This window comes from Falsirhodobacter sp. 1013, from assembly GCF_051195255.1.
Taxonomy (GTDB): Bacteria; Pseudomonadota; Alphaproteobacteria; order Rhodobacterales; family Rhodobacteraceae; genus Falsirhodobacter.
On record NZ_JBNJLK010000007.1, the window covers coordinates 1 to 174,668 of the forward strand.

Here is a 174,668-nt window from a genome sequence, read left to right on the forward strand (position 1 = left end):
GTTCGGAGGCGAAGGTGGCGTCCGTCGCAATCCATTCGCCGGCGATCAGGTGTTTGCCGTGGGGGGTGAAGGTCATGGATCAGTCCTTGTGAATGGGGTCTAGGGTGAACATGCCGCCCTGCCAGATCGCGTTGGGATGATCGGCGGCAGGGGGCGTCATGCGGGCATCGAGGCCTTCGCGGAAGGACTCGGAATTGGCTTTCGGTTTCCAGCCCAGGAAGCTGGCCGCGGAATTGTCCCACCATTTGCCATCGTTGTCCGACACGCCCCAGACAATAGGGCAACCCAGCCGCGGCACAAGGAAGCATCGGCGGATCAGGTCGGCGAAGTCGTCATGCGACATCCAGGTCGACAGCATCCGGTGGTTAACCGGTTCCGCAAAGCAGGATCCGATGCGGACGATCGCCGTTTCCTGCCCGAACTTCGAATGATACAGGCTCGCCATCGCCTCGCCAAAGCATTTGGAGACGCCGTAAAGGCCGTCGGGCTTCATCGGCATGTCGGGGGTCAGGTATTCGTCCTGCCGGTAGAAGCCGATCGTGTGGTTGGAGCTGGCAAAGACGATGCGCGGCATGCCATGGGCGCGGGCGGCCTCGTACAGGTTGTAGACGCCCTTGATGTTGCCGTTCAGGATCTTGTCGAAGGTCTGTTCCACCGACACCCCGCCCAGATGCACGATCCCGTCGCACCCTTCGACCAGCTTCAGGACGGCCGCCTCGTCGCCCAGATCGCAGGGCATGATCTCCTCATGCGGGGCGGCGTCGCCCAGATCCGCGATGTCGGAGAGACGAATGATTTCGGCCAGCGGGCGCAACTTCTCGCGCATCACGCGGCCCAAACCCCCGGCGGCGCCGGTGATCAACAGGCGGTGCATAAGGTCCTCCCCTTGGTTCATGCAAAGTTATCATACAAGCTGAGGCGGGATCGTCCAGCGTGTCTTATGAAAAATCGGACGGGTGCCGGTCCGGGAAACGCGGCGGCGGAGGTGATTCTGGTGCCCGTCCGTTTAGAGGGCGTGCGATTTTTGCCCATGCTGCCGTTCGATCGACCGAATATTGGGCAGCTTGATGCACGGGCCTGTTCTGCACGTCCGTTCGGTTGACGGGGCGGGCAGCGGGCGCAATCCTGAACATGTCGGCAGGAACAACGGCGTTCCCGGCAATGACGATTTCCGAGCAATGGCGCTCGACCGCATGGTGTTGAACCTGCTGTCGTGCGCCTTTTTCATTTTCAGCCAAGGATAGGCATCATGACCCAGAACTTGGTGGCCACATGAGCTTTCTTCCCCCCAGCCCGCCGGACGGCCACCGGATCGGCACGATCGCCCTTGTGGGCGCCGGACCGGGGGCGGCGGACCTGCTGACCCTGCGGGCACTGGACCGTTTGCGGAACGCCGACGTGGTGTTCTACGACCGTCTGGTGGATCCGGAGGTGCTGGTCCTGACCCCCGCACGCAAGGTGTTCGTCGGCAAGGAGGTTGCGGCCAACGCGTGGCCGCAGGCCCGCATCAACCGCGTGATCGTGGCCGCCGCGATGGACGGGTTGCGCGTCGTGCGCCTGAAATCCGGCGACCCTTCGGTGTTCGGCCGCGCCTGTGAGGAGCTGGAGGCCGCACGCAGCTTCGGCATCCCGGTGGAGATCGTTCCCGGCATCACCGCCGCCAGCGCCGCCGCGGCCAGCCTTGGCCGGCCCCTGACCGAACGCGGGCGGACGGAGCGGCTGGTCCTTGCCACCGCCACCTGCCGTCCCGGAGAGACGGCAAACCTTTCGGGCGCCTTCGTTCCCGGCACCACGCTGGCGCTCTACATGGCCATGCACCGCCTGTCTGTGGTGGAGGCGGAGCTTCTGGCCGCCGGCGCCCCCGGGGACTGCGAGGTCGAATTCGTGCAGGGGGCCGGAACGGCCGGCCAGCGCATCCTGACCACCACGCTGCGCGGCATGGCCGCGGCGGCCACCGGGTTGTCGAACCCGGCCATCATCCTGATCCGCTGGCCAAAGACGGTCGACCGGATGGCATGCGCCCCGGCGCTTGCCGAGACATCCTGACGGCTGCAACGGCGCAGCTCTTCGCCCTCATCCCCAGTTCGAAGAAACGGAGCTTTACGCCATGGCCCACGCCGTGCCTTCACCCATGCGCGCGTTGACGCTGTCGACGTTCGCCTTCACGATCTGCTTTGCCGTCTGGACGATCTTCGCCATCATCGGCCTTCAGATCCGCGAGATGCTGCACCTGTCGGACACGCAGTTCGGCCTTCTGGTCGGGATGCCGGTGCTGACGGGATCCCTGGTCCGGGTGGTGCTGGGCATCTGGACGGACCGGCTGGGCGGGCGCATCGTGTTCACGCTGACCATGCTGGCGGCGGCGGTGGCGACGTTCCTTCTCAGCTTTGCCACCACCTATGCGCAATTCCTTGTGGCCGCGCTTGGCGTCGGGCTGGCGGGCGGCACCTTCGCGGTGGGCGTCGCCTATGTGTCGCGCTTTTTCCCCGCCGAACGGCAGGGGACGGCGCTTGGCATCTTCGGCGTCGGCAACGTGGGTGCCGCAGTGACGAAGTTCTGCGCGCCCTTCCTGATGATCGCTTTGGGCTGGCAGGGTGCGGCGCAGGTCTACGCCGTCGTGCTGGCCGCGACCGCCCTCCTGTTCTGGCTGATGTCCGAGGAGGATCCCGTCCGTGCCACCGCGGCGCCTCGCAGCCTGAGGGCCGAATTCGCCGTGATGTCCGACATCCGGGTGTTGCGCTTCTCGCTCTACTACTTCTTCGTGTTCGGCGGGTTCGTGGCGCTGGCGCTGTGGCTGCCGTCCTACCTGATCGGCGTCTACCAGTTCGACGTGGCGACGGCGGGGATGATCGGCGCGGCCTATTCGTTGCCCGGATCGGTGTTCCGCGCCTGGGGCGGATCGCTGTCGGACAAGCACGGCGCGCGGGCCATCCTGTACTGGACCTTCGGCGTGTCGGGGATCGCCACGCTGCTTCTGGCGCTGCCCTTCGGCTTTGGGCCCGAGGCGTTCATCGCCATCGTCTTCGTGCTGGGCCTGTTCATGGCCTTGGGCAAGGCCGCCGTGTTCAAGCACATCCCCGTGTATTACCCGCAGAACGTCGGCGCGGTGGGGGGCATGGTCGGCATGGTCGGCGGGCTGGGCGGCTTCGTGCTGCCGCTGCTGTTCGGCTGGCTGCGCGACCTGACGGGCGACTGGTCCAGCTGCTTTGCGGCCCTTTTCGTCCTTGTGGCGGTCAGCCTGACCTGGATGCATTCCGCGATCCGCCGCCTTCCCGCCGCCCAACCCGCTTGAACCCCATGCAAGGAACATCAGCCATGACCCAGCGACTTGTCATCATCGGGGCCGGCATGGCCTCGGGCCGGATGATCGAACATCTCCTCGACGCCGCGCCCGACGCCTGGCACATCACCCTGTTCAACGCCGAACCGCGCGGCAACTACAACCGGCTGATGCTGTCGCCGGTCCTGTCGGGCGAAAAGACGTATGAGGAGATCGTCACCCATGACAACGCCTTCTATGCCGACCGCCGCATCGATTGCCGCTTTGGCGACAGCGTCACCCGCATCGACCGCGCGGCGAAAGTCGTTCATTCGGCCGGCGGCGCGGTGTCCTACGACCAGCTGGTGATCGCCACCGGCTCGGCCCCCTTCATCATTCCGGTGGCGGGGAAGGAGTTGCCCGGCGTCGTCACCTATCGCGATCTGGAGGATACGAATGCCATGATCGCGGCCAGCGGCCCCGGCGCCAAGGCCGTGGTCATCGGTGGTGGTCTTCTGGGGCTGGAAGCGGCGGCCGGCATGGCCGCGCGCGGCGCCGACGTGACCGTGATCCACCTGATGAGCCATCTGATGGAACGCCAGCTGGACCCTGCGGCGGGTTATCTTCTGCAAAAGGATCTGGAACGGCGGGGCATCCGCGTCCATTGCAAGGGTGCGACCAAGGCGATCCTTGGCACTGACCGGGTGGAAGCGGTGTTGCTGGAGGATGGCACCGTTTATGACGCCGATCTGGTCTGCATGGCCGTCGGCATCCGCCCCGAGGTGCGCCTGGCCAACGACGCGCATCTGGAAGTCGGGCGCGGCATCGTGGTGGACGCGCAGATGGCCACCTCGGACCCGTCGATCTTCGCGCTTGGGGAATGCGTGGAATTCGACCGCCAGCTTTTCGGTCTGGTCGCCCCGCTTTACGATCAGGCGAAGGTGCTGGCCGAGGTTCTGAATGGCGGCGCCGCGGCCTTCTGCCCCGTGCAGACGGCGACGAAGCTGAAGGTGACGGGCTGCGACCTGTTCAGCGCCGGCGATTTCGCCGAAGGGGAAGGGCGTGAGGAGATCGTGTTCCGCGACCCGTCGCGCGGCATCTACAAGCGTTTGGTGATCGAGGATGACCGCCTGATCGGCGCCGTCATGTATGGGGACACGGCCGACGGCAACTGGTTCTTCCAGCAGATCAAGGATGGGACCTACATCTCGGACACGCGGGAAACGCTGATCTTCGGGCCGGCGTTCCAAGGGGGTGTCCAATCGGACCCTCTTGCAGCCGTTGCAGCCTTGCCGCTTGATGCGGAAATCTGCGGGTGCAACGGCATATGCAAGGGACAGATCGTTCAGGCGATCAACGGGGGTGCGACGGATCTGGGCAAGGTGCGCGCCTGCACCAAGGCCAGCGCGTCCTGCGGAACCTGCACGGGGCTGGTGGAACAGGTGCTGGCGCTGACGCTGGGCGATGCCTTCGCCAAGCCCGTGGCCCAGCCGATGTGCCCCTGCACCGACCTGACGCATGAGGAGGTTCGCCGCCTGATCAAGGCGCGCGAGCTGAAATCCATGCCCGCCGTGATGCAGGAGATGGGGTGGAAAACCTCCTGCGGGTGCCCGTCCTGCCGTCCGGCGCTGAACTTCTATCTTCTGGCGGACTGGCCGCTGGAGTATCGGGACGACCGCCAAAGCCGCTTCGTCAACGAACGCCTGCACGCCAACATCCAGAAGGACGGCACGTTCAGCGTGGTGCCGCGCATGTGGGGCGGCGTGACCAACGCGGCAGAGCTGCGCGCCATCGCCGACGCGGCCGACAAGTATGACGTGCCCATGGTCAAGGTCACCGGCGGCCAGCGGATCGACCTTCTGGGCGTGAAGAAAGAGGATTTGCCCGCGATGTGGTCCGACCTGAACGCGGCCGGGCTGGTGTCGGGGCACGCCTATTCCAAGGGGCTGCGGACGGTGAAAACTTGCGTCGGGTCCGAATTCTGCCGCTTTGGCACGCAGGATTCCACCGGGCTTGGCATCAAGCTGGAAAAGCGCCTTTGGGGATCGTGGACGCCGCACAAGGTGAAGCTGGGCGTGTCCGGCTGCCCGCGCAACTGCGCCGAGGCGACCTGCAAGGATCTGGGCATCATCTGCGTCGACAGCGGCTATCAGATCGGGGTCGGCGGTGCGGCGGGCATGGACCTGAAGGAGATCGAGCGTCTTCTGGTGGTCGAGACGGAGGCCGAGGCCATCGACGTCACCGTCGCCTTCGTGCAGCTTTACCGCGAGAACGGCAAGTATCTGGACCGCGTCTACAAGTGGCTGAAGAAGGTGGGCCTGGACTGGGCGCGCGAACAGGTGGCCGATCCCGCGATCCGCGCCGCGCTGGTGGAACGGTTCGACCTGTCGCAATCCGTCTATCAGAAGGACCCGTGGGCCGAACGCGCCGCCCCGGACGAGGCGCGCCGTTTCCAACCCGTCGCAACCCTTTCGCTGGAGGCCGCCGAATGACGCTCTGGATCGACATCGCCGCGCTGGACGACATTCCCCCGCGCGGCGCCCGCACCATCCGCACCCCCGAGGGCTGCGTCGCCGTGTTCCGCACCTTCGACGACCGGGTGTTCGCGCTGGACGATCGCTGTCCGCACAAGGGCGGGCCGCTGTCGGACGGGATCGTCCACGGCCACGCCGTGACCTGCCCGCTGCACGCCTGGGTGTTCGATCTGGAAACGGGGGTCGCGCAGGGCGCGGATGAAGGCGCCGTTGCCACCTATCCCGCGCGGGTGGATAACGGGCGCGTGCTGATCGACGCTGAACGGCTGGTCGGGCGGCGCGTGGCATGATCCGGTCCACCTGTCCGTATTGCGGCGTCGGGTGCGGGGTGCTGCTGTCCCCCGCGGGTGAAAGCGGGCTGGTCGTGCGCGGGGATCCGGACCATCCGGCGAACCAGGGGCGGCTGTGCTCCAAGGGCACCGCGCTTGGCGAAACCGTCGGACGGGCGGGGCGGCTGACGCAGCCGATGATCCACGGACAGCCCGCCGATTGGGACGGCGCGCTGGACCTGATCGCCACGCGCTTTCGCGATACCGTGGCGGCGCACGGGCCCGACGCGGTGGCGCTGTATCTGTCGGGCCAGATGCTGACCGAGGATTATTATGTCGCCAACAAGCTGATGAAGGGCTTCATCGGCAGCGCCAACGTGGACACCAATTCGCGCCTGTGCATGGCCTCCACGGTGGCGGGGCATGTGCGGGCCTTCGGCTCCGACACCGTTCCGGGCACGTATGAGGATCTGGACGAGGCCGATCTCGTGGTGCTTGTCGGGTCCAACCTTGCCTGGTGCCATCCGATCCTGTGGCAGCGGGTGGAGGCGGCGAGGGCCGCGCGCGGCACGAAGATCGTGGTGATCGATCCGCGCCGGTCCGTCACGGCCGAAGCGGCGGACCTGCATCTGCCCGTCGCACCGGGCGCGGATGTGGCGCTGTTCAACCGGCTGCTGGCGGAACTGGCCGATCGCGGCCTTGCCACGGGCGTGGCGACGGGGCTGGAGGATGCGGTGGCCGCCGCGCGGGCCGAGGAGGCGGACACCGGCGTCCGTCCCGCCGATCTGGCACGCTTTCTGGACATGTGGTGCCGGACCGAACGGGTGGTCACCGTCTTTTCCCAAGGGGTGAACCAGTCCACCTCCGGCACGGACAAGGTGAACGCTATCCTGAACTGCCATCTGGCCACGAACCGCATCGGACGGCCCGGCATGGGTCCGTTCAGCGTGACCGGCCAGCCCAACGCCATGGGCGGGCGGGAGGTGGGCGGCCTGTCCAACCAGCTTGCCTGCCATCTGGCGCTGGAAAATCCGGCCCACCGCGACGCCGTGGGCGCCTTCTGGAACGCGCCGCGCATGGCCGACAAGGCGGGCCTGAAGGCGGTCGATCTGTTCCGCGCCGTGGGCGACGGGCGCATCAAGGCGCTTTGGATCATCCACACCAACCCCGCCGTGACCTTGCCCGAGGCGGACGCCGTGCGCGCCGCCATCGCGGGATGCGATTTCGTGGCCGTCAGCGATGTGACCGGCGCGACCGACACCGCGCGGCTGGCCCATGTCCTTCTGCCCGCCGCCGCATGGGCCGAGAAGTCCGGCACCGTCACCAATTCGGACCGGACGATCAGCCGCCAGCGGGCCGTCCTGTCCCCGCCCGGAAGCGCGCGGCCGGACTGGTGGGCTTTGGCGCAGGTCGCGCGGCGCATGGGTTTCGGGGGGTTCGACTGGGCCGGTCCCGCGGCCATCTTTCGCGAACATGCCGCCCTTTCGGGCGTGGCGGGAAGGCTGGGGCGAGACTTCGACATCTCGGCCAAGGCGACCATCGACGATGCGGGGTATGAGGGGATGGCACCCTTCCGTTGGCCGTTCACGGCCGCGCGCCAAGGCGGCCGGTTCTTCGGCGACGGGCGGTTCTTCACCCCCGATGGCAAGGCCCGCATGATCGCCGTCCGCAACCGCCCCTTGGCGGCGGAAACCTGCGGCGACCGCCCCTTCCGCCTGAACACCGGCCGCATCCGCGACCAGTGGCACACGATGACGCGCACGGCGCTGGCCCCCCGCCTGAACCGCCATCTGGGGGAGCCGTTCGTCGAGGTGAACCCGGTGGATGCCCTTCGGCATGGCCTTTCCGCCTTCTCGCTGGCCGAGGTGGGGTCGGATTCCGGCCATGCGATCCTGCGCGTGGCGGTGACGGACCGGGTGCGGCCGGGGCAGCTGTTCGCCCCGATGCACTGGACGGGTGAAACGGCCCCCACCGGCCGGATCGATGCCGTTGTGGCCGCCGCCACCGATCCGCTGTCGGGCCAGCCGGAGTCGAAGGCCGCCGCCGTTTCCCTGCGCCCGTGGCCAGCGCGCTGGTTCGCCTTTTCCGCCAGCGCGGCGGATTTGCGGCCGGCGACCGCCTACTGGGCGCGGCGCGTGACGGACACGGGGCAGGCGGCCGAACTGGCCATGTCCGAGGCCCCGCCTGACATCGAAGCCTTCGCGCGCGATCTGTTCGCCCTGCCAGAGGCCGAGGTCATGCGGCTTGACGACGCCGCGCGCGGGCTGACCTCGCTGTGCCTGATCCGGGCGGGGAGGGTGGCGGCCTTGCTGTTCGCGGGCCCGTCGCCCGTGACCCTGGCCCGGGACAGCGTGATCGCGCGGATCGGCGCGCCGCTGGATCGGGCGACGCTGGCCCCCCTTGTAGCGGCGGACCGTCCGGATGGTGGGCCGCTGGTGTGCGCCTGCACGGGGGTGGGCCGCAACACCATCCAAACCGCGATCCTTGACGGGGCCTGCGACGTGGCCGCGGTCGGATGCGCCACCGGTGCCGGAACGAACTGCGGCGCGTGCCGCCCCGAGATCGCGTCGCTTTTGTCGCAATTGGCGAGCCGGACGGCGGCGGAGTAACCTTGCGCCCTGTTCTTGCCGAAGGGCCTTCGCCGAAAGGGGCGCCTTCACGGTTTCTGCTTCCCACCCTTCTTGGTGAAGGGGGCGCAGGAACCCGAGGCCTTGCAGACGTTATCCGAACACCCCGTGCAGGAACCAGCGGTGGGAGCCTGTGGCCCGGTCTTCGCCGTCGCCCGCGCGGAAGATCCAGAAGCGTTCGCCCCTTTCGTCCTCGATCCGGAAATAGTCGCGGACGGCGATCATCTCGGCGTCGCGGGTCCACCATTCGCCGAAGATCCGTTCGGGCCCGTCGGCGCGGCGCACCCGGCGGCGGACGCCGCGCCAGGCGATCCAGTTCGGCGGATGGTCGGGCAGCAGGGCCATGGTCTCGATCGGCTCGGGCCGGTGCAGAAGGCGGGCGGGGCGGGGCCAATGGTCGGGCCAGCCCAGGCCGCCGTCTTCCGCCAGCGCGGGAACGCGCCGGACCGACCGTTCGGGCACGTCGCTTTGCACCGGGGCCGCGCGGTAGATGGCGCGGGCGCCCACGCGGTTCGCCAGCACGTCGATCAGGCCGGACAGATCCGGGGCGGTGGCATCCAGCGTGCTGATCTGCCGGGCGTCCAGAGGTTCGGTCAGGGTGGCCGCCAGCGTCATGATCTCGATCCCGAAACCGGGGGAGATGGTTTCGATCTTGTCGTGAAGCAGGCGGGTCAGGCGCTGCGGGTCGCGCTGCGGAACGGCCAGACCGATGCGCACGGTTTCCACCCGGTTGTCGACGCGGGTGCACAGAAGGTCCATCCGGCGGACGCCCAGACCACGCTCCTCCAGCGCGGCGCAAAGCTGCACCACCAGCTTGCCGATATAGCGGGCGATGGTTTCGGCCGCGCCGATGGGTTCGGCAAAGGCGCGACGGACCTCGATCAGGCCTTCGGGCCGAAGGGGCTCGATCGGTTCCGCCACCTCGCCAAGCGCCTGGTCCAGACGGCGGCACAGCTCCGGCCCGAAGCGGCGGGTAAGCGGCGCGCGCGGCTGGCCCAGCAGGTCGCCGATGCAGGCCAGGCCAAGGTCGTGCAGCGCGCTTGCCATGGCCGGCGGCAGGCGCAGGGCCGAAAGGGGCAGGGGGGCCAGCATCTCGGGCCCCGTTGCCAGAACCGTGGGATCGGCCACATGGCGCGCCAGGGCGTGCGCCGCGCCCCATGTGTCGGCCAGGGCCGCGCGCGCCGTGACGCCGGACAGAGTCAGCCGCCCGATCAGCGCCTCCAGCATCGCCGCCTCTCCGCCGTGCAGGTGGTCGGCACCGGTGGAGTCGATGACGATCCCGTCCGGCGGGTCCACGGCCACAACGGGCGCCAAACGCTGAAGCACCCAGAAGGCCAGCCGTTCCAGGCTGGCCAGATCCGCCGCGGGGTCCGCACGTTCCACAAGAAGACCGGGCACCAGCGCCTGCGCCTTGCTGACGGACATGCCCACGGTCAGGCCCAGCCCTGCGGCCGCCGCGTCCACGCCGGTGACAAGACGGCGGTTGCCGACCCGTCCCGCGACGATCAGCGGGGCGTCACCCGACGGCGCGGTGTGGCCCGCCTGCCGCCGCAGCCGATCGGTCGGCCAGGTCGGCAGGAAGACCGAGATGACCCGTGCCATCGCATGCCTCCAGCTCGATCTCCAGACTTTCCCCGGCGCGGGCGCGGATCAGCTCCACAAGCCAGCGCGCGCGGCCCACCCCCGGTACCGGCAGGGGGGCGGAGGGCAGCATCGACACCCGCCAGCGCGTCATCGCCGCGGTGGGCTGGCCGAAATCGGTGGCCTCCACGGGATAGCGCACGCGGCGCAGGGCGATGCCAAGGGTGCCCGACCCCTTGGCGGCCAGATGCAACCGGCGCGAGGCGGTCATCGACAGCTTCGCCACATCGGCCACCACGGCGCCAAGGCCGCCATGACGCAAGCCTTCCTCCATGCAGGCGAGGACGGAGAGGTCATCCCCGGCCTCCACATAGATCACGCGGTCGGGGGGAAGGCCCGCCTGCTCCAGCCCCGGGGCGAAGAGGTCGGGTTCGGTGACGCACCACAGCACTTGTCCCGGCAGGCGGGCCGCGATGCCCGCGGCAAAACGCGCGGCGGCGGCGCCGTCCAGTGCGCCATGGCCGCCGCCCGCCACCTCATGCAAGGCGCCGGTGGCAAGGCCGCCGCCGGGCAGGCGACGGTCGAGGTCGGGGATGTCGAAGGGCAGCACCGCCTGGGGCGGGCCGTGATCGCCTTCCAGCGCTGCGATCTTCTGGCGCAGCGCGGCAAGGGCCAAGGGTAAGGGGTGCGCGGACATGGCAGTGTCAGGCTCCGGGTTGAAAGGTGAAACAGGTTAATGTTCCATATTTGTTCTATATTGGAGGCGGGTGTCAAGGCTGTTGGCCGGTGACGGGACAGTTGCAATATCCGTGGGGAAGACTTTATGCCTTGTGATCCGGGCTGTGGAGCATTGGCCCGGGTTGCAGACCGGCAGTTCCGGTCGCCTTCCAGCCAAGGCCGGTCGGAACGACGCTAACAGATGGACGCGACCCCATGTTCGACTTCATTACCGGTTTTCTGGAGGCCACGGGCCTGTGGGGGGTCGCCCTCCTGATGTTCATGGAAAACCTGTTTCCGCCCATCCCGTCCGAACTGATCCTGCCGCTGGCGGGCTTCAACGCGGCCCAAGGACTGCAAAGCCTGTGGGCCACCATTCTGGCGGGCACGGTCGGATCCGTTCTGGGGCTGACGATATGGTACTGGGTGGGCCGGACGTTCGGTCTGCGGCGGCTCAAGCGGCTGGCGGATCGTTTGGGGCGGTTCGCGATGATGGACTCGACCGACCTTGACACGGCCTGCCATTGGTTCGAACGTCACGGGGCGGTGGCCGTCCTGTTCGGGCGGTTGCTGCCGACCGTGCGGACCCTGATCTCCATCCCCGCGGGGCTGGCCTTCATGCCGTTCTGGAAATTCGTGGCGTTTTCTGCCGTCGGAACGTTTCTCTGGTCCGCCTTCCTGACCCTGATCGGCTATATCCTCGAAGCGCAGTATGAACGGGTGGAGGCGTGGCTGAACCCGGTTTCCACGGTGATCGTGCTGTTGATCATCGGCGCCTACATCTGGGGCGTGGTGACCTATCCCACCCGCATGCGGAAGCGCGGCGCGAAATAGGCACGGGGGCGGTGGCCATGGCCCCCGCCCGCTGAAACCTAGAACATCATGTTGTCGTTCGCGGCCATTTCGGGAACGGCCTGGATCACATCCCAATGTTTGGTGATCTTTCCGTCCTTGCCCCGGAAGATGTCGACGATGGCGCGGCCGCGATCATTGTCGTTCCGGTTCGCATGGACGTGAAGCCAGACCAGATCCTCCGTGGCGGAACCTTGCACGATCTTGGAACGGGCGCCGGCATTGTCCTTGAAATACTGGGTGAAGTGATCGTCGAAAGGCGCCTTGCCGTCCGAACGGTCGGGTTGTGCTGCTTGTCGCTGTCGCCCAGCACCGCAGATCCCTTGGCCACGTCATGATCGTTGAAGACGGTGTTGTAGAAGTCGACGACAAGGGCGCGGTTGGCCTTTTCAACGGCCGGATCGCGGCCTTGCGCCACGGCGAAGGCCGGAAGGGCAATCAGGGCCGACAGCGTCAGCGCAGGATTTTCATGACAGGTCCTTTCTGGAACGTCAGTAGCCGACGGTGAATCGCTGGCGAACATGGGCCGGGGTTTCGATCTCATCGACAAGGGCCACGGCGAAGTCGTCGAAGGAGACATTGCTGCCTTCGGGCCCGACCAGCAGATCGTCCTTGCCCAGCCGGAAGGTGCTGGTCCGCTGTCCGGGAAAGATCTCGGCCGATGGGGACAGGAAGGTTCAATCCAGATCCTCCACGGTTGGCAGCAGCGCCAGGAATCGCTGCCCTTGCGGGCTTCGAGTTTGTAGGCGTCCGGGACATCCGGGCCGTCGGTCACCGGCGTGCCGTTGACCACCAAGCTTCCCGCGCCTCGCATGACGACATAGCGCCTCACCCCCGAGGCGCGGACCGCCTCGCCCAGCCACGGCGCGTCCGTGTCCGCGAATTGCACGGCCGAGATCACCGCGTCATGGCCCTGCAACGGGGGGCAAGCTCTTCTTGTCGTTCACGTTGCCCTTCACGGCGGTCACGCCAGAAGCGCCGCAATCTTTTCCGGATGAAGGGCGATGGCAATCACGCGGTGCCCGCGTGCGGAAAGTTCCTTCAGGATGCGGCAGCTGCCGTTACCGGAAGCGCGATCAGCGCGATCAGCGCGATATGTGCTATGGCGAAACTTCACCCTTCGCGGTCTATTATTGGGACCGTGCCATAGCTAGGCCGGTTTGTTTTTTGCCGCGAGACGTCGCTTTAAACTGACCAAGGCACGGCAGGATGACCTGAACCGATGAAACCCATATCCCTGTCGAAACACGCGCATCTGAAGGACGTCTGCCTCGTCCGGGGCGTGCTGGACCGCATCGGCGATCAGTTGAGCCTGCTGGTCCTTGACCTGCCGGGCGACCGGACCCTGCACTTCAACGAACTGCTTTGCGAAAGCGGCGACATCTCGCGCCAGATGCTGTCCCGTACCCTCAAAGTTCTGGAGGAGGACGGGTTCGCGATCCGCACGCTGTATTCAAAGGTTCCCCGCGGGTGCAATATTGCCTGACTGATCTGGGCCGGTCCTTCCTGCTGCCGATGAAGGCTTTGACGCATTGGGCGGACGCCCATCACGATCAGATCAAGGCCGCACGGCTGCGGATGCAGGATCGGTAGACGGGGCGAATGGTTCTCAAGGTGCTGACAAAACTCCCAACGTGTCTCCACAGCGCCAAAATCTCGCGCAGAATGATATAAGTTCGGATTTTCGAAACCTGTTTTACATCAGCATGGTTTATAAGAGTGATCGTCCGCGTCAGAAGGGAACGGCAGACGCGGGTCTGCCTGAACCGACAGGAGCTCAAGATGGCCATTCGCCAATCCCTCTTCATCCTTGCCCTTGGTTGCGCGGCTGGCCTGACCTTTCCCGCATCGGCGCAGGACGGGCTGCGCGTCGCGCTGGACGGAACGTTTGCATCCCACGCCATGCCCAGCCTGTCGGGCGGGGTGGAAGGGTTCAACGTGGATCTGGCCAAGCTGATCGCCGAACGGCTGGGCACCACGGTGCAGATTGACGCCGCGCAGTTTTCCGGTCTGATCCCGGCCATGCAGGCGGGCACCTACGATTTCCTGGTCGCGCCGGTCACCGTCACGCCCGAACGGGCGGAGAACATGATCTTCACCGAAGGCTTCATGGACACGAACTTCACCTTCGTCCAGAAGGCGGGCACCCCCCCGGGCAAGACGCTGGAGGATTACCGGGGCCAGTCGATCGCGGTGAACAAGGGATCGGCCTATGACACCTATGCCAACGAGCATGCGGCGGAATACGACCTGACCGTGACCTCCTACGGCACCGCGACCGACGCGGTGGAGGCGGTGCTGACTGGCCGGGCCGACGCCTCGCTGACCGGGTCCACCGTGGCCGCCTGGGCCGTGAAGAAGAACCCGCGCCTGGAACTGGGGGCGGAGATCGCCACGGGCCAGGTCTGGGGCCTGCCCTTCCGCAAGGATGACGTGGCCAACCGCAACAAGGTGGACGCGGTGCTGGAATGCCTGAAGACCGACGGATCGCTGGCCAAGCTGTCCGAGAAGTGGCTGGACGTGACGCCCGCCGAAGGGTCCACCATCCTGACGCCCGTCGCAGGCTACGGCGTGCCCGGCCTGCCCGGATACGAGGACACCGCCCACGAGATCGCCTGCCCTTCCTGAGCCGGCCGGAGTTTGTTTCCATGACACCGATGCTTGAGGTTGCCGCGCTGGAAAAGCGCTTCGGCGACACCACCGTCCTGCGCAACATCAACCTGAAGGTCGGCCGAGGGGAACTCGTCTTCGTCATCGGCCCCTCGGGGTCGGGCAAGTCCACGATGCTGCGCTGCTGCAACCGTCTGGAGGAGCCGACCTCGGGGTCGATCCTCATCGACGGCAAGAACATCATGAACGCGCTGTCGAAGGACCTGAACACCCTGCGGCTTCAGACGGGCATGGTGTTCCAGGGCTTCCACCTTTACCCGCACATGAGCGTGGTGCGGAACGTCATGCTGGCGCAGATGCTGGCGATGAAGCGCGGCAAGGCCGAGGCGAAGGCGCGGGCGATGGACATGCTGGACCGCGTGGGGCTGGCCCACAAGGCCGACGCCATGCCGACGGAACTGTCGGGCGGGCAGCAGCAGCGCGTGGCGATCGCCCGCGCGCTGGCGCTGGACCCCAAGGTGATGCTGTTCGACGAACCCACCTCGGCCCTCGACCCCGAACTGGTGGGGTCGGTGCTGAAGGTGATGAAGGACCTGAAGGCGCAGGGCATGACCATGCTGGTCGTCAGCCATGAGATGGGCTTTGCCCGCGAGGCGGCGGACCGCGTCGTCTTCATGGACGGCGGCGTCGTGGTCGAACAGGGCCCGCCCGAGGCGATCTTTGGCAACCCGCAGCACGAACGCACCCGCGCCTTCCTGTCCCGCGTGTCGAGCCACTGATGGAACGCTTCCTCGACACCTTCTTTGCGCCGCAGGTCTTTGCGCGCTATCTGCCCGAGGTTCTGGCCGCGATCTGGACGACCCTGTGGCTGGGCGTGGTGGTGATCGTGGCGGGGATCGCGATCGGGCTGGTGCTGGCCTGCCTGCGCGCGGCGCGCCGGTGGTGGCTGACGCTGCCCATCGTGATCTTTGCCGACATGCTGCGGGCCCTGCCGCCGCTGGTGCTGATCCTGCTGATCTATTTCGGGCTTCCGGGACTGGGGATCACGCTGTCGGGGCCGCTGGTGCTGATCCTTGTGCTGACGGCCGTGCTGGCCGCCTTTGCCGAGGAGATCTTCTGGGCCGGCCTGACCGCGCTGCCCCGCGGGCAGTGGGAGGCGGGACGCGCCACGGGCCTTGGTTTCGTGCAGGTGCTGGTGTTCATCGCGCTGCCGCAGGCGGTGCGGATGGGGATCCCCTCGCTCGTGAACCGGTCGCTGGCGATCACCAAGATGACGGCTCTGGGCTCCGTCATCGGGGTGAAGGAGATTCTGGCGGTGTCCTCCTCGGCGCAGGCCGTGTCGGGGTCGGCGACGCCGCTGACGCTGGCGGCCATCGCCTATCTTGTGATCTTCCTGCCCGCCGTGGTTCTGGCCCGCTGGCTGGAACGCCGCTTCACCTGGAAGGTGTGATGTCATGATCGAGATGTTCTTCAACCTCGACATCATGCGCCAGTCGCTTCCCCTGCTGATGCAGGGGCTGGTGATGACGCTGAAGCTGTGCGTCGTGGTGATCGGGCTGGGGCTGGTGGGCGGGCTGTTCCTGTCGCTGGCGGCCACAAGCCCGCGCCGCTGGCTTCGCTGGCCGGCGATGGCGGTGATCGACCTGATGCGCGCCCTGCCGCCCTTGGTGCTGCTGATCTTCATCTATTCCGGCCTGCCCTTCGCCGGGCTGGAAATGCCGGCCTTCGCGGCGGTGGCCATCGCCTTCCTGCTGAACAACTCCGCCTATTACGCCGAGGTGTATCGCGCGGGGCTGGAATCGCTGCCGAAGGGCCAGTGGGAGGCGGCGCGCGCCACGGGCCTGTCCATGCCGCAGACGCTGACCCATGTCATCATCCCGCAGGCCGTGCGCAATGTGCTGCCCGACCTTCTGTCGAACACGGTGGAGGTGGTGAAGCTCACCTCCCTCGCCTCGGTCGTGTCGCTGGCAGAGCTTCTGTATCAGGCCAACATGGCCCGGTCCGTCACCTACAATTCCTCTCCGCTGGTTCTGGCGGCGGCGATCTACCTGGTCCTTCTGTGGCCCTGCGTCCGCCTTGTCACCCGCTTCCAGCGCAAACTTTCCATCTAAGGACATTCCCATGAAAATGATCGTTGGCGGCGCGCAGATCGGCGGCATCCAGAAGGACGAAGGCCGTCAGGCCGTGGTGGCCCGCATGATGGCCCTGATGGAACAGGCGCACCGGAAGGGCGTCGAGTTCCTCGTCTATCCCGAGATGACGCTGACCACCTTCTTCCCCCGCTTCTATGTCGAGGACCGGTCCGAGTTCGACCACTGGTTCGAGACGTCCATGCCCAACGCCGCCACCCAGCCGCTGTTCGACATGGCGAAGCGTTTCGGCATGGGCTTCACCTTCGGCTATTGCGAACTGACGCCGGAGGGGCTGCACTACAACACCTCCATCCTCGTGTCGCCTGAAGGGGAGATCGTGTCGAAATACCGCAAGACCCACCTGCCGGGCCATGCGGAGTATGAGGCGGAGCGCACGCACCAACATCTGGAGAAGCGGTATTTCTTGGCGGGTGACACCGGCTTCAACGTGGTGCGCAACCAGGGCGCCATCATGGGCATGGCGATCTGCAACGACCGCCGCTGGCCCGAGACGTGGCGCACGCTGGGCCTGCAGGGGGTGGAACTGGTGACCATCGGCTACAACACCCCCAGCCAGAACAACCTGTCGGCCGAGGAGGGGATTGAGCGGCGCGTGTATCACCACGAGCTGTCGGTCTGTGCTGGGGCCTACCAGAACTCCACCTATGCCGTCGCCGTGGCGAAATGCGGGATGGAGGATGGCAACCACATGTTTGCAGGGTCGATCATCGTGGACCCGGACGGCTTCGTGATCGCCCGTGCGGAAGGCGAGGGGGACGAGCTGATCCTGGCCGAGTGCGACTTCGACAAATGCGCTTTCGGCAAATCCACCGTCTTCAACTTCGCGGCGCATCGCCGTATCGAGCATTACGGCCGGATCACCGAACAGACCGGCGTCAAGATCGAGGTCTGAGGCATGTTCGACACCGTCATCCACTCCGGCACCGTGGTCACGGCCACGGACAGCTTCAAGGGCGACATTGGGATCCGGGATGGCCGGATCGCGGCGATCGCCGAAACGCTGCCCGGCGGGGACCGCCGCATCGACGCGGGCGGCCGCCTTGTCCTGCCCGGCGGGATCGAGGCGCATGCCCACATCGCGCAGGAAAGTTCGGCCGGTGTGATGACGGCGGACGACTATTATTCGGGGTCGGTTTCGGCGGCCTTTGGCGGGAATTCCAGCTTCATCCCCTTCGCGGGGCAGCATCGCGGGCAGTCGGTGGACGATGTGCTGGCGACCTATGACGCGCGGGCAAAGCGGTCGGTGATCGACTATTCCTATCACCTCATCATCTCCGACCCGACGGAGAAGGTGCTGACGGACGAGCTGCCGCGCGCCTTCGAACGCGGGATCACCAGCTTCAAGGTCTTCATGACCTATGACCTGATGAACCTTGGCGACGGGGGGATGCTGGACATCCTGACCGTGGCGAAGGAGCATGGCGCCATCACCATGGTTCATGCCGAGAACAACGAGATGGTGAAGTGGATGAACCGTCGTCTGGCGGCCAAGGGCCTCACGGCGCCGAAATACCACGCCATCAGCCGCCCCGAGCTGGCCGAGGAGGAGGCGATCAACCGCGCCATCAGCCTGGCCAAGCTGGTCGATGCGCCGCTGTTCATCGTGCACGTGTCCACCGCCGGGGGCGCGGCGTTGGTGCAGCGGGCGAAGCTGGACGGTGCCAAGCTGTTCGCGGAAACCTGTCCGCAATACCTCGCCCTGACGCGTCACGATCTGGACCGGCCGGGGATGGAGGGGGCGAAGTTCATGTGCTCCCCCCCCGTGCGCGACGAGGCCACGCAGGACGCGTTGTGGCGGCACATCCAGGCCGGGACGTTCGAAAGCGTGTCCTCGGATCACGCCCCCTATCGCTTCGATGAGACTGGCAAGTTCACCGCCGGCACGGATGCGCCTTATCCGAAGATCGCGAACGGGATGCCGGGGATCGCGGCGCGGTTGCCCTACCTCTTCTCCGAAGGGGTGATGAAGGGGCGGATCACCTTGCAGCATTTCGTGGCGCTGTCGTCCACCAACGCGGCGAAGACCTTCGGGATGACGACCAAGGGATCGATCGCGCCGGGCATGGACGCCGACATCGTGATCTGGAACCCAGAGGCGACGCGCACCGTCACGCTGGCCGACCAGCACGACAACATCGACTATTCCCCCTTCGAGGGGATGGTGCTGACCGGCGTACCGGAGGTGGTGCTGAACCGCGGGCAGGTCATCGTGGAGCATGGGGAGTTGCGCGCGGCCGAAGGGCAGGGCCGCTTCGTCGCCCGCGCCCGCGTGGACCTGACGGGCAAGCCGGGGTATCGCGCCAAGGAACTGGACCCCGCGCAGAACTTCGGGGCAGAGATCGCACCATGAGCGTCCTTGTCATCAACCCCAACTCCTCGCAGGGTGTCACGGAGGGGCTGGCGGCGGCGCTGACCCCCTACGGCCCGCATTTCGACTGCATCACGGTGCCCGAAAGCCCCGCCACCATCGCCACGAACGAGGATGTGGCCCGCGCCGGCCTGCGCGTGCTGGAAATCGCCCGCGAGGCCAAGGCCGAGGCCGTCATCACCGCCTGCTTTTCCGATCCGGGGCTGGATCTGATGCGGTCCGAAGGGATCCGCGCCTTCGGCATCCAGGAATGCGGCATCCTGACGGCCATGGCGCGGGCCGACCGCTTCGGCATCATCGCCCTGTCGCCGAAATCCATCCCGCGCCACATGGCAAGGATGCGCCAGATGGGCGTGCTGGAGCGTCTGGCGGGGGAGGTCGGGCTGTCCGGCGTGTCCGCGTTGGACGCAGGCACGTCCGACGCGGTGCTGGAGGAAACGCTGGAAGCGGGCGCCCAACTGGTCGCCATGGGTGCGGGCGCCATCGTGCTGGGATGCGCCGGTTTCGCCCCCCGCCGCCGGCTGCTGGAAGACCGGCTGGGCGTCCCCGTCATCGACCCCGTGCAGGCGGCGGCGGTCATGGCCCTTGGCACGATCCTCGGCTGATGGAAAACGGGGGGGTCAATCCGGCCGAGATCTCGTTGCGGATGCTGGAAATCTTCGCGACGATGATGCGCTGCGCTACCACGGTGGAGGCGGCGGCCGCGCTGAAGATCAGCCAACCCGCCATCTCTGCCGGCCTGCGCCAGCTGGAAACGCAGCTGGACCTTGTCCTGTTCGACCGCACGGCCCGCCGCCTGACCCCCACCGCCGAAGCCCGCGCGCTGTACGAGGAGATCCGCCCCATCTTCGGCCTGATCCGCGGTTTCGCGGTCCGCGCGCAGGACATGAAGCTGGGCCTGTCGGGGCGGTTGCGCATCATCTCCACTCCGCCCTTGGGGCATACGGTGGGGCCGCTGGCGCTTCAGCGGTTTCTGGAGGATTCGCCTGACATTTCCGTCAGTTACGACGTGCGACGGTTGAAGACGGTGCTGGAAGCCGTCCAGACCGGCACTGTGGACATCGGCATCGCCCTGACGCAGGAACGGTCAGACCTTGTGGACACCCATGTGCTGCAGCAGGCGCACATGGTGGCGCTGGTGCCGGCCGGCAGCTCGCTGGCCGTACGTCCCCACGTCACCCCGCAGGATCTCGCCGGTCATCCCCTCATCGGTCTGGAGCAGGAATCGAACCTCGGCCGGTTGGTGCGCAGCGCCTATGACCATGCGGGGGAGCCCTATGTCCCGCGGGTGGAGGTGCGGTATTGCGAAACCGCGACCATGCTGACGAACTCGGGTCTGGGGGCCACGGTCGTCGATCCATGGTCGGCGCGGCTGGCCGGTCCCCAACTGGTCCAGCGCCCTTTTCACCCTTTGTGCGAGGTGCGGGCCGTGCTGTTCACCCGCAAGGGCGTGCCGCACACCTCCCTCATGGATCGGTTCACGAAACAGCTGCACGCCTGCCTGTCCGATCCGTCTTCAGTCAAGGACCCGACATGACCTGCAACATCCTGTTTCGCGTGGAAGGACACGTGTATCGCAAGGCGCTGGCCGTCCATCACCGTGTCCATGACGCCTGGGACGGTCCCGCCGCGCTGCCGGAGGCTGTGCGTGCACAGGTCCGCGTGGTCGTGACGAACGGCACGGTCGGCCTGACCGAAGAGGAGATGGCGCTGCTTCCGTCCCTCGGCCTCATCTGCACCGTGGGCACGGGGTACGAGGCTGTGGACGTGGCCGCGGCCTATCGGCGCGGCATCGCGGTCACCCATGCGGCGGGGGTGAATGCCGGGGCGGTGGCCGAACACGCCATCGGCATGATCCTGGCCCTGACGCGCCGACTGTGCCGGTTCGACGCCGCCGTGCGGGCGGGAACCTGGCGGGGGGATGTGGGGACAAGTTCGCTCATGTCCGGGCGGCGCATGGGGATCTTCGGGATGGGCGGGATCGGCCAGCGGCTGGGGCGGCTGGCCGAGGCGTTCGGGATGCCGGTGTCCTATTGCAGCCGGACGGCGAAGGATCTGCCCGCCTGGACGTTCCACCCCGATCTTCTGACCCTTGCCCGCCATGTGGACGTTCTGGTGATCGCGGCGCCGGGCGGGCCGGCCACGTTCCATGCGGTGAACGACGCGGTGCTGGACGCGCTTGGCCCGGAAGGAATCGTGGTCAATGTCGGCCGGGGGTCCATCATCGACACAAGCGTGCTGATCGCGGCGCTGGAAGCGGGCCGCATCGGCGGCGCCGCCCTTGACGTGCTGGAGGAGGAGCCGGAGGTGCCCGAGGCGCTTCGCGCGATGCCCAACATTGTCCTGTCACCCCATGTCGCGGGGCTGGCGCTGGAGGTTCAGGAACTGAGCGCCGCCCTGATGATGCGCAACATCGACGCGTTTTTGGCAGGTGCTCCACTCGTGACGCCGGTGCCAGGCTGAGGCTGGCCCGGCGTTCGGCGACCCAGGTGCCACGCATGGGGTTCGTCCGGCGCAAGACTGCCCCGATCCACCATGATTCATGGCGGAGCTAGGGGCAAAGCGTCGTATGCGGGCGGTATGTTTGAAACGGAAGTCGTGTCTTGCAACGTGGCAACTGCCGGCAAATCGGCGCGCCTGCAGACCGAAAGGCGGAATGGTCACGAAACTGTCAATGGAAGCCCGTAAGCCCCTTTTTGAACCGCGCCAAAAGGGGCCGCCATGCTGAAATCCGTTCTGTCCATCCTCCTGATCTCCGCCGCGCTTCCGGCATGGGCGGAGGAGGTCTTTCCCGCCCGCCTTGCCGGGTTTGCCGAAGTGCCGGCCCTGACGCTGGTGCAGCCCCCGGCGGACGCGCCGCGCGACGCCTGGGTTTCAGGGAAGTTCACGGGGCCTGCGCCGAACGCGTCCCCCATGTCGGCTCCCGCGGACACGGGGCGGGCTTACGGTGCGCATCCCACCGGCCTGTCGCTGCCCTTCATCGGCCAGCCCTTCCAGGGCATGTCCGGCTTTGCCATGAACCGGGCCGAAGATGGGAGCCTTTACGCCCTGACCGACAACGGTTTCGGCGCAAAGCTGAACAGCCCCGATGCGCTGCTGTTCTTTCACAAGCTGAACCCCGACTTCGCCTTGGGCACGGTGGAACGACGCGCCCAGATCTTCCTGCACGATCCCGACCACAAGGTGCCCTTCCGCATCGCTTATGAAGGAACGGACAGCCGTTACCTGACAGGCGCGGATTTTGACCCCGAAAGCATCCAGTATGCCGACGGTGCGATCTGGATCGGGGACGAGTTCGGGCCGTGGATCATCAAGGCCGCCCCCGACGGCCGCGTGCAGCAGGTGTTCGCGACCACGCTGGACGGCGCGAAGCTGTCGGGCCCCGACACGGCCGGCACGGTCGTGCCCGCGCAGCCGGGCAAGGATTTCCGCGTTCAACGCTCTGGCGGGTACGAAGGGATGGCCCTGCAGCCGGGCACCGGCCTGCTGTGGGCGATGCTGGAAAAGCCGCTGCTGACCGAAACCGGGACGGAGGGCGATTTCCTGCGCGTCATGACCTTCGACACGAAGGCGGGCGCATGGACCGGCAACAGCGTCCGTTTCCGTTTGGACGAAGGGGCCGTGGCCATCGGCGACTTCAACTTCATCGACGACACGCGCGCGCTGGTGATCGAACGGGACGCGGGCGAGGGCGACGTCGCGGGCGCCTGCCCGGAGGGCGGCGAACCCTCGGACTGCTATCCGATGCCGGCGCGCGTGAAGAACATCGTCCTTGTGGACACCGCCGATCTGGACGCCGAAGGCCACATGCGCCGCATCGGCCATATCGACCTGCTGCGGATCGAGGATACCGCGGACATGACGCCCTACACCCTGGACGGGCTGTTCAGCTTCCCCTTCCAGACCATCGAGGATGTGGTCCGGGTGGACGAGACGCACATCCTTGTGGCGAACGACAACAACCTTCCCTTCTCGGGCGGGCGGGAAATCGGGAAGGCCGCCGCGAACGAGTTCATCCTGCTGGACGTGGCGGAACTGCTGGCGGCGCGCTGAAGACGCCTCGGGAACCTGCTTGACCGGCACCTTCCCTTTCCGCCATCTGGACGCGCCTGGAATGCGGACAAGGGGAGGGCGCGCCAGATGATCGAGCTCGTCATCCTCGGGTCGCTGATCCTTCTCGGGCTGCACATCCTGACGGAGCGCAGGGCCAGGGGCCGGAATGCCCCGCCGGTGCCCGTGGACGAACCGGCGCCGGCGGTCGTAAGGCTGCCCAGGGCGAAGCGGCCCAAAGCCCCGCAACCTCGTGACGCCGCGCCGGCGGCCGCTTTGCCGGAGGAAGCCGGACGCGACTTCGAGATCCTCTACCGGGAGGAAGATGGGACCGAACGGAGCCGCCGGATCGCCCATGTCCGCCCCGAGACGATCGCGGGGGAGACGCTGATCCATTGCGATTGCGCCGAGGCCAGGGGGGTGGTGACCCTCAAGAACAGCCGGATCCTGTCCTGCCGCAACCTTCGCACGGGGCGGGCCATCAAGGATCTGGGCCGCTACTCCCAGTCCCGCCCCGCCAAATCCCAAGCGCCGGTCAGTCGATGAAATGCACCGCCTCGGGGCGCGCCCCCAGCCGCAGCCGGTCGCCCGCCGCGGGCAGCTGCGTGCCGTAGCCCGCCAGCCGGTCCACCCGCAAGGCTTCCCCGCCCGCGCGGCAGTGGATGCGGACAAGCTGGCCCATGATCTCGGTATCCACGACCTCGGCCTCCAGCAGGCTCTCGCCCGTCGTGATCTCCAACGCGGCGGGGTGGATGACGGCGTGGCCCTTGCGGCCAAAGGCGATCATGTGGGCGGGCAGGATGTTCGCCTCCCCCAGAAAGCGGGCGACGAAGGCGTCCACGGGGCGGTGGAACACGGTTTCCGCCCGGTCGCTTTGCACGATCCGCCCGGCGTCGAGGATGGAGATGCGGTCGCCCATACGCATCGCCTCGTCCTGGTCATGGGTCACGAGGATGGCGGTCAGGCCCAATTGGCGCTGCATGCGCTTCAACTCCAGCTGCAGGCGCTTGCGGATCTGGGCGTCAAGGGCGGAGAGGGGTTCGTCCAGCAGCAGAAGGCGCGGTTCCAGCACCAGCGCACGGGCCAGCGCCACGCGCTGCTTCTGCCCGCCCGAAAGCGCTGCGGGCAGGGCATCGGCGCGGGGCGTCAGGTCCACCACCTCCAGCATGCGGTCGACCTTCTCGGCGATCTGCGCCCGGTTCAGGCCCTTGCGGCCAAGCGCGAAGGCCAGGTTCTGCCGGACGGTCATGTTCGGGAACAGAGCGTAGTGCTGGAAAACCATCGCCAGCCCGCGTTCGGCCGGGGGAAGCGTGTCGATCCGCCGTTCCCCCAACGTGATCGTCCCGCTCGCGATCGGCTGAAGCCCCGAAATCGCGCGCAGCAGCGTCGTCTTTCCGCAGCCCGAGGGGCCGAGGAGCACGTGCATCTCCCCCTCGTCGACATGGGCGGTCACGTCGTCCAGCACGCGGGTGGCGCCGTATTCGGCGCGGACGCGGTCGATGGTCAGGAAGGTCATGGGGCAGGCCTCTGGCGGCTCAGCGCGACCGAGGCGGCGGTGAGCAACAGGATGGTGAGGAAGTAGAACAGGATGATCGCGGCCGTGACGGAGCCGTTTTCGGTACGTTGGGCGTACATGTAGATCTGCAAAGTTTCGAACCGGCCGCCGACCAGCATGTTGGCGTAGACGAATTCGCCTAGCAGGATGCCAAGGCCAAGAACCGCGCCCAGCAGGATCTGCGGGGCGATCATTGGCAGCACCACACGGATCAGGATGCGTTCGTCGCGCATCCCCATCAGGCGGCCCGCAGCCAGCCAGTCCGCGATGGGCAGCCCCGTCAGCGCCCCCTTGATGGAGACGTAGAACATCGGAAAGCACAGCGGCACATAGGCCAGCACCAGGATCCACGGCGTGCCGTTCAGGGCCAGCGCGGGGTGCGAGAAGACGCGTAGATAGCCCACGACCAGAACCACCCCCGGCACCGCATAGGGCAGCACCACCAGCCGTGCCAGCCACCGGTCCAGCGCCGGCCAGTAGATGTGGCCGGCCAGGATCGCAGGCACCATCAGCACGGCCGACAAAAGCAGCGCCGCCCCCGACACGGCCAGCGACCGGCCAAGCGCCGCCTGGAACCGCGGATCGGACAAAACGCCCGCCACGGTGGCGGTGTCCCATCCGCCCGGGAGCAGGCCGCTGGACCAGTCGGTACCGAAGGCCGCCACGACGATGGTGACGAAGGGCAGCGCGAACAGCGCCGCCGCAAGGATCAGGAACAGGGAGGACAGGCGCGGCATCAGGTCCGCCTCCGCAACAGCATCTGTCCAAGGACGATGGGCACCAGCATCATACCCAGCAGGCAGACCGACAGGGCGTTGGCCAGCGCCGGGTCCGAAAAGACGTCGCCCGCCACCAGTTCCCCGATCCGCACCGTCACGATGCGGGCGTTGGTGCCCATCAGCGTGAAGGCGGTGGCGTAAGTGCCCATGGCATTTGCGAACAGCAACGTAGCGATCGCGGCCAGTTGTGGCGCCACCGTCGGCAGCCCCACCCGCAGCCAGAAGCGGAGGGGGGAGATGCCCATCAGGCGCGACGCCTCCTCGATGTCCTGCGGCAGGGCCATGATCACGGGCACGACCAGCACCGTCGCAAGCGCCGTCTGAAAGAAGGAATATGTGAGCAGCAGGCCCGACACGGAATAAAGCTCGAACCCGCCGAACAAAAGGCGGGTCAGCACGCCGTTGGCGCCCAGCAGGATCATGAAGGCCAGCACTGACGGCACGCCTGAAAAATTCGCGCCGAGGTTGCCCAGAACCAGTGCCACGCGCGACAGGGCGGGCACCCGCCCCCGCAGCGCCAGCGCGATCATCACCGCCAGCGCCAGCCCGATCAGCGTGGTCAGCCCAGACAACCACAGCGTGGTCGTGAAGGCGCGGGTGTAGAAGCGCGATCCGAAGATCTGGGCGTAACGGTCGAAGGGCCCGTCGCCGCCGAACGATCCCGCAATGGTGGAGATCAGGGGAACCCCGACCACGGCCAGCAGGAACAGCGCCAAGGGCAGGGCGTAAAGCCGGCGCAGGATCATGGGCGGTTAATCCCGCCCGCGTAGGGGGGCAAGGCGCCGGGATCCACCCCGGCCAGACGGCAGCACAGGCCCGCGATCTCGGTCTGGAGGGGGGCGGTGTCCAGCGTAAAGCCGAGGGTATAGAACGGCACCTCCACCTCGTCCGGGAGGGGGCCGGCGTGGCTATGATCATCGCTCATCCCGTGGTCGGCGGTGACGATGATGTCATAGCCCTGCGCCTGCCAGCCGGGCAGATAACGCGCCAGAAGATCGCCCTGCGCCCGGGCCGCGTCGCGATATGGGCGCGAACTGCCGCCCCATTTGTGCCCGGCGTCGTCCACGTTCATCGGATGCAGCAGAAGGAAGTGAGGTTGCCCGCGCGCGATCAGCGCCTGCGCGTCCGCGAACAGGTGATCGTCGGGATAGGCGTCGTCCCAGTAGAACACCCCGTCGGTGATGGCACCGTCATCGTCCAGCCGCAACCGGTCCCGGGCCGGATCGAAGGGGGTGGAGACGTAGAGTTCGCTGATCCAGTGATAGGCCGCGGCGGCGGTGCGTCCGCCCGCCGCGCGGACCCGCGAAAACACGCTGTCCCCCTCCGACGCGCGCCGGATGTGGTTCGACACGATGCCGTGCTGCGCCGGGCTGCGACCGGTCAGGATCGTTTCGTAGAGGGGGCGGGAGATGGCGGGAAGCTCCGCCTCGATCCGGTGGCATCCGGCAAGGCCGGCGCGGACCTGCCCTTCCAGCCAGCCCAGCGTTTCGCGGGCGGTGGTGTGGCGCAGGCCGTCAAGGACGATCAGGATCACGCGGGTGGAAGGGGTCGCAGCCATGGGGAGGTCCGTTCATGCAGGAAACCGGGCGCGGGTGGCGCGCCCGGAAAAAGGGTGGCTCACATCTCGGACAGGACGTTTTCCTGCCACAGGCGGCCCAGCGTCGGGGCAGCCTTCTGCCAGGCGGCGGTGTCGATAGGCTTGGCCTTCGCATATTGTTCGGCCGGAAGGACGCGGGACTTCGTTTCCGCGGGCAGGGTGATGTGGTCAATGCGGATCGGGCGGGCATAGCCGTTGGCCAGGTTGATCTGCCCCTGATCCGAGAAGATGTATTCCCGCGCCAGTTTCGCCGCTGCCGGATGTGGTGCGTTCTTGTTGATCACGCTGGCATAGCCCGAGGTGACGGACCCGTCCGACGGGATGAGCACGGTGTATTTTCCGCCGCCGACCGTGGCCGCATAGTTCAGCGCATTGAAGTCCCACAAGGCCGCCACGTCGATCTCGCCCCGCTCCAGCGCGGCGGGGTTGGCCTCGTTGGCGCGCAGGCGGCCGCCGGCCGCCAGTTCGGCGAACAGCTCGATCCCCGGCATCAGGTCCGTTTCCGACCCGCCGCGCGAGATGGCGGCCGCAAGGATCGCGGCGTTCGACTGCGCGCCCGAGCCGACCGCCGACATGGAGAAGGTGTAATCCCCTTCCATCAGGTCCGCCCAGGAGGTGGGGGCGTCCGCGATGTCGGCGCGGATGATGAACGCCATCGTGCCGGTGTAGGGCATCGCCCACATGCCGTCCTTGTCCTTGGCCCATTCGGGGATCTGGTCCCAGGTCGTGGGCTTGTAGGGTTGCAGCAGGTCGCGTTCCACCGCGATGGGGCCGAATTCTAGGCCCACGTCGCCGATGTCGGCGGTGCCGTTGACGCCCTCGTTCTCGAACTTTGCCAGCTCCTGGGCCGAGCTCATGTCCGTGTCGAAATGCTCGATCCCGTAGGTCCGGGTGATCTGGTCCCAGCTGTCCTTCCAGTTGGCCCAGCTGTCGGGCATCCCGACCGAGGCGACGCTGCCTTCGGCCTTGGCCTGTTCGATCAGCGCCGCGATCTGCGGATCGCCCGCATCCGAAACCGCTTGGGCCAGAAGGGGGGAGGAGGCGAGGCCCGCAAGGGCCGTGGCAAGAAGAAGCGTGCGAAGCATTCCGTTTTCAGTCCTTTTCGATCCACCGGCGGCTGCGGGCGCGGGTTGGCGTTTCTTGGCAAATGCGGCGCGGCGGATTGATCCCCCCGGACGTCGCATTCTGTCAGGCGGCATTAGCATGCCAAATATGACCGTCCAGATTCGCTTCGGTGAACCTTTGACGACAGGTGCGGCAAATGCTTGGCAAGATTTGGCGAAGCTGCCAGTGATGTGGGGGATGGTGGAGGGATGTCGATGTGGCGCGCGGAACGAGAACGGCTGATTGCCCAGCGGCTGGACAGCCGGGGCCGGGTGTCCATCGCCGAACTGGTCCGTGACACCGGCGTGTCCCGCGAAACCCTGCGCGCGGATCTTGAGGCCCTGGCCGCCACGGGCCGCATCCGGCGCGTTCGGGGTGGCGCGGTGGTGGCCACCGGAAGCGAAAACCCCGAAGCCGCCTTTGAAAAAAGGATGCATCACCGCATGGCCGAAAAGCTGGCCATCGGTCGTGCGGCGGCGGCGCTGCTGCCGGACGGGGCCAGCGTGATGGTCGATGCCGGCTCCACCACGGCGGCCTTTGCCCGCGCCTTGGCCTCGCGGCCCGATCTGCGGATCATCACCAATTCCCTGCAGATTGCACGCGAATTGGCGGCCACCCACGATGTCATCCTGCTGGGCGGCGTTCCGGACGGCCCTGCGCAGGGTTTGTACGGGGAGATGACACTGTCCCAGCTGCGCCGCTTTCGGGCCGATGTCGCCGTCATTTCCCCCGTCGGGGTGGATCCGCAGGTCGGCCTCTCCAACTTCAAGCTGAAGGAGGCCGAACTGGCCAGCGCCATGTTCGACGCGGCCGAACGGCGGATGGCGCTGGCGCATGCCGAAAAGCTGGGCCATCGCAGCCGCGTGGTGATCGCGCCCTTGCTGGCATTGGACTGGCTGGTGACGGAGGCCTCCCGGCCGACGGATTGGCCCGTCCTTTCGGGATGGACCTGCGCCGAGCCCGAGGTTCGTTCCGGGACCTCGGCAACTTCCGGTTGATTTTAAGGGATCGCTTCCCTAGCCTGACGCTGCAATGCAGCGGAGGGACTTGGCTGTGGTGACCCGATACGGAACCGATGCGAACGAGCTCCTCAATGGCTCGGCCGACGCCGACACGATCTTTGGCGGCCCCGCTGGCGTGGATACCGGCACGGGCAACGACACGATCAACGGCTTTGGCGGCAATGACAGCCTTTACGGCGGGGACGGGCTGGATGCCCTCTTCGGCAACGAAGGTCGGGACAGCATCTTTGGCGGCACGGGCAACGATTCCATCGTCAGCGGCACCGAGGGCGATGTCGTTTACGGAGGCGAAGGCGACGAAACGATTGCGGCCGGGCCGGGGGCGGACCTGATCCTGGGTGGGATCGGGGCCGACAGCGTCGACGCCGGGACCGAGGACGACACTTTGATTGGCGGGGAAGGGGCAGACCGGCTTTTCGGGGGCGCCGGCACGGACATCGTGGACTACTCCGGATCCTCGGCCGCCGTGACGGTGTCGCTGACCGCCAATACGGGGCAGGGCGGTGATGCGGCGGGCGACGTCACCGGCGGGATCGAGGGCATCATCGGTTCCGCCTTCGCGGATTCGCTTGCGGGGGGTGCGACGGCGGATGTTCTTTACGGTGGCGACGGGCAGGACACGATCCTTGGCAACGCCGGCAACGACCTGCTGTCCGGCGGCGCGGGCGATGACAGCCTGAGCGGCGGAAGCGGCGCCGACACCTTCCTTGCGGATGAAGGCGGGGATGTCATCGCCGGCGGCACGGAAACCGACACGCTCGACTACGGCGCCTCGACCGGGGTGTCGGTGGACCTGTCGGGGGGACGGGGGCTGGGCGGTCTGGCACAGGGCGACACCATTTCGGGGGTGGAGGCGGTGGTCGGCTCCGGCTCCGACGACACGCTGTCGGGCTCGTCGGTGAACGAGACGCTGTCGGGCGGCGGCGGCAATGACAGCCTGAACGGGCAGGCCGGAAACGACGTTTTGTTCGGCGGCGCGGGCAACGACACGGTCATCGGCGGCACGGGCGCCGACAGTCTGGGCGGCGAGGATGGCGACGATCAGCTGTCGGGCGGCGCGAACGCCGACACGCTGACCGGGGGCGCGGGGCAGGACAGCCTGCTGGGCGGCGAAGGCCGCGACGTGCTGGATGGCGGGTCCGAGGCCGACGTGATCGCGGGCGGGGGCGACGATGACAGCCTGACGGGCGGCGACGGCAACGACATCTTGCGCGGCGACGGGATCACGGCCAGCGCCAGTCCGACGGCTTTGGTATGGACGGCGCAAGGCCCGTCCGGAACCAACCTGAACAACGGCTTCACCCAGTCGACGGGCAGCGTGGACGTGGGCTTCAGCTACACCTCGCGCAGCGCGACGACCACCGCCACCGTCACGACCGAGGCGCAGTACAACGGCACCACGCCCGCGACCTCCGGCCTGTTGCTCACGTCGAACGGGACCGGGCCGGAGACGGCCAGCCTTTCCTTCACCTCCACCACCGAAGGCGTGTCGGATTCCGTGCGGGACGTGCGTTTCCGGATCAACGACCTGGACGCCACCACCGGCACGGCGGGATATGTCGACCGCATCCAGGTGATCGCCTATGACGCCGAGGGCAACGTGGTGCCGGTGTCCCTGACCACCACCGGAAGCGACACCGTCATCGGCGATACGGCCACCGCCGCCCAAGGGTCGAACAACGCCGATCAGGCCGAAGGCTCGATGCTGGTCAGCATCGACGGGCCCGTGTCGCGGATCGAGCTGTCCTATACCAGCGCCTCGGGAACAGGGCAGCGTTATCTTTACCTGACGGATATCGCCTTCTCTCCCCGTTCGGTCACGGAAGGGAACGACACCTTGACCGGCGGGGCGGGGGACGACCAGATATTGGGCGATGGCGGCAATGACAGCCTGTCGGGCGGGCTGGGCGATGACACCCTGTCGGGGGGCGCCGGGATCGACACGCTGTCCGGGGGCGACGGCGCCGACACCCTTCAGGTGGAAGGCGCGGACATCGCACAGGGCGAGGCGGGAGATGACCGCTTCGTCATCGGATCGGCCCCCACCGGGGCGGCCAGCGTCGCCGGCGGCGAAGGGACCGACACGCTGGACCTGAGCAATGCGGGGTCGTACCGCTACGACAGCCTGTCCTCGGACACCGTGGACGGGGTCACGACCTATTCCGGCGTGGTGCGGTTCGGTAACGACGCGACCGTGGCGTTCGAGGGGATCGAGAACATCATCTGCTTCACCCCCGGCACGCGCATCCTGACCCCCTTCGGGGAACGCCCGGTCGAGGATCTGGCGCAGGGCGATCTGGTCGTGACGCGGGATGACGGGGTTCAGCCCATCCGCTGGATCGGCACGCGGACGGTGCCCGCCGAGGGGCGTTTCGCCCCCGTGCGCCTGATGCCGAACGCCGTGCCGGGGCTGGACGCGCCCCTTCTGGTGTCGCCGCAGCACCGGATGCTGGTGGCCGGGCCGCGCATCAACCTGTATTTCGCGACAACGGAGGTTCTGGTTCCCGCGCGCCATCTGGTCGACGGCGCCGGCGTCAACGTCGTCACGGGCGGAACCGTCACCTACATCCACCTGCTGTTCGACCGGCACCAGGTGATCCATGCCAACGGCGCGGCCACCGAAAGCTTCCACCCGGGCAGCGTTGGCCTGTCGGCCCTGGACGATCGCTGCCGGGAGGAGCTGTTCACGCTGTTCCCCGTCCTGCGATCCTCGGCGGGCAGCTATGGCCACACCGCGCGGACGGTGCTGAAGGCGCATGAAAGCCGGGTTCTTCTGTCGTGACCAAGAGGCTGCCGTAGCACCTTAAATTCGTCATGGACCGAACCATCGCCGTTCCCGCGCGTTGCCTGTGCTGTGCAACAACGGAGTGGGCCGCATGACCAAGATCTTCACCCCCAGCCGTCGTGGCGTCCTGATGGGCGGCATCGGCGCGACCGCGGCGCTTTTGGGCAGCCGCGCTTCGGCGCAGGACTATCCCGCGCCGACCGAGGTCGACACCGGCAGCGTCAGGAACGGCAAGGTGGAGTTCGAGAACTGGCGCGCCCCGGCCGACGCCCCCTCGGCCCCGCCGCCCGCACCCTTGCCGCCCGAGGAACGGGTGGGCTTTGCGGTCGTGGCCCTTGGCCGACTGAGCCTGGAAGAGATCCTGCCCGCCTTCGCCGAGTGTCAGCGCGCGAAGCTGGTGGCCCTCGTGTCCGGCTCGCCCGAAAAGCTGGAGGTGACGGCGCAGCAATACGGCATCTCGGCCGAAAACTGCTATGACTATGACAGCTTCGACAGCATCAAGGACAACCCGGCCATCCAGGCGGTGTACATCGTGCTGCCGAACGGGATGCACCGCGAATACACCGAACGGGCGGCGGCGGCGGGCAAGCACGTCCTGTGCGAAAAGCCGATGACGGTCAGTTCGGCCGATGCGAAGGCGATGATCGACGCCTGCGACGCGGCGAAGGTGAAGCTGATGATCGCGTACCGCATCCAGTTCGAAGCCTACAACCTGAAGCTGGCCGAGTTCGTGCGCGACGAGGCGTTCGGCCGCCTGGTCGGCATGACCGCCACCAATGTGCAGACGGTGGCCGACAACGGCACCGAGCAATGGCGCCACAAGAAGGCGCTGGCGGGCGGCGGCTCCCTCCCCGACATCGGGCTTTACTGCCTGAACACCGCCCGCTTCCTGACGGGCGAGGAGCCGGTGGAGGTCTGGGCCACCCAGTATTCCCCCGAAGGCGACCCCCGGTATGCCGAGGTGGAGGAAACCGTGTCCTTCACCCTGCGCTTCCCGTCGAACTTCATCGCCAACTGCTTCACGAGCTATGGGGCGCGCGATGACAAGCACCAGCGCCTGAACTTCGCCGAGGCGACGGTCGATATGCCCAACGCCTATAAATACATGGGCCAGCAGATGACGATCTACCGCCGTGACGGGGACACGACGGGGGGAACCCGGCTGGAGCTTACCCACAACAACCAGTTCGCGGCCGAGATCGACCACATGGCCGATTGCGTGCGCGAGGACCGGATCCCCCGCACCCCCGGACAGGAAGGGATGCAGGACCACATCCTGATGGAAGCGATCTACGAAAGCGCCCGCACCGGCCAGCCGGTGAAGCTGGAACCGGTGGCCGATCGGGACGCCTTCCGCGGGCCACCCGCCACGATCCGCATGTGACGCCATCGCCCCGGCCGGCACGTCGCCGGCCGGGGCATCACGGCCCGCCGAAACCGTTTGACATTGCGAATGATTTGCAACCTCATGCCCCAAGCCCTTTTCCCGGAGGACAGGATGACGTTCCACACATCGCTTCCCATCGCCGCGGCGGCGTGTCTGCTGCTGGCCGGTGCCGCGCAGGCGCAGGACGGGAAGATGAAGGTCGTCACCACCTTCACGGTTCTGGCCGACATGGCCCGCCACGTGGCGGGCGACGCGGCCGACGTCGTGTCGATCACCCGCCCGGGGGCGGAGATCCACGGTTACGAACCCACCCCACGCGACATCGTCGGCGCGCAGGGCGCCGATCTGATCCTGTGGAACGGCCTGAACCTTGAGCTGTGGTTCGAGCAGTTCCTGAGCAACCTGCGCGACGTGCCGTCGGTCACGGTGTCGGATGGGGTCGTGCCGATCCCCATCGGCTCTGGCGCGTATGAAGGAAAGCCGAACCCCCACGCCTGGATGGGCCTGTCCAACGCGCTGATCTATGTCGACAACATCGAGGCGGCGCTGTCGCAGCACGATCCGGCCCATGCCGCGCTTTATGCCGCGAACGCTGACACCTACAAGCAGCGGCTTCGCGACGCGATCGAACCGTTGCGCACGCAGATCGCCGAACTGCCCGAGGACAAGCGCTGGCTTGTGACCTGCGAAGGGGCGTTCAGCTACCTCGCCCGCGATTTCGGGCTGAGGGAGTTGTATCTGTGGCCCATCAACGCCGACCAGATGGGCACGCCCCAGCAGGTGCGCGCCGTGATCGACGGGGTGAAGGCGCATCATATCCCGGCCGTCTTCTGCGAAAGCACGGTCAACACCGCGCCGGCCAAGCAGATCGCGCGGGAAACCGGCGCGCGCTATGGCGGCGTTCTTTATGTGGACAGCCTGTCAAAAGCCGACGGTCCGGTGCCCACCTATCTCGACCTGCTGAAGGTCACGTCCGAAACGGTCGCCCAAGGGCTGACCGCGGCCGAATAACCCGAAAGGACTTCCCTTCATGTCAGAGTTCGGCATTGCCGCGCGCGACGTCACCGTCACCTACCGCAACGGGCACACGGCCCTGCGCAAGGCCAGCTTCAGCATTCCCCGCGGCACGGTCACGGCGCTGGTGGGCGTGAACGGAGCGGGCAAGTCCACGTTGTTCAAGGCGATCATGGGCTTCGTTCCCGTGGCGGCCGGCGACATCCGCCTTCTGGGCCTGACGGTGAGGGAGGCGCTGAAGAAGAACCTCGTCGCCTATGTTCCGCAATCCGAAGAGGTGGACTGGTCCTTCCCCGTTCTGGTGCAGGACGTGGTGATGATGGGGCGGTTCGGGCATATGGGCTTTTTGCGCCGCCCGTCAAAGGCCGACTACGCGGCGGTGGACGCGGCGCTGGCGCGGGTGAACATGCAGGACTTCCGCCAGCGCCAGATCGGCGAGCTGTCGGGCGGGCAGAAGAAGCGCGTCTTCCTGGCGCGCGCGCTGGCGCAGGACGGGCAGGTGATCCTGCTGGACGAACCCTTCACCGGCGTGGACGTCAAGACCGAGGAGCAGATCGTGACGCTTCTGGGCGAGTTGCGGGCCGAGGGGCGGGTGATGCTGGTGTCCACCCACAACCTTGGATCCGTGCCAGAGTTCTGCGACCGCGTGGTGCTGGTCAAGGGAACGGTGCTGGCCCATGGCCCGACCGAGACGACCTTCACCCGCGACAATCTCGAGGCCGCGTTCGGCGGCGTGCTGCGCCACATCACGCTGGGCGGGGGCTTGCTGCATTCCGACGACGATCCGCGACAGATCTCCATCCTGACGGACGATGAACGGCCCTTCGTGCAATATGACGGCCGCACGCAGGTTCGGGAGAAGTCGGAATGACCGCGCTGCTGCCCTTCGAATACGGCTACATGTTCAACGCGATCTGGGTGTCGGCGCTGGTGGGGGGGGTCTGCGCCTTCCTGTCGGCCTATCTGATGCTGAAGGGCTGGTCGCTGATCGGCGACGCGCTCAGCCATTCGGTCGTGCCGGGGGTGGCGGGGGCCTACATGCTGGGCCTGCCCTTCGCGCTTGGGGCCTTTCTATCGGGCGGGCTGGCAGCGGCGGCGATGCTGTTCCTGTCGGACCGGTCGGGGCTGAAGGTGGATGTGGTGATCGGGCTGATCTTCACCTCGTTCTTCGGGCTGGGGCTGTTCATGGTGTCGCTGAACCCGATGGCGATCTCTGTCCAGACGATCACCATGGGCAACATCCTTGCCATCGCGCCGGGGGATATCCTGCAACTGGCGATCATAGGCTTCGTGTCGCTGGCGGTGCTGCTGCTGAAGTGGAAGGACCTGATGGTCGTCTTCTTCGACGAGAACCACGCGCGGTCGGTCGGGCTGCGGCCGGGGCGGCTGAAGGCGATGTTCTTCGTGCTCCTGTCGGCCTCGGTCGTGGCGGCGATGCAGACGGTGGGGGCGTTTCTGGTCGTGGCCATGGTCGTGACCCCGGGGGCCACGGCCTATCTGTTGTGCGATCGTTTTCCGCGGCTGATCATGGTGTCGGTGGCGATCGGGACGATCACCAGCTTCGTCGGGGCCTATGCCAGCTTCTTCCTGAACGGGGCGACGGGCGGGATCATCGTCTGCCTGCAGACGCTGATCTTCCTGCTGGCCTTCACCTTTGCCCCCAAGCACGGGATGCTGGCCGCCCGCCGCCGCGCGGCGGCCGCGCTGGAGGAGGGGGCATGACCGACACGCTTCTGCTGCCCTTCCAGTTCCCCTTCATGCAGAACGCCTTCTGGATCGCGATGATCGTGTCGGTGCCGACGGCGCTGCTGTCCTGCTTTCTGGTGCTGAAGGGTTGGGCGCTGATGGGGGACGCGGTCAGCCACGCCGTGCTGCCGGGGATCGTGCTGGCCTACATCCTGGGCCTACCGCTGATACTGGGCGCCTTCGCGGCCGGAATGCTGACGGCCACGGCCACCGGCTTTCTGTCGGGCAACAGCCGGGTGAAGCAGGACACGGTGATGGGCGTCGTGTTTTCGGGCATGTTCGCGGCGGGGATCGTCCTCTACACCTCCATCACGTCGGACGTGCATCTGGATCACATCCTGTTCGGCAACATCCTGGGCGTGGGGGTGCAGGATCTTTGGACGGCGGGCGTCATTTCCGCCGTGGTGGCCGCGGCGATCCTGCTGAAGTGGAAGGACCTGATGCTGCACGCCTTTGATCCGGCGCAGGCGCGGGCGTCGGGGCTGGCGGTGGGTTGGCTCCATTACGGGTTGCTGGCGATCCTGTCGCTGACCATCGTGGCGACGCTGACGGCGACCGGCCTGATCCTGGCCGTCAGCCTGCTGATTGCGCCGGGGGCCATCGCCTTCCTGTTCGCCCGCAGCTTCGGCCGGATGCTGGCGGTGGCGGTGGCGGTGTGCATGGCGTCGATGGTGGCGGGGATCTATGCCAGTTTCTGGCTGGACAGCGCGCCGGCCCCCACGATCGTGCTGATCCTGACGGCCATCTTCCTGACGGCGGTGGTGCGGCGGCAGGTCATCCTCCGGCGGCACGCGGCCACGGTGTGACATCCGCTCTGGCCGTCGGGCGCGGTTCGGCTATCTAAGCAAGAACCGCAGCCTGAAGGAGAGCGTCATGACCGGACCCCAAAGACCCCGCATTGTCATCGTCGGCGGGGGTTTCGGCGGATTGGCCTGCGCCGCCGCCCTTGGCGGGGCCGAGGTGGACGTGCTGGTGCTGGATCGCCGCAATCATAGCCTGTTCACTCCGCTGCTGTACCAGGTAGCGACCGCCGCACTGTCCCCGTCGGACATCGCCGAACCCATCCGCAAGGCGCTTGGCCGCCACCGCAACATCCGCGTGGCTTTGGCCGAGGTGACGGGCGTCGATGCCGTGGCCAAGACCGTCCATCTGCGCGAGGGAGAGGATGTGCCCTACGACCACCTCATCCTCGCCACCGGATCGGATTACAACTATTTCGGCAACGATGACTGGCGCACCCATGCCCCGGGCCTGAAGACGGTGAACGAGGCACGGGTGATCCGCCAGCGCCTGCTCTTGTCCTATGAACAGGCCGAGGCGACGGGGGATCCCGAACGCCGCCGCGCCCTTCTGACCCACGTCGTCATCGGCGGCGGCCCCACGGGGGTGGAGATGGCGGGCTCCATGGTGGAACTGGGGCGCGAGATGATCAGCCGCGACTTCCGCCGCATCCGCCCCGAGGATCTGCGCGTGATCCTTGTCGAAGCCGCGCCGCGCCTGCTTATGGCCTTCCCCGAGGATCTGGCACGATATGCCCAGACCTATCTGGAGAAGCACGGGGTGGAGGTGCGCCTGAACTGCGCGGTGAAGGACATGGACGCCGAATCCGTCACCACCGCCGAGGGCGTGATCCCGACCGGCTGCATCGTCTGGGGCGCGGGCGTGCGCGGGTCGGAAGCCGCGCAATGGCTGGACGCGCCTGCGGCGAAAGGCAACCGGCTGCTGGTGCGCCCCGACCTGTCGGTGGAAGGGCGGCCGGACGTCTATGCCCTGGGCGACACCGCCGCGGCCATGGGCGAAGACGGCATGCCCTTGCCCGCCTTGGCGCAGGTGGCCAAGCAGCAGGGGCAGCATCTGGGCAAGGCCCTGCGCGCGAAGATCGAGAAGGGGACCCCCCTGCCGGCCTTCGTCTTCCACAACCGGGGGAACACGGCCGTGGTCGGCCGCAATGCCGCCATCTTCCATTTCGGCAAACGCAAGTTGCGCGGCCGGGTGGCGTGGTATCTATGGGCGCTGGTTCACGTCTACCTGCTGGTGAACCCGCAGAAGCGCATCCTCGTCACGATCCAGTGGCTGTGGAGCTACATGACACGGCAGCTCGGCGCCCGCCTGATCGATGAGACGCCGCCCCAGGTCGTGCCCGCCGCCAGCCCCGCCCATAACGACACGCTGCGCGAGGCGTCTGCCGGCAAGGTCTGAGGCTTGACGTCAATGCATGGCAGGGCTTCGCCATTGTGCGTTGTAGAATGGAGCCCGGACCCGATATTCCTGTCTGTGACGTTAGCGCTATCATGGCGCCGACAAACAGACAGGACACAATCATCATGCAGATCGCACAACTCTCCGGCTTCCACGCCTCCGCCCAAGGTCAGGGCTTCGCCACCACTCTTCTGGCCAGCCTGCGCGCCCTTCGTCAGCGCCGCGCCGTCTACACCCGCACCGTGAACGAACTGACCGCACTGTCGGGTCGTGAACTGGCCGATATCGGCATCTCCCGCTCCGAAATCCGCGCCGTGGCCCGTCGGACCGCCAACGCCGCCTGAGGCTTCTGGCCTCAGGACGCGAGGCCGACCAGACGCAGGGTTTCCGGATCGGGACCCTTGTAGAATGCACGAAGAATGTCATCGGCCGGCGTGAAGCCTGCCTGTGCAAAGATCGTGGCCGAGGATCGCAGCTTCAGCGCATCGATGGCGCCCAGCACGTCCTCGGGCCTCGCCTTGGCCTGCATCAGCATGGCCGCCGTCGCCTCTTCCAGACGCGGGAGAAGGATCGGGTGCGCCAGATAGGCCTGCGCCTCCTTCAGCCCGTCCAGACCGTAGAACTGTGCCATGTCGGACCGGCCAAGGCCGCGCAGTTGCGGAAACACGAACCACATCCAGTGCGACCGCTTGCGCCCCGCGCGCAGTTCCTGCACCGGTTCGGGCCAGATGCGGTCCTGCGCTTCGACAAATCGTTCCAAGGTCATGATGCGTCCTCCCGCCAGAGGATCTAGCGGGAGGTGTCGGTCTTACCAGGAGGTAAGGACCGTGCCTTGGTATTCCTTCTCGATGAAGGCCTTCACTTCGGGGCTGTGATACGCCTCGACCAGCTGCTTGGCCCAAGGCTTGTCCTGATCGCCGTCGCGCACGACGATGATGTTGACATAGGGACCTTCGGCGCTTTCCATCGCGATCGCGTCTTCCTTCGGGTTCAGGCCCGAGGCGGAGGCGTAGTTCGTGTTGATCAGCGCCGCGTCCAGATCGGCGAGCGAGCGGGGAAGCTGCGCCGCGTCCAGTTCCTGGAAGCGGAAGTCGCGCGGGTTTGCCGTGATGTCCAGCGGCGTCGGCGTCAGGCCCGCCTCCGGGTCCACCGTGACCAGACCCAGCTGCTGCAGCACAAGAAGCGCGCGGCCGCCGTTCGTCGGATCGTTCGGGATGCCGATCGTGGCGCCGTCCTCCAGATCCTCCACCGATTTCAGCGTGTCGGAATACAGGCCCATCGGCGTGGTGATCGTGGTGGCCAGCGTCACCAGATCAAAGCCGCGATCCTTGATCTGGTTGTCCAGATAGGGCTGGTGCTGGAACGAGTTGGCCTGGATGTCGCCATCCGCCAGCGCCTGGTTCGGGATGACGTAGTCCGAGAATTCGACGATGTCGATGTTCAGGCCCATGGGCTCGGCGACCTTGGCCACCTGCTCCATGATTTCGCCATGTTCGCCGGGCGAGACGCCGACCTTGATGTCTTCGGCAAAGGCGGCGCTGGCCAGCAGGCCGAACGCGAGGGTGATGGGGAACAGACGCATGGGTTTCCTCCGGGTTGAAAGTCAGTGACCGCGATTGCGGGGGGCGCGGCGGTCCACGCGGCGGGCCAGCCATTCGCCCAGCGATTGCACCAGTTGCACTAGAACGATCAGGATGACGACAACGGCCAGCATCACCTCGGGCATGAAGCGCTGATAGCCGTAGCGGATGCCGAGATCGCCGAGGCCTTCGCCGCCCACCGCGCCGACCATGGCCGAAAAGCCGATCAGGCTGACGGCGGCAAGGGTCATGCCCAGCGTGATCGCGGGCAGCGCCTCGGGGACCAGCACCTTGCGGATGATCTGGAAGGGTGTGGCGCCCATGGCGCGCGCGGCCTCGATCAGACCCGCGTCCACCTCGCGGATCGCGTTTTCCACAAGGCGCGCGATGAAGGGGATGGCGGCCAGCGTCAGCGGCACGATGGCGGCGGTGGTTCCGATGGAGGTGCCCGCGATCATCCGCGTGAAGGGGATGATGGCGACCACGAGGATGATGAACGGGATCGACCGTGTGGCGTTGACCACCAGCCCCAGCACCCGGTTGATCAGGGGCGAGGCCAGAAGTTCGCCCCGACGCGAGGTGGCGAGGTAGACGCCGAGCGGCAGGCCGAACAGCGCGCCCAGAAGGCCCGAGATCGCGACCATGTAGAGCGTTTGCAGCGTGGCTTCGGTCAACAGGTGGATCAGGTTAGAGGACATGGCCCAGAACCTCCGTCAGCAGGTGGTGGCGTTCCAGATAGGCGCGCGCTTCGGCCGCGCGATCCATGGGCAGGGACACCAGAAGGTTTCCGAAGGGCCGTGTGCCGATCTCCTCCACCGCGCCGGCGAGGATGTTGACGGGGATGCCGAGGTCGGAGGTCAGGCGGGCCAGCATCGGGTCGGTCGCGTGGGCGCCGGCGAAGGTGATGCGGATCACCTCCTGCGTGGCATCCTGAGCGCTCGGCAGCAGGCGTCCGGCGATGAAGGCGGGGAGGGTGACGCCGGTCACGCCCGACAGGAAGCTGCGCGTGGTCGGGTGCTGCGGACGCGCGAAGATGTCGTAGGTTTCCCCTGCCTCCACGATACGGCCGCCTTCAATGACGGCGACGTGGCTGGCGATGTCGCGCACCACGGCCATTTCATGCGTGATCAGCAGGATGGTCAGGCCAAGGTCGCGGTTGATGTCGGCCAGAAGGCGCAGCACCGTTTGGGTGGTTTCGGGATCGAGCGCGGAGGTCGCCTCGTCCGACAGCAGCACCTTGGGCTGTGTGGCCAGCGCCCGGGCGATGCCCACGCGCTGCTTCTGCCCGCCGGACAGTTCCGCCGGATAGCGGTCGGCCAGCGGACCAAGCTCCACCCGCTCGATCAGGTCGTTGACGCGGGCGCGCAGAGCGTCGCGCGGGGTGCCCGCGATTTCCAGCGGCAAGGCCACGTTGTCGAACACCGTGCGCGAGGATAAAAGGTTGAAGTGCTGGAAGATCATCCCGACCTCGCGCCGGATGCGGCGCAGGTCGCCCCCCCGCGCGCGGCCGACATCCTGCCCGCCCACGGTGACGGTGCCAGAGGTCGGCTGTTCCAGCCCGTTGACCATGCGCAGCAGCGTGGACTTGCCCGCGCCCGACCGCCCGATGATCCCGGTGACGGAGCCTGCGGGCACGTCCAGGGACACCCCTTCCAGCGCGGTGACCAGACCACCACGCTTCGGGAAGGCCTTGCCCACCTGATCAAAGGTGATCGCCGCACCCGTTGCCGTCATCCCGCCCTCCTGTTCGCGTCGAAGCGTTGGATAAACATGATACGGTGCGGGCGTGCAAGGGAAGGAATTTCCCTTGTTCAGCCGTTGCGCCAGGCGGATACAAAAGCGCGGGCGTTGGCGCGCACCTCCTGCGCCCCCATTCCGGGTTTGTAGAGCGCGGATCCGAGGCCGAAGCCTGCCGCGCCTGCCGCGCGCCACGGACCCATGTTGTCGGGCGCGATGCCGCCGACGGGCAGGAAAGGCACGTCCTTGGGGAACACGGCGCGCATGGCCTTCAGGACGGAAGGCGACTGCGCCTCGGCCGGGAACAGCTTCAGCCCGTCAGCGCCTGCGGCCAGCGCGGCAAAGCCTTCCGTCGGGGTGGCGATGCCGGGGGTGCAATACAGGCCCGCCGCCTTGGCGGCCGCGATCACCGCCGTGTCGGCATGGGGCATGACGACGATCTTTCCCCCCGCTTCCGCCACCCGGTTGGCGTCTTCGGGCGTCAGCACGGTGCCCGCGCCGCACAGCAGCCGATCCCCGAACTCCAGCGCCAGGCGGCGCAGGCTTTCGAACGGGTTGGGGGAGTTCAGGGGCACCTCGACGATGGCGAAGCCTTCGTCCGCCAAGGCCTGCGCGATGGGCAGGATTTCGTCGGGGGCGACGCCGCGCAGGATGGCGATCAGCGGCAGGCGGTCAAGCCAGGTGGACAGCGTCATGGGCGTCTCCTTCGATCAGGCGGGCGGCGCGGGCGATCTGCCACAGCCCCGCGATGGCGGTGTGTTCGATGGTGCGGGCGTCGGGCAGGCCAAAGGCCGCCAGTGCCTGCCGGTAACGGCCGACAAGGGCCGGCGCACCGATCAGGACGGGCGTGTCCTTCGGCTGCAGCAGGCCTTGGGCCGAGGCAATCTCCGCGCCAATGATCAGGCCGGACAGGTAGTCGAGGCTGCTGGACGCCGGCCGGTCCCCCAGCAGAACGCCGGAGCGGGCGGAGAACAGGCGCGACGGCAGATCGCCTTCCCTCGCGGCGTCCAGCCCTTGGGCGAAGGCGGCGTCATCCTCACCCGGCGTCTTTGCCAGCCGCCCGAGGATGGAATGCTCCTTCAGCACGGCGAACAGCTCTCCGGTCATGAAGGTGGTGAAACCCTGAATCCGACCATCGCGGATGGTGACCCATTTCGAATGGGTTCCGGGCATCACCAGATGCGCGCCGGGCCGCAGGGTTGGGTGCAGGGCAAGGGCCCCCGCGATCTGGGTTTCCTCCCCCCGCATGACGTCGGCGGGGTGGCGCTGCGACACGCCGGGCACGATGTGCAGCCCGTGTTCGGGCAGGGCGACCATGGCACCCGCCAGCTCCTCGGGCCCGGCGGGGCAGGACAGGTAGGGCGCTTCCTTCCACCCTTGCGCGGACCCGATCATGCCGCAGGCCAGCGCGGGCAGATCCGGATGGTCCGCGCGCCACGGTCCGATGATGCGCTGGAAGGCGGCGGCGAAACCGTCCTTCACATGCATGATGCCTTCGGGACTTTCGCGCTGGTCCAGCACCTGTCCCCGTGCGTCCAGGCACCAGGCGCGCAGCGAACTCGTGCCCCAGTCGAGGGCGATCAGCGTGGCGGTCATGCGGGGTCCTTCCAACCGATGCGGTACGAGATATCGGCCGCCGCGCGACGCAGGCGCGGGGCGAGGGCGGTCATGCGCTCCCTGTCCATCCAGGGTTCGGCCGCGGCGACGCTGAGGGCGCCGACAATGCCGCCGGAGGCGTCCCGTATGGGGGCGGCGACGCAATGGACGGCCAGTTCGTTCTCGGCCAGATCAAAGGCGACGCCCGCCTGCCGCGCGGTCCGCATGGCCGCGTGCCACGCCTCCCACGGCAAGGGCGCCCCACCGGCCGTGGGGGAGGAGCGGGCCAGATCGAACAATCGCCGCCACTCGCTCTCCTCCATGTCCAGCAACAAGGCCTTGCCCACCCCGGTCAGTGCCATGGGCATCCGCGCGCCGACCCGCGACCGCAATTCGTATCCGCGCTGCCCGCTGATCTTGTCGAGGTAGAGGACCTCGTCCCCCTCGGGCTGGACCAGATGGACGGTGTCCCGAACCTCGGCGGCCAGCCGCTCCAGCACCTCCCGCGCAGCGGAGACGAGGGATATCTGCTCCCGCGCCTGAAATCCCAGCTGGATCAGCCGTGGTCCAAGCCGGTAGCTGTCGGCGTCATGGCGCAGGAAGCCTTCACGCACCAGCGCCGCCGTCAGCCTTTGGGTCGTGCTGCGGGTCAGGCCAGTGCGTTGGCCGATGGCGCCAAGGTCGGTCGCGCCCTCGGCCACAGCCTCGATCACACGCAGCCCGCGTTCCAGCGTCTGCACGCCGGAGGATATGTCTGTTCCCGCCTTCATGTGCATCAGGATAGCCAAGGAACCCGATGTGTCAATATGCAGGTGTATGACCCACAATGTAGGTATTGTCGGCGGGGTTGCGGAGGGGCGTCCGGATAGGCAAGTCTCTCCCTCACAGCGAGAAAGGTGATGAACATGAGCGATGCCTACCAGCCCCCCCGCATCTGGACCCCACCCGCCAATTCCCCCGGCCTGAACCGCGACACCGCCGGCCCCCGCACCGAGGTGGAACTGCCCATTGGTCAGCACCCGCTTCAGCTGTATTCCATGGCCACGCCCAACGGGGTGAAGGTGACGATCCTGCTGGAGGAGCTGCTGGCCGCCGGACATTCGGGCGCGGAATACGACGCGTGGCCGATCCGCATCGGGGAAGGGGAGCAGTTCGGCTCCGGCTTCGTGGGCATCAATCCCAATTCGAAGATCCCGGCCCTGCTGGACCGCAGCGGCACCGAACCGGTCAGGTTGTTCGAATCCGGGTCCATCCTGTTGTATCTGGCCGAGAAGTTCGGCGCCTTCCTTCCGGCGGCGCAGCGGACCGAGACGTTGAACTGGCTGTTCTGGCAGATGGGTTCCGCGCCCTTCCTGGGCGGCGGGTTCGGGCACTTCTACGCCTACGCGCCCGAGAAGCTGGAATATCCGATCAACCGTTACGCGATGGAAACCCGTCGTCAGCTGGACGTCCTGAACCGCCAATTGGCGGATCGTCCCTTTGTGGCCGGTCAGGAATATTCCATCGCCGACATGGCGATCTGGCCGTGGTATGGCGCGCTGATGCGGGGCGACCTGTACGGTTCGGCCGCCGAGTTCCTGTCGGTGCAGGAATATTCCCATGTTCGCCGCTGGTCGGATGACATTGCGGCCCGTCCGGCTGTGCAACGCGGCCGCCGCGTGAACAAGTTCTGGGGCGATGAGGCGGAACAGGTGCCCGAACGGCATTCGGCCGCGGATCTGGACTGACCTTTCGGCGGGCCGCGCCTATTCAGGCGTGGCCACCACGGCGGCGCGGTCCCCGGCAAACCAGATCTGGCCATATTCGATGGCCAGCCCGCCGATGTCGATATTGGTGAAGGCGGAACAAAGAACCGGCCCGCCTTCTTCGACACCAAGATGAAGAACATGGACGGCGGTGGCCCGCACCGCCGTGACACGCGTTTCCCCGCGGAAGCGCTCGATCCCGTGGTGACGCAGCGCCTTGTCCAGAGGAACACCTTCCGCCATCAGGGCGGGCAGGTCGGGAAACAGGTCGGCGGGGCATACGGACTGGCACAGGGCCACCGGCACCCCTTTCATCACGTTTAGCCCGTCGATCACATGCACGGCGGTCTGGGGCCGCAGGCCCAGGGCGCTCGCCTCGGCCGGGCTCGCCGGACGCGTGTCGATCGACAGCACCGTCATGTCCGGCCGCTTGTCCAACGGATACAGCAGCAGACGGTCCGAGGCCGAACCGGCCACGGTGTCGGACCGCTTCTCAACCGACAGGACATGAAGGGTCGGGCGTTGGTGTTCCGACGCCTTGGTGTCGCTGTGGGGCCAGAGGACGGTGCGCCTCATCTTGTGAACCTGATGTGAAGGGAAAGAATTGTGTGAAGTCGTGATTAAAACTGTATGAAGAAGAAGCTTCCTCTGCAAGCTACAGTTGATCCCCCGTCAGATCGGATAACGGCGCAGCAGATGGAACATGCCGTCCTGATCCTCTTTCACAAGGCAGATGGAGTCGATCCCGAATTCCGACGGAAGCACCGGCTGAACCATGGGCTCCACCGCTTCGGGGGCCAGATCGCAGGAACCGGTCAACGTCATGTGGAAACGAAATTCCTCCATCACGAAGGGATAGCCCCAGCGGTCCAGCAGCGCGCGCTGGTTCGGGGTCAGGCGATCGGGTTTGCGGCGGGCAATGTCGGCCTCGGTCAGCGGCCTGCGGAACGGCTCCAGAAAGCTGACGATCAGGGACGCCATGTCGTTCAGGGCCGTCTGGTCGCCTTGCGGCACCAGCGCAAGGAAGGATCCGAGGCGTTCCAGCTTCAGGCTGCCCGGCCAGACGGGGCGAAGCCGGCGGGCCAGATCGGCCACCGCCACGTCCAGATCCTTTTCCGGGCCCAGCAGATGGAAAGGCGCCTTCAGGGTCGCGTGCAGGCCATATTTCCGCGGCTCTGCCACAAGGGCATCAACGGAAAGCGGGTGGGACAGGCGGACACCCGCCTCCGGATCCCAACCCAGCCATTCCGCGCCGAAGCGGGCCAGGGGACCCGGCGGGGGCATGTAGTATATGGCATAGCGAGTCATGGCACGATCTTTGCTTGGGCTGTTTCTTCACAAAGCACGGGCGCGCGGACGGTTCCATGCGCCGCGCGGTCGCAGCTTTTCCCGAGACGAATGACACGGACGAACGCCGAGGGACGCGCCGCCATCCGGACGTCAACAGCCTGCGGGATCATCCCTTCAACTCGGATAGAAGCAACGCCTTCAGCCGAACGGCCAACGAGGACAGCGTCCGGTTCCGCATCTCGATCAGGTAATAGGGCGGCACGATCACGGGCTCGGCCAGGTCGAGGCTGGCGAAGCCCGCCCCCTGCGGCGCGGCGAACAGGGTCACCACCTCTTGCGCCAGTGGCGCGATGGCGTTGGACTCCGCCAGCAGCGCCATCATCAGCAGCACGGAACTGGTGGTGATGATGTTGGCGGGCGGCAGGGCCCCGCGCAGGGCCATCGCCTCTTCCACCGCCTGGCGAATGGGGGCCGGATGTTCCTGGATGATCCATTCGTGCCGCGTCAGCGAGGTAAGGGGAATGTCACGCAGGGTTGCGAGCGGATGATCCCGGCGGGTCAGGAAGCTTACCGTCTCGGTCCCTGCCGGATGAAGGACGAAGTCGCGGCGGGGCAGGTCGGTCGGCAGGCGCGCGATCACGAAATCGAAATCCCCGCTCATCAGCCCGCGCATCAGGGCGGCGGAAGGCGCCACCTCCACCGCGATCTTGGCGTCGGGAGCGAGGCCCCGCAGCTGCCAGATGGCGGGCACGAGATACCCCACCGCCGGCCCGGTGACGGATCCCACGCGCACGTTGCCGCTGCGCCCCAGATGCAACTGCTCCACCTCGGAGGATAGGTCGTGCATCTCCACCGTCATTGCATGGGCATGCCGGGCCAAGATGCGGCCCATTGGCGTCAAGGTCATGCCCTTGGAGGTCCGCTCGAACAGGGGCGCGCCCACGATCTTCTCGATCTCCGACAACATGCGCGAGGCCGCGGGCTGCGTCAGCGCCAGGATGGAGGCCGCGCGTTGCAGTTGACCATGCTCGGCAATGGCGGCGGCCAGTCGCAGCTGCTTCAATGTCAGGTTGAAAATGTTCGGCTTCATTTGCATACCAAAATCGATATGCAGATCGCCGTCAATGTAATTTGATTGCTATGCGCGATTTGGACAGTGTGCACGCATAAACCCGGTTGTGGAGGATCGGGTGTTTGGAGGTTATTCATGAAACGGAAGTTGTTCGCGGCCGTTGCCGCGATGAGCGTCTCGCTGTTCGCGCTGGAAGCCGCGGCTCAGGACAAGGGCCTTGTCGGCATCGCCATGCCCACGAAATCCTCGGCCCGCTGGATCGACGATGGCAACAACATGGTCAAGGCGTTGCAAGAAGCCGGCTACGAGACGGACCTGCAATACGCTGAAGATGACATCCCCAACCAGCTGTCCCAGATCGAGAACATGATCGTGAAGGGCGCTGACGTTCTCGTCATCGCCTCGATCGATGGCACGACGCTGTCGAACGCGCTGGAAAACGCCGCCGCCGCCGAAATCCCGGTCATCGCCTATGACCGCCTGATCAACGGCACGGAAAACGTCAGCTATTACGCCACCTTCGACAACTTCCAAGTGGGCGTCCTGCAGGCCACCAGCCTCGTGAACGGCCTGAAAGAGCGTTTCCCGGACGTGAAGCCGTGGAACATCGAATTGTTCGGCGGCAGCCCGGACGACAACAACGCCTTCTTCTTCTACAACGGCGCGATGTCGATCCTGCAGCCGCTGATCGACGACGGTTCGATCGTGGTCGGTTCGGGCCAGATGGGCATGGAAACCGTCGGCACGCTCCGCTGGGATCCGGCGGTCGCGCAGTCGCGCATGGACAACATCCTGTCGGCCGCCTATTCGGACAAGCAGGTCCATGGGGTGCTGTCGCCTTATGACGGGCTGTCGATCGGGATCCTGTCGTCGCTGAAAGGCGTGGGCTACGGTTCGGGCGACATGAAGATGCCGATCGTGACGGGTCAGGACGCCGAAGTGCAGTCCACCAAGTCCATTCTGGCCGGCGAGCAGTACTCCTCGATCTTCAAGGACACCCGTGAACTGGCCCGCGTGACCGTGGGCATGGTCGACGCCGTCCTGTCGGGTTCGGAGCCGGAGATCAACGACACCGAAACCTACAACAACGGCGTGAAGGTCGTCCCCTCCTATCTGCTGGAGCCGGTCGCCGTGGACAAGTCCAACATCGAGAGCGTCCTGATCGAGTCCGGTTACTACACCGAAGACCAGATCAAGTGATGCCGGCGGCCCCGCCCCTGGCGGGCGGGGCACCCTTCGGGAGACAGCTATGACAGCCATCATGGAAATGCGGGGGATCACCAAGACGTTCCCCGGCGTGAAGGCGCTTGACGACGTGAACCTCGTCGTTCAGCCGGGAGAGATCCACGCGATCTGCGGCGAGAACGGTGCGGGCAAATCCACCCTGATGAAGGTGCTGAGCGGGGTCTATCCCCACGGAAGCTATGACGGCGAGATCCTGTTCGAGGGTCAGCCCATGGCGTTTCGCGGCATTCAGGACAGTGAAGACAAGGGCATCATCATCATCCACCAGGAGCTGGCGCTTGTCCCGTTCCTGTCGATCGCGGAAAACATCTTCCTCGGCAACGAGGTGGCGAAGAACGGTCACATCGACTGGCCCGAAACCTACAAGCGGACGGCCGACGTGCTGGCCAAGGTGGGCCTGAGGGAGCCTGCCAACATCCCGGTGGGCAAGCTGGGCGTGGGCAAGCAGCAGCTGGTGGAGATCGCGAAGGCCCTGTCCAAGCGTGTGAAGCTGCTGATCCTGGACGAGCCGACCGCCAGCCTTCAGGAAAACGACAGCGAAACGCTGCTGAACCTGATGCTGGAATTCAAGGCCCAGGGCATCACCTCCATCATCATTTCGCATAAGCTGAACGAGATCCGGCGGGTGGCCGACACCGTGACGGTCGTGCGGGACGGCCGCACCGTGTCGACAATGAGCGCGCCGTTCAGCGAGGAGCAGATCATCCGCCAGATGGTCGGCCGTGACATGAACAGCCGCTTCCCCGACCGCGTGCCGAACATCGGTAAGCTGCTGATGGAAGTGGACAACTGGTCCATCCGCCATCCCGAACATGCCGAACGCATGGTCGTGCGGGACGTGTCCTTCAGGGTCCACGCGGGCGAGATCGTGGGAATCGCCGGCCTGATGGGCGCCGGCCGCACGGAAGTCGCGATGAGCGTGTTCGGCCAGAGCTACGGCATCAAGACTGCAGGCACAGTGAAGATGGACGGGGTCGAGGTTGATACGTCGAACGTTCGCCGCGCCGTGGCCGCAGGCCTTGCCTACGTGACGGAGGACCGGAAGGGCCTGGGGTTGATCCTGGACGATCCGATCATCCGCAACACCACCCTGTCGGCGCTTCCCAAGGTGTCAAGGAACGGAGTTCTGGACACGGGGGCCGAACGTCAGGTCGCCGAGGATTACCGCAAGGCCATGGCCATCCGCACGCCGGGCGTGTTCCAGAAGGTGATGAACCTGTCGGGCGGAAACCAGCAGAAGGTGGTTCTGTCCAAGTGGCTGTTCACCGATCCGAAGGTGCTGATCCTTGATGAACCCACGCGCGGTATCGATGTCGGCGCGAAGTTCGAGATCTACACCATTATCAACGATTTGGCCGCGCAAGGCCGGGGCGTCGTCGTCATCTCCTCCGAGATGCCGGAGCTTCTGGGCCTGTGCGACCGCATTTATGTCATGAACGAAGGGGCGTTCGTCGGCGAACTTGCACGCGAGGACGCGTCGCAGGAACGCATCATGTCGATGATCGTCAAGGGGAAGGAAGAACATCATGGCCGCGTCGCCTGAAGCGCCCGGGCTGGGCAGCTATTTCCGCAACAACCTGCGCGAATACGGAATTCTCGTCGCGCTGGTCGTGATCATGGGGTATTTCCAGTTCGCCACCGGCGGCGTGCTGATGCGCCCCGTCAACCTGACCAACCTGTTCCTGCAGAACAGCTACATCATCATCATGGCGCTTGGCATGCTGCTGGTGATCGTGTCGGGGCATATCGACCTGTCGGTCGGCTCCGTCGCGGGCTTCGTGGGAGGGCTTGCGGCCGTGATGCTGGTGCACTGGCACTGGCCCGTGGCCCTTGTGATCCCAGTCTGCCTGATGGCCGGTGCGGCGATCGGGGCAGCGCAGGGCTATTGGGTTGCCTACTGGAAGATCCCCTCCTTCATCGTGACGCTGGCCGGGATGCTGGTCTTCCGCGGTCTGGCCCTGTGGTGGCTGGAAGGCGCGTCGGTCGGTCCGTTCCCGCGCAGCTTCCAGGCGCTGTCCACGGGCTTCGTGCCGGACCTGTTCGGCGAAGGCAAACCGAACGTCACCGCGCTGGTGCTGGGCTGCCTTGCGGCCGCGACGCTGGTGTTCCTGTCGGTCCGCGCCCGCAACCGCCAGAAGAAATACGGGATCGAGGATGAGCCTTTCGTCATCTTTGCCGCAAAGAACGCGATGATTGCCCTGGCGCTGGTCTTCATCTCGTACCTGCTGGCCACCTACCGCGGCTTGCCAAACGTGCTGATCACGATGGCGGTGCTGATCTCGGCCTACACCTTCCTGACGCAGTCCACGACGCTGGGACGCCGCATCTATGCCATCGGCGGCAACGAAAAGGCGGCCAAGCTGTCGGGCATCAACACTGAACGCCTGACCTTCCTGACCTTTGCCAACATGGGCATGCTGGCGGCGCTGGCGGGACTGGTCTTCGCGGCACGCCTGAACACCGCCACGCCGAAAGCCGGCGTCGGGTTCGAGCTGGACGTGGTCGCGGCGGTCTTCATCGGCGGCGCGTCGATGTCGGGTGGTGCGGGCAAGATTGTCGGCGCGGTGATCGGCGCCTTCATCATGGGCGTGATGAACAACGGCATGTCGATCATGGGCATCGGCATCGACTATCAGCAGGTCATCAAGGGCCTGGTGCTGCTGGCGGCCGTGATCTTCGACGTCTACAACAAGAACCGGCAGGGGTAAGGCCATGCATCTGAGCCAACTGAAGTCCGGCGGTGTCGTCGTCCGCGTCGACACCACCACCCGGCTGATCCCCGGCGTGACGATCTTCGATCTGGCCAGCGAGGCCATCCGCGCGCAACGCTCGTTGCTTTCGGTCATCCCCAAGGGGGGGGAGGAGGTGGATCTTCCCGCCCTGGCCGCGCAAGGCAAGCTGGACGTGCCGCTGCGCCATCCCGAACCCGCCCGCATGTTCCTGACCGGGACTGGCCTGACCCATACCGGGTCGGCCAGCGCCCGCGACGCGATGCACGCGACTGAAGGCCTGTCGGACAGCATGAAGATGTTCCGCATGGGTCTGGAAGGCGGCAAGCCCGCCCAAGGCGTCGGCGTGCAGCCGGAATGGTTCTACAAGGGCACGGGTGTGCAGGCCGTGGCCCCCGGCGATCCCCTGACCTCCCCCGCCTTCGCGCTGGACGGGGGGGAGGAGCCGGAGATCGCGGGCTTCTACATCATCGGGCCGGGCGGCGTGCCGCATCGCGTGGGCTTCAGCCTTGCCAACGAATTCTCGGACCACGTGACGGAACGGATCAACTACCTGTTCCTGGCCCATTCAAAGCTGCGCCCCGCGTCCTTCGGGCCGGAGCTGCTGGTGGGGGATCTTCCGCCGGACATTCGCGGCACTTCACGCATCCTGCGCAACGGCGCCCCGATCTTCCAGGCGGAGTTTCTTTCGGGTGAGGCAAACATGAGCCATTCGATCGCCAACCTCGAACACCACCACTTCAAATACGCCACCTTCTGCCAGCCGGGCGATCTGCACGTCCACATGTTCGGCACGGCGACACTGTCCTTCGCGCAGGGTGTCCAGACTGAACCGGGCGACGTGTTCGAAATCTCGGCCCCGGAATTCGGGCTGCCCCTGTCGAACCCCCTTGCAGCGGGAAGGGAGGACGCGACGCGGCCCGTCGCCGTGTCGGTGCTGTGACGGCCCACTACCCCGATCTTGCCGGGCGCGTGGCGCTGATCACCGGCGGCGCGACCGGCATCGGCGCCGCCATGGTGGAGGCGTTCGCCCGGCAGGACGCCATCGCCTGCTTTGTCGACATCGCCGAAACGGAGGGGCGGGCCCTGTCCGCCCGGTTGGCGAGGGAAGGGTATCAGGCGCCCTTCGTGCGCTGCGACCTGACGCGGACGCGGGATCTGCAATCGGCGATCCTGTCGCTGGCGCAGGATCACGGGTCGATCGCGATCCTGATCAACAACGCCGGCAACGACCGTCGCCACACGCTGACCGACCTGACGCCCGAAGGCTTCGACGCGCTGATGGCCGTCAACCTGCGGCACCAGATCTTCGCGGCGCAAAGCGTGGCCCCGATGATGCGGGAAGCGGGGGGCGGGTCGATCGTAAACTTCGCCTCCATTTCGTGGATGATTGGCGGCGCTGAATATCCGGTCTATGCCGCAGCCAAGGCCGGGGTGCACGGGCTGACCCGGGCACTGGCCCGCGAGCTGGGCCGGGACCGCATCCGGGTCAACACAATCAGCCCCGGCTGGGTGATGACCGATCGCCAGCGCCGGTTGTGGGTGGACGATGCCGGGCGCGCCCGCATTGCCCGCAGCCAGGCGCTTCCCGATGAACTTCTTCCCGAGGACATCGCCCAGATGGCGCTGTTCCTCGGTTCCGACGCGTCGCGCATGTGCTCGGCGCAGAATTACATAGTAGACGGAGGCTGGACATGACCGGCTTTACACCCAAACCCTGGCCCCGGCAGCTGCGTTCGCAGCATTGGTACGGCGGCACCTCGCGCGATACGATCTATCACCGGGGCTGGATGAAGAACCAGGGCTACCCGCACGACCTGTTCGACGGGCGCCCCGTAATCGGCGTCCTGAACACCTGGTCGGACCTGACGCCGTGCAACGGCCACCTTCGGGAACTGTCCGAAAAGGTGAAGGCCGGCATCTGGGAGGCCGGCGGCTTCCCGGTGGAGGTTCCGGTCTTTTCCGCGTCGGAAAACACCTATCGCCCGACGGCGATGATGTATCGCAACCTGGCCGCCATGGCGGTGGAGGAGGCGATCCGCGGCCAGCCGATGGACGGCTGCGTGCTGCTGGTCGGCTGTGACAAGACCACGCCCAGCCTGATCATGGGCGCGGCCTCGGTCGATCTGCCGTCCATCGTGGTGACGGGCGGGCCGATGCTGAACGGCTATTTCCGCGGCGAACGCGTCGGCTCCGGCACCCACCTGTGGAAGTTCTCCGAAATGGTGAAGGCCGGAGAGATGACGCAGGCCGAGTTCCTGGAAGCCGAGGCGTCCATGTCCCGGTCCTCGGGGACGTGCAACACGATGGGCACCGCCAGCACGATGGCGTCGATGGCCGAAGCGTTGGGTATGGCCCTGTCGGGCAACGCCGCGATCCCCGCCGTGGACAGCCGCCGCCGCGTGATGGCGCAGATGTCCGGCCGCCGCATCGTGCAGATGGTGAAGGACGACCTGAAGCCGTCCGACATCATGACGCGTCAGGCGTTCGAGAACGCGATCCGCACCAACGGCGCCATCGGCGGATCGACCAATGCGGTCATCCACCTTCTGGCCATGGCCGGCCGCGTGGGCATCGACATCAGCCTGGACGACTGGGACCGGCTGGGCCGCGACGTGCCGACCATCGTGAACCTCATGCCCTCGGGGAAATACCTGATGGAGGAGTTCTTCTATGCCGGCGGTCTGCCGGTCGTCATCAAGCGGCTGGGTGAGGCGGAGTTGCTGCACAAGGACGCGCTGACCGTGTCCGGCCAGTCCATCTGGGACGAGGTGCAGCACGTGATCGGCTATGACGGCGACGTTATCCTGCCGGTGACCCAGCCTTTGGCTCCGCATGGCGGCATCGCGGTGCTGAAGGGCAACCTCGCGCCAAAGGGTGCGGTCCTGAAGCCGTCCGCCGCCAGCGCGCACCTGATGAAACATCGCGGCCGCGCCGTCGTGTTCGAGGACATCGACGACTACAAGGCCAAGATCAACGACGAGGCGCTGGACATTGACGAAACCTGCGTGATGGTCCTGAAGAACTGCGGTCCCAAGGGCTATCCCGGCATGGCCGAGGTGGGCAACATGGGCCTTCCGCCCAAGGTGCTGCGCAAGGGCATCACGGACATGGTGCGGATTTCGGACGCGCGGATGTCGGGCACGGCCTACGGCACCGTGGTCCTCCACACCTCGCCCGAGGCGGCGGTGGGTGGCCCGCTGGCCGTGGTTCGCAACGGCGACATGATCGAGCTGGACGTGGAGGCGCGCCGTCTGCACCTGGACATTTCCGACGAGGAACTGGCCGCGCGTCTGGCCGCATGGCAGCCGGTGGTGGAGCCGCCGACCGGAGGATATGCCCATATTTTCCACGCCCACGTGCAGGGCGCCGACACGGGGGCCGACTTTGACTTCCTGCGCGGATGCCGCGGGTCGGCGGTCGGCAAGGACAGCCACTGAACAAAAAGGAGGATGTCGATGATCCACAACCACACACGTTGCGAACTGGGGGAGGGAGCCTTCTGGCACCCCAAGCGCGCCGAGTTCTTCTGGTTCGACATCCTCTCGCACCGGCTCTATGGCGAGGGGCGGCACTGGGACTGGGACGAGCCGGTCTCGGCCGCGGGCTGGATCGATGTGGACCGTCTTCTGGTTGCGTCGGCCAGCGCCCTTTGGGTGTTGCACCTGACCACGGGGCACCGGCACCGGGTGCAGGATCTGGAAGCGGACCGGCCGGACACCCGCAGCAATGACGGCAAGGCCGACCCCTGGGGCGGCTTCTGGATCGGCACCATGGGCCGCAAGGCCGAAGAGGGGCAGGGCGCCATCTATCGCTGGCACGGGGGCGAGCTGCGCAAGCTGCACCCCGACATCACGATCCCCAACGCGATCTGCTTCAACGCCGGCGCGCATCTGGCCTATTTCGCGGACACAAAGGCGCAAACGGTGTTCCGCCAGCCGCTGGATCCCGCGACCGGCTGGCCCTTGGCCCCGGCCGAGGTGTTTCTGGACCTGACGGATCAGGGCCTTTTCCCCGATGGCGCGACCTTGGACGCTGAAGGCCGGCTGTGGCTGGCCCAGTGGGGTGCGGGCCGCGTGGCCTGCTATGGTCCGGATGCCGGATACCTGGGCGAGGAACGCTTCCCTGCCACCCAGATTTCCTGTCCAGCCTTTGGAGGTGTGGACATGACGGAGCTTTTCGCAACCTCTGCCCTTGAAGGAATGGACGACGAAATGCGGGCCAACGAACCGCATGGCGGCAAGACCTTCCGCCGCGCTGCCCGCCTGAACGATCAGCCCGTGCGGGGCGTGCCCGAACCGTCGGTCATCCTGCCCCGTTGAACGGTCATTCCCCTGTCAGGCGCGCAAAGGCCGCCATCAGGTTGCGTTCCGACACTCCCAGATAACGTTCCAGTTCGCCGGCGGCGGCGGGGCCGTCCCCTGCCTCCAGCCGCTGCAGGATGTCGCGATTGCGCTGGATGTAGGGGGCGTGCAACTCCTCGGGGCTGCCAAGAAGGCCAAAGGCCAGCCGCATCTCCGCCACCACCTGCGCGAAGAAACGGTCCAGCCGCGGGCTGTCGGCCAGTGCCACGATCGCCGTGTGGAACTCCATGTTGGCGCTGCCCACGCCACGCCAGTCGCCCTGCGCCTTCAGTCCTTCCGCCTTGTCCACGGCCGCGTGCATCTTCACCACGGCGGCGTGGCGCGGCCAACCTTGGGCCAGCGCCGGAATCTCGATCAATCGGCGCACGCGATAGATGTCGAGGATGGCGGCCATGGACGGCGTGGCCACGAACACCCCGCGGTTGGGTTCATGCCGCAGCAATCCGTCGCGCGTCAGAAGGCGGAACACCTCGCGCAGCGTGTTGCGCGAAATCCCAAGCTCCGCCGCCAGCCGCGTTTCGGACAGGCGCAGGCCGGGCGTCAACTCCCCCCCGATGATGCGGTCGCGCAGGGAAAGGGCCACCTGTTCGGCAAGGCCGGAAATGAGGTCGTGCGCGGTCATGGTCATCCTTCGGGTGCAACGTTCTGGCAGATAGCGCGGATCGACAACAGGAACCAAGAGGCGAGTTATTTTCCTTTGCCCGCTTTTTCATCGCTTCGGCACGGTTTCGGTCAATAGCTGCAAAAATCGTTGAACAATGTTGTCCCGCGTGTAGTGTCAGGTTGCGGTTCCACGGGAGGGGGATCTTTGTGGTCCGCATTGCGTGTCTTCAAACAGGGAGAGATTTCGATGAGCGGCGACGCGACCACACCTTCCGCCAGCACCGCGACGCTTCGCGGCTCGTTCATGGCGGCCATTTTCCTCATGGCGACCTCGGCGATCGGGCCGGGCTTCATCACCCAGACGGCCACGTTCACGGCCAAGCTGGGTGCGGCCTTCGCCTTCGCGATCCTCGCCTCCATCGTGATCGACTTTGTGGTGCAGCTGAACATCTGGCGCATCACAGCCCTGACACGTCGCCGCGCGGCCGAAACGGCCAACATCGCCCTGCCGGGGGCGGGATATCTTCTGGCGATCCTGGTCATCATTGGCGGGCTGGCCTTCAACGTCGGCAACATCGCGGGGGCGGGTCTTGGCCTGAACGCGCTGCTGGGCTTGCCGCCAAAGATCGGCGGCGCGCTGTCGGCGCTGCTGGCCATCGGGATATTCCTGTCGGCCCGCGCGGGCGTGCTGCTGGATCGCATCATCATCGTCCTCGGCATCGTAATGATCGCGCTGACCGTGTTCGTCGCCTTCGTGTCAGGCCCCCCGGTGGGTGAGGCGCTGCGCCAGACGATCCTGCCCGACACCATCGACTTCGCGACGATCACCACCATCGTGGGCGGCACGGTGGGCGGCTACATCACCTATTCCGGCGCGCATCGCTTGATCGACAAGGGCCTGACGGGCCCGGAGCATCTGCCCGCCGTCACCCGGGCCGCCCTGACCGGCATCGCCGTGACCGGCGTGATGCGCTTCGTGCTGTTCCTCGCGATCCTCGGCGTCGTCGCCAGCGGCGTGACGCTGGACCTGTCCAGCCAGACCGCCAACCCTGCCGCCCAGGCCTTCAGCCACGCGGCCGGAGAGGTCGGGCTTCGCATCTTCGGCCTCGTGTTCTGGGCGGCGGCCATCACCTCGGTGATCGGGGCGGCCTACACCTCGGTCAGCTTCCTGCCGGTGTTCACGCCGATGACCGACCGCGCGCGCAACATCGCGACCGTCATCTTCATCGCCGTGTCGCTGGCCGTGTATCTGGTCATGACAACGCCCCCGGCCGCGATCCTCGTCTTCGTCGGCGGCTTCAACGGGTTGATCCTGCCCATCGGCCTGACGATCTTCACCTGGATCGGCTTTGCCCGGTCGGACCTGATGGGCGGACACCGGTACAACCGTCCGCTGTTGGTCGCCAGCGCGCTGGTTTGTGCCCTGACCTGGTACATGGGCTACAAATCCGTCGGCAACATCTTCGCCTTCATCGGCCTGTAAGGAGGACCTTCATGGCACCGCATATCGACCTGAACAGCGATCTGGGCGAAGGCTACGGCGCCTGGACCATGGGCGACGACGCCACGATGCTGGGCGTCGTCAGTTCGGCCAACGTGGCCTGCGGTTTTCACGCCGGCGATCCGTCCGGGATCCTGCAGACGCTGAAACAGGCGGTGGAACGCGGTGTCGTGGTGGGGGCACACGTCTCCTATCCCGACCGGGTGGGCTTCGGGCGCCGCAACATGGACGTGACGTCGGCGGAGCTGAGCGCCGACGTGATCTACCAGATCGGTGCGCTTCAGGGGCTGGCGCAGGCGGCGGGCACGCGCGTCCGCTACGTCAAGCCGCACGGCGCCCTTTACAACACCATCGCGGGCGACGCGCGGCAGGCGGATGCGGTGATCGCGGGGATGCTGGCGGTCGATCCGTCGCTGGTGATGATGGGATTGGCCGGTGCGCCGATCCTGGACCGCGCCCGCGCCGCCGGTCTGCCGGTGGTGGCAGAGGCGTTCGCCGACCGCGCCTACACGCCGGAAGGCACGCTTGTCTCGCGGCGCGAGGCGGGGGCCGTCCTGCACGATCCGGACACCGTCGCCGCCCGCATGCTGCGCCTTGCGACCGAGGGCGTGATCGAGGCGATCGACGGCTCCACCCTTGAACTTCAGGCCGACAGCATCTGCATCCATGGCGACAGCCCCGGGGCGGTGGCCATGGCGCAACGCGTGCGCGACGTGCTGGTGCAGGGCGGGGTAGAGATCCGGAGCTTCGCAGTATGACCCCTCTTGATGCCCGCCTTGCCTGCCGTGAGGGGCTGGTGGCCCCGACCGCCGGAATGGCCCCCGGTTTCACGCAGTGCAACATGATCTCCCTCCCCAAGGATTGGGCATGGGACTTCCTGCTCTATGCGCAACGCAACCCGAAGCCGTGCCCTGTGCTGGACGTGACCGAAGCCGGCCGTTTCGACACGGTTCTGGCCGAAGGCGCCGACCTGCGCCGCGACCTTCCCTTGTACCGCATCTGGCGAGACGGGCGGCTGGCCGAGGAGGTGGCGGACGCGACGGCGGCCTGGGCCGAGCATCCGGACCTCGTGACCTTCCTGATCGGCTGTTCCTTCACGTTCGAAACCCCGCTGCAACAGGCGGGTATCGAGGTGCGGCACATCGCCCAAGGCTGCAACGTGCCGATGTATTCCACCAATCGCGCCTGCCGCTCCGCAGGCCGGATGCAGGGCCCGATGGTCGTGTCGATGCGCCCCATCCCGGCGGATCGCGTGGCGGACGCGGTGACCATCACGGCCCGCACCCCCGCCGTGCATGGCGCGCCGGTGCACATCGGCGATCCGGCGGCGCTTGGCATCGCGGACCTGTTCCATCCTGATTTCGGCGACGCGGTGGAGGTGCGGGAAGGCGAGATCCCGGTCTTCTGGGCCTGTGGCGTGACACCGCAGGCGGCGGTCATGGCCTCGGGCGTGCCCTTTGCCATCACGCACGCGCCCGGCCACATGTTCGTCACCGACATCCCCGACACGCGGTGGCATGTATGAGCGTGACCTTCCTGCCCGTCGGCCCCGGCACGCTACTGGTCGAGCTTGCCGATCTGGACGAAACGCTGGTTCTGTTCGACGCTCTGAACGCCAACCCGGTGGAGGGCGTGGCCGAGATCGTGCCCGCCGCCTGCACGCTGATGGTGCGCACGAAGGTCGGCTACGCCGCGGACGGCGCGCTGGCCGCGGCCATCCTGTCCCGCCGCCCGCCGCCCGGAACCGCGCCGCCCGAAAACACCGCACCCGTGATCGAACTGCCCGTCACCTATGATGGCGAGGATCTGGCCGAAGTCTCCCGCCTGATGAACCTGCCGGTGGACGAGGTGATCGCCGCGCATCAGGCGCTGGTCTGGCAGGTGGCCTTCTGCGGCTTTGCGCCCGGTTTCGCCTACATGACCTGCGACGATCCGCGCTTCGATGTGCCGCGCCGGTCCTCGCCGCGCACGAAGATCCCGCCGGGGTCGGTGGCGCTCGGGGGGCGCTTCTCGGGCATCTATCCGCTGGAAGCGCCGGGCGGCTGGCAGTTGATCGGACGCACCGACGTGCCGATGTTCGACTTGTCCCGCGATCCGCCGGCGCTGCTGGCCCCCGGCCAGCGGGTCCGCTTTGTGGAGCGGGCGGCGACGACCCGCGCGCCCGCACCGCAGCCTGCCGCCGTGACCGATGGTCTGCGCGTCACGGCCACCGCTTTCCCCATCACACTTCAGGACGAAGGGCGTCCGGGGCAGGGCGGTCAGGGGGTTTCGGCCTCCGGCGCTTTAGACGTGGGCAGCCTGCGCCGCGCCAACCGCCGCGTCGGCAACCCCTCGGGCGCGGCAGTGCTGGAGATCACGCTGGGCCCCGTCCGCCTGACCGTGGACGAGCCCGTGACGCTGGCGCTGGAAGGCGCCGCCGACCGGGCGGAGATTGAGGCGGGTGACCTGCGCGTCCCCGTCGACCTGACGCGCCCCTTCGCGCTGGACGCGGGTGAGACGTTGGTTCTGCTCCCGCCCGCGCGCGGGATGCGCAGCTATCTGGCTGTGCGCGGCGGCTTCGGGGTGGCGGCGGTCATGGGCTCCGCCTCGCGCGATACGCTGGCCCATATCGGGCCGGAGCCGCTGGTGACCGGCAGCGTGGTGCCTTTGGGCCACGCGTCGGCGGGCGCTGTCGATGCCGCGCCTTCCTCCCGCACAGCCCTTCCGGCAGCGGGGGAGGTGGTGGAGATCCCTGTGACCCTCGGCCCCCGCACCGACTGGTTCGACACGGATCAGGTGGAGCGGTTCCTGACGCAGGACTGGACCGTGTCCCCCCTGTCGTCCCGCGTCGGCATGCGACTGGAGGGGGCGGAGCCCCTGACGCGCGGTCCGCGCGAACTGCCTTCCGAAGGGACGGAAACGGGTGCGATCCAGATCCCGCATTCGGGCCAACCCGTGTTCTTTCTGGCCGACCATCCCCTGACCGGCGGCTATCCGGTCATCGCGACGGTTCACCCGGACGCGCTGGACCTTGCCGCACAAATCCCGCCGGGGGCGCGCATCCGCTTTGTCGCACGCCACCCCTTCGCCCCCATCGAGCCTGAGGCCGCGCCATGACCCTTTTCATCGACACCCCTGATCCGCGTCCGATCCGCCGCATCCTGATCGCCAACCGCGGGGAAATCGCGCTGCGGGTCATCCGCGCCTGCCGGGACGAAGGCATCGCCTCGGTCGCGATCTATGCCGACGCCGACCGGGACGCGATGTTCGTGCGCGCGGCGGATGAGGCTTATGCCCTGAACGGCGACACCCCCGCCGACACCTATCTGAACGCCGCAAAGATCCTTGCCATCGCGGCGAAGTCCGGCGCGGATGCTGTCCATCCCGGCTATGGCTTCCTGTCCGAACGCGCCGATTTCGCGCAGGCGGTGCTGGATGCGGGCCTGATCTGGATCGGCCCCGACCCGCAGGTGATCGAGGCCCTTGGCGACAAGATCGAGGCGCGCCGCATCGCGGAAAGCGTAGGCGCGCCCCTCGTCGCAGGCTCTTCCGGTCCGGTCACGGCGGCCGAGGCGCTGGCCTTCGCGCGCGATCATGGCCTGCCTTTGGCCATCAAGGCCGCGCATGGCGGCGGCGGGCGTGGCATGAAGGTCGCCTGGCGGCTGGAGGAGGTGGAGGAGCTGTTCGAAAGCGCCACGCGCGAGGCTGTCACCGCCTTTGGCCGCGGCGCATGTTTCGTCGAACAGTTCCTGAACCGCCCCCGCCACATCGAGGCGCAGGTTCTGGCCGACCGCCACGGCACCGTGAAAGTGCTGGGCACGCGGGACTGTTCGCTTCAGCGGCGCAACCAGAAGCTGGTGGAGGAAGCGCCTGCGCCTTTCCTTGATCCGTCGATGACGCAGCGCATTCTGGACTCCGCCCGCGACGTCTGCGCCAAGGCGGGCTACAGCGGAGCTGGAACCGTCGAATTCCTGCTGTCGGAAAACGGCACCCTGTCCTTCCTGGAGGTCAACACCCGCCTTCAGGTCGAACATCCGGTGACGGAGGAGACAACCGGCATCGACCTTGTCCGCGCGATGATCCGCGTGGCCGCGGGCGCGCGGCTGGCGGATGACACGACACCCGCCCCGCGCGGCCATTCCATTGAGTTCCGCATCAACGCCGAGGATCCGGCGCGCGGCTTCCTGCCCACGCCCGGCCCGGTCGATCTGTGGGACGCGCCTTCGGGCCCCGGCGTCCGGATGGACAGCGGCGTGACCACGGGCGGAAGCGTGGCGGCCAGTTTCGATTCCATGATGGCCAAGCTGATCGTGACCGGCGCCACCCGCGACGAGGCGTTGGCCCGCGCCGCCCGCGCGCTGGCCGAGTTCCGTGTGGAAGGGGTGGCCACCGTCATCCCGTTCCACCGCGCCGTGCTGCGCCAGCCGGACTTCCGCGCCGAGGATGGGGCCTTCCGCGTCCACACCCGCTGGATCGAGACGGACTTCGCCAACACGCTGGCGGCCGAGATGGCGGCGCATCCGCGCGTCACGCCGTCGCAAGGGCCAGCCCTGCTGCGCGTCGCGATCGAGATCGACGGCCGGCGGCATGAACTGGGGCTTCCCCAAGGCCTGCTTTCAGCCCTTCCCACAGGCGGCACCGCGCCCGAAGCGGCGCCCGCTTTGGCCGAAGGCACCGTCACGGCACCCGTCTCCGGCACGCTGAGCCTGTGGCAGGTGGAGGATGGGGCCGACGTGGTCGCGGGCGACGTCATCGCGGTGATGGAGGCGATGAAGATGGAAACCCGGATCGAAGCGCCAAAGGCCGGTCGCGTGGAGCGCATCGCGGCGCAGGGTGACCTTCTGACGTTCGAGGCGCCCATCGCGCGAATCGTCTGACACTGAGGGGGCGGTGGATTGACTTGGCCGGGACGCGGGACGATCCTGCCCACATGAACGACATCGATCACTGGCTGGCGCAACCGGCCCCCTTCCACCGCAAAAGCGCTGCCGAGCTTGTGTTTGAGGAGTTGCGCGGCGCGATCCTTGCCGGGCAGTTCCCCGTAGGCGGCCGCCTCCCGTCCGAAACGCAGCTGGCGCTGAAATACCGCGTCAGCCGCCCCATCGTGCGCGAAGCGTTGCGGTCGCTGCAGGTGCTGGGCCTTACCCAGACCCGGACCGGCAGCGGCACCTATGTGCTGGAACCGCCGCCGCCGGATCGCAGCTATGGCCGCTATTCGGCGCGCGATCTGGCCGAAGCCCGCCCCTGCGTGGAGGTTCCTGCGGCCGGCCTTGCCGCCTTGCGCCGCAATGCGGACCAGCTGTCCCGCCTTCTGGCCCTGTGCGGCCGGATGGAGCGGGAGGAGGATCACGACCTTTGGGTGCGCCTTGATTCCGATTTCCACGCGCTGATCGCCGAGAGTTCGCAGAACGCCGTGTTTGCGGGGGTCGTGGCGGATGCGCGGGAATCCCTGATGCGGCAATCCAGCCTCCTGAACGTGATGGACACGCGGCGCGACGCGTCCAACATCGAACACCGCGTCATCGTGGAAGCGATCCGAGCAGGACGGCGGGATGCGGCCGAAGCGGCCATGCGCGACCATTTGGACAAGGTGGGGCAGGTGGTGGCGCGTCTTGGGTCGGGGGCTTTGCGCGACGGCTGACGCCTATGGCCTTGACGCCAAACCCTCCCGTCTTTTACAGCAAACCTGTCATGCAGCTTTGCAGGAACAAGCGCGCGGCGGATCAAGGGGACAGGATGCGACAACAGGACAGCGGGGTGGGCACCGTGCTTGCCAACGAGGATGCGGGTTACCACAAGGGGCTGAAACCCCGGCAGATCCAGATGATCGCCATCGGGGGCGCCATCGGGACGGGGCTGTTCCTTGGCGCCGGCGGGCGGCTGAACACGGCCGGGCCGTCGCTGGTGCTGGTTTACGCACTGTGCGGGTTCTTCGCCTTCCTCGTGCTGCGGGCCCTGGGCGAACTGATCATGCACCGGCCCACCTCGGGGTCGTTCGTGTCCTATGCGCGCGAGTTCTACGGCGAGAAGATGGCTTTCGCGGCGGGCTGGATGTACTGGCTGAACTGGGCCATGACCTCGGTCGCGGATGTGACGGCCGTCGCGCTTTACATGAACTTCTTCAAGGCCTACGTGCCTTGGCTGGCCGGAATCGACCAATGGATGTTCGCCCTTGGTGCACTGATCCTCGTGCTGGCGATGAACATGCTTTCCGTGAAGGTGTTCGGAGAGATGGAGTTCTGGTTCAGCGTCGTCAAGGTGCTGGCGCTGGTCACCTTTCTTGCCGTGGGCATCTGGTTCGTCGTGACCGGCACGCCCATCGACGGCCATGTTCCAGGCTTCGCCACGATTACCGAATTTGGCGGCTTTTTCCCCAACGGAGTCCTGCCCGCGCTGATCGTGATGCAGGGCGTCGTCTTCGCCTATGCCTCGATCGAGCTGATCGGCACCACGGCGGGCGAGACGGAGGACCCGCGCAAGGTCATGCCGCGCGCCATCCGCACGGTCGTCCTGCGGCTGATCGTGTTCTATGTCGGATCCGTCCTGCTTCTGTCGCTGCTGCTGCCGCACACGGCCTATGTGTCGGGTCAAAGCCCGTTCGTGACCTTCTTCGGCCGGATCGGCGTGCAGGGCGCGGACGTCATCATGAACCTGGTGGTGCTGACGGCGGTGATCTCCTCGCTGAACGCGGGGCTGTATTCGACAGGGCGCATCCTGCATTCCATGGCGGTGTCGGGATCGGCGCCTGCAGCGCTTGCGCGGATGAACCGCGCGGGCGTGCCTTATGGCGGGATCGCGGTCACGGCCGCCGTCACCGTGTTGGGGGTGGCGCTGAACGCCGTCGTCCCCGCCGCCGCGTTCGAGATCGCGCTGAACGTCGCTGCCCTTGGCATCATCACGGCCTGGGGCACGATCGTGCTGTGCCAGCTGAAGCTGTGGCACCTGTCCCGCAAGGGCGCGATCGCGCGGCCGGAGTTTCGGATGTTCGGCGCGCCCGCGACGGGCGTCCTGACGCTGGGCTTTCTTGCGGCCGTGGTCGTGCTGATGGCCTTCGACTATCCCATCGGCACCTACACCGTGGCGTCGCTGGTGGTCATCATCCCGGCCTTGGTTGCGGGCTGGTTCGTGATGCGCGGACGCATCGCGCGCATTGCCGCCGAACAGGGCCGCGACCGCGACCATCTGGATCTGAGCTGATGGCCGGCGCCCTTCCCCTGATCGCCGTCATCGCCACCGGCGGCACCATCGCCAGCCGCCGGGACGCCGATGGCTCCAGCACGCCGGATCTGGACGGGCAGGCGCTTCTTGCGCGGCTGGAAGGGCTTCCGCCCTTGCGCCTGCGGCCGGTCGACCTGTTCGCGCGCGACTCCTCCACCCTGGGGCTGGGGGAGATGCAGGCCGTCAGCGACGCGGTGGGCCGGCAGCTTGCCGATCCCGAGGTTGCGGGCATCGTGATCCTGCACGGCACGGATTCGATGGAGGAAACGTCGCTTCTCGTGTCCCTCCAGCATCGGGCGCGGTGTCCGGTCGTGTTCACGGGGGCGCAGTTCACCGACGATCATCCGCATGCGGACGGCCCGGCCAACATGACCGCCGCGATCCACAAGGCGCTGTCGGGCGCGGCGGGGGTGCATCTGGTCTTTGGTGGCCGCGACATGCCCGTCTGGGGAATCTGCAAGCACAGCGCGGACGAACCGGACGCCTTCCGCCCTTGCGGGCCCGACGCGCTTGGGCCGCAGGGGGTGCATCTGCCCGCGTCGGTGGCCGGTCTGCGCGTCGACCTCGTGGCCATTTCACCGGGCGGGGACGACCTGCACATCCGGGCCAGCCTGGGCGCAGGGGCGCAGGGCATCGTCCTTGTCGCGCTTGGATCCGGCAACGCCACGCCGGCGGTGGTGGCGGCGGTGCGGGACTGTGTGGCCGCAGGGGTGCCCGTCGTCACCTCCAGCCGCGTTCCGCGGGGGCGGCTGACGCCCAGCTATGGCGGCGGCGGGGGTGGTCATGATCTTCAGCAGGCCGGTGCTCTTCACGCGGCGCGGTTGCGGCCCGGGCAGGCGCGGATCCTGCTGGCAGCGCTTGCCGCCTCGGGTCAGGTGGAAACACTGGGGGCGGGGCTGTTCGGGCATGCCTAGGCGCCTGTGCAGGAACAGGCGCCCGGCCGATACTTTTTTACCGATCACCACGAATTTGCATCAGTCCGTCACGAAAGACGTTTACTTCCTTTCGCCCCCGCGCCAGCACATGAGGCAGCACGAAAGGAGAGTCAGATGAAAGCGCTGGTTCTGGAGGAAAAGGGCAAGCTTGCACTGCGGGAGTTCGAAAGCCCTGACAGTCTTGGTTCCAAGGATGTCCGCATCAAGGTCCACACCGTCGGGATCTGCGGGTCCGACGTTCATTATTACACCCACGGGAAGATCGGCCACTTCGTCGTGAACGAACCGATGGTCCTGGGGCATGAGGCGTCGGGCACCGTGGTCGAATGCGGGGCGGATGTCACCCATCTGAAGCCCGGCGACCGAGTCTGCATGGAGCCGGGGATTCCCGATCCCACCTCGCGTGCGTCGAAACTTGGGATGTACAATGTCGACCCCTCGGTCCGGTTCTGGGCCACGCCGCCGATCCATGGCTGCCTGATGCCGGAGGTGATCCACCCCGCCGCCTTCACCTACAAGCTGCCGGACAACGTCAGCTTTGCCGAGGGCGCGATGGTCGAACCCTTTGCCATCGGCATGCAGGCGGCCCTGCGCGCGCGCATCCAGCCGGGCGACACGGCCGTGGTCACGGGCGCAGGCCCCATCGGCATGATGGTGGCGCTGGCGGCGCTTGCGGGCGGTTGCGCGAAGGTCATCGTGGCGGATCTGGCCCAGCCGAAGCTGGACATCATCGCCGCCTATGACGGGATCGAGACGGTGAACATCCGCAACACCTCGCTTCCCAACGCGGTGGCGGCGGCGACGGACGGTTGGGGCGCGGACATCGTGTTCGAATGTTCGGGCGCGGCGCCGGCCATTCTGGGCATGGCGAAGCTGGCCCGTCCGGGCGGGGCCATCGTCCTGGTCGGCATGCCGGTCGATCCGGTTCCGGTGGACATCGTCGGCCTTCAGGCGAAGGAGCTGCGGCTGGAAACGGTGTTCCGCTACGCCAACGTCTACGACCGGGCGATCTCGCTCATGGCGTCGGGGAAGGTGGACCTGAAGCCACTGATCTCCGCCTCCATCCCGTTTGCCGAAAGCGTGGCCGGTTTCGACCGCGCGGTCGAGGCGCGCGAAACGGACGTGAAGTTGCAGATCGTCCTGCCCCAGTAAGGTTCTGCGGGCGGTATCAACAAGATGCCGCCCGCGACCGATCTTTTGCCAACACTTTTTACGCAAAAAAGTATCATCACTCTCTTCGCAGTGACGTAGAGCGGGCGTCACAAGATCGTTAAGATCTCCCTCACTGACAATGGCATCGGAGGGGATGCTGCTGGCAGGAGTGGAGGAGACATGATGCAACCCGACCTGGAACTGGTCCATATCCGCAAGGGCGAGAGTTTCGCCGCGTGGATGCACGGCTACCCGTTCCGGACGGTGCGGTGGCATTATCATCCTGAATATGAAATCCATCTGGTCGTCGCGACGTCAGGCAAGTTCTACGTGGGCGATTTCGCGGGACGGTTCGGCCCCGGCCAGCTGATCATGACCGGCCCGAACCTGCCGCAGAACTGGATCTCCGACATCGCGCCGGGGGAGGTGGTGACCGCCCGGTCCTTTGTCATCCAGTTTCCCGAAAGCTTCATCGACAACGCCTGTGCCACCGTCCCGGAGGCGGAAGCGATCCGCCCGCTGCTGGACCGCAGCCATCGCGGCCTGCTGTTCGATCCGGCCACCAGCGACGCCGTCCGCCCCCTGATGGTGCAACTGGTCGAGGCGCGCGGGCTGAAACGCATGGCCCTGTTCTGGGAGATCCTGGATCACCTGTCGAACGCCCCCCATCCCGAGGTTCTGGCCAGCCTGAGCTATGAGCTGGATCTGGGCAAGCTGACCCAGGGCGGCGTCAATCGCGCCATTGCCCATCTGCGTGAAAACCTGACGGAAGACGTGGACGAAAAGGAACTGGCCGATCTGGTCGGCCACAGTCCAAGCGCGTTTTCCCGCGCCTTCAAGCGGCACACGGGATCCACGCTCGTCCGGTACAAGAACCAGCTGCGGGTGGATCTGGCCTGCCAGATGCTGCTGACCCGCCCGAATGTTAAGGTCTCGGAGATCTGCTTCGAGGTGGGGTTCGGCAACCTGTCCAATTTCAATCGCCATTTCCTGAAGCTGAAGGGCATGTCCCCATCGCAGTTCCGCACCACCTTCGCGGCGAACGGCGATCCGGTGGGCGATCAGGATTCACATGTTCGGACGATGTCGTCCAACGGCGGGCGGAGGCCCGTCACGGTCCAAGAGGGAGGAACTTTCGGATGAAGAAGACACTTTGCACCGTATCGGCCATGGTGCTGGCACTGGCGGCGGCCCCCGTGATGGCGCAGGACAGCCTGAAGATCGGCATGTCGTTCCAGGAAATGAACAACCCCTACTTCGTGTCTATGCAGGAGGCGCTGAACGAGGCGGCCGACAGCATCGGCGCCGAGGTGGTGGTGACGGACGCCGCCCATGACGTGGCCAAGCAGATCTCGGACATCGAGGACATGCTGCAGCAGGGCATCGACATCCTGCTGATCAACCCGACCGACAGCGCGGGCGTGGAATCGGCCGTGACGATGGCCAAGGCGCAGGACGTCATCGTGGTCGCCGTGGACGCGCAGGCCAACGGCCCGGTCGACACCTTCGTGGGTTCGAAGAACCGCGACGCCGGCTACATGTCCTGCAAGTACCTTGCCGACGAGCTGGGCGGCGAGGGCGAGGTCGCGATCCTGGACGGCATCCCCGTCATCCCGATCCTGGAGCGTGTGGAAGGCTGCAAGGCCGCCTTCGCCGAATATGAAGGCATCACGCTGGTCGACACGCAGAACGGCCGTCAGGACCGTTCGGTCGCGCTTGGCGTGGTCGAGAACATGATCCAGTCGCACGCCGATCTGGCTGGCATCTTCTCGGTCAACGATGGCGGCGCGATGGGCGCGCTGGCCGCGATCCAGGGGTCGGGCCGCGACATCAAGCTGACCTCGGTCGATGGCGCGCCGGAAGCGGTGAAGGCCGTGGCCGATGGCGGCCCGTTCATCGAAACGACCGCCCAGTTCCCGCGAGATCAGGTCCGCGTGGGTCTGGCCATGGCGCTGGCCCAGAAGTGGGGCGCCCGTGTCGTGCCGAAGGCCGTGCCGATCGACGTGCGCGTGGTTGACAAGGAAAACGCGGCCGATTTCGCCTGGTAAGCCCAACGGCACCGCCCCCACGGGCGGTGCCACCCCAACGGAGGCAGTCATGCTGGAACTGAACGGCATCAAGAAAAGCTTCGGCCCCGTCCAGGTGCTGCATGGCGTGGACCTGAACGTCCGCGCCGGAGAGGTGCACGCCCTGCTGGGCGAGAACGGCGCTGGAAAATCCACGCTGATGAAGATCGTCAGCGGCATCCTGCAACCGAGCGAGGGCACCATCCGCGTGGACGGGCAGGAGCGCACCTTTGCCGACTACGACGCCGCGATCGAGGCCGGCATCGGCATCGTGTTTCAGGAATTTAGCCTGATCCCCTATCTGAACGCCGTCGACAACATGTTCCTGGCGCGCGAGAAGCGCACCCGTCTGGGCCTTCTGGACCGCCGCGCGATGCGCGAACGGGCCCGCATGATCCTTGGCCGTCTGGGAGTGAGCATTCCGCTGGACGTGCCGGTGGCCCGCCTGTCGGTGGCCGAACAGCAGTTCGTGGAGATCGCGAAGGCCCTGTCGCTTGAAGCCCGCATCCTCGTGCTGGACGAACCCACGGCCACGCTGACGCCCGGCGAGGTGGAGCATCTGTTCACCGTCATGCGCGAGTTGCGCCGGCAGGGCGTGGCCATCGTCTTCATCTCGCACCATCTGGAAGAGATCTTCGAGATCTGCGACCGCATCACCGTCCTGCGAGACGGATCGTTCGTCGCCAGCTGCGCCGTGGCCGAAACCGACACCGACCGGCTGGTGGAGATGATGGTCGGCCGCCGGATCGAGAACAGCTTCCCCCCGAAGCCCGCCCACATCCCGGCCGAGATCGTGCTGGAATGCGAGGAGGTGCAGCTGCGCAAGAACGGCCCCGTATCCTCGTTCCAGCTTCGCAAGGGGGAGATCCTGGGCTTTGCGGGCCTTGTCGGCTCGGGCCGGACGGAAACCGCGCTGGCCATGCTGGGGGCGTTTCCCGCCGCCCGCTGCCGGGTCCGTGTCGACGGGCAGGAGATGCGGTTCCGCGAACCGGCCGAGGGGCTCGCGCATGGCATCGGCCTTCTGCCCGAAAGCCGCAAGGAACAGGGGCTGATCACCAGCTTCTCGATCCTCCAGAACATCTCGCTGAACAACTACGGCAAGTATCGCAGGAACCACTGGTTCATCGACCTGAAGGCCGAACGCGCCGCGACCGTGGACGCCATGCGGAACGTGCGCGTGAAGGCCCAGGGGCCCGACGCGCGGATCGACACCCTGTCGGGCGGCAACCAGCAGAAGGTCGTCATCGCGCGCTGGCTGAACCACCAGACCAAGGTGCTGATCTTCGACGAACCGACGCGCGGCATCGACGTGGGCGCGAAGGCCGAGATCTATGCGCTGATGCGGCAGTACACCGCGCAGGGCCATTCGATCATCATGATCTCGTCCGAGCTGCCGGAGGTGATCGGCATGTCCGACCGCGTCTGCGTGTTCAAGGGGGGCGGGATCGTCGCCACGGTCGAGGGCGAACACATCAATTCAGAGGACATCATGACACACGCCACCACGGGGAGGACCCGGAATGTCGCTTGACGCCACCGTGGAACGGCGGTTCGACGCCCGCCGCCTGCTGCATTCGCCACTGGCCCTGCCGCTGATCGGGCTGATCGTCGTGTCGGTCCTGATGGGCTTCGCCAGCGACAACTTCTTCTCCGTCTCCAACATCTTCAACGTGCTGCGGCAGGTGTCGATCGTGGCGATCCTTGCGGTGGGGATGACCTTCGTCATCCTGACCGGCGGGATCGACCTGTCGGTCGGCGCGGTCATGGCGCTGGCGGGAACGATCGCGGCGGGCCTGATGGTCAACTTCGGCATGCCCGGCTGGGTCGGGCTGCTGGCGGGGCTTGGCGTCGGGGTCGTGTTGGGGGTCTTCAACGGCTTCATGGTCGCCTGGGGCCGCATGCCCGCGATCATCGTGACGCTGGCCACCATGGGCATCGCCCGGGGCCTCGGCCTCATCTATTCCGGGGGCTATCCGATCTCGGGCATTCCGTCCTGGATTTCGTGGTTCGGGGTGGGGCGGATCGGGATCGTGCCGGTGCCGGTCATCGCGATGGTCATCGTCTATGCGGTGGCCTGGGTCCTGCTGCAGCGCACGGCCTTCGGCCGCCACGTCTATGCGATCGGCGGCAATGAACTCGCAGCGAAGCTGTCGGGCGTGAAGACGCAGCGCGTGAAGCTGGCGGTCTATGCCATTTCCGGCGTGACGGCCGCCATCGCGGCGCTGATCCTGACGGGCCGCCTGATGTCGGGCCAGCCCAACGCCGGCGTGGGGTTCGAACTGGACGCCATCGCGGCAGTGGTTCTGGGCGGCACCGCCATTGCCGGCGGGCGCGGCCTGATCCTTGGCACGCTGATCGGCGCGATCCTTCTGGGCATCCTGAACAACGGCCTGAACCTGATGGGCATCAACCCGTACATGCAGGACGTGATCAAGGGCCTCATCATCCTTCTGGCCATCTACATCGGGCGCGAGTGGCGCTGAGTTTCCGGAGAAACGAACATGTCTGAATCCCTGAACGGCAAGATCGCCGTCATCACCGGCGCCGCCTCGGGCATTGGCCTTGCCACGACGGAGCGTTTGCTGGAACGCGGCGCCACGGTCGTCATGGTCGACTGGGACAAAAAGGCGCTGGAAGCCATCGTGTCCCGGCTGGGAGACCGGGTCATCCCGCAAGTGACGAACCTGCTGGACGCCGACAGCTGCAACGCAATGGTGCCGGACATCCTGTCGAAGGTGGACCACATCGACATCCTGTATTGCAACGCCGGCAGCTATATCGGCGGCGATCTGGTGGACACGACGCCCGCCGCCATCGACAAGATGCTGAACCTGAACATCAACGCGGTGATGAAGAACGTCCACGCCGCGATCCCCCACATGATGGAACGCAAGACGGGCGACATCATCGTCACCTGCTCTATCGCCGGCCACTTCCCGGCGGAATGGGAGCCGGTCTATTCCGCCTCCAAATGGGCGATGACCAGCTTCGTTCAGGGGATGCGCCGTCAGATGATCCCGCATGGCGTCCGCGTGGCGCAGGTGTCGCCCGGCCCCGTCGTGTCCGCCCTGCTGGCCGACTGGCCCGAGGAGAACCTGCGCAAGGCGAAAGAGTCCGGCAGCCTCATGGACCCCGAGGAAGTGGCCGACGCGGTGGAATACATGCTGACGCGCAAGCGCACGGTGACGGTCCGCGACCTGATCGTCATGCCCACCAACTTCGCGCGGATGTAAGATGTTCATCGGCGTTGATGTCGGAACCGGATCGGCCCGCGCGGGCGTGTTCGACGCGTCGGGCGCGCTTCTGGCGACGGCCAGGCACGACCTGCAGATGCATGTGGACGGCGCGCATGTCGAACAGTCCAGCGCGCAGGTCTGGGGGGCCGTCTGCGCCGCCGTTCGCGGGGCGATGGCTGGACTGGATCCGGCGCAGGTGAAGGGCATCGGCTTCGACGCCACCTGTTCGCTTGTGGTGGAGGGATTGCCCGTGGGCGACCCCGCCCATCCCGAACGCGACATCATCGTCTGGATGGACCATCGCGCCCTGGATCAGGCCGCGCGCATCAACGCGGGCGATCACGCGGTGCTGCGCTATGTCGGCGGCCGCATCTCGCCCGAGATGCAGACGCCGAAGCTGTTGTGGCTGAAGGAACACCGGCCGGAGGTTTATGCCAAGGCCGCGCAGTTCTTCGACCTGACGGACTTCCTGACCTGGAAGGCGTCAGGGGCCACCGACCGGTCGTCCTGCACCGTCACCTGCAAATGGACCTATCTGGCGCATGAAGAACGGTGGGACGGCGACTACTTCCGTGCCATCGGTCTGGGGGATCTGGCCGAGGACGGGTTCGCCCGCATCGGCCAAAGCGTGGTCCACCCCGGCACCGCCTTGGGCCAAGGCCTGACGGCCGAAGCGGCGGTCGAGATGGGCCTGCCGCACGGCATCGCCGTGGCCGCCGGCCTGATCGACGCGCATGCGGGCGGGGTGGGGACCGTGGCCGCGGGTGGTGATGCGACGGCCTGCTTGGGCTATGTGTTCGGCACCTCCTCCTGCACCATGACCACGACGAAGGCGCCGACTTTCGTGCCGGGCGTCTGGGGGCCGTATTTCAGCGCCATGGTTCCCGGGATGTGGCTGAACGAAGGCGGCCAGTCGGCGGCCGGCGCCGCCATCGCGCAACTGGTGAAGATGCACCCCGCGTCGGCCAAGGCGGAGGAACTTGCCCGTGCTGCCGGGCAGAACCTTCCGCACTGGCTGGCCGACCGTGCTTTGGCACAGGCGGGCCAAGCGTCGGAGGCCGTGCGTCTGGCCGACAACCTGCATGTCGTGCCGGAATTCCTTGGCAACCGTGCGCCCTTCGCTGATCCCCACGCCCGGGCCGTCATTTCCGGCCTGGGGATGGATCAGGGGGTGGACGCGCTTGTCGCCCTTTACGTCGCGGGGATCTGCGGCCTTGGCTATGGCCTGCGCCAGATCATCGAGACGCAGGCGGACCACGCTGCGCCCGTGGCCACCATCGCGGTGTCGGGCGGGGCGGGGGCGCATCCCTTGACGCGCCAGATCCTCGCCGACACCACCGGCCTTCCGGTGGAGGTCACGGCCTGCCCCGAGCCTGTCCTCTTGGGCTCGGCCATGCTGGGGGCGGTGGCGGCCGGGGCGTTCCCCGATCTTCAGGCCGCCATGCCCGCCATGTCCCGCGTCGAGACCCGCTGCACCCCCGCCGGGGGCACGAACGGCCGCGTGCATGACGCCCGTTACCGCGCCTTCCTGACCCTTCAGGCCACCGCCCGCGATCTTCGCCTTGCCGCCGAAGCGGCGGCCACATGAACCCCAATCCGGAGAGCAACATGCAATTTTCAGGCAAACGCGTCATCGTGACCGGCGCCGGCAAGGGCATCGGCCGCGCCTGCGCCATTGTCATGGCCGCGCGCGGGGCCGAGGTGATCGCCCTGTCGCGCACCCAGTCCGACCTCGACAGCCTTGAGGACCAGATCGGCAGCCGGTCCATTCGCGTCGACATGCAGGACGTGGCCGCCACCCGCGCCGCCATGGCCGAGGCCGGGACCGCCGACTTTTTGATCAACAGCGCCGGCATCAACGTGCTGGAACACAGCCTCGACATGACCGAGGCGGGATACGAGGCGGTGCTGGGCGTCAACCTGCGCGCAGCCCTGATCACCTGCCAGGAGTTCGGGCGCATGCGCGTCAAGGCGGGTGGCGGCGGTGCGATCGTCAACATCACCTCCATCGCGGGACATCGCGGCTTTGGCGAGCATCTGTGCTACGCCGCGTCCAAGGCGGGGCTTGAAGGCGCAAGCCGCGTGCTGGCCAAGGAGTTCGGCGCCCACGGCATCCGCGTGAACTGCGTGGCCCCCACGATCACGCTGACCGAACTCGCCGCCGAAGCATGGAGCGATCCGGTCAAGTCGGGGCCGATGATGGTGCGCCACCCCCTGAACCGCTTTGCCGAGGCCGAGGAGGTCGCCGCCAGCATCGCGATGCTGCTGTCGGACGACGCGCAGATGCTGACGGGTGCGGTGCTGCCCATCGACGGCGGCTTCCTCGCCGTCTGAAAGGTGTTACCGCGCGCCCCATGTGTCCGACAGGCGATAGCCTTCGGGCCATGGATCCGCCGGGTCCAGCATGTGCTGATGCATCCCCGTGATCCAGGCGCGGCCCGAAATCTCGGGCAGGATCGCGGGGCGGCCACCGACCGTCGTTTCGCCCAGAATGCGGCCCGTGAAGGTCGATCCGATCAGGGACACGGCCGTCAGGCTGTCCGTCTGGTCCATCTGCCCGCGCGCGTGCAGCACGGCCATCCGCGCCGACAGGGCCGTTCCGGTGGGCGAGCGGTCGATCTTTCCCGGCTGGATCGCCACGGCGGCCTTGGTCCGCAGGCCATGCTCCGTCCGCTCCACCTCTCCGGCGAACAGGCAGAAGGAGAAATGGCGCCAGTCGCAGTTGTCCGGATGATGAAAGCGCAGCGCAGCGTTGGCGGCGTTGGTGATCCGCACGCCCAGCGTGGCAAGGGCATGCGCGTTGTCGGTCGTCAGATCGATCCCCAAGGCGGCCGCGTCGACGATCACGAAGCTGTCGCCGCCATAGGCGGTGTCGACCGTCAGCGTGCCAAGCCCCTCCACCTCCAGCCGCGTGTCCAGCGTGGCGGCAAAGCTGGGCAGGTTTTGCACGAAGATCCGCTCCGCCTTGCCGTTCCGGCATTCCGCGCGCACCCGGACCAGCCCGCCCGGTGCTTCCAGAACGATCTCCGTCACCGGTTCCTGCATCGGCAGGATGCCACTGTCCAGAAGCACCGTCGCCACGCAGATGGAGTTGGAGCCGGACATCGGCGGCGTGTCCTCCGGCTCCATGATGATGAAGGCGGCGTCGGCGTCGGGATTCTTTGGCGGAACCAGCAGGTTGACGTGGCGGAAGACGCCACCCCGCGGTTCGTTCAGCACGAAGTTGCGCAGGGTCTGGTCCTTCGCGATCCAGCGGCTCTGCTCCCACAGGGTGTCGCCGGGGGGCGGGGCCACCCCGCCGATGATGACATCGCCCACCTCCCCCTCGGCATGGGAGGAGATGACGTGGATGGTCTTGCGGCTGCGCATGTCGGATCCTTATCGAAGCCAGGCGGGAAGATGGTCCGGCGCACGCCCGGACACCGCCGCGGCCACGCAATCGGCCAGACTGCCGAAGCGCACCGCGCGGCCGGACAGGCCGGGGGCGTAGTGGGCATATTTGCCGGAATTCGTCATCAGCGTGCGGGCATGGGGCGGGAAGACCGGCTCCGAGATGGAACACCAGCAGAGGTCGGGCACCACCTGCGCGCCGGACGCCTCCAGCACCGCAAGGGTCCCGTTCGCCTTGGCCGCCGCGATCGTGTCATGGCCGCAGGTGATGATGGTCGCCACTTGCGTTTTCCGCCCGGCGACCAGCGCCGCCAGCGCCTGACATTCGTTCAGAGAAAAGTGCGGACTGCCCAAGGCCACAAGGTCGATGTGAGAGGGGGCGGCGTTGAACTGACGCCAGGCAGCGGCCAGATCCTCGCGGGTGATGGTGGCGATGTCGGCGTTGGGATCGACCTGATCCGCCTCGGGCGTGACGCCTTCGATGTGCAGCATCGGCGCGGCCGAGGTGGTTCCGAAAGCCGCGCACAGCGCCTTCAGCGCGTCCGCGTCCGGCGAAACAGTGATGCCCGTCAGCAGCGGAATGCGATCCGGCGCCCGCAGGCCCGCCACATAGCCGATCAGGGGCCAGACGGCGTCATCCGCACCCGGCGGCACATCCACCTTCAGGATGCGGCGCGCGACCCGTTCTTCCGACAGATACACGCCGGACAAGGGGGCACGCCCCGTCAGCGCGATCATCAGGTCCAGAAAGTCCGGATGTTTCACCGTCCGCGCCCCCAGGACCGAGTTCGCGTAGATGACGGCGTTGGATTCGGCCCAGGCCACCGCCTCCCCCTGTGCAGGTACGGTGGGAAGCTGGTAGGGCGCGCAGGTGAAGCTGGGCCGCGCCCCCATCTGCACATAGGCGTCGGCCAAGCGGCTGGCGGGGCCGCCGAATTGCGGTGGCACCCCCTGCGCCTGCCAGTTCTGCCGGTCGACCGAGATCGCGTTCATCGTCGTCGGCACGCAAACCCGCGCCCCCATTTCCGCCATGGCCTCGGCGAACAGCAGGTTGGCGGGGCTGGCATAGATGCAACCGTCGATATGGGCCTGCGTCACGTCGATCAGCGCCGTTGCGCCCTGCTGGGCGGCCATGGTGCAGATCACCTCCATCGCCAGCTTCTGCGCGGGCGGGCCCTGCAGCATCGCGTGATCCTGCGCCGTCAGTTGCATCGCGGACATGGGCGGAGGCGAAAGGGGAAGATGCAGCCCGTCCGCCTGAAGATGCGTGTCGCGGATGGTGGCATGGGCGGTGCGGGACAGGGCGTCGAACTCCGCCGCGTCCAGTCGCAGGACGGGAAGGGCGCGGCCGAACATCCGGCCGGCGATCAGCGCGCCAAGGGTCAGGATATCCTCGGCCCCGCGAAAGACCAGTGCGGCCGGTCCCCGTCCATTCAGCGCCAGTTCCAGCAGCACCCCGCTTCCGGTGCAGGAGCCGCGGCTGGTCGGCATCATCAGGATCGTGCCGGTCAGGCAGCGTCCCGTCAGCGGATGATGCGCATCGATGACGATGCCCGTGGCCGGATCGACGCCGCCCCAGAAGCTTAGCCCCTCGGTCGCGTGGACCACGGGGCCTTCGGCCTGACCGGCGACGACGATCCGGGCGGTCATTTGACGACGAAGCCGTGCGCGAAGGGATCGCGGTCGTCGATGAAGATGGTGTTGTAGCCCGTCATCCGCGCCCATCCGGCGATGGAGGGGATGATTGCCGGCTTGCCCCCTACCGTCGTTTCCGCTTCCACCCGGCCCTTGAACAGGCTGCCTATGATGGATTCGTGCACGAATTCGTCCCCCGCCTTCAGCTTGCCCTTCGCCGCCAGCTGCGCCATCCGGGCCGAGGTTCCGGTGCCGCAGGGGGACCGGTCGATGGCCTTTTCGCCATAGAAGACGGCATTGCGGGCATGGGCCCCTTCAACCGTCGGCGCACCGGTCCACTGGATGTGGGACAGGCCCCGGATCTCCGGATGCTCGGGGTGCACGAAGTCGTATTTGGCGTTTAGGGCGGCGCGCAGCTTGGGGGACCAGCCGACCAGCTCGCCCGCCGTGTGGTCGGCCATGTCGCGGAAAACCTTCTGCGGCTCCACGATGGCATAGAAGTTGCCGCCATAGGCCACGTCGACCACGACCTCGCCCAGCCCCTCGACCTCGGCCGTCAGCCCTTCGGCGTGCAGGAAGCCGGGGACGTTGGTCAGGCGCACTTCCTCAACAAACCGGCCCTCCTGCCGATAGGTGATGTCGACCTTGCCCGCCGGCGCGTCGATGGAGAGCTGGCCGGGCACCCGTGGCGTGATCAGGCCGTTTTCGATCGCCATGGTGATCGTGCCGATGGTGCCGTGCCCGCACATGGGCAAGCAGCCGGAGGTTTCGATGAACAGCACGGCCACATCGCAATCCGGCCGCGTCGGCGGATACAGGATAGAGCCGGACATCATGTCATGGCCCCGCGGTTCGAACATCAGGCCGGTGCGGATCCAGTCGAACTCCCGCAGGAAATGGGCGCGCTTTTCCAGCATGTTCGCGCCGGTCAGCAGCGGCCCGCCGCCCGAGACGAGCCGGACGGGGTTGCCGCAGGTGTGCCCGTCGATGCAGGAAAACGTGTGCGAGGCCATGTCAGAACCTTTGGGGAGAGAAGGGTGCAAGATCGATGGCGGGGGTGGACCCCGTCACGAGGTCGGCGACCAGACGTGCGGTGCCGGCCGACTGGGTCAGGCCCAGATGGCCGTGGCCGAAGGCGTGGATGACCCGCGGCGTCGCGCGGGAACGGCCGATCGCCGGAAGGCTGTCGGGCAGCGACGGGCGGAAGCCCATCCATTGCGTGCCGCCTTCCGTCTTCAGCCCCGGCAGGAACGCCGCGGCCTTGTCCAGCATCGCCTTCGACCGCTGGAAGTTCGGCGGGCGCGACAGGCCCCCAAGCTCCACCGCGCCGCCGACCCGGATGCCGGTGGACAGGTTGGTGACCACGAAGCCATGGCCCCCGAACGTCACCTGCATCCGAAGATCGAATGCGCCCGGCGGAAGGGTCGTGTTGTAGCCGCGTTCCGTTTCCAACGGGATGGTGTCGCCGACCTGCGCGGCCAACCGGTGCGAGAAGGCGCCCGCCGCGATGACCACGCGATCCGCTTGCCGGCCTTCCACCTCCACACCGCTCTCGGTCGGGCGCAGGGTCGATACGTTGGAACGTTCGATCCTGCCGCCCTCCGCGCGGAAGCGTTCCGCCAGCGCCAGCACATACAGCTTCGGATCATCGATGGAATGCCAGCCTGGCGTGAAGGTGCCGTGGGTGAAACGCGGGGACAGGCCGGGCTGAAGCTCCGCCATCTCCTCGGCGCTCATGTGGTGGAAGTCGATGCCATGCGCTTCGCGGGCGTCCCAGCCCGGCTTCGAGTCGTCGAATTCGCGCTGCGATTCATAGACTTGCAGATTGCCATTACGGCGCAGCATGAACAAGGTGCCGGAGGCGGACAGGAACGGCTCCAGTTCTGCCTTGGACAAGTCCATCAACGCCGTCTGCGCCGAGGTGGAGGCGGCCACCTGCGACGGGGAGCAGGCGCGCCAGAAGCGGTACATCCACGGGGCGATCTTCAACGCGTAAGCCGGCGGAACCGTCAGGGGCCCCAGCGGATCCAGCAGCCATTTCGGCGCCTTCTTCAACAGGCCAGGCGATGCGAGGGGCAGGATGTCTGTGAAGGCGAATGCCCCCGCGTTCCCGGCCGAAGCACCCGCCGCCGGACCTTCACGGTCCAGAACCGTGACGTCGAAGCCGCGCGCCTGAAGCGCCAGGGCCGAAGATAGCCCGACCACGCCGGCCCCGATGACAATGATGTTCGACATGATCAATGCGTGGCCGACAGGAAGGTTTGCAACTCGGGCGTCTGGGGCGCGCCGAACAGATCCGCGGGCGAAGCGATCTCGGCCATGACGCCCTTATGGAAAAATGCCACGCGATCAGACACTTCCCGCGCGAACTTCATCTCATGCGTGACGCAGATCATGGTCATGCCTTCCTGTGCCAGAAGGCGAAGCGTGTCCAGAACCTCCCCCACCAGTTGCGGATCGAGAGCGGACGTCACCTCGTCGAACAGCATGTAGTCCGGAGACATCGCCAGGGCGCGCGCGATGGCCATCCGCTGCTGCTGACCGCCGGACAGGCGCGAGGGGTAGACCTTCAGCTTGTCGCCAAGGCCGACATGGCTCAACTGCTTCACGGCCATGGCCTCCGCCTCGGCCTTGGGCAGGCCAAGGACCTTGCGCGGCGCCAGCATGACATTTTCCAGCACGGTCAAGTGGGGGAAGGCGTTCCATTGCTGAAAGACGATCCCCACCTTGCGGCGCAGCTTGTTGAGGTCGGTGCCCTTGGCATGCACCTCGGTCCCGTCCAGAAGGATGCGGCCCGAGTCGATGGGCTCCAACCCGTTGATGCAGGTCAGTAGCGTGGATTTGCCCGACCCCGACCCGCCGATGACGGTCAGAACCTCGCCCTTCTGGACGGTCAGGTCGATGCCCTTCAGCACCTCCAGCGGGCCAAAGGATTTGCGGACGTTCTGGATCTCAATCATTTGGGGACCACCGTCTTTCGAGATACCCGCCAAGCCGGGCGATGGGGAAGCTGAGAAGGAAGTAGATGGCGCCGCAGATCATCAGGATGAACAGCGGTTCCTGCAAGCGCGTCACGAGGATCTGCGAAGCGCGCAACAGCTCGATCAGACCCAGCCAGAGGACCAGCGAGGAATCCTTCAGAACCCCCAGCGTCAGCCCGATCCAGGCCGGCAGCGACACACGCGTGGCCAGCGGCGCCACGATGTAGCGCATATCATGCCACCAGGTCATGCCAAGCGAGCGGGCCGCCCGGCGGGTGTTGTTGGGCACGGCCTCGATCCCGCCGCGCACGATTTCGGTGCAGAAGGCGGCGGTATAAAGCGACAGCACCACGCAGGACGTGGTGAAGGGATCCCATCCCAGACGGGCGATGGCCTGAAAGGCGTTGGCCAGCACCAGCTGGATCAGCAGTGGGACGGAGCGGAAGATGTCCAGCACGAAGGTCAGCGGCAGCGACCAGACGGGGCCCGCCTGATACCGCAGCACGCCGAAGACGATCCCCATCAGCGTTCCGGCGATGACCGAAACGGCGGTGACCATCAGCGTCATCCCCGCGCCATGCGCAAGGAAGATCAGGTCGTTCCATGTGAGGGCGGTGTCGAACATGTCAGCCTCTCAATACCGGAACATGCGCCATGCTACGGCATGGGCGGCCAGCGTCACGGCCTTGGCGATCAGGTAGTAGATCACGGCGGCAATCGCGAAGAATTCGAAGGTGCGGAAAGACCTTGCGTTCAACTCTTGCGTGATGCCCGCAAGATCGGTGTTCATGCCGACGGTCACGCCGAGCGAGGTCATGAGGATCGCCCAGACCATCTGGTTGGTGGCGGGAAGAAACGCCACGCGGAACATCTGCGGCATCACGATCAGCCGGAACGCCTGCGTCGCCGGCATGCCCAGCGACCGTGCGGCGCGGGTCTGCGTGTCGGGAATGGCCTTCAGGGCGCCGCGGAAATTCTCGGCCAGATAGCCCGCGTTGTTGAACGCGATCCCCGCCAGAAGCGAGGTGAAGGGGCTGAGATGGATACCGAAGGCGCCCAGCCCGAAATGCGCCATGTAGATCTGGAACAGGGCCGGCGTGTTGCGCGCCAGTTCCACCCATGCGGTCGCAAAGCCGCCAAGGATGCGGTTGCCCGACAGGCGGAACATCGTCAGCAGCACGGCCACGGCCACGCCGATCACCATGGACAGCAGCGCGATCTGAAGCGTGACCAGCGCGCCGTCCAGCATCTGCGGCAGGGCGTTCAGCGCCTGGTTCCAGCGGAAGTTGTAGTTGAACATGATGGATCGCGTCCCGGAAATGGCGCCGGCAGGGTATCACCTGCCGACGCGGGCGCCTGGATCAGCGGTAGACGCCGCTGGCCGTCAGGTTGGGCACTTCGCCTCCGACCCATTTCTCGTACAGCTCGGCATACCGGCCAGAGCGGACCTGATGGTTGATGAACAGGTTGAGGAAGTTGAGAAGGCCATATTCCTCGCGCATCGCGAAGAGCGAAACGTAATCCGTGTCGAACGGCGCCGTGCCCACGACCGAGATGCCGGGGAAGTTGCCCGTCTTCACGTTCGCCTGCGCCACGGTGGAGGTGGAGACGGTGGCGTCGATCTGCCCTTGGCTGAGGGCGAGGAACACATCGGCCTGGGTCTGGTAGGGTCGGAAGGTGCCGGTGCCCCATTCCTTCACCTGCTCCTCCAGCGCGATCGCCTCGTAGGTGCCGGCCGTGGCGCCCACGGTCTTGCCCTTCATCCCCTCGAACGAGGTAACGCCGGAGGCTTCATTTGCCGTGACCGCCATTTCGAACGCGAAATAGGGGATCGTCATCCCGACGGTTTTGGCGCGCTCCAGCGTGTCGGAGGTGGAGGCGACGCCGACATCGACGCGGCCGGACATCAAGGCCGGGATGCGTTCGGGGAAGGGCGTCTCCACGATCTCGGCCTCAACCCCCAAGGCGGAGGCGAGATCGTTGCAGTAATCGACGTCGAAGCCGATCGGCGTGTTGCTTTCATCCCGCGATCCCATGGGCGGGAAATCCAGCACGACCGCGCAACGCAGCGTGCCCGAGGAGATGATGTCGTCCAGCGCGTCGGCATGGGCCCCGGACGTCAGACAGGTGGCGGCAAGAAGCCCGGCCACAAATGCGGTCTTCATGTAGATACTCCCTGATGGTGGTCTTGATTCGACCTACTCGTTCAAAAGTTATGACGCCGGGGCTTTTTTGAAGCAACAGTGAATACTGTATGTATACATTAAGTGCTACAAAGGAGGAGACACCGAATGACCGCACGAGGCCCCGTCACCGTCGAGACACTGACCACGATGATCGAGGAGATCTTCCGCAACGCGGGCCTTTCCGCCCGGCAGGCCGCCGCGACGGCACGGGTCATTGCCTTGGCTGAACAGGATGATTGCACCTCGCACGGGGTGTATCGCCTGGCGGGATGCCTGCGGACCATCAAGGCGGGCAAGGTCGACCCGAACGCGGAACCGGTGCTGACGGATGACGGATCGGCCGTGCTGCGGGTCGCGGCGGGGGGTGGATTTTCCTCTGCCGGATTTGATTTGGCCGCGCCCATTCTGGCCGAACGTGCGAAGACCCTGGGGATGGCGGCGCTGGTCATCAACGATTGCGTCCACTTTTCCGCGCTGTGGCCCGAGATGGAATCGCTGACATCCTTGGGTGTGGCGGCGCTGGCGATGTGCCCGAGCTATGCCAGCGTCGCGCCGGCCGGGGGAACGGAGGCGCTTTTAGGCACGAACCCGATCGCCTTCGGCTGGCCGCGCGTGAGCCGGCCGCCCTATGTCTTCGACTTCGCCACCAGCGTCGCCGCGCGCGGAGAGATCGAGCTGCACCGTCGCGCGGGAACCCCCTTGCCGGAAGGCTGGGCCGTTGACCCGGAGGGGCGCCCGACGACGGACCCCGTCAGCGCTCTGGAAGGCGCGATGCTGCCCTTCGGGGCGCACAAGGGATCGGCCATCTCCACCATGGTGGAGTTGCTGGCAGGGGTGATGATCGGCGATCTGACCAGCCCCGAGGCGCGCGATCTGGTGGGCGGCACAAGCCTTTCGCCTCAGCATGGCGAACTGGTGCTGGCTTTCAGCCCCGAACGCTTTGCGGCCGGGCGGCCCGGTGATCCCTTCGCCCGGGCCGAAGGCCTTTTCGAGGCGATTGCCGGCCAAGGCGCGCGCCTGCCATCCCAACGCCGTTTCGCCGCCCGGGCAAAGGCGCAGGCGGAGGGCATTCATCTGACCGAGGCCGAATGGGCGGAACTGGAGCAGCTCCGCACACTCGGCCTCGACGCGGTCTAGTGATCAGGCGGCGTACTGGCGGACGGCGGGCTGCGCCGTCCAGCCCTTGTACCACGCGTCGAACAACCGAAGCTGCGCTTCGGCATAGCGGCGCTGGCTGTCGGTCAGCGCGTCGGTTTCATAGAAGTGCAGGCCGTATTCCGGCGCGCCCTTCAGTACCATCATGTGCTTGAAATACAGGACCAGATCCGGACCTTCGTCGAAGGAAGACAGGACGGCCAGCGCCTGTTCCAGTTCCAGGGCAAGCTGGCGGGCCGTGGCGTCGCCCTTCGCGGCCGCCTGCGCCAGCGCCACAAGATGAAGCACCTCCTTCGGAAGCACGTTGCCGATGCCGGTGATCGCACCCGTCGCCCCGCAATTGACGAAGCCGTGGAAGACGGCGGTGTCGACGCCGATCATCAGCGAGACATCTTCGTCCTCGCTGGTGATGTTTTCCGCGGCATAGCGCATGTCGGCGGGCCCGCCGAACTCCTTGAAGCCCACAAGGTTGGAATGCTCCGCCCGCAGGGCGAAGAACAGGTCGGCGCGGGTGGCGAACCCGTAATAGGGGCTGTTGTAGATCACGGCCGGAAGATCGGGCGCGGCCGCCAGAATGGCCTTGAAATGCGCCCTTTGGGCGGCGACGGAGGGGCCGCGCGACAGAACCCGGGGGATGACCATGAGACCCTGTGCACCGACCTTCTGGGCATGCGCCGCATGCGCCACGGCCTTGGCGCTGTTCACGGCGCCCGTGCCCACGATGACCGGAACACCCGCCTGAACCAGACGCTCCACCCCCTCCATCCGCTGTTCGTCCGTCAGGAGGGGCCAGTCGCCCATGGATCCGCAATAGACGACGGCGGACATGCCTTGGGCGACCAGCTCCCTCCCCTTGGCGACAAGGGCGTCGAAGTCTGGCTGGCGGTCGGGGGTGCAGGGGGTCATCAGCGCCGGAATGCATCCGGAAAAGATTTCGGCTTTCATGGCTATCTCCAAAGGAAAGGCGTTCGGGAATCGTTGTTCTTCCAAGGACAATACAGACTGTATTCTGCGTGTCGACAAAACTTCCGCCCATGGATCAAGCTATTTGAATGCCAATCCGATGATGTTATACAAGCTGTCGACAAGCTACGGGGCAAGCATGATCGAGCAGACCGAACGCAAGCGGGGCGAAGGTGTCCGGCTGGTCCACACCATCCTGAGGGAAGAGATCCTTGATCTAATCCTGCCACCCGGCAGCCCGATCGACGAGATCCAGCTGGCCGAGCGTCTGTCCATGTCGCGCACGCCGATACGGGAGGCACTGGTCCGGCTGGCGGGGGAAGGGCTGGTCACGACCCTGCCCAACCGTTCGACTATCGTGGCGAACATCGACTTCCTGAACCTGCACAACTTCTTCGACGCGCTGATCCTGATGTACCGCGTCACGACCCGGCTGGGCGCGCAGAACCGGACTGAACAGGATCTGGAGGTCATCCGCGACCACCAACTGCGCTTTGCCGCAGCCGTGAAGACGCAGGACGCCAAGGCGATGATCGCGACCAATCGCGACTTCCACGTCGCGATCGCCGAAGCTGGCCGCAACCCTTATTACACGGCCCTGTTCCAGCGCCTTCTGGACGAAGGGCGGCGGATCCTGCGCGTCTACTATTCCTCGTTCGACAACCGGCTGCCGGAACAATATGTGCGCGAGCATGACGAGATGATCGCCATCCTGGAGGCGCGGGACGTGACCGAGGCGGATCGCATGGCCACCGTGCACGCGGAACAGATCGTGCAGCAGATCCAGAAGATGATCGCCCGGGACGACCGGCAGACGATCCCCCTGTAACCTCAGTCGATCAGTTCGACCTTCTGGTGGCCGGCTTCGCGGATGTGGCTGTAAAGAAGGGTGGCCGCCGCCTGCATGTCCTGCGCCTCGATCAGGTCGAGGATCTGGAGATGTTCGCGGCTTTGCTGCGGCAGGCGGGTGCGGTTGTGGGTGATGTGGTATTCCAGCAGCCGCCGGATGCGGTTGATGCGGCGCACGGCGTCCAGAAAGAACGCGTTGTTGGCGCATTGCATCAGCATCTCGTGAAACTCGATGTTGGTGCTGAAGATCACGGACCGGTTTTCGTGCTCGTAATGCTCCAGCAGCGACATCTGGTGCTGGCGGGCCTGGGCGAAGGCGTCGGGATCGATGCGGAAACTGGGCAGCAGAAGGGCCTGCATCTCGATCGCGGCGCGGAATTGGTATGCCTCGTTGTAGGCCTTGCGCGAGGTCAGGGTTTCGCGGAAGTGCCAGCCATTGCCGGGCAGGCGGTCGATCCAGCCTTCCTCGGCGATCCGGTGCAGCACCCGCAGAAGCTGGCTGCGCGGAAGGCCGTAGGTCCGCATCAGCTCGTTCTCGCTCAGCCGGTCGGGCAGGCGGCCGGCCAGGCGGTCCTCGGCGATCTGGAAATACAGCGCATCCTCCCCCACGGCCGGTTCTTCTTCGGGCAGGGGGATGGTGCTGGCGTCAACCACCAGAAAATGTCCGCGATTGGGTTCGCTGCGCACAAGGCCCTGATCGGTCAGTGTCTTGAGCGCGGCGACCACGGGCGCGCGCGACACGCGGAAGGCGTCGGCCAGCGCCTGCGCGGGCAGGTGCTGGCCGGATTTCAGGTCATGGGCGCGGGCATGATCCAGAATGCGTGCGACGATCTGGGGGGCTAGGCTGCCTCGCGCCATGATGGGTCTCCTTTTCCGTTCTCAATCCTCGTCCTGACGGAATTTTGCAAGGCTGCGGAAGAGGAAAGGTGCGACCAGCGCGATGACGGCGATGGTGATCATGATGGCCGACCCGGGATGCTGGAACAGGACCATCGGGTCACCAAGGCTCATCTGCAGGGCGCGGCGCAGCTGGCTGTCGGCCATGGGACCCAGGATCAGGCCCACGACGACCGGCGCAATCGGGTAGTCGTAGCGCCGCATCAGGAAGCCGAGGATGCCGAACGCGACCAGCACCAGCAACTCCACCACCGACGGGTTGGCCGCGATCGTGCCCATCGTCGCGAAGACGAGGATGCCCGCGTAAAGCCAAGGCAGCGGGATCTTCAAGAGCCGCACCCACAGCCCGACCAGCGGCAGGTTCAGCACCAGAAGCATCACGTTCGCGATGAAGAGCGAGGCGACCAGACCCCAGACCAGCGCCGGATGCTGCACGAACAGCAGGGGCCCGGGTTGCAGGTTGTATTGCTGGAAGCCCGCCAGCATCACCGCCGCCGTGGCCGACGTGGGCAGGCCGAGCGTCAGCAGCGGCACCAGCGTTCCGGCGGCCGAGGCGTTGTTCGCGGCCTCCGGCCCCGCCACGCCTTCGATTGCGCCCTTGCCGAACTCCTCGGGCTTGCGGGCCAGCTTGCGTTCCATTGTGTAGCTGAGGAAGGTCGGGATTTCCGCCCCTCCGGCCGGCAGCGCGCCGATAGGGAAGCCCACCGCCGTGCCGCGCAGCCACGGGCGCCAGGACCGCGACCAGTCCTCTTTCGACATCCAGATGGAGCCTTTGATGGCGATCGGCTTTTCCGCGCCATACAGGTGGCGCGACACGACATGCAGCGCCTCGCCGATGGCGAAAAGGCCGACGGCCAGGGTGGTGACCTCGATCCCGTCGAAGAGGTTGGGGACGCCGAAGGCCAGTCGCGTTTGCCCGGTCAGCTGGTCGATCCCGACAAGGCCGAGCCAGAGGCCAAGCGCCAAACTGGTCAAACCGCGCAGGGGAGAGCTGCCGAACGTGGCCGAGACGGTCACGAAGGCGATCAGCATCAGGCCGAAATAGTCCCACGGCCCGAACTTCACGGCCACCTTCACCAGCATCGGCGCGAAGAAGGCCAGACCCAGCGTGGCGATCAGCGCCGCCACGAACGACCCGATGGCGGCCGTGGCCAGCGCCGGCCCCCCGCGTCCCTGACGGGCCATGCGGTTGCCTTCCAGCGCCGTGACGACCGAGGCGCTTTCCCCCGGCGTGTTCAGCAGGATGGCGGTGGTCGAACCGCCATACATCCCGCCGTAATAGATCCCCGCGAACATGATCAGCGATCCGCCCGGGTCCAGCTTGAACGTGACGGGCAGCAGAAGCGCCACCGTCAGGGCCGGCCCGATGCCGGGCAGCACGCCCACGGCCGTGCCCAGAAGCACGCCGATGGCGGCGAAGACAAGGTTCATCGGCTCCAGCGCGGTGGCAAACCCGCTGGCCAGATACATCAGCGAATCCATGGCGACCTCAAAGAAGGCGTTCGAGCGGTCCCATGGGGAGCGCGAGCGTCAGGAGCTTGTTGAACAGGAAGAAGATGCCGAGCGACAGCACGAAGCCCAGCAGCAGGTCGGCCACGATGGCCTTGCGGCCGAAGGCGCGCGCCGTGAAGGCGAACAGAAGCGTGGACCCCAGGATGAAGCCGCCGCCCAGCCAGATGCACAGCACGAGGCTGGCCAGTGCCAGCGCGACCCAGGCGAAGGCGCCCCAGTCGGCCTCCTCGGCCTCGATCCCCGGGCGGAAGGCGGCGATCAGGTGACCGACGCCAAGCACCGCGAAGAAGGCGGCCACGAAGTAGGAGGCCGCGTCCGCGCCCATGCCATATCCGGCGCGGATGTTCATGCCACGGGCGTCGTTGAAGGTGATGGCGGCGATGGCGAACAATGCAATGCCGATGACGACGGTCGGCCGGTGCAGTCCGGTTTTGGATGGCTGGAGCATGGCTGTTTCCCAGGGAAGGTCAAGCGGGACCGGAGCCCCGCCCGATGCGCGTCACTTCGCGAGGCCGATGGAGGTCAGCACCTCGTGCACGCGGTCCGTTTCGGAAGCGATGAAGGTCGTGAACTCGTCCGACGGGGCGTAGTAGTCGGACCAGCCGCGGGCCTTCAGGATTTCCTGCCATTTTGGCGACTTCACGGTCTTTTCGACGGCGCCTTCCAGCACGGCCTTGTCTTCGTCGCTGATGTCGGGGCCGGCGAAGATGCCGCGCCAGTTCACCAGTTCGATGTCCAGACCCTGTTCCTTCAGCGGCTTCGCCTCGATCCCCTCGATCGCCTCGGGGTAGGAGATGGCGAGCGCGCGCAGGTCGCCGGATTCGATCTGCCCCTGCCATTCGCCATAGCCCGAGATGCCTGCCGACACCTGTCCGCCCAGCATGGCGGCCAGCGATTCCCCACCGCCGGAATAGGCAACGTAGTTCACTTTGGACGGGTCTTCGCCCGCCGCTTCGGTGATCAGGGCGGCCAGGATGTGGTCCGCACCACCGGCCGAACCGCCCGCCCAGACCGTCCGCGACACGTCGGCCTTGATGCCTTTCACAAGGTCATCCATCGTCTGATAGGGGGAGGAGGCCGGAACCGCGATGACCAGCGGATCGCCCGTCAGCCGCGCGATGGGGGTCACGTTCGTCAGGTCATAGGGGGCGCCGTTGGTGATGATCGCGCCGACCATGGTGATCCCGCCCACCAACATCTGGTCGGCCGATCCCTTGGCGCCCTGCACGAACTGCGCCAGACCCACGGTCCCGCCCGCGCCCGGCACGTTAAGGACCTGGACGCTGTGCGCCGCGCCCGTCGCCATCATCGCTTCCTGAAGCGAGCGTGCGGCCGAATCCCAGCCCCCGCCGGCACCGGCCGGTGCCACGATGGACAATTCAAGATCCTGCGCCGCCAGCGGACCGGCCATGACCAGTGCGGCAAGACACGCGGCACCCAGTCTGGATGTAAGATAAGACATGAATTCCTCCCTATGCACCCTTGCATCAGGCGCATAGCCGTATTGCACTAAATGCAAGCGAAACGCAATCTGAATGTGGTGCCCTTTGCGAGAGATCGAAACCTTGTTCCGGCCGCCAAGATGGACCACTTAACCCTTGGAGGAACATCATGGGTTACATCGTTGCGGCCGCGATCATCGCGCTTTTGGTGATCGGCTTCACGCGCAAGACGGTTCTGGTCATGGCGGTGCTGGTGGCCATGGTCTTCGCAAGCGTCGGCATCTATCTGGCCGTGGACGCGCGGCGTCAGCACAGGGCGGAACAGCTTCTGGACGGGCTGGTCATGACGGTGGCCTACGATCCGTCCTGCGGGGCGGCGAAACCCGTGCGCATCACGCTGCACAACCAGACCGGCCGCACGGTGGAGGCGGTGACCTTCGACGTCGCGGCCTATCGCGAAGGGCACAGCATTCCGCTGTATCGCACGCGCGGATATCTTTCGGACCGCATCCTTGATCCGGAAGGGCGGTGGGAGGAGTGCTGGCCCATGCCCGACGCCATCCGCGGCACCGACACGAGCGGGTTCACCCTGAACCCGCCCGAAACCCTGCGGTGGGAGATCGAGAACCGGGCCGGCCGTTTCCGCGCCCGCTGAAGGCCGTGTCGGCAAACCCGCGCCGACCGGCAGGAAGACGGCGTGCAGGCGGCCATTCTGCGCTATGCTCCGCCCCCAAGACGATGAAACAGGATTGCACCTCATGTCGGACACGGCCGATCTCAACATCATATCGATGCCCACCCGCTACGTGGAGATGGTCCGCGTCGAGGACGACACCTATCGCTTGGGCAAGAACGGCGTCCTGTTCCGCACCAGCGATCCGGCCAGCGCCCTGCATGATCGGCGTGGAAGGCCCCTGACGCTGGACACCGTCCGCGCCAGTGGCGCCCCCGTCAGCAAGAGCTTCAGCGATGTCAGCTGGCGCACGGAGTTCGGGGCCGACATCCAGTATCCCTCCACCGCCGGAAACTTCCTGGACGTGGTGGGGCAGGTGTCGCCTGACGTGAACACGATCCGCGTGGACTTCAACGCCTACACCCTGCGCAACGAGGGGTATCTGGAGACCTTCCGCGCCTTCACCACGGCGGCGGCCGATCGCGGCTTCAAGCTGATCATCCAGTATTCCGATGGCCTGATGGCGGGTCGGGTGACGGCCGACGGACGGCAGAAGGCCACCGATCCCTCCGCCCGGATGGAGGAGATCGGGACCGGCTGGCAGGAGGTCATGGGCTGGCTGGAAGAACGGGCGCAGGCGCCGATCCTTGATGCCGTCTATGGCTTCGAGGTCATCAACGAGCCGATGGCCTATCCGAAATCGGCGGCCGGTGGGGAGGCCTATGCCCGCGACATCGCCCGCATCGTGGACGACCGGGGCATCGACTGGCACGGGCGGAAGATCCTTGTGGGGGGCTTGGGCGCGTCCGGCACCTTCCGCAACGTGGATCTGGACACGATCCGCGCGGCGGTGGGGGACCAGCTGGTCTGGTCGCTTCACGGCTATCCGGGCTGGCTGAATCCCAAGGAAGCCTCGTTCGACGGGAAGGCGTTCCTGGCCGAGATGGAAGGTCGTCTTCCGGGGATCGGGAACGACGACGTGCTTCTGACCGAAACCCACCTGGGCCGCGACGATCAGGACGCAAACGGGGTTCCGGATCTTCTTGATCCCCATGCCACGGGAACCTCCGCCGCCAGCTTCAACGCGGCGCGCACGGCGGAATGGTTTGCCGAAACCGGGATCGGCTGGACCTATTGGCCAATGGCAGGGCGCAAATCCTCCCCCATCCTGAACGCGGGGAAGGGGATGTTCGACGTCACGCTCCCGCAGCTTGCCTTTGCCAACAATGTCTGGTCGCTTGATGAGGCCGGAACGGCCGCGGAAGCGGGCAATGACACCCTGACCGCCCGCCGCGCGGAGGGGCGCATCAAGACGGCGCTTGCGCAGGCCTATGGGCGCGCCGGCAATGACACGCTGACCAGTGACCCGCGGGCTGTGAACCTTCTTTACGGTGGCGACGGGCAAGATGATTTGACCGCCGGAGCGCAAGGCGACTGGCTGTTCGGCCAGCGCGGCGATGACGGGATCACCGGGGGCGGCGGGGAGGACCGGCTGTTCGGCGGTCCGGGCAATGACACTGTAACCGGGGGGGACGGCGCCGACTGGATCGAGGGCGGCGAGGGGCAGGACCTGCTGGAGGGCGGTGCCGGAAACGACATGATTCTGGCCGGTGGCGGAAGCACCGTGGCCTCGGGGCCGGGCGACGACGTCATCCTGCCGACCAAGGCGGATGACGAAGGCCGTCCCCTGATCATCGATGATCTGCAGGCCGGCGACCGGATCGACCTCTCCGCCTGGGTCCCTGCTAAGGGCAGCAAGAGGCGGGGCACGGTGGAACTGACCGCCGATCCCGTGAACATAAAGGGCGAGGCTCCGGGCCTTCGCCTTCGGGATCCGGGCAAAAGCCTCGACATTGTTCTGGCCGCTGCTGCGGTTCAAGGGTTCCGGGGTGCCGAGAGTTTCATCGGTGCCGAGGATGGCCTTCGGGTGATGGAGGGAGACGCACGGCCTGCGCACGCCGTCCTCGACCGTTCCACCGGCTTGCTGCGTCCCGCAGGTGACTGAGGTACTCTAGGCCTGGCTTCCCGAACGATCCTTGGACATTCCCCTCGCACGGGGCGCTACGCGCCGGGTGCGTTCTGCAGCTGCAGGGCCGCCTCGCGCACTTCTTGCCGGAAAGACGTCACAGATCGCGACAGATGGTCCCGCATCGCCTGCCGCGCCTCATCCTCCTGCCGAGCGGAAATGGCTTCCACGATGCGGGCATGCTCCTCGATGACGGTGTGGAAATATTTCGCCCCCTGATCGTGTGAAAGGTTCGGAAAGATCGTGGCGGGTGTCAGCTGCGGCCCAAATCGCTGGACGGCCTCCACGTAGACGGAGTTTCCCGTGGCCTCTGCGACGGCGACGTGGAACGCGTGGTTCGACTGAAGCGGGAAGCGGTTTTCATGCACATCGCGGGCAAGGTTTTCATGTGCCTCGCGGATGGCGTGTTCCTGAAGCGCGGTGCGGCGGATGGCGGCCAGCGCCGCGCCCTCCGGCTCCCACGCCAGACGGAACTCGTACATCTCCATCATGCGGGGGATGGCGCCGATCTCGTGCGGGGGGCGCCAGATTGACGCGCGGGGCAGCTCCTCCACCACGAACATGCCTCGGCCCTGCTGGGCCACGACCAGACCTTCCGCGCTCAGCGCCGCGATGGCTTCGCGAACGACGGTGCGGCTGACGCCGAATTGCGTCATCAGCCCGGGTTCTGTCGGCAGGCGGGTGCCGGGCGGCAGGGCGCCGCCCAGGATATCGGCCTTCAGGCGCTGCACCATGGCGGCCGACAGGCGCGGCTTGCGCGCGCCGTCATCCGCCATGGCGAAGGCCCCCGTCAGCGGCGGACCATCTGAAGTGCCGCAGCGATGTAGCCGTAGCAGAAGGCAAAGGCGACCCCTCTCTCATTCTCGCCCGACAGCGTGGGCGCATGGTCGGGCATCACCATATAGCGGTAACCCGTGCGATGGAGAACCTCCATCACCTCGATCATGTCCATGCTGCCCTCGTCGGGGAACACCTCGCGGAAGGAATAGCGTTTTCCGAGGATGTTGCGGAAGTGGATGTTCATGATCTTGCCACGTTCGCCAAACCATTGGACGACCTCCCCCACCTGCGAGGGTTCCTCCATCATCTCGCCCACGGTGCCGACGCAGAAGTTCAGGCCGTGGACGGGGCTTTCGTGCATCTGGACGAAGCGCTTCATTCCGTCCACCGTGCCCAGCACGCGGGTCACGCCTTTGTAGCCGGGCGGTGTCGCCGGGTCGTGCGGATGGCAGGCCAGCCGGACGTTCCGCGCTTCGGCCACGGGGACGATCCGCCCGAGGAAATGGTCGATCCGGTCCCAGTTCTCGTCCTCGTCCACGATGCCGGCGGGGCCGGGTTCGTCCTGGTCGGCCAGATCCCAGCGGAACGCCTCGTTCATGGATCCCCCGCGCCCCGGTTCCATCGGCGTGCGGGGGATGCCGATCAGGTTGAAGTTGTATTTCACCGATGGAATACCGGCATCGGCGCAAGCCTCGATCAGGGCGCAGATGTCGTCGATCTCGCGGTCGCGGTCCCGGCCGGCCAAAAGGATGCCCGGGCATTGCGCACGGTCCACGGGAACGGAGCCCAGTGGCAATTGCAGCATGTCAAGGGTCAGGCCGAACCCTTCGATCCGTTCGCGGAACCGTTCAAGGTGGGCTCGGTCCCAGCTGCGCCAGTCGCCATCGGGATCGGCGCAGATGTTGTCCACGCCAAGCTGCTTCATCACTCGATAATCATCGTCGTGCCGCGCGGGAAGCTGGGTGCCCAGATACATGACGTCCTCCATATGACTGCAAAATTCATAGTATGACTATGCCATAACGTCCACATGGTTTCCAAAAAAACCACAAATCATACGAGAAACAAGATGGACAATTCATTAGGTGTCGTCATATGACTTTGGACGGACAGGGCATGGGGGCCCGATGGGAGGACAATCGATGCGGACTGGGTTCCGAAAGGTGGCCGTGGCCGCCCTGATCGCTTCGGCGATAACCATAGGCGCGGCGCAGGCGCGCACCCCGACGGACACGTTGGTCTACGGCACCTCTCTGGCGCAGGTCATCTCCCTCGATCCCCATCAGGGACAGGACGTGACGGCGCTGGAGATCATGGCCAACCTTTACGACCGCCTTGTGGCCAGCACGCCCGAAGGCAGGCTGATCCCGCAATTGGCCGCCGCGTGGGAGATCGACGCGACCTCCATCACCTTCCATCTTCGCCCCGAGGCGCGTTTCGTCAGCGGGCGCCCGGTGACTGCGGACGACGTGGTCTGGTCGCTGACACGCCTGATGCAGTTGAACCAGGCGCCGGCGTCGAAGCTGTCGCTGACCGGATACACCAAGGACAACATCGCCGATCTTCTGCATGTCATCGATCCGCACACCCTGCGGATCGACCTGACGGGCGACGTGGCGGGGGACCTGCTGCTGTACCGGCTGTCCGAGGTGGCGACCAGCGTGGTGGACCGCGACCTGGTGGAAGCCAATGACATCGATGGCGATCTGGGCAACGCGTGGCTGCGCAATCATGCGGCAGGATCTGGTCCGTTCGACCTTCAGGCGTGGCGTCCGAACGACATCGTGCTGATGAACGCGCGCCCCGAATATTGGGGCGGGACGCCGAAACTGTCGCGCGTGGTGATGCGCCACGTGCCGGAAAGCCAGATCGAGCGCCTGATGCTGGAACGCGGCGACATCGACATTGCGGGGGCGCTGTCCTCGGGCGACATCGCCTATTTCCGCAACGCGGGGGAGGTGGGCATCCAGTCGATCCCGACCGGAGGCTTCTACGTCCTGGCGATGAACATGGAGAGGCCCGAACTCGCCGATCCGAAGGTGCGCGCGGCGATCTTCCGGTCCATTGACTACAAGGGCATCGAAAGCGCGATTCTCGGCCCCTACGGGGTGGAGCGGCATGTCCCGGTGCCGGTGGACTACGCGGATGCCATTCCCGATCCGGCAGACTGGTCCTTCGATCCCGAGGCCGCGAAGACGCTGCTGGCGGAGTCCGGATACCCCGAGGGCTTTTCCGTCACCATCAAGACGATCAACCAGACCCCGAGGGTGGAGATCGCCACGGCCGTGCAGGCGGGCCTTGCGCGCATCGGCATCCAGGCCAGCGTCGTGCAGGGTTCGGGGGCGGACATCGTCTCGCAGCACCGGGGCCGCGACTTCGACATCCTGATCCCGCAAACCGGCAGCTACATGCCCAACGTCATGGGCGCGATGGAGCAGTTCTCCTCCAACCCCGACAACAGCAAGGACGCCAACAACGCCGGCAACTTCGTGTGGCGATCGGCCTGGGACATCCCCGACCTGACGAAGATCACCGCGCAGGCCCTGCGTGAAAACGACCCGGCCGCCCGCAGCCGCCTGTTCACGCAGATGCAGGAACAGTTCGTGGAGGCGGTGCCCGCCGTTTTTCCCATGTTCGTGCGCTTCCAGCCCATTGGCGTGTCGAACCGCGTCGAGAACTATAATGGCCACCCACAGAACGTCGTCCGTCTGGACGCCGTGACCAAGACGGAGTGAGCGGATGCTGAACACACGCCTTCTTGTCGGACGTCTGGGCCAGCTTGTGCTGAGCCTGTTCGTGCTGATCGCCGTCACCTTCGTCATCGGGCGGATGCTGCCGACCGATCCGGTGGGGGCCATCGTCGGGGAACTCGCCTCGCCCGAGGCTTACGAGGCGATGCGCGTGCGCATGGGCCTTGATCAGCCGCTGATCGTGCAGTTCTTCCGCTACGTGACGGACCTTCTTCAGGGCGACATGGGAATGGCCGCCATGACCGGCAATCCCGTGCTGCAGGATCTGGCGATCGCCGCTCCCGCCACGCTGGAGCTGGCGACGCTGGCCATCATCATCTCCTTCGTGCTGGGTGTGCCGCTGGGGCTGGCGGCCGCGCTGCGCCGCGACACCTGGGTGGACCAGGTCGCGCGCATCGTCTCGCTCGTGGGACACTCGATCCCGGTCTTCTGGTTCGGCATCATCGGGCTGATCGTCTTTTATGCGTGGCTGGGCCTGATCGGTGGGCCGGGGCGGGTGGACGTGTTTTACGAAGGGCTCGTGCCGCCCGTCACGGGGATGATCACGATCGACAGCCTGATCGCCGGACGGTTCGACATCTTCGGCAACGCGATGTCGCACATCATCCTGCCCGCGATGATGCTGGCCTATGCCGCGATGGCCTACATCACCCGCATGACCCGCGCCTTCACGCTGGAGCAGCTGGGGCAGGACTACGTCACCGCCGCCCGTGCCAAGGGCGCCAGCCAGACGCGGCTGCTGTTCCGCCATATCCTGCCCAACATCTCGGTCCAGCTGATCACCATTCTCGCCATCTCCTACGGTGGTTTGCTGGAAGGGGCGGTCGTGACCGAGATCGTGTTCTCGTGGCCGGGCCTTGGCCAGTACATGACGAATGCGCTGCTGATCGGCGACATCAACGCTGTCTTGGCCGCGACCATCGTGATCGGCATCGTCTTCATGTTGCTGAATTTCCTGTCCGACATCGCCTATGCGATGCTTGATCCCCGCACGCGGGAGGCGCGCCAATGACCACGATCCCCCTGACCCCACCGGCCCGCATGGGCGCGTTCCGCAGGTTCCTCGGTGATCTGGCGCGCGAACCCCTGGGTCTGGCCGGTGCCATCGTGGTGGCCGCGCTGGTGCTGGTGGCGATCTTCGCCCCGCTTCTGGCCCCGTATCCACCGGCCGAGCAATCGCTGGCGGACGCTCTCCTGCCCCCCTCGGCCGCGCACTGGCTGGGAACCGACGAATACGGACGCGACATCCTGAGCCGCCTGATCTGGGGGGCGCGCGTCACGATGCGGACGGTGCTGTCGGTCACGGCGATCGTCGGTCCGATCGGGCTTCTTATCGGCGTTACCGCCGGCTTCTTCGGCGGACGGGTCGACGCCATCCTGATGCGGATCACGGACATCGTCCTGTCCTTCCCGTCGCTGGTGCTGGCGCTGGCCTTCGCCGCCGCCCTGGGCGCGGGTCTGGGCACGGCGATCATCGCGATCTCCCTTACCGCGTGGCCGCCGATCGCGCGGCTGGCCCGGGCCGAGGCGCTGGTCGTGCGCAACGCCGACTATGTCGCGGCGGCCCGGATCTATGGCGCGGGCCGGTGGCGGTTGCTGTTCCTCTACGTGGCCCCGATGTGCCTGCCTTCGGTCGTGGTGCGGCTGACGCTGAACATGGCGGTCATCACGCTGACGGCGGCGTCGCTCGGCTTCCTGGGCCTCGGCGCGCAGCCGCCGCTGCCGGAATGGGGAGCGATGATCTCGGCGGGGCGCAAGTTCATGCTGGACCAGTGGTGGGTCGCGCTTATGCCGGGGATCGCGATCCTTCTCACCAGCCTTGCCTTCAACGTGTTGGGGGACGCCCTGCGCGACATCCTCGACCCCCGTCATTCAAGGGACTGACATGACCGCACCCATCCTTGACGTGAAGAACCTGTCCGTGGCCTTTGGACGCGGCACTGTGAAAGCGGTGGACTCCGTCGATCTGCGGCTGGATGTCGGCAAGATCGGCATCGTGGGCGAAAGCGGGTCGGGCAAGTCCACCCTGGGCCGTGCGATCATGCGGCTTCTGCCCCCGACCGCCCGCATCACCGCCGACAGGCTGGAGTTTCAGGGCCACGACCTGCGCACCTTGCCAGACCGCGAGATGCGCGGGCTGCGCGGCAACCGGATGGCGCTGATCATGCAGGATCCGCGCTATTCGCTCAACCCGGTGTTGCCCATCGGCCAGCAGGTGGCGGAAACGGCCGTCCTGCACAAGGGCCTTTCCAAGGGTGCGGCACGGGAGGCCGCAGCGTCGATGCTGGAGCGTGTGCGTATTCGCGACGTCGCGCGGGTGATGGAGGCCTATCCGCACCAGATCTCGGGCGGGATGGGGCAGCGGGTGATGATCGCGGCGATGCTGCTGGCGCGGCCCGGCCTCGTGATCGCGGACGAACCCACCAGCGCCTTGGATGTCAGCGTGCGCGGCGAGGTGCTTGAACTGCTGGACGATCTGGTCGTGGCCGACGGGGCCAGCCTTCTTCTGATCAGCCACGACATCCGCATGGTGGCGGCGTTCTGCAACCGCATCGTCATCATGTTCAAGGGTCGCGTGGTGGAAACGCTGGACCGGCTGGAGGATGCGCGGCATCCTTACACGTGCGCGCTGATCGCGGCCATGCCCGACGCGCGTCACCCGGTCCCGCGCCTGCGCGTGCCCGACCGCACCACGTTCGAGGAGGCTGCCCGATGATCGATATCCGGGATTTTCATGTCCGCTATGGCAACAACCACGTGGTCCGCGGCATCGACCTGGCGGTGGCAAAAGGCGAATGCGTGGGCATCGTGGGCGAAAGCGGTTGCGGCAAGTCCACCCTTTTGCGCTGCCTTGTCGGGCTGGAGCACGGGTGGCAGGGCCATGTCGCCATCGACGGCAAACCTGTCGGTCAGCGCCGCACCCATGAGGAACTGGCGCGCGTGCAGATGGTGTTCCAGGACCCCTTCGGATCGCTCCACCCTCGCCACCGGATCGGCCGGGCCTTGTCGGAACCCGCGCGCTGCATGGGCCTTCCGCACGGCCGCGACCGCATCGCCACCGCCCTGGAGGAAGTGGGCCTGCCCGCCGCCTTTGCCGACCGCTTCCCTCATGAACTGTCAGGCGGCCAGCGTCAGCGGGTGGCAATCGCCCGCGCCTTGATCGTGGAACCGCCGGTCGTTCTGCTGGACGAGCCGACATCGGCGCTCGATGTCTCGGTCCAGGCCGAGATCCTGAACCTGCTGTCGGACCGGCGCGACGAACGTGAGTTGACCTATGTCCTTGTCAGCCACGATCTGTCCGTGGTGGCGCACATGTGCGACCGCGTCCTTGTCATGCAGGAGGGATGTTTTGTCGACCAGTTGACGCCCGAAGACATCGGCGCCGGACGCGCCAGCCACCCCTATGCGCGGCACCTGATCGCCGCCAGTTTCCCGGATGCCGCATGACTCATATCCTGCACGACCCTGCCCATGACGCCTGGCTTCGCGCGCAGGCCCACGCGCTGATCGACACTTTCCGCCCCAGCGTTCAGGCGGGCCGTATCGCCACGCTGGGGCTGGATGGACGCCCGCTGCCCGACCCGGTGCAGGAACTGCACACGGTGACGCGGCTGGTCCATTCCTTCGCCTTGGCCAAGGCCTTTGGTGCGGCCGATGTGGACGGGGTGATCGACGTCGGCATGGAGCAGCTTCTGACCCGCCACCGTGACGCCGAACATGGCGGCTATGTCTGGTCCGTGGACGGCACCGGTGTCGCGGATGGCACCAAGCTGGCCTATGGCCATGTGTTCGTGCTGCTGGCGGCCTCCAGCGCCCTGACGGCGGGCCACCCTGACGCGCGGCGCCTGTTGGACGATGTTCTGGATATTCTGGACCGACATTACTGGGACGAGGAAGCCGGTCTGTTCCGGGACGAGTTCACGCGCGATTGGCAGCCCTTCTCCTCCTATCGCGGGATGAACGCGAACATGCACGGGGTGGAGGCGCTGCTGACTGCACATGAAGCGACGGGCGATGCCCGGCATCTGCAGCGCGCGGGCCGCATCCTCGACTTCTTCACAACCCGCATCGCCCCCAACCAGGGCTGGCGCATCCCCGAGCATTACACAGAGACGTGGGAGGTGGATGCCGCCTATTCCGGAAATCCGATGTTCCGTCCCGCCGGCACCACGCCCGGCCATTCGCTGGAACTGGGGCGGCTGCTTCTGCAGCACTGGGACCTGACGGGGCGGCGCGATCCGGACGGCCCCCGCCGCGCCCGGCGCCTGGTCGAACAGGCCCAGACCGACGCCTGGCGGCCCGATGGCGGCTTCGTCTATACCCTCGGGCGCGATGGGCAGGTGGCAATTCCGGACCGCTACTGGTGGCCCGTGACCGAAGGGATCGGCGCGTTGTCCGCGCTGATAAAGGCCGATCCGCAGCCGCAGGACGCCGCGTGGTATGACCGGCTGTGGACCTTCGCGGACCGGCACCTGATCGATCACGCGCAGGGTGGCTGGTTCCCGGAACTGGACGAAGAAGGAAAGCCCGTTTCGCGGCAGTTCCTTGGCAAACCGGACATCTATCACGCCTTGCAGGCAACGTTGCTGCCTTTGGTGCCCGGCCTTTCGCGTCTGGCCGCCGAACTGGCAGATCACCAGGCGGGGGGAAAGACCTGACACGGCCGGTCGGGCCGTGGTTCAATCCTCCAGAACGAACGCCTCTCTCAGCAACACGAGGCGGGGATCGGCGAAATCCGCCACCGCAAGATCGGCGCCAAGCGCCAGAAGGTCCTGCTCACTGCGGGTGGTGGTCAGGGCGACGGTGAACAATCCGGCGCGGGTGGCCGACAGCAGACCGGGGGGCGAGTCCTCGAAGGCGACGGCCTCGGCCGCTTCCACCCCCAGCCGTTGCAACCCGGTCAGGTAGGGCAGGGGATCGGGCTTCGGGCGCGACATCTCGTCCCCGTAGACGATCGTGTCGAAGTGGCCGGCAAAGCCGATCGCCCCCAGCATGTGGTCGACATTTTCACGCGGGGCGTTGGTGACCAGGGCCAGCTTGACGCCCTGCGCCCGCGCGGCGGCCATCAGTTCGGCCGCCCCTGCCAGCGGAACAAGGTCCATGGCGAATTCGCGGAAAAGGGCTTCTTTCCGATTCAGCAGGGCGACATGGGCGTCCGTGTCGTGGCACGGAAACAGGCGCAGCCCGATTTCCACGTTGGACTGGCCCGAGACATGTTCGCGAAAGCCGTCCTCGTCGATGGTCAGCCCATGTTCGGCCAGAAGATGCTGGACCGCCCGCAGGTGGATGGGGTCGGTATGGGTCAGCGTTCCGTCAAGATCGAACAGCAGCGCCTTAATCCGTGGCATGGTCTTCCTCCTCGTGCAGGTGCACGACATGATCTTTGCCGGGCGCGAGGCAATGCGCAACCCCGCGCACAAGAAGGGGAATGTCGCCGTCGTTGCTGCCATCGGCGTGAAGGGACAGGTGCCCGCGATCCAGTTCCACGCGCACCGTGTTGTTGCGGAACAGGACCTGCGCGCACAGCCGACCGTGATGCGGATGGGGCGTGGGATCGACGTTCAGTGCCTCCTCCGCCGGGCGAAGGCCAAGGTGGATGCGCTGAAGGATGTCCAGCGTCGCCGCCATGGCCCCCAGATGCACGCCTTTCTCCGTGCCCGAATGCCCCGCCTTTTCGTCGGGGTGCAGCGCGTCGCGGAACATCTGGCGCGAGGTTTCGGGCGCAAGGCGGGCCAGCGCCCCGGCATAGATGAGGTCGGACAGGCTGGAGTCGTGGGAGGTCCGCTCCAGATCCGCCTCGATCGTGCGGCGCAGGTCCTCGGGCGTGGCGGGGTGGCCCATGTGGTCCAGCAGGTCCGTCAGTTCCTCTTCTGGCATCAGGTGGGCCAGCATCGCGAAGCTTGCCTGCTTCTGGACCTGAAGGGCGTTGATGTCGCGGCCCTGCGCCTCAAGGAACCAGTCCAGCCGCTGGCCGGGATGCTCGCGCTCATGCGCCTTCATGTCGAAGGGGTCCAGAGTCTCGTACCGGGCGAAGGGCAGGAAGCGGCCTTGGGCGTCCCGCGCCAGATGCAGGCGGGCGGCGACGTCCGGCCAGCGCGCCACCTCGTCCGCTGTCAGATCCAGCCGCTCCATCAGCCCCTCGCGGCGGGGGGCGGGCAGGTGGTCCAGCGCCCGCGCGGCGTGGATCAGCGTCCAGGCGGCGCTGATGTTGGTGTAGGTATCGTCGTCCACACCGGGACGGTCGCTGCCGGGATAGCGGATGTGGAATTCATCCGGCCCGACCACGCCGCGCAGGGTCAGCCGGCCCGCCTGTTCGGGATGGGGCCGGGCCAGCGAGGCCCACATGCGGGCGATCTCCACCATCATCTCGGCCCCGTAACCGGCCATGAAATCCGTGTCGCGGGTGGCCAGGAAATAACGCCACACGTTCAGCGCGATGGCGGATCCCACATGGAACTGGAAACGGGTGTCGTCGCGATGCCAGCGGCCGGATTTGGGGTTCTGCTGGAACGCGGGCGTTTCCTCGATCCCCGTCGTGGCGCTGCGCCAGGGATAAAGCGCGCCGGACAGACCCTGTTGCGCCGCCCGCCGCCGCGCCGCGCCCAGCCGGCGGTGGCGATAGATCAGGGCGGAACGGACAACCTCGGGGACATGCAGGCTCAGGAACGACAGGGACAGGGTTTCGTCCCAGAAGATCTGCCCGTGATACGCCTCTTGCCACCCGCGCGAAGGCAAGCCCGCATCCGACAGCGAGGCGTGGGGCGATGCCGTCTGCAGCAGGTGGAAGGCGTGCAGCGCGGCGGCGCGGGACAGGTTCGTGTCCTCCACCTCCAGCCGGCAGCGGCCCCAAAGGTGGCACCATGCCTTCACGTGATCCTTGCGCAGCGTTTTGTAGCCCCCGGCTTCCCGCACGGCCTGCACGGCCGCCTGTGCCAGATCGCCGATGGCGTGGTCGCGGGCGGTGTGGGTGACACCGGTCTTTTCCACGCACAGAAGGTCGCCCTGCTGCAGCGTCGCCGTCCAGTGCAGCATTCCATCCCCATCAAAGGAAGAAAGGTCCTGCCCGCCAAGCGAGACGCGACTGCGCGCCGCCACCGCCACATCCACCCCGGTGCCCAGCGTCCGGGTGCGGGCCAGAAGGACGTCGCCCTCCAGACGTTCCACCCGCACCTTTTCCAGGGCCTGCGCGTCATAGCCACCTTCCGTCACGGCCAGATCGTTCCGGACGTCGCCGTGCAGGCCGGAGCGGATGTCGATCCGGCCCGACCAGTCCAAAGGCTGCAAATGGACCAACAGCGCGCCCATATGGGGATCGGCCATGGACAGGAACCGCTCCTCTTTGAAACGGGTGCTGCGGTCCTGCGTGTCGCGGAACAGCACCTCCCGCGTCAGCAGCGCCGTCCGCATGTCCAGGCGCTGGCGGTAGCGGAGGATCTTCACGGCGTCGAAAGACAGCCAGTCCGCCTCCCCCTCCAGCCGAAAGAACAGGTGCAGCCAGTTCGGCAGGTTGGCAAGGGAATCGACCGACACCTCCGTCCCTTCCACCACGCCGTTCAGCCGGGCGTAGCAGCCCGCACGGTACAGCCCGGGATAATGCGCTTCGCCCCGCCCCTCGGGCGCGGAGGCACGGGCGTGCAGCACGCCGTTGCCCAGCGACAAAAGAGATTCCCGCCGCCGTTCGTCCTTGGGATCGTAATGGTCGAAGATGACCTCGAACTCGGTGCTGGGGGCCGTTTCAGCGGGTTGGGCAAAGGAACGCGTCAAGGAACACCGTTGGCTGCAGGCGGGAATGCAGGCAGGGAACAGGGGCGCGAAGCGGCCGGTTCCGCCGCAACAGGCGCGACAAAAGGTCCGTGACCCCCGTGGGTTGCCGTTCCGGCCATGCTCTTGGCGCCCTTGGGCCATTGACGGCCCTGACGCGGCCTGCCCAAGTGGAACACGAAAGAGGAGGGAGGTCACCATGATCAGTAACATCAGGACGTTGAGCCTTGTCGCGGCGGCGGCTGCGCTGCTCGGAGGGGCCACGCAGGCGCAGGACTGGCCGACGGAACCGCTGCGCCTGTTCGTCGGCTTTCCGGCCGGGTCGTCGCCGGATTCCATCGCGCGGCTGATCGCGGAGCCGCTGTCGCAGGCCTTGGGCCAGCCCGTCGTGGTCGAGAACAAGCCGGGGGCCGGCGGCGTCATCGGTGTTCAGCAGATGCTGGAGCGTGGTCGGACGGGCCACAGCTTTGGCGTCACGATCAACGGGCCGCTCACCACCTCGCAGCGGTTGCTGCCGGATCTGGCTTATGACACGGCCACCGATGTCGTGCCCGTGGCGCTGATCGCCACCAGCCCGCTGGCGCTGACGGTGGCGGCCGATTTCCCGGCAAACGATGTCGCAGGCTTCATCGCCCGCGCGAAGGAAACGCCGGACAGCGTGTCCTACGGGTCGGTCGGGCCGGGGTCGGGGGCGCATCTGACGACGGAGCTGTTCGCGGACGCGGCGGGCATCAAGCTTTACCACATTCCGTTCCAAAGCTATGCGCAGGTCGCAACCTCGGTGCTGGCGGGGGATGTTGATTCCGGGTTCATGGCGCCCTCGGCCGCGCTGCCCTTTGTAGACAGCGGGCAGCTGAAGATGCTGGGCATTACCTCGCCTGACCCGTTCCCGCAGGCGCCCGACGTGCCGGTTCTGGCGGGGCAGGCCGGCCTTCCAGGGGACTTTCAGGCGGAATTGTGGAACGCCTTCATCGCGCCCGCCGGCACCGATCCCGCCGTGGTCGAACGTCTGAACGCCGAGATCAACACGATCCTGAAGGAGGAAGGGATGCGGCAGAAGCTTCTGGCCATGGGCTGGAACGCGACGCCGGGAGCCCCTGACGCGCTGGCCGACCGCATCGCAAGCGACACCACCCTGTGGAGCCACGCCCTCGATCTGGTGGAGGCGCAGGAGCGGTAAATCTTTGGCCGGGAGCAGATGGTCCTGTTCCTTCGCCTCTCCGATGCTACATGCATCCCTCCGACATCCGGGTTGTTCATGAACTTCATCGCCTTCTGCCCACCCTACGCCAGTCACCTGCGCGCGTTCAAAGCCTTGGCAGACGGCCTTTCCGCGCGGGGGCACGGGGTGACCTTTGTCATGCCCGGCCGCTTCGATGTCCCCTGGACCGGCCTGTGCCCCCAGGTCCTGCACGTCGGAACGGAGGTGGAGGACACCACCCGCAGCGCGATCGAGCGCAGCGTCTGGCGCACCGACACCCTGTGCCGCAGCATCGACGCGCTTCCGCCCGCCGACGCCATCCTTGGCGACCAGACGGAGCCCGCAAGCGGATTGATCGCGGACGCCCTTGGCCTGCCCCTGATCTCGATCGCTTGCGCGTTGCCATTCGAACGGGGCGCGGGCATTCCCTTGCCGTTTCTGGGATGGCCCTTCGACGACAGCCGGCGCGGCTTGCGGCGCAACCGGGGCGGCGAACGCATCGCCCGCCTGATCCTGAGACAGCAGAACGCCGTCATCGCCCATTGGGCGGACCGGTTCGGCATCGGCCCCCGCCGGGAACTGGGGGATTGCCTGTCGCCCCTCCTGACGCTGTCCCAGACCCTGCCGGGCTTCGACTTTCCGCGCAGCCATTCTGTGATCGTGGAAACGGGACCATTGCGCGCTGCGGGCAATGAGGCCTTTCCCGCAGACATCGAACCCGATCCGTCACGGCCCTTCGTGTATGCCTCGCTCGGAACGATCCAGGGGCATCGGGAGGCGATCCTCCGCAAGATCGTAGCCGCCTGCCATCGGGCCGGGGCGCAGGTCCTCGTTTCACACGCGGGGGGGTTGTCGGAACAGGCAGCGCGGGATCTGGGCGCGACTTGGGTGCGCGAGCATGTCCCGCAAGAGGCGGTTCTGGATCGCGCCGACCTGTGCATCACCCATGCCGGCCTGAACACCGCAATGGAGGCGTTGATGCGCGGGGTGCCGATGCTGGCGATCCCCATCGCCTATGACCAGCCGGGGGTGGCGGCGCGGCTGGTGCATCATGGCGTCGGCTTGCGGCATTCCCGACGCTGGCTGGACACGGGGAGCCTTTCGCGGTCCATCTCCCGTCTGCTGACGGATGCGACGTTCCGCGACAAGGCCCGCAGCTTCGGCCCCGGCGGCGGGGTGCCTTTGGCCGTCGCGCGGATCGAGGATGTGGTCACACCAGCCCGACAGCTCGTAGCAGCCCAATGAGATAGCCGTCGCCGATGGTGAAGCTTGTCCACAATTCCACGGCAAGGATGGACAGGACGGCCACCCAAAGGGGGGCGAAGGCGGCAAGGAACGCGCCCATCAGGGCGAAGGCAGTGTCGCCCAGCGAATTCAGGATGCTGTCGCCGTCATAGGCTAGCGGGTCGCCCGGCTGATACCCGAAGGCGTTTATGATGACGGGCAGGTTCTCCATCACCTCCCACACGGCGGAGCTGATGACCACCAGAAGGGTCAGATCCCGGCGGCGCCACAGCGGGCGCATCAGGGCCAGAACGCTGAACACCGCGACGCCGAAGCCGAAATGCAGCAGCGAATAGGGATCGGCAAAATGCTGGGAATTGTGGGCGGGGTCGGGAACGCGCTGCCACAGGAAATCCCCGCCGCAACCGCACCCTGCGTCCCGACCGATCAAATGCAGGGACACGACCTGCACCAGGAGCACGGCCAGAATGGCGGGCAGAACGGGAACGGGCATTCGAAAGGTCGAAAGGGAAGGGTCCTTGGCCTGCATCGCGATCCCGGGTCAGCCGTTCCAAGCCGAAAGGATCTCTTCCACCTTCGCGGTTTCGATCTGCTGGCCATAGCGGTCGTTGTAAAGGCGCAACATCGCGTCATGCGTTTCGTCGGCGGAACTGCAGGTGGCGTCTTCGGCCAAGATGACACGATAGCCACGGTCCACGGCGCCGATCATCGCGCCCAGAACGCAGACATCCGTTTCCCCGCCCGACACGATCAGCGTGTCCACGCCGGTGCCCTGCAGCATCCGGTCCAGCCCGCCCTCGGTCCACGGGGAATAGACCTTCTTGTCCAGCACCCGCGCCGGCGGGGTCAACCGTTCCAGCACGGGCACGAGGCGCACCATTTCCTGCGGCATGACCTCCAGCGTCACGTCGCGCCAGCGTTCGTAATACTGGCGCCACGTGCCGTGCATTTCCGATGGGGTGTGCGGGGGGATGAAGCGGGTGAAAATGGTGGCGGCGGCGTGACGGGCGGACAGCTCTTCCAGCTGCGGCATGATGCCGTCCATCCACGGCACGGCCCAAGGGCTTCCCGGTCCGAACAGGCGCTGCATGTCCACGCACAGGTGGATCGTGTTCGGCCCGATGGGCCCAAAGATCAGCCCGCTCATCCCATCACTCCTTCGGCTTGAACATCTTGGCGCTGAGGCCAGCGACGAGACCCGCAGGCAGAACCTCGGCCGCGGCACCCTGCGCCTTGTTCAGAAGGCCAGGGGTGACCTGTACCTTGCCTGCCAACATCGCGTCGAAGCCGGTGCGGGCCACCTTGGCCGGATCGTCCTTCTTCATCTGCGCGACGGGGGTGTCCTGCATGCCCGCACGTTCGAAGAACTTCGTTTCCGTGGCGCCGGGCATCAGGCAGGTGATGGTCACGTCCGTGTCCTTCATCTCATCCGCCATGGCACCGCAGAGGGAGTTGAGGAAGGCCTTGGAGGCCGAGTAGATCGCCTGCCAGCTGCCCGGCATGTAGCCTACGATCGACCCGGTCACGAGAATCCGTCCCGCGTTCCGGGCGACCATGCGGCGGGCCAGCGGATGCAGCAGCCGCACCGTTCCCAGCACGTTGGTGTTGATGATCCGCTCGATCCCCGGAAGGTCCTGTTCCAGAACGCTGCCCACAAGGCCGGTTCCCGCGTTCAGGAACAGAAGGTCCACGTCGCGGCCGGCCAAGGCCGCCAGAACCGTGGCGCAGCCTTCGGAGGTGGCCAGATCTGCCTCCACCGTCTGGGCGGCAAGGCCGGTGGAATGGATCGCGGGCTCGTTCGCCACGATGACCAGATCGAAACCTTCCGCCTCGCACAGGCGGGCCAGTTCCAGACCGATACCGCTGGAGGCACCGGTGACAAGGGCCAGGGTCATGGGTTCAACACCACCTTGATGCAACCGTCCTTCTTGTCGCGGAAGGTCTTGTAAAGCTCCGGCCCGTCCTGAAGAGGGGCCTTGTGCGTGATGACGAAGGACGGATCGATGCGGCCTTCCTGGATGTGGTCCAGAAGGGTTGGCAGGTAGCGCTGCACCGGCGTCTGTGCCATGCGGAAGGTCAGGCCGCGGTTGATCGCCGATCCCATCGGGATCTTGTCCACGAAGCCGCCATAGACCCCGACGATCGACACGACCCCGAAGTTGCGGCAGCACATGATCGCCTGACGCAGCACGAAGGGCCGGTCGGTGCCCATGAAGGTGGCCATCTTGATCCGGTCCACCACCGCCGAGAAGCCGGACAGCGTGTCGGCCTCCGTGCCCACCGCGTCGATGCAGGCGTCGGCGCCGCGGCCTTCGGTGCGGGACATGATCTCGTCATAAACGTCGACGTGGCGGAAATCGAGCGTTTCGGCCCCGGCCGCGGCAGCCATGACTAGACGTTCCGGCACCGTGTCGATGGCGATCACGCGTTCGGCGCCCAGAAGGAAGGCCGAACGGATGGCCATCTGGCCCACAGGACCGCAGCCCCAGATCGCGATCGTCTCGCCGCCCTTGATGTCGCAGAAATCGGCGGCCATGTAGCCGGTCGGGAAGATGTCCGACAGGAACAGCGCCTGATCGTCCGTCAGGTTGTCGGGCACGTGTATGGGACCCGCATCCGCGAAGGGTACGCGCAGGTATTCGGCCTGACCGCCGGCATAGCCGCCCAGAAGGTGCGAGTATCCGAACAGGCCGGCAGGGGAATTGCCCCACATCGTCTTGGCCTTGTCGAAGTTGCGGTTGCTGCGCTCGCAGCCCGAGAAGTAGCCGCGCTTGCAGAAGAAGCATTCGCCGCAGGCGATGGTGAACGGCACGACCACGCGGTCGCCGACCTTCAGTTTCTTGTTGTCGCGGCCGACCTCGACCACCTCGCCCATGGATTCGTGACCGATCACGTCGCCATGCTCCATGCAGGGGATGACGCCGTCATAGATGTGAAGATCCGATCCGCAGATCGCGCAGGAGGACACCTTGATGATCGCGTCCCGTCCGTCCTCGATCTTGGGATCAGGAACGGTGTCGTAGCGCATGTCGCTTTTGCCATGCCAGGTCAGAGCTTTCATGGTGTCCACCTTTGGAAAAAGAAACGACCCGGCTACGGAAGGTAGCCGGATCGGAGTTACGGATCAGCTGTGCTTCGTATCCGTAAACGTCGTGCTGGCTTCCTTTGTGGCGGCTTCGGCCACGTGCTGCAGGCGTTCCGCCACGGTCTTGTCGCCGCCGGGCATCAGCCCTTCGTCCTTGGCCACATCGGTGGCCGCAGACAGACCGGCCTCGGCTGCGGATTTCGCGCGGTCCACCAGATCCGAGGCGACGTCCTTGGCCGTTTCGGTCAGGCGATCATGGCTCGGTCCCAGAAGGCGGTTTTCGGCCTGCGACTTCGGCAGCGCAGCACCCAGAACGGCGCCGGCCACAAGGGCAATCGCACCGAACAGCAGGGGCTGCTGCACCATCTGGTCACCCGCGCGCTGCGTCAGGTTCGACGCGCGATAACGGGCGTCGCGGTAGCCGCCATAAACGCTGTCGCGCGCGCCATGCAGCGCTTCGGACGCGGCGCTGGCATAGTGGCTGGCTCCTTCGCGAACCGTGCCGGCATAATGGCTGGCGCCATCGCGTACGGAGCCGGCGTAGTGGCTTGCGCCGTCACGCACCGTGCCAACATAGCCTTGGGCCTTCTGCGTCATCGACGGGCCGTCATCCTCGCCCACAACGCCGCTGTTCATCCCGTCATAAGGGCGCTGCGCATAGGCCGCATGCGGGTTGCGGCGCGTGACGCCGGTGGCGAGGCAGGCCAGACCGGCGGCCAGCAGACCGAAGGCCAGCGGGTTCGCGGTAACCTGGCGGCCGGCGGCTTCGAGCGTGCCACGGGCATCTTCGACGCCGATGTAGCGGGTCACATCGCTCATCACGCCCTGCATCGTGGCCTTGCCGCGCAGCGCGTCCAGCGTTTGTTCGACATTGGCCCGGTTTGCTTCGACTTCGGCTTCAAGGGCTTTGGGGGACTCGGTCATTTCAGTTGTTCCTTCACAAGACGGGCGTCACGGTTCACTTGCTCGATGCTGCGATCGGGCTTCAGGGCGCTGGCGGTCAGATCCTTGCGGCCGCGCAGCATCAGCATGGCGCCGACAACGAACAGCACGAAGCCGACGATCACGGCGGCCCAGCCCGGGCCGACCCAATGGGCCAGCGCGATGACCAGCGCCTGCAGCAGCACGATCGCGGCCAGAAGCAGGATGACACCGCCCGCGATGATCATCTCGGCCCCGTGGGCCATGCGGCGGCCGGCTTCGGCGATCTCGGCCTTCACCAGCCGGCTTTCGCTGCGGACAAGGTCCGACAGGTCCCGGATCAGGTCGGCGACCAGATCTGGAAGCGAGCGGTTGTCAACAGGAGGGCGTTCGTCAAAGGACGACATCGTCATCCTCCCGGGTGGGGGACACGTAGGGGGACGCAGGCGTGGTGGACGGCGTCACGGTCGAGGGGGTCGCGGACGACGCATAGGAGGCCGGGGTCGTCGTGGTCGTGTTCGTGGCCACCGGAAGCGAGGAGCCGGTGGAGGACGCCGACGGTGTGCTTGCGGTCAGAAGACGGCCAACGGCCAAGCCCGCCAGCAGGCAAGCGCCAATGAACACGGCCGGATTGCCGCGGGCGTAGCCGGACAGCGACTGGCCGATCTCGTTGACGGAACGGCCTTCGAGGCCGCGGCTCAGATCCTCGACCAGCTGGGCGCCATGTCCGATCAGGCCGGATGCCTGAAGCGAGTCATTGCCCGATTGTTGTTCGTCCGACGCGTGGCGCAGCGTTTCGGCCAGCGAGCGCAGCTCGGCGCTCAGCCCGTCCTTGCGACGCTCCAGTTCGCCGGTGACCGAATTCATCAGCGTGGGCGCGGCTTCGCTTTTCAGGCGCTGCGCTCCTTCCTGAAGGCGCGTGCGCGCATCGTCGTATTCGTTCTGCGCGCGGGCTTTCAGGGAATCCTTGGTCGAGGTGGAGGGATCGGTATAGGTCATGGTGCTCTCTCTTTCGATTGGTTGCCTGCAAGGGCGACCCGCGTTGCGATCTTGTTCGCGCAGGGTCGTCAGCGCCCTGTTGCGAAAAGAACCGCGTCTGCCCGGTTCATGCTCCGCCAATGACCGGAGACGGGGGAATGTTCCCTCGATCGGGCGATACGTGCCCGGAAAAGTTGATTTCGGGGGGTTGGAGGCCCGCAATCGGCCTGTAAGCGCCTGTACCGGGCGCAGGATCGCGCAGGGCAGCGGGGGGTCATATCAAAGGAGTGGGCTTCAGATCAGGTTGTAGTTCTGCTCCACCACCGCCTCCATCGACACGTGGCTGGAGGTGTGGCTGATATGCGGAAGGACCGAGATCTTTTCGGCCATGATGCGGCGGAAGTCGGCCATGTCGCGGGAACGGACCTTCACCAGATAATCGCAGCCCCCCGCGATCATGTAGCATTCCTCCACCTCCGGCACCGCGCGCACGGCATCGTTGAACTGCTGCAACGCCGCTTCCCGCGTGTCCGAAAGGCTGACCTCCACATAGGTGACATGGGTCAGGCCCAGCTTCAGGGGCGACAGGATCGCGCGGTAGCCGGTGATCAGGCCCGCCTCCTCCAGTTGCCGCAGGCGCAGGGCCACGGGGGTCTTCGACAGGCCCACGGCGCGGGCCAGTTCGGCGATAGGGATTCGGGCGTTCCGCACCAGTTGGGTCAGAATCTTCAGATCGGTGGCGTCCAGCTTGGCGGGCATTCCAGAAACCTGTGCGACTTTGGTCGGTTCGACCATGAACATGCCCCAGATTGGCGCCAACGTCCATCCGACCCCTGCTAATTTGCCTGGATCGCATAGGAGATGACGATGACGGACCTGTCCCTTTTTTCCACGGAAGCCAAGTTTCGCGATGAGGCGAGCCTGCTGGAGGAACTGGTGGCGGCATCCGGTCTGGACGAGGGTGCCCGTGCCGCCATCAGCCGCGAGGCGGCCGAACTGGTCCGCCGCATCCGCGACGAAGGCCGGCCCACGATGATGGAGCATTTCCTCGCTGAATACGGTCTTTCCACCCGCGAAGGGATTTCCCTGATGACGCTGGCCGAAGCGCTGCTTCGCGTGCCGGACGATGCGACGGCCGATGCCCTGATCACGGACAAGATCGCCGGGTCCGACTGGCGGGGCCATGCGGGGGCCTCGCCCTCCCGCGCGGTGAACGCGGCCACGCGGGCGCTGGCGCTGACGGGTGGCGTGCTGAAGGCTGGCCCGAAAAGCCCGGTTCGCCGTCTGGGCACACCTGTCATCCGCCGGTCCATGCGCCGCGCCATGAAGGAGATGGGCCGCCAGTTCGTGCTGGGTCAGACCATCGGCACCGCGCTGAACAATGCCCGCGCGCAGGAAGGAAAGGGCTACACCTACAGCTATGACATGCTGGGGGAGGCGGCGATGACCCGTGCGGACGCCGAACGCTATGACCGCGCCTATTCCAGCGCCATCGACAGCATCGCCAAGGCCTGCACCAAGGGCTCGGTCACGGCGAACCCCGGCATATCGATCAAGCTGTCCGCCCTGCACCCCCGGTACGAGGTGGCGCAGGAAGCCCGCGTCATGGCCGAACTGGTGCCCGTGGTGCTGCGGCTGGCGCGGCAGGCCAAGGCCGGCGGGATGGGCCTGAACATTGACGCCGAGGAACAGGACCGCCTTGTTCTGTCTCTGAAGGTGATCGAGGCGGTGCTGTCCGACCCTTCGTTGCAGGGATGGGACGGGTTCGGCGTCGTGGTGCAGGCCTATGGCAAGCGTGCGGGCCTTGTGATCGACTGGCTGTACGCCTTGGCGACGCGGCTGGACCGGCGGATCATGGTTCGGCTGGTAAAAGGCGCTTATTGGGACACCGAGGTGAAACGCGCGCAGGTGGAGGGGCATGCAGGCTTCCCGCTGTTCACCAGCAAGACCGGAACCGATGTCAGCTACATCGCGAACGCCCGCAAGCTGATCGGCTATGCCGACCGCATCTATCCGCAATTCGCGACGCACAACGCCCACACCGTGGCCGCCATCCGCGGGATGGTCGGCACCGTTCCGTTCGAATTCCAGCGCCTGCACGGCATGGGCGAACGGCTGCACGACATCGTGCTGACGGAAGGCAAAGGCCATTGCCGGATTTATGCCCCCGTGGGGGCCCATCGCGACCTGCTGGCCTATCTGGTGCGGCGCCTGCTGGAAAACGGCGCCAACTCCTCCTTCGTGCATCAGATCGTGGACGTGTCGGTGTCGCCGGCCGATGTCGCGCGCGATCCCTTCGCCGCCCTTGCGACCGCGAAGGCTCCGGCCACGCTGGTCGCCCCCGCAGACCTGTTCGGCGCCGACCGGCCCAACTCCTCCGGCTTCGACCTGAGCGATGAGGCCACGCTGGCATGGCTGGCCGGGGACCGCCTGACGACGCTGCCGGATGCGCTGCCGCAGACCGTCACCCCGCCCGAGGGGGACTGGGAAGATGTACTTGATCCCGCGACCGGCCGCGCCGTCGCCAAGGTCATGATGGCCAGCGCGGACACGGTGCAGCGGGCTGTGGCGGATGCGCGTGTGTGGGATGCGCCCGCCGCCGCCCGCGCCGAAACCTTGCGCCGCGCGGCGAACCTGTTCGAAGCGCATCACGCCCGCCTTTTGGGCATCCTTGGCTACGAGGCGGGAAAAACTCTGGGCGACGCCGTGGCCGAACTGCGCGAAGCGGTGGACTTCCTGCGCTATTACGCCGCCGAGGGGGAGGGGCGTTCGGACGCGCCACGGGGGATCATCACCGCGATCAGCCCGTGGAACTTTCCGCTGGCGATCTTCTCGGGTCAGGTGGCGGCGGCGCTGATGGCGGGGAACGCGGTTCTGGCCAAACCGGCCGAAGCCACCCCGTTGATCGCGGCCGAGGCTGTGAAGCTGCTGCACGAGGCCGGCGTTCCGAACACCGCACTGCAACTGCTGCCGGGGGCGGGCGCAACGGTGGGGGCGGCCCTGACATCAGACCCGCGCATCAAGGGGGTGGTCTTCACCGGCTCCACCACCACGGCGCGGTCCATCGCGAAGGTCATGGCGGAACATCTGGTGCCGGGCACGCCGCTGATCGCCGAAACCGGCGGGCTGAACGCGATGATCGTGGACGCGACGGCCTTGCCCGAACAGGCGGTGCGCGACATCGTCGCCTCCAGCTTCCGGTCGGCGGGGCAACGCTGTTCGGCCCTACGCTGCCTTTACGTGCAGGAAGACATCGCGCCCCACATGATCGAGATGATCCGCGGCGCCATGGACGAATTGCGGCTGGGCGATCCGCGTCAGCTGGACACTGATGTGGGCCCCGTCATCGACGCGAAGGCCCAGAAGGCGATCCGCGACTATGTCGCCGCGCATCACAACCGCAGGATCCACGCGTTGAACGCACCGCAAGAGGGGTTCTACGTGCCGCCGACCTTGCTGAAGGTGAACGGCATCGCGGATCTGGAGCATGAGGTCTTCGGCCCGGTCCTGCATCTGGCGACGTTCCGCGCGGGCCAGTTGGGACAGGTCATCAACGACATCAACGCGCGCGGCTTCGGTCTGACCTTCGGTCTGCACACCCGCATCGAAACCCGCGCGCAAGAGGTGGCGGAGGCCGTCCACGCCGGAAACCTGTACATCAACCGCAACCAGATTGGCGCGGTGGTGGGCAGCCAGCCCTTTGGCGGTGAAGGTCTTTCGGGCACGGGCCCCAAGGCAGGCGGGCCACACTACCTTACGCGTTTCTTCGCCCCCGCCACGGCCGATGCGCCGGGAACATGGTCGAAGGCCGAGGATGCGGCACGTCTGGAACGGCAGCTTGCGGCCTTTCCGTCCGACAAGCTGTCCGATCACCTGCTGCCCGGCCCGACCGGGGAGCTGAACCGCCTGAGCGCCCACACCCGCGCGCCCGTCCTCTGTCTGGGTCCAGGAGCCGAAACCGCAGCCCGCCAGGCGGAGGCCGTCCGTGCCCTTGGTGGCCACGCGATTACCGCCGAAGGCCATGTGGAGCCGGAGCATCTCGCCCGCTTGAACATCTCCTCCGTGCTCTGGTGGGGGGATGAGGCGTCGGGACACGCCTATGCTTCGGCGCTGGCCGCACGTGAGGGCCCGATCCTCCCGCTGATCACGGACCGGCCCGATTTCGCCCATGTCGCGCATGAACGGCACCTGTGCGTGGACACGACCGCAGCCGGAGGAAACGCAGCGCTTCTGGCCGCCTGACGGGCGGGAAGCCGACTGGGGCGTAAGTATTAATCACATAATCTATATTACAATGATTAAGGTTGTAAGCGTTAAGTAGACGTGTCGCCATCTGGCAAAGTTCACCTGTCGCCTCTCGTTGATTGCCTTGGAGGCGGCTTCGGATGGGACTTGTTGCGATGAGCATGGCGAGCTGATCCAGGTCGACGCCTCCGACCACCGCTGGTTCGAGGACCGCGCCGCACCCTGCACGCTGCGGGCAACGCTTTCCTTGCGGGCTTCATAGCGGATTACAAGGCCCGTTTCGCACGGCAGTATCCGTCAGGGTGATCGGATCGGTCGCCGCCGAAGACATCTGTACGGCCATCACCGCGTCGAGGGAGACGGCAAGGCAGACGATCACCGAACATGTTCCCCGGGGATTAAGATGTGAAAGCTATGGAAATTTTTCAAAGAATCAATCGAGGAAGGGCGCATTCCGTCGGGGAAGGTAAGCGGCTGGCATTTTCCTCGATCTTCAGGTAAGTTGCAGACAGGCGTGACGCCAATCCGGATTGCCCCGGATGGCGCGCCCGAGCCTCCGATAGGCTCCCCAGCCCGGATACGAGCAGGCCGGAAATCCGGCAAACCCGAAACCGGGTCCACCCACAGGAACAGAATTTGAAAAACGAAAACAACACCGGCTTTTCCGATCGACGCATGACGGCAGCCCGCGCGAAAGCGTCTCTCCTCGAGGCGTATCAGGCCGCCAGGACGGCCGCCGAGCCCACCCGCGCGGCGCGTGAAACGGAGCGCGCCGCCGTGGCCGAAGCACGGGACGCCCGCCGCGCCAAGCGCGATCAGGAAAAACGGGACGAACAGGCCCGTCTTGACGAGGAAGCCAACGCTCGGGCTGCGGCCGCTTCAGCGGCCGAAACCGCCGAGGCCGACGCCCGCGAGGCTGCGGACAAGGACCGCATCGCCCGCATCCTGAACGACGATGCGGCCCATAAGGCAAAGCGCGATCAGCGCTATGCCAACCGCAAGAACCGCCAAGGCTGAGCCGTTCTGGTCAGCGGCCGGATGCCATCAGGAGCATTGGGTCAGGTAATTCTGCTGGGCGGAGTTCATCATGCCGTCCAGCAAAGCCATCCCGAGCGGGTTGTCAGACACATCCGGCACCTGCCCCAAGGGCCCACGCTCGCGCAGGACCTTCATCAGCAGGTCGGGATGATATTGCCGAAGCATCGATCCGAAAACCAGGGAAAATGCCATGCCGTCCTGCTGGTCCAGCCCACCCATGGTGGACACGGTCGGCACGGACAGGCCGGAAATCCGCGCCACCTCGGCCGGATCCGCGTTCTGGTTGGCTTCCATGGCCGCCCCTATTCTTTCGATGTCATTGGCCGAACGGGTCGAAACCGCGCTCTCGACCTCTCGCAGGGCGTCGCACTGGGCACCCGAGAAGTCCATGGCCGTTCCGGCGGAAGGAAGCGTGGCAAACTGGGCCAGCGCGGGCAAGGCCGGCAGGACAGACACGCAAAGAACAGTGGCGGCAAGAATGCGGTGGCGCATCAAAACTCCTGTCAAGGTTCGGCAGCTTGAAGAACAGTTCCCTGCATGTGGGCGGAAAGCCAACCATGTGCAATCGTCCACCTTCGTGGACTTGAAGAAACGGCCATTCTCCGCTATCTAGACAGCTGGCTAGACAGGAGCAACTCATGTGGACCTTGCAAGACGCGAAGAACCAGTTCAGCGCGGTGGTGGACGCCGCTCTGTCGGGTCAGCCGCAAGAGGTGACACGTCGTGGCAAGCCTGCGGTGGTGGTGCTGTCCTCGCAGGATTACCACCGCCTCGTGGCCGATGCGCGGGACCAGCGGCCCAGCTTTGCCGACCATCTGCTGTCCTTCCCCACAGAGGATGTGCCCCGCGGGCAAGCCATGCCGCGTGATGTGACCTTTTGATGCTGATCCTCGACACGAACGTCATCTCGGCCGCGCGACGGCCCGAGCGGGCGCCCCTTGTCGCTGCCTGGCTTGCCAATAAGGCGGAGGACCAGCTTTTCCTGTCCAGCATCACCTTGGGAGAGATCGCACGCGGTATCCACCTTCAGGAACCCCGCAACCCCGCCTTCGCGCAGGATCTGCGGGTGTGGCTGGACCGGACCGTTGCCCTCTTCTCAGACCGCATCCTGCCCTTCGGGGCGGAGGACGCCCGCATCTGGGGTCGCCTTTCCGCCAAGATCGGCCATTCCGGTGCGGACCTGATGATCGCGGCCAGTGCGCTGGCCCATGATGCCACCGTGGTGACCGGCAACACCGACGACTTCGCCCCCACGGGCTGCCGGCTGGAAAACCCGTTTCTTGCCTGACCGCCACGGGCTTCGGGCGATGTGTCCTTCCCTTCCTGAAACAAAGGAACTTTCGCGACAGGTCCTCGTTGGGCCGCCGTAAATGAAAAGGGATACATCATGAAGATCATCACTGGTTCGATTCTGGCACTCACGCTCGGCGCCGCCGCCGTGTCCGCCCAGACCGCCGCCGTCGATCTTTCGGATGCGTCGAAACTCATCCGCGCCAGCGATCTGGAAGATGGCAACATCTACAGCGTCCAGGCCGGGATCGAGCAGTCGACCTTCGGCGGCACCACCTACACAACGATCGACACCGCCTGGGACGACGTCGGCGAGATCGAGGACATCATGCTGGACCAGAACGGCCAAGTCTTCGGCGTCATCGCGGAAATCGGCGGCTTCCTGGACGTCGGCAGCCGCGACGTGCTGCTGCCCATCAGCGAAGTGGCCGTGGTCCCGGAAGAGAATGGCAAATACTCCTTCCTGACCCGCTTCTCGCAGGAAGAGCTGAAAAGCATGCCGGCCATCAACTAAGCGCAAAAAGCGATCAGGACACATCATGCAACTGAACGGCAAAACCATCGCGCTGCTGATCTCCCCCAAGGGGACCGAGCAGATCGAGTTCACGGCGCCGCGCAAGGCGCTGGAAAAGGCGGGGGCCAAGGTCACGGTCATCAGCCAGTCCACCGACAAGGCGAAGGCCGTGAACGGCGATCTGGAACCCGCGGACAAGCATGACGTCGACATGGCCTTTGCCGAGGCCAATGCCGACAACTTCGACGGTCTCGTCATCCCGGGCGGAACCGTCGGGGCGGACACCCTGCGGGCCGACAAGGACGCCGTGGCCTTCGTGCGCCGCTTCATCGAGCAGGGCAAGCCCGTCGGCGCCATCTGCCACGGACCGTGGCTGCTGGTGGAGGCGGACGTGCTGCGCGGCCGCACCGTCACCTCCTACCCTTCGCTCCAGACGGACATCCGCAATGCCGGCGGCGTCTGGGTTGATCAGGAGGTCGTGGTGGACACCGGCCTCGTGACCAGCCGCACCCCGGACGACCTTGACGCCTTCTGCGCCAAGCTTGTGGAGGAGTTTGCCGAAGGCGTGCATGACGACCAGTCGCGCAGCGCCTGACGTTCGCCGACGACAACGGAAAGCGCTGCCCTTGGGCGGCGCTTTTTGCATGTCCAAGGGCCCTTTTCCCGCTAGATGAAACGGATCACCGGAAAGATCCCCATGCCTGTCCCTCCCTTCCGCCAAATCCTCGGGCGTCCCCTAGCCGAGGAGATTGCCGTCGCCATCACCTACAATGCCTCCACCCAGGCGGTGATGATGGCTACACCACAGGATCTGGAGGATTTCGCCTATGGTTTCTCCCTCACCGAAGGCATCGCGACGCGCGAGGAGATCATGGAGATCGAGCTGGCCGAGGTTCCGCGCGGCATCGACCTGCGCATCTGGCTGCGGCCGCAGGCCGGCCAGCGATTGGCCGAACGCCGCCGCATGATGACGGGCCCGGTGGGCTGCGGCTTGTGCGGGATCGATTCCCTTGAACAGGCGCTGCGGGATATGGCGCCGGTCACCCGTGACGTTCGGCTGACGCAGGCGGATCTGGAAACCGCCATCGGAACCATGCGGGACCACCAGCCGCTGCATGACGCGACGCGGGCGGCCCATGCCGCCGGCTTCTGGCAGCCCGGCCACGGATACCGGGCGGTGCGCGAGGATGTGGGTCGGCACAACGCCCTCGACAAGCTGGCCGGTGCGCTGGCGGGCGAAGGCAACGGCGCCGTGGTCATGACCAGCCGCGTGTCGGTGGATCTGGTGCAGAAGGTGGCGGCAATGAACGTGCCGGTCCTAATCGCGGTGTCGGCCCCCACGGCGCAGGCCGTCGAAATGGCGGACCGGCTGAACATCACGCTGGTTGGACTGGCGCGCAGCACCTCCTTCCAGTGCTTCACCCATCCCCATCGCCTCGCCTGACGGAACCGATCGCCTCCGGCCCAGTTTCCTGAAGGGTAGACGCAGCCATATCATGCAGGGGGCATTGATGAAGCGACCGCAACCAGCTGGTGACCGTACATGAGCCATTCCGAAACCGAACAGGATCCGACGACGCCCTTCTACGACCATCCCACGGGTGGATGGGGCTCCATCAAAAGCGTGGCGCGCCACATGGGGATGGACAAGCCTGCGGTCGGCGTCCTTGAAACCCTGATGAAGCAGAACAAGCCGAAGGGGCACATGTGCACCTCCTGCGCCTGGGCAAAGCCCGCCTCTCCCCATCTGGCGGAGTTCTGCGAGAACGGGGCCAAGGCCACGATCTGGGACCACACCCGCGAACGCTGCGGTCCCGACGTTCTGTCCCGATACACGGCGACCGAGCTGCGGATGTGGCGCGACTACGATCTGGAGATGCTGGGCCGCCTGACCCACCCCATGCGCTTCGACGCCTCGACCGACCGCTATGTGGAAACGACATGGGACGCCGCCTTCCAGGCCATCGGCGCGAAACTGCGGACTCTGGATCCGAAATCCACGGTCTTCTACGCCTCGGGGCGCGCCAGCCTCGAGACGTCCTATCTTTGGGCGCTGTTCGGGCGGCTTTACGGGCACAACAACCTGCCCGACAGTTCCAACATGTGCCACGAAACCACCAGCGTGGCGCTGAAACAGAAGATCGGCGCGCCGGTCGGCACCTGCATTCTGGACGATTTCGAACATTGCGACATGATCCTGTTCTTCGGCCAGAACACCGGATCGAACAGCCCGCGTTTCCTGCACCCCCTTCAGGAAGCCCGCAAGCGCGGCTGCAAGATCGTTACCTTCAACCCCATACGGGAACGGGGTCTGGTGGAATTCGCGAACCCGCAAAGCCCGGCCGAGATGTTGGGCGGCAAGACCACCAAGATATCTGACATCTACCTTCAGGTGAAACCGGGCGGCGACATCGCGGCCATCGCCGGCATGGTCAAGCACCTGCTGGCCCTGGACGAGGAGCGGGGCGAGGTTCTGGACCGCGCCTTCATCGCCCAGCACACCCACGACTTCGCGAATTTCGAAACCTGGGCCCGCAATCTCGGCTGGGACGAGATCGAGCACACTTCCGGCCTGACCCGCGCCGACCTGACCGAGGTGGCGGAGATGTACGCCCGGTCCCAGCGGGTGATCGGCGTCTATGGCATGGGCCTGACCCAGCACGTCCATGGTGCGGATTCCATCGGGATGCTGGTGAACCTTCTGCTGATGCGCGGCAATATCGGCCGTCTTGGGGCGGGTATCTGCCCTGTGCGCGGCCATTCCAACGTGCAGGGTCAGCGCACCGTCGGCGTGTCCGAAAAGCCGGAACTGGTGCCGCTGGACCGGCTGGCCGAGATCTTCGATTTCCAGCCGCCCCGTGACACCGGTGTCACCACGGTCGAGGCGGCGCAGGGCATCATCGACGGCGACATCAAGGCCTTCCTCAGCCTTGGCGGCAACTTCGCCCGCGCCATCCCCGATCAGGGCCGCACCGACGCCGCCTGGGCTGGGCTGGAACTGAACGTCCAGATCGCGACCCGGCTCAACCGCTCCCACACGCTGGTGGTGGACGGCGCTTGGCTGCTGCCCTGCCTTGTGCGAGGGGAGGAGGACATGCAAGCCTCCGGTCCGCAAGCCGTCACGATCGAGGATACGATGAGCCATATCCACGGCTCCATCGGTCGCCGGAAGCCGGCCTCCCCCCTGCTGCTGTCCGAACCGGCGATCGTCGCCGGGATCGCGAAGGCCACGCTGGACCCGAACCCGAACGTGCGGTGGGACGACTGGATCGGCAATTACGCCCTGATCCGCGACCTGATCGAGGAAACCTATCCCGACCAGTTCCGCGCCTTCAATGACCGGATGTTCGAACCCGGTGGCTTCTATCGTGGCAACACGGCCCGTGACCGGAACTGGAAGACGGAAAGCGGCAAGGCCGAGTTCACGACCCCGGTCGGCCCCAGTTCCTTGGGACAGGTGCCGGGCGGGGACGTGTATACCCTGGTCACCCTGCGGTCGAACGACCAGTTCAACACCACGATCTACGGCTATCGCGACCGCCTGCGCGGCCTTGATACCGACCGGATGATCGTGATGATGGCACCGGATGAAATCACCGCCGCGGGCTTCCGGGATGGGCAGGGCGTGACCCTCGTCTCCGCCCATCAGGATGGTACGACCCGCCGGCTGGAGGGGTTGCGCCTTATGGCCTATGACCTGCCGCAGGGTTGCGTCGGGGCCTATTACCCCGAAGCGAACGTTCTGGTGCCGCTGGATCTTTACGACACCGCATCCAAGACGCCCGCCTTCAAGGGCGTGCCCGTCCGGATCGAGGCCGCCTGAAACAGCGCTCCTCACAGGCGGAACCTGTGAGGAGCGTCTTCACCTTGCCCGGCCGGCCGTCATGCTCATCGCCAGGGTGCCGATCAGCCCGACCAGCGCGAAGACGTAGAAGCCCCACGGGTGCCCGATACCCATGGAGACCAGCGTTCCCCCGATCAGCGGACCCGCGATGGCGCCAAGCCGCCCGACGCCCGCCGACATGCCGATCGCCGTCGCCCGAACGCCCGCCGGATAATGCGCGGCCGTGTAGGCATAAACCAGCACCTGCGCCGAGAACACGAGGCAGCCGGTCAGGAACACTGCCGGATACAGCAGCGACACCGGCATCTTCCACGACAGGAAGGCCAGCAGCACGGCGCCCGCGGCGAACCATATCACGGCCGCACGCTTCAGGCCAATACGGTCCCCGACCTGTCCCGCCACCAGCAGCCCGCAAACGGCCCCGAGGTTGAGCAGCAGCAGCAGCCACAGCCCGCGTTCCAGCCCGTAATCCGCCGCCACCATCAGGGCGGGCAGCCAGCTGTTCAGCGCATAGACCAGCAGCAGGCCCATGAAGGACGTGATCCAGATCGCCACCGTCGTGCGCAGCATGTCGGGCGCGAACAGCGTCCGGATGGAGGCTTTGGGCGCCCCGACCACTGGCTCTGCCAGCACGATGCCGTGGGCGCGCGCAACGCCTTCTGCCTCGCTCCGGCGACCCTGTGCCAGAAGATAGGCCGGGCTTTCCGCCAGATGCCGCAGCATCAGCGGGACAAGGACGAACCCCGGAATGGCCCCGGCGATGAACATGCCGCGCCATCCGGTGATCGGCAGCAGCACCAGCGCCAGAAGGGCCGTGGCCACGGCGCCGACGTGATACCCCGTCATCACGGTGGTGGAGGCGCGACCCGCCTTGCCGCGCGAAAATTCCGTCACCATGGCGATGGCGGTGGGCAGGCAGCCGCCCAGACCCACACCGGCCAAGAAGCGGAACAGCGCCAGTTGATTCGGCGTCTGCGCCAGACCGCACAGGGCCGTCAGAAGCGAAAAGGCCGCGACGGCCCAGATCAGCGAATGGCGGCGGCCGAAGCGGTCCGTCGCGACGCCGATGGACAGCGCCCCAAGGGTCATGCCAACCAGACCGATGGTGGAGATGAACGTCGCCTCCCCCCCGGTCATGAACGGTGCGGCCGATCCGGTCATCGTGGGGATCAGCGCCCCCAAGACCACAAGGTCGAACCCGTCGAGGATCACGGCGATCCAGCAGAGGGTCACCACCCAGCTTGCCTTTGCGCCGTGATCGTGAGTGGCGGATGCCGGTGTCACGTGTCAGTCTCCTTCCCCTGTGGGTCAGGAAGAAAGGCCAGATGGCGTCATCCGGTCAGACCGTGCCGATGCGCGCCCTGCAAGCTTCCCTCTTTCCACCGCCCGACGCGATATGCGACCGAGGGCCCTCCCCGTTATGACGCATAGCGGAATACGGGACCGAAACGCAAAAGGAAGATGCGGAAAAGCGTCAGGGGAGGATCTTGCCGGGGTTCATGAGGTCCTGTGGGTCGATGGCCGCCTTCAGGGCCGCCATAAGACGCAGCGCGGCGGGCGCGTATTCGTCACGCAGATAAGGCGCCTTCCCAAGCCCGACGCCATGTTCACCCGTACAGGTTCCATCCACTGAAATCGCGCGGGCAACCATTTCGGCATTGATGCGCTTCACGGCGGCCATCTCCTCGGGCCGGTCCGGATCAATGGCGAAGGCGACGTGGAAGTTGCCATCTCCCACGTGCCCTAGGATCACGGCGGGTACCGGGCAGCCGGCCAGAAGCCCCCGCGCATGCCGGACGCTGTCGGTCAATTCCGACACGGGCACGCACACGTCGGATGTCCAGCCCACGGCCCCTTTGCGTTGCCCGACAACGGCATACCACGCGTTGTGACGTGCCTTCCACAAGCGCGCACGGTCTTCAGGATCCGTGGCAGCTTCAAACCCCAAGGCACCGAAATCGGCCACAATCTCCGCCACGACAGCGGCTTGTTCGGCCACCGACGCCTCCGTCCCGTGAAATTCGAACGCAAGGGTATCCGCGACCGGCAGAGACAGGTCGGCATGCTGGTTGACCGCCTCTATCAGGCCCCGGTCCATCAGCTCCATCCGGGCGACGGGGATGCCGAACTGCGTGACCATCGTCGCCGCCCCCACCGCACTTTCCACATCCGGAAAGCTGCACAGCGCCGCCGAAATCGCCTGCGGGATGCCGAACAACCGCAGCGTGATCTCCGTCACGATGCCCAGCGTTCCTTCCGCCCCTACGAACAGCCGGGTCAGGTCATAGCCCGCCGCCGACTTCCGCGCGCGGGAGGAGGTGCGGATCACCTCCCCGTCCGGCAGCACCACGGTCAGCGACAGCGTCACCTCCCGCATCGTGCCATAGCGCACGGCGTTCGTTCCCGAGGCGCGGGTGGACACCATCCCCCCGATGGAGGCATTGGCCCCCGGATCGATCGGGAAGAACAGTCCCTGATCGCGCAGGTGCAGGTTCAGCGCCTCTCGCGTGACGCCGGCCTGAACGGTGCAGTCCATGTCCTCCGTGCTGACGCGCAGCACCTGATCCATCTGCGAGAGGTCGACCGAAATCCCACCTCGCACCGCCGCCAAATGCCCTTCCAGCGAGGTGCCGGCCCCGTAGGGGATGACCGGAACGCCCGCCGCGGCGCAGTGGCGGACCACGAAGACCACGTCCTCGGTGCTGCGCACCATCACGACAGCGTCCGGCGCGGCGGTGGCGTGATGCGCCTCGCCCCGCCCATGCTGGTCCCGAACGGCCTGCGCGGTGGAAAACCGGGCGCCGAACTTGCCTTCAAGCGCGGAAAGAAGAGGTTGAAGTGCGGCGGTCATGTGCGTCCCCTTGGCCAAAGTCGCCTTGTCATAGCCTCGCCAAGACGCGATGCCCAGACTGGCGCCATCACCTCATGGCGAGGTGGATCGTCCGGGCGACCTCCAGATCCTCGGCCGTGTTCACGTTGAAGAACGGGTCGTGTGCCTGAACGGGAAAGTCCACCAGCCGCGCGCCATGGTCCAAGGCCCAACGGCCCACCGCACGCTCCCCCCGCCGCAGCGCCGCCCGCAGATCGTCCCGCAGGTCCACACGCCACAGCCCGACGACCGGATGCCGCACCCCGTTGCTGGAGGCGAGGGCGATGGCCCCGTCGCCCTGCAGACGGGCATAGAGGTCGGGCGGCAGGAACGGCGTGTCGCCGGCCACCGTCAGCACTCGGTCCGCACCGAGGCTGGCCGCATGGTCCATGCCCACCAGAAGACCCGCCAAGGGTCCGGGATGGTCCGGTTCGCTGTCCGGCAGGACTGGCAGACCCAGATCGGCGAAACGCGCCGGATCCCCGTTCGCGGACAGGGCCATCCGCCCGCATTGGGGGCGCAGGCGGCGCAGGACTTCCGCGATGATCGTCGTGCCGCCAAGGTCCAGCCGGCACTTGTCGCCCCCGCCCATCCGCTGCGCGCGCCCCCCGGCCAGGATGACGGCAACCGGTTCCATCGCTATTCGGCCGCCATGTCGGCGACGCGGAAGCGGGCGGTGACGGGATCTCCGATGTATCGTGCGGACAATTCGGCCGCGTTTGCCACAAGATTCGCCACCGCCGCGATGATGCGATCGGCCTGCACGTCGCTGTGCAGCCAAGACAGGTTCAGCCGCACCCAGCCGGGCTTGGCCAGTTCCTCGCCCGCTTGCAGACGCGCGAACAGCGCCTCGGACGCCGTGTCGTCGATGCCCATCAGGCGATGCGCGTAAGGTCCGGCGCAGGCGCAACCGCCCCGCGCCTGAATCCCGGTCATGTCCGACAGCATGCGCGTGAACAGTTGGTGGTGCACATACCCGCCCCCCCCTTCGCGAATGCGGAAGGAAAAGATCGGCAAAGCTGGCGCGCGCCTGCCCAGAACCTCCATCTGCGGAACGGCGTCCCAGACGCGCAGGGCGCGGGCGCGCAGCTCCTGTTCGCGATGGTGAATGCGGTCCGTTCCCACGGCGTCCTTCACCAGCATCACCAGCGCCGCCCGGATGTCGCCCACGACGTTGGGCGTGCCCGCTTCCTCGCGCGCGGTCACCCGGGCGCTGTAGGCGTGGCTGCGGGGCGAGACGAAGGACACCGACCCGCCGCCGGGCTGCGTCGGCGTCGCCCGTTGCACCACCGTGTCCCGCAGAACCAGCACGCCCGATGCCCCCGGTCCGCCGGCGAACTTGTGCGCGGAAAAGACGATGGCGTCCTTTCCCTGCATGGACATCGGCAGATAGGGGCCGCCCCCCGCGTAGTCCCAGATTGCCAGCGCCCCCGCGGCTTTCAACGCCGCCGTCACCGCCTCGGTGTCCGTCAGGATCCCTGTCACGTTCGACGCGGCCGAGAATGTGCCGATCACCAGATCCGCCCCGTCCGCCGCCTTCAGCGCGCGGGACAGGTCGTCCATGTTGACGCCGCCGGTTTCCGCCTCCGCCACCTCCACCATCTCGGCGCCGGTTTCCCGCCAAGGCAGGATGTTCGAATGATGCTCGTAAGGGCCGCAGATCACCACGACCCGCTCGCCCGCACGCACGCGTTCGGACACCCGCAGCAGGTTCACGATCCGGTTGATCCCCGATGTCGCGCCCGAACCGGTAAAGACCACGTGGCACCCGTCACCCGCATCGACCAGACGGGCGATCGCCGCCCGCCCTTCCTCGCGCATGCGGGTCATCGTCATGCCGCAAAAGCTCGCCTCGGTGTGACTGTTGGCATAGAAGGGCAGCACCTGCTCGGCCACGAATGCCTCCACCTGCCGCAGCGCCCGGCCTGAGGCAACGTAATCGGCATAAAGGAGCCGCTGCGTGCCGAAGGGTGTCTCGAACGGGACGCCGTCCCCGATGAGGCCTTGGCGCAGGTGGTCCAGAATGTCGTCGCGCCTCAGGCTGTCGCGGAAGTCGGTCAGTGCGGTCATGCGAGGTCCCCTTTTTTCAAGAAGTACACCGCCTGCCGCAGGAATTTTTCCCATAGTTCGGCATGTTCGCTGGCCAAACAAGATTTATGATCGATCGATCGCCAGTTTCATCGATCATCTACACATCCACCGGCCGCCCTTCCGCGATTGCCTCCATCGAGAAGTAGGAGGTGACCGCATCCAGCTCCAGCGTCGCGATCAGCCGCTGGTAGACATGGTCGTACCCTTTCATGTCCGGGGCCACGATCTTCAGCATGTAGTCGTAGTCGCCCCCGATCCGGTGGAAGTCGACCACGTTCGGAATGGACAGGACATGGGTCCGGAACCGTTTCAGCCAGTCGGCCGAGTGGTTGCGTGTGCGGATCATCGCGAACACGACCAGCCCCTGCCCCAACGCCTCCCGGTCGACGCGGATGGTCTGGCCGGTGATGATGCCCCGCTCCTCCAGATTGCGGATGCGGCGCCAGCAGGCGTTCTGCGACAGGCCGACCTTTTCTGCCAGATCGCGCTGCGTCTGGCGGGCGTCGCGCTGCAACTCGGCCAGGATGCGCGCGTCGATGCGGTCCAAGGCCTCCTTCATGTCGGGGTGGCATGGCCGAGGACGTGCATCAGGCGGTTGGCCCAGCCGAAGATTGCGATGGAATGGATCAGATCCACGATTTCCGCCTCCTCCAGCCCGGCATCGCGCAGGGCCTGAACATCCTCGGGCATGGCGGTGCTGGGGGTGACCGACAGGCGGCGGGCGAAGGCGTAGATGGCCGCGTCGCGGGGCGACAGATCCTCCGGCCGGTCCAGATAGACGGCGGACACCACGGCATCGCTTTGCGTCAGCTGCGCGTGCTGGCGGGCGTGGACGACCGCGCAATACCGGCACCCGTTCACCACCGAGGCGCCGAGTGCCCCAAGTTCCCGATCCGAGCGGGGCAACCCGCCTTCGGCATACATGATCGCGTTGAACAGGACGGTGCGCGCGACATAGCTTTCAGGATCGTGTGCCAGCGTCCGCACATAGGGCGACACCTTCTTGGCCGAAGGGGTGACCTTCATCGCCTCCAACTGCTCCGCCGTAGCGTCGGCCAGTTCCACCGGCGCCACATGCGGATGCCAAACCAGCGGCTTCAGCTTGATCTGCGGTGTCATGCCGCCCCCATCAGACGCAGGCCCGCGACCACACGCACCTGAAAATTCACATAGGCGATCAGTTCGGACAAGGCGACGATCTGCGGGGCCGACAGGCCCGCCGCCTCCAGCTTCCGGATGTGGTCGGCGGTCGCGGCGGTTGGGTTCGCCGTGACCATGTCCACGTGGCGGGCGATGGTGGCCAAAGGTTCAGGAAGGTCGGTCGCTCCTGTCGCAACAGCGGAAAGTTCTTCCTTGACAACGTATTGCGTCGCGATCTTCTCATCCTTGTTCAGGAGGGCCATGCGGTGCGCCAAGGCGGCGCGCAGGTTCGCGCCAAGCCCCAGATCTTCCGCCGGCGTCAGAACAGATGCGCGACAAGCCTCTGCCCCGGCAACGAATTCGGGCCGCTGCCGGCGAAGGGCGTGCCGCGAGTCCGTGTCGGCCAGTCCGGCCGCCTGATCGATGGCGTCTGTCATATGCGTGCCTTTCTGATCTCGATCAACGTCGGGTCGGCCAAGGGCCGCAGCCCGACGCGAGGATGGTTTGCGCTGGCCCCCTGGCTCAGGGCGGAACTGCCGGCATCCGAGGTCAGAACGTTCGGATTACCCCCAAGATCCACCCGCCGCCCAAGTGCGTCCGTCACCGGATCGAACCATCCGCCGGTCGGCAGCACCAGCGTGCCGCGCCGGACGGATGGATCGGCCGCGACTGCGACCAGCGTCACGCCCCGCGCGTTGAACACCTCGGCCACGTCGCCCGTGTCGAGTTCCAGCGGCGAGAGATCGTCCGGATGGGCGCGCAGCACCTCGAACCCCTGAACCCGCGCCTCCCGTGCCAGGCGGCCTGCGTCCAGCTGGCTGTGCAGGCGCGTTTCGGGCTGGGGGGACAGAAGGTGGAAGGGCAACGGCTCCTCCCTCTCATCCGGGTCCAGCCATGTCGGGTGCGGGGGGCAGTCAGGCAGGGCGAAGCCCGCGATCCGTTCCGAAAAAAGTTCGATCCGGCCGGAAGGCGTGGACAGGGGCTTCCCTGCCAGCAGCGGGGCAAAGGGCACCAGCGGCTTCGGCGCTGGCTTGCCCGCATCCAGGCAGGCGAAGCCCTTCTGCCGGAAGCGGTCCCAGTCTGGAAGCTCCGCATGCGCGGTCCGGTAAAGCTCATAAAGATGCGCGAGCCACCCCGCCTCATCCAAGCCCCCGCGAAAGGCGGTTTCCAGACCAAGATGGGCGGCGATGCGGGCCAGAACCTCGTGATCCGTCGGCACCCCGTCGCGCGGCTCCAGCACGGCGGGGCTGTAGGCCAGCCACCGGTCACGGGACGAACCGGCGATGTCGGTCCGTTCGAACGGCATGGCCGAGGGGAACATCAGATCGGCATGCCGCGCGGTGGCCGTCCAGACGTTTTCGTGCACGATCACCGTTTCGGGCCGCTTCCATGCGCGTTCCAGCCGGAACAGGTCCTGATGGTGGTGGTAAGGATTCCCGCCCGCCCACCAGACCAGCCGGATGTCGGGCAGGTCCAGCACCTTTCCGTCATAAGGCAAGGTGCCGCCCGGACGCTCCAGCAACTCGGTGATCCGCGCCACGGGGATGTAGTCGGTCACGGGGTTCAGACCCATCGGCAGGGACGGTCCGCGCAACCCCCGCACCGGCTGCCCGACCGAGGCGACGGCCGACAAGCCAAGTGCCAGTCCCTGCCCCGGTTGCCCAAGACCGCCCGCCATGGCCGCCAATGCGACGGCCGCCCAATAGGGTTGCTCGCCAAAGCGCGCGCGTTGCAGCGACCATGACAGGTTCAGAAGGCTTCGTTCCCCTGCCAGCCGCCGCGCCAACGTCCGCAGATCGTCGGCCGACACGCCGGTGATGGGCGCGGCCCAGTCGGCGGATTTCGCGATCCCGTCCTCGCGACCAAGAACATGGTCGGCGAAGCGGTCCGCGCCGGTCGTGAAGTTCTGAAGGAACGCGGCGTCCGCAAGACTTTCGACCAGCATCGTGTGGCACATGGCCAGCATGGCGGCGGTGTCGCTTCCCGGCCGGATCGGGATGTGGGTCCCCTGTACCGCGTCCCGCGCGTCGGGGGACAAGGTGATGACCTCGCCTCCCGCCTCGCGGAACGTGTCCAGCCAGTCGCCGACGCGGTGGGCGCCGGTCGATCCGGCCTCCACCTGCGCGTTGGCCAGACGCATGCCGCCGAAGGCCACAATCAGGCGGCAATGCCCCACGATCTGGTCCCAGCCGGGGGACAGCGCGCCCACCTCGGCATGTTCGGCGCCGACGACGTGAGGCAGGATGACCTTTGCCGTGCCATAGCTGTAGGTGTTCACGGCAAAGGTGAAGCCGCCCGCCAGGTTCAGGAAGCGCTTCAACTGGCTTTGCGGATGGTGGAACCGCCCCGCGCTGCCCCAGCCATAGGACCCGCCGAAGATCGCGCGGTTGCCGTGTTCGGTCCGCACGCGGTCCAACTCGCGTGCGGCCAGCGCCGTCGCCTCGTCCAGCGACAGTTCGACGAAGGTATCCTCGCCCCGCGCGGCGCCGCCGTCACCGGCCAGCCAGCCCTTGCGGGCCATCGGCACCAGCACACGCGACGGATCGCGTGCAAGGTCCAGATGCGTCATCCCCACGGGCGACGGGGCGGGATCGTGGCGGAAGGGCTTCAGGGTGGGGCCCGGCCCCACCTCGAAGAACCCGAAATGCGAGGCGAAGATCTGCATCAGCCGGCGGGCTTCATGTCGAAGGCGCGCACCCAGTCATCCCCGCGCGGGGTGTAATCCACCTTGTTGGACACGCCATAGGTCGCGGGTTGCGCGTACATGAAGACGACGGGCGCCTCCTCGCACATGATGCGGGCGGCGTCGGCATAGGCGGCCTTGCGGGCGTCCGGGTCGGTGGTGGCGTTGCCCGCCTCCAGCGCCGCGCCGAAGTTCGCGTCGTTCCAGTAGGCGTACTGGTCGCCCGGCTTGAACAGCGTCAGCAGCCCGTCGGCGTCGATCGTGGGCCAGGCCTGACCCAGCAGCGACATCTGCCCCAGATCATGCGCCTTGCGATACTTGTCCATGTAGGCGCCGAATTCCATCGCGCGGTATTCAGTCTGCACGCCCACATCGGCGAACATCTGGGCCACGGCCTGCGCCACCTCCTCGCCCTGCAGGTAGGTCGCGGTCGGAACCTCGAACTCCAGCGGGCGGGACAGGTCCACGCCGGACTCCTTGATCATCTCCTCGGCCTTTTCAGGGTCGTAGACATACGGCTTCAGGTCGGGGTTGTAGCCGAAATAGGCGGGCGTCATGACCTGGCAGTTCGACACCTCGGCCTCGCCGCCGAACAGGACGTCCACGATGGCGTCCTTGTCCACGGCGTAGTTCAGCGCCTGACGGAACATCTTGTTGTCCATCGGCGGCTTTTCGGTGTTGAACTTGATGAAGACCGACCGCGTGGACGGCACGGCGCCCCCCTTGGCCACGCCGCTGGCGCTGATGCGCGGCAGTTCCGAGGGCGGGATCTTGTTGATGTAGTCGACCTCGCCCGCCACCAGCGCCGCGATGGCCGAGGACGTCTCGGGGATCGTGCGGAAGGTCACATGCTCGAAGGCCGGCGCCTCGCCGAAGAAGTCGGGATTGCGCGTCATGGTGATGCTGTCCCCGGGCGTCACCCGATCGATGACATAGGGCCCGCCCGACATGGTTTCGGACGCGGGATCATGGCTGGCGGCCCATTCCGGCGGCAGCAGCATGAACATCGACAGCTGCGCCGGCAGCGCAGGATAGGGGCTGGAGGTCTTGATCTCCACCTCGGTTGGCGAGATCGCGGTCGCCCCCGTCACCGGCGTGAACCACGAGGAGATGCGCGTCGGGTTGTCCTTGTTCGTGACGCGGGCGATGTTCCACGCCACGGTGTTGGCGTTGATCGGTTCCCCGTTCTCGAACTTGGCCCCTTCCACCAGCTTGAAGCGCCAGGTCAGGTCGTCCACGGCCTCCCACGCGGTCGCGAGGGAGGGGTGCAGTTCCATGTCCGGTCCGCGCAGGATCAGCGAAGGGTAGACGTGGCTGAGAACCGACAGGTCCAGCCCCACCGATGCGCTTTGATGCGGGTCCAGGGTGTTGACGGCGTTGGTCAGCGCCAGCGTCACGTCCTGCGCGGCGGCGGCGGATCCCAGAAGGGCGGCAAGAACGGCGGTGTATCCAAGATGTCGCATGGGGCTCCTCAGGATTGCAGGACGAAATGGCCCGGCGCGACCGCGGCCATCACGGCCTCGCGCGCGGGGATGTTGGCGGACACGTCGAAGATCTCGCGCTTCGGGCGGGCACGGTCCGGGTCGGGCACCGGGATCGCCGCCAGAAGCGACCGGGTGTAGGGGTGCTGCGGATTGGCAAAGATCTGTTCCACCGGTCCCGTTTCCACGATGCGGCCGCGTAGCATCACGGCGACGCGCTGGCACAGGTAGCGCACCATCGACAGATCATGCGCGATGAACAGGTAGGCCAGACCCAGCCGGTCCTGCAGATCCTGGAACAGGTTCACGATCTGCGCCTGGATGGACACGTCCAGCGCGGTGATCGGCTCGTCCGCGACGATGAAGGACGGGTTCAGCGCGATGGCGCGGGCGATGTTGATGCGCTGGCGCTGCCCGCCCGAAAATTCGTGCGGATAGCGCGACATGAACGCGGGGTCGAGGCCGGTCATCCGGAACAGCTCCGCCACCCGGTCGGGGTGCGCGTCCTGCTTGTGGACGACCAGCGGTTCGGCCACGAAGGCGCCCACCTTCATCCGCGGGTTCAGCGCGGAATAGGGATCCTGGAAGATCATCTGCATCCGGGCGCGCAGGGGCTTCATCTCGCGCGCGTTCAGCCCCGTGATCTCCCGCCCCTCGAACCGGATCGACCCTTCGTCGGCCGGTTCCAGTTGCAGCGTCACGCGGCCGGCGGTGGACTTGCCGGACCCGCTTTCCCCCACCAGACCCAGCGTTTCCCCCGGCATGACATGGAACGAGATGTTGTTGACCGCGTGGGTCACCGGCTTCGGCTGGCCCAGCAGCGCGCGCCCGCCGCCATAGCTGCGACGCAGGCCGGACACCTCGATCAGCGGGTCAGACATGTCCGGCCTCCCTCAGCGCGGCGGGCAGATCGTACCACGCGGCGACCATGTGGCCATGGGCGTCCACCGGGCGCAAGGGCGGCACCTCGCGGTGGCAGCGGTCGGTGGCGAAGGGATTGCGGGGGGCGAAGGGGTCCCCGACCGGCGGAGCGGCCATGTTCGGCGGCGATCCGGGTATCTGGTACAGCCGCCGCTGCGCCCGCGCGCCCTCATCCGGCAGGGACCGCAACAGCCCCCAAGTGTAGGCGGAACGGGGATCGCGGAACACCGGCCCCACCGGCCCCCGTTCCATGATCCGCCCGCCATACATGACCTGGATCGTGTCGGCGAGTTCAGCGACCACCCCCATGTCATGGGTGATCCAGATGACGGTGGTGCCCAGCCGGTCCTTCAGATCCCGGACCAGATCCAGGATCTGCGCCTGCACCGTCACGTCCAACGCCGTCGTCGCCTCGTCCGCGATCAGGAGCTTGGGGTTGCAGGACAATCCGATGGCGATCATCACGCGCTGCCGCATCCCGCCCGAAAACTCGTGTGGATACTGTCGCAGGCGATCGGCCGGGCGCGGAATGCCGACCAGATCCAGCAATTCCGTCGCGCGTGCGTCGGCGTGGCGTCCCTTCAGGTCGGTGTGCCGCTCGATCACCTCGCGCAGCTGCCGCCCCACCGTCAGCACGGGGTTCAGCGACGACATGGGGTCCTGGAACACCATCCCGATCTGCCCGCCACGAAGGCTCCGCAGCTCCGCCTGCGACATCGCCAGAAGGTCGCGCCCCTGAAACAGCACCCGTCCGCCCAGCACCTTGGCGGGCGGCTTCGGCAGCAGCCCCAACATCGCCAGCACATGCACCGACTTGCCCGAGCCGCTTTCGCCCACGACGCCCAGCGTCTCGCCCTCGTCGAGCGTGTAGCTCACGTCGTTCACCGCATGGACACGCCCCGAAGGGGTGTCGAAGGCGACGGTCAGGTTCTCGACCTCAAGCAGCGCCATTCAGACCTCGATATATCCGCCGCGGGACTGCGTGAGGAACTCGTGTCCGGTCTCCGTGATCAGGATCGTGTCCGAGATCTGCGTGGCCACCCCCCTGTCCGGCACGCGTAGGTTCGGCTCCAGCGTGAACAGCATGCCGGGTTCCAGGATCACGTCGGTCTTGCCGTCCAGCGAGGTGTGTTCATGCGCGCCGAGGCCGATGGTGTGGCCGATCCGGCCGGGGATGTTCGCGGCATAGCCTGCATCCTCCAACCCCCGCTTCGTGATGTGGAACAGCTCCGCCAGCGGCGCGCCGGGGCGCATGGCGGGGGCGATGTCCTCGCGGATCTTCAGGATGGTGTCGATTGCGCGGCGGTTGGCGTCGGGCAACGGTCCATAGGCGAAGGTGCGTTCGTTCTCGGCATGGACGCCGTTCGCGATGGCCCAGATGAAGACGGCGACCGCTTCCCCCCGCTGCGGTTTACGCTGCGTGGGGTTGTCGCAGTTGCGGAACATCCGGTCCCCCGCCAGCGCCCATGTCCAGAGGCCGTTCTGCGCGCCGCCTTCCAGTGATCCGAAATCCGCCACCTCATGATCCGGCAGGTGCAGCGCCCAGTGCCCGTTCATCGCCGCCATGGAGGATGTGGCGATCTCACGCTCTGACCCGCCCTGCGCCAGCGCGTCCTGCGCGGCGTCCATGCCGATGTCGGCCAGGGCGGCGGCGACGCGGACGTTCGCGATCTCGTCCGCGTCCTTGACCAGACGGGCGCGGTCGAACACGGCGGAGCTGTCGACCAGCTTCGCCTTGGGCAGAAGCTCGGTCAGCAGGCGGTGGCGGGTGACGGGCAGGTAATCCTCCTCCACCCCCAGCACGCTGGCGTCCAGACCCTTTTCCGCCAGGATGGCTCGCAGGGCGTCCTGCCAGTTCGGCCCCATCGTGACCTTGGTGGACCATGCGCCGTAAAGCCGGATGTCCTTCACCCAGCTTTCCGACCGCCCGTGATCGTCGCGCAGGGCGTGGACCAGGATCACCGGCTCCCCCTCCGCCGGAAGGATCGCGATCACGGGGTGGGAGAAGATGATCGGGTTGAAGCCCGACAGGTAGAAGCTGTGCTCGGGCTTGAAGGTCACGAGGGCGTCGATGCCACGGGCGGCCATCAGGGACTTCAGGCGGGAGATGCGGTTCATCGGGCGCTCCTTGTCTTGGGGTCGAAGTAATCGCGCAGCCAGTCGCCGAACAGGTTGACGCCCAGCACGGTCAGCATGATGGCAAGGCCGGGGAAGGTCACGGCCCACCATGCGGTGGAAATGTAGGTCCGCCCGTCGGCCAGCATCCGCCCCCAGGACGGGTTCGGCGGCTGCACCCCGAGGCCGAGGAACGACAGCGCCGCGTCCATCACGATGATCCGCGCGAGTTCCAGCGTGGCCACCACCAGCGCGGGGGTCATGACATTGGGCAGGATGTGCCGCAGCATGATCCGCCAGCCCGAAGCGCCGATGGCGCGGGCCGACTGCACGAACTCCCGCTCCCGCAGGCTGAGGACCTGCCCGCGGATGATGCGGGCGTAGCGGATCCACGACGTCAGGGCGAGGACCGCCACCACGTTCACCGTGGAGGGGCCAAGGGCCGCGACCACCAGCAGCGCCAGCATCATCAGGGGGATGGCCAACTGGATGTCCACCAGCCGCATCAGGATGCGGTCGGTAATCCCGCCGGCATAGCCCGCAAGAATGCCAAGGAAGGTGCCCACGATCCCGCCCGCGACCACCGCCGCCCCGGCCACCATCAGCGTGATGCGGCTGCCATAGACAATGCGCGAAAGGATGTCGCGCCCGACCTCGTCCGTGCCCAAGGGGTGCGGTCCCCACCAGTCGGGCGGGACCATGCGGGCGCGCAAGCTGCCGCGCGTCGGATCCTCCAGCCCCAGCCACGGCGCCAGCACGGCCACCGCCACGAACAGCACGAGGATGATAAACCCCGCCATCCCGGCCTTGCTGCGCGCCAGTTCTTTGAAGAAGGTCATGTCAGCGCTCCGCCCGGATGCGGGGGTCCAGCACGCCATACAGCATGTCGACAAGGAAGTTGATCAGCACGAAGATCGTGGCGACGACGAAGATCCCCGCCTGGATCACCGGGAAGTCGTTGGCCTGGATCGCCTGCAGGATCAGCCGTCCCACGCCGGGCCAAGCGAAAACGGTTTCCGTCACGACCGATCCGCCCAGAAGTTCGCCCGCAAGAATCGCCGTCATGGTGGTGACCGGGATCAGGGCGTTGCGGGCGGTGTGCCACAGGAACACGGTTGTGGGCATCAGCCCCTTGGCGCGGGCGGTGCGGATGTAATCCTCGCGCAGGATGTCCAGCATCGACGACCTGAGCAGCCGCGCGATGGAGGCGGAGACGAACACCGCCAGCGTCAGGGCGGGCAGCACCAGATGCGCGAAGGTGCCATAGCCCCCCGTAGGCAACCAGCCGAGCGAGACACCGAAATACAGGATCAGCATGATCCCGAGCCAGAACACGGGCGTCGCCTGCCCCAGCAGCGCGACCGTCATCACGACCAGCTCCGCCACCGTGCCGCGCTTCAGGGCCGCGATGGCGCCCGCGACCGCCCCGATCAGGATTCCCAGCACCATCGCCGTCCCCGCCAGAAGCGCCGTCGCCGGCATCCGCTCCGACACGACGGCCAGCGCCGGACGTCCATGCTGGAACGAGGTGCCGAAATCCCCCTGTACCGCCTGCCAAAGAAAGGTCAGGTACTGCATGAACAGCGGCTCGTTCAGGCCAAGCTGGGTGCGCAAGGCCTCGATCTGCTCGGCGGTGGCGCCCACGGGCAGCAGCAGCGTGGACGGATCGCCCAGAACGCGCGTGACGAAGAACACGATCGTCACCACGCCCCACACCGCCAGCAGCGACTCCAGCAGACGCTTGATGAGGTAGCTGCCCATCAGCCCCCCGTCCGCGCCAGAAAGTCGCGGATATGGGCCACGACCTCGGCGTTCTTTTCGATGTGGCAGGAATGGTTGGCGCCCGGCACCTCCCACAGTTCCGCATTCGGCATCAGTTCGGCGATCAGGCGCGACTGGCTGGGCGGGCAGATCCAGTCCTTTTCGCCACAGAAGGCAAGTGTGGGCGTCGGCACGGACCGCAGCGCGTCGCGCAGGTCATGGGCCTTCTCACGGAACATCTCGTTGTGCGTTTCGGCGTGCAGATGCATGGTGCGGGTGCGTTCCAGCGCGGCGTCGGGATCGAACTTTTCGTAATACAGCGGTTGCAGCGCCAGCCAGATCAGCCGCAACTCCGTGTCGTCCACGATGTTTTCCGAAAACAACTTGTCGATCATCGCGGGCGACGCCGAGGGCACCTTGCCGATCCGCGCCTTGAACGTCTCGATCGCCTCCGCCTCGTGGTGGTGGCTGGGGGCCGTGCCGCGCACGATCAGCCGCGACAGGTGGCGGTGATAATGGACGGCATAGGTCAGCGCGATCATGCCGCCGAAGCTGCCGCCCTGCAGGATGATCTTGCCTTCATCCCCGCAGAAGTGGCGGCGGAAGGCGTCCACATCGTCGGCATACTGGCGGAAGTTCATGGGATAGGTGATCGTGGACAGCCCGCAGCCGCGCTGATCATAGGCGATCACGCGGTACCTATCGGCCAGCGCCTTGTAGGCGTTCCATTCACCCAGATGATCCCCGATCCCGCGCCCGCCATGCAGCAGGATGATCGTCTCGGGATGCTCCTCTCCCGCGATGCGATAGCGGAAGGTGCAGCCGTTCAGGGTGATGTAACGTTCGTCGGTCATGCCTTCACCTTCAGCGTCGGGGTCGAATCCGTCCATTCGTCGCCCTGAAGCTCCGGCGTGTCAAACGCCTGCAGCCGTTCGTAATGGATGGCCACATCCTCGGCGAACAGGCTGGCGGCGATGCCGCGCACCAGACGGTCAGCCCCCGCGCTGACGGCCGGAATGTCGCCCGACACCTTGCCATGCGTCAACATGGCTGCATCGTTGAAGCAGTGGATGTGGGCCAGCAGCGGACAGGCGCCGGGCACCTTTTCCCGAAACTCGAAGTCCGGGCCAAGATCGGGCGCCTCGGTCATGTTGCGGCGGGCGGGCCCCATGTCGGGAGTGTATCGGCCGTCCGCCCAACTGCGGATGTGAGGGGCGATCGCCTCGAACTCCGGTCGGCCCGAGAAGTCGTTGGCAAAGCCCGTGGCGGCGATCAGGAAGTTGACCGGCATGGGACCTCGGGTCGTCTCTATCCGCAGCCGGCCCTCTTCCTCCCGCACCGACAGGATGCCGCAATCAAGGAAGAACCGCGCGTTCGGGTGACGCGACACACGGAGGGTGGAGCTTCGCGGCGGCGGCGTCTGGGTGACGGCGGTGTAATCCACGAACCGCCAGCGCCAGGCGTCGGGCAGGCGGTGCATCCCGTGCACGACCCCTTGGCTGCCGATCCCGGTCATCTTGTTGATGCGCGGCATTTCCTTGCGGCGGATCAGCAGGTCCACCTGCCCGGCCCCCGCCTCCAGCGCGGCGGCCGCGTTGTCCATCGAGGAGGCACCGGCGCCGATGACCGCCACATGCTGGCCTCGCAAGCCGTCGAAGTCGATGTCGTCGGCGGAATGCGCCCAGAACCGGCGGTCGATCCCCTTCAGGAAGTCCGGCACGGCCGCGCCGCCAAGGCCCGAACGGCCTGTGGCCAGAACCAGGCGGCGGCACAGGATGCGGCCGGTCATGCGGCCTTCCACCTCCAACGCGATCAGGTCGCCGTCAAAGGACAGCTTCGTCATCCGCGTGTCGTTCACGACCGGCAGATCCAGAACGTGGCGATACCAGACGAGGTAGTCCATCCACATCCCCTTGGGGATCTTGTCCAGCCGCTCCCACTCCTCCTCGCCGTGCTGCGCGGTGAACCAGGCGCGGAAGGTCAGCGCAGGCAGACCAAGCGCCGGACCTGCCAGCGCCTTGGGCGACCGCAGCGTTTCCATTCGGGCAAAGGTGATCCACGGGCCTTCCCGCCCTTCAGGGGCGGCGTCCAGGGCCACGATGTTGGTGATGCCCGTCAGCTTCAGCTTCGCCGTCGCGGCAAGCCCGCACATCCCCGCGCCGATCACCACCACGTCATGAACACCTTCCCGCGCGGGCATCCAGGGCTTCGCCGGCAGTTCGAGGTTCCGCAGATCCTCGGCCAAACGGGATTCCAGCGCGTCAAGGGTCATTGGTCGTCCATGGGTTCGGGCGGGGTCCAGATTCCCGCAGCTTCTCCGGCGCCGGCCGGATCAAGGATCTGCATGTCCGGGATGGCTTTCAGGGCGACCGCTTCCGCGGCTTCCACCAGCGCCTGCGCCAACGGGCGCAACGGGCGGCCGGAGGGTGCGATCACGCCCCAATGGAATGGCACCGGCACATCCAGCGGCCGGACCACGATGTCGGGCAGCGAACCGCCATAGGCCGTGACCGGATCGATGATGGCCACGCCGCCAGTTTCCCGCACCATCTGCAACGCCCCAAGGGCGACGTTCGTGCGGATGATGGCCTTCGGAACCAGGTTCCGGGACTCCATCAGACGCGCCACGCGGGCCTGGAACCGCATCGGGTCCAGCATGGTGACAAGGGTGCGTTCGGTGAAGACGGACAGAGGCACCACCGCCTCGGCCGCGAGCGGATCATCGGCGCGAAGGGCCACCACGTTCGGGGCGACGTAAAGGCGCAACACCTCCAGCCCCGGCACGTCGAGGGGCAGACTGGAAAAGCCGATCTCGGACCGGCCGGCCCGGACCTCCTGCGCGACGGCCGACGGGACATGCTGCGCGACATGCACCTCGAACGGCAGGTCGCCCGACAGGCGCGACAAGGCGTTGGGGATCAGACCCCACGCCATGGCCGCGGTTGCCGCGACCTGAAATATCCGCCCCTTCCCCGCCGCGATGGCCTTGGCCCGCGCGGCCAGTTCGCCAAAAGACAGCAGCAGGCGGCGGGCCTCGGCCTCGAAGGCGACGCCTTCCTCGGACAACTGGACCCGGCGCCCCGTCCGGTGAAAGAGGTGAAAGCCCAGTTCGGCCTCCAGCTCCTGGATGATGCGGGAAACCGAGGGCTGCGACCGGCCCAGCATCTCTGCCGCGCGAGTGATGCTGCCGCTGGCGGCCACCGCAAGAAAAGTCTGAAGATCGCGCGTTTCCATGAGGTACCATACCCATTTCGGATACTTCACCTCAATGCATTTAGAACCTGCATGAAAGAAACGGACGATGATGCCACCAATCCGGGCAGAAATGGAACATCCGTCTAGAAAGTCGGCAGCCTGAAGATGATCCGCCCGCTATGGGCTACTCCGTCAAGCGGTCCACAAGACGCTGCATGAAGGTCCATCCGGCTTCGAACTGCGAAAGCTCTATATACTCGTCCGGAATGTGCGCCTGCGCGATGTCACCCGGCCCGCAGACCACGGTGGAATAGCCGCTGGCTTGGAAATGCCCCGCCTCGGTCCCGTAGCTGACGACGTTGATCGTGTTGTCGCCAGTGAGGCCGCGAGCCAGCGTTTCGGCAAAGCCGTCGATTTCCGGCTTCAGCGGCGGCACCGTGAAGCTTTCCGTGATCTCGATGCGGGCACGCGGATCGACCGCCTGCATTCCGGCCTCCACCCGCGCGGCCTCGGCCCGGTAGCGTTCCGCCCAGTCGTCCAGCCGCTCATCCGCCACCACGCGCATGCCCAGGGTAAAGCGGCATTCTGCGGCGGTGATGTTGTGCGCCTCCCCGCCCTCGATCCGGCCGACGCTGACGGTGGTGAAGGGCGGATCGAACAGCGCGGCCGTGTCGCTGGGCGTGGCGGCCATCAGCGCGGCGTTCGTCTCGTTCAGCCAGTGCAGGATGCGGCCCGCCTCGTGGATGGCCGACACCCCCACATGCTGGCGAGAGGAGTGGACCGGAACGCCGACGATCCGGGTGGCGAAGGCGCGGCTGCCCTTGTGGCCGGTCACCACCTTCATGCGGCTCGGCTCCCCCACGATGACGGCGGCGGCGCGCGGCAGGTCGCGGGCCATCGCTTCCACCATCGGGATGCAGCCGGCGCAGCCCACCTCCTCGTCGATGCTGAGGGCGAGTTGCAGGGGCCGCTTCACCCCGGCCTTCACCGCCAGCGGAACGGCGGCGATCGCAAGGGCCAAAAAGCCCTTCATGTCGGCCGCACCGCGCCCGTAAAGCCGACCGTCCCGTTCCGTCAGCGCGAACGGGTCGGAGGCCCAGTCCTGCCCGTCCACCGGCACGACGTCGGTGTGGCCCGAAAGGATCACCCCACCGTCCACTCTGGGGCCGACCTGCACGTAAAGGTTGGCTTTCGTTCCGCAGGGGGAAGGCACGCGCACGCAGTCCGCGCCCCATCCTTCCAGATAGTCCTGGACCCAGTCGATCAACGGAAGGTTCGTGTCCCGGCTGACGGTGGGAAAGGCCACCAGGTTGGCAAGGATGTCGCGGGGGGTCCGTTCGACAGGCATATCTGGTCCTCAAGCATCGTAGTGTCGGGCCGAAAGCCCCAGCGTCCGACCCCGAAGCGGCCATCCTGCACCCATTTCTTTCGGGAGGAAAGGGACCCCGACCCATGGCCGGGGCACCCGCCGCTTACCAGGTGCGGCGGATCGTGGCCGAAATCTCGCGCCCCGGGTTGTAGTAGACGGCCGAACCGCCGGTGTCGTGATGTTCGTCGAACAGGTTCGTCACATTCAGCGACAGCGCGGTGTCCGGGGCGACGTCATAGCTGAAGGCCGCGTCGTAGATCACGGCCGCCTCGCTCTTGCCGCCGGCATTGTCGGCCGTGTTGAAATACGTGCCGGTGTAACGCGCGCCCAGACCGAAGGTCATGTCGTTCCGCTGACCGTTCCCGTCCAGCGTATAGTTGGTCCAAAGCGAGGCGAGATGGTTCGGAACCTTCTCCACCTCGTTGCCTTGCAGGCCGGACAGCTCGTCCTTTACTTCGGTGTCGACATAGGTGTAGGCGGCGATCAGCTCCAGCCCGTCCAGAACCTCGGCCCGGGCTTCCAGTTCCAGACCGCGGGACCGGATTTCGCCCGTCAGGTATTGCAGGCCGGTGGACACATCCGTGCGAGTGATGTTTTCCTTTGTCAGGTCGAAGATCGCGGCGCTGAACAGGGCGCGCATCGCCTCGGGCTGGTACTTGACCCCGATCTCGTACTGCTTGCCCGTTTCGGGGTCGAGGGTGAGGGTCGACGCCGGAACCGCCGATTCCGCATAGGTGGCATAGGCCGACAGTTCCGGCGTGATCTTGTAGGTCAGGCCGACGCGGGCGGTCGTTTCGCTCAGGTCGTTTTCCGCCGTGTTGTCGGCAAGGTGATCGTTCTGCTCGATGTCCGTCCAGTCGTGCCGCAAACCCAGCGAGACGATGAAGCGGTCCGCGATGTCGAACTGCTGCTGCACGTACAGCGCCTTTGTTTCCTCCGATCGGGACACATCTTCGTAAGGCGCGGTTTCCGACAGGTCGAGGCCGCCGGTGTAGACCGGATCTTCCCAGTCGATGCTGGGCGCGCCGACATACCAGCCCCGCGTGTCATAGGCGAAGTCGATGTACTGGGCGCCCACGGACGTGGTGCTGCGGACCGATCCGAAGGTCGTCTCGTAGCGCAGCCGCGCGTCAGCGTTGAAGCTGTGGCCGCTGGTATCGTTGGCAAAGAACGACCGGTCGATGATCGTCCCCTCCTGGGGCGTGCCGCCCAGGAAGATCATCCCGAAATCGCTGTCCGTATCGTCATACCGGGCGTTGCCGCTGAAGGTCAGGCCGCCGCCGAAGTCGTGGTCGACGATCAGGCTGAGCGACTTCCGCTCGTTCCCGACATAGTTGAAGTCGGGCTCGCCCAGAAACGTCTCGCGGTCCAAGTCCGTGTTGAACGGCAGGCCCGCGCTGGTCGATCCGTCGGACTTCAGGTAGTCCGCCACGACGCTGACCGTGGTCGCGTCCGACGGCCGCCAGCTGAGGCCGCCCATCAGCAGCTTGCCATCGTCGCGCGAATAGTCTTCCTCGCCGTCCGCGTCCTGCACCTTGGCGGTGATCCGGTAGGACAAGGTGGAATCGGGCGTCAGGTTGTCGCCGAAATCGACGCCCGCCTCCTTGTGGCTGAAGGAGCCTACGGTGGCATAGGCCTCGCCGAACCGTTCGGTCTTCGGGGTCTTGGTGACGTAGTTCACCATCCCCCCCGGATCCGACACGCCGAACAGGGTCGTGTCGGCACCCTTCAGCACCTCCATACGCTCATAGGCAAAGACATCCTCGCGCAGGTTGTTGGCGCTTTGACCGCTGCCGCCCACGCGCAGGCCATCCCGATAGGTGGTGGCGTTGAACCCGCGGATCTTGAAATAATCCCAGCGGTTGTCCGACCCGTAGAAGTCCGTCACCACGCCCGCCGTGTATTGCAGCGCTTGTTCGGTGCTTTGCACGCCCCGGTCCTGCAACTCCTTCTGCGTGATGACCGAGATAGAGCCCGCGGTGTCCAGGATGTCGGTGCCGATCTTGCCCCCGAAGGACAGGCTTTCGGCGACGACGGTGCTGCTGTCGTCCTGCACCCCGTTCACCACGATGGGCGCCAGAACCGTGACGTCTCCGGACGCCTGTTGCGCCAGCGCGCCGATCGGCGCCAGGGCCACCAGCGCGGTGCAGCAGGTCAGCAGGGAAAGGCGGGTTGGCAGGCTCCGGCGGGCGGCGGTCATCGGGACGGGCATGATTCTCTTTCATACGGTTGACGATGTGGGGATAGGCTGGCTATCGGCACGGGCCGTCTCGCTTGCCCGGCGTCCTCGCTGTGACACCGGCAGAGTCTCTGCGTTCCCGGCCTATACCGAAGCTTCCCGCGCATGTCTTGTGGAATTTCCATCGAGCACGCTTTCGCGAAAACCAGACCCAGCCTTGACCCTGTCGCATGAACGTGGAAAAGCCGACACAAACACTCGCCTTTGCATGAGGTGTCGCGTGCGCGTTCTTCGTCTTGCCGTTCTTTGCCTTTCCGTGTCCGCCACCGCCGTGTGCGCGCAGGACTTTCCGCTGACGCTGAAGCACGCGCTTGGCACCACCGTGATCCCGGAACGGCCCGTTCGCGTGGCCACCGTGTCCTGGGCCAATCAGGAAGTGCCGCTGGCCCTGGGCATCGTGCCGGTCGGCATGGCGGCCGCGAATTTCGGCGATGATGACGGCGACGGCGTGCTGCCTTGGGTGAGAGAGCGCTTGGACGAGCTGGGTGCCGAAACCCCCGTCCTGTTCGACGAAGGCGACGGCATCGACTTCGAGGCGGTGGCCGGCACGCAGCCGGACGTGATCCTTGCCGCCTATTCCGGCCTCAGCCAGGACGATTATGACACGCTGAGCAAGATCGCTCCCGTGGTCGCCTATCCCGACACCGCCTGGGGCACCGACTGGCGCGACATGATCCGGATGGACAGCGCGGGCATGGGCATGGCCGCCGAAGGCGACGCCCTCATCGCGCGGCTGGACGGGCAGATCGCGGACACGGCGGCCCGTCATCCCGCGCTTCGGGGCAAATCCGCGATGTTCGTCACCCATCTTGATTCACGCGATCTGAGCGTGGTGCATTTCTACACGACCGCCGACGCGCGGGTGAAGTTCTTCCATGACCTCGGCCTCATCTCTCCGAAAAGCGTGGTGGAGGCATCCACCTCCGGCCGCTTTGCCGGAGAGGTCAGCGCCGAGCAGGTGGACGCCTTCGACGACGTGGACATCGTCGTGACCTATGGCGGGGCGGACCTGCGCAAGGCATTGGCCGCCGATCCTCTGATGTCGCACATGCCGGCGGTGGCCCATGACGCCGTGGTGATGCTGAACAATGACCCGATGGGCACCGCGGCCACGCCCACCCCCTTGTCCATTCCATGGGTTCTGGACGATTACGCGGCCCTTCTGGCCAAAGCGGCCCAAACCGCGGAATGAAGGTGACGGCGCGTTCGGGCGGTCTGCGCGCCATGGGGCTGGGGATCGTGCTGGGCGTGCTGGTCCTGCTGTGCGCGCTGTCCATCGCGATCGGCACGCGGGACGTGGGCTGGACCGACATCCGCGCCGCACTGGAAGGCCATGCCGAAACGATCGGACAGGCCGCCGTTGCCACGCGTATTCCGCGCACGCTGCTGGCCGTGCTGGCGGGTGGGGCGCTTGGTCTGGCCGGCGCGGTGATGCAGGGCGTCACGCGCAACCCCTTGGCCGATCCGGGCATCCTTGGCGTCAACATGGGTGCCTCGCTGGCCATCGTCGTGGGGATCGCATGGTTCGGGCTGTCGTCTTCCGACGCGCAGGTTTGGACGGCGGTTCTGGGCGCAGGGCTGGCGGCGGTGTTCGTCTATGCCATCGGGTCGATGGGGCGCGGGGGCGCCACGCCGTTGAAATTGGCGCTGGCGGGGGCTGCCACCTCGGTCGCGTTTTCGTCGCTGGTGATGGCCATCGTGCTGCCGCGCGGCGACATCGCGGGCAACATCCGGTCGTGGCAGATCGGCGGCGTCGGCGGCGCCACGTTCGAGACGATGGCTCAGGGGCTGCCGGTCCTGATCGCGGGCTTTGTCATCAGCCTGCTGTCGGCGCGAAAGCTGAACGCGCTGGCGCTTGGGGACGAACTGGCCGCAGGCCTCGGGGAAAGCGTGGCCTTCGCGCGCGGGCTGGCCGCCTTGGGCGCGATCCTTCTGTGCGGGGCGGCCACGGCGATCTGCGGGCCCATCGGCTTTGTCGGGCTGGTCGTGCCGCATCTGTGCCGCCTTCTGGTGGGGATCGACCACCGCTGGCTCCTTCCCTTCTCCACCCTCACAGGGGCGTGCCTGCTGGTGGCGGCGGACATCGCGGGCCGCATCATCGCAAGACCAAGCGAACTGGACGTCGGCATCGTCACCGCCCTGATCGGCGGGCCGTTCTTCATCTGGATCGTCCGCCGCCAACGGGTGAGGGAGCTATGACGACCCTTGCCCAAACGGTTGCGGCAAGCCGCCAGCGACGCACCCGCCAGCGCCGTGGCCTGATCCTCGGGCTGCTGGCCCTGCTGGCGGCGCTGTTCGCCATGACCCTGATGCTGGGCCAGTCCTTCACGCCGCCCGGCGACGTGCTGCGGGTGCTGATGGGGCAGGACGTGCCCGGCGCCTCCTTCACCGTGGGGGAGTTGCGGCTGCCCCGCGCGCTTCTGTCCCTTCTGGCGGGGCTGAGCTTCGGTCTGGGCGGCGCGGCCTTCCAGACCATGCTGCGCAACCCCTTGGCCAGTCCCGACATCATCGGCATCACGGCGGGCGCCAGCGCGGCGGCCGTCTTCGCCATCGTGATCCTGTCCCTCAGCGGTCCGGCGGTGTCGGTCATCGCGGTGCTGGTGGGTCTGGGTGTGGCGCTGCTGGTGTACGGCCTGTCCTTCCGCAACGGGGTGGCGGGCACGCGGCTGATCCTTGTGGGGATCGGCGTGTCAGCGATGCTGGACAGCGTGATCGCCTATGTCCTGTCGCAGGCGCCAAGCTGGACCTTGCAGGACGCGATGCGCTGGATGACCGGCAGCGTGAACGGCGCGACAATGGCCGAGGCGGGTCCTGTCCTTCTGTCCCTTCTCGTCTTCGGCGGCGTCCTTCTGTCCCGCGCAAGGGATCTTGAGGCGCTGAGGCTGGGGGACGACACCGCCGCCGCCCTTGGTGTCTCCGTGGCCCGCACCCGCGTTCTGGTGATCGTGACGGCCGTGGGCCTGATCGCGGTGGCCACGGCCGTCACCGGCCCCATCGCCTTCGTCGCCTTCCTGTCCGGGCCCATTGCGGCGCGCATCGTGGGGCAGAACGGATCGGTCCTGTTGCCGGCCGCGCTGGTGGGGGCGGTGCTGGTGCTGGCGGGCGATTACGTGGGCCAGTTCCTGCTGCCGGGTCGCTATCCCGTCGGCGTCGTGACGGGGGCTCTTGGCGCGCCTTACCTGATTTACCTGATCGTGCGGGTGAACCGCATCGGAGGCTCGCTATGACCCGCAATGCCCTTCACGTGCGCCAGCTGGTGGCCGGTTATGGCGACACGACCATCCTGAACGGTCTGGATCTGGACGTGCCGCCGGGGAAGATCACGGCCATCGTCGGGGCCAACGCCTGCGGCAAGTCCACCCTGCTGCGCACCATGGCGCGCCTTCTGTCCCCGAAGGGGGGCGAGGTTCTGCTGGACGGCGCCGCCATCCACCGCCTGCCGGCGCGCACGCTGGCCCGAACCCTTGGCCTGCTGCCCCAATCCCCCGTCGCGCCGGAGGGCATCACCGTAGCCGATCTTGTCAGCCGTGGCCGCCACCCGCATCACGGCCTTTTTGCCCGCTGGACCCGCAAGGATGACAAGGCGATCGCCGCCGCGCTGGACGCCACCCGCACCACCGCGCTGGCCGAACGCGCGGTGGACGAACTCTCGGGCGGCCAGCGCCAGCGCGTCTGGATCGCCATGGCGCTGGCGCAGGAAACGGACCTTCTGCTTCTGGACGAACCCACGACTTTCCTCGACATCAGCCACCAGGTGGAGGTTCTGGATCTTCTCACCGACCTGAACCGCCAGCGTGGAACGACCGTGGTGATGGTGCTGCACGACCTGAACCTGGCCGCGCGCTATGCCGATCATCTGGTCGCCATGGCCGGCGGGCGCATCCACACGACGGGGCATCCCGATCAGGTCCTGACGGCGGACATGGTCCGCACCGTCTTCGACCTCCACAGCCGGATCATGACGGACCCCACCTCGGGCCGGCCGATGATGCTGCCCATCGGGCGGCACGGCATGGCGGGCTGATAGGGAATTCATCCGAACGCCGCAAAAGCATCATCCCCCTGTCATGTTTCTGGCAGAAAGGGGTCCCCAAGGTGTCACACGCACTTCCAGAGGGACATATGCTGATCAATCGCCGTCACACACTCGGGCTTATCGGAGCCGCCGCCGGCACGCTGATCCTGCCGCGCCGCATGATGGCCCAGGGCGCGCGCCGCGAGATCACGATCGCGGTGCAGAAGATCACCAACAACAACACGCTGGACGTTTGGAACGAACAGTCCAACGTGGGCGAGCGGGTGTTCTTCCCCAACCTCTGGGAAGGCCTGATCAACCGCGACTGGATGGGCAACCAGGGCCCCGTCGCGGGTCTGGCCACCGAATGGAAGCGCATTGACGACCAGACGATCGAGCTGAAGCTGCGCGAAGGCGTCCGCTTCCACAATGGTGACGAGCTGACAGCCGAAGACGTGGTCTTCTCCTTCTCGGACGAGCGGTTGTTCGCGGGCACCCCGCCCGCCGGCGGCAAGACGCTGTACGAGGAGAACTTCAAGCCGCAGAACGCCAAGGAACTGCCGGCCGCCATTCCCGGCATCGCGCGCCGCCTGTGGCCCGCCCTGCGCGGGGTGGAGGCCGTGGACAAGTACACGGTCCGCTTCCTGAACGCGACGCCCGACGTGACGCTGGAAGGCCGCCTTTACGCCTTCGGATCGCAGATCACGAACAAGCGCGCCTGGGACGAGGCCAAGACCTATGCCGAATGGGCCAACAAGCCCGTCACCACCGGCCCCTACTGGGTGGAAGAGTTCCGCCCCGACGTGTCGCTGACCCTTGTGGCCTTTGACGACTACTGGGGCGGCCGCCCGCCGCTGGCCCGCATCCGCTTTGTCGAGGTGCCCGAAGTCGCCAGCCGCGTGAACGGCCTGCTGTCGGGCGAATACGACTTCGCCTGCGACCTGCCGCCCGACCAGATCGCGACCGTCGCCGCCGCCCCGGGGCTGGAGGTGCAGTCGTCGACCATCTGGAACCACCGGATCACCGTCTTCAACAAGCAGAACGAGATCCTGGCCGACCCGCTGGTCCGCCGCGCCTTCACCCATTCGATCGACCGTCAGGCGATCGTCGATGCGCTGTGGGGCGGGCAGACGGCCATCCCAGCGGGCATGCAGTTCGACAGCTTCAAGACCTCGGACATGTTCGTCGAAGGCTGGGGCGCGCCGGAATACAACCCCGAACTGGCGCAGGACCTTCTGAAGCAGGCCGGCTACAAGGGCGACGCGATCCCCTATCGCCTGTTGAACAACTACTACACCAACCAGACCCCCACCGCGCAGATCCTGGTGGAGATGTGGAAGCAGGTCGGCCTGAACGTCGAGATCGAGATGAAGGAGAACTGGGCGCAGGTCCACGATCCCGCGGGCACCAAGGGCGTGCGCGACTGGTCGGCGTCCAACAACATCAACGACCCGATCACGCCGCTGGTTGTCCAGTTCGGCCCGAACGGCGAGGCGCAGCAGAAGCGCGACTACTGGAACGAGGAAGTGGACCGGCTGTCGCTGGTAATGGAAACCTCCACCAACCGGGCGGAACGCAAGAAGGCCATCGCCCGCCTGCTGCAGATCACGGAGCGCGAGGATCCGGCCTTCACGGTCCTGCACCAGAATGCGGTCTTCACCGGCATGAAGTCCGATCTGAAGTGGAAGGCAGCACCCGCCTTCGCCATGGATTTCCGCGCCGAGAACTGGAACGCGTGATCCGCGCCACGGGGGGTGGGCCAAACCTACCCCCGTGCTGAACGACCCAAGGAAAGGACGGGCGCATGTCGTTTGTCTCGCTCCGTGACCTGCGCGTTAGCTTTGACGGCGTGCAGGTTCTGCACGGCATCGATCTGGACATCGCCAAGGGGGAGGCCGTGGGCCTTGTGGGCGAAAGCGGGTGCGGCAAGTCCGTCACCTGGCTGGCCGCGCTTGGCCTTCTGGCGGGCAAGGCCCGCGTCTCGGGCTCCGTCACGCTGGAGGGGCGGGAACTGATCGGCGCGCCGCGTTCGATGGTGGAAAAGGTGCGCGGCGCACGGATCGCGATGATCTTTCAGGACCCGTCCTCCTCGCTGAACCCGGTGCACCGCGTCGGCCGCCAGATCGGCGAAAGCCTGCGCCTGCATCGCGGCTTGCACGGGGCCGCGGCACGGGCCGAGGCGATCCGGTTGATGGACATGGTGGGCATCCCGGCCGCCAGCACCCGCATCGACCTTTACCCGCACGAGTTTTCCGGCGGGCAGTGCCAGCGCATCATGATTGCCATGGCGCTGGCGGGCCAGCCCGACCTTCTGATCGCGGACGAACCGACCACGGCGCTGGACGCGACGATCCAGGCGCAGATTCTGGATCTTCTGGCCAGCCTGCGCCGCCAGACCGGCATGGCGATGGTGTTCATCAGCCATGATCTTGGCGCCGTGTCCGCCGTGTGCGACCGTGCGGCGGTCATGTATGCCGGGCGCATCGTGGAACGGGCCGACATTGCAGAACTGTTCGGCGCCCCGCGCCACCCCTACACCCACGGCCTGTTCGCCGCGATCCCCGAGATCGACGCCGATCGCCGCCGCCTTCAGCCGATCGAGGGCACGGTGCCCGATCCGAAGCACCTTCCCCCCGGCTGCGCCTTCGCCCCCCGATGCCCCCGCGCCACCGCCTTCTGCCGCGACCACCTTCCCGACCTGAAACCGCAGGCCGTGGGCGGAGAGGTCGCCTGCTTCTATCCGGTGTCCGCGCCCCAACCTCATCGCGAAAAGGCCCTCGTATGACGGTGCTTCTGCAGGCCGAAGGCCTTGTCCAGCAATATACAACGGCACGGTCGATGTTCGGCGACACGTCCTCGGTGCGAGCGGTGGACGGCATCGACCTTCAGGTGCGCGAGGGAGAAATCCTTGGCATCGTCGGCGAAAGTGGATCGGGCAAGTCCACGCTGGGCCGGATGCTTCTGGGGCTGGAGGCCCCTTTCGCCGGGCAGGTGCGCTGGCAAGGCCGGCCGATGCCCGCCCCGCGCACCAAGGAATGGCGCCGCCTGCGGGCGGAGATGCAGCTGATCTATCAGGACCCGCTGGCCGCACTGGACCGCCGCCTGACCATCGCCCGCCAGATCGCCGAACCGCTGGAGATCCACGGCCTGCTGCAGGATGACATCCACCCCCGCGTCGACGCGCTGATGGCACAGGTCGGTCTGCGTCCCGACCAGGCGGACCGCTATCCGCATGAACTTTCGGGCGGCCAACGCCAGCGGGTGGTGATCGCCCGTGCGCTGGCCTCCCGTCCGCGTTTCTTGGTCTGCGACGAACCCGTCTCGGCGCTGGACGTGTCGATCCAAGCCCAGGTGGTGAACCTGCTGCGCGACCTGCAGGAACAGCAATCCCTGACCATGGTCTTCATCAGCCACGATCTGAAGGTGGTGCGCAACATCTGCGACCGCGTGGCCGTGATGTATCTGGGCCGCGTGGTGGAGGAGGCGTCCTCGGACGAGATCTTCTCGGACCCGCGGCACCCCTACACGCAGGCGCTCGTCTCCTCCATCCCGAAGGCGGGACAGGGGCTGGGTGGCCGGATCATCCTGTCGGGGGAGCCGCCGAACCCCGCACAGCGCCCTTCGGGCTGCGCCTTCCATCCGCGTTGCCGCTTCGCCCGCCCCGCCTGCGCCACGATCGAACCCGCGCTGTTGCCTCGGGACGGGCGGCTGGCCGCCTGCCTGCGGCTGGACGAACCCCAGACTTCCGCCGCCTGAGAATCCCATGGCCAATTTCATCCTGACCCGGCTGCTGCGCGCGATCCTGACCATCCTTCTGGTCATGACCTTCGCCTTTGTCGTTCTTCGCCTGTCGGGCGATCCCGCGCAGATCATGCTGGGGCCCGACGCGCCGCAGGACGCCGTCGACGCCTTCCGCGCCCGCTGGGGTCTGGACGATCCGCTGTGGCAGCAATACCTCGCCTATCTTCAGCAGCTGATGCATTTCGACTTCGGCGTGTCGATGCGCGACGGCTCCCCCGCGCTTCAACTGGTGATGGAGCGTGTGCCCGCCACGCTGGCGCTGACGCTGCCTGCGCTGATGCTGAAGCTGTGCATCGGCATTCCGGCCGGGATCTATGCCGCGCTGCACCGGGATTCCATCGCCGACCGGGGCGTCATCCTGCTGTCGATCTTCGGCTTCACCATCCCGTCCTTCGTGCTGGGGCTGGTTCTGGTGCTGATCTTCGCCGTGACGCTGGACTGGATGCCGTCGGGCGGGCAGGACACATGGCGCCACGCGATCCTGCCCATCGCCACCCTGTCCATCGGCGGGATCGGCATCCTCGCCCGCTTTTCCCGCTCCGCCATGATCGAGGTGCTGGGCCAGCCCTATATCCGCACAGCCATGGCCAAGGGCCTGCCTTGGCGCGACGTGGTGTGGAAGCACGCGCTGCCCAACGCCGCCGTGCCGATCGTCACGCTGGTGGGCTTCATGGTCGGCGCACTGATCGCGGGGGCCGTGGTGGTGGAAAGCATCTTTTCCTGGCCCGGCGTGGGGCGGCTGATCGTGGTGTCGGTGTCGAACCGGGATCTGGCCGTGGTGCAATGCCTGCTGCTGGTGATCGCCGCGTCCATGGTGGTGGCGAACCTTGTTGTCGATCTGGCCTACGGCCTTCTGGACCCGCGCCTGCGCAGCGCCCGTCCGGCACATTGAAACGGAGGTTTGCATGACCACCGCCACCGCGAACCCCCCTAAGCTTGTGCGCCGCCTGCGCCTGAAGATCCCGGTCCTCGTGGCGCTGGCCGGAATCTGGCTGGCGCTGATGGTGGGCGTCGCGATCTTCGCCGACCTTCTTCGCCCGTACGAGATCACGCGCATGGACCTGATGGCCCGCCTCGCCCCCATGGGCACGCCGGAGCACCTTCTGGGCACGGACGAGTTGGGGCGCGACGTGCTGTCCCGCCTGCTGCAATCCATCCGCATGTCGCTGATGATCGCCTTCGGGGCCACGATCCTGTCCGCCGTCTTCGGCACGACGCTGGGGTTCCTCGCCGCGCAGTTCCGCGGCTGGGTAGAACACCTGGTGATGGCGCTGGCCGATTTTCAGGCCGCGCTGCCCTTCATGATCATGGCGCTGTCGGTGCTGGCCTTCTTCGGCACCTCCATGGTGCTGCTGGTCTGCCTGATGGGGTTCTATGGCTGGGAACGCTATGCTCGCATCGCGCGGGGTCTGGCCATATCGGCTTCGGCCCAAGGCTATGCCTCGGCGGTCGTGCAGCTGGGGGCGACGCCGGGGCGCGTGTATCTCAAGCATATCCTGCCCAATGTCGCCTCCACCCTGATCGTGTCGATGACGCTGACCTTCCCCGAGATCATCCTGATGGAATCCGGCCTAAGCTTTCTTGGCCTTGGCGTGCAGCCGCCGGAATCGTCGCTCGGCAACATGGTGGGCTTCGGGCGGGAATACCTGACGCGGGCGCCCTGGATCATGCTCGCCCCCTCGGTTGTCATCGTGCTGACGACACTCTCCATCTCGCTTTTGGGCGACTGGCTGCGCGACAAGCTTGACCCCACCATCCGGTAAGGACCTTCCATGAAGATCATGGCCCATCGCGGTGCCCGCAACCTTTGGGCGGAAAACTCCCTCCTCGGCTTTCGGGAAACAGTCAAGCTCGGCTTCGACGCGATCGAATTCGACCTGCATCTGACCGATGCGGGGGAGCTTGTGGTGATCCACGACGCCACGCTGAACCGCACGACCACTGGCACCGGACCCGTCCGCGCCCTGACCCCCGACAGCCGCCGCGCCCTGCGCCTGAAAGGGCCGGACGGCGCCGCCATCGACGAAGGCGTGCCGTCGTTCGAGGAGGCGCTGGAGGTGCTGGCCACCGGCACCTCGGACCTTTACGTGGAGCTGAAGGCGGACGAGGCGGGCCGCCCCTATCCCGGCATGGTCACGCAAGTGGCCACCGTGCTGCGCGCCCGGGGGCTGGTGAACCGGTCCGTCCTGCACAGCTTCGACATCACGGTGGTGGAGGAGGTGCGGGAACTGGCGCCGGAGTTTCGGCGCCTGATCTCGGTCAACCGGGACTGGGCGGACCGGCAGTGCGGAATCGCGGCCTTCCTGCAACGGGTCGATGGGCTGGTGGATGTTGTCGGCGTCCATCACGAACTGTTCGAGGCGGAGCTGGACGTCATCCAGCGCCTGCGCCCGATGGAGGCGATGTCGGTCTGGACCCTCAACGATCCGGACACGATCCGCCGCTGGATCGCCCACGACCCCGGCTTCCTCGTATCGGACGATCCGGTGCTGGTGCGCCAGTTGCAGGGGGCCTAGCGGGCCAGTTCCGCCGCCTGTTCGCGGATGTCGGGGATGGCCGTGATCTCCCACAAGGCGGCGCGGGCCACGGGGCCGACGGCCCGAAGGCGCGGCTCCGGCCGGCCGTCCCGCCCGATCAGCGCCCCGTCCGTCGTCACGTCCAGCCCGATGCGCAGCGGGTCCATCCGGGCGTGCCCCTGTTCCAGCAGGTCGCGCACCAAGGGGGAGCCGTGGGTGGCGGGGTCGCGCAGGATGCCGCGGCAGTCGATGATGCGCGCCGCTTCCAGCCGGCTTTCGCTTCCGTCCGGATGGCGAAGATGGGCCGCGCCCGGCTCCGCCCGGCGGAAGCTGCCGCGCTGGATGGCAAGCTGGCCGCTGGCCATCGCCTTACGGATCCGCGCCCACGACCCTTGCGGAATGCGGTGTCGATGGATCCCCCACCATGAGGCCGCGTGGCGCAGGAACCGCCGACGCTGGTCCGGCGACATCCCCTGCCACAGGGCTTGGGCGTGCGGGCGGACACTGTCGACGGTGTCGCGCCAGGTTCCGCCCGCCGCTTCCGCCGCGCGGGCCTGTTGCCGCGCCCAGTGCAAAAGCCGGCTGACCGGAACGCCGACCGGCGGATCGACCGCCTGGCTGCAAGGCGGATCGTCCGCATGGGGAAGCGGCAGCAACCCCCGCCGCGACACGCTGACGATGGGGCCCCGGTGGCCGGAGTTCAGTAGCGACAGTGTCTGGTCCACCATGCTGAGGCCGGACCCGATGATCACCACCCGCCCCTCCGTCGCCTGCTGGCCTTCAAAGCGCCAGGCGTTGTCCATGCCCGCCTCCTCGGCCGCCAGCGCATGGCCGGTCGCCAGAAGCGCCCGGTCCGCCTGCACCGTCCGCCCATCCTCCAGCGTGGCCGTGACCCCGGCGGTGTCCGGGCGCAGGCGAACCACCTCCCCCTGAAGAACGGTCAGACGTGGATCGTCCCGCCAGGGCCGCAGCAGATCCTGCATGTAACAGCCATAGACGGCACGGCTGACAAACCCCTCGGGGTCCGATGGAAGGCCGTTCGCGGCCAGCCAATCCTGAAAATCGGTGGGCCGGTCGGGATACGCGCTCATGTTCGCGACGCGGGTGTTCAGCAGGTGGTCCGGGTCCTTGGTCGCATAGGCGATGCCGTGCCCGAACACGGCGTCCCGCCCGACCAACGTGACCCGGCGATTAGACTGGCGCAGGATCTGCGCGGCCATGATCACGCCCGTCGCCCCGCCCCCGATGACAAGATCATGCGTCGATCCATGGATGTCCGTCATCGCAAGTCCCTTTGCTTCGAAAGGCTGTTCAGAAGAAGCGGCCCGTTGCGGTCTTTTGTTCCGCCCCCGACTGATTTGCAAGAACAGCTTTCAGCCCTTACCCCGCGCCGGTCCGTCACAAAATCTTCTTTGGGCGGTGCCGGTTTTTTGCCTATGATCCCGGCGAATCCGCGCCCGATGGCCGGACAGAAGCACGGAGATACGGATGATCGGATCGACCCCCCGCCACCTGATGCTGGGCGCCGCGGCGCTTCTGGCCTCCACCTCCCTTGCCCCCGCGCAGGATATGGCCGCGCTGGAAGAAGCGGCGAAGAAGGAAGGCATGCTGACCACCATCGCCCTGCCGCACAACTGGTGCGCCTATGGCGACGTCATCGCTGGCTTCAAGGCCAAATACCCGTGGATCCAGGTGAACGAGCTGAACCCCGACGCCGGTTCCGCGGATGAACTGGAAGCCGTGCGCGCCAACAAGGGCAACACCGGCCCGCAGGCGCCTGACGTTCTGGATGTGGGTCTGGCCTTTGGCCCGCAGGCGGCCAAGGAAGGCCTGCTGCAACCCTACAAGGTGTCGAACTGGGATCAGATCTCGGACGACATCAAGGATCCGGACGGCAACTGGTATGCCGGCTATTACGGCGTGATGGCCTTCCTCGTGAACGAGGATCTGGTGACGGAGATGCCCACGGACTGGGCCAACCTGCTGGACGAGGAATATGCCGGTCAGGTCGCGCTGTCGGGCGATCCTCGGGCTTCCGCTCAAGCGATCCTGTCGGTGCAGGCGGCGGGCCTGTCGACCGGGGCCGAACCGGGCAAGGCCGCGGCGGAGGCGGGCCTCGACTACTTCAAGCAGATGAACGCGAATGGCAACTTCGTGCCCGTCATCGGCAAGGCCGGCACGCTGGCGCAGGGCGCGACGCCGATCGTCGTGGCCTGGGACTACAACGCGCTGTCCTGGCGCGACAGCCTGAACGGCAACCCGCCCACGCAGATCGTCGTGCCGGAAACGGGCGTGCTGGCCGGCGTCTACGTACAAGGCATCTCGGCCCACGCGCCGCATCCGAATGCCGCGAAGCTGTGGATGGAGTATCTGTATTCGGATGAAGGCCAGAACCTTTGGCTGAAGGGATACTGCCACCCTGCCCGCTTCAACGCCATGGTGGAGGCGGGGTCCGTTCCGCAGGAACTGATCGACGCCCTGCCCCCGGCCGACGCCTATGCCAAGGCCGTCTTCCCGACGCTGGACCAGCAGGCCCAGAACCAAGAGGCCGTGACCGGCGCCTGGGATCAGGTCGTGGGCGCCAACGTCCAGTGACCGACCGAAGGCCCCCCGCAAAACGTCCACGCCGGTTCGATCCGGCGTGGCTTGGCATCCTGCCCTTTGCGCTGTTCATCGCGATGTTCCTGATCGCACCCACCCTGAACATCGTTCTGGGCGCCTTCCGCACGCCGGAGGGGGGCTTCACGCTAGCCAACATCCGGGGGCTGTTCACGCCCTCGATCCTGTCGTCCTACTGGATTTCCATCAAGATCTCGGTCGCCTCGGCGGCGATCGGCTGCCTTGTCGGGTTCGCCATGGCGGCGGCGGTGGTGCTGGGCGGGCTGCCCCGCGCCATCCGCGCGCCGCTGATGACGTTTTCGGGCGTCGCGTCGAACTTCGCGGGCGTGCCGCTGGCCTTCGCCTTTCTGGCCACCCTCGGGCCGCTCGGCCTTGTCACGGGCGTGCTGCGAACCGAACTGGGGATCAACCTGCGCGCCTACGGGTTCAACATCCTCAGCTTCTGGGGACTGACGATCACCTACCTGTTCTTTCAGATCCCGCTGATGATCCTGATCGTCACCCCCGCGCTGGACGGCCTGAAGCGCGAATGGCGCGAGGCCGCGTCCTGCCTCGGGGCCACCGGCGCGCAGTACTGGCGCATCGTGGCGCTGCCGATCCTGTTTCCCACGCTTCTGGGGACCTTTGCGCTGCTGTTCGCCAACGCCTTCGGCGCCGTGGCCACGGCCTACGCGCTGACGGGGTCGTCGCTGAACATCGTGCCGATCAGCCTGTTCGCCCAGATCCGCGGCGACGTGCTGGGCAACCCCCATCTGGGCTATGCCATGGCCTTCGGGATGATCGTGATCACGGGGGCGGCCAACCTGATCTACATCGTCCTGCGCGTCCGGGCCGAAAGGTGGCTGAAATGACCCGTGCCGCCGCCTGGGCCGTCCTGATCCTCGGCCTCGTGTATTTCATCCTGCCGCTGATCGGGATGGTCGAGTTCTCGCTGTCGATGCGGCGCGGGGAATACAGCTTCGATGCCTACCGCATCGTGCTGACCGACCCGCAGTTCCGGCAGACGTTCCTGTATTCGGTGATGATGGCGCTGGCGACCATCGTGTTCGGCATGGTCCTTGTGGTGCCGACGGCCTTCTGGGTCCGCCTGCGCCTGCCCCATCTGCGCCCGGTGATCGAGTTTGTGACGCTGCTGCCGCTGGTCATCCCCGCCATCGTGATCGTCTTCGGCTACATCCGCCTCTACAACACCTCCAGCTGGTTGCCGCTGACCGGGTCGCTGACTGGCACGAACCTTTTGCTGATGTTCGGCTACGCCACGCTGGCCCTGCCCTACATGTACCGGGCGGTGGACACGGGAATGCGCGCCATCGACATCGCCACCCTGACCGAGGCCGCGCAGTCGCTGGGCGCGGGCTGGTTCACGATCCTGCTGCGGATCATCCTGCCCAACGTGCTGGTGGCCGTGCTGTCGGGCGCCTTCGTCACCTTCGCCATTGTGATGGGGGAATTCACCATGGCGGCGCTTCTGAACCGGCCGGCCTTCGGCCCGTATCTGCAACTGATGGGCGCCAACCGCGCCTATGAACCCTTCGCGCTGGCCACCATCGCCTTCGCGATCACATGGGCCTGCATGGGCGCCATCCAGTTGTTCACCCGTTTCGCCAAGGCCCGCGCATGAGTTTCCTGACCCTGTCCAACCTGCAGAAAAGCTTCGGCGGCACCCCCGTCGTCCGCGACTTCCGGCTGGAGGTGGAGCGGGGGGAATTCATTTCCCTCCTCGGGCCGTCGGGCTGCGGCAAGACCACCGTCCTGCGCATGGTCGCCGGGTTCGAGGTTCCGGACGCCGGCACCGTGTCCATCGACGGCCGCGACGTGACGCGGCTTGGCGTGCGCAAGCGCGACATCGGGATGGTGTTCCAATCCTACGCTCTGTTTCCGAACCTAACGGTGGCGCAGAACGTGGGCTTCGGTCTGCGGGTGAAGGGCACGCCTGCCCGCCAGATCGCGCCCCGCGTGGGCGAAATGCTGGACCTGATCGGCCTGCCCCAGATGGGCGACCGCTATCCGTGGCAGCTTTCCGGCGGGCAGCAGCAGCGGGTGGCGCTGGCCCGCGCGCTGGCCCCCCAGCCCAAGGTGCTGCTGCTGGACGAACCCCTGTCGGCGCTGGACGCCAAGATCCGCGTGTCGCTGCGCAATCAGATCCGTGACATCCAGCGCAAGATGGGCATCACCACCATCTTCGTGACCCATGACCAGGAAGAGGCGCTGTCCCTGTCGGACCGCGTCGTCGTCATGCATCAGGGGATCGCGGATCAGATCGGCACGCCCTTCGACATCTACAACCACCCCGCGACCCGCTTTGTGGCCGGGTTCGTCGGCACGCTGAACACGCTGGATGGCGTATCCGAAGGATCGACCTTCGTGCTGGGGCCCCATCGGCTGGACCTGCAGCGTGTTTTGCCCGCAGGCGCCGTGACGCTGGGCCTGCGTCCGGAAATGCTGCGGCTGGATGGCGGTCCCCTTCAGCTTCCGGCGCAGGTGACGGCGGTCGATTTCCTCGGCTCCGTTCAGCGGATCCGGGTGGAGGTGGCGGGGCAGGCCCTGGCGATGGACCGCTTCAACGACCGGACCGCCCCTCCGGCCGTCGGGACGCAGGTGATGGTCGGCTTCCATCCTTCCGATCCTGTTATTGTGGCAGCCTGACCGGAAAATAAGCGACCTTTTCATATGTATACGACGGCACACGGCTTGCCCCTTCCGGTGGAACGGTCTAGACGGCGCCCGGGGGGGACGTATTGCTATTGATCGAGTTGGCTGAACCAATGACGCAAAAGACTGTTGGCCCGCGGGCCGAAGCCTCCTCCGCGCAGTTTCGTATGAACCGCCGGCAGCTTCTGGGAACCGCCGCCGCCGGCGCCGCCGTGACCACGCTTCCCGCCTTTGCCGCCAACGCGCAGACTGCCGACAAGTCCGTGGACGTCCTGCTGATCGGCGGCGGCATCATGAGCGCGACGCTGGGCGTTCTGCTGAGCGAGCTGGAACCCGGCTGGACCTACGAGATGGTGGAGCGTCTGGACGCCGTCGCCGAAGAAAGCTCCAACGGCTGGAACAACGCGGGCACCGGACACTCGGCCCTGGCCGAACTGAACTACACGCCGGAAGACAGCAACGGCGACGTCCACATCGAAAAAGCCATCGACATCAACGAACAATGGCAGGTCACGCGCCAGTTCCTCGCTTATCAGACCGAGCGTGGCGTGCTGAAGAACCCGCGCTCGTTCCTGAACTCCACCCCGCACATGAGCTTCGTGTGGGGCGACGAGAACACCGCCTTCCTCGCCAAACGTTTCGAGGCGCTGAAGTCCAGCCCGCTGTTTGCCGGGATGCAATTCTCCACCGATCACGCGAAGATCGCGGAATGGGTGCCCCTGATGCTGGAAGGGCGCGACCCGAACCAGAAGCTGGCCGCCACCTGGTCGCCGCTGGGCACCGACGCCAACTGGGGCGAGGTGACGCGCCAATACATCGCCCATCTGCAAACACTCCCGAACTTCGCCCTGCAAACGGGAACCGAGGTGCAGGACATCCAGCGCAACGATGACAACTCGTGGCGCGTGACGCTGGCCGACACGGCGGGCGGCAACGAGCGTGTGATCAACGCGAAGTTCCTGTTCCTGGGCGCGGGCGGCGGTGCGCTGCCGCTGCTGCAGATGTCGGGCATCCCGGAAGGCGACGACTATGCCGGCTTCCCGGTCGGCGGATCGTTCCTTGTATGCGAGAATCCCGACGTCGCGACGCGCCACCTGGCCAAGGCCTACGGTCAGGCGACGGTCGGCGCCCCGCCCATGTCGGTACCGCACCTTGACACCCGCGTTCTGGACGGCAAGCAGATGGTCCTCTTCGGGCCCTTCGCGACCTTCTCCACGAAGTTCCTGAAGAACGGGTCGTATTTCGACCTTCCGGCCTCGGTCACGCTGGACAACCTGTGGCCGATGCTGAAGGTCAGCTTCGACCAGTTCAGCCTGGTCCAGTATCTGGCCGGCCAGCTGATGCTGTCGGACGAAGACCGGATCGACGCGCTGCGCGAATACTATCCCGAAGCCAAGGCCGAGGATTGGCGCCTGTGGCAGGCGGGCCAACGCGTGCAGATCATCAAGCGCGACCCCGAGGAAGGTGGCGTGCTGAAACTGGGGACCGAGCTGGTGGCTTCGGAAGACGGCACGCTGACGGCGCTTCTGGGCGCCTCGCCCGGCGCCTCGACCGCGGCGCCGATCATGCTGACGCTGTTGAAGACGGTCTTCGGCGAAAAGCTGGCGACGCCGGAATGGCAGGCGAAGATGAAGGAAATCGTGCCCAGCTATGGCCAGAAGCTGAACGAGAACCCCGAACTTCTGCAGCAGGAATGGAACCGCACGTCGCAGATCCTGCAACTGGCCATTGCGCCGCCGGTCATCCATCCGGGCCGCCTGCAGGAACAGCAGGACAACCGTGTCGCCCCGACGGGCACGGTGGCACCCCAGCCGGACATGGCTCTCTGACCTGATGCGAACGGCGCCGGACGGCGCCGTTTTGCTTTACTTGATGCAGTTGGTTCCTTGCCAACCCCATGACGTCCTGCCATGACGCGGGATCGCCGGTTGCGTTGACCTTGCGTCGCCGCAAGCCAGATGCACCGGCAATTGTGACGTTGTTTCCCGAGGTTAGATGCAAAATCAAGTTCACGACGGCGCCCTGTCGGGCCGCCTGTTCCTTGTCACGGGGACGGCCGCCTTGGGCGGATTCCTGTTCGGCTATGACAGCTCCATCATCAACGGCGCCGTCGACGCCGTGCGCGACCGCTTCGGCCTGTCCGCTGCCGGCATCGGCTTCACCGTGTCCTGCGCCCTTCTGGGGGCGATGGTCGGCGCTTGGTACGCGGGCGTCTGCGCAGACAAACTGGGCCGCGTGCGCACCATGCTGATCGCCGCGGCGCTGCTGGCCGTGTCGGCGATCGGGTCCGCCTTCGCCTTTTCCGCCTATGACCTGATCTTCTGGCGTTTCGTCGGCGGCATCGGCGTCGGCTTCGCCTCGGTCATCGCGCCGGCCTATATCGCCGAGGTGTCGCCTTCGGACGCGCGCGGCCGGCTGGGATCGCTTCAGCAGATGGCGATCGTGTTCGGCATCTTCCTGTCCCTTCTGGTCAGCGCGCTCTTTGCCCGTGCCGCCGGCGGCGCGGCCGAAACGCTGTGGGGCCTGCCCGCATGGCGCTGGATGTTCCTGTCGGCCATCGTGCCCACCGCGGCCTACGGCCTGATGGCGCTGCGCCTGCCCGAATCCCCGCGTTTCCTGGTGGAACGCAACCGGACGTCCGAGGCGGCCACCGTCCTTCAGAACGTCGTCGGCGTGGCCCCGGCCCACATTCCCCGGATGATCCAGGAAATCCGGGCGACCGTCACGGCGGATGCGCGCAAGTCCTTCTCGGACCTGAAGGGGGGCACGTTCCTGTTCCTGCCGGTGGTCTGGGTCGGGATCATCCTGTCGGTGTTCCAGCAGTTCGTCGGCATCAACGTGATCTTCTACTACTCCACCACGCTGTGGCAGTCGGTCGGTTTTGATGAATCGAACAGCTTCATGATCTCGGTCTTCATGTCTTTCGTGAACATCCTTGCCACCTTCCTTGCGATCGCGCTGATCGACAAGGTGGGCCGCCGCGCGCTGCTGCTGGCGGGTTCGGCGACGATGACGGTCACGCTGGCTGTCATGGCGCTGGCCTTCCACAACGCTGCCGTGGTCGATGGCACGCTGACGCTGCCGGACCCTTGGGGCATGATCGCGCTGGTCGCGGCCAACCTGTTCATCCTGGGCTTCGCCGCAAGCTGGGGTCCCGTCGTCTGGGTTCTGCTGGGAGAGATGTTCCCCAACCGCATTCGGGGCATGGCCCTTGGGATCGCGGCGGCGGCGCAGTGGCTGGCGAACTTCGCCATCTCCACCACCTTCCCGATCCTGTCGGGGATCGGTCTGGACTTCGCCTACAGCCTTTACGCCTTCTTCGCCCTGCTGTCGCTGATCTTCGTATGGCGCGCGATCGAGGAAACGAAGGGCCGGACGCTGGAACAGATCCGCGACACGCACTGAACGTGATCCGATCGACCTGACGGAAGGGCGGCACCAAGGTGCCGCCCTTTGCCGTTCACGGGCGCGATATTCCTCGACTTTCCACGGTCCGGCCCCACTTGCTGCTGAAAGCTGGCCAAGCCCGCGCGACGGGCGAAAGCCTTGAACCAGAGCGCGCGGGGGGGCCCATGGCTGATACGACATTCGACAGATCCTCATGGTTGCGGGCAGGGACGCCCCGATCCGGCGGCTGGAAGGCGGGGGCGCTTGTTCTGTCGATCGTGCTGGCGCTGTTCGGGCTGGCCCTGTTCGGCGGTGGGATCTGGCTGATCGTTCTGGGGGGAAGCTGGTATTATGCCCTGGCGGGCTTTGGCCTTATGGTGACGGCTTGGCTGCTGGCCAGACAGCGCCGCGCCGCCCTTCCCCTTTACGTCGTCATCTGGCTGCTGACCGTGATCTGGGCCTTCTGGGAGGTTGGTCTGGATGTCTGGGCGCAGGTGCCGCGTCTGGTCGCCCCCACGGTCGTTCTTGTGCTGATCGTGCTGGTTCTGCCGGCGCTTGGCCGCAATCGCATCCGTTGAGGGGGAAGATCATGACATCCTTGATCCTGCGGGCCTCGCTCGCGACGCTGCTGGCTTCCACCGCGCTTCCGGTTCTGGCGCAAGACACGCCGCCCCCCACACAGGAACAACCCGTTCCCGCACAACCCACGCCCGAAACGCCCGCCCAGCCCGACGCCGCCGCGCCGGGCGAGCCGGAACTGCCCCCCGGCACCCAACCCGAAGCCAATACAGGCCCGGCTGAAGTTCCCGCCCCCGCACCACGGGACCGCGCGGCCCAACCGCAGCCGCAGGTGGGGGCCGACTGGCCATTCTGGGGCGGCGACGCGCAGGCGACCCGCCATTCCCCATTGTCGCAGATCACGCCCGACAACGTGGACCAGCTGGAGCGCGCCTTCGTCTACCGCACCGGCGACATGCCCACGGGCGACGCGAAGAACAAATACGCCGCCGAAACCACCCCGCTGAAGATCGGCCGCCAGTTGGTCATGTGTTCGGCCAAGAACATCCTGATCTCCATCGACGCGGCGACCGGGAAGGAGAACTGGCGCTTCGATCCCAAGGTGTCGAACGATGCAATCCCCTATTCGGCGTCCTGCCGGGGCGTGTCCACCTACACCGCCCCCGCCCTGCCCGAGGATGCGCAGTGCAAGACCCGCGTGATCGAAGGGACGATCGATGCCCGCCTGATCGCCGTGGATCTGACCACCGGCCAGCCCTGCGCCGATTTTGGTGAAGACGGTCAGGTCGATCTTTGGGCCGGCATCGGTGAAAAGGTCCCCGGCTGGTATGCCGTGACCGCGCCCCCCGCCATCGTGCGGGGGGTGCTGGTCACCGGCGCGCAGGTGAAGGACGGGCAGGCCGAAAACGCGCCCTCGGGCGTGATCCGCGGCTTCGATGCGGTGACGGGCGACTTTCTTTGGGCCTGGGATCTGGGCAATCCCGGTGAACGGGGTCAGCCAGCCGAGGGCGAGACCTACACCCGCGGCACGCCCAACATGTGGACGACCGCCACGGCGGACGAGGAACTGGGGCTGGTCTACCTGCCGATGGGCAACTCCTCGGTCGACTACTACGGCTCCAACCGGAGCGAGTTGGAAAGTCAGTGGGCGACCTCGCTGGTGGCGCTGAACGCGCTGACGGGGGAGCCGGTCTGGTCCTTCCAGACCGTTCGCCATGACGTGTGGGATTACGATCTCGGCTCCCAAGCCTCACTGATCGACTTCAAGGGCACGCCGGCGATCCTGCTGCCGTCGAAACAGGGCGACATCTACATCCTGAACCGCGCCACCGGAGAATCCCTGGTGCCGGTGGGCGAGATCGAGACGCCGACCGAAGGCAGCGTGGAGCCGGACTTCATCGCGAAGACACAGCCCGTGTCGCAATGGCACACGCTGCGCAAGGATGACGTGATCGAACGCGACATGTGGGGCTTCACCCCCATCGACCAGCTGTGGTGCCGCATCCAGTTCCGGCGTGCGCATTACGAAGGTTTCTTCACGCCGCCTTCGGCTGACCGTCCATGGATCCAGTATCCCGGCTACAATGGCGGCTCGGACTGGGGATCGGTCGCGATCGACACCGAGCGCAACGTCTTGATCGCCAACTACAACGACGTGCCGAACTACAACAAGCTGATCCCCCGCGAAAAAGCCGACGAGATGGGCCTGCGCCCGATCAGCGAAGGCGGCGGGAAGGCGGATGAAGGGCATGCCGAAGGTGCCGGCGATCCGCAAACGGGCGCCCCCTATGCAATCAACGTGAACGCCGGCTGGCGCAACACGGGAACCGGCGTGCCCTGCACCAAGCCCCCTTATGGCGGCATCCGCGCCATCGACATGAACACCGGGGAGACGATGTGGGACACACCTATCGGCACCGCGCGTCGCAACGGGCCGTTCGGCATCCCCTCCTATCTGCCGTTCAAGATCGGCACGCCGAACAACGGCGGCGCGGTTCTGACGGAAAGCGGCCTGATCTTCATCGGCGCCGCGACCGACAACCTGTTCCGCGCCATCGACATCGAGACGGGGGACACCCTGTGGTCCGACGTGCTGCCCGCCGGTCCGCAGGCCAACCCCATCAGCTATGAGGTGGACGGCCAGCAATACGTGCTGATCGCGGCGACCGGGCACCACTTCATGGAAACCCCGGTGGGCGATTACATCATCGCCTACAAGCTGCCGAAGTAAAGTGGCGAAGGCTCCCGACGCTGCCGGGGGCCCTCAGACCTTCGCCGCGCCAATGCGGCGATAGGTCCAGTCGTCCGACGCCTCTTCCGCCAGCAGGGCATCCACCTTGGCGCGGTCGGGGGAGTGGTGGCAGACGGGATCCATCGCGAAGGGGTCGCCCGCCAGGGCCATGGCCTGACAGCGGCAACCGCCGAAATCCTGTTCCACCCGGGCACAGGACCGGCACGCCTCGGGCAGCCAGTCCGTGCCCCGGAAGGCGTTGAAGGCCTGGCTGTCGCGCCAGATTTCGGCCAGCCCCATGTCGCGCACGTTGGGGAAGGTCAGGTGGGGAATGATCTCGGCCGCGTGGCAGGGAAGGACTCGCCCGTCGGGGGCCACGTTCAGGCCGGTCGTGCCCCACCCGCCCATGCAGGCCTTGGGGAAATCGGCATAGTAATCCGGCGGCACGAAATCGATGACCAGCCGCCCGTGCAGACGGGCCGTCGCCTCGGCCACGACGCGTTTGGCCACATCCACCTGTTCGCGGGTGGGCTGCAAGGCGCTGCGGTTCTTCAACGCCCAGCCCTGGAACTGAACGCAGGCCACCTCGATCCGGCGGGCGTTCATCTGCAGCGCCATGTCGATCGTCTGGGGCAGGTCCGCGATGTTCGTCCGGTGCATCACGGCGTTCAGGGTCAGCGGAATGCCCAGGGCGTCGATGTCGGCCGCGACCGCCATCTTCCGGTCGAACCCGCCCTTGTAGCCGCCGACGAAGTCCGCGATCGCCGCGTTCACGCCCTGCAGCGACAGCTGGACATGGTCCAGCCCCGCTTCCACCAGCGCCTCCAGCCGGGCGCGCGTCAGCCCGATCCCCGAGGTGATGAGGTTCGTGTAAAGTCCCGCCGCGGACGCCGACGCCGTCAGCCGCTCCAGATCCCGGCGCGAGGCGGGCTCGCCCCCCGACAGGTGGATCTGCAACACGCCAAGGGCCGCCGCCTCGCGGAACACGCGCTCCCACGTCTGGGTGTCCAGCTCGCTCTGCGCGCCCAAAAGCTGCAAGGGGTTGGAGCAATAGGCGCAGGCCAGCGGGCAGCGATGCGTCAGCTCGGCCAGCATGGCGATGGGTGGCGGAGCGGCCACGCGGCGGTGGGACAAGGGTTGGTTCACGACCGGACCTCAAGAAGGCGTTTGGCCTGAAGGCCATCCAGAAACTCTGCGACGTCGGGAAGGATGACCTCCACCGGCGCCTCGAAACGGTGCGACAGACGGTGCGCGATCATCTGAACGGACACTTCGCCATCCACCTCGGCCAGCACGGCATGACCGATGTCGTCCAGCATCAGCGCCCGTTCTGGACCCAGCAGCACCTGGGTCTGCCGCACCCCGTCCCACCGCATGCGGACCCCGCGCGGCAGGACGAAGACACGGTCGTCGGTCACAACATCCCCTCGCCTGGGGTCCAGCCCCCGGGGGGGATGCGGCCCGGCGTGACATAGGCGCATTCCAGCGCGTCCAGCTGCGCCCACAACACCTCGGTCTTGAACGTAAGGGCCGCGGCCGCCGCGTCCTGATCCGCCGCCGTGACGGCATGATCCAGAACCCAATTCAGGCCGAAGTCGACATCCTTGGGCGCTTCGGTCAGACGGTGGCGGAAATAGGCGATCGTCTCGTCATTCGCGAAGTCGTAATGCTCCAGCAAACCGGCGATGCGGTTCTGGTGGATGGCCGGCGCGAACAGTTCCGTCAGGGACGAGGCCATGGCCGGCAGCAGCGGCATGTCCCGCACGAAACGCACATAGGCGTCCACCGCGAAACGCGTCGCCGGAAGCACCCCGCGGGCCGAGGCGACGTAATCCGGGTCCAGTCCGACGCCTTCGGCCAGCTTCAGCCAGCGGCGGATGCCGCCGCCCTCGTCCACGCCTCCATCGTGATCCTTGATCCGCGACCGCCAGATGCGGCGCAGGTTCGCCTCCTCGCAGCGCGACAGGAACGCCGCGTCCTTCATCGGGATGCGGCTTTGATAGTAATAGCGGTTGATGACCCAGGCGCGCACCTGATCCAGCGTGCAGCCGCCCGAATGCAGAAGGTGGTGGAACGGATGCTTGTCGTGATACCGCTCCGCGCCGATCTGGCGCAGACGCGCCTCGAAGGCCGCCCGATCGTCCGCCGGTCGTTGTGTCATGCTGTCAGGTCCATTCCGTCATGGGCAATTTCCCATCCGGCCGCATGAAGGGCGTCGCGTTCGGCCCCCGGCTGCAGGACTGGATTGGTGTTGTTGATGTGCACGAAGATCTTGCGGCAGGTCAGGCTGGCCAGCGCTGCCATGCTTCCCTCCGGTCCGTTCATCGACATATGTCCCATCCGCGCCCCGCTTTTCTGGCCGGTTCCGGTGCGCCGCATCTCGTCATCCTCCCACAGGGTGCCGTCGAAGAAGAGGATGTCGGCGTCCCGAAGGCGATGCAGGAGATCGGCCGGAACCTCGGCACAGCCCGGGATGTAGTAAGCTACATGGCTGCCCGCAACCAGCCGCAGGCCGATCGTCTGCTCTCCCAGCAGGCGCGTCTCCACCACCGCGCCTTCCTGATAGAGGGGCACCTTGCCGGGCACGGCGAATCCCGTGATCTCCAGCCCTGGGATCCCTTCGAAGGGCTGATCCAGCTTCTGCACCGCGCGGGTCACGAAGTCCGGTTTCAGGACGTTGAAGATCGGGTTGGCCGCCAGCGTCGCATGGCTGGCCGCCGTCGCGTGCAGAACGAAGGGGGAGCTTTCGCGCAGCGTCAGAAGGCCCGCCATGTGATCCACGTCGCCATTCGTCACCATCACCGCGCGGATGGGGCTGTGGCGGCGGCTGCGAGGGTGCAGCGCCGGCGTGCGGGCCAGTTGATCGCGGATGTCGGGAGAAGCGTTGAGAACGATCCAGTCCTGCCCATCAACCGAAACGGCCAGCGAGGACTGGGTCATGGGCGGGATGCGACCGGCGCGCGCGGCGTCGCAATTGCCGCAACCGCAGTTCCACTGCGGCAAGCCACCGCCTGCCGCAGTGCCGAGTACGAGAAACTTCACCGCTTCAGAAGGATCAGAGCGGGTGACGGTCGTCGCGGCCGTTACGGTCGTCTTCCGACGGGCCGTACATGTTGATTTCCATGCCGCAAGCGACTTCTTTGGCAGACGGTTTCTTCCAGGCCATGATGCTCTCCATTATGATTATAAGACGATAGGCCGCCGGGTGCCCCTTATCAATGTTCCGGTGACAATCCAGGTCGGATAGGGACTCACTGTTCCGTGAAGAGGATCAGCCTTCGACCTTCTTCGCCTCGATCGCCAGGCGGACCTTCACGGCGTCCGACGTGGCGGGCGCGCTGCGGCCGGCGTCGAACGCGCTGCGCAGCAGGGTCGTTGTAGCTTCCAAGCCCAGCGTGGGCACGCCCTTCGATGAAGGTTCCTGACGCTTCAGAACGGTGTCCAGAACGACGTGCTGGGTGACGCCGTTCATTGTCAGGTCGCCTTCGATCAGCGCCGTACCGACGCCCGTCACCTTGATGGAGGTGGAGCGGAACGACACTTCCGGCGACGCCTCAGCCCCCAGGAAGTCGGGCGAAAGGATGTCGGCGTCCTGATCCTCATGCCCCGTCGTTAGCTTCGACAGCGGGATCGTGGCCGTGACGGAGGAGGTTTCGGGCGCTTCGGCGTCGAACGTGATCGCGCCTTCCACGCCCGTGATCAGCCCGGACACCGACGAAAAGCCGTGGTGGTCGAAGGTGAACACGACCTGGCTGTGCCCGGCGTCGATCTCGTAGGCCTCGGGGGCCGCGAAGGCCGTTGTCGCCGAAAGCGCCAGCGCCGCAGCGGCGAGAGTGTGAATATTGATCATGATGATCTCCTGGATGATGGGCAGCCATATCACGACGCACGCCCTCGCAGCCAGATGCGTTGAGCCTCAGGCGATGTCGGCGGCCACAAAGCCGTTCGGCACCTTTACCCGCGGTTCGGCCAAGGCATAGCGGTCGCGGGGCAGAAAACGACCGATGCCTTCGGGGGCCAGAACCTCGCCCTCCTTCATCGCCAGAGTCCCGCGCAGCCATGTAGCCACGGGCCATCCCTTCACCTTCATCCCGGCATAGGGCGTGTAATCCACCGCGTGCTGCATCATGGCATTGTCCAGAACGACCTCTCGCGCCGGATCCCACAGCACGAGGTCGGCGTCCTTGCCGATGGCGATGTCGCCCTTCGTGTCCAGCCCGTAGATCCGCGCCGGATTTGTGGCCGTGACCTGCACGAAGTGCGGCAGCGTGATGCGCCCCTTTCCCACCCCTTCGGAAAAGACCAACGGCATCCGCGCACCCACCCCCGGCACCCCGTTCGGGATGTCGCGGAAGCTGGCACCGGGCCCAGCGATGTCCTTCCCATGCTCCCCCGTCAGGTTTGACGCCGAATGGTCGGAGGAGATGACGTCGATCACCCCACGCCGGATCATGTCCCACATCCCCTCCTGGTCCGCGACCGTGCGGGGCGAGGGGCTGCACATGAAGCCGGCCCCGTCCGGGCGGTCCATGTGATCCTCGGCCAGGACAAGATATTGCGGGCAGGTCTCGCCCCAGACCTTCAGGCCCCGCGCCTGCGCCCGGGCGATCTCCTCCGCCACCTCGGCGCAGGACACGTGGAAAATCTGGATCGGCGCATCCACGAGTTCCGCAAGGCAGATGGCGCGATAGGTCGCCTCCCGCTCCACCACCTTGGGGCGGGACCAGGCGTGGTATTTCGGCGCGGTCAGCCCAGCGGCCAGCAGCTTTTCGGTCAGCCAGCCGATGGCGTGGTAATTCTCGCAATGCACGGCCGTCATCGCCCCGCCCTTGCGGGCTTCGGCCAGCACGCGCAGGAACGCGCCGTCGTCCAGGCGAGAGGTGTCGTAGGTCAGGAACACCTTCAGGCTGCGGATCCCTTTTGCCAGAACCGAAGGGATCTCCGCCAGGATCTCGGGCGTGGGATCGGTGATGGTGGTGTGGAAGGAATAGTCGATGCGGGACCGGGCAGCGCGGCGGAACGACTCCTCCACCACCGCCGCCAGCCCGTGCCCCGGGATCTGCCGCACAAAGGAAACGGCGGAGGTCGTGCCCCCCGCCAGCGCGGACCGGCCACCGGTGCCGAAGTTCTCCGCCTCATGCCCCATGCCGGGCATCACCTCGTCCAGATGGCAATGGGTGTCGACGCCGCCGGGGGTGACGATCAGGCCCTTGGCGTCCACCTCGGCCACGGCCGGATCGACTCGGCCCAGCTGGACGATCCGGCCCCCCTGCACGCCGATGTCGCCCGAAAAGACGCCGGCGCTGGTGGCCACGCGGGCGTTGCGGATGGCAAGATCCATGGAAGGGCTCCTTTCAGCGGCACAGCCGGAAGAACGGCATGCGCGGGGTTTGCGAGATGAGGTGATCGGTCGCGAAAAGGTCGGCGTAATGCAGTATCGGCACCTCCGGCTCCGGCAAGAAAGCATGGATTGCCATGATCGTCTTCGCCGGTGCACGTTTCAGGACATCGGTTCGCCCCAAGATGCATTCTTCAGCGCTTCGTGAACGTGCCTTACTCCGGCAGCGCGCCCAGGAACGCCTTGACCAGCGTGGCGGAGTTTTCGGAGGCAAGAGACATGAACACGCCCATCTCGTTCTCGCCCTCTCCGCCGCCGGCGAGATCGGACAGGGACCGGAAGGCGATGAACGGCACCTGGTTGGACCAGGCCACCTGCGCCACGGCCGCGGATTCCATGTCCACGACCTGCGCGTCGAACGTGTCGAAGATCCATTCCCGCAGGTCCGCGTTGTCCATGAAGGACGATCCGGACACGCCATTTCCCCCGACCCGGATCTGCGGCGCCTTGTGCAGGCACTGGTTGTCGGCGGTGCAGGTGTCCAGCGCCGTGTCGGCCGCCACCTTGCGGGCCACGTCCAGCAGGGCCGGATCAGCCGGGAACCAGAAGCGGCTTTCCGGCTCCCCCCGGTCAGAGGCGACGGTCGTCTCGCGTGTGAAGAACATCTCGTGGTTGGAGAAGGGCGAGGACAGGAAGCCCGGCAGCTCATACCCCTCCGCGCCCCGACGGGCCATGACGGTTTCCAGCCACTGGCCCCAGTTTTCCGCCACCACCACGTCACCGATGTTCAGGGCGGGATCCACGCCGCCGGCGATCCCCGAGAAGATGATCCTGTCGATGTCGAAATGATCCAGCGCCAGTTGCGTCGTCATCGCCGCGTTGACCATCGACACGCCCGACAGGAACAGAACGACCTCCTGCCCCGAAAGCTTGCCCGTGATGAACCGCTGCCCATTGATGGTTTGCATTTCCGCCCCCTCCAGATCGGCCTGAAGGCTCAGCCATTCCGGTTCGAAGGCGGACATGACGGCAGTGCGGGGCGTCTCGGCGAAGGCCGGCAGGGCCGAGAGGAGGAGGGCCACCACGGCGGGACGAATCGAGGGCATCAGGAACCTTTCCATGTGTTTACGGAAGCTTATCACCAAATCCGCACATGCAAGCCTTTCCCGTCACGTGCCGTGCAGAACGGGTGGCGAAAGTGGGCTGGCCGTGACGGGATCATTCGTCGTAACAGAAACGAGAGCACTTGAAGGGGGCAGCACATGGTCGGCGAAGTTCTGGAACAGGCCCATGACGCCGGCGCCCATGGCGGACCGGACTTCGTGGCCGTAGTGGTGCTTCTGGCGGCGGCCGTTCTGGCGGTGCCGCTGTTCCGGCGGCTGGGTCTGGGGTCGGTGCTGGGCTATCTGGCGGCGGGGCTGGCCATTGGGCCGTTCGGGCTGGGCTTCTTTCACGATCCGCAGGCCATCATCCACGTGGCGGAACTGGGCGTCGTGCTGTTCCTGTTCATCATCGGGCTGGAAATGCAGCCTGCCCGCCTTTGGTCCATGCGGGGGGAGATCTTCGGCCTGGGCCTGTTGCAGGTGACGCTGGCGATCGCGACGCTGGTTTGGGTGGGTCTGGCCTTGGGCTATCCCGCCGTGCCCAGCTTCGTGGCGGGAACGGGTTTCGTGCTGACCTCCACCGCCATCGTGATGCAGATGCTGACCGAACGGAACCAGATGGCGCTGCCCATGGGCCGCCGCATCATGGCGATCCTTCTGCTGGAGGATCTGGCCATCGTCCCGCTTCTGGCCCTTGTGGCCTTCCTCGCCCCCGGCGGGGCCGAGGCGACGGCGACGGACCGGTTGCGGAGCGTGGGCGTCGGCCTTGCCGCCATCGCGGCCCTTGTGGTCGCGGGGCGCTATCTGCTGGACCCGATGTTCCGCCTTTTGGCCCGATCCGGCGCGCGCGAGGTGATGACCGCCGCCGCCCTGCTGATCGTGTTGGGGGCGGCCGTCCTCATGCAGGCGGGCGGCTTGTCGATGGCGATGGGCGCGTTTCTGGCCGGAGTCCTTTTGTCCGAAAGCAGCTTCCGCCACCAGCTGGAGGCGGACATCGAACCCTTCCGCGGGCTTCTCCTCGGCCTTTTCTTCCTTGGCGTCGGGATGGCGCTGGATCTGGACACGATTGCGGCGAACTGGACCGTGATCGCGATCAGCGTGCCGGCCTATGTCCTGCTGAAGATGGGCGTGATCTATGGCGTCGCGCGGGTGCTGCGCGCCTCCAAGGCTGAGGCGCTGGAACGCGCCGTGCTGATGGCGCAGGGCGGGGAATTTGCCTTCGTGCTTTATGCGACCGCGACGCAGTTCGGCATCCTGACGGCGGAATGGAACGCGAACCTTACGGCGATCATCATCTGCTCCATGGCGCTGACGCCGCTGATGGTCCTTCTGCACGACCGCTACGCGCCGAAGAAGGCCGTCTCGATGGATGGCGTGGACGAGGTGAAGGACCTGTCGGCCAGCGTGCTTCTGATCGGCTTCGGCCGGATGGGGCAGATCATCAGCCAGCCCCTGCTGGCGCGCGGGCACAGCCTGTCGATGATCGACACCGACGCCCAGTCCATCCGCGACGCGGCGCGGTTCGGCTTCAAGGTCTGGTATGGCGACGGGGCGCGGCTGGACATCCTGCACGCGGCCGGAGCAGGCTCGGCCAGCCTGATCATCGCGGCACCCAACGACCGCGCCGCCGTCACCAAGATCGTGGAACTGGCCAAGCACGAGTTTCCGCTGGTCCCCGTCCTCGCCCGCGCGTTCGACCGCGAACACGCGCTGGAACTGGTCCGGGCGGGCGCCGACTTCCAGATGCGCGAAACGCTGGAAAGCGCCTTCGCCATGGGCCGCGAGGCGCTCCTGACGCTGGGCGAGGATCCGGCCATCGTGGAAGAGGTCATGACCTCGTTCCGCAGCCGGGATCTGGAGCGGTTCGAGATGGAATGCGTGGGCGGTCAGTTCGCCGGCCGCGACCTGCTGATCGGCAACCGCAAGACGCAGGAATAAAGGGCGGCTTGCCGACGGAGAGTTCTCACATCCTTTTGGACATTTGGACGGCTTTGTTGCGCAAATCAGCTCACAGCCGAGCTTCCCCTATCCCCAGACGGACTTATCCCACGGCCTTTGTGACGGGTATGCCGAGGGCGGGGTAGCCGTTCAGGACGGCCATACGGACCTGTAGCTCAACGACCTGGCGGTCGAAGTCCCGCGCCATGAGGCGTTGGCCCAAGAGCTTCAGACAATGCATCTTCGTTTCGGCGCGGCTCCGGCGGTGATAGCCGCTCCATCGTCGCCGCAAAGCGCGACCGAGGTGTTGGGATGCCCGCAGCGCTTCGTTGCGGGCAATTGCGCCGGCGGTGACGGTCTTCCATGGCTTTGCGTTCCAGCGCGGGGGATGACAGCATGCGCGCCGCGCTCTGCGATGGCATCATGGCAATTTCTGGTATCATAGGTACGATCGGCGGTGACGCAGCCATCTCCTCGTCCGGCGGGGTCTGGCCGAGCAGATCGGGCAAGACGGGCGCGTCGCCGATATGGCTTGCGGTGATCTCGACGGCCCGGACCTCCAGCGTTTGCTCGTCGATTCCGAGGTGGATCTTGCGCCAGACCCGCCGTTTGGGGCCGCTGTGCTTGCGAGCGTGCCACTCACCTTTGCCCTCCACCTTGATCCCTGTGCTGTCGATCAGAAGGTGCAGCGGGCCCTTGGAGCCGCGGCAGGGATGTTCACCGCCAAGGTCTTCTGACGACGGGAAAGCGTGCTGAAGTCTGGCACAGTTCAGGCCAACCAAGCGCAGCAGGCTCTCGACGAACCGGTCGTCTGCCTGAGCGCCATGCCGAACAGCACCTTCATCGATAGGCAGGTGTGGATGGCGGCGTCGCTCTAGGTGTCTTATCGCACGATTTGATGGTGCGATCCTTTTGTTGGAATGGAAGGATGCCCTATGGGCCGTTCGTCATGGCAGCGCCACGACCATGCAGTCTGTCCGAGCAGCGATACCGCGATACCGCGATCGCAGGCGCCGCTCGCGCAGCGGAGCCGGGAGTTGGGGAGTGAGGAGGAGCAGAAAACGATCCG

The 174,668-nt window shown here is 66.5% G+C and carries 168 protein-coding genes and 1 pseudogene; 93 read left to right on the forward strand and 76 right to left on the reverse strand.

What is annotated here, in order from left to right; all coding sequences use genetic code 11:
• Positions 1-79: 79 nt before the first annotated feature.
• A complete protein-coding gene (locus ACSHZY_RS11170; RefSeq protein ID WP_435169116.1) occupies positions 80-874 on the reverse strand; it encodes an NAD-dependent epimerase/dehydratase family protein in 795 nt (264 codons plus the stop codon).
• 181 nt (positions 875-1,055) lie between these two features.
• Here ACSHZY_RS11170 and ACSHZY_RS11175 point away from each other — a divergent pair, with 181 nt between their 5' ends.
• From ACSHZY_RS11175 to ACSHZY_RS11200, 6 genes are all read left to right on the forward strand, one after another.
• Positions 1,056-1,244 carry a hypothetical protein gene (locus ACSHZY_RS11175; protein WP_435169118.1) on the forward strand — a complete coding sequence of 63 codons (189 nt, stop codon included), beginning with the start codon at positions 1,056-1,058 and terminating at the stop codon, positions 1,242-1,244.
• 28 nt (positions 1,245-1,272) lie between these two features.
• Positions 1,273-2,046 carry a uroporphyrinogen-III C-methyltransferase gene (gene cobA / locus ACSHZY_RS11180; protein ID WP_435169120.1) on the forward strand — a complete coding sequence of 258 codons (774 nt, stop codon included), beginning with the start codon at positions 1,273-1,275 and terminating at the stop codon, positions 2,044-2,046.
• A 61-nt stretch (positions 2,047-2,107) separates the two neighbouring features.
• Positions 2,108-3,292: an MFS transporter gene (locus ACSHZY_RS11185; RefSeq protein ID WP_435169122.1), complete on the forward strand. Its 1,185-nt coding sequence runs from the start codon at positions 2,108-2,110 to the stop codon at positions 3,290-3,292.
• Between the two features lie 23 nt (positions 3,293-3,315).
• Positions 3,316-5,751, forward strand: a complete 2,436-nt coding sequence (gene nirB / locus ACSHZY_RS11190; RefSeq protein WP_435169124.1) for a nitrite reductase large subunit NirB — start codon at positions 3,316-3,318, stop codon at positions 5,749-5,751.
• On the forward strand, positions 5,748-6,083 hold the full coding sequence (nirD, locus tag ACSHZY_RS11195; RefSeq protein ID WP_435169126.1) for a nitrite reductase small subunit NirD: 336 nt from the start codon (positions 5,748-5,750) through the stop codon (positions 6,081-6,083). Before nirB ends, nirD begins: the two co-directional genes overlap by 4 nt.
• Entirely contained in the window at positions 6,080-8,671 is a 2,592-nt protein-coding gene (locus ACSHZY_RS11200; RefSeq protein ID WP_435169127.1) for a molybdopterin-dependent oxidoreductase, read from the forward strand. Before nirD ends, ACSHZY_RS11200 begins: the two co-directional genes overlap by 4 nt.
• Before the next feature lie 111 nt (positions 8,672-8,782).
• On the opposite strand, the gene ACSHZY_RS11205 is transcribed toward ACSHZY_RS11200, so the two are convergent.
• Positions 8,783-10,291: a Y-family DNA polymerase gene (locus ACSHZY_RS11205; protein ID WP_435169129.1), complete on the reverse strand. Its 1,509-nt coding sequence runs from the start codon at positions 10,289-10,291 to the stop codon at positions 8,783-8,785.
• On the reverse strand, positions 10,206-10,967 hold the full coding sequence (locus ACSHZY_RS11210) for an ImuA family protein (protein ID WP_435169130.1): 762 nt from the start codon (positions 10,965-10,967) through the stop codon (positions 10,206-10,208). The genes ACSHZY_RS11205 and ACSHZY_RS11210 overlap by 86 nt, the downstream gene beginning before the upstream one ends.
• Positions 10,968-11,203: 236 nt before the next feature.
• Here ACSHZY_RS11210 and ACSHZY_RS11215 point away from each other — a divergent pair, with 236 nt between their 5' ends.
• Positions 11,204-11,821 (forward strand): DedA family protein, encoded by a 618-nt coding sequence (locus ACSHZY_RS11215; protein ID WP_435169132.1) that lies wholly within the window; start codon positions 11,204-11,206, stop codon positions 11,819-11,821.
• 38 nt (positions 11,822-11,859) lie between these two features.
• Here ACSHZY_RS11215 and ACSHZY_RS11220 read toward each other — a convergent pair whose 3' ends face one another.
• Complete coding sequence (locus ACSHZY_RS11220; RefSeq protein WP_435169134.1) at positions 11,860-12,039, reverse strand: nuclear transport factor 2 family protein; 180 nt, start codon at positions 12,037-12,039, stop codon at positions 11,860-11,862.
• 134 nt (positions 12,040-12,173) lie between these two features.
• Here ACSHZY_RS11220 and ACSHZY_RS11225 point away from each other — a divergent pair, with 134 nt between their 5' ends.
• The 14 genes from ACSHZY_RS11225 (at position 12,174) to ACSHZY_RS11290 (ending at position 23,566) form a co-directional block, all read left to right on the forward strand.
• Entirely contained in the window at positions 12,174-12,347 is a 174-nt protein-coding gene (locus tag ACSHZY_RS11225) for a hypothetical protein (protein WP_435169136.1), read from the forward strand.
• 13 nt (positions 12,348-12,360) lie between these two features.
• On the forward strand, positions 12,361-12,585 hold the full coding sequence (locus ACSHZY_RS11230) for a hypothetical protein (RefSeq protein ID WP_435169137.1): 225 nt from the start codon (positions 12,361-12,363) through the stop codon (positions 12,583-12,585).
• A 476-nt stretch (positions 12,586-13,061) separates the two neighbouring features.
• Positions 13,062-13,325, forward strand: a complete 264-nt coding sequence (locus ACSHZY_RS11235; RefSeq protein ID WP_435169139.1) for a winged helix-turn-helix transcriptional regulator — start codon at positions 13,062-13,064, stop codon at positions 13,323-13,325.
• Between the two features lie 296 nt (positions 13,326-13,621).
• Positions 13,622-14,467 carry a transporter substrate-binding domain-containing protein gene (locus ACSHZY_RS11240; RefSeq protein WP_435169141.1) on the forward strand — a complete coding sequence of 282 codons (846 nt, stop codon included), beginning with the start codon at positions 13,622-13,624 and terminating at the stop codon, positions 14,465-14,467.
• A gap of 29 nt (positions 14,468-14,496) precedes the next feature.
• On the forward strand, positions 14,497-15,228 hold the full coding sequence (locus tag ACSHZY_RS11245; RefSeq protein ID WP_435169415.1) for an amino acid ABC transporter ATP-binding protein: 732 nt from the start codon (positions 14,497-14,499) through the stop codon (positions 15,226-15,228).
• Positions 15,228-15,899, forward strand: a complete 672-nt coding sequence (locus tag ACSHZY_RS11250; protein WP_435169142.1) for an amino acid ABC transporter permease — start codon at positions 15,228-15,230, stop codon at positions 15,897-15,899. Before ACSHZY_RS11245 ends, ACSHZY_RS11250 begins: the two co-directional genes overlap by 1 nt.
• Before the next feature lie 4 nt (positions 15,900-15,903).
• Positions 15,904-16,560 carry an amino acid ABC transporter permease gene (locus ACSHZY_RS11255; RefSeq protein WP_435169144.1) on the forward strand — a complete coding sequence of 219 codons (657 nt, stop codon included), beginning with the start codon at positions 15,904-15,906 and terminating at the stop codon, positions 16,558-16,560.
• A 10-nt stretch (positions 16,561-16,570) separates the two neighbouring features.
• Entirely contained in the window at positions 16,571-17,494 is a 924-nt protein-coding gene (locus ACSHZY_RS11260; protein ID WP_435169145.1) for an N-carbamoyl-D-amino-acid hydrolase, read from the forward strand.
• A gap of 3 nt (positions 17,495-17,497) precedes the next feature.
• Positions 17,498-18,952, forward strand: coding sequence for a dihydropyrimidinase (hydA, locus tag ACSHZY_RS11265; protein ID WP_435169147.1), 1,455 nt, complete (start codon positions 17,498-17,500; stop codon positions 18,950-18,952).
• Positions 18,949-19,575 carry an aspartate/glutamate racemase family protein gene (locus ACSHZY_RS11270; RefSeq protein WP_435169149.1) on the forward strand — a complete coding sequence of 209 codons (627 nt, stop codon included), beginning with the start codon at positions 18,949-18,951 and terminating at the stop codon, positions 19,573-19,575. Before hydA (ACSHZY_RS11265) ends, ACSHZY_RS11270 begins: the two co-directional genes overlap by 4 nt.
• Positions 19,575-20,507: a LysR family transcriptional regulator gene (locus ACSHZY_RS11275; protein WP_435169151.1), complete on the forward strand. Its 933-nt coding sequence runs from the start codon at positions 19,575-19,577 to the stop codon at positions 20,505-20,507. Before ACSHZY_RS11270 ends, ACSHZY_RS11275 begins: the two co-directional genes overlap by 1 nt.
• Entirely contained in the window at positions 20,504-21,433 is a 930-nt protein-coding gene (locus ACSHZY_RS11280) for an NAD(P)-dependent oxidoreductase (RefSeq protein ID WP_435169153.1), read from the forward strand. Before ACSHZY_RS11275 ends, ACSHZY_RS11280 begins: the two co-directional genes overlap by 4 nt.
• A gap of 258 nt (positions 21,434-21,691) precedes the next feature.
• Positions 21,692-23,023: an esterase-like activity of phytase family protein gene (locus tag ACSHZY_RS11285; protein ID WP_435169155.1), complete on the forward strand. Its 1,332-nt coding sequence runs from the start codon at positions 21,692-21,694 to the stop codon at positions 23,021-23,023.
• 87 nt (positions 23,024-23,110) lie between these two features.
• A complete protein-coding gene (locus tag ACSHZY_RS11290) occupies positions 23,111-23,566 on the forward strand; it encodes a hypothetical protein (RefSeq protein WP_435169157.1) in 456 nt (151 codons plus the stop codon).
• Here the strand turns inward: ACSHZY_RS11290 and ACSHZY_RS11295 are convergent.
• Genes ACSHZY_RS11295 through ACSHZY_RS11315 form a run of 5 tightly spaced genes read right to left on the reverse strand, consistent with a single transcriptional unit; the run spans position 23,556 to position 28,036 of the window.
• Positions 23,556-24,536 carry an ABC transporter ATP-binding protein gene (locus tag ACSHZY_RS11295; protein WP_435169159.1) on the reverse strand — a complete coding sequence of 327 codons (981 nt, stop codon included), beginning with the start codon at positions 24,534-24,536 and terminating at the stop codon, positions 23,556-23,558. The two genes, ACSHZY_RS11290 and ACSHZY_RS11295, sit on opposite strands and share 11 nt — an antisense overlap.
• Positions 24,533-25,312 carry an ABC transporter permease gene (locus tag ACSHZY_RS11300; protein ID WP_435169160.1) on the reverse strand — a complete coding sequence of 260 codons (780 nt, stop codon included), beginning with the start codon at positions 25,310-25,312 and terminating at the stop codon, positions 24,533-24,535. The genes ACSHZY_RS11295 and ACSHZY_RS11300 overlap by 4 nt, the downstream gene beginning before the upstream one ends.
• Positions 25,312-26,100, reverse strand: coding sequence for an ABC transporter permease (locus ACSHZY_RS11305; protein ID WP_435169162.1), 789 nt, complete (start codon positions 26,098-26,100; stop codon positions 25,312-25,314). The genes ACSHZY_RS11300 and ACSHZY_RS11305 overlap by 1 nt, the downstream gene beginning before the upstream one ends.
• On the reverse strand, positions 26,097-26,912 hold the full coding sequence (locus ACSHZY_RS11310; protein WP_435169164.1) for an alkaline phosphatase family protein: 816 nt from the start codon (positions 26,910-26,912) through the stop codon (positions 26,097-26,099). Before ACSHZY_RS11310 ends, ACSHZY_RS11305 begins: the two co-directional genes overlap by 4 nt.
• A 59-nt stretch (positions 26,913-26,971) precedes the next feature.
• A complete protein-coding gene (locus tag ACSHZY_RS11315; RefSeq protein ID WP_435169166.1) occupies positions 26,972-28,036 on the reverse strand; it encodes an ABC transporter substrate-binding protein in 1,065 nt (354 codons plus the stop codon).
• Positions 28,037-28,264: 228 nt separating this feature from the next.
• Here ACSHZY_RS11315 and ACSHZY_RS11320 point away from each other — a divergent pair, with 228 nt between their 5' ends.
• From ACSHZY_RS11320 to ACSHZY_RS11360, 9 genes are all read left to right on the forward strand, one after another.
• Entirely contained in the window at positions 28,265-29,053 is a 789-nt protein-coding gene (locus ACSHZY_RS11320; RefSeq protein WP_435169168.1) for a DeoR/GlpR family DNA-binding transcription regulator, read from the forward strand.
• A gap of 58 nt (positions 29,054-29,111) precedes the next feature.
• Positions 29,112-31,859 (forward strand): Hint domain-containing protein, encoded by a 2,748-nt coding sequence (locus ACSHZY_RS11325; protein ID WP_435169170.1) that lies wholly within the window; start codon positions 29,112-29,114, stop codon positions 31,857-31,859.
• 94 nt (positions 31,860-31,953) lie between these two features.
• Positions 31,954-33,246 (forward strand): Gfo/Idh/MocA family protein, encoded by a 1,293-nt coding sequence (locus ACSHZY_RS11330; RefSeq protein ID WP_435169172.1) that lies wholly within the window; start codon positions 31,954-31,956, stop codon positions 33,244-33,246.
• A gap of 114 nt (positions 33,247-33,360) precedes the next feature.
• On the forward strand, positions 33,361-34,260 hold the full coding sequence (locus ACSHZY_RS11335) for a metal ABC transporter substrate-binding protein (RefSeq protein ID WP_435169173.1): 900 nt from the start codon (positions 33,361-33,363) through the stop codon (positions 34,258-34,260).
• Positions 34,261-34,279: 19 nt separating this feature from the next.
• A complete protein-coding gene (locus tag ACSHZY_RS11340; RefSeq protein WP_435169175.1) occupies positions 34,280-35,134 on the forward strand; it encodes a manganese/iron ABC transporter ATP-binding protein in 855 nt (284 codons plus the stop codon).
• Positions 35,131-35,985, forward strand: a complete 855-nt coding sequence (locus ACSHZY_RS11345; protein WP_435169177.1) for a metal ABC transporter permease — start codon at positions 35,131-35,133, stop codon at positions 35,983-35,985. Before ACSHZY_RS11340 ends, ACSHZY_RS11345 begins: the two co-directional genes overlap by 4 nt.
• Positions 35,982-36,815: a metal ABC transporter permease gene (locus ACSHZY_RS11350; RefSeq protein ID WP_435169179.1), complete on the forward strand. Its 834-nt coding sequence runs from the start codon at positions 35,982-35,984 to the stop codon at positions 36,813-36,815. Before ACSHZY_RS11345 ends, ACSHZY_RS11350 begins: the two co-directional genes overlap by 4 nt.
• 67 nt (positions 36,816-36,882) lie before the next feature.
• Positions 36,883-38,208, forward strand: a complete 1,326-nt coding sequence (locus tag ACSHZY_RS11355) for an NAD(P)/FAD-dependent oxidoreductase (protein ID WP_435169181.1) — start codon at positions 36,883-36,885, stop codon at positions 38,206-38,208.
• 125 nt (positions 38,209-38,333) lie between these two features.
• On the forward strand, positions 38,334-38,552 hold the full coding sequence (locus tag ACSHZY_RS11360; protein ID WP_435169183.1) for a DUF1127 domain-containing protein: 219 nt from the start codon (positions 38,334-38,336) through the stop codon (positions 38,550-38,552).
• Positions 38,553-38,563: 11 nt separating this feature from the next.
• On the opposite strand, the gene ACSHZY_RS11365 is transcribed toward ACSHZY_RS11360, so the two are convergent.
• The 7 genes from ACSHZY_RS11365 to ACSHZY_RS11395 all read right to left on the reverse strand — a co-directional run bounded on the left by ACSHZY_RS11365 (position 38,564) and on the right by ACSHZY_RS11395 (position 43,891).
• The gene (locus ACSHZY_RS11365) at positions 38,564-38,974 is read right to left on the reverse strand and encodes a DUF1810 domain-containing protein (protein WP_435169185.1); all 411 of its coding nucleotides are present in this window, start codon (positions 38,972-38,974) and stop codon (positions 38,564-38,566) included.
• Between the two features lie 42 nt (positions 38,975-39,016).
• Positions 39,017-39,790 carry a MetQ/NlpA family ABC transporter substrate-binding protein gene (locus tag ACSHZY_RS11370; RefSeq protein WP_435169187.1) on the reverse strand — a complete coding sequence of 258 codons (774 nt, stop codon included), beginning with the start codon at positions 39,788-39,790 and terminating at the stop codon, positions 39,017-39,019.
• Positions 39,791-39,811: 21 nt separating this feature from the next.
• Positions 39,812-40,486, reverse strand: coding sequence for a methionine ABC transporter permease (locus ACSHZY_RS11375; protein WP_435169189.1), 675 nt, complete (start codon positions 40,484-40,486; stop codon positions 39,812-39,814).
• A complete protein-coding gene (locus tag ACSHZY_RS11380; RefSeq protein ID WP_435169191.1) occupies positions 40,476-41,522 on the reverse strand; it encodes a methionine ABC transporter ATP-binding protein in 1,047 nt (348 codons plus the stop codon). Before ACSHZY_RS11380 ends, ACSHZY_RS11375 begins: the two co-directional genes overlap by 11 nt.
• A gap of 77 nt (positions 41,523-41,599) precedes the next feature.
• Complete coding sequence (locus ACSHZY_RS11385) at positions 41,600-42,220, reverse strand: 2-dehydro-3-deoxy-6-phosphogalactonate aldolase (RefSeq protein ID WP_435169193.1); 621 nt, start codon at positions 42,218-42,220, stop codon at positions 41,600-41,602.
• Entirely contained in the window at positions 42,198-43,121 is a 924-nt protein-coding gene (locus tag ACSHZY_RS11390) for a 2-dehydro-3-deoxygalactonokinase (protein ID WP_435169194.1), read from the reverse strand. The genes ACSHZY_RS11385 and ACSHZY_RS11390 overlap by 23 nt, the downstream gene beginning before the upstream one ends.
• A complete protein-coding gene (locus ACSHZY_RS11395) occupies positions 43,118-43,891 on the reverse strand; it encodes an IclR family transcriptional regulator (protein ID WP_435169196.1) in 774 nt (257 codons plus the stop codon). Before ACSHZY_RS11395 ends, ACSHZY_RS11390 begins: the two co-directional genes overlap by 4 nt.
• 135 nt (positions 43,892-44,026) lie before the next feature.
• Here ACSHZY_RS11395 and yghU point away from each other — a divergent pair, with 135 nt between their 5' ends.
• The gene (gene yghU, locus ACSHZY_RS11400) at positions 44,027-44,848 is read left to right on the forward strand and encodes a glutathione-dependent disulfide-bond oxidoreductase (RefSeq protein WP_435169198.1); all 822 of its coding nucleotides are present in this window, start codon (positions 44,027-44,029) and stop codon (positions 44,846-44,848) included.
• Positions 44,849-44,866: 18 nt separating this feature from the next.
• On the opposite strand, the gene ACSHZY_RS11405 is transcribed toward yghU, so the two are convergent.
• The 3 genes from ACSHZY_RS11405 to ACSHZY_RS11415 form a co-directional block, all read right to left on the reverse strand.
• Positions 44,867-45,442, reverse strand: coding sequence for a GntR family transcriptional regulator (locus tag ACSHZY_RS11405; protein WP_435169200.1), 576 nt, complete (start codon positions 45,440-45,442; stop codon positions 44,867-44,869).
• Positions 45,443-45,538: 96 nt separating this feature from the next.
• On the reverse strand, positions 45,539-46,174 hold the full coding sequence (locus tag ACSHZY_RS11410) for a DUF1045 domain-containing protein (RefSeq protein WP_435169202.1): 636 nt from the start codon (positions 46,172-46,174) through the stop codon (positions 45,539-45,541).
• 148 nt (positions 46,175-46,322) lie between these two features.
• Positions 46,323-47,246, reverse strand: coding sequence for a LysR family transcriptional regulator (locus tag ACSHZY_RS11415; RefSeq protein WP_435169203.1), 924 nt, complete (start codon positions 47,244-47,246; stop codon positions 46,323-46,325).
• A 150-nt stretch (positions 47,247-47,396) separates the two neighbouring features.
• Here ACSHZY_RS11415 and chvE point away from each other — a divergent pair, with 150 nt between their 5' ends.
• Genes chvE through ACSHZY_RS11450 form a run of 7 tightly spaced genes read left to right on the forward strand, consistent with a single transcriptional unit; the run spans position 47,397 to position 55,524 of the window.
• On the forward strand, positions 47,397-48,428 hold the full coding sequence (gene chvE / locus ACSHZY_RS11420) for a multiple monosaccharide ABC transporter substrate-binding protein (RefSeq protein ID WP_435169417.1): 1,032 nt from the start codon (positions 47,397-47,399) through the stop codon (positions 48,426-48,428).
• A 49-nt stretch (positions 48,429-48,477) separates the two neighbouring features.
• On the forward strand, positions 48,478-50,016 hold the full coding sequence (mmsA, locus tag ACSHZY_RS11425) for a multiple monosaccharide ABC transporter ATP-binding protein (RefSeq protein WP_435169205.1): 1,539 nt from the start codon (positions 48,478-48,480) through the stop codon (positions 50,014-50,016).
• On the forward strand, positions 50,000-51,181 hold the full coding sequence (gene mmsB / locus ACSHZY_RS11430; RefSeq protein WP_435169206.1) for a multiple monosaccharide ABC transporter permease: 1,182 nt from the start codon (positions 50,000-50,002) through the stop codon (positions 51,179-51,181). The genes mmsA and mmsB overlap by 17 nt, the downstream gene beginning before the upstream one ends.
• Positions 51,182-51,185: 4 nt before the next feature.
• The gene (gene araD1, locus ACSHZY_RS11435; protein WP_435169208.1) at positions 51,186-52,145 is read left to right on the forward strand and encodes an AraD1 family protein; all 960 of its coding nucleotides are present in this window, start codon (positions 51,186-51,188) and stop codon (positions 52,143-52,145) included.
• A 29-nt stretch (positions 52,146-52,174) separates the two neighbouring features.
• Positions 52,175-52,900 (forward strand): SDR family NAD(P)-dependent oxidoreductase, encoded by a 726-nt coding sequence (locus ACSHZY_RS11440; RefSeq protein WP_435169210.1) that lies wholly within the window; start codon positions 52,175-52,177, stop codon positions 52,898-52,900.
• Positions 52,897-54,642 carry an L-arabinonate dehydratase gene (gene araD / locus ACSHZY_RS11445; RefSeq protein WP_435169212.1) on the forward strand — a complete coding sequence of 582 codons (1,746 nt, stop codon included), beginning with the start codon at positions 52,897-52,899 and terminating at the stop codon, positions 54,640-54,642. Before ACSHZY_RS11440 ends, araD begins: the two co-directional genes overlap by 4 nt.
• Before the next feature lie 12 nt (positions 54,643-54,654).
• A complete protein-coding gene (locus tag ACSHZY_RS11450; protein WP_435169214.1) occupies positions 54,655-55,524 on the forward strand; it encodes an SMP-30/gluconolactonase/LRE family protein in 870 nt (289 codons plus the stop codon).
• A 4-nt stretch (positions 55,525-55,528) separates the two neighbouring features.
• Here the strand turns inward: ACSHZY_RS11450 and ACSHZY_RS11455 are convergent, their stop codons facing one another.
• The gene (locus tag ACSHZY_RS11455) at positions 55,529-56,194 is read right to left on the reverse strand and encodes a GntR family transcriptional regulator (protein WP_435169215.1); all 666 of its coding nucleotides are present in this window, start codon (positions 56,192-56,194) and stop codon (positions 55,529-55,531) included.
• Between the two features lie 222 nt (positions 56,195-56,416).
• Between ACSHZY_RS11455 and ACSHZY_RS11460 the strand changes: the two genes are divergently transcribed.
• The 16 genes from ACSHZY_RS11460 to ACSHZY_RS11535 all read left to right on the forward strand — a co-directional run bounded on the left by ACSHZY_RS11460 (position 56,417) and on the right by ACSHZY_RS11535 (position 74,590).
• The gene (locus ACSHZY_RS11460) at positions 56,417-57,652 is read left to right on the forward strand and encodes an NRAMP family divalent metal transporter (protein WP_435169217.1); all 1,236 of its coding nucleotides are present in this window, start codon (positions 56,417-56,419) and stop codon (positions 57,650-57,652) included.
• 11 nt (positions 57,653-57,663) lie between these two features.
• On the forward strand, positions 57,664-58,428 hold the full coding sequence (locus ACSHZY_RS11465) for a LamB/YcsF family protein (RefSeq protein ID WP_435169219.1): 765 nt from the start codon (positions 57,664-57,666) through the stop codon (positions 58,426-58,428).
• Positions 58,425-59,195, forward strand: a complete 771-nt coding sequence (locus tag ACSHZY_RS11470; protein ID WP_435169221.1) for a putative hydro-lyase — start codon at positions 58,425-58,427, stop codon at positions 59,193-59,195. The genes ACSHZY_RS11465 and ACSHZY_RS11470 overlap by 4 nt, the downstream gene beginning before the upstream one ends.
• Positions 59,192-60,766, forward strand: a complete 1,575-nt coding sequence (locus ACSHZY_RS11475) for a carboxyltransferase domain-containing protein (RefSeq protein WP_435169222.1) — start codon at positions 59,192-59,194, stop codon at positions 60,764-60,766. Before ACSHZY_RS11470 ends, ACSHZY_RS11475 begins: the two co-directional genes overlap by 4 nt.
• Positions 60,763-62,526: an acetyl/propionyl/methylcrotonyl-CoA carboxylase subunit alpha gene (locus ACSHZY_RS11480; RefSeq protein ID WP_435169224.1), complete on the forward strand. Its 1,764-nt coding sequence runs from the start codon at positions 60,763-60,765 to the stop codon at positions 62,524-62,526. Before ACSHZY_RS11475 ends, ACSHZY_RS11480 begins: the two co-directional genes overlap by 4 nt.
• 53 nt (positions 62,527-62,579) lie before the next feature.
• Entirely contained in the window at positions 62,580-63,290 is a 711-nt protein-coding gene (locus ACSHZY_RS11485; RefSeq protein WP_435169226.1) for a FadR/GntR family transcriptional regulator, read from the forward strand.
• 95 nt (positions 63,291-63,385) lie between these two features.
• Positions 63,386-64,846 carry an amino acid permease gene (locus ACSHZY_RS11490; protein WP_435169227.1) on the forward strand — a complete coding sequence of 487 codons (1,461 nt, stop codon included), beginning with the start codon at positions 63,386-63,388 and terminating at the stop codon, positions 64,844-64,846.
• The gene (locus ACSHZY_RS11495) at positions 64,846-65,781 is read left to right on the forward strand and encodes an asparaginase (RefSeq protein ID WP_435169229.1); all 936 of its coding nucleotides are present in this window, start codon (positions 64,846-64,848) and stop codon (positions 65,779-65,781) included. Before ACSHZY_RS11490 ends, ACSHZY_RS11495 begins: the two co-directional genes overlap by 1 nt.
• 135 nt (positions 65,782-65,916) lie before the next feature.
• Complete coding sequence (locus ACSHZY_RS11500; RefSeq protein ID WP_435169231.1) at positions 65,917-66,954, forward strand: NAD(P)-dependent alcohol dehydrogenase; 1,038 nt, start codon at positions 65,917-65,919, stop codon at positions 66,952-66,954.
• A gap of 183 nt (positions 66,955-67,137) precedes the next feature.
• The gene (locus ACSHZY_RS11505) at positions 67,138-68,097 is read left to right on the forward strand and encodes an AraC family transcriptional regulator (RefSeq protein ID WP_435169419.1); all 960 of its coding nucleotides are present in this window, start codon (positions 67,138-67,140) and stop codon (positions 68,095-68,097) included.
• Positions 68,094-69,002, forward strand: a complete 909-nt coding sequence (locus tag ACSHZY_RS11510) for an ABC transporter substrate-binding protein (RefSeq protein ID WP_435169233.1) — start codon at positions 68,094-68,096, stop codon at positions 69,000-69,002. Before ACSHZY_RS11505 ends, ACSHZY_RS11510 begins: the two co-directional genes overlap by 4 nt.
• A gap of 49 nt (positions 69,003-69,051) precedes the next feature.
• A complete protein-coding gene (locus ACSHZY_RS11515; protein WP_435169234.1) occupies positions 69,052-70,551 on the forward strand; it encodes a sugar ABC transporter ATP-binding protein in 1,500 nt (499 codons plus the stop codon).
• Complete coding sequence (locus ACSHZY_RS11520; protein ID WP_435169236.1) at positions 70,541-71,503, forward strand: ABC transporter permease; 963 nt, start codon at positions 70,541-70,543, stop codon at positions 71,501-71,503. Before ACSHZY_RS11515 ends, ACSHZY_RS11520 begins: the two co-directional genes overlap by 11 nt.
• A gap of 18 nt (positions 71,504-71,521) precedes the next feature.
• Positions 71,522-72,253 carry an SDR family oxidoreductase gene (locus tag ACSHZY_RS11525; RefSeq protein ID WP_435169238.1) on the forward strand — a complete coding sequence of 244 codons (732 nt, stop codon included), beginning with the start codon at positions 71,522-71,524 and terminating at the stop codon, positions 72,251-72,253.
• 1 nt (position 72,254) lies between these two features.
• Positions 72,255-73,844, forward strand: a complete 1,590-nt coding sequence (locus ACSHZY_RS11530; protein ID WP_435169240.1) for an FGGY-family carbohydrate kinase — start codon at positions 72,255-72,257, stop codon at positions 73,842-73,844.
• A 20-nt stretch (positions 73,845-73,864) separates the two neighbouring features.
• Positions 73,865-74,590 carry an SDR family oxidoreductase gene (locus tag ACSHZY_RS11535; RefSeq protein WP_435169242.1) on the forward strand — a complete coding sequence of 242 codons (726 nt, stop codon included), beginning with the start codon at positions 73,865-73,867 and terminating at the stop codon, positions 74,588-74,590.
• Between the two features lie 6 nt (positions 74,591-74,596).
• On the opposite strand, the gene ACSHZY_RS11540 is transcribed toward ACSHZY_RS11535, so the two are convergent.
• The 8 genes from ACSHZY_RS11540 to ACSHZY_RS11575 all read right to left on the reverse strand — a co-directional run bounded on the left by ACSHZY_RS11540 (position 74,597) and on the right by ACSHZY_RS11575 (position 82,427).
• Positions 74,597-75,625: a trans-3-hydroxy-L-proline dehydratase gene (locus tag ACSHZY_RS11540; RefSeq protein ID WP_435169244.1), complete on the reverse strand. Its 1,029-nt coding sequence runs from the start codon at positions 75,623-75,625 to the stop codon at positions 74,597-74,599.
• Between the two features lie 9 nt (positions 75,626-75,634).
• On the reverse strand, positions 75,635-77,296 hold the full coding sequence (gene lhpI / locus ACSHZY_RS11545) for a cis-3-hydroxy-L-proline dehydratase (RefSeq protein ID WP_435169245.1): 1,662 nt from the start codon (positions 77,294-77,296) through the stop codon (positions 75,635-75,637).
• Positions 77,293-78,294 carry a 4-hydroxyproline epimerase gene (locus ACSHZY_RS11550; protein WP_435169247.1) on the reverse strand — a complete coding sequence of 334 codons (1,002 nt, stop codon included), beginning with the start codon at positions 78,292-78,294 and terminating at the stop codon, positions 77,293-77,295. Before ACSHZY_RS11550 ends, lhpI begins: the two co-directional genes overlap by 4 nt.
• A gap of 1 nt (position 78,295) precedes the next feature.
• Positions 78,296-79,516 (reverse strand): NAD(P)/FAD-dependent oxidoreductase, encoded by a 1,221-nt coding sequence (locus ACSHZY_RS11555; protein WP_435169249.1) that lies wholly within the window; start codon positions 79,514-79,516, stop codon positions 78,296-78,298.
• A 2-nt stretch (positions 79,517-79,518) separates the two neighbouring features.
• The gene (locus tag ACSHZY_RS11560; protein ID WP_435169250.1) at positions 79,519-80,241 is read right to left on the reverse strand and encodes an amino acid ABC transporter ATP-binding protein; all 723 of its coding nucleotides are present in this window, start codon (positions 80,239-80,241) and stop codon (positions 79,519-79,521) included.
• Positions 80,234-80,887 (reverse strand): amino acid ABC transporter permease, encoded by a 654-nt coding sequence (locus ACSHZY_RS11565; RefSeq protein ID WP_435169252.1) that lies wholly within the window; start codon positions 80,885-80,887, stop codon positions 80,234-80,236. Before ACSHZY_RS11565 ends, ACSHZY_RS11560 begins: the two co-directional genes overlap by 8 nt.
• Before the next feature lie 9 nt (positions 80,888-80,896).
• Complete coding sequence (locus ACSHZY_RS11570) at positions 80,897-81,562, reverse strand: amino acid ABC transporter permease (protein ID WP_435169254.1); 666 nt, start codon at positions 81,560-81,562, stop codon at positions 80,897-80,899.
• A gap of 61 nt (positions 81,563-81,623) precedes the next feature.
• Positions 81,624-82,427 (reverse strand): ABC transporter substrate-binding protein, encoded by an 804-nt coding sequence (locus ACSHZY_RS11575; protein WP_435169256.1) that lies wholly within the window; start codon positions 82,425-82,427, stop codon positions 81,624-81,626.
• A gap of 126 nt (positions 82,428-82,553) precedes the next feature.
• On the opposite strand from ACSHZY_RS11575, the gene ACSHZY_RS11580 reads away from it, so the two are divergent.
• The gene (locus ACSHZY_RS11580) at positions 82,554-83,585 is read left to right on the forward strand and encodes an Ldh family oxidoreductase (protein WP_435169257.1); all 1,032 of its coding nucleotides are present in this window, start codon (positions 82,554-82,556) and stop codon (positions 83,583-83,585) included.
• Positions 83,586-83,588: 3 nt separating this feature from the next.
• On the opposite strand, the gene ACSHZY_RS11585 is transcribed toward ACSHZY_RS11580, so the two are convergent.
• Positions 83,589-84,548, reverse strand: a complete 960-nt coding sequence (locus tag ACSHZY_RS11585; RefSeq protein ID WP_435169259.1) for a dihydrodipicolinate synthase family protein — start codon at positions 84,546-84,548, stop codon at positions 83,589-83,591.
• A 157-nt stretch (positions 84,549-84,705) separates the two neighbouring features.
• On the opposite strand from ACSHZY_RS11585, the gene ACSHZY_RS11590 reads away from it, so the two are divergent.
• Entirely contained in the window at positions 84,706-85,395 is a 690-nt protein-coding gene (locus ACSHZY_RS11590) for a GntR family transcriptional regulator (RefSeq protein WP_435169261.1), read from the forward strand.
• 2 nt (positions 85,396-85,397) lie between these two features.
• Here ACSHZY_RS11590 and ACSHZY_RS11595 read toward each other — a convergent pair whose 3' ends face one another.
• From ACSHZY_RS11595 to ACSHZY_RS11610, 4 genes are read right to left on the reverse strand one after another with little or no spacing between them, the layout of a single operon-like run.
• A complete protein-coding gene (locus tag ACSHZY_RS11595) occupies positions 85,398-86,273 on the reverse strand; it encodes a GntR family transcriptional regulator (RefSeq protein ID WP_435169263.1) in 876 nt (291 codons plus the stop codon).
• Positions 86,274-86,294: 21 nt separating this feature from the next.
• Positions 86,295-87,794 (reverse strand): tripartite tricarboxylate transporter permease, encoded by a 1,500-nt coding sequence (locus ACSHZY_RS11600; RefSeq protein ID WP_435169265.1) that lies wholly within the window; start codon positions 87,792-87,794, stop codon positions 86,295-86,297.
• Between the two features lie 7 nt (positions 87,795-87,801).
• The gene (locus ACSHZY_RS11605) at positions 87,802-88,272 is read right to left on the reverse strand and encodes a tripartite tricarboxylate transporter TctB family protein (RefSeq protein ID WP_435169267.1); all 471 of its coding nucleotides are present in this window, start codon (positions 88,270-88,272) and stop codon (positions 87,802-87,804) included.
• A 51-nt stretch (positions 88,273-88,323) separates the two neighbouring features.
• Positions 88,324-89,286 (reverse strand): Bug family tripartite tricarboxylate transporter substrate binding protein, encoded by a 963-nt coding sequence (locus ACSHZY_RS11610; protein WP_435169269.1) that lies wholly within the window; start codon positions 89,284-89,286, stop codon positions 88,324-88,326.
• 149 nt (positions 89,287-89,435) lie between these two features.
• Here ACSHZY_RS11610 and ACSHZY_RS11615 point away from each other — a divergent pair, with 149 nt between their 5' ends.
• Together ACSHZY_RS11615 and ACSHZY_RS11620 are read left to right on the forward strand one after the other, a co-directional pair.
• Complete coding sequence (locus tag ACSHZY_RS11615; protein WP_435169271.1) at positions 89,436-89,921, forward strand: hypothetical protein; 486 nt, start codon at positions 89,436-89,438, stop codon at positions 89,919-89,921.
• A gap of 103 nt (positions 89,922-90,024) precedes the next feature.
• Complete coding sequence (locus ACSHZY_RS11620; protein WP_435169273.1) at positions 90,025-91,944, forward strand: hypothetical protein; 1,920 nt, start codon at positions 90,025-90,027, stop codon at positions 91,942-91,944.
• 56 nt (positions 91,945-92,000) lie between these two features.
• Here ACSHZY_RS11620 and ACSHZY_RS11625 read toward each other — a convergent pair whose 3' ends face one another.
• Together ACSHZY_RS11625 and ACSHZY_RS11630 are read right to left on the reverse strand one after the other, a co-directional pair.
• Positions 92,001-92,741, reverse strand: coding sequence for a FadR/GntR family transcriptional regulator (locus ACSHZY_RS11625; RefSeq protein ID WP_435169275.1), 741 nt, complete (start codon positions 92,739-92,741; stop codon positions 92,001-92,003).
• A gap of 14 nt (positions 92,742-92,755) precedes the next feature.
• Positions 92,756-93,721 carry a mannonate dehydratase gene (locus tag ACSHZY_RS11630; RefSeq protein WP_435169277.1) on the reverse strand — a complete coding sequence of 322 codons (966 nt, stop codon included), beginning with the start codon at positions 93,719-93,721 and terminating at the stop codon, positions 92,756-92,758.
• A 166-nt stretch (positions 93,722-93,887) separates the two neighbouring features.
• Here ACSHZY_RS11630 and ACSHZY_RS11635 point away from each other — a divergent pair, with 166 nt between their 5' ends.
• From ACSHZY_RS11635 to ACSHZY_RS11660, 6 genes are read left to right on the forward strand one after another with little or no spacing between them, the layout of a single operon-like run.
• Positions 93,888-95,480 carry an ABC transporter substrate-binding protein gene (locus ACSHZY_RS11635; protein WP_435169279.1) on the forward strand — a complete coding sequence of 531 codons (1,593 nt, stop codon included), beginning with the start codon at positions 93,888-93,890 and terminating at the stop codon, positions 95,478-95,480.
• Positions 95,481-95,484: 4 nt separating this feature from the next.
• Positions 95,485-96,507, forward strand: a complete 1,023-nt coding sequence (locus ACSHZY_RS11640; RefSeq protein WP_435169281.1) for an ABC transporter permease — start codon at positions 95,485-95,487, stop codon at positions 96,505-96,507.
• Complete coding sequence (locus ACSHZY_RS11645) at positions 96,504-97,379, forward strand: ABC transporter permease (protein WP_435169283.1); 876 nt, start codon at positions 96,504-96,506, stop codon at positions 97,377-97,379. The genes ACSHZY_RS11640 and ACSHZY_RS11645 overlap by 4 nt, the downstream gene beginning before the upstream one ends.
• Before the next feature lies 1 nt (position 97,380).
• Positions 97,381-98,211, forward strand: coding sequence for an ABC transporter ATP-binding protein (locus tag ACSHZY_RS11650; protein ID WP_435169285.1), 831 nt, complete (start codon positions 97,381-97,383; stop codon positions 98,209-98,211).
• Entirely contained in the window at positions 98,208-98,942 is a 735-nt protein-coding gene (locus ACSHZY_RS11655; protein ID WP_435169287.1) for an ABC transporter ATP-binding protein, read from the forward strand. Before ACSHZY_RS11650 ends, ACSHZY_RS11655 begins: the two co-directional genes overlap by 4 nt.
• Entirely contained in the window at positions 98,939-100,153 is a 1,215-nt protein-coding gene (locus ACSHZY_RS11660; RefSeq protein ID WP_435169289.1) for an AGE family epimerase/isomerase, read from the forward strand. The genes ACSHZY_RS11655 and ACSHZY_RS11660 overlap by 4 nt, the downstream gene beginning before the upstream one ends.
• A gap of 21 nt (positions 100,154-100,174) precedes the next feature.
• Here the strand turns inward: ACSHZY_RS11660 and ACSHZY_RS11665 are convergent, their stop codons facing one another.
• Together ACSHZY_RS11665 and ACSHZY_RS11670 are read right to left on the reverse strand one after the other, a co-directional pair.
• Positions 100,175-100,843: an HAD family hydrolase gene (locus tag ACSHZY_RS11665; protein ID WP_435169291.1), complete on the reverse strand. Its 669-nt coding sequence runs from the start codon at positions 100,841-100,843 to the stop codon at positions 100,175-100,177.
• Entirely contained in the window at positions 100,830-103,259 is a 2,430-nt protein-coding gene (locus tag ACSHZY_RS11670) for a hypothetical protein (RefSeq protein ID WP_435169292.1), read from the reverse strand. The genes ACSHZY_RS11665 and ACSHZY_RS11670 overlap by 14 nt, the downstream gene beginning before the upstream one ends.
• A 196-nt stretch (positions 103,260-103,455) precedes the next feature.
• Between ACSHZY_RS11670 and ACSHZY_RS11675 the strand changes: the two genes are divergently transcribed.
• Both ACSHZY_RS11675 and ACSHZY_RS11680 read left to right on the forward strand, forming a co-directional pair.
• A complete protein-coding gene (locus ACSHZY_RS11675; RefSeq protein ID WP_435169294.1) occupies positions 103,456-104,436 on the forward strand; it encodes a Bug family tripartite tricarboxylate transporter substrate binding protein in 981 nt (326 codons plus the stop codon).
• Positions 104,437-104,514: 78 nt separating this feature from the next.
• Entirely contained in the window at positions 104,515-105,702 is a 1,188-nt protein-coding gene (locus ACSHZY_RS11680) for a glycosyltransferase (protein ID WP_435169295.1), read from the forward strand.
• On the opposite strand, the gene ACSHZY_RS11685 is transcribed toward ACSHZY_RS11680, so the two are convergent.
• From ACSHZY_RS11685 to ACSHZY_RS11720, 8 genes are all read right to left on the reverse strand, one after another.
• A complete protein-coding gene (locus tag ACSHZY_RS11685; RefSeq protein WP_435169297.1) occupies positions 105,668-106,195 on the reverse strand; it encodes a DUF2585 family protein in 528 nt (175 codons plus the stop codon). The genes ACSHZY_RS11680 and ACSHZY_RS11685 overlap by 35 nt on opposite strands.
• Positions 106,196-106,243: 48 nt before the next feature.
• Complete coding sequence (locus ACSHZY_RS11690; protein ID WP_435169299.1) at positions 106,244-106,849, reverse strand: cysteine hydrolase family protein; 606 nt, start codon at positions 106,847-106,849, stop codon at positions 106,244-106,246.
• Positions 106,850-106,853: 4 nt separating this feature from the next.
• Positions 106,854-107,597 (reverse strand): SDR family NAD(P)-dependent oxidoreductase, encoded by a 744-nt coding sequence (locus ACSHZY_RS11695; protein WP_435169301.1) that lies wholly within the window; start codon positions 107,595-107,597, stop codon positions 106,854-106,856.
• Positions 107,594-108,763 (reverse strand): zinc-dependent alcohol dehydrogenase, encoded by a 1,170-nt coding sequence (locus ACSHZY_RS11700; protein WP_435169303.1) that lies wholly within the window; start codon positions 108,761-108,763, stop codon positions 107,594-107,596. Before ACSHZY_RS11700 ends, ACSHZY_RS11695 begins: the two co-directional genes overlap by 4 nt.
• A gap of 63 nt (positions 108,764-108,826) precedes the next feature.
• Positions 108,827-109,711 (reverse strand): hypothetical protein, encoded by an 885-nt coding sequence (locus ACSHZY_RS11705; RefSeq protein ID WP_435169305.1) that lies wholly within the window; start codon positions 109,709-109,711, stop codon positions 108,827-108,829.
• Positions 109,708-110,115, reverse strand: coding sequence for a phage holin family protein (locus ACSHZY_RS11710; RefSeq protein ID WP_435169306.1), 408 nt, complete (start codon positions 110,113-110,115; stop codon positions 109,708-109,710). The genes ACSHZY_RS11705 and ACSHZY_RS11710 overlap by 4 nt, the downstream gene beginning before the upstream one ends.
• The gene (locus tag ACSHZY_RS11715; protein WP_435169308.1) at positions 110,102-110,707 is read right to left on the reverse strand and encodes a hypothetical protein; all 606 of its coding nucleotides are present in this window, start codon (positions 110,705-110,707) and stop codon (positions 110,102-110,104) included. The genes ACSHZY_RS11710 and ACSHZY_RS11715 overlap by 14 nt, the downstream gene beginning before the upstream one ends.
• Before the next feature lie 273 nt (positions 110,708-110,980).
• Entirely contained in the window at positions 110,981-111,445 is a 465-nt protein-coding gene (locus ACSHZY_RS11720; protein WP_435169309.1) for an Lrp/AsnC family transcriptional regulator, read from the reverse strand.
• 102 nt (positions 111,446-111,547) lie between these two features.
• Here ACSHZY_RS11720 and putA point away from each other — a divergent pair, with 102 nt between their 5' ends.
• Together putA and ACSHZY_RS11730 are read left to right on the forward strand one after the other, a co-directional pair.
• Positions 111,548-114,928, forward strand: coding sequence for a bifunctional proline dehydrogenase/L-glutamate gamma-semialdehyde dehydrogenase PutA (putA, locus tag ACSHZY_RS11725; RefSeq protein WP_435169311.1), 3,381 nt, complete (start codon positions 111,548-111,550; stop codon positions 114,926-114,928).
• Between the two features lie 639 nt (positions 114,929-115,567).
• Entirely contained in the window at positions 115,568-115,948 is a 381-nt protein-coding gene (locus tag ACSHZY_RS11730) for a DUF6481 family protein (protein ID WP_435169312.1), read from the forward strand.
• A gap of 27 nt (positions 115,949-115,975) precedes the next feature.
• Here ACSHZY_RS11730 and ACSHZY_RS11735 read toward each other — a convergent pair whose 3' ends face one another.
• The gene (locus tag ACSHZY_RS11735; protein WP_435169314.1) at positions 115,976-116,461 is read right to left on the reverse strand and encodes a hypothetical protein; all 486 of its coding nucleotides are present in this window, start codon (positions 116,459-116,461) and stop codon (positions 115,976-115,978) included.
• Positions 116,462-116,607: 146 nt separating this feature from the next.
• Here ACSHZY_RS11735 and ACSHZY_RS11740 point away from each other — a divergent pair, with 146 nt between their 5' ends.
• From ACSHZY_RS11740 to ACSHZY_RS11765, 6 genes are all read left to right on the forward strand, one after another.
• The gene (locus ACSHZY_RS11740; protein ID WP_435169316.1) at positions 116,608-116,850 is read left to right on the forward strand and encodes a type II toxin-antitoxin system Phd/YefM family antitoxin; all 243 of its coding nucleotides are present in this window, start codon (positions 116,608-116,610) and stop codon (positions 116,848-116,850) included.
• The gene (locus tag ACSHZY_RS11745) at positions 116,850-117,257 is read left to right on the forward strand and encodes a type II toxin-antitoxin system VapC family toxin (RefSeq protein WP_435169317.1); all 408 of its coding nucleotides are present in this window, start codon (positions 116,850-116,852) and stop codon (positions 117,255-117,257) included. The genes ACSHZY_RS11740 and ACSHZY_RS11745 overlap by 1 nt, the downstream gene beginning before the upstream one ends.
• Positions 117,258-117,356: 99 nt before the next feature.
• Positions 117,357-117,773 carry a PRC-barrel domain-containing protein gene (locus ACSHZY_RS11750; protein WP_435169319.1) on the forward strand — a complete coding sequence of 139 codons (417 nt, stop codon included), beginning with the start codon at positions 117,357-117,359 and terminating at the stop codon, positions 117,771-117,773.
• A gap of 25 nt (positions 117,774-117,798) precedes the next feature.
• Positions 117,799-118,368 (forward strand): type 1 glutamine amidotransferase domain-containing protein, encoded by a 570-nt coding sequence (locus ACSHZY_RS11755; protein WP_435169320.1) that lies wholly within the window; start codon positions 117,799-117,801, stop codon positions 118,366-118,368.
• Positions 118,369-118,443: 75 nt separating this feature from the next.
• Entirely contained in the window at positions 118,444-119,217 is a 774-nt protein-coding gene (gene fdhD, locus ACSHZY_RS11760; protein WP_435169322.1) for a formate dehydrogenase accessory sulfurtransferase FdhD, read from the forward strand.
• A 99-nt stretch (positions 119,218-119,316) separates the two neighbouring features.
• The gene (locus tag ACSHZY_RS11765) at positions 119,317-121,596 is read left to right on the forward strand and encodes an FdhF/YdeP family oxidoreductase (protein WP_435169324.1); all 2,280 of its coding nucleotides are present in this window, start codon (positions 119,317-119,319) and stop codon (positions 121,594-121,596) included.
• A 39-nt stretch (positions 121,597-121,635) separates the two neighbouring features.
• Here the strand turns inward: ACSHZY_RS11765 and ACSHZY_RS11770 are convergent, their stop codons facing one another.
• The 19 genes from ACSHZY_RS11770 to ACSHZY_RS11860 form a co-directional block, all read right to left on the reverse strand.
• Positions 121,636-122,901: an MFS transporter gene (locus tag ACSHZY_RS11770; protein ID WP_435169326.1), complete on the reverse strand. Its 1,266-nt coding sequence runs from the start codon at positions 122,899-122,901 to the stop codon at positions 121,636-121,638.
• Between the two features lie 190 nt (positions 122,902-123,091).
• Positions 123,092-124,468, reverse strand: coding sequence for an FAD-binding oxidoreductase (locus ACSHZY_RS11775; protein WP_435169328.1), 1,377 nt, complete (start codon positions 124,466-124,468; stop codon positions 123,092-123,094).
• 67 nt (positions 124,469-124,535) lie between these two features.
• Positions 124,536-125,123: a molybdenum cofactor guanylyltransferase MobA gene (gene mobA / locus ACSHZY_RS11780; protein ID WP_435169330.1), complete on the reverse strand. Its 588-nt coding sequence runs from the start codon at positions 125,121-125,123 to the stop codon at positions 124,536-124,538.
• A gap of 2 nt (positions 125,124-125,125) precedes the next feature.
• Positions 125,126-126,556, reverse strand: coding sequence for an aminotransferase class V-fold PLP-dependent enzyme (locus ACSHZY_RS11785; protein WP_435169332.1), 1,431 nt, complete (start codon positions 126,554-126,556; stop codon positions 125,126-125,128).
• Positions 126,557-126,674: 118 nt separating this feature from the next.
• On the reverse strand, positions 126,675-127,136 hold the full coding sequence (locus ACSHZY_RS11790; protein ID WP_435169334.1) for an Lrp/AsnC family transcriptional regulator: 462 nt from the start codon (positions 127,134-127,136) through the stop codon (positions 126,675-126,677).
• Positions 127,133-127,696 (reverse strand): peroxidase-related enzyme, encoded by a 564-nt coding sequence (locus tag ACSHZY_RS11795; RefSeq protein WP_435169336.1) that lies wholly within the window; start codon positions 127,694-127,696, stop codon positions 127,133-127,135. The genes ACSHZY_RS11790 and ACSHZY_RS11795 overlap by 4 nt, the downstream gene beginning before the upstream one ends.
• The gene (locus ACSHZY_RS11800) at positions 127,693-128,154 is read right to left on the reverse strand and encodes a CMD domain-containing protein (protein WP_435169338.1); all 462 of its coding nucleotides are present in this window, start codon (positions 128,152-128,154) and stop codon (positions 127,693-127,695) included. Before ACSHZY_RS11800 ends, ACSHZY_RS11795 begins: the two co-directional genes overlap by 4 nt.
• Positions 128,151-130,382 (reverse strand): molybdopterin-dependent oxidoreductase, encoded by a 2,232-nt coding sequence (locus ACSHZY_RS11805; protein WP_435169340.1) that lies wholly within the window; start codon positions 130,380-130,382, stop codon positions 128,151-128,153. Before ACSHZY_RS11805 ends, ACSHZY_RS11800 begins: the two co-directional genes overlap by 4 nt.
• Positions 130,382-131,863 carry an ABC transporter substrate-binding protein gene (locus tag ACSHZY_RS11810; RefSeq protein WP_435169342.1) on the reverse strand — a complete coding sequence of 494 codons (1,482 nt, stop codon included), beginning with the start codon at positions 131,861-131,863 and terminating at the stop codon, positions 130,382-130,384. Before ACSHZY_RS11810 ends, ACSHZY_RS11805 begins: the two co-directional genes overlap by 1 nt.
• An 8-nt stretch (positions 131,864-131,871) precedes the next feature.
• Positions 131,872-132,762, reverse strand: a complete 891-nt coding sequence (locus ACSHZY_RS11815) for an ABC transporter ATP-binding protein (protein ID WP_435169344.1) — start codon at positions 132,760-132,762, stop codon at positions 131,872-131,874.
• Positions 132,755-133,753 (reverse strand): ABC transporter ATP-binding protein, encoded by a 999-nt coding sequence (locus ACSHZY_RS11820; RefSeq protein ID WP_435169346.1) that lies wholly within the window; start codon positions 133,751-133,753, stop codon positions 132,755-132,757. The genes ACSHZY_RS11815 and ACSHZY_RS11820 overlap by 8 nt, the downstream gene beginning before the upstream one ends.
• A complete protein-coding gene (locus tag ACSHZY_RS11825; RefSeq protein ID WP_435169347.1) occupies positions 133,754-134,920 on the reverse strand; it encodes a M24 family metallopeptidase in 1,167 nt (388 codons plus the stop codon). It abuts the gene before it with no gap.
• A complete protein-coding gene (locus ACSHZY_RS11830; RefSeq protein WP_435169349.1) occupies positions 134,917-135,756 on the reverse strand; it encodes an ABC transporter permease in 840 nt (279 codons plus the stop codon). Before ACSHZY_RS11830 ends, ACSHZY_RS11825 begins: the two co-directional genes overlap by 4 nt.
• A gap of 1 nt (position 135,757) precedes the next feature.
• On the reverse strand, positions 135,758-136,678 hold the full coding sequence (locus ACSHZY_RS11835) for an ABC transporter permease (RefSeq protein WP_435169351.1): 921 nt from the start codon (positions 136,676-136,678) through the stop codon (positions 135,758-135,760).
• Positions 136,678-137,532: an alpha/beta fold hydrolase gene (locus ACSHZY_RS11840; RefSeq protein WP_435169353.1), complete on the reverse strand. Its 855-nt coding sequence runs from the start codon at positions 137,530-137,532 to the stop codon at positions 136,678-136,680. Before ACSHZY_RS11840 ends, ACSHZY_RS11835 begins: the two co-directional genes overlap by 1 nt.
• Positions 137,529-138,950: an NAD(P)-binding domain-containing protein gene (locus ACSHZY_RS11845; protein WP_435169355.1), complete on the reverse strand. Its 1,422-nt coding sequence runs from the start codon at positions 138,948-138,950 to the stop codon at positions 137,529-137,531. Before ACSHZY_RS11845 ends, ACSHZY_RS11840 begins: the two co-directional genes overlap by 4 nt.
• Positions 138,947-139,912 carry a LysR family transcriptional regulator gene (locus tag ACSHZY_RS11850; protein WP_435169357.1) on the reverse strand — a complete coding sequence of 322 codons (966 nt, stop codon included), beginning with the start codon at positions 139,910-139,912 and terminating at the stop codon, positions 138,947-138,949. The genes ACSHZY_RS11845 and ACSHZY_RS11850 overlap by 4 nt, the downstream gene beginning before the upstream one ends.
• Positions 139,913-140,057: 145 nt before the next feature.
• Positions 140,058-141,221 (reverse strand): acetylornithine deacetylase, encoded by a 1,164-nt coding sequence (gene argE, locus ACSHZY_RS11855; protein ID WP_435169359.1) that lies wholly within the window; start codon positions 141,219-141,221, stop codon positions 140,058-140,060.
• A gap of 124 nt (positions 141,222-141,345) precedes the next feature.
• Positions 141,346-143,454: a TonB-dependent siderophore receptor gene (locus ACSHZY_RS11860; protein ID WP_435169361.1), complete on the reverse strand. Its 2,109-nt coding sequence runs from the start codon at positions 143,452-143,454 to the stop codon at positions 141,346-141,348.
• Positions 143,455-143,689: 235 nt separating this feature from the next.
• On the opposite strand from ACSHZY_RS11860, the gene ACSHZY_RS11865 reads away from it, so the two are divergent.
• The 10 genes from ACSHZY_RS11865 to ACSHZY_RS11910 all read left to right on the forward strand — a co-directional run bounded on the left by ACSHZY_RS11865 (position 143,690) and on the right by ACSHZY_RS11910 (position 153,813).
• Entirely contained in the window at positions 143,690-144,673 is a 984-nt protein-coding gene (locus tag ACSHZY_RS11865) for an iron-siderophore ABC transporter substrate-binding protein (protein ID WP_435169363.1), read from the forward strand.
• Positions 144,670-145,680, forward strand: coding sequence for a FecCD family ABC transporter permease (locus tag ACSHZY_RS11870; RefSeq protein WP_435169365.1), 1,011 nt, complete (start codon positions 144,670-144,672; stop codon positions 145,678-145,680). The genes ACSHZY_RS11865 and ACSHZY_RS11870 overlap by 4 nt, the downstream gene beginning before the upstream one ends.
• Positions 145,677-146,708 (forward strand): FecCD family ABC transporter permease, encoded by a 1,032-nt coding sequence (locus ACSHZY_RS11875; RefSeq protein ID WP_435169367.1) that lies wholly within the window; start codon positions 145,677-145,679, stop codon positions 146,706-146,708. Before ACSHZY_RS11870 ends, ACSHZY_RS11875 begins: the two co-directional genes overlap by 4 nt.
• Positions 146,705-147,505, forward strand: coding sequence for an ABC transporter ATP-binding protein (locus ACSHZY_RS11880; RefSeq protein ID WP_435169369.1), 801 nt, complete (start codon positions 146,705-146,707; stop codon positions 147,503-147,505). Before ACSHZY_RS11875 ends, ACSHZY_RS11880 begins: the two co-directional genes overlap by 4 nt.
• A gap of 98 nt (positions 147,506-147,603) precedes the next feature.
• The gene (locus tag ACSHZY_RS11885) at positions 147,604-149,235 is read left to right on the forward strand and encodes an ABC transporter substrate-binding protein (protein WP_435169370.1); all 1,632 of its coding nucleotides are present in this window, start codon (positions 147,604-147,606) and stop codon (positions 149,233-149,235) included.
• A gap of 65 nt (positions 149,236-149,300) precedes the next feature.
• Positions 149,301-150,281 (forward strand): ABC transporter ATP-binding protein, encoded by a 981-nt coding sequence (locus ACSHZY_RS11890; RefSeq protein WP_435169372.1) that lies wholly within the window; start codon positions 149,301-149,303, stop codon positions 150,279-150,281.
• Positions 150,278-151,252, forward strand: coding sequence for an ABC transporter ATP-binding protein (locus ACSHZY_RS11895; protein ID WP_435169374.1), 975 nt, complete (start codon positions 150,278-150,280; stop codon positions 151,250-151,252). Before ACSHZY_RS11890 ends, ACSHZY_RS11895 begins: the two co-directional genes overlap by 4 nt.
• 7 nt (positions 151,253-151,259) lie before the next feature.
• Positions 151,260-152,189: an ABC transporter permease gene (locus ACSHZY_RS11900; protein WP_435169376.1), complete on the forward strand. Its 930-nt coding sequence runs from the start codon at positions 151,260-151,262 to the stop codon at positions 152,187-152,189.
• Positions 152,190-152,202: 13 nt separating this feature from the next.
• Positions 152,203-153,060, forward strand: coding sequence for an ABC transporter permease (locus ACSHZY_RS11905; protein WP_435169378.1), 858 nt, complete (start codon positions 152,203-152,205; stop codon positions 153,058-153,060).
• A 9-nt stretch (positions 153,061-153,069) separates the two neighbouring features.
• Positions 153,070-153,813, forward strand: coding sequence for a glycerophosphodiester phosphodiesterase family protein (locus tag ACSHZY_RS11910; protein ID WP_435169380.1), 744 nt, complete (start codon positions 153,070-153,072; stop codon positions 153,811-153,813).
• On the opposite strand, the gene ACSHZY_RS11915 is transcribed toward ACSHZY_RS11910, so the two are convergent.
• Positions 153,810-155,096, reverse strand: coding sequence for an FAD/NAD(P)-binding protein (locus tag ACSHZY_RS11915; protein ID WP_435169382.1), 1,287 nt, complete (start codon positions 155,094-155,096; stop codon positions 153,810-153,812). The genes ACSHZY_RS11910 and ACSHZY_RS11915 overlap by 4 nt on opposite strands.
• Before the next feature lie 205 nt (positions 155,097-155,301).
• Between ACSHZY_RS11915 and ACSHZY_RS11920 the strand changes: the two genes are divergently transcribed.
• From ACSHZY_RS11920 to ACSHZY_RS11955, 8 genes are all read left to right on the forward strand, one after another.
• Entirely contained in the window at positions 155,302-156,408 is a 1,107-nt protein-coding gene (locus tag ACSHZY_RS11920) for an ABC transporter substrate-binding protein (protein WP_435169384.1), read from the forward strand.
• Positions 156,405-157,283 (forward strand): ABC transporter permease, encoded by an 879-nt coding sequence (locus tag ACSHZY_RS11925; protein ID WP_435169386.1) that lies wholly within the window; start codon positions 156,405-156,407, stop codon positions 157,281-157,283. The genes ACSHZY_RS11920 and ACSHZY_RS11925 overlap by 4 nt, the downstream gene beginning before the upstream one ends.
• Entirely contained in the window at positions 157,280-158,053 is a 774-nt protein-coding gene (locus tag ACSHZY_RS11930; protein ID WP_435169388.1) for an ABC transporter permease, read from the forward strand. The genes ACSHZY_RS11925 and ACSHZY_RS11930 overlap by 4 nt, the downstream gene beginning before the upstream one ends.
• Positions 158,050-159,078 carry an ABC transporter ATP-binding protein gene (locus ACSHZY_RS11935; protein WP_435169389.1) on the forward strand — a complete coding sequence of 343 codons (1,029 nt, stop codon included), beginning with the start codon at positions 158,050-158,052 and terminating at the stop codon, positions 159,076-159,078. The genes ACSHZY_RS11930 and ACSHZY_RS11935 overlap by 4 nt, the downstream gene beginning before the upstream one ends.
• Before the next feature lie 119 nt (positions 159,079-159,197).
• Positions 159,198-160,913, forward strand: a complete 1,716-nt coding sequence (gene mqo / locus ACSHZY_RS11940; RefSeq protein WP_435169391.1) for a malate dehydrogenase (quinone) — start codon at positions 159,198-159,200, stop codon at positions 160,911-160,913.
• A 166-nt stretch (positions 160,914-161,079) separates the two neighbouring features.
• Entirely contained in the window at positions 161,080-162,489 is a 1,410-nt protein-coding gene (locus ACSHZY_RS11945) for a sugar porter family MFS transporter (protein ID WP_435169393.1), read from the forward strand.
• A 167-nt stretch (positions 162,490-162,656) separates the two neighbouring features.
• On the forward strand, positions 162,657-163,049 hold the full coding sequence (locus tag ACSHZY_RS11950) for a glucose dehydrogenase (RefSeq protein WP_435169395.1): 393 nt from the start codon (positions 162,657-162,659) through the stop codon (positions 163,047-163,049).
• Positions 163,050-163,060: 11 nt separating this feature from the next.
• A complete protein-coding gene (locus ACSHZY_RS11955; protein ID WP_435169397.1) occupies positions 163,061-165,220 on the forward strand; it encodes a membrane-bound PQQ-dependent dehydrogenase, glucose/quinate/shikimate family in 2,160 nt (719 codons plus the stop codon).
• Between the two features lie 33 nt (positions 165,221-165,253).
• Here the strand turns inward: ACSHZY_RS11955 and pqqE are convergent, their stop codons facing one another.
• The 9 genes from pqqE to ACSHZY_RS12000 form a co-directional block, all read right to left on the reverse strand.
• Positions 165,254-166,339 carry a pyrroloquinoline quinone biosynthesis protein PqqE gene (gene pqqE, locus ACSHZY_RS11960; RefSeq protein WP_435169421.1) on the reverse strand — a complete coding sequence of 362 codons (1,086 nt, stop codon included), beginning with the start codon at positions 166,337-166,339 and terminating at the stop codon, positions 165,254-165,256.
• A 23-nt stretch (positions 166,340-166,362) separates the two neighbouring features.
• Positions 166,363-166,638 (reverse strand): pyrroloquinoline quinone biosynthesis peptide chaperone PqqD, encoded by a 276-nt coding sequence (pqqD, locus tag ACSHZY_RS11965; RefSeq protein WP_435169399.1) that lies wholly within the window; start codon positions 166,636-166,638, stop codon positions 166,363-166,365.
• Positions 166,635-167,381: a pyrroloquinoline-quinone synthase PqqC gene (gene pqqC, locus ACSHZY_RS11970; RefSeq protein ID WP_435169401.1), complete on the reverse strand. Its 747-nt coding sequence runs from the start codon at positions 167,379-167,381 to the stop codon at positions 166,635-166,637. Before pqqC ends, pqqD begins: the two co-directional genes overlap by 4 nt.
• Positions 167,378-168,262, reverse strand: coding sequence for a pyrroloquinoline quinone biosynthesis protein PqqB (gene pqqB / locus ACSHZY_RS11975; RefSeq protein WP_435169402.1), 885 nt, complete (start codon positions 168,260-168,262; stop codon positions 167,378-167,380). The genes pqqC and pqqB overlap by 4 nt, the downstream gene beginning before the upstream one ends.
• Before the next feature lie 13 nt (positions 168,263-168,275).
• Positions 168,276-168,386: a pyrroloquinoline quinone precursor peptide PqqA gene (pqqA, locus tag ACSHZY_RS11980; protein WP_435169404.1), complete on the reverse strand. Its 111-nt coding sequence runs from the start codon at positions 168,384-168,386 to the stop codon at positions 168,276-168,278.
• A 105-nt stretch (positions 168,387-168,491) separates the two neighbouring features.
• A complete protein-coding gene (locus tag ACSHZY_RS11985; RefSeq protein WP_435169406.1) occupies positions 168,492-169,070 on the reverse strand; it encodes a YceI family protein in 579 nt (192 codons plus the stop codon).
• A 66-nt stretch (positions 169,071-169,136) separates the two neighbouring features.
• Positions 169,137-170,561 (reverse strand): dihydropyrimidinase, encoded by a 1,425-nt coding sequence (gene hydA / locus ACSHZY_RS11990; protein ID WP_435169408.1) that lies wholly within the window; start codon positions 170,559-170,561, stop codon positions 169,137-169,139.
• A gap of 13 nt (positions 170,562-170,574) precedes the next feature.
• Positions 170,575-170,697: a hypothetical protein gene (locus tag ACSHZY_RS11995; RefSeq protein WP_435169410.1), complete on the reverse strand. Its 123-nt coding sequence runs from the start codon at positions 170,695-170,697 to the stop codon at positions 170,575-170,577.
• Positions 170,698-170,773: 76 nt separating this feature from the next.
• Entirely contained in the window at positions 170,774-171,664 is an 891-nt protein-coding gene (locus tag ACSHZY_RS12000; protein WP_435169412.1) for a 5'-methylthioadenosine/S-adenosylhomocysteine nucleosidase, read from the reverse strand.
• A gap of 156 nt (positions 171,665-171,820) precedes the next feature.
• Between ACSHZY_RS12000 and ACSHZY_RS12005 the strand changes: the two genes are divergently transcribed.
• The gene (locus ACSHZY_RS12005; protein WP_435169414.1) at positions 171,821-173,599 is read left to right on the forward strand and encodes a monovalent cation:proton antiporter-2 (CPA2) family protein; all 1,779 of its coding nucleotides are present in this window, start codon (positions 171,821-171,823) and stop codon (positions 173,597-173,599) included.
• Positions 173,600-173,702: 103 nt separating this feature from the next.
• Here the strand turns inward: ACSHZY_RS12005 and ACSHZY_RS12010 are convergent.
• Positions 173,703-174,473, reverse strand: a pseudogene (locus ACSHZY_RS12010) (IS5 family transposase); the annotation flags it as partial.
• Between the last annotated feature and the right edge of the window lie 195 nt (positions 174,474-174,668).

Excerpts from the sequence above, each read along its gene's own strand:
- ACSHZY_RS11510 (WP_435169233.1), top strand. The coding sequence starts at position 68,094 with ATGAAGAAGACACTTTGCACCGTATCGGCCATGGTGCTGGCACTGGCG.
- ACSHZY_RS11790 (WP_435169334.1), bottom strand. The coding sequence starts at position 127,136 with ATGAAGGAGGCCTTGGACCGCATCGACGCGCGCATCCTGGCCGAGTTG.
- putA (WP_435169311.1), top strand. The coding sequence starts at position 111,548 with ATGACGATGACGGACCTGTCCCTTTTTTCCACGGAAGCCAAGTTTCGC.
- ACSHZY_RS11680 (WP_435169295.1), top strand. The coding sequence starts at position 104,515 with ATGAACTTCATCGCCTTCTGCCCACCCTACGCCAGTCACCTGCGCGCG.
- araD1 (WP_435169208.1), top strand. The coding sequence starts at position 51,186 with ATGCATCTGAGCCAACTGAAGTCCGGCGGTGTCGTCGTCCGCGTCGAC.
- ACSHZY_RS11645 (WP_435169283.1), top strand. The coding sequence starts at position 96,504 with ATGACCACGATCCCCCTGACCCCACCGGCCCGCATGGGCGCGTTCCGC.
- ACSHZY_RS11300 (WP_435169160.1), bottom strand. The coding sequence starts at position 25,312 with ATGCCGCGCCTGTCCTCCCTGTTCCTGATCCTTGCGGCGGCGCTGTTC.
- ACSHZY_RS11240 (WP_435169141.1), top strand. The coding sequence starts at position 13,622 with ATGGCCATTCGCCAATCCCTCTTCATCCTTGCCCTTGGTTGCGCGGCT.
- ACSHZY_RS11295 (WP_435169159.1), bottom strand. The coding sequence starts at position 24,536 with ATGACCTTCCTGACCATCGACCGCGTCCGCGCCGAATACGGCGCCACC.
- ACSHZY_RS11690 (WP_435169299.1), bottom strand. The coding sequence starts at position 106,849 with ATGAGCGGGCTGATCTTTGGGCCCATCGGGCCGAACACGATCCACCTG.
- ACSHZY_RS11380 (WP_435169191.1), bottom strand. The coding sequence starts at position 41,522 with ATGACGGCAACGGGTGCGGCGATCACCTTTGATCAGGTGGGCAAGGCC.
- ACSHZY_RS11720 (WP_435169309.1), bottom strand. The coding sequence starts at position 111,445 with ATGCCCGCCAAGCTGGACGCCACCGATCTGAAGATTCTGACCCAACTG.
- ACSHZY_RS11385 (WP_435169193.1), bottom strand. The coding sequence starts at position 42,220 with ATGACGCTGTCCACCTGGCTTGACCGCCTGCCGCTGATCGCCATCCTG.
- ACSHZY_RS11475 (WP_435169222.1), top strand. The coding sequence starts at position 59,192 with ATGAGCGTGACCTTCCTGCCCGTCGGCCCCGGCACGCTACTGGTCGAG.
- ACSHZY_RS11520 (WP_435169236.1), top strand. The coding sequence starts at position 70,541 with ATGTCGCTTGACGCCACCGTGGAACGGCGGTTCGACGCCCGCCGCCTG.
- araD (WP_435169212.1), top strand. The coding sequence starts at position 52,897 with ATGACCGGCTTTACACCCAAACCCTGGCCCCGGCAGCTGCGTTCGCAG.
- ACSHZY_RS11255 (WP_435169144.1), top strand. The coding sequence starts at position 15,904 with ATGATCGAGATGTTCTTCAACCTCGACATCATGCGCCAGTCGCTTCCC.
- ACSHZY_RS11490 (WP_435169227.1), top strand. The coding sequence starts at position 63,386 with ATGCGACAACAGGACAGCGGGGTGGGCACCGTGCTTGCCAACGAGGAT.
- ACSHZY_RS11225 (WP_435169136.1), top strand. The coding sequence starts at position 12,174 with ATGATCGTTGAAGACGGTGTTGTAGAAGTCGACGACAAGGGCGCGGTT.
- ACSHZY_RS11550 (WP_435169247.1), bottom strand. The coding sequence starts at position 78,294 with ATGGCCTCGCACACGTTTTCCTGCATCGACGGGCACACCTGCGGCAAC.
- ACSHZY_RS11920 (WP_435169384.1), top strand. The coding sequence starts at position 155,302 with ATGATCGGATCGACCCCCCGCCACCTGATGCTGGGCGCCGCGGCGCTT.
- ACSHZY_RS11625 (WP_435169275.1), bottom strand. The coding sequence starts at position 92,741 with ATGGCGGATGACGGCGCGCGCAAGCCGCGCCTGTCGGCCGCCATGGTG.
- ACSHZY_RS11580 (WP_435169257.1), top strand. The coding sequence starts at position 82,554 with ATGACCGCACGAGGCCCCGTCACCGTCGAGACACTGACCACGATGATC.
- hydA (WP_435169408.1), bottom strand. The coding sequence starts at position 170,561 with ATGGATCTTGCCATCCGCAACGCCCGCGTGGCCACCAGCGCCGGCGTC.
- ACSHZY_RS11640 (WP_435169281.1), top strand. The coding sequence starts at position 95,485 with ATGCTGAACACACGCCTTCTTGTCGGACGTCTGGGCCAGCTTGTGCTG.
- ACSHZY_RS11535 (WP_435169242.1), top strand. The coding sequence starts at position 73,865 with ATGCAATTTTCAGGCAAACGCGTCATCGTGACCGGCGCCGGCAAGGGC.
- ACSHZY_RS11630 (WP_435169277.1), bottom strand. The coding sequence starts at position 93,721 with ATGTATCTGGGCACCCAGCTTCCCGCGCGGCACGACGATGATTATCGA.
- ACSHZY_RS11495 (WP_435169229.1), top strand. The coding sequence starts at position 64,846 with ATGGCCGGCGCCCTTCCCCTGATCGCCGTCATCGCCACCGGCGGCACC.
- argE (WP_435169359.1), bottom strand. The coding sequence starts at position 141,221 with ATGCCTGTCGAACGGACCCCCCGCGACATCCTTGCCAACCTGGTGGCC.
- ACSHZY_RS11930 (WP_435169388.1), top strand. The coding sequence starts at position 157,280 with ATGACCCGTGCCGCCGCCTGGGCCGTCCTGATCCTCGGCCTCGTGTAT.
- ACSHZY_RS11415 (WP_435169203.1), bottom strand. The coding sequence starts at position 47,246 with ATGAAGCCGAACATTTTCAACCTGACATTGAAGCAGCTGCGACTGGCC.
- ACSHZY_RS11935 (WP_435169389.1), top strand. The coding sequence starts at position 158,050 with ATGAGTTTCCTGACCCTGTCCAACCTGCAGAAAAGCTTCGGCGGCACC.
- ACSHZY_RS11365 (WP_435169185.1), bottom strand. The coding sequence starts at position 38,974 with ATGACCTTGGAACGATTTGTCGAAGCGCAGGACCGCATCTGGCCCGAA.
- ACSHZY_RS11335 (WP_435169173.1), top strand. The coding sequence starts at position 33,361 with ATGACGTTCCACACATCGCTTCCCATCGCCGCGGCGGCGTGTCTGCTG.
- ACSHZY_RS11610 (WP_435169269.1), bottom strand. The coding sequence starts at position 89,286 with ATGTCTTATCTTACATCCAGACTGGGTGCCGCGTGTCTTGCCGCACTG.
- ACSHZY_RS11235 (WP_435169139.1), top strand. The coding sequence starts at position 13,062 with ATGAAACCCATATCCCTGTCGAAACACGCGCATCTGAAGGACGTCTGC.
- ACSHZY_RS11330 (WP_435169172.1), top strand. The coding sequence starts at position 31,954 with ATGACCAAGATCTTCACCCCCAGCCGTCGTGGCGTCCTGATGGGCGGC.
- ACSHZY_RS11505 (WP_435169419.1), top strand. The coding sequence starts at position 67,138 with ATGCAACCCGACCTGGAACTGGTCCATATCCGCAAGGGCGAGAGTTTC.
- ACSHZY_RS11345 (WP_435169177.1), top strand. The coding sequence starts at position 35,131 with ATGACCGCGCTGCTGCCCTTCGAATACGGCTACATGTTCAACGCGATC.
- ACSHZY_RS11185 (WP_435169122.1), top strand. The coding sequence starts at position 2,108 with ATGGCCCACGCCGTGCCTTCACCCATGCGCGCGTTGACGCTGTCGACG.
- ACSHZY_RS11815 (WP_435169344.1), bottom strand. The coding sequence starts at position 132,762 with ATGTCTGACCCGCTGATCGAGGTGTCCGGCCTGCGTCGCAGCTATGGC.
- ACSHZY_RS11565 (WP_435169252.1), bottom strand. The coding sequence starts at position 80,887 with ATGTTCGACACCGCCCTCACATGGAACGACCTGATCTTCCTTGCGCAT.
- ACSHZY_RS11805 (WP_435169340.1), bottom strand. The coding sequence starts at position 130,382 with ATGCAGATCTTCGCCTCGCATTTCGGGTTCTTCGAGGTGGGGCCGGGC.
- cobA (WP_435169120.1), top strand. The coding sequence starts at position 1,273 with ATGAGCTTTCTTCCCCCCAGCCCGCCGGACGGCCACCGGATCGGCACG.
- ACSHZY_RS11655 (WP_435169287.1), top strand. The coding sequence starts at position 98,208 with ATGATCGATATCCGGGATTTTCATGTCCGCTATGGCAACAACCACGTG.
- ACSHZY_RS11305 (WP_435169162.1), bottom strand. The coding sequence starts at position 26,100 with ATGATCCTGCGCCGGCTTTACGCCCTGCCCTTGGCGCTGTTCCTGCTG.
- ACSHZY_RS11810 (WP_435169342.1), bottom strand. The coding sequence starts at position 131,863 with ATGCGACATCTTGGATACACCGCCGTTCTTGCCGCCCTTCTGGGATCC.
- lhpI (WP_435169245.1), bottom strand. The coding sequence starts at position 77,296 with ATGACCGCCCGGATCGTCGTCGCCGGTCAGGCCGAAGGCCCCGTGGTC.
- ACSHZY_RS11375 (WP_435169189.1), bottom strand. The coding sequence starts at position 40,486 with ATGTCCTCTAACCTGATCCACCTGTTGACCGAAGCCACGCTGCAAACG.
- ACSHZY_RS11800 (WP_435169338.1), bottom strand. The coding sequence starts at position 128,154 with ATGACAGACGCCATCGATCAGGCGGCCGGACTGGCCGACACGGACTCG.
- ACSHZY_RS11480 (WP_435169224.1), top strand. The coding sequence starts at position 60,763 with ATGACCCTTTTCATCGACACCCCTGATCCGCGTCCGATCCGCCGCATC.
- ACSHZY_RS11875 (WP_435169367.1), top strand. The coding sequence starts at position 145,677 with ATGACGACCCTTGCCCAAACGGTTGCGGCAAGCCGCCAGCGACGCACC.
- ACSHZY_RS11245 (WP_435169415.1), top strand. The coding sequence starts at position 14,497 with ATGCTTGAGGTTGCCGCGCTGGAAAAGCGCTTCGGCGACACCACCGTC.
- ACSHZY_RS11215 (WP_435169132.1), top strand. The coding sequence starts at position 11,204 with ATGTTCGACTTCATTACCGGTTTTCTGGAGGCCACGGGCCTGTGGGGG.
- yghU (WP_435169198.1), top strand. The coding sequence starts at position 44,027 with ATGAGCGATGCCTACCAGCCCCCCCGCATCTGGACCCCACCCGCCAAT.
- ACSHZY_RS11830 (WP_435169349.1), bottom strand. The coding sequence starts at position 135,756 with ATGACCTTCTTCAAAGAACTGGCGCGCAGCAAGGCCGGGATGGCGGGG.
- ACSHZY_RS11890 (WP_435169372.1), top strand. The coding sequence starts at position 149,301 with ATGTCGTTTGTCTCGCTCCGTGACCTGCGCGTTAGCTTTGACGGCGTG.
- ACSHZY_RS11320 (WP_435169168.1), top strand. The coding sequence starts at position 28,265 with ATGTCGATGTGGCGCGCGGAACGAGAACGGCTGATTGCCCAGCGGCTG.
- ACSHZY_RS11895 (WP_435169374.1), top strand. The coding sequence starts at position 150,278 with ATGACGGTGCTTCTGCAGGCCGAAGGCCTTGTCCAGCAATATACAACG.
- ACSHZY_RS11410 (WP_435169202.1), bottom strand. The coding sequence starts at position 46,174 with ATGACTCGCTATGCCATATACTACATGCCCCCGCCGGGTCCCCTGGCC.
- nirD (WP_435169126.1), top strand. The coding sequence starts at position 5,748 with ATGACGCTCTGGATCGACATCGCCGCGCTGGACGACATTCCCCCGCGC.
- mmsB (WP_435169206.1), top strand. The coding sequence starts at position 50,000 with ATGGCCGCGTCGCCTGAAGCGCCCGGGCTGGGCAGCTATTTCCGCAAC.
- ACSHZY_RS11590 (WP_435169261.1), top strand. The coding sequence starts at position 84,706 with ATGATCGAGCAGACCGAACGCAAGCGGGGCGAAGGTGTCCGGCTGGTC.
- ACSHZY_RS11705 (WP_435169305.1), bottom strand. The coding sequence starts at position 109,711 with ATGACCGAGTCCCCCAAAGCCCTTGAAGCCGAAGTCGAAGCAAACCGG.
- ACSHZY_RS11310 (WP_435169164.1), bottom strand. The coding sequence starts at position 26,912 with ATGGCTGCGACCCCTTCCACCCGCGTGATCCTGATCGTCCTTGACGGC.
- ACSHZY_RS11685 (WP_435169297.1), bottom strand. The coding sequence starts at position 106,195 with ATGCCCGTTCCCGTTCTGCCCGCCATTCTGGCCGTGCTCCTGGTGCAG.
- ACSHZY_RS11845 (WP_435169355.1), bottom strand. The coding sequence starts at position 138,950 with ATGACCCTTGACGCGCTGGAATCCCGTTTGGCCGAGGATCTGCGGAAC.
- ACSHZY_RS11675 (WP_435169294.1), top strand. The coding sequence starts at position 103,456 with ATGATCAGTAACATCAGGACGTTGAGCCTTGTCGCGGCGGCGGCTGCG.
- ACSHZY_RS11555 (WP_435169249.1), bottom strand. The coding sequence starts at position 79,516 with ATGTCGAACATCATTGTCATCGGGGCCGGCGTGGTCGGGCTATCTTCG.
- pqqC (WP_435169401.1), bottom strand. The coding sequence starts at position 167,381 with ATGACACAACGACCGGCGGACGATCGGGCGGCCTTCGAGGCGCGTCTG.
- ACSHZY_RS11525 (WP_435169238.1), top strand. The coding sequence starts at position 71,522 with ATGTCTGAATCCCTGAACGGCAAGATCGCCGTCATCACCGGCGCCGCC.
- ACSHZY_RS11370 (WP_435169187.1), bottom strand. The coding sequence starts at position 39,790 with ATGCGTCTGTTCCCCATCACCCTCGCGTTCGGCCTGCTGGCCAGCGCC.
- ACSHZY_RS11915 (WP_435169382.1), bottom strand. The coding sequence starts at position 155,096 with ATGACGGACATCCATGGATCGACGCATGATCTTGTCATCGGGGGCGGG.
- ACSHZY_RS11390 (WP_435169194.1), bottom strand. The coding sequence starts at position 43,121 with ATGACCGCCACGCTGATCGCCCTCGACTGGGGCACGAGTTCGCTGCGC.
- ACSHZY_RS11795 (WP_435169336.1), bottom strand. The coding sequence starts at position 127,696 with ATGACACCGCAGATCAAGCTGAAGCCGCTGGTTTGGCATCCGCATGTG.
- ACSHZY_RS11360 (WP_435169183.1), top strand. The coding sequence starts at position 38,334 with ATGCAGATCGCACAACTCTCCGGCTTCCACGCCTCCGCCCAAGGTCAG.
- mobA (WP_435169330.1), bottom strand. The coding sequence starts at position 125,123 with ATGGAACCGGTTGCCGTCATCCTGGCCGGGGGGCGCGCGCAGCGGATG.
- ACSHZY_RS11905 (WP_435169378.1), top strand. The coding sequence starts at position 152,203 with ATGACCACCGCCACCGCGAACCCCCCTAAGCTTGTGCGCCGCCTGCGC.
- ACSHZY_RS11500 (WP_435169231.1), top strand. The coding sequence starts at position 65,917 with ATGAAAGCGCTGGTTCTGGAGGAAAAGGGCAAGCTTGCACTGCGGGAG.
- ACSHZY_RS11985 (WP_435169406.1), bottom strand. The coding sequence starts at position 169,070 with ATGATCAATATTCACACTCTCGCCGCTGCGGCGCTGGCGCTTTCGGCG.
- ACSHZY_RS11650 (WP_435169285.1), top strand. The coding sequence starts at position 97,381 with ATGACCGCACCCATCCTTGACGTGAAGAACCTGTCCGTGGCCTTTGGA.
- ACSHZY_RS11820 (WP_435169346.1), bottom strand. The coding sequence starts at position 133,753 with ATGGCGCTGCTTGAGGTCGAGAACCTGACCGTCGCCTTCGACACCCCT.
- nirB (WP_435169124.1), top strand. The coding sequence starts at position 3,316 with ATGACCCAGCGACTTGTCATCATCGGGGCCGGCATGGCCTCGGGCCGG.
- ACSHZY_RS11865 (WP_435169363.1), top strand. The coding sequence starts at position 143,690 with ATGAGGTGTCGCGTGCGCGTTCTTCGTCTTGCCGTTCTTTGCCTTTCC.
- ACSHZY_RS11355 (WP_435169181.1), top strand. The coding sequence starts at position 36,883 with ATGACCGGACCCCAAAGACCCCGCATTGTCATCGTCGGCGGGGGTTTC.
- ACSHZY_RS11340 (WP_435169175.1), top strand. The coding sequence starts at position 34,280 with ATGTCAGAGTTCGGCATTGCCGCGCGCGACGTCACCGTCACCTACCGC.
- ACSHZY_RS11170 (WP_435169116.1), bottom strand. The coding sequence starts at position 874 with ATGCACCGCCTGTTGATCACCGGCGCCGCCGGGGGTTTGGGCCGCGTG.
- ACSHZY_RS11280 (WP_435169153.1), top strand. The coding sequence starts at position 20,504 with ATGACCTGCAACATCCTGTTTCGCGTGGAAGGACACGTGTATCGCAAG.
- ACSHZY_RS11395 (WP_435169196.1), bottom strand. The coding sequence starts at position 43,891 with ATGAAGGCGGGAACAGACATATCCTCCGGCGTGCAGACGCTGGAACGC.
- ACSHZY_RS11850 (WP_435169357.1), bottom strand. The coding sequence starts at position 139,912 with ATGGAAACGCGCGATCTTCAGACTTTTCTTGCGGTGGCCGCCAGCGGC.
- ACSHZY_RS11735 (WP_435169314.1), bottom strand. The coding sequence starts at position 116,461 with ATGCGCCACCGCATTCTTGCCGCCACTGTTCTTTGCGTGTCTGTCCTG.
- ACSHZY_RS11575 (WP_435169256.1), bottom strand. The coding sequence starts at position 82,427 with ATGAAGACCGCATTTGTGGCCGGGCTTCTTGCCGCCACCTGTCTGACG.
- ACSHZY_RS12000 (WP_435169412.1), bottom strand. The coding sequence starts at position 171,664 with ATGCCCTCGATTCGTCCCGCCGTGGTGGCCCTCCTCCTCTCGGCCCTG.
- ACSHZY_RS11615 (WP_435169271.1), top strand. The coding sequence starts at position 89,436 with ATGGGTTACATCGTTGCGGCCGCGATCATCGCGCTTTTGGTGATCGGC.
- ACSHZY_RS11880 (WP_435169369.1), top strand. The coding sequence starts at position 146,705 with ATGACCCGCAATGCCCTTCACGTGCGCCAGCTGGTGGCCGGTTATGGC.
- ACSHZY_RS11470 (WP_435169221.1), top strand. The coding sequence starts at position 58,425 with ATGACCCCTCTTGATGCCCGCCTTGCCTGCCGTGAGGGGCTGGTGGCC.
- ACSHZY_RS11620 (WP_435169273.1), top strand. The coding sequence starts at position 90,025 with ATGTCGGACACGGCCGATCTCAACATCATATCGATGCCCACCCGCTAC.
- ACSHZY_RS11515 (WP_435169234.1), top strand. The coding sequence starts at position 69,052 with ATGCTGGAACTGAACGGCATCAAGAAAAGCTTCGGCCCCGTCCAGGTG.
- ACSHZY_RS11755 (WP_435169320.1), top strand. The coding sequence starts at position 117,799 with ATGCAACTGAACGGCAAAACCATCGCGCTGCTGATCTCCCCCAAGGGG.
- ACSHZY_RS11870 (WP_435169365.1), top strand. The coding sequence starts at position 144,670 with ATGAAGGTGACGGCGCGTTCGGGCGGTCTGCGCGCCATGGGGCTGGGG.
- ACSHZY_RS11450 (WP_435169214.1), top strand. The coding sequence starts at position 54,655 with ATGTCGATGATCCACAACCACACACGTTGCGAACTGGGGGAGGGAGCC.
- pqqA (WP_435169404.1), bottom strand. The coding sequence starts at position 168,386 with ATGGCCTGGAAGAAACCGTCTGCCAAAGAAGTCGCTTGCGGCATGGAA.
- mqo (WP_435169391.1), top strand. The coding sequence starts at position 159,198 with ATGACGCAAAAGACTGTTGGCCCGCGGGCCGAAGCCTCCTCCGCGCAG.
- ACSHZY_RS11560 (WP_435169250.1), bottom strand. The coding sequence starts at position 80,241 with ATGATTGAGATCCAGAACGTCCGCAAATCCTTTGGCCCGCTGGAGGTG.
- ACSHZY_RS11885 (WP_435169370.1), top strand. The coding sequence starts at position 147,604 with ATGCTGATCAATCGCCGTCACACACTCGGGCTTATCGGAGCCGCCGCC.
- ACSHZY_RS11740 (WP_435169316.1), top strand. The coding sequence starts at position 116,608 with ATGTGGACCTTGCAAGACGCGAAGAACCAGTTCAGCGCGGTGGTGGAC.
- ACSHZY_RS11825 (WP_435169347.1), bottom strand. The coding sequence starts at position 134,920 with ATGAACCGCATCTCCCGCCTGAAGTCCCTGATGGCCGCCCGTGGCATC.
- ACSHZY_RS11695 (WP_435169301.1), bottom strand. The coding sequence starts at position 107,597 with ATGACCCTGGCCCTTGTCACCGGTGCCTCCAGCGGTATCGGTCTGGAA.
- ACSHZY_RS11945 (WP_435169393.1), top strand. The coding sequence starts at position 161,080 with ATGCAAAATCAAGTTCACGACGGCGCCCTGTCGGGCCGCCTGTTCCTT.
- ACSHZY_RS11585 (WP_435169259.1), bottom strand. The coding sequence starts at position 84,548 with ATGAAAGCCGAAATCTTTTCCGGATGCATTCCGGCGCTGATGACCCCC.
- ACSHZY_RS11710 (WP_435169306.1), bottom strand. The coding sequence starts at position 110,115 with ATGTCGTCCTTTGACGAACGCCCTCCTGTTGACAACCGCTCGCTTCCA.
- ACSHZY_RS11290 (WP_435169157.1), top strand. The coding sequence starts at position 23,111 with ATGATCGAGCTCGTCATCCTCGGGTCGCTGATCCTTCTCGGGCTGCAC.
- ACSHZY_RS11745 (WP_435169317.1), top strand. The coding sequence starts at position 116,850 with ATGCTGATCCTCGACACGAACGTCATCTCGGCCGCGCGACGGCCCGAG.
- ACSHZY_RS11405 (WP_435169200.1), bottom strand. The coding sequence starts at position 45,442 with ATGAGGCGCACCGTCCTCTGGCCCCACAGCGACACCAAGGCGTCGGAA.
- hydA (WP_435169147.1), top strand. The coding sequence starts at position 17,498 with ATGTTCGACACCGTCATCCACTCCGGCACCGTGGTCACGGCCACGGAC.
- ACSHZY_RS11715 (WP_435169308.1), bottom strand. The coding sequence starts at position 110,707 with ATGACCTATACCGATCCCTCCACCTCGACCAAGGATTCCCTGAAAGCC.
- ACSHZY_RS11955 (WP_435169397.1), top strand. The coding sequence starts at position 163,061 with ATGACATCCTTGATCCTGCGGGCCTCGCTCGCGACGCTGCTGGCTTCC.
- ACSHZY_RS11465 (WP_435169219.1), top strand. The coding sequence starts at position 57,664 with ATGGCACCGCATATCGACCTGAACAGCGATCTGGGCGAAGGCTACGGC.
- ACSHZY_RS11605 (WP_435169267.1), bottom strand. The coding sequence starts at position 88,272 with ATGCTCCAGCCATCCAAAACCGGACTGCACCGGCCGACCGTCGTCATC.
- ACSHZY_RS11635 (WP_435169279.1), top strand. The coding sequence starts at position 93,888 with ATGCGGACTGGGTTCCGAAAGGTGGCCGTGGCCGCCCTGATCGCTTCG.
- ACSHZY_RS11270 (WP_435169149.1), top strand. The coding sequence starts at position 18,949 with ATGAGCGTCCTTGTCATCAACCCCAACTCCTCGCAGGGTGTCACGGAG.
- ACSHZY_RS11250 (WP_435169142.1), top strand. The coding sequence starts at position 15,228 with ATGGAACGCTTCCTCGACACCTTCTTTGCGCCGCAGGTCTTTGCGCGC.
- ACSHZY_RS11260 (WP_435169145.1), top strand. The coding sequence starts at position 16,571 with ATGAAAATGATCGTTGGCGGCGCGCAGATCGGCGGCATCCAGAAGGAC.
- ACSHZY_RS11700 (WP_435169303.1), bottom strand. The coding sequence starts at position 108,763 with ATGAAAGCTCTGACCTGGCATGGCAAAAGCGACATGCGCTACGACACC.
- mmsA (WP_435169205.1), top strand. The coding sequence starts at position 48,478 with ATGACAGCCATCATGGAAATGCGGGGGATCACCAAGACGTTCCCCGGC.
- ACSHZY_RS11350 (WP_435169179.1), top strand. The coding sequence starts at position 35,982 with ATGACCGACACGCTTCTGCTGCCCTTCCAGTTCCCCTTCATGCAGAAC.
- ACSHZY_RS11485 (WP_435169226.1), top strand. The coding sequence starts at position 62,580 with ATGAACGACATCGATCACTGGCTGGCGCAACCGGCCCCCTTCCACCGC.
- ACSHZY_RS11860 (WP_435169361.1), bottom strand. The coding sequence starts at position 143,454 with ATGCCCGTCCCGATGACCGCCGCCCGCCGGAGCCTGCCAACCCGCCTT.
- ACSHZY_RS11750 (WP_435169319.1), top strand. The coding sequence starts at position 117,357 with ATGAAGATCATCACTGGTTCGATTCTGGCACTCACGCTCGGCGCCGCC.
- ACSHZY_RS11765 (WP_435169324.1), top strand. The coding sequence starts at position 119,317 with ATGAGCCATTCCGAAACCGAACAGGATCCGACGACGCCCTTCTACGAC.
- ACSHZY_RS11665 (WP_435169291.1), bottom strand. The coding sequence starts at position 100,843 with ATGCCACGGATTAAGGCGCTGCTGTTCGATCTTGACGGAACGCTGACC.
- chvE (WP_435169417.1), top strand. The coding sequence starts at position 47,397 with ATGAGCGTCTCGCTGTTCGCGCTGGAAGCCGCGGCTCAGGACAAGGGC.
- ACSHZY_RS11950 (WP_435169395.1), top strand. The coding sequence starts at position 162,657 with ATGGCTGATACGACATTCGACAGATCCTCATGGTTGCGGGCAGGGACG.
- ACSHZY_RS11460 (WP_435169217.1), top strand. The coding sequence starts at position 56,417 with ATGAGCGGCGACGCGACCACACCTTCCGCCAGCACCGCGACGCTTCGC.
- ACSHZY_RS11530 (WP_435169240.1), top strand. The coding sequence starts at position 72,255 with ATGTTCATCGGCGTTGATGTCGGAACCGGATCGGCCCGCGCGGGCGTG.
- ACSHZY_RS11835 (WP_435169351.1), bottom strand. The coding sequence starts at position 136,678 with ATGGGCAGCTACCTCATCAAGCGTCTGCTGGAGTCGCTGCTGGCGGTG.
- ACSHZY_RS11785 (WP_435169332.1), bottom strand. The coding sequence starts at position 126,556 with ATGACCGCACTGACCGACTTCCGCGACAGCCTGAGGCGCGACGACATT.
- ACSHZY_RS11315 (WP_435169166.1), bottom strand. The coding sequence starts at position 28,036 with ATGCTTCGCACGCTTCTTCTTGCCACGGCCCTTGCGGGCCTCGCCTCC.
- fdhD (WP_435169322.1), top strand. The coding sequence starts at position 118,444 with ATGAAACGGATCACCGGAAAGATCCCCATGCCTGTCCCTCCCTTCCGC.
- ACSHZY_RS11840 (WP_435169353.1), bottom strand. The coding sequence starts at position 137,532 with ATGACCGACGAACGTTACATCACCCTGAACGGCTGCACCTTCCGCTAT.
- ACSHZY_RS11910 (WP_435169380.1), top strand. The coding sequence starts at position 153,070 with ATGAAGATCATGGCCCATCGCGGTGCCCGCAACCTTTGGGCGGAAAAC.
- ACSHZY_RS11540 (WP_435169244.1), bottom strand. The coding sequence starts at position 75,625 with ATGCGCAGCCGCAAGACCATCCACGTCATCTCCTCCCATGCCGAGGGG.
- ACSHZY_RS11660 (WP_435169289.1), top strand. The coding sequence starts at position 98,939 with ATGACTCATATCCTGCACGACCCTGCCCATGACGCCTGGCTTCGCGCG.
- ACSHZY_RS11230 (WP_435169137.1), top strand. The coding sequence starts at position 12,361 with ATGGGCCGGGGTTTCGATCTCATCGACAAGGGCCACGGCGAAGTCGTC.
- ACSHZY_RS11595 (WP_435169263.1), bottom strand. The coding sequence starts at position 86,273 with ATGGCGCGAGGCAGCCTAGCCCCCCAGATCGTCGCACGCATTCTGGAT.
- ACSHZY_RS11900 (WP_435169376.1), top strand. The coding sequence starts at position 151,260 with ATGGCCAATTTCATCCTGACCCGGCTGCTGCGCGCGATCCTGACCATC.
- ACSHZY_RS11200 (WP_435169127.1), top strand. The coding sequence starts at position 6,080 with ATGATCCGGTCCACCTGTCCGTATTGCGGCGTCGGGTGCGGGGTGCTG.
- ACSHZY_RS11570 (WP_435169254.1), bottom strand. The coding sequence starts at position 81,562 with ATGTTCAACTACAACTTCCGCTGGAACCAGGCGCTGAACGCCCTGCCG.
- ACSHZY_RS12005 (WP_435169414.1), top strand. The coding sequence starts at position 171,821 with ATGGTCGGCGAAGTTCTGGAACAGGCCCATGACGCCGGCGCCCATGGC.
- ACSHZY_RS11205 (WP_435169129.1), bottom strand. The coding sequence starts at position 10,291 with ATGGCACGGGTCATCTCGGTCTTCCTGCCGACCTGGCCGACCGATCGG.
- ACSHZY_RS11275 (WP_435169151.1), top strand. The coding sequence starts at position 19,575 with ATGGAAAACGGGGGGGTCAATCCGGCCGAGATCTCGTTGCGGATGCTG.
- ACSHZY_RS11210 (WP_435169130.1), bottom strand. The coding sequence starts at position 10,967 with ATGTCCGCGCACCCCTTACCCTTGGCCCTTGCCGCGCTGCGCCAGAAG.
- ACSHZY_RS11775 (WP_435169328.1), bottom strand. The coding sequence starts at position 124,468 with ATGACCGCCGCACTTCAACCTCTTCTTTCCGCGCTTGAAGGCAAGTTC.
- ACSHZY_RS11455 (WP_435169215.1), bottom strand. The coding sequence starts at position 56,194 with ATGACCATGACCGCGCACGACCTCATTTCCGGCCTTGCCGAACAGGTG.
- ACSHZY_RS11600 (WP_435169265.1), bottom strand. The coding sequence starts at position 87,794 with ATGGATTCGCTGATGTATCTGGCCAGCGGGTTTGCCACCGCGCTGGAG.
- ACSHZY_RS11995 (WP_435169410.1), bottom strand. The coding sequence starts at position 170,697 with ATGGCAATCCATGCTTTCTTGCCGGAGCCGGAGGTGCCGATACTGCAT.
- ACSHZY_RS11285 (WP_435169155.1), top strand. The coding sequence starts at position 21,692 with ATGCTGAAATCCGTTCTGTCCATCCTCCTGATCTCCGCCGCGCTTCCG.